Consider the following 230,686-nt stretch of genomic DNA (forward strand, 5'->3'; position numbering starts at 1 on the left):
TCGGTTTTCCCCATGAATATTAGTATCTCACACCTTGGATCTCCCGCACCGGAAGACCACCATTTTCTACCGTTTATCACATATTGATCTCCATCTTTTTTTATATCAGCTTCTATATTTGTGGCATCAGAAGAAGCTACTTGCGGTTCGGTCATACAAAAAGTTGAACGAATTTTTCCTTCTAGCAAAGGCTTCAGCCACTTGTCCTGCTGTTCTTTTGTGCCATAGCGCACTAAAACTTCCATATTGCCCGTATCTGGGGCGGCACAGTTAAATACTTCTGGCGCAATCGGTGAGCGGCCCATTATTTCACAAAGTGGTGCATATTCCAAGTTAGTTAAACCGCTTCCGTATTCACTATCTGGCAAAAACAAATTCCAAAGTCCTGCTTTTTTAGCTTTTTCTTTCATTTCTTCCATAATGGGAGGAATGTCTGCAAATCGATCTGGCTGCGCATCAAGCTGTTCTTTAAATACCTTTTCATTTGGATAGACTACCTCTTCCATAAATTGAATCAGTTTTTCACGCCAAGCCTCAACCTTTTCAGAATAAGTAAAATTCATTTTACTTCCTCCATTCTCATAAATACTAACCGGTCAGTATGTTGCGGAACAAAACAAGCTGCTGTTCTTATTTTGTTTGTACAGCAGCTGTTATTTTCTAATATAACTTACTTTTTCAGAAAATTCAACATACTTTTAGAAAAACTATCGGCTGCATAAAGCAAAATAATAGAGACGAAAAACCACCCTTCTGCTATAGAAGGATGGTTTTCTCTATTGGTTGGGATTACGTTACGCTTCCTTGACTTTCCTGTTCTTGTTTATGTCTCTTTAAGCGGATTTTGTAAATACCGAGAACAATCGCTGCGGCGATGAGAGATTCTACGACCGCCATACCTATTGCAAAAATAGTCAGCGGCAATGCTCCGATAAATAACGCTGCATATACAATTACATTTTTTAATAGAGGAAGTTTTCTGGCAAACCCTAAATTAAAAACGACAATACACATGAGAACGACAGCAGCATACAGCAGCCAGAACCCCACTACTGGATGCTCGTGTACATTCAACAATCCTGCCGTCCAGCTTAATTGATCTTTTGTCACATTGACATCATTCACAGTCGCAGCTGCTGTAATCATCAATTTCTTTCACCTCTATGCTGCTCTGCTGCCATAAAGGCGCAGAGGTATCTGCTTATTGCTTTGCTGCCAATTTTTTACGCTTTTCTTCTCGTTCTCTTGTACTTTTATCGAGAATTTTTTTGCGCAAACGAATTGATTCTGGAGTTACTTCACAATACTCATCATCGTTTAAAAACTCGAGCGCTTCTTCTAAAGTCAAAATACGCGGACGTTTCATCGTTACAGTAGTCTCTTTTGTCGCTGAACGAACGTTGGTTTGCTGTTTAGCTTTTGTAATATTAACCGTTAAATCATTATCACGTGTATGCTCGCCTACAATCATCCCTGCATATATTTCTGTACCGGGCTCAACAAATAATGTACCGCGGTCTTCTACTTGCATCATACCATATGGTGTCGTTTTTCCATTTTCCATAGAAACAAGTACACCTTGACGGCGGCCGCCGACTTGCCCAGTATGCACCGGCTGGTATCCATCAAATGAATGGTTTAAAATCCCATAACCTTTTGTTTGTGCCATAAATTCAGTAGTATACCCTATCAGGCCGCGCGACGGAACAAGAAAGTCCATTCGAACCTGGCCATCTCCTTTATTGACCATATCAAGCATTTCGCCTTTACGTTCTCCAAGTGACTCCATAATGTTTCCTGTATATTCTTCTGGTACGTCTACTTGAGCCCGTTCAACTGGTTCTGATAGTACACCGTCTACTTCTTTCACGATTACTTCTGGTTTGGACACTTGAAGCTCGTAGCCTTCGCGCCGCATGTTTTCAATCAGAATGGACAAGTGCAGCTCTCCACGTCCGGAGACTGTCCAAACGTCCGGAGAATCTGTATGCTCCACGCGCAAACTTACATCTGTTTCTAATTGAGTCATTAAACGTTCTTCAAGTTTTCTGCTTGTTACATAATCGCCTTCGCGTCCGGCAAATGGGCTGTTGTTAACGAGAAACGTCATTTGCAGAGTCGGTTCATCAATTCGAAGAGCCGGCAGCGGATCTTCATGTTCAGCCGGGCAAATCGTTTCCCCCACGTTAATATCTTCTACACCCGCAATCGCAATTAAGTCACCGGCCTGAGCGCTGTCAATTTCCATGCGTTTTAAACCCATAAATCCAAATAGTTTCGTAACACGGAAATTTTTCTTCGACCCATCTCGTTTAATAAGAGCAGCCTGGTCACCAGTACTGATGGTACCGCGGAAAACACGTCCTACACCAATTCTTCCGAGGTAATCATTATAATCAAGCATTGTCACCTGGAATTGAAAAGGTTCGTCCCTGTTGTCGATTGGAGCTGGAACGTTGTTTATGATCATTTCAAACAGCACTTCCATATTGTCATCTTGTTTTGCAGGATCTTCACTTGCTGTTCCATTGATAGCTGAAGCGTACGCTACCGGAAAATCAAGCTGATCTTCATCAGCTCCTAACTCGATAAATAAATCGAGCACCTCATCGACTACTTCTTCGGGCCGCGCCATGTCACGGTCAATTTTGTTTAGAACAACTAAAGGGGTTAGTTTTTGTTCTAGAGCCTTTTTTAAAACAAATCTCGTTTGCGGCATACAGCCTTCATATGCGTCCACCACAAGCAGTACACCATCCACCATTTTCAATATCCGTTCGACTTCACCGCCAAAATCAGCGTGGCCTGGTGTATCCATAATATTAATACGGGTGTCACCGTAGCGTACAGCCGTATTTTTCGCTAAAATTGTAATGCCTCGTTCTCTTTCAATGTCGTTATTATCCATTGCGCGTTCGTCTACTTGTTCATTTTCGCGAAATGTCCCGGACTGTTTTAACAGTTCATCAACCAATGTCGTTTTTCCGTGGTCCACGTGGGCGATTATCGCGATATTTCTTAAGTCTTTGCGTACATTCATTATTTTTATATCGCTCCTATCCTATTCGTTACACTTCTTCAACTTATCTATTGTATCATACATTTCCTTATTATACATTAAAGAGAAGCCGCACCTTTTCATTTATATACATTCATTGTACACTGAAATAGTGGACAAGATGATGGAAGGTGAAACAATGAACTGGGAAAAAGTTTGTTTTTTATTTTTAGCGGTTTTCGCAACGTTATGTATTGCATCACTAGGTGTTGCTGTGGCAGAAAGGTCTTTTCTCATTGCTGCTTTCTGTTTAATAGGATTGTATTCTACCTTTTTACTATCACGAAAGCTTCGCGCGAGGGCAGAAACCGATTAAAAAATGGAGCCGTCCCAAAAAAATTACGTTGGGACAGCTCCATTTTTTATAACCTCTCTCTTTTATCGGCAGAGGAGAGACCCTTTTTTATTCTCTCAATAATCAAAGCCTTCATGATTGTGCACATAATGAAGAAGTTGATCGTGTAGTCCTGGCCGAGCTGCTAAAATTTTGCTTTTTTCTAAAAAGGACGGTTTTCGTTTTTGAAAATCTGTTGTAATGATCCCCACTTCATCCAACATAACCAGACCAGCTGCATAATCCCAAGGAGACAAACGAAAACTGATGTAACTATCGAGACGACCGCAAGCAACATAAGCCAATTCAATCGCAGCCGATCCATATGAACGCACACTTCGAGATTTTCTTACCATTGTATGCAGGGATTGGTCTCCGCTTCTCTTCTCGCGTGCGAGCCATCTCCCATTCAATCCAATGACTGCTTCAGGAAGATCTGTCTCTGTCACGCTGGCTAGTTTTTGTCCATTTAAATACGCTCCTTCACCTGCTATTGCCGTAAACCATTCATCTTGCATGACATTCAAGATGATTCCAATTTGCCCAACTCCGTCTTTTACAACAGCAACGGAAATCGCAAAGTTAAATTTTTGGTGAACAAAATTTGTTGTACCGTCAATTGGATCAATAATCCAAAGAACCCCTTCCGTTGATTGAATATCAGCTCCTGCTTCTTCTTCTCCAAGCACGTTGTGATCTGGAAAGGTATGTAATATCTGATCATTTAAGTATCTTTCGATTTTGTAATCCATTTCTGTGACAAGGTCATTCGGATTTGATTTTGTGTTCACTGATAAAGAATTATGCAAGGAATCTTTCAGCATCTCACCTGCTTCTTCGATCCATTTTAAAGCTGTATTTTTTATTTCCACCCAATTTTCATTCATCCAACCACTCCTGTAATGATCTATTATCCCATTATCACACAAGCGGAATGAAATTAATACACATACATAGAATGAGTCACAAACAGCTGCAGTGGTGCAAAATTGGAGTAAGTAGAGCAAAAACCCGGATTAGTGCTCAAATCATAGCGGAAAGACACTTTATCGAAGCTGAATGGCTGCAATGCTCTGAAAATGTGGAGAGCCAGACCCAGAGCGGGAAATGCGGCTGAACAAAGGAGTTGAGTAAAAACAGCAGAAAGTGAACGCATACTGGAGAAAGTGGTTCAAAAAGGCCGAAAAGATGCTCAAACCAGGCAGAATTGAACCTGCACTACAAAGTGTGCGGGGCCAGACTCAAAAGTGGGAAAGGCGCTGAATGATATGCTCGAGTGGTGTATGAAAGAAATGGTTCATAAACGGATAAAATTGTTCAAACTGCTCATAAAAGAAAGAAAGTAATTCATAACTGTAAAGGATGGGGAACATAACTGCAAAAAGTGAAATAAATCGTCACAAAAAAGATGCATAACTTAAGACGCTCCAACGCCATACCAAAAGAGCATTACTACAACCTCGAATCTAAAATACTCATAAACACCTTCTTTGGACGCAAAAAAAGGTTGGACGAAATTTTCTTCTGTCCAACCTTCTATTATTTTAAACTTATTCACTTCTTACTTTAAGCTTCTAAACAGATTAATTCTTGTCTTAATTCCTCTAGCCGAGATTTGCATTGATTCATTGCCTCTAGGTCCTCGGCCCGCATGGCATCATGCAAACTGACAAGTTCATAATCAATTTCGATGCGTAATACAGGTATTCTCTCTTCTGCATCTTTTCTCTTGAATGTTTGAATCACTTGTTCCATGGCCACCCACACCCCTTTGTGATTTCAATGTACCCTAGACAGGCTGACAGTCGATAAATTGGTTTGACTAAATATTCTGATATTTATGTTTCTGATATTATACCATATGATTTTTATTTTTCAAACGATACTTTTTATGAACATATTTGGGCGGACAAGATCTAAAATATTTTTTTACCCTGCTATTGGGCAAATTGTATGATTTGATTTTCGGTTTCCTGGAAGGATATTATAGATACTAGAAACTATTTTTTTAACGAATGAGAAAGGAGAACACGATATGTCTTTTCAAGGATTCCAACCTTCTGATTTTGAAACATTTCAAATTGACGGGCTGGATGAAAGAATGGAAGCAATACAACAGCGCATTCAGCCTAAATTTAAAGAAATTGGCGAGTATTTAACCGAGGAACTATCCATGATGCTTGGAAAAGAAATGTATTTGCATATTGCCAAGCATGCCAGACGGACAAAAAACCCTCCAACAGACACCTGGCTTGGTATAGCCGATAATAAGCGCGGCTATAAAAAACATCCTCATTTTCAAGTTGGTTTATTTGATGACCATGTATTTTTATGGCTTGCTTATATATATGAAATGCCGGACAAACAAGAAGTGGCAGCATCATTTTTAGAAAAAAAAGATGACCTTCTGCATTTGCCATCGGACTACGTAATTTCACTGGATCATACGAAAAAAGATGCGTTTCTTATCGGGGAAACCGATGAAGAGAAACTGACCGATGCATTAACAAGATTTCGCGATGTGAAAAAGGGTGAGTTTTTAATTGGAAAACATATTAAAAAAGATGACCCGCTTTTAAAAGACGGAGATGCTTTTTTGTATGAAGCAAAACAAGTTTTTGAAACGCTCGTTCCTTTTTACAGGCAGTCTGTCCAGCAAACTTCTTAATAGAACCACATCGGTTCAGATGAAGTTCCATCATCGAAATCATCTGATGGATTTATCTCCTCTGTTATTAGCCGTAGTTTTCCCGCATTTGCGGACTTCTTCATTTTACTAGCAACATTAACCTAAATAAAGAGCTGTCTACATATCACTAAGAGACAGCTCCAGATTTGTTACATTTTAATTTTTTCACCAGACTCTGCTGCTTTTGCTTTTTGCACCGTTTTCCAGCAAGAGACGCCTGCTCGTTCATCAAATTGGCGAAACAGTTGTTTTTCTTCACTTTTGGAAGGAGCAATTTCTTTAAACCGGTTGTAAAGAGCAAGGATATCTTCCCGCTGTACAGCTTTATGATGAGCTCTTTCTATGGTTTGAAAAAAATTCACTGCGTCAATGACTTCTTCTTTGCTCCAGTCCATGGAAATGGGCATATGCAGTTGTTCTTCCACTGTCCATCTCTCCTCTCAACACCAGCGGCTTCGTACGTCATTCGCTTCTTTTTTCATCCGATCAAAAAGCTCTTCAACGCTCGGGCAGTCTTTAATTCTTCCTATAACCTGGCCTGCCCAGCCAAATCCTTTTTGATCGTTCCCTTCATATATATAGTTACGATTTGCTTTTCCGCTAATGTATTCTTTTAAGTTTTCATAATTTGGAGTATGACGTTCTACATCTAATATTTTGTCCGTCCATTCATTTTTTAACGCACGACCTGGTGCTCCTATAGAACGTTTGATGATTACCGTATCATTTTCCTCTCCCTTCATCAATGCTTCTTTGTAGCTTTCATGGGCATGTACGCACTCTTTTGTAGCAATAAATCGAGTTCCCATTTCTATCCCTTCTGCTCCAAGAGCGAAAGCTGCCATCATCGCCCGGCCGTCTCCAATTCCTCCTGAAGCTATAACTGGAATCGACACACTATCTACGACTTGAGGAATTAACACCATCGTTCCCGTATCATGTTTTCCTATATGTCCGCCGCCTTCTTGACCAACAACCATCACTGCATCCGCACCAAGTTCTTCCGCTTTTTCTGCTTGACGTCTTGCAGCAACAAGTACAAGCTTTTTCACATCTGTTCCCTTTAGTAGCTCAAATACTGGAGCTGGGTTTCCTCCCGTCATTGAAATGACTTCTACTCCTTCTTCAATGGCTGTTTCTACCATCTTTTCGAAAGGCCTTCTATATTGACCAATAGCAAAGTTCACACCAAAAGGCTTATCCGTTTTTGCTTTCACTTGACGAATTTCCTGTTTTAATGCGTCTTCGTCTGGTAAAGACATAGCTGTAATCTGTCCAAGCCCCCCTGCGTTTGATACAGCAGCAGCAAGATCAGAATACGCCAAATAAGCCAGTCCGCCTTGGATAATAGGATATTTAATATGTAAGGATTCGGTAACTCTTGACTTCCATGTCATTATCTTATCCTCCATTTATTATTGTCACCGTATGATTTCTCGATAAATGTTAAGTTTCCCTGCTTTTTGGTTATCGTTTTCTAAGAGGAAAAAATCCTCACCTTATGTCGGCTTACTCTAATCATTACAAAAAAACATCCCCTTCGTTTAAAACGGGGGGATGCTATACTTTCATATTATTTTATTTTTTCGATTTTCCACACTTTTTGCAGCTTGTAGAATACAAAGTTGCCACTTTTTCCCCATCAAAGTGCTCAATTGTACGATTACAGCTTTGGCATACGATAATTCCCACCGGAATCCTCTCCTTTGAAAGCGTTTTATCGTTTTACTGTAATTACATAATATGATGTCACATTTAAAAAGTCAACCCTAAATTGTATAACACATTTTTAGAAAAACTCGGCTTACCGCCAAACCCAAAAGGCGGAAGTCGTAGTTTTACTTATACTTTGGTCCTTTAATGAAGGTAAACCCTTTCTAAAGTATTAAAAAAACTCGGCTTGCCGCCAAATCCAAAAGGCGGAAGTCGTAGTTTTGCTTATACTTTGATCATTTAATAAAGGTAAACCTGTTCTAAAGTATTAAAAAAACTCGGCTTGCCGCCAAATCCAAAAGGCGGAAGTCGTAGTTTTGCTTATACTTTGATCATTTAATAAAGGTAAACCTGTTCTAAAGTATAAAAATAACGCCCTGCATATTACTTTGTGTGGTGCCAATACCAAATCTACAGCTATAAAAAAACTGACTTACGCTGGCAAGTCAGTCATCTTCATGAACGATAATCTTTATTTCAGGTTAAAAAATCAGCTGATGCTGCTCCTAAAAAACGGCTTACTTCATTTAAAAATGTAACATCTTCTTCTTGCATGACATAACGTTCCGGCCTTACTTTTAAAACTAAAATACCTTTTAAAAGGGAGCTTAAATAAAAAGGAACAAATAAGTACGTACTGTCTATCGTAAAATAAGAAGTAGTTTTCCCATGAATGGCACAATGAATTACCGGGCTTTCCTGCAACGTTACAACCTTTTCTTGTTCCTTTTCATGTAGTGTAATGACCTGAAAATGGTCCCAATTGTTTTCGTATATAGCAGTCATTTCACAAAAGTTCCATTTATATTCAAATGTTTTTAACACTTTTACATAAAAGTCATGCAGTGAGACAGCATCGTCTGGGGCCCGGCCGACTTCCATTCTCATTTCATCCAGAAATTCTGACTTATTCATGTCACTCCCCCCTATTCTTACCTACTGTTCAATATCACTGGGGTGAATAAATCCATACCCTTTCTCACGAAAACCCTCAATTATGTCAGGAAGAGCTTCTTTCGTCCATTCTCTATCGTGCATTAGCAAATTAGCTCCATTTGTAAGCAATTCTGTATCTACCATAATGTCGGCTAAAGAATCAGCTTCCATATACTCTTCTTCCCAATCGTATCCGTACGTCCAATTCATCCACGTCATTTCTTCTTCTTTTAGTATCGCTTTTGAATGGTCCGTGTTTATTCCAAACGGCGCTCTAAAAAAAGCAGGTCTTTCACCAGTTATATCTTCAATTAAATCATTTAAATCATTAATCTCTTTTAACGTTTCTTGCTCTGTAACAGTATTTAAAGAAACATGGTTCATTGTATGGTTTCCTATTTCAAAACCTAAATCATGAATAGCTTTTAAATCTTCCCTCCCTTGTTCATCCTGTAAAAAGTGGCCATTCACAAAAAAGATTGCCGGTACATCTTCTTCTTTTAACATTTCTGCCATTTCAAGACTGTAAGAATCCGGGGCATCGTCAATGGTAATCAAAACATTTCGATTTTCTGAGTCATCGACCGGCTGCAAAGACCAATCACTTTCTCGTAATTGATACTTAGGTTCGTTTTCTTTATTATTTGTTTCTTCTATTGTTTCAGCATTTTTATTATCATTATTATCTTCGCCGTGTGACGTTTCTTCTTGTTTTGACTGGTTATCTGCTTTCTCATTTTCTTGTTCTATTTCTTTTTCCTCCGATGAAATCTCCTGCGATTGAAAGCTGCAAGCAGTCAACAGTAAAATTACCCCCAATGGTAAAAGTATTTTCAATCCTATTCCCCCTTCAAATTCCTTTTTCTATCATACCAAAAATGTTAAAAATACGGGGTAAAAAATGGAAAAATTATAATTATATTTATAATATCATTTACCTTTCTTTTGCATCGGGTAAATAGTCTCTTTTTCTCATTTTTGATTAGTATAACGTTTCATTGGGTATATAAAGTAGTCAGACGTTTCTGTTGATTCCCACGCCTGTCATGTTATAATGTCCTTTGTGGTTTATTCAGGTATCATACAGTATGCTTTCACAAATAATAAAGTATATTGGCTTTAGTGAAGAGTATCGGGTTCCGTCTTCGTACACATAACAATGATGAACAAAAATTAGAAACCTTAATTCACAGGAAAGGTGGTTATCGCTTGAGATGAGAAAGTTAACACCTGTTTTTTACATTTCATTCGTCCTTGCTTTACTTTTCATTGTATGGGGGGTCATTGCTCCCGATAACATTGAATATGTATTAGGTAACGTACAATCCGTTATTTCTGAATACCTCGGGTGGTTTTACCTGTTATCTGCAACGGCGTTCGTCATTTTTGCTATCTACCTTATTTTCAGCCCATATGGAAAAATTAAATTGGGTAAACCAGATGAGAAGCCGGAGTATAACTATTTTACTTGGTTTGCTTTTCTCTTCACTGCTGGCATGGGGATCGGTCTTGTATTCTGGGGCGTAGCAGAGCCTCTCTACCACTACTATGGACCGCCAACTGGTGAACCTGAAAGTGACGCAGCTGCAGCGGCTGCGCTTCGTTATTCGTTTTTCCACTGGGGTATTCACCCTTGGGCCATTTACTCTATAGTTGCATTAGCCCTTGCTTATTTTAAATTCCGCCATGACTCACCAGGTGTGGTAAGTGCTGCACTCCGCCCGGTGTTTGGTGATAAAGTGGACGGCCCTATTGGTACATTAATTAATGTATTAGTGGTTTTTGCAACCATTTTTGGGGTAGCTACATCTCTTGGTTTCGGTGCTGCCCAGGTTACTGGCGGTCTTAGTTACTCTCTTGGCTTTGTATCAAACAACATTGGAACACAAATCATCGTTATTGGTATCATCACAGTCCTTTATCTTATTTCAGCTGGAACAGGGTTAAATCGTGGTATCCGAATTCTTAGTATGACTAATATCGTTCTTGCGGTTGGACTTATGCTATTTTTGCTTGCAGTAGGGCCTACCGTGTACATTTTTGATGTATTTACAACCACGCTCGGCAGTTATCTCCAAAACTTGCCAAGCATGAGTTTTAGTACGGCAACTTTTATCGGAGACAGGGATTGGCTTGAAAGCTGGACAATTTTCTATTGGGCATGGTGGATCGCATGGTCTCCATTTGTTGGTACCTTTATCGCTCGAGTATCCCGCGGGCGGACGATTCGTGAGTTTGTACTTGGAGTACTTGCCGTTCCGACGTTATTCGGTGCAGTCTGGTTTTCTGTATTTGGAGCAACAGGAATATCTCTAGACAATGCGATGAACGGAATGCTGTATAGCATAATGAGTGAACAAGGGGAAGAGATTGCTTTATTTTCCTTATTAGAAAATTTCCCATTAGCGTCCATCATGATTACGCTTGCGATCTTGCTCATCGTTTCCTTCTTTGTTACATCTGCTGACTCTGCAACGTTCGTATTGGGGATGCAAACAACAAACGGAAGTTTAAACCCTCCAACCTCAGTAAAAATGGTATGGGGTGTGATTCAGTCTTCTGCAGCAGCGGTTCTATTGTATTTTGGCGGACTGGCAGGTCTTGAAATGGCAATGATCATTGCAGCCTTGCCATTCACTTTTGTGATGTTGTTAATGGTTGTATCTATTTTCAAAGCACTGAAAAGTGAGCGGCATATTCTGCAAACAGATAAAGCTGCTGTACAAGCAGAACGCAATCGCCTTCGTGAAGAAAAAGAACGCTTAAAAAAAGAAAAAGAAGAGCTGAAAAAACAAGTGAAATCCCCTAAAAATAGGTAAAACCTGAGCCCTCTATGGTTGTTAAAACAGTCATGGAGGGTTTGTTTTTAAATATATTTTTTATTTTAAGCTGATCCTGCATCTTTATTATAGAACAGTTTCTAAAGAAAAAGACAGTTAAATCGCTTCGTTTGGACTTTAAACCATTTTCCAATAATAAAGGCTGAACTAGAAACCAGCTAATCTCCTCCACTTTGACTGTAGTTGAAATTTTATACTTCATACTCATGTCTCTTCATTCAATTTTCTTCCTATTTCTCCTACTTTTTTTAGAATCAGAAACGTAAGCTTATCTTGCGAGTTACTGCCATATTTGAACTATCATATGAACAAAAGTACCACCTAGAAGAAGTTCAGCTAAGAACGTCACGTCCTGTGTGTAATGCAGAATCATCACTTCAGGTGTAAGTGAGTCTGTAACAACGCTGAACTGGCTTTCACAAGTGCCTCTTTGACATTTACGTCCGGAACAAGACACCCGAGGTTTTAGGAAATGTTCCTTCCGTCTTATAGGCTAGACGCAGATCAAAATTATGGAGATAGTTATCTTACCGCCGAGTCCTATAGCGGAAGACGTAGTTTTGCTTATACTTTGATCCTTTAACAAAGTTAAACTTTCCCAAGTATAAACAAAAAAGTGCCCTCCTTATATGGAGGACACTTCTCTATCCATTTGATTCAATTATTTTGTAATATGAATAGGTGTTCCTAGTGCAACTTCTGCTGTTTCCATTGTAATCTCGCCTAAGGTTGGATGTGCATGAATAGTCATTGCAAGATCTTCAGCAGTCATTCCTGCTTCAATCGCAAGACCTGCTTCTGCTATCATGTCAGAAGCATTTGGGCCGGCGATTTGTGCACCAATGACAAGTCCATCTTCTTTACGAGTAACCAGTTTCATAAAGCCTTCGGAATCGTTAAGTGAAAGAGCTCTTCCGTTAGCTTGGAATGGGAATTTCGCGCCTACAACATCATATCCTGCTTCTTTCGCATCACTTTCAGTGTACCCCACGCTTGCCAGTTCTGGTTCTGCAAAAACGACCATTGGAATGGCTAAGTAATCAATTTCAGAAGCTTCCCCGGAAATTGCTTCTGCTGCAATTTTGCCTTCATAAGAAGCTTTGTGTGCAAGCTGAGGACCATCAATGATATCACCGATTGCATAAATATTTTTATTACCTGTTCTGCATTGCTTGTCGACTTTGATTAAACCATTGTCTCCAATTTCAACACCGATTTGTTCTAGTCCAAGCTCATCGGTATTTGGCTTACGTCCTACTGATACAAGCACATAATCTGCATCAAATGTTTTTTCTTTTCCTTTAACTTCTGCTTTAATTTGTACGCCATTGTCTGTTTCTTCAACGGATTGAGCAAATGCTTGTGTTTCGAATTTCACGCCATTTTTCTTTAAACGGCGTTGTACAAGCTGTGCCATTTGTTTTTCAAAGCCGCCAAGGATACGTTTTTCACCTTCAAGCACGGTTACTTCTGAACCGAGGTTTGAATACGCTCCAGCAAGCTCAATTCCAATATAGCCGCCGCCGATTACTACCAGCTTCTCAGGAATTTCTTCAAGGTCAAGTGCACCAGTGGAGCTGATAACACGGCTGCTGTATTTAAAGTTTGGAAGTTCAACTGGACGAGAACCAGTGGCAACAATACAATTTTTAAACTTATATGTTTGAGAATTATATTCATCCGTTGACACTTTCACGGAATTTTCATCGGAAAAGTATGCTTCTCCTTGTACAATATTTACATTGTTTCCTTTAAGAAGTCCTTGAACTCCGCCAGTCAGCTTTTTGACTACACCGGCTTTCCATTCTTGGACTTTAGAAAAATCAACGTTCACATTTTCTGCTGTAATTCCCATTTCTTCTCCGCCAGATTTTGCTTCATGTGCACGATGCCCTGCTTGGATAAGTGCTTTTGAAGGAATACAGCCGATATTTAAACAAACGCCGCCGATATTTCCTTTTTCTACAATCGTTACTTTTTGTCCTAGCTGAGCTGCACGAATTGCTGCAACATAGCCCCCTGGTCCTGAACCTATAATGAGAGTATCCACTTCTTCTGCAAAATCTCCAACTACCATTCTTACCCCTCCATAACTAATAATTCTGGATCGTTCAATAAGCGTTTTACGTGGTTTAACGCATTTTGAGCTGTGACTCCATCAATAAGACGGTGGTCATAACTTAAGGATAATGCAAGCATAGGTGCGATGACAACTTCTCCATCACGAACAACGGCTTTTTCTTCAATTCTTCCAATACCCAAAATAGCTACTTCTGGATGGTTAATAACTGGTGTGAACCATTGGCCTTGAGCAGAGCCTACATTTGAAATCGTGCAGGAACCGCCTTTCATTTCATCAGAAGAAAGTTTGCCGTCACGCGCTTTGCCTGCAAGCTGATTAATTTCATCTGCAAGCATAAAGATAGATTTGCGGTCTGCGTCTTTTACTACTGGTACAACAAGTCCTTGCTCGGTATCAGCAGCAATACCTACATTATAATACTTTTTGTACACGATTTCTTCATTTTTATCATCGATAGAAGCATTTAATGCAGGGAATTCACGCAAAGCAGAAGTTAATGCTTTAACGACATATGGCAGATAAGTGAGCTTAATATCTTTTTCTGCTGCTACCGGCTTAAACTTCTTACGATTAGCAACAAGGTTTGCTACATCTACTTCATCCATGTGCGTTACGTGAGGTGCAGTCTGTTTAGAGTTCACCATTGCTTTTGCAATAGCTTTGCGAATACCTTTCATAGGTACGCGCTCTTCAAGAGCACCTGTATCTTGAGCTGCAGCTGGTGCAGATGTATCTTTTGGTGCTTCTTCTTTGGCAGCTGTATCTTCTGCCGCTTCTTGGCCGCCATCAAGATAAGCATCCACATCTTCTTTTAAAACACGGCCGTTTTTGCCGCTTCCTTGAACTTTTTGAATAGCTGCGCCTTTTTCACGAGCATATTTTCGAACAGATGGCATTGCAATAACACGCTTGCCTTCATCTTCTTCAGCTGCTGGCGCTTCCTCTTTTTTCTCTTCTTCTTTCTTCTCAGAAGTTTTTTGTTTTTCTTCCTGCTTTTCTTCTTTTTCGGAATCGTCTCCGCTTTCTTCTTCTGGAGTATCTTCGCTTCCGTCATCGATTGTTAAAATAACATCGCCTACTATGGCAGTTGTTCCTTCGTCTACTTTTACATCTTTTACGGTACCTTCTACTGGAGAAGGAATTTCAACTACTGCTTTGTCGTTTTGCACTTCACAAAGTGTATCGTCTTCTTGTACGGTATCTCCAGGCTTCACAAACCATTTAACAATTTCACCTTCATGAATACCTTCACCAATATCTGGAAGTTTGAATTCGAAAGCCACTTCATTTGCCTCCTTTATTTGTCTCAATCTTGTTGCTCATCCATATCAAACATACTAAGAGACTGAAAAAGAAACGGTTCATTGTTTCTTTTTCAGTCTAATTCTATTTAAGCAACATTAAAAATTAATTACTGTTTTTGCCCGTTCTACAACGTCTGTGTGATCTGGCAGCCATACATCTTCTGCTGCTGCAAATGGATATACGGTATCTGGTGCAGTAACACGAAGGACAGGAGCTTCTAAGTGCAAGATAGCATTATCGTTAATGTCCGCTACTACACTTGCTCCAACACCAGCTTGTTTTTGTGCTTCTTGTACAACAATGGCACGGTTCGTCTTTTTCACTGACTCAACAACAGTATCCATATCAAGCGGACTTACGGTACGAAGGTCAATTACTTCTGCTTCAATACCTTCTTCTGCAAGTTCTTCTGCAGCTTTTAGCGACGTGTGCACCATGGCACCATATGTCACGATTGTAAGGTCTTTTCCTTCTCTTTTAATATCTGCTTTTCCAATTTCGATTGTATACTCTTCTTCTGGAACTTCTTCCCGGAAGGAACGATATAATTTCATATGCTCTAAGAAAATAACTGGGTCATTGTCACGAATGGATGCAAGTAACAGTCCTTTTGCATCATAAGGTGTAGAAGGAATGACCACTTTTAGACCTGGAGCCTGCGCCATCAACCCTTCAAGGTTATCAGCGTGTAGCTCAGGTGTTTTTACTCCGCCGCCAAACGGAGAACGAACGGTAATTGGTGAATGATAATGTCCGCCGGAACGATAACGCATACGTGCCATTTGGCCCGCAACTCCGTCCATTGTTTCAAATACGAAACCGAAGAACTGAATTTCCATTACCGGACGAAATCCTGTTAAACCAAGGCCTATTGCTAGACCGCTAATACCTGATTCTGCAAGCGGTGTATCAAAAACTCGTTCTTCCCCAAATTCTTCCTGAAGTCCATCTGTAGCCCGGAATACTCCACCATTTTGTCCAACGTCTTCACCGAAAACAAGAACATTCTCGTCGTTTTTCAGCTCCGTACGCATCGCATCAGTTATTGCTTGAATCATTGTCATTTGCGCCATAGCTTACTTCGACTCCTTCTCTCTATATTCTTCAAGTTGCTGCTGTAAATTCACAGGCAGCTTTTCAAACATAATTTCAATTAAGTCAGACACTTTCTGCTTCGGTGTATCATCTGTTTTCTTAATTGCAGCTTTTATGTCATCTTTTGCTTGATCTACAACCTCATTTTCTTTTTCTTCAGACCATAGATCTTTGCTTTCAAGGTACTTGCGGAAGCGCACGAGCGGATCTTTTTTCTCCCATTCATCATCAAGGTCAGACGTACGATAACGAGTAGGATCATCACCAGCCATAGTGTGCGGGCCGTACCGATAGCACATCGTTTCCAGCAATGTTGGTCCATCTCCATTTACGGCATTTTCCCGTGCTTCTTTTGTTGCTGCATATACAGCCAGCACGTCCATTCCGTCGACTTGAACTCCGTTAATACCAGCGGCTACTGCCTTTTGAGCAATTGTTTTTGCTGCCGATTGCTCTTCTACTGGAACAGAAATTGCAAACTGATTGTTTTGTACGACAAAGATGGCTGGTGCACTATACGCTCCAGCAAAGTTCATTCCTTCATAGAAATCTCCTTGTGAAGCACCGCCGTCCCCTGTATAAGTAATGGCAACACTATCTTTTCCTTTTCGTTTCAAACCAAGTGCTACACCAGCTGTTTGTACAATTTGAGCACCAATAATAATTTGCGGCATAAGCGCATTTACTTCTTCTGGAAATTGACCGCCGTGAAAATGGCCGCGGGAATATAAAAAGGCTTGGTAAAGCGGAAGACCGTGCCAAACGATTTGCGGCACATCACGATAGCCCGGTAAAATCCAATCTTCTTTTTCCAATGCAAACTGAGAACCAAGCATAGATGCTTCCTGGCCTGCTACAGGTGCATAGAAACCCAAACGGCCTTGTCGATTTAACGAAATGGCACGCTGGTCCCAAATGCGGGTATACACCATACGTCTCATCAACTCTTGTAACTCTTCATCTGATAGATCTGGAAGGGCGTCTTTGTTAACAATTTCCCCTTCTTCATTTAAAATCTGAAACATTTCAAAGTGACCTTCAACTTGCTCCAATGTTTTGGTAGCCACAAATGTTCACCTCTTCCTTTCTTTCCGTGGTTGAATATGTTGGCTTGTGATATTTAATACTATATTGAGAAAGAGAACCAGTTTATGAAATGCTAACCCTTCAAACATCCCGGTCTCTTACCATCACCAATTAGCTAAACAATGAATCCATTGTTCTGCCTTTTACTTACAAACCTTAGGGTAACCAGATACCGCAGAAAACATCAATTTTTGATGTTTTACATATCTTTTATCTTCATATTACCCGTCACCACTTATCAATAATCAATTGACTTTTTAACAGTTCTTTAGAATCTGTTTCACTTATATTTATATAAAAATGAAACAACTTCGTCCCACTGATAAGAATATACTAAAACAAAAAGATTCGTCAATCCTTTTTGCTTAAACGTTTTTAAGACTTTTCTAGTTTATTAATAATTGTATCATTTTAAGTACTGTTATATATCATTGAACATTTTGCTATAAACAGGTTTTACGATTGTAAACGTATTCATACAAATTTCTTTCTTATAACACAAAATCCATTCATTGTATTCTTGGAAAAACTAGATTTGCCGCCAAGTCTTTATGGCAGATGCTGTTGTTTTTCTTATACTTTGAACCTTTAACAATGTTAAACTAAAACATGAAAAAAGCTGCTAAAAAGAGAGGTAATCTCTTCATTTAGCAGCTTTTCATGTACACCGGCTGTTCTTTATTCTTCTGTTTCTTCATCGTTATCCTGATCAGACTCTTCTTGTTCAGAGGTTTCCGTTTGTATGTCTAGACCTGCAGCTTCGTAAAATGCTTGTTTGGCTTCGTTATACTCATCTGTATAATCATTAAACATATTTCTGTTATCTATAACTTGTTGATACGCTTCATTCACTTCATCAATATAGGACTGTAATTCTTCGATAGACAAATCTTCCTTTGTGAATGCTTCATACAGGGCAATGTCATCATTAATTGCTTCTTCGTAACTGTTATAAAGAGACTGATAAGCATTGTAGCGTTGATCCATTGCCTCCTGTACGGCCTCTGCTTCTTCTTCTGCACCTTCTACATTATTCATTTCTTCTTCACCTAGTTTATACTCTTCATAGGCTTCTTCAATGCTTTCTTTTTCCTTTTCTAATAGCTCTGTTCGTTCTTCTGCATAACCGATTGCTTCATCTGCAAGCATTTCTATTTCTTCTAGATCCTCTGTTCCAAGCGTAAGCATTTCCTCATATATATTTTGTTCTTGTTCTTCTAATTCCATTAATGGCTCTTGTTGATCCTCAAACGTCTCTTCTAAAGCAACTGCTTCTTCTAAATGAGAATATACACGTTCTTCTGGACTGTTTCCACATGCACTTAAAATGAAAAAAATAATGGCAGCTAAAAAGAAAGTCTTTTTTTTATGTACCAGCACGGTCATACCCTCCCCATTCTTAAACCGCTTTCAGTCGAATATTACTCCTTCACATACTTTATTTACCCCACAATCATATAGCAATACACACACTAAATCAATATTAGAGCTTATCGCCGAGCCTTTATGGCAGCAGCCGTAGTTTTGCTTATACTTTGATCCTTAAACATAGTTGAAGAATAAGAAAGCTGGTCCGATCCTTTTTTGAAGTTCGATCCACATACCGAACCTTCAAAAATGAACGAAAAAGCATTAGATTTGTGGGTTTAATTGAATGTATGCTTATTTATTTTTCTTCATAACATCAACTTTTTTGGGTTTCTGCCCAGCCACTTTATTTTTTTTTACATAAGGTATTAGGGAAATGCCCTATACAAGGCATTCCACGTTTAAAGGAGGGTATAAGCTATGTGGGGAAACCATTGTTGTGATTACGGACCAGGTATGGTCGGTGGTGCTCACCATAATGCCGGTCCTGGCATGGTCGGTGGCGCTCACCATAATGCCGGTCCTGGCATGGTCGGTGGCGCTCACCATAATGCCGGTCCTGGCATGGTCGGCGGCGTTCAAAATAATGTCGGCCCAGGCATGGTCGGTGGATACTATGGCTATGGTTATGGACGCGGAAGAGGTTTCGCGCTAATCGTAGTGTTGTTCATACTTCTTATTATTGTCGGAGCATCAAAATTGGGATATAAAGATTAAATTTTTGACCCCCTGAAAGGTCCGCATCTAATACGGACCTTTCTTTTTCTTTTGAATGCTCTGCTTTTTTGATATACTTATTTCACGAAAAGATGACGCTTTTATTTTTCATTCTTTGAAATGCTATTGGTAACCAGATAAGCAAACTAAGCATTCAATAAACAGAACTTTCGAATGCGGCTTCTAAAGCAGGACGTGGCGTTTTAAGGTAAGCCGGAATTTTCTAACGATCTATATATTGTTGCAGCAAGTGGAGGGATGCACATGATTACAATGAAAGATATTGTCCGTGAAGGTCACCCGGCGTTGCGGGAGGTAGCAGAAGAAGTTGCTCTTCCACCAGCGTCAGAAGATAAGGAATTATTAGAAAAGATGCTGGAATTTCTAAAAAACAGTCAGGACCCTGAAATAGCAGAAAAACATAACCTGCGCTCCGGTGTCGGACTTGCAGCTCCTCAGCTTGGAGTTACAAGGCGGATGTTTGCCATGCACGTTACCGATGATAAAGATAATTTATATAGCTATGGTCTTTTCAATCCTAAAATTATCAGCCATTCGGTAGAGACCACTTTCTTAGAAGGCGGCGAAGGCTGTTTATCAGTAGACCGCGAAGTTCCTGGAAATGTTCCTCGTTATAAAAGGATTACGATGGAAGCTGTCACCTTGGAAAATGAAAAAATAAAATTACGCCTTCGCGGACTGCCTGCCATTGTTTTTCAGCATGAACTAGACCACCTCAACGGCATCATGTTCTATGACAGGATTGAAGGCTATAATGATTCCTTTACAAAAGAGCTTCCAAAATTATAAACAAAAGCGAGCCGGAAAAATAATTCATCCAGGCTCGCTTTTTTCTTATAATAACCCGATTCGCTTCAATCCTTGCTGAACACCGTTTTCATATACCGGGGACGTCACGATGTCGGCTGCTTGTTTCACTTCTTCTAAAGCATTGCCCATCGCTATTCCGATCCCTGCTTCCGTTAACATTTCCATATCATTTAAAGCATCGCCGAAAGCAGCTGTATCTTCTATTGTATAACCTAAATGATTGGCAACAGCCCGGATTCCTTCTGCTTTTGAACCGCCTGCAGGCAGTACATCAAGTGCTCGTTTATGCCATCTCACAAAATGAAAGGTTCCGTAGTTATTTTTATACAGGTCTTCGTCTTCTTTTCCGCAAAATAATAAAGCTTGATAAATTTCTTTTTGTTTATAAAAATTTTCACTCAGAGGTGGGTACGGCATTTTCAGATCCCCTAAACTCTCCGAAATATGGGCATGGTTTTCAACGTTGGCAGCTGCTTGTTCATGGTCTAAAAAAACCATCGGGTGACTTTCAGAACCTGCAGCAAGCTGAAGCTCCTCTACTTTTTCTGTTTTAAGCGGTCGTTTTTCAATAACTTCTCCTTCAGCAACAACATATGATCCGTTAAAACTTACAAACGTTTCAATGTCTAATTCTTCGCGCAGTGACTCAAACATAAAAGGAGCGCGGCCAGTTGCAATGGCTACATAAATGCCGTCATCTTTGATGGCTTTTATGGCTTCTTTTGAAGATTCAGGCAGTGTCATTTCTTGCGTATACAGCGTACCGTCTATGTCAAAAAAGACGATCGATGGTTTTTTCATTACTCCTCACCCTATCCACTTAATCTTTTTTTTCTCTCTTATTTTTACCATTTTCATTTTAACATACCTGTTCCCTTGTTTCAGTTCATCAGTTGCCAAAATTTGTACCGACGTAATCCAACTTAATTAGGCAAACATATAATTAAAATAAATGGAAAGGGGAATATATATGTTCAAAAGATGGCGGAAAAAACTCCTTAAACGCTGCAAAAATTTGTTACCAAAACACCGGTATTTTCCTGTGTAAGCGGAGGCCTATTGAAAAAATGGTTTAAATCGATTACAATTTGTTAATTGAGTCTTACGGGTTATCCAGAATCTTCATGGAGCACTTATTAATGGCAGAGATGAAAATATCGGATGTTTGATTTATAATATATAGTAGATGTTTTTCATGAACGTTTATACGAAGATACTGCACCTGCTGTTTCATAACAGTTGCAGGTGACGTTTCTTTATGTATATATAAATCAGAAAGAAGACGACAGAAAGAGGAGAGATTGAACGATGATCTACAAAGTTTTTTATCAGAAAAACTTTCAAGAAGTACCTGTTAGAGAGAACACGGATGCGATGTTTATTGAAGCGGAAACAGAACGAGAAGTACGGCGGAAATTGGCGGATAAAAATTATAATATCGAACTTGTTCAACCGGTTTCAGAAAACCTCCTGAAATTTGAAGAAAAAAACGAAGACTTCAAAGTGGAGAAACTATAGAGAATGAAGCAGATAAAAAAACATCAAGTTGCGGTTTTCGCCCTCGGAGGTTTAGGCGAAATCGGTAAAAATACGTACGCCATACAATATCAAGATGAGATTATTCTCATCGATGCCGGAATTATGTTTCCAGAAGATGAACTTCTCGGGATTGATTACGTTATACCTGATTATACCTACCTCGTCCGTAATAAAGAAAAAATTAAAGGTCTTTTCATTACTCACGGACACGAAGATCATATTGGCGGCATCCCATATCTGCTCCGTGAAGTTAACATGCCGATTTATGGCGGAAAGCTTGCAATCGGCCTATTAAAGGGTAAACTCGAAGAACATGGACTTCTTCGACGTGCCAAATTAAATGTAGTTAGAGAAGACCAAGAAATTAAATTTAAAAAAACAAAAATTTCTTTTTTCCGGACAACCCACAGTATTCCAGATTCACTAGGTATTGTCGTAAACACGCCGGAAGGGAATATTGTTCATACTGGCGATTTCAAATTTGATTTCACACCAGTTGGTGAACCAGCTAATTTATCAAAAATGGCTCAGATTGGTGAAGAAGGTGTACTTTGCCTTTTATCTGACAGTACGAACAGCGAAGTACCTGGTTTCACGATGTCTGAACGAAAAGTCGGTAAAAGCATCGATAACATTCTTCGTCAAGCGGAAGGCCGGCTGATCTTTGCTACATTTGCTTCAAATATTTACAGGCTGCAGCAAGCCGTCGAAGCAGCTGTCAGGGATGGGCGTAAAATTGCAGTGTTTGGAAGAAGTATGGAGTCTGCTATTACCATTGGACAGGAATTGGGCTATATTAAAGCGCCAAAAGGAACATTTGTAGAACCTTCCCAATTAAATCGTATTCCTGATGACCAAGCGGCTATATTATGTACAGGCAGCCAGGGCGAACCAATGGCTGCGTTATCTAGAATTGCTCACGGTACACACCGTCAGATACAAATTATTCCAGGGGACACTGTCGTGTTTTCCAGTTCCCCTATTCCAGGGAACACGCTGTCCGTCAATAAAATCATAAATCAATTATTCAGAGCCGGCGCAAATGTGATCCACGGTTCACTAAATAACATTCATACTTCCGGCCATGGTGGACAAGAGGAACAAAAGTTAATGCTTCGTCTGATGAAACCAAAGTACTTCATGCCGATTCATGGTGAATACCGGATGTTAAAAATGCACACCGTGCTAGGGAAAGACTGCGGCATCCCATTAGAAAATTCATTTATTATGGAAAATGGAGAAGTATTAGCTTTAACGAGAAAAAGTGCTGCAGTAGTAGGAAAGATTCCATCCGGATCGGTTTATGTCGACGGAAATGGAATCGGAGATATCGGAAACATCGTGCTGCGCGACCGCCGCATTCTTTCAGAAGAAGGTCTTGTTGTTGTCGTTGTAAGCATAGATATGAAAAACTTTAAAGTCTCTGCTGGACCGGATATTATTTCTAGAGGATTTGTATACATGAGAGAGTCAAGCGACTTAATCAACGATGCCCAGGCTCGGTTGACCAAACATCTTGATGAAGTGATGAAACGAAGAACTACACAATGGTCCGAAATTAAAAATGAAATAATTGAGCAGCTCTCTCCATATTTGTATGAAAAAACAAAAAGAAAACCGATGATTCTTCCTATCATCATGGAAGTATAATCAACAAAAAACAGGTCGGCGTGGTTTTATTTACCTGCGCCGGCCTGTTTTTTGTTAGGTTGCATCAATCCAGTGATTTTCCAGTCGGTTTATGTCTTCATCCGCACCGATTACAATTAAAACATCCCCGTCTTTAATTTCTTCTTCTGGCCTCGGTGAAACTCGGATATCGTCATTTCGTTTAATCGCTAATATGTTACAGCCATACTTCGAACGCAAGTCAAGGTCAATGATGGTTTCTCCGTCAATTGTGTGGCCAGCTGCAAGCTCTACGATACTATATTCATCGGAAAGTTCTAGATAATCAAGAACATTTTTAGACACCACATTGTGAGCAATTCGCACCCCGATATCTCTTTCCGGATGAACAATCTCATCTGCTCCAAGACGAGCTAATACTTTTTCATGATAGTCGTTTTGAGCCTTAACGGTAATATGTTTAACATTCATTTCTTCAAGAATAAGTGTGGTTAAAATGCTCGCTAAAATGTTATCTCCAATCGCCACAATCACATGGTCAAAATTTCGAATACCGAGGCCTCGCAATGCTTTTTCATCAGTACTGTCAGCAATCACTGCTTGAGTGACGACAGGGGCAAATTCATTTACTTTGTCTTCATCTGAATCAATAGCCAGCACGTCCATACCTTCTGAAGCCAGCGATTTACATATACTGCCTCCGAAACGCCCTAGCCCGATTACAGCAAATTGCTTTTTCATCGATTTCTCCTCCGTTGTTTCAATGTGCCAGCTGCTGCTTATTTTATCATTTTAACTGATTTTAACATCGTGCGCAAAACATTATTGTAACAGCATCTCCCAAGTGTTAGGACCTGCTATTCCATCTACTTGCAAGTTTTTTCTTTTTTGAAATGTACGAACAGCTTGTTCGGTTCGTGGACCAAATATCCCATCTATTTCGCCGGTGGATACGTTATTTGCTTTTAACCGGTTCTGTAGTTCTTGTACATAAAGTCCTGTGTTCCCCCTCTTTAGAAGAGGACGATTTCTTTTCTTTGAAACGTTACGTTTTGATAAGGGGCTGATATTGCTTCGAAATGACGTCATACTAAACCCTGGGCATATATTTGTTTCATGTCCCTTACACTCTCTATGACCGAGAACGTTATTTTCTGTAATCTTTAAAGTCAACATTAATTGCCTTACAAGCTCATAGGCTGCTGATAACTGCGGCTTTGGGGGAATGGAATGAGAAAAATCACCAGACAAACAAATGCCAACTGTCTTTGTGTTGAAATTGCCAGTATGGTAAGAAATCGTAGTTAGCTTTTGACATTTATAAACAGTTCCATCCGACTGAATGACATAATGGTACCCAATGCCTGGCCAATTATTCGTGTGAACATGGTACTGTGCATAAGATTCAGGAGTGCCAGAAGAAACACCACTATGGTGAAGAATAAGATGGTCAACAGCTGAAAGGGATCTTGTCTTATAGGTTTTAACAGGATGCTGCTCCCAGTGCCCGATTCGATTTACTATTTTCATATTTACACCTCCAACACATATATGAACGTTGAAGATATGCTTAGAGGAAAGTATCAGAAAAACTTGGCTTACCGCCAAGTCCAAATGGCAATATACTTTGATCCTTTAACAAAGTTAAACATAGGATAAATAAAAAAGCTGCAGGTTCTCTTCCCGCAGCTAAAAATTTATTCGTTATTTTTTTTCATTGCGTCCAAGCACACGGTTCACTCGTTTCGTAAGCATTTTCATACCGCCCCCGCCCGCTTGAAAATGACGCAGCGTTCCATCTGTATCAAACACATAATAAGCTGGTACGTATTCATTTTCAAACGCGTCTGTCAATTTATGCTGATTATCAACAAATATTGGCTGGGTAATACCATGTTCATCGGCTACTTCTTTAATTTGATCAAGATCTAGGTCTTTTTCTGAACGAGGCATGTGTACTGCAATAACATTTAAGTCTTCTTTATATTCGTCCCGAAATTCATTGACCTTTGGCATAGCTTCTTTGCACAGCTCGCAGCTGACTGACCAAAAATGGATTAAAGTCGGTTTATCGCCAATTAAGTCATCTTTTGTTACTTCGCCGTTATACCAAGTGGTAGCCCCAGTAATTTCAGGCATTTCTGATCTTAATTTCAGTGCCATTGTCTGTTTTCCTCCTCTATACTGTATTCCTTACAACGTATTCTATAAAAAAGAGAAAAATATCTTGTCAATATGATAAAAACTTGACTTCCGCCAAAATATACAGCGAATGTCGTCATTTGTTTGATTCCGTTATAACAGTGAAAGAAAAAGGTCTAACATTGCTGCTAGACCTTGATCTTTCTACATTTCTTATTATACATTTAAAGTTTCTTGACCTGGTTTCCAGTTTGCAGGGCAAAGTCCGCCAGTTTGAAGAGCTTGAAGCACGCGAAGTGTTTCGTCTACATCGCGTCCGATGTTGTTGTGGTTTACAACGGAATACATAAGCTCTCCTTCAGGGCTAATGATGAATAGTCCGCGAAGCGCAACCCCTTCATCTTCAATAAGAACACCAAAGTCTTCAGAAACTTGATGGTTAGTATCCGCGGCTAATGGATATTCAAGGTCTCCAAGACCATTATCATCACGGGATGTATTAATCCAAGCTTTATGAGTGTGGATTGTATCAGTAGATACTCCAATTACTTCTGCATCAAGGTCTTCAAATTCATCATAACGATCACTCATAGCAGTGATTTCTGTAGGGCATACGAAAGTGAAATCCATCGGATAAAAGAAGAGTACTGTCCACTTGTCCTCTTTCATAATGTCTTCAAGACTTACTTTACCGAATTCTTTATTTGGCATTACAGCGTCCATTTCGAAACGTGGGGCTTGTTTAGCTACCATGCGCTTTTCGCTCATTTACTTCCACTCCTTTAAATGAATGTTCTTTTTTTAAATGACCATTTGTTATTATAATATGAGCTTTAAATTAAAGTCAATATTATATTGTAATTAATTTAAATAAAAGCTCATAATTATAAACTTTCCACATATAGCATTACCCTTATCCACAGAATAAAAACCACTTATTCTTAAAATATTTGTTAATAAATATTGAGAATAAAGGGTCTTTATTTCTCATCCTCCTTATAAAGCGTACAAAATAATGACAAGCATGTAAAACAATCTGCTCGAAGCTGTTTTTTTACTGTGTTATACTTGTGCTCGACAGTTGAAAATTGTCGTGTTTTCTTCTGATTAAAGAGGGAATTAAGCATGGGAACAATCGGTTAAAAGGAGAGTGTTTATATGGGACAAATGATGGAAAATGCTTTTTGGGGAACCTTTATAGGAGGAACAGTTCTCATTATATTACAAATCTTGCTCGCCATTATTGGTTTTTTTATTGCCAGAGCAATTGGAAAAAACATAATTAACCGCAGTTTTTCTAAAATGCAAGAACAGCGGAATATGCACCCAGGCAGGGTTCAAACACTTTTAAAGCTGAGTGTTAATGTATTTTCATATGTTTTAATATTTATTTTCATTACTATTATAGTCGGCATTTTTGGATTGCCAATTGCCTCTATTATTGCCAGTGCAGGCATTATCGGACTAGCAGTCGGCTTTGGTGCACAGGGTCTGGTCAGTGACGTTGTTACAGGCTTTTTTATATTGCTTGAAAAACAGATTGATGTGGAAGATTACGTCTCCGTTGCCGGGGTAGATGGTGTTGTAGAAGAAGTAGGCCTGCGTACAACTCAGATACGCGGATTTGACGGCACCCTTCACTTTGTCCCAAACCGGGAAATCAGTACGGTTAACAATCATTCAAGAGGAAATATGAGAGCAATGGTCGATATCAGTATTTCTTATGATGACCATGTGGATGAGGCGATTACTGTTTTACAAGATGTGTGCGACAAAATGGCTGCGGAGGAACCAGCTATTAAAGAAGGACCAGACGTGCTTGGGGTACAGACGCTAGGTGATTCTGATGTCGTGATTCGTATTTTAGGAAAAACAGAGAACATGGAGCAATGGGGAATCGAACGGAAATTGCGTAAAGCCTGCAAAGAAGCTCTTGATGCAAACGGTATTGAGATCCCATTCCCTCATCAGGTCTATGTAGAAAAGAAACAAAACGCATAAACGAGCTTGTCAAGTATCTGTTGCTAGCATATATTTTATCATCTTTAAGATTTCTTGAAACACATTGGCGGATACTTTGTTCGTGAGTTATACAGAACTATTGTCCATTTATTCCATATCCCAAACGCAAAAAGCCGTCCAGCTTAGGACGGCTTTTTCCTTTACTTAATTTATCTGCGGCAATGTTTTTGTGTCTTTTTTCATTTCAGACTGGCACAAAGGACAACTGGGCTCACTTTCAAACGTAAAATTTTCTCTCATCCAACCTGCACAATCGGCATTCGTACATGACCAGACTTTTGTTTCTACTTCAGGCGGCGCTTCCTTTTTGCCATTATAATAAGCCATAAACCCATCCCTTTCTTGTTCCTCTTTTTATTATACCACACTTAAAAGATTAATTTTTGTAAGAGGAAATTCGGAAACATAAAGCCCTGGTTTATTGATTTTTTGAAAAAAAGGCAATCATGTGTGAAACAGCTGTGAAGATCGCTGCTTCACTCGGCTCAATCCGTGCATCGTGAAGTCCGTATGGCGTATCAGCACCTAGCCAGAACATCACTCCTGGTGTATCTTCTAAAAAGTAGCCAAAATCCTCTCCAGTCATCGCTTCGCTGCATTCGACCAGCTCCACTTCCCGTTGTTCTCGGCTGAAATCCATGAATGACTGGGTCAGCTCTTCATTATTATATACCTGGCAATAGTTTGCACCCCAATCAATGAAAGCTTCACAATCAAACCCGCTTTCAATCCCGCCTATCAATGAACGAATACGTTGTTTAACTTTTTCCATGCTGTCTATAGAAAGCGTTCGGATCGTTCCTTCAAGACGTGCCGTTTCTGCAATAATATTTTGCTTCGTGCCTCCGCTGATTTTTCCAATCGTCACCACAGCTGAATCAAGAGGATCCACATTTCGACTGACGATCGTTTGCAGCTGGGTTACGAGATGGCTCGCTGCAACGACCATGTCGTTTGCTGTATGAGGACGAGCTGCATGTCCCCCTTTTCCTTTCAAATCAATAAACAGCTCTGATGTATTGGCAAAAAGAAGCCCTGGTTTTGTCGCAATCGTACCAGCAGGATATTCAGGTGCGATATGAAGGGCATAGATCTCATCAGGCTTAAACCGTTGGAATGCGTCTGAAGCAAGCATTGGTTTGGCGCCTCCAGGTCCTTCTTCTGCTGGCTGGAACAAAAATAATAAATTATCTTTTGGCTGATTATGCGCAAAATACTTAAGAATACCGAGTGCAATGGTCATATGAAGGTCATGGCCGCAAGCATGCATCATCCCTTTATGCTGCGATCGAAAGGAATAAGACGTTTTTTCTTCTATAGGCAGGCCATCCATATCCGTACGGTACCCTAGTGTTTTATGGCCCTCATACCCTTTGACAAATACAAAAAGTCCGGTTTTCCATTCTTCTATGGTAAGAAAATCCTGAGGCATTCCCGCAATTTTTTCTTTTACATACTGCTGGGTTTTAAATTCCTCGAACCCTGGTTCTGGTATTTGATGAAGTTCTCTGCGAATTTTTACAAGCTGTTCTTTATTCACGTTGTCCTCACGCCCCCCCTTCTTGCCGCCAGTTCTTCTTCAAGGGCAAGAATGAACGCATCGGTTTCTTCTTTTTTCAATGTTAGCGGCGGCAGAAGACGGATAATTGTTCCTTGCGTAATATTGACCATAAATCCTCTTTTCAGGAGCTGCTGCTGCAAGTTTTTCACCTCTTCTCCACTTGCATCGAGAAGAACACCAAGCATCATGCCAGCTCCTCTAATTTCTTTTATTTTGTTATCACTCCGAATTTGCAAGTCCTCTAGCCGCCTGAGTAAATACTTAGCATTTTCCCTTCCATCTTCCAAACCGTTTTGCTCCATTAATACGTCAAGCACTGCGTTCCCAAGTGCAGCACTTAGTGGAGAAGGTCCAAATGTAGTACCATGATCGCCTGGCTGAAAAAGTTCATCTAAGCCCGTTTTGGCAATCAATCCGCCAAGTGGAAGACCACCTCCAATTCCTTTGGCAAATAAAATAATATCAGGCTCCACCCCGGCATGCTGATAAGCAAACAATGTTCCCGTACGCCCCATGCCGGTTTGGATTTCATCCATACATAACAGGACATTATAATGCCGGCACAGCTTCTCCGCTTCTTGTAAGAAGTTTTTTGATAAAGGCATAATCCCGCCTGAACCTAACACGGGCTCCATTAAAAGAGCGGCCGGTTTCTTATATTTAAGAATTTCTTCGAGTGCTTCTAAATCCTCTGCCTCGGTTTCATACACAGGATAATCCGCTGCGGGATAATCCTGATAAATTCCAGGCTGGCGTGTTAAACGAATGACGCCGAGCGTCCGTCCGTGAAAGCTGTTTTTTAACACTACAATTCCTTGTCGCGTTTCCTCTTGAGAAGCGGTCCACTTATGAATCAGTTTCACAGCTGCTTCTGTTGCCTCCGCCCCAGAATTACCAAAATACACCTTCCCTTGTACAGAATGCTCAATTAAACGATGAGCCAGTGTAATGGCAGGTTTATTTAGGAAGAAATTAGACACATGCAAAAACTGCTTCTGCTGCTCTTCTAATTTTTTCATCAGATAGGGATGGGAATGCCCTAGGATGTTGACCGCAAGTCCGGTAAACAGATCCAAATATTCTTTGCCGTTCTCATCTATTATATAATTGCCTTCCCCTTTGGCTACCGTAATCGGGAGACGGTTGTAGGTGGGCATCATATATTCCTGGTCGAGCTCCATCCAGTTCATTTTTCTACTTCCCTTCCATTAAGAACGTTTTGTTTTAAATAGATAGAAGGAAGACTGCCCAACAACAAGCGCCGGGCAGTCTCCATCTTTTCTTCTACTACATTGTATTCTTTAACCTGCGGATATTATTCTTCATTTAAACGGCGAAGCTCCTGCTTCATTTCCGTTTTACCTTTCGTTTGGTCATCGATTTCTTTAATGACGCGGGCCGGTGTTCCAGCTACTACTGTGTTTGGAGGAACATCTTCTGTCACGATCGCACCGGCTGCAACAACAGAACCTTCTCCAACAGTAACTCCTTCTAGAATAACGCAGTTTGCACCAACTACAACACCGTCTTCCACAATAACCGGCTGCGCAGACGGCGGCTCAATAACACCTGCAAGTACGGTACCAGCACCAATGTGACAATTTTTACCGACTGTAGCTCGGCCTCCCATAACAACATTCATATCAATCATTGTATTTTCGCCAACGACAGACCCAATGTTAATGGAAGCTCCCATCATAATAACAGCATTTTTGCCGATTTCTACTTGGTCGCGGATAATCGCGCCCGGTTCAATACGCGCCGGGATGTCTTTTAAGTCAAGAAGCGGAATAGCAGAATTACGGCAGTCATTTTCTACCACGTAGTCTGCAATTTTATCTTCATGTTCATCGATTGCTTTTTTAATATCATTCCATTCTCCAAATAGTACACCTGTATCGCCAGTAATAAAGGATTTCGTCTCATTTCCGAATCCGATGTTTTCTAGCTGATCTCCCTTAATATGTACTTTAACCGGAGTTGATTTTTCACTTTCAGAAATAAATTTAATAATCTCATTTGCATCCATTTGGTTCATGTTCTAGCGCCTCCTTATCCATTCTCTTCAATAGATTATCATAGGAGGCCGGAGAAGGAAACCATTCTGTCATATTTCAAACAGGAAATACCCGGATAAATGTTGAATAATTATAGAGAAACGTACATATAAGGAGGCAGAATGATGGGAATAACAGCTGACATTTGTGATGTGCATAAGGAGAATGTTGTTTTAGCAGATTCAATCTTTCATTCGTTCGGTCAAAAAACGTCTTTTTCTGGACCTATTCATACGGTAAAGGTATTAGAAGACAATGTACTCGTAAAAAAAGCCCTTGAGTCGATTCCTGAAGGAAGTGTCCTTGTAGTAGACGGCGGTGGGTCTACTCGCTGTGCTCTTATGGGTGATAATCTTGCAGCCATTGCAGCAGAAAGAAACCTTGCTGGTGTTATTATTTACGGCTGTATCAGAGACTCTGGAGAAATCAATGAGATGCCGGTGGGAATTTGTGCTTTAGGTACGAACCCTTTTAAATCAATTAAAAAAGGGGAAGGGGAAAGCGACGTTCCACTCCGTTTTGCTAATGCTGAATGGAAGCCTGGAGCCTGGGTGTATGCCGATGAAGATGGTATTTTATTGGCTGATGAGAAGCTTCAAATCTAATTCTTTTCTTTCTACAGGGCTGTCTCGAAAACAGGAGGCAGCCTTCCTGCTTTACATAGACAATCATTACTCCTCAGGACGCGGCTCATTTTATATGATACAAATTGACATTGCCTTTCTTTAATCCAGCCCTTTACTTTTAGTACGATCTCACTGATTTCATTATTTTGCATTTACCATATTTGCTCCTCCTTCTTAATCTTGTATTGTATTTAGTGTGACATAAGATAAGAGAGGAGAATGCTGCAAATGTCGAACAAACTCATTTATCCATTTTTAACCGCTTCATTAATTTTTCCTATTGGAGGCTGCCAAGAAGGCTCAAAAGAAACAAATACCCCAAATGAAGAAGAAGGGCAGGACAGGTCTGGTGAGTGGTCTTATAAAGGGGACACCGGGCCGGAGCACTGGGGCGATTTAGATCCCGATTATGCAGCTTGTGTTGATGGCAGTGAGCAATCACCTATTAATATTGAATTTTCTCAAGTAACCGAAGATGACCAAAACATAGAAAGTATGAAAATCGATTATAACCCTGCTTCGTTTACTCTTGTTAATAACGGGCATACCGTTCAAGCGGAAAGCCCATCAGAAATGAACAGATTAGTGATCGACGAAAACGAATATGAACTCTCCCAGTTTCATTTTCACACTCCAAGTGAGCATCAGTTTAATGGTGAAAAATATGATATGGAGCTGCACCTCGTCCACGAAGATAAAAACGGTAAACTAGCTGTGATTGGTGTGATGCTTCAAGAAGGCGAGGAGCATGAGGAACTTTCTGAGGCTTGGGAAAACCTTCCTGCATCTGAAAATGCTAAGGATATTGCAATGGATGAACCAATTGACTTACAAGCTCTTCTCCCAGAAGACCAGAACTCTTTTCATTATAATGGTTCTTTAACCACACCTCCATGTACAGAAGAAGTACATTGGATTATCTTTGAACAACCAATGGAAATGTCTAATGAGCAAATTCAAGGTTTTCAACAAATTTTCCCTGACAATCACCGTCCTGTCCAAGAGAGAAACGATCGTGAAATATTGAAAAACTAATTTTGGAGGGATTCTATGACTTTTACTTCTATGCACCAAAAATTCCTTTTTCCGATGGCAAAAGACCGCCGCCGTTTGGACAATATCTTATTTCGCATTTCCAAAACAAAGACAAAGCTGCAAAAAGAAAAGGAAGAGTATTATAACGAAGAAAAAGACCGCCTGACCATAAAAGAATATTATAAAAATATAGATTTTGAAACACAGCCAAGAGAGGAAGTATTTCAATCCTTACATGACCTTATTACAAAAACACATATAAACGAGGTGAACTACAACCCGACGGAATACGTCTATCCTTGGGTGGATTTACAACCAGATGGCACGTTAACGAGTATTTACTCTGGTCAAAACAGACGGGCTGAAGATGTGATCAAAGAAGATTATGAGACAGCTTTAAAGCGAGAACAAGAGCTGGAAAAACAACCCTCTGCAAACAACGATTCTTTAAAAAATCAAGTCATAAACATAGAAAATAATTTTAAATTTAATTGCGAGCACGTCGTACCGCAGTCTTGGTTTCAAAGAAAAGAACCGATGCGCGGCGATATTCATCATTTGTTCACCTGTGACCCTGTTTGCAATTCTATACGAAGTAATTTCCCTTATTATGATTTCAAGGACTATGATCCAGAATCAGCAAGAGTTCAGAAAGTAACGAAAAATTGCGGCAAAGCGGAGAATGAATTGTTTGAGCCTGAATATGCAAAAGGTGCCGTTTCAAGAGCCATGCTTTATTTTTTATTAAGATATCCTAATAGGATTGAGCGCTCTTATTACAAACAAATACACATAGATCATTTGCTGAGCTGGCACGAGCAGTTCCCCGTTTCTGTTTATGAAAAACACCGCAATCAAGCCACTTATGAAATACAGGGAAACCGCAATCCCATTATTGATTTTCCAGAAATAGCTCCTCGTATTTTCAACCCATAACCTAACTATTACGTAAAACAATCCCGCTTTTTTTCAAAGAGCGGTTTTTTTTTTGGCTGCATGACGTCTATGTAAGCCTTACCATTGATATAACAGGCTTTACTTTAGTTTACAATACCCCTATAATCGTAGAGGTATTAATTATTTACCTGGGTAAATATCGGAGGCTGCCAATATATGGATACAAGCGCACTGTTTCACTTCTTAAATCAAAAAGTCCGGCTATTATCAAAAGAGTTAAATGAACATCTGCACAAGCATGACTTATATACGTCTCAATGGACTATTTTGTATGTGCTCAGCGAAAAAGGTCCAATGTCGCAAACTGATATCTGGCAATACTTAAAGGTAGAAGCACCAACAATGACACGTACACTTGCGAGAATGGAAACGAGCGGGTGGATTCACCGAAAGCCAGGTAAAGACAAACGAGAACGCATTGTCGTTTTAACCGAAGAAGCAAAAGAAAATTTACCTGAGGTCAAACATACCATCAAACAATTTGAACAGCAATTCGCCGCTTACCTATCAAACAGTGAACAAGAACAGCTTTATCACCTATTAGAAAAATTGGGAACGAAAAGGGGTGACGAATGAAATGACTAGCTCTTCACAAAAGATTTGGACGAAAGATTTTTTTAGCATATCATTTGTACACTTTATTGTGTTTGTCATTTTTTATACACTATTAACAACACTCCCACTCTATGTTGTTAATGATTTAAAAGGTACAGAAGCCCAAGGGGGCTTAATTGTAACATCGATGCTTTTAGCTGCTATTTTGATTCGCCCGTTTTCGGGGAACTTGCTTGAGAGCGCCGGGAAAGAAAAAGTATTAAAAGGCAGCGTTCTTTTGTTTACGATCACCACTTTTGGATATATGTGGGTAGAAGGATTTACTGCTCTTATCCTTCTTCGTTTCATCCACGGTTTGTCTTTTGGAATTGCTACAACAGCTACAGCCGCTATCGCTGCAGATGCATTACCCGCAAAACGCCGTGGAGAAGGATTAGGCTATTTTACGATGGCTATGAATCTAGCTGTTGTTGCTGGTCCGTTTATAGGCTTGACACTCATCCAATTTGTGTCCTTTTACCATTTATTTATTATTCTTATTATTTTTATGATTATCGGCGTTATATGTACGTTTTTTATTAACGTTCCGGAAACAGAAAAAACAAAGGAATCTTTACAGAAAAGAAAGCTGTCCCTTGATAGTCTTTTTGAATTTCGTGCCATGCCGATTTCTCTTATAAGCAGTCTGGTCGCTTTTGCTTACGCTGGTATCGTTTCGTTCATTTCTGTATATGCATCCAATATCGGATTGGGCCATATGTCTAATTATTTCTTTCTCGTATTTGCAGTGACCATGCTGGCTTTTCGACCTTTTCTCGGCCGTTTATTTGATCAGCTCGGTCCTAAAATCGTAATCCTTCCCTGTCTATTCCTTTTTTCCTGCGGGTTAATTGTATTAAGCATAGCTGAATCTGGTTTATTATTTCTTTTATCTGCTGCGCTTATCGGGGTAGGATACGGAACGATTCTGCCGTGCGTCTTATCTTTAGCAGTACAATATGCACCTGATACAAGAAACGGTCATGCCACAGCCACGTTTTTCACGTTGTATGACTTAGGGATTGCAGTAGGTTCATATATTTTAGGTATTGTAGTATCCATGACCGGCTTTTCTCATATGTTCGTATACAGTTCCATTCTTGTTGTTATAACAGCTGCTGGTTTTTATTTCTTATTAAACCGTTCGGAAGCCAAAGAGAAAGTCGGATTGCATTATGAAAAAGCTGATAATAGATAAGTAGAAATATGAATAACGAAGCTTAATATGGGGCTGTTTTGACAAAGAATCATTGCCAAAACAGCCCCATTTTATTAGGATTGAGTAGTCTTTTGGAATTGAGCGGTTTCTGTAGACCCTTTCATTGCTGTTGTAGAAGAGGTACCGCCTGAGATTACTTGAGAAACTTCGTCAAAGTAACCAGTTCCAACTTCACGTTGGTGACGAGTAGCTGTATAGCCATCTGCTTCACTTGCAAATTCAGCTTGCTGAAGTTCGGAGTAAGCACCCATGCCGCGTTCCTTATAACCGCGCGCCAATTCAAACATACTGTGATTTAAGGCATGGAAACCTGCTAGTGTAACAAATTGGAACTTATAACCCATTTTACCGATTTCTTTCTGGAAGTTTTCAATCGTTTCTTGATCCAGATTTGCCTGCCAGTTAAAGGAAGGAGAACAATTATAAGCAAGCATCTTTCCAGGGAACTTCGCATGAATAGCATCTGCAAAACGCTTTGCTTCTTCAAGATCAGGTTTTGATGTTTCGCACCAGATAAGATCTGCATAAGGAGCATACGCAAGGCCGCGGGCAATTGCTTGGTCCATGCCTGCATTGGTACGGTAAAATCCTTCCGCTGTTCTTTCTCCCGTAATAAATTCATGATCAGCAGGGTCGACATCACTTGTGATGAGATCAGCTGCATCCGCATCTGTTCTAGCTAACAATATAGTATCTGTACCGCTTACATCAGCTGCAAGTCTCGCTGAAATAAGATTTCTCACAGCCGTTTGGGTTGGTACAAGTACTTTTCCGCCCAAGTGACCGCATTTTTTCTCAGAAGCGAGCTGATCTTCAAAGTGAACCCCAGAAGCCCCTGCTTCAATCATGCTTTTCATAAGTTCAAAGACGTTTAACTGACCGCCAAACCCTGCTTCAGCATCCGCTACAATGGGAGCAAAGTAATCTGTATCACCGCTGCCTTCCATATGCTGAACTTGATCGGCACGCTGAAGCGCCTGGTTAATTCGTTTTACTACGTTCGGTACACTGTTTGAAGGATAAAGGCTTTGATCCGGATACATCTGCCCGGAAAGATTGGCATCAGCTGCTACCTGCCAGCCGCTTAAGTAAATCGCTTTCAAACCTGCTTTTACTTGCTGTACTGCCTGGTTTCCTGTTAAAGCCCCCAAAGAGTTAACATATGGCTCGCTGTGAAGCAGGTCCCAAAGCTTTTTTGCACCTGTTTTTGCTAACGTATGTTCAATTTGCAAGGATCCTCTTAGTTTTACTACATCCTCAGCTGAGTAAGGGCGTTCAATGCCAATCCATCTGTCCTCTGCTTCCCACTGTTCTTGCAATTTTTTAGCTTCTTCTTGAATGTTTCCCATGTTTCTCATCTCCTTTGTATTAGTAAAATTGAAGAGATTCAGCCAGCCCCTTTCCAGCTTATCCCTTTCTGTCTAAAACTGTTTTAATACAGTTTGTTTTGATATTAATTATAATATAACAGAGATAGCTGTTATGCAACATGATTTTGGAAAAAAGTTAGTATTTTATATAAGTTTTAATATTCTGAAAACAAATTTATTGATATACCTGCTTTTCATAGGTTTAACTAAAGAAACACAATTTATTGTTTTCTATCTGTTATGTTACAAAAGTAGTGGTATCATCGTGGAAAAGATTTCTGGTTTTAATTCAGCGCTTCTCCTCTTGAATCCAGTTTTTCTACCTGCCGCAGCAAATAAAAATCTCCAGACATCAGCATCTGGAGACTGTTTCCTTTTCTTATTTTCTATTTTCAAACCATATATAGGAGACCTGATTGGCTTCTACTGAATCTTTTTCTAAGGTAATTTTTCCGTCTTCAAATTCGTAAATTTCGGACCATAAGTTATCCATCTCATTCCAGAAACGGTTATCTGGAGTACCTAGCATCTCTTCTGCATTTTGTTGGTCAAAGGCTGTTTTATTTGTTTCTACAGCTATGGACTCCACTTCGTTTGTATTTGGGTTTAAGAAAAAGGTAAAAACACCATATCGTAAAAATTCTCCACCTTCAAACCAGCCCGTTTCATCTGGGCTCCCTAATCTTTCTTGTACGTTGTGTTTATCTTCGTTCAAGTAAGAGGTGTCTATTTCTTCATGCAGCGGGGCAATCAGCTCATTAAATATTTCAGCGCCTTCTTTTATCTCTTTTGCACTTTTCACCTCACTGGGCGGCTGTTTCTCTTCGACAGGCTTAACAGCTTTTTCAGCCTGTTTTATCGGCAGCGTTTGATCTTGTTCTTCAGCTATGCAGCTCGTTAATATTCCAATACTAAAAAGCATTCCCAAAATCTTTTTTATCATAGCTCTTCCCCCATTACTTCAGCTAAAAGCTTTTAGGACGTTCAATAGCTTATAATAATGTATTACCTTTCTTTTCCTATTTTTACACCTTCATATCGTTCTTTTTAGTGAAATAAGCCATTAGTCTCAGGGGGACATTAGAAAAACTCGACTTTCCGCCAACTCAAATGGCGAAAGTCGTAGTTTTACTTATACATTGATCCATTAACAAAATTAAATTAATTTTGATCAGCCGTCTTTGCATATTCCTGTACCGCTTGTTTTTCTCCTGCCTCCATCCTTGCCATTCTTCTAGTACAAACAAGAGTTACGCATAGAAGGAAAAGAGAACCCGCTGCGACACCCGGCCAGCCAAACTGCGGCCACAACCAGCCGTAATAAAAACTGCCAAGGCTTCCTCCTAAATAGTAAGACGTTAAATACAAGCCTGACGCACTTGCTTTTGCTTTTTCTGCATGTCTTGTAACCCAAGAACTCGAACTGGAATGAGCAAAAAAGAAGCCAAAGCTAAGCACTAAGAGCGCTAAGATAACAATGGGGAATGAAGGAATGAACGATAACAGCAATGCAAGAGCCATAAGACCAATTCCAATAAAAATACAAGATGTTTGCTGCCATTTTTGTGCTGCTTTGCCTGCTAACGTTGAACTGACAGTACCTGCTCCATACGTAAGAAACAATAAGCCCAGCACCGCTGTAGATACGTGAAACGGTTCCCCGCTAAGGTAGTAAGTTATAAAGTTAAAAATGCCGATAAATACGAGAAAATGAAGACCGCCTATAATATAGGCATAACGCATCACAGTATTTGCCAGGTGCTCTTTATTATCGGCCAGCACTTCTTTTAATTGAAATGGTCTAGATTTAAATTGCTTAGATCGAGGCAAAAACAGATAAACTATAAAAAACAACACAAAACTGATACTGGCCATAACAACAAAGGCACCTCGCCAGTCCCAAATATCTGTCAATACCCCGCTCAGCACTCTTCCACCCATGCCTCCTACACTGTTACAGCTAATATAGATCCCTACAGCAACAGTCATCGCTCTCATCTTATACTCTTCGCTAATGTAAGCCATTGCTGCCACGGGAATTCCAGCAAGAGCAGCCGCTTGAAAGATTCTTGCTGCCAGCAGCCACTCAAAGGAAGGAGCCATACTAATCGCCAATGTTCCAAGCGTACCAAGAGCCATTGAGATAAATATTATATTTCTTCTACCAAACGCATCAGAGAGAGCTGTATAAAGAAAAAAGCTGATTCCTAACACGAATAGAGAAACAGAGATCGTTAAGCTGGACACGGTTTCGGAAATTCCAAATTCTTCTGTAAACAACGGCAAGAGCGGTTGTGGGAAATACATATTGGCAAATATAAGCAGAGACGAAGCCCCTAATGCTGCCGTTGCTTTCCAAAATGTCTTTGTTTTAACATCTATCACGACAAATGGCCTTCTTTCTATCATGGAGTCATATCATTTATGCTACCAGTGATTTTTTCATAAATAAAATATATAATAATTATTAAATCGATAACTTTTTTTTATTTAAGGTGGGAACAGGATGAATCTTAAACAACTTATCTACTTTTTGACCATCATCGAACACGAAAGTTTTACGAAAGCAGCTGCTGAACTTCGAGTCGCACAGCCTGCGATTACAAAATCTATTCAAAATCTTGAACATGAAATAGGTCTGCGCCTATTCATTCGTGAAAAACGAAGCGTGCGGTTAACAATGGAAGGCAGCGTGTTAAAAAAGCACGCGTTGGAAATCCGTCAAAAAATAAACCAAACAAAAAAAGAATTAAAAGAAATAAAAGAGGGGATTCGCGGAACCGTTCAAATTGGCATTCCGTCGATGGCAGGGTCGTATTATTTTCCCGACAAACTGTCTCTCTTTAAAGAAAAGCATCCAGACATGGAAATAGACATATACGAAGCAGGCACTACTGCTATAGAAAAGGAAATTTTAGAAGGAAATTTGGAAATGGGTACAGTGGTAGTGGATGAAGTCTCGGAGATGCTTGATATTCACCCTTTTTTGCAGGAACCGCTAATGTTGGTCGTCCCTCCCTCACATCCTCTGGCTTCTAGCTCCTCCGTTTCTTTAGAAAAGCTTGTACATGAACCTTTAATTTTATTTAAAGAAGGATACTACCAGCGAAAAGTGATTGACCGGGCTGGGGAGTTAGCGGGGAAAAGTCCTCATATTGCTTTTGAAACCAATCAAATTTCGATGGCAAAATCATTAACTGAAAGAAGCTTTGGAGTTACTGTTTTTTTAAACATGGTGATTCGTTCAGACGAAAATCTAGTTGCAATTCCTTTTGACCCGCCGATTATTTTAACTTTGGGAATTGCCCATAAAAAAAATTTGCCGCTGTCCACGGCAAACGACATTTTTCTATCTTTTTTAAAAAAAGAAGTACGCGATCAATAACTTGGAAAAATAATCAGGGAACTACTCGACACCCGTTTCGATAAATACGGTTGTACGTTCTGCGAGATCTAGGTCGGTAATAACATAATCTCTTCCTTGATTGGAATAGGCTTTAAACACCCGAATGACCGGGCGCTGGGGCAGCCCTTTGTGCTGGCTGACGACAATTCCTGCCTCACCTGTAATCAATTTTACCTGGCTTCCAGCTGGATAAAATGCAATCGTTCGTAAAAACTTCCAGACTACAGTAAAACCTAAAAGATGTTCACACGCTTCAGTTCATCATATTCTCCACCACCATTTACGAGATTATTATAATAGTTAGCGACAGCTGTAATTCTGGCAAGCGAGTGAATATCTTTTTCTTTCATTGACAGCGGCAGGCCGCTTCCGTTAATATGATGCTCATGGTGGGCAAGCGCAATGTGAGAGAAAAGCGTGCTTATTTCTTTGTTTTTTCTTAAAAAATTGAAGCCAATGCAAGAATGATGCTCATCTGAACTTCTGCTTCCCGGTAGAATCTTTCCGATATCATGCAGCAGGGCCCCGGTTGCAAGTTCTTGCAGCTTTGTCCGGTCTAACCCCATTTTTCGTTCCGGTTAAGACTGCCATAATACATACATTCATAGAATGCATATATAACGCATTATCGGTCGTTCGAATATCTGTTAAGTTTAAAAGAATATTACTGTTTAATAGGATTTCGTCCATTAAAGCATATACCGATTTATTTATCGCTTTTATATCTAAGTCTCCACCACTTTGTACATATTGAAAGGATTCGGCCAGCTGAGAAACTGTTGTTCTTCTCGTTTTTTCAGTAACAACTTCTTCTACGGTGACATCACTCAATGCTTCTTCTTCTAAATAAACGGCCTGTACTCCCATATGATGTAATTTTGAGATTAAACCAACAGTAAGAGGGACGCCTGCATTTAATAAAATACGGCCGTCACTGGCATAAATATGGCGTGCTAATTTATCTCCCTGCTCGATATGCTGTGTTAAAGTGTACCGCATAAGTATCACCTTCCGAGCTTTTGTTTCTATGATTATAATAATAAATTACTAATTCCTCTATTATATCGGACAGTCAGGCCAAAATAACAAGCATATTTATTAGAAAAGCGCAATCGCTGGTCAGCCGCAACAAGTTAATGTTCTCCAGGCAAAAAAGTCGCTTTTTGACTTTTATGACTGGAGGTTATTGAACCTCGAGCGGCTGGGCGCTGAAGCTAGACATGGAAAACGCCAAACTTCTATACTTTCTTACTATTAAAAAAACTCGGGTTGCCATCCAGTACTCATGGCAATATACTTTGATCCTTTAACAAAGTTAACTTTCTTAAAGAATTAAAAAAAGAAAAGCCGTATCAATTTGCTGATCGGAATTATTCAGCAATTGTAACAGCTTTTCGTTATTCGTTAATGACGTGTTGTTTTTAAATAAGATTTTGCAACATAACGAACATCTGGAGACCAATGATTCAAGGAAGCAGTCATTGCTTTTTCTACGGTTTCAACGCCTTCTTCCTCCCAATAACCGAGAACTTCTTCTGCCCCGGCGTCTTGCAGAAAAGAATGTACCGCCGAACATACTTTATCGGAGTCTTCTCCTTTCACACGCATATGAATCTTGTCACCAATTCGAATGGTTGTAAATACGGACATCATGCCAAGTACACTTTTTCCGTTTGCTGCCGTATTCTTTTTTTCCATGAACACATCACTTTCATAGTGTTCTAAAAGGTGTACAAGCTCTAGCACTTTATGAACGGATAAGCTTTTGAACAACGAAATCGTTTCCTGTTGTTCCATTATCATCTTCTCCTTTTTACACTGTTTAGCATTAAAAACAAGTCAGTCAACAATATTAGAAAAACTCAGCTTGCCGCCGAGTTTTTCTAACGATCTTTAAAGCCTACCCTATTATAAATAGTTCTTCTAAAAATATCTACCGGTTTGTGAGAAGAATTCACAGAAATGTCGCACCTGTTATTCATCCACTGTTTCTTTTCTAGTTGTCTTCTTCAGATGGTTGTCTTCAAGCGCTGCGTAAAAGTCTTCTGGATACCTTTCCACATACATTGACCTTGATGGGAAAGCAATGTTTACTTCTTCTTCTTCTAAAATTTTAATCACTTCAAGGTTCATTTTCTGCTTGATGTCAAACCATTCCACCCATGCAGTTGTTTTTGTGAAAAAGTAAAGAAATATATTATATGAAGAAGCACCCATTTCATTTAATTTTACGATAATAAGTTCTTTGTCTATGTCTTCGTGCTCTTGCAGCATATCTTCGATTCTTTCTACTACGCGCTCTAGCTTTTTCCTTGAAGTAGCATACTCCACACCGACGTTAAAACTAATCAAACGCTTGTCCATTTCTGACCAGTTTGTAATGGCTTCATGCGCTAACGTTCGGTTCGGCACAGTTACAAGCGAATCTTCAAACGTGCGCACTTTCGTACTGCGAAAAGATATATCCTCTACAATCCCTTCGACTGTCGGTGTTTCAATCCAATCACCATTTTTAAATGGACGTTCAGTGACGATGATAATACCGCCAAAAAAGTTGCTGAGCGTATCTTGAGCAGCCAGCGCAAAAGCCAGTCCGCCAAGACCTAACCCTGCAATAAATCCATTAATATCATAATCCCACTCATATGCCACAACAGTAATGGTCAGCGCGATAATAACAAAACGCAGCAGCTTCGATAAAAAGGGAATAAGCATGCTGTCTTCGCCGTCTTCCATTTTTTCAGAAATTTTATCAAACAAACTTGAAGACGTCGAAACAAAATTGAACAGCCCCCATCCTACGCAAACAATAATAATGGACCTGTATATAGTATTAATTAAACCTAATTGTTCACGTGGAATAGGCAAGTATAAAATTGCCAAGTAAATTCCCAGCACGCCGATAAAAAAACGGATCGGCTTTTCAAATGCAACGAGCATATTCGTAAATATATCAGTCGGCGATTTCTTTGCAAACCGCATCACAAATCGAAACAGATAGGCTGTAAAAATTTTGCGGAAAATAAAGATAAGCAAAAATATAGCAAACGCAATTCCCATATCAATCCAAGGAAGATCTAAAAACCAATACCACCAATTGTATAAATAATCCATTGCCTTCCCTCCATACAAATCATTACCCGTTTTATCTTAACATGTTGCAATATTTAACTTCCATTTATATATCATCAGAATAAAATTACAGGTAGTATAAAACAGCAAAACTGAAGAGCACAGGACCCTACAGAACTGCCGCTCGTGTATATATTTATTGATAAAGACTGGTCTAAAAACAATTAATGTTTTTGTTCCTTCCTTTGGATCACGGAGTTTTCATATAACTTCCTTTTATCTGCCTGATATATAAGCAAAGAGGAGAGATTTGGGTAAACTACTCCCTCTGGAGCTATCCCAATTGTCAGATCTCAACAAACGCAAACTGGAAAAGTATTACTGACATAAATCTGAAGGTTCAAGGAAAAATAATGAACAGCTTAAAAATATATACATCATTACCTCTTATTTACTGAATGCCTGTAATCATGCACAGCCCCAAAAACATTTGCTGCTGCCGTTTCACTATATGTTCAAGAGAGATCATAAGGGGACAAAGAAAGTGATACGTAAATTAAATAAAATTTTAAAAACAAGCAAACCAAAAAAAAACAAATCAAAAAATGAACAGTTGCTAGGAAACTCTTCTCAACCTTCTAATAATCAAACACCTATATCTAAAAATATTGACGAAAACGAAAAGTTTCTTCGTTCCCTTTATGAGAACAGTTTTGATGTGGTTTTTCGCGAGTTTTCTATTGCAAGAAAAGAAAAAGCACTTCTTATATACATTGATGGTATGTCTAATTTGGAAGAAATCGATAAACATATTCTTTCTCCATTAATGAAGGAAAGCATTGATAAAGATTACGAAAGTCTATCCGTTTTAGTTAAAAATGTATTATCGGTATCGGAAGTAGAAGAAATTAATTCATTTAAGCGATTAACACAGGCGTTATCTTACGGGAAACCAATAGTTTTAATAGAAGGGTTTGATCATGCCGTTGCTTTCGGGCTGCAAAAATGGGATCAGCGCGGCATTGAGGAACCCATTTCAGAAGCAGTCGTGCAAGGGCCTCGTGAAGGTTTTAACGAAGTGCTTAAAACGAACGCTACCATGTTACGGCGGAGGATCAGAAGTCCTCAATTTAAAATGAAGACAAAACAAATTGGGAGATATACGGCAACTGAAATTGCAATATGCTACGTGGAAGGTTTAGCAGAACCGACACTGCTTGAAGAAGTAGAAAATCGATTGGAACGTATCGATATCGACGGTATATTGGAAAGCACTTATTTAGAGGAAATGATTGAAGACGATCCGACCTCTCCATTTCCACAGATGCTTCGTACAGAAAGACCGGATGCAGCAGCTGCTAATTTATTAGAAGGACGAGTAGTTCTTATTATAGATGGCACTCCCTTAGTCATCATTGTTCCTTCCACACTATTTGCATTAATGCAATCTGGAGATGATTATTATAATCGCTATATGGCTGGGACAGCCATTCGCTGGTTGCGGTTTGTTTTCTTACTTATCGCGCTTATGTTTCCTGCGCTTTATGTCGCTCTTATGACCTATCACCAAGAAATGATACCTTCGGCTCTTTTATTTTCTATTGCAGCTTCTCGGGAAGAAGTCCCTTTTCCCGTGCTGGTCGAAGTTCTCCTGATGGAATTCACGTTTGAAGCTTTGCGGGAAGCTGGATTAAGGCTTCCCAAACAGATAGGTTCTGCAGTCAGCATTGTCGGTGCTCTTGTAATTGGCGAAGCAGCAGTTACAGCAGGAATTGTGTCTGCACCTATGGTTATTGTGGTAGCGGTAACCGGAATTGCTTCTTTTACGATACCTCGTTATACAGCGAGCGTCAGCATCCGATTGCTTCGTTTTCCTTTAATATTTTTAGCCTCCTTTCTCGGTTTGCTTGGCATTATGCTAGGCCTTATAATGCTTGGCACTCATTTGTGCACATTGCGTTCCTTTGGTGTCCCTTATTTATCTCCAGTTGCTCCTTTAAACGGTTCTCAATTGAAAGATGTCATTATACGGGCACCTTGGTACAAGTTGAATAAAAGGCCCCATTTCACCGGCGGCTATAATAAATACCGCCAGGCTCCCGGCCAAAAACCAGGCCCTAAAAAAAGGAATGGGAGATGAATGAAAGAATAACGATTCAAAAATGGGAGGAATTAGCAATGGAAACAGGAAGAATTTCCGGATTGCAAATGGCTATCATGATGCACTCAGCCATTTTAGCTACCGTTATTCTTATAGTTCCTGCCATTATTGCAAAAGAGGCAAAACAAGATTTATGGATCGTTCCTATTACTGCTTCTATAGCTGGATTTTTAGCATTATTTGTAATCATTCAATTACACAAATTGTTTCCGAAAAAAACATTCATTCAATACAGTGAAGATATTATCGGACGTATACCAGCAAAAATTCTTTCTTTCGTCTATATTTTATTTTTCCTGCAAACTACCAGCGGCATGTTTAGACAATATGCAGAATTTGTTTCAGGCAACTTTTTGTTAAAAACCCCTTCCCTCGTAATTTTTGCCTCGATGGCTTTTGTTTGTGCCTTCGCCGTTCGCGGCGGTATCGAAGTAATAGGAAGAACAGCACAATTGTTTATTCCGACTGTGACATTATTGTTTTTTCTTCTGCTTATATTTTTAATTCCTGAGATGGATGTCGAGAATATGTACCCCGTATTTGAGAATGGCATAAAGCCGATTATGAAAGCATCCTCTACACCTGCAGCCTGGTTCAGCGAGTTTATGCTGATTTCTTTTATGCTTCCATATTTAAAAGAACGAGAGGAAGGGATGAAGTGGGGAATCATTTCTATTGTAAGTGTTATTATCCTCATGGTAGTTACCAATATAACAAGCTTATTCGTTTTCGGCGAAACAACCGTAAAACTGACATACCCCATTATGAGTGCTGCTCGATATATCAGTATTGGTGATTTTTTTGAACACCTAGAAGCAGTGATTATGGCTATTTGGGTGTTAAGTGTATTTATCAAAATATCCGTCTTTTATTATGTACTTGTTCTAGCTACTGCCCAATGGTTACCGCTTTCCAATTATAAACCGCTTGTTTTACCTTTTGGTTTTTTATTAACTGTTATGGCAGCTTGGATGCCTAGTTTACCCGAGCAATCAGACTATATCAGCAAAGTCATTCCCTTTAAACTGCCACTTTTTTATCTAGTCATTCCGATGATACTTTTGGTGATAGCAAAAATTCGAAGATTATCCGGTAATCATTAAAACTGCTTTTAGAAAAACGCAGCTTACCGCCAAGTCCAAATGGCAGAAGCCTTCGTTTTTCTTATACTCTGATCCTTCAACAAAGTTAAACATTTCTAAATTACAAAAAAGGATGGGGGCAACCAAATGACAAACTTTCTACGTAAATATCAATTACAGCTATTTATACTTATGCTTTGTCCCCTGCTAAACGGCTGCTGGGATCAAAGAGAAGTAAATGATCTCTTATATGTTGTAGCTGTAGGCGTTGATAAACCAGAAGAAGTAACGGAGACCGAACAAGTGGAAGTCACTATTCAATTTGTCATACCTAGTAATGTTAGTGGAGATCAGTCAGGAGGAATGGGAGGCGGCGGTGGTCAAAAAGCAGTGGAACAACGAACATTAACAGGGGAAACGATTGTGGATGCGATGTCCAAACTGCAACAGGAGACTTCTCGTCAGATATTTTGGGGCCATAGTGAAGTAATCGTCTTCGGGGATAGTATCGCAAAAAAAAACCTGCACGAGCATATTGATTTTTTCGCTCGTTATCCGGAACCCCGCCTTCAATCCAGGGTGTTTATTGTCAACGGAAAAGCAAGAGAGTTACTAGATGTCCAACTCTTATTGGAGAGTATTCCTTCTGAAAAACTAAAGGATCTAAGTTCCCTTCAAGTAATGCAGGATGTTACGTTGAAAGATTTTCTGCAAATGCTTTCGGAAAATCACAGAGGAGCCTCTGCCCCATTAGTAAAAAAAGAAATAACTGAAACAGGAGACGAGAAATTGGCTCTCAATGGAACAGCCATTTTTAAAAACAACAAAATGGTCGGTTCTATAAATCCAGAAATAACAAGAGGCCTGCTATGGGTGCTAGATGAAATTGACCTGGCAACCGTAACTATTCAACCAAATGAAGAAGGTAAGATTTCTTTTAATCTGATTCGATCTAGAACAACTCTTCAACCTGCTATAGAAAACGGCAAATGGAAAATGACGGTAAATATCCAAACGGATGATGATGTTGCCGAAAATGGAACGAATCTTAATGTCATGAATCCTAATACTGTTAAAAAGCTTGAAAATTTATTAGAAAAAGATCTTAAAAAACGAGTCTATCTGACCCTTGAAAAAGTACAAAAAGAGATGAAGGCCGACGTTTTTGGCTTTGGTGATGCGTTTCACAAGAAATACCCAAAAGAGTGGAGTAAGGTCAAGCAACGTTGGGAAGAAAAATTTCCGGAAGTCGAAGTAAAAGTGGAAAGCCAAGTCAAAGTTAAAAGACCAGGCAGCTCCACCTCCCCGCAAGGAATACCTGAAGAAAAGGTGAAAGAATAATGAAAATACTGGATGTGCTTGGAATTACTGTCATTATGGTTTGGGTATACTTTTATGAATGGCCAAGAATTGAGAAAAACCAAAAAAAGGAAAGGCGAACCTTTGTGGTTTTAACAATCATAGGCTGGTCACTGGCCATTCTTTTAGTCTTTTTTCCAGACATTCCTGGACCGACTGATTTCATTAGAGAAATATTTAAACCTATAGAGAAATGGTTAGGATAAGTCCATTTACCGTTAAAAGGACATAGCATTCATCTCTTTTTCTTTTCCGTCTCCTTGTTTAATACATTTAATGAAACGGAAAGTTGCTTTGATTCGTAGAAAAAAGAACAAAGAAGAGAGGAGAATGGAAATTGAGTTCATCTAAAATAGAAAAGTATGTGGATATATATGAAGAATTAAAAAGGGAAATGAAATGGAAAGTGATGGACAACCGCATTTTAATGACGATTGCTTCGCTTTACGTGATGAATGACAGGGCATTTCACTTAGAAAGACTGCTCCAACTCGCTGACAAAATAAAAAAACGGGCTGGTATCTTTTCTTCCATGCGGTCGCACCCAAGGTACACGACAGCTGCTCTTTTTGATGTAAAAACGGAAGAACCCGAAACAAAAATTAACGACCTTTTTTCCTTATATAAGGAGTTTAGACATGCTAAATTTAAAAGCGGAGTTTATACGTATCTTGCTGCTTCCACTCTTTTTACCCAGGACCTCCCATCCTCTGACGCAAAAGGGATCATCAATAAAACAAGTACTATCTATGAAGGGATGAAAAAAGAGCATCCATTTTTAACAGGTACAAGTGATTATCCGCTTGCTGTGCTGTTAGCATTGGAGGAACGGCCTGGGATGATAGAGATCATGGAAACTTATTATGATCAATTAAGCAAAAATGGATTTACAAAAGGAAACGATCTGCAGTTTTTAAGCCATATCCTTTCCTTAAGCAGCAAAGAAAACCACCAGACACTCGTTCAACGAGCTGCCGATGTTTTTCAAGCTTTTAAACAAGAAGGAATAAAGCCTAAAACGATGTATTATCCCGTCATCGGCATGTTGGCTTTGTCTTCCGATCTATTCGAAATGAAAGCTATCCGAGAAATGTATGAAGAAATGAATGATGTGAAACACTTCAAATGGCAAAAAGACATGAATGTCATCATGGCGGTTAGCTTTTATATTAATGAGAAAATGGATCAAAACAGCCTGCCAGAAACGAGTCTTTACACGGCACTAGAGTCTATTCTCCAGGCCCAGCAAGCCGTGATGATTGCAGCGATGACTGCATCTGCAGCCGCTGCAACCAGCAGCAGTAATAATTAAGGCTTCACTGCTTTTAAAAGAACAGATTCCCCTTCGAACGAATACACCGATTTCTCATTTATTTTTATATGAAATTTTTTATGGCACGCTTCTGATGAGTTCATCATATAGCGTGCTAATGATTGTTTTGATTCGTTGGAGAGATTCATTCGATTACACCAGTCATCGAACAGAAATGTTTTTGGGAAACGGTGCCATTCCTCTATTACAAAACCTGCTGTTTCGAGAAAAGAAATCCATTCTGACTTTTTCCAAGCTCTGCAATGGCTAAAATCTCTCCGTTTTTCTACTTCGTTGTAAAACTCATCAAATTCTTTCACTTCCGGTGCTGTATTATCAATAAGCAGGAATTGGCCTTTCTCTTTAAGTACACGATATGTTTCCGATATAAAAGCTTTTACATTAGGAAAATGATGCGGGGCAATTCTGCAAGTTACAACATCAAATTGTCCATCGGGATATTGCATTTTCTCAGCATCTCCCAGTGCATAGTGTATATTACTGTGCCCGTTTTTGGGGTGGATTTCTTTCGCTGCGGCTAAAATTTCTGAGGTTAAATCCAATGCAGTTACTTCATTAGCCAATGCGGCCAGCGCATTTGCCACATGTCCTCCGCCAGTTGCGACATCTAAAACATGTTCAGCTCCTGTCAGCTCTGTAATCTCCACTAATTTTTTTAAATCTTCCCCTGCTGCGTGCCACGCGCTAGAAACATAACGAGTAGCATTACTTCCAAACTGGTGACGCACGTCATCCTTGTTTGATGAATTCATTCTACTCCTCCTAATTCAAAACGATATATAGAAAAACTCTTTTTATCTTTCCCCGCTTAAATTCAAACTTAAGTTCATTATACAGCTTCTAGCCCGTCCCCTGTATTAAATTAAAATGAAGTCAAACACGTTATCTGCTCCTTGTTTTTATCGAAAATACAGCAATTGTAAATGTGGAATAAAAACGATTATTCCATAAGCTTGAAGTTAGAACAATTAATATCGTGTACATATTAAATATATTTTCACTACATTTTCAGAGGACATCTTTTTACGTTATTGATACATACTAACAACAATTTCAGGAAAGAAGGTGACGATATGGAACAACGAGATACGTTTCAACCAGGTAATGTGGTCTATGTGATGTATCGCAATCCGCATGCACAAGATGTTGCCAATGTCCAAGAAGCGGCGGTCGTGGAAAATCCTGAAACCCCTGGTGAATTATGTCTTTTTTTATATGATACGTATTATCCTTTAGATGAAGACATGGCAGTATATCATACAGAAGCTGAAGCAGAAAAAGCGTACGAATATTATTTTGGATCTTCAGAGGGCGGAGATATTATTGGTTAAACCATTTGTTCCTCAATTAGTTTATGTAGAACCTCGTGCGCTTGATTACCCTCTTGGCCGCGAGCTAGTGAATAAATTTGAGAAAATGGACATCGAAATACGCGAGACAACTTCCCATAATCAAGTGAGAAATTTACCGGGAGAAAACGATTTTCAACGGTACCGCATGGCAAAATCAACCCTGGTTATAGGAATACGAAAGACATTGAAGTTTGACACATCAAAACCATCTGCTGAATATGCCATCCCATTTGCTACGGGGTGTATGGGACACTGTCATTATTGTTATTTACAAACAACGATGGGCAGCAAACCGTATATTCGTTCGTATGTCAATCTAGAAGATATTTTTGAAAGTGCGGAGAATTATATGAAAGAACGAGCTCCAGAGATTACCCGGTTTGAAGCCTCCTGTACCTCTGATATCGTAGGAGTTGATCACCTCACGCACACATTAAAACACGCTATCGAATACTTTGGGGAATCAGAATATGGAAAGCTTCGATTTGTGACTAAATTTTCTCATGTGGATCATTTGCTCGATGCAAAACATAATGGACGAACCCGATTTCGATTCAGCATCAATGACGATTATGTTATCAAATATTTTGAACCAGGAACGTCACGCTTAAATGAGCGGATTGAAGCAGCAGTGAAAATTGCAAACGCTGGGTATCCGTTAGGATTTATCGTTGCTCCCATTTACTTACATGAGGGCTGGGAAGAGGGTTATGAGGAAATGTTTGAAAAGCTGGTATCCGAGCTGCCTGAACACGCCAAAAAAGATCTTACGTTTGAATTTATTCAGCACCGTTTCACGAAACCAGCAAAAAGGGTCATCCAAAAAAACTATCCTATGACCAAGTTAGAGCTGGATGAAAATAAACGAAAATGGAAATGGGGACGTTACGGAATTGGCAAATACGTGTATACAAATGACGAACAAAAAGCCATGAAAGAATCATTAGAGCATGCGATGCATGAGCATTTCCCTGAAGCAACGCTGGAGTATTTCACATAGAATAATTCTTCTTATTTGAAACTCGGCAAGCCACCATGACTTTGTGGTGCATGCCGAGTTTGATTTCTTCCCTAAAACGGCTTATTTTGATACAAAGATAATTTACTTTTTTAACATTACCAGTCTATTCCGGAAGTTTGGATACTGCCAAGTTTTTCAGTAAGTCTTAATGTGTTCCAAGCACCTGCCCTGCCATGGACGAAATTAAACAAGCATACCGTGATTTTCATAATGGTAAATTTGGACCTTCAGCTGTTTAAACAAGCGGTATAATGTACCAATTAGGATTAAAGCTTCGCTCTTTACCTTTTAACAGAGCGAAGCTAAGGTGTAATTAGATCGTCCATTCATCATGAACAATAGCAACTAATTTCCAGGTGTTATTCTCATCTTGTTCAAGCACAATATTAAGGCTTGCCCAATCCATTCCTTCTTCTTCTGAACTTTCTATATGATATTCCACCACAGCAGCTTCTGGAAACACGTCTTTAATGTTATTCTTCATGTTCCCCCGTTGTTTTAATTCATCCACGAGAATTTCATCTGCATCTTGTAATTCCGGTTCATAAATAAATTCTTCATAATACTCACTTGGAGTCAGTTCAATAGTATTGCCGCGGCCGTCATAGACTCCCCATTCATATACTTGCTCATCTTCAAAGAAGTTTTCTACTTCTTCTTGTTGGAATACTTGCGTGTCTTCGTCAATATTTACATACGGGGAAAAGAGTACCCCTTTATCAGGATGAACATGACTGGCCAACGTTTTCATATCCTGGCTTGTAATCATATTTATTACGGTTTGCGCGGTATTTGTAAGATCTGAATTTGTTTCATTTGCGAATTCACCTGCTTCATTTGATTCTATTTCATCGACAACCCATTTATCGCCTTGATAACCTGCATGAAAAATCATTTCCACATTTCCTAGTAATTCATTGTCACGTTCTTGTACTATTTTTACGTGCTTTTCCGTTACTTCTTCCAATTCAAATGGCTGATCTTCTTCGAGCCAAGTTGGCCCATCTTTTGCAATAACATAAACGCCATCTCCTTCCTCCTTGAAGTAAGAATCTGTCATCCATTCAGCTAAATCACCTGACATGGTCGTTTCAAAATGCTCCTTCACTTCCTCTTTTGTTTGATAAGAATCAATTTTTTGGTCATTCCCTGCTTCATTAATAAGTGATACAAAAGATTCTTTATAATCATTCATTAATTCAACAGCACGCTCTTTTGTAAATGCTGGAATATCTTCTTCCTGCTTGGAATCTTCGGAAGGTTGTTCATTTTCTTTAGAAGTGCTGCCTTGGGGCATTTCAGAATCTCCGCCACCTGGAAGAACACCGGGCTGACTCATAATAAGCAGGGTCGCAAGCCCAGCAGCCAACACACTTCCTCCTGCTGCATATATTTTTTTCCATGACGACTTTTTCTTTTTCTTTTCTACGTTTTGAATAATCTTTTCGGGCGAGGTCGTATCCGGCATGGTGTTGTATCCTTCTTCAAGCTCTTTCATACGCTCTTCAAAAGATTTACTCATCAGAAACACCCTCCTTCTCTATTTTTGCTTTCAGTTTCTGTTTTGCCCGCATGACCTGTGTTTTCACTCCTGATTCAGAGGTTCCGGTAACGTGACTGATTTCTTTATACGTTTGGTGATGAAAGTAATGAAGAACAAGCGGAACCCGGTATTTTTCATCAAGCGATCGGATCATGTCATGCAATTCCATCGCATCTTCGCTGACATTAAGCGTCGTGTAAGTTTGAGAGGATGTTTTCTGCTTCATTTGTTCGATTTTCCGCTGCTGCCGTTTTTGCTTTCTCATCATATCTCTTGCGGTATTTAAAGTAATCGAATAAAGCCAAGTTGTAAAAGTTCCTCCCGCAAAGCTATGAAGCGATCGGTACACTTTTAAAAACACTTCTTGTGTAACATCTTCTACATCTTCTGGTTTGACACCAATCTGATAGGCAAAACGCTGGACGGTTTGGTAATAAGAATAAACTAGATCATGAAACGCTTCTTTATTTCCGTCACGGGCGAGTTCTAATGATTCATTGCTGATCATTTCCTTTGCCCCCTTATTGTTTTTATTTACTTGTGGAACGTGGAAACAAAAAAAATAGTCCCATTTTTTTATAGAAAAAAATAGTTTAGGCTTCTCACACATATTGCAACCGGAGACTAGGCAAGGAGATTACCTGCAGCAGACGTGTTTTCTTGCCGCAATAGAACCATCATAAAAACAGCTGATTTTGCCAATATTTCACACTTCCAAGTTCATAACTATAAAAAAAGCACGCTCCTTCGTAAACGTGCCTCATGAAAAAATATTTGCGTTGCAGCTGTAAGTATCATTCATTTTCTTCTTTCATCTGTCTTGATAGTCTGCTCAGCTAAAGCAATTGCCGCTATGTTCACAAGCTCATAGATACCTAACATTTCCGGAAACCAATAATGAAATCGGAAAAATAGCAAACATGAAATCTACGATGAAATTCCACAAAAAATCACCGGTAATTTGCCAAACAAACCGGGTTCAAATAAAGGATTTAACAATGGGGCAATCTATACGATTGACAGAGTATTTTATTAAGCATATCACTTTCGCCCTTGATGTTAACAATGTTATTAGATTTTTCGTTTTATGTATTATTGATTCATCCAACAATCCATTACCTATTTCAAAATGTAGAGTAAAATGAAATACATTTACCTTCACATTAATTACACAGAGGATAAACATTATTATATATAATGAGTTATATGATACATTTTTCCGCTTGCGACAGTCAGAAAAGGTAGATTAAGGAGGCGAATATGAAAATATGCAAGACCAAATTATCGTTATTACCGGGGCAAATTCAGGAATTGGAAAAGCTGCTGCTGATCGATTTGCAAGAGAAGGATATACTGTTGTTATGGCTTGCCGAAACATCGAGAGAAGCCGGAAGGTTCAAGAAGAACTGATAAAAACATCAAAAAATAACCGGGTTGTCCTAAAGCAGCTTGACGTGTCGTCCTTTGATTCCATTCGCCAATTTTGCAGCGCATTCAAAGAAGATTATAATAAATTAGATATATTAATTCATAACGCTGCTTATTTTAATCACGGTGAAAAACATCGTCTGAGCATAGACAATTTTGAACTAACTTTTGCTACCAATGTATTTGGCCCTTACTACATGACAACTTTATTATTGGATTGTTTAAAAAAATCAGAAGACGCAAGAATCCTCCATGCCGGCAGCAATATTATTAAACATTTTTTTGATCCTAAACGAAAAATAGATCTTGGTGATTTGCAAGGAGTTTACAAAAATAAGAAAAAATTCAGTGTTTACAAAATGTATTGCCAATCGAAAATGGCACTAGTCATGTTAACTTTTAAGTTAGCAAAAGAGCTGGAAAGCGAGAGAATAAAAGTAAACGCCCTCCAAATCAATGGAGCAAAAATGTCAAAGAACACCATTCAGAAATTAAAGCCTCGTTATAGGACAATTGCATGGATACAAAACATATTTTTCCCTTCTCCTTCCTATATGGCCGATAACTATTTTGAATTGTGCACCTCAGACAAATTTAAACATACCACGGGAAAACTCTTAAACGATAAATTAGAAGTCATGACACCTTCTCCCAATCATCCATTAAGCGTTTTTAAACAATTAAGACAAATTACCGGGAAACAAGTTTACCCCTCTTTTGCCAACGATAAATATACGACAGAAAAATTGTGGGAGATTTGCAGACATGCTGTTGAGGAATAAAAAAGCTGTTTCATTTTGAAGCTGAAAAAAACTGCATGTACCGCTCCTACATTTCTGATTCGTGAATATGAAGCTGTTTAAAAAGGAAAAGTAGACGGATAATGTGCAGCAAAAAGGAGGTTTGAATTCATGATAAGTTCATCGAACAAAAAAAGAACGGACGTTGCTTCAAGAGTGATCCAGGCCTTACCGCAAACCCAATAATCTGAATAGAAAGTTATTGATTTAATTTACAAACAGCTATATTGTCTCTTTACAAGAGAATATCCAACTGATTTCAGGAATTAATATAAAATCCAGCCATGCTCTTTTGCGTGACTGGATATATTCGTATTAGTCATGACTGTGATCATGGTCGTCATGACTATCTTCATGCTCGTGGCCTTCATGTTCTTCTTCATGGTGATCTGATAATTCTTGTGTTGGTGCAGTGTCACCTGAAAGCTGCAATGCGGTTTCGAGGTTATCAATATTTTGTTTCATCAAGCTGAAATAATCTTGCCCGCTGTCTCTTTCTTCTTGAACGAGTGATGCCAAGTTGTGTAAATGTAAAGCCTCGGCTCCAACTTCATCTTGAACTACTTCTGCAACTTTAGAAGAAACATTCTTTTCCAGCATCACATGCTGTATGCCGGAATTTTCCATTGTTTCAATAATTTCTCGCAGCTGTTTTTGTGAAGGTTCATCAGATGGGGCAAGGCCTGCCAGACCAATTTGTTCTAATCCGTAGCGTTCTTCCCAATATCCATATGCGGAATGAGACACAATAAACTGATGACCTTCTGCAGCATCAACCATTTCAGAAAACTCTTTATCTAAATCCAATAATTGCTCTTTAAGATCTGCAAAATTTTCTTCAAATGTTTCTTTTTGCTCGGGTCTTAACTTAATAAGCGCATCTTTTATATTTTCCGCTGCTTCTACTGCTATTACAGGATCTAACCATATATGCGGGTCAACCTCTCCATGGCCATGATCGTGTTCTTCCGATGATTCTTTTGACTCCTCGTTATGGTTATGTTCGTGAGCATGATCGTCTGTAAAACTTCTTAAGTCTATGTCTTTTGTAACTTCTATCGAAAGAACGCCTTCTTCTTGGGCCATTTTATTCATTTCTTCGGCGAATCCTTCCATTCCCGCTCCGTTAAAAATAAATGCGTCTGATTCAACTACATCTACCATTGTTTGCGATGTCGGCTCAAAACTATGCGCATCGCCTCCTGCAGGGACTAGATTTACGACTTCTACCTCGTCTCCACCAATTTTTTTAGCAAAATCTTCCCAGGCAAACAAGGTAGTATAAATTTGTAAAGGTTTCTGCTCGCTTTTTTCACTCCCCGTTTCCTGTTCTTCTTCCATGCCGCAAGCACTGCCCATCACTATAAAAATTATCCCCAAAAATAAAATCGTCATTAGGTTCTTTTTCATAAGAAATTTATCCTTTCGTAATTATTCTGATTTACATTATGTAGTTTATCGTAATGATTACGATTTGTAAATAAGAATGTTTTTTTAAACTTCATCCTTTCTGTACTATAATAAAAGTTGCGTGCTTAAGCTAAACCTTCCCAGGTGCTTGCTTTCAATAGCAATTTGGTGTAGCTGTGCCGGGTTTGAGACCACATATTATTTTTATGAAAGGTATCGACTATTTCTCCTTCTTTCATGACGATAAATCGTTCTGCAAGCTTATCGACGACAGAAATATCATGACCGATAAATAAAGTTCCCCGTTCAGAATCTCCTGTTTTTTGTTGTAATAATTCTAAAACTGTTGCTTGAGAAAGTACATCGAGATTGGAAGTAGGTTCATCTAACACAAGAAAAGAAGGATTTATGCTTAAAGCTCTAGCAATATGCACACGCTGCTGTTGACCTCCGGATAAAGTTTCTGGTTTTCTATCAAGAACAGTGGGACACAGGCCGACCAGGCTCATCCAGCTTTCTGCAAATTCTCGTTCATGGTTTTGCGTTAGAAGCTGCCTTTCTTTAACTGGTATATTACGCACTGGTTCTAAAAAGGTACGACTTACCTTTTGCCTTGGGATAAAACTTCTTTGATTATGCTGAAGCACAGCTTGTGTTTTTTGCCTATAAAACCTCCTCTCCTTTGCAGAAAGCTTCTTCAAACTCTTTCCCTTCATTTCTATTACTCCTTTTTGGGCTTGTAGTAAATAGAGACATAACTGAACGATTGTGCTTTTTCCTGATCCGCTTTCTCCTACTATTCCTACGCACTCTCCTGGATAAAGAGAAAAACTTATATCCTTTACACCTTTCTTTGTTTTTGGATAAACATAGTGAACATTTTTCATAGAAAATAAAGGTTTCAATAGATCCTCCTCCATTTTAGGCCTGTATAATGAAGGAACTGCACGGCAAAGCTGCTTGGTTAGCGCAGATTGAGGAGAAAGCAGAACAGATGCTGTATTTCCCTGCTCGATGATGCGTCCGTCTGCAAGAATAGAAACCGTATCGGCATAATGGAAAACCTCCCTTAAATCATGAGAAATCATTAATATCGTGCATTCTATTTCTTCACGTAAGGTTTGAAACAACTGCATAATATGTTGAGATGTTAAAGCATCTAAAGCTGAAGTTGGTTCGTCTGCAATAATTAAATTTGGCTTCATGAGCCAGACTGCTGCTAAAGCTACTCTCTGAATCTGTCCACCGCTTAACTCAGAAGGATAGCTTTTAAGAACATTGTCAGGTAGCTTCACAGCATGAAGGGCTTCTAGCATTTCGATTTTTCTTTCCTTTTTAGACAATTTAGGATATTGAATTTTCACCATGTCATCCCACTGCTTATAAATAGACAGATAAGGAAAGAAAAAATGCCTTGGGTCTTGAAAAATGTAAGCGATGCTGCGGCTTGCCAATGCGTCCAGGCTTTTTTTCTTCATTTTTACAAGGTTATTACCACGAAACATTACAGACCCGGAGATCTGTTCTATACTTTTTGGGACCAAGGAACATATCGCATGAGCAGTTAAACTTTTTCCTGCCCCGCTTGGTCCTGCTATGGCATGCCATTCCTTATTGTCTGCTCGTAATGTAACATTTTTTAATAGAAAAATATCTTCATTTCGGACCGTTAAATTACGGATATCAAGCATAGCGTCTATCCTCCGTTTCTTCTTTTTCTATTCGTTCGTCTTTGAGCAAATGATCTCTGCATTTATCGCCTGCTATATAAAAAAGAAGAGAAGTTAAAACAATCGCCAGTCCGGGGAAAAAAAGCAGGTGCGGGTGGCCTTCTAAATAGGCCCTCGACTCGTTCAGCATCGCTCCCCATTCCGGAATGGGCGGCTGCGCACCAAGCCCAATGTAGGATAAAGAAGCAATCAGAAGCATCACTTTTCCTACATCTGTGGTGCAAAGAACGAGGACATGGCTTGCTATAGCAGGGTATACGTGATAACAGACAATGGAAAACAAGGAACTGCCGTTTATACGTGAAATCATTACTGCCTGTCCTTGCATGATCTCCCTAGTTATCCCCCGCACGAGATAGCTGTATTGAATCCACTTGACGAAAATAACAGCTAAAATAACATTAAACAGCCCTGGACCGAGAACGGCACTTAAAAGTAAGGCTAACAGAAAATCAGGAAACGCTAGAAAGGCATCACCTATACGCATAAGCAATTTGTCTGTTCCTCTTCCCTTTACTCCTGCTAAAATTCCTGCCGGCACACCTATTAATGCAGTGATTAGTATAGAAAGGACACTAAAACCAACCGTATATCCTGCTCCATGAACGATTCTTGAAAAAATATCCCGTCCTAAATGATCCGTGCCAAACCAGTGATCCATGGAAGGCTCTTGCAGGCGGTCAGCTACTGATATAGAAAAAGGGCTGACCTGCCAAATGAACGGCAAGAGAAAAATTCCAAGAAAAACAATTCCCAAACCAATGAAATAAAATTTATCCAGAATTCTCATATCAATGGCTTCCTCCCCCGTGACTGCTTGGTCCAAGAAGACGAAGCATACCATCACTCATTAGTTGAATAAACGTCACACCGGCCACCATTAGTATGGTATAGCATTGAATAACGGGAATATCACGGCGGGTAATGGAATCTACGATCAGAGATCCTACTCCAGGAAATCCAAACACTACTTCAATCACGACCGTCCCTCCAATTAAACTGCTAATACTTACGCCAAGGACAGAAAACACAGGTACCAGCGCCGCTCGAAAAATGTATCCCCATCTGGTGCGTCTTTTTGAAACACCTCTTATTGATACAGCGGCAAGAGAAGGTTCAGCCATCGCTTCTAAAAAGCTGGACCGAATCAGCCTGATGTAAAAGGAAGACATTCCTATCCCAAGGGTAAAAGAGGGAAGAACGAGGTGCCACCACGTTCCGCTTCCTATAGAAGGCAGCCACCCGAGCTGAACAGCAAACACTTGAATGAAGAAAAGACCGAGTAAAAAATTGGGGACCGATGCTCCTGCTACCGATAAAAGCCTAGCTCCGGAATCTACCCATGTCCCGCGATGGACAGCAGCGCTGACTCCAATGGGAATAGCAGTCCCCATTGCTACTATGAACGCCCCAGCACTCAAATAAAGAGTTGCCGGAAATGCTTGCAAAAGCATTTCGAGTGCAGGTTCTTGTGTTACATATGACTCTCCCCAATCCAGCAGCAAAAAACTACCCAGCCATTGGACATATTGCTTCCAAACTGGATCATTAAGCCCCAAGTCTTCTCTTACCTGCTCAAGCTGTTCTTCTGTGACTGACACATCCTCTGCTCGTAAAATCGTAGTGGCAGGATCTCCTGGCGATAAACTAATCAGTAAAAAACTTATAGTAGAAAAAATCCATACAAAAAGGAGAAAACTTATAATACGCCGGCTTACTGCTTTCATTATTCTTCTATCCCTATCTCATTTGTTATCATATAATATTCACTGGTGCTCGTTTTCCAGCCTGTAATATCTTGTCTCATCGCGACACTATTAGTTGGATGCACAATAAAAGAATGATAATATTCATCAAGAATCATGCTCGTTGCTTCTTGAGCTAATTGGTTTTGTTTTTCTTCCGTGCTCTCTTTATTAAATGCATCGATTTTTTCGGTTAATGTGTCATCTTCTACGTTCCCAACATTCAGCCCGCCGTCTGGAGCATAAGCCGTGTTTAACAAATAACTGGCATCTCCCTGCGGTGCAGTGACAAAACTATAAATAGATAGATCCCAAGAGGTATTATTCGTAAGGTAATCATCAATTTGTTCAATGAGTTGAATGTCTATTGTAACTCCTGCTTGTTTCGCTCTCTCTTGTAATAATTGAGCAATTAAAGGAAGTTCTGGCCTAGCAGAATAGGTTACGAGAGTCAGTTCAAGCGGCTCACCGTCTTTCACGGCAACACCGTCCTTTATGGAATAACCCGATTCTTCTAATAAATCTACCGCCTCTTCTATATCTGACGTGTCATCCTCACGTTCCACTGAAAAATCAAAGTCCTCGTGGAAAGGCCCTTTTGCAGGTACTGCTTCTTGATTCATCGCCTCTATGACTTCTTTACGGTCTATGAGTTTATCTAACGCTTTACGAACGTTTATGTCCTGTAAGACAGGGTTTTCCATTTGATAAATGAGCTGGTGTGTACGTAAACTTGACACAGTATCCACCTGATATTCTTCCTCAAGTGTATTCACATCTTCTACTGGCGGCCTGTAAACAATATCGGCATCACCAGATTTAAGTGCAGCTAATCTGGAATTAGCATCTTCGTTAAATAAAACGCTAACCTCATCTAACTCAGAAGCACCATCCCAATAACCATCATACCTTTGCAAATTTAGCTGCTGATTTGGCTTGAAATCATTCATTTCAAAGGGACCTGTTCCGATCACTTCATTTTTATCATCAGAAGGCTTCCATATTGCCGTGTTAGGATGAACCAATTTAGACGGAAACGAAGCACTGTTTTCTTTGGTCTCGATGGTAAGTTCCTGTCCGTTAGCTTTCATTTCTTCTATACCAAGAGCTTCGTCCATCGCGCCACTTTCTGCCATCGTTTCTTCTAGCGAGGTCTTCACTGCTTTGGCGTCAAGCTGTGAGCCATCATGAAAGGTAATCCCCTCCTGGATTGTAAAGGCCCAAGTATTCTCATCCAATTGCTCCCATGATTCTGCCAGCCAAGGTTCTACTTCTTCATTTTTTGTATGAGCTAATGTTTCTGCCAATCCCATTCTGACCGACGTATAGTTCACATCCACTGCCGGATTCAGTACCTCTGATGGATAATGAAAAGCATATGTAATAGATTTTGTTTGTCCTTCATTATTAACATCTGTGCCTGGTGCCTCGCAGCCAGAAAATAGACTAGCTGCTCCAATCACAAATAAAGCAAATCGTTTCATTTTTCCCCTCCTATTTTTTTGAAAGTTACTTTTTACTACATGATTTTCTGCTGCTTTACATTTGTTTGCATAAAAGCAGAACGCATTAGTGATGGGACATAAGCCCAAAGTACAAGTGTCCGCGTAAGTGTAAAAACGATAAACGCCAGCCATAATCCGTGGTTGCCCCACTCAGGCAAAAACAGTACAAGCGTTAACAAAAATAACGCCATAGCTGCAATTACTGAGTTTCGTACTGGAGCAGCTTTTGTAGCTCCGGTAAAAAAACCATACAACTGAAGGCCCCAGAATGCGGTTATTGGAAACAAAATAATCCAAGCACTGTAATCTCTGGCTGTAAGAGCTACTTCCTCAATAGAAGTAAACAATCCAACAAACCATCCGCCGCTTATCACCATAAACAGCATCCAGCAAACGGCTACAAGAAAGGACCAAAACGCTCCAACCTTCATTGTTCGCAAAAACAAGAATCGGTCGTTTTTCCCTGTCGCCCTTCCTGCTAAAATGCTGCTCGCATTTGCTAATCCATCAAAAAAATACGCCATAATAAAATGCACTTGCAGCAATATAGCATTTGCTGCTAACGTTATTTCTCCAAAAGAAGTACCAATCGATGTAAACACACCGAAAACCGTTACTAAACAAGCCGTTCGAATAAATAGATCCCGGTTCATACGAATCATATGTAGAAACGGGCCTGCTTCCCAAACAGAAGCCCAGCTGAAAACAGAAAAGGTGAAGCCTGTTTTTTTCCAAAGGTATACAGCAGCGATGAGTACTCCTGTTATTTCAGCTATCAATGTAGCAAGTCCTATACCAGATGCTCCCATATCTATGAAAAATACGAACAAAACATCCAGCCCCATATTGAGCAGATTACAGCCTAGCTGAAGAATGAGAGCCACATTCACATGGGAACGGCCAATCAACCAACCTAAAAGGACATATTGTATTAGAGCAAATGGGGCTCCCCAAATGCGGTAAGAAAAATAACCTTCCGCTTCCTCCTGTACAGCACTAGACGGCTGCAGGAAATGTACAGCCGTTTGCCAAAGCGGGTACTGAGCAAGGATGAAAATTATCCCAGCTGCAGATGCCAGCAGCAATGGCCTTGCCAGCATGACAAGCATCTCTTTTTCATCTTGCTTGCCGGCTGCTTGGGCAGTAAAGCCGGAAGTACTCACACGTAAAAATCCAAACAGCCAGTACATCGTATTAAAAATTAAAGCAGCAATGGCAACTCCCCCTAAATAATGAGGAGCTTCTAAATAACCTACTACCGCCGTATCTACAGCTCCCAACAATGGAGTAGATATCGTCGCCAGCATCAGCGGGATGGCAAGCGCAAGGTAATGACGGTGGCTTCCCTCCTGTTGTGATTCATGCTTCATGGTATCCTCCCTTTTATCATGTTTTCATTATAATAGTAAAAATTTACTCTTTTTCATATATTAGGTTCACAAAAGGAAGCTATGTATGATTAAATCGTAATCATTACGATTTGTCAACCTAATAAATAAAAAAGGAGGAGTTTATATTGATTTCTACGATGACAGCACTCGAACAACATATTTTTGATACATATCAAAAGGCATATCACACGTTACAAAACGAAACAGACCTTTCACCTAAAAATCCGGTTATTAATCAGACTCTTTCACAATTAGTTTTCATCTTAACCATGCCGGTGGATAAAAATATGACAGATCAAATTATCGAACACCCTGATATCAAGGCAATAAGAAAACCAATGCTGTCTTTGCTTGCACAGGCAGAAAGTGAAATGGAGAAATACTATGCCATGCACTACTTAACAACTGCAAGATCTATCAACGATTTACATCACTTTATGTACTGGAACAATTACACCAACCTTGTCCAAAAAGAATGGAAAATTAGTCATAAACTCACAAAAGTTAAACGGATGACGATGATAGGGTCAGGCCCTCTTCCATTATCTGCCCTAATAATGGCAAAAACGTCGAATGCAGAGGTACGGAGTTTGGATATAGATCCATTTTCTCATTTGTTAGGGCAGCAACTGCTTACATCTCTTCAAAATAATAATCGAATTTTACATGAGCAGGAAGACGGGGCAAGGGCTGATTATAGCAGAGATGATTTTGTACTGATTGCTTCGCTGGTACCAAACAAAGAAGATATTCTCCAACAAATTAAAAATACCAATCCCAAAGCTATGGCTGCTATTCGCAGCGCCGATGGCTTATATCAACTGCTTTATGATCCAGTACAGCCAAATATGTATCAAAATTGCGGGTTTCAACTAGTCAGCCGAACCGAAGCAGATTCCTCTGTTATTAATACAACATTGTTTTTACAAACAGAAAAATAGGAAGAAATAGAGTAAGGCTGTCCTTTTCATACGTCACCATTGGACAGCCCTCTATCAAGGTAAATGTGATATATAAATGAATATTTTTAGTCTGTCATTTTTCTAAGCACAGGATAAATATATGGATTGGAGGGTTCTTTTATGACTCTTCCACGTTTTGCTTTTATAATGGGTAACTCTGCACCATTATGGGTTGTTACATCCAGCGTTCCTTCTATTTCCATCCATGTGTCTTTTTCATAGGAACTTGCTTGTTCAAATTCCGTTAACAACCCTATGACGCTGGCGTCTGCGATACAATGCGTGATAAGAAACCTGGAAATAACGAGCTGGTTAGAATGAAGCCCTTCTTCTCTGTAGATGAAGCCCTGTAAGGTTATGTTTTTTCCAACAAAATCACGAGGACTTGCACGAATCACCTCATAATAAGATGAAAAAATATCTTCATTCATATCAATACTGTGCACATCTTCCAGCGTTTTCATTTTCTTTTGATATGCCTCTTCTTGAAGATAATTATTGTTGGGAAGAGGTTTTTCATTATGATTCTTATCGGTATTTTCTACTGCGGGGAAATATTGATGATCATCAGATTCTTGCACAATGTCAAGGCTTTGTCCTTCAGATAACAATGTTCCTTTGTTTTCGGCGAGAGATGAATTCAAGGTCTGTGGCGGCAGTGAAAATCCTGTAAGGAGCGGGAATATAAGAATCACGTAACTTATTACTTTTTTTAGAAAGGAATGATCATCCCCATGATGATGGCTGCACTCCTTAGAGCAATGTGCCTGATTATCCTTCTTGCTTTTCCATATCCTAGAAAACTGAATAAAAGTGAGAAAAACAAAAATGACAGCGGCCAGCTGGCTCATTCCATCATATTTTGGATTTACATACCGTGCCAATTCACCTGTTACATGCAATCGTAAGAAAAACACAGCAAAAACAGCCATCATAATCGTTCGTATAAACTGCTGAATATAAAAACGCATGGGGCAACTCCTGCCTTATAATAAATTGGTGGCACCAACACATATAAATACAACAAAAGTTATCAAGCATAATAACGTTATGACAAACTTTGTTTTAAACACACTAAGCAGCATAATGGTATTTTTTAAATCAATCATAGGGCCGTAAACGAGGAAAGCTAATATAGAAGCAGGCGAAAATAAAGATCTAAACGATGCACCAATAAATGCATCGGCCTCTGAACACAGCGATAAAAAATAAGCTAGTCCCATCATGACAAGCATAGATCCCATAAGACCTTCTCCAAGTACAAAAAGAGATGACGAAGACACATAGGTTTGAAAAAATGCCGCAACAAACGCTCCAATAATCAAGAATTTCCCCATATCAAAAAATTCATCGATGGAATGTTTCAGCATGTCTGCTAGTCTTTGAAAAAGAGTTGTTTTATACTTAGGGCTAGATTCAGCTGCTGTATCCCGCGGATGTTTTAGTTGAGTAGATTTATAGAAAATACTCACAATAAAAGCGATAATTAATGCTGCCAAAAAACCTATCCCCATTCGTAATCCCGCCATTTTCGCATCATTTCCAAATGCCATATACGTAGATAAAATAACGATAGGATTAATTAACGGGCCTGTTAGTAGAAAGCCAACTCCTGCATAAATCGGCACCCCTTTTGTCACAAGTCTTCTTACAATGGGCACAATCCCACATTCACAAGCAGGAAAAAAGGCTCCAACAACACAACTCATTGTAACAGCTGACATTTTGTTTTTTGGAATCCAGCGCTCAATATGTTCTTCTGTAATAAAAATCTGGATAAAACCGGCAATCAGCACACCTATTAAAACGAAGGGAATGGCTTCTATTAAAATACTTAAAAATATAGTATTTAATTGTTGAAAAGATTCTGGAAGAGAATGCAGCCAGTTCTGTCCCAACCAATCAGTCATATAAATAAAATAGATAACAATGCCGATCACTAAAATACCAGTAAAATCAGTGACATACGTATGGAACCCACGAAACATACTTTCGTTCCTCCCAGCACTTACAAATCGTAACGATTCTTCTTTAATTAAAGATATGTTTCCTTAAGCAAAGTATGTATGTTTCAAAAAGGTTATCTATTAATTTTGCTGTCCCTTTCATCCATGTATCTTCCTTAAGCAAAACTTTCTTAACGTATTAGAAACAATTGGCTTTCCGCCATGCCCAAATTTGCAGAAGCCGTAGCTTCGCTTATATTTTGATCCTTTAACAAAATTAGACATTCCAAAATATAAAACAAAACCCATATATACAAATGAGATCAGTATATATGGGCTTCCCTTTCTTCCACCTTTGCGCCTTTATGATAACTAGAGAGAACAAGTTTTTTATAAAGCTTCCGGGGCCAAAAAAAAAGGAAAAAATTTCGTTTCCTTATGGATTTATTTCTTTATGACCAAGAATCTTTTCTTTGTGATATAGATAAGTTTATTGCTTTTCCAAAAATATCAGTTAAACTAATCTTTAAATAATCCTTTTTACCTGCAACTTTTGAGGTGATATAGCATGTTTAACCTGTTATTAAGTATCCATATTCTTACGGGCAGCATATGTTTAATAAGCGGCTTATTATGCGATGGTCTCCAAAAAGGGAAAAGGAAGGCATTCAAGAGCCGGTGAAATATATCATGGCTGTTACATCATTGTCTTTGGGACTGCTGTTGTTATGTCTATTCTACATTGGGAAAAAAGCCAGTATCTCTTCTACATAGCTTTGTTTTCCTACGGGCTTGCTTTACTTGGTTATGCAGCAGGTAAAAAGAAGTGGAAGAACTGGCTGTCTTCTCATATTGGAGGGATGTTAGGTTCATATATAGGTATCGTCACTGCCACTCTAGTAGTCAATGTACATAGAATTCCTTTGTTAAATGAATTTCCTGTCCTATTGTTTTGGTTTTTACCTACAATCATAGGGACACCGCTTATATTTATGGTTGGACGAAAATACAGTCCCACGAATTAGTAAAACTCGGCTTGCCGCAGCTTCCATCAATAAGTATCGTACTTAGTATTCAAACATATTCTTTTACTGCTGAATTTATAAATCGTTTAGATTATATTTTCTATATACGCCGCTCCTCAATTTTCAAAATCAATCCACCACTTATAAACAGAATAATGGAACCGATGTAAAAAATAATATCGACGGTAAAAAGATCAATGAAAAAGCCGCCGGCGATAACGGCAAATCCAGAAAAGATGGAGACCCAGAAATGATAGGAGCCTATTTTTTCTCCTCTCTGCCTTCCTTCTGTAAAGTCTACGACCAGTGCTTTTTCACTTGTTTTCTGCATCGCTCCAAATACGCCTAAAATCATTTGAAGAACGTAAACCTGCCATATTTCAAAGACAACAGGGAACAGCAAAAAGATAACGGAAGTTCCCCACGCACTGATCAAGAGAATATATTTTCTCCCGCTGGCATCGGAAATTTTCCCGATCCAGCGGTGAACAAGAGCAGAGCTTAGTGTAAATAATCCATAAGCCAACCCAAATTCCGAAAAATCCGCCCCGACTTCCCGAAGGAAAATGACATAAAATGGAATAATCGTCACTTGCGGTTGTATTCTGTCCTTCCGCATGGGCGGCTGTAGCACCAGCAACAGTTGTGGTGTTTCTTCCTTCAGCATGAGAAGCTCTTCCAGTGGCCGTGTTTCCTTCCCCTTCCGCATGAGCATTCAGACCTTGGGATGGATCGAGTTCATCGCCCGTTGTCGTATTTTGCCCTTCGGTGTGGGAGTTTTCCCCAAATGCTTGTGTTTCTCTGCCTTCCACATGGGAAGCCTCGCCACTTGCGGTATTAGATATCCCTTCTGCGTGTGCAGCTGTATTATCGGCTGTTGTAAACTGTCCTTCACTATGAGCATCCTGTGCACTAGCAGTTGTATGGTTCCCCTCGGCATGGGCATGAGGTTCACTCGCTGCGGTCTGATAGCCTTCCGCATGGGCCGAATTCGGCTTCTTACATGGAAAAATCAAAGAATGATATATAGCGGTCTTCCATCATATATATAAATGTTGTTAGGGAGGAAGATCCGTGGATTTGTTTGGTATGGAATTGATCACTTCTCAAACGCTTTCCGTTTCTAAAAGGGATGTTTTTCGTATTTCGGTACGATGGGGAGATTATAAAATCGGTTTTGGAAAAGACGTTTTCTCATAATCTTTAACGAAGTTGTCTCCTTTCAATTATAAAGATTTTATTAAGAATATCATTACACTTTATATGTACATACACCTTTTCTTTATACATATCTTTTTGTCTAGCTAGTTCAGTCAAAATGTAAAAAAAACGAGCTAATTCAGTTCCTATATTGGTGTATTTTGTAAAGGACAATACAAATAAAAAATTATCGGGTTCAGCATCCTCTGATAAAAAATCGGATACTTGCAAATATAGATCAAGTGCTATTAATAGCTAATAAAATTAATAATTCAAAAGCTTATGACTCTCCAGGCTGCTAAAGTTCAACCAGGGCCATTGTTACTTCCTTTAGGTACGTTCTATTTTTTTTGTGATAAACTGTACAAGTATGATAGAAAACAGGGGGAGGGAGTCTTGTGAAGGTTATTATGTCTTCCTTGCAATGGGCCGCCTTCATCTTAGCGGGGGCGGTTGTCGTTCCAATCGTGATTGGAGAGGCATTCGATATGTCTTCTCTTGAGATATCATCCTTCCTGCAGCGGACGCTATTCGTTTTAGGTGTTGCTGGACTGCTGCAAGTACTTCTTGGCCACCGTCTTCCTTTAATGGAAGGTCCTGCTGGATTATGGTGGGGCATTTTTATTGTCTACGCCGGTCTTGTTTCTTCTGGCGGACTTTCTGGGGAAAGCGCTCTTCGCCAGCTCGAAGCGGGTATGCTGATCAGCGGTACGCTTTTTCTTATAGCTGGTTTTTTTCGTTGGATTGATGCTATCAAACAATTATTCACTCCGCTCGTAACCGGCACCTATTTAATTCTTCTTGTTTCCCAATTGAGCGGCTCGTTTATTCAAGGGATTTTAGGGATCGGCTATTTTACAGACAGAGTGGATCCGCGGGTCGCTTTGCCGGCTATTGGCATTTTAATATTTACCATTTTATTGTCCAAGTCAAGCATTCCATTTGTTCGCAGTTACTCTATTTTAATTAGTTTAATTACCGGCTGGATTGTCTTCTATTTGCTTCATCTCACGAAGACTCCTTCTGTGCCGGCAGAGATATTTTCCCTGCCACAACCACTGGCTTTTGGGCCGCCCGAACTATCGAGCGGCATGATTCTTACCGCTATCATGACAGCCATGCTTTTGTTAACGAATATGATCGCAAGCATGAAGGTCGTAGAAAATGTCATTCAAGCGCAAACTAAGACAAGAGAAGACCCCGATTACAACCGGGCCAGCATTATTACCGGCGTGAATCAATGGTTGAGCGGACTCTTTGCTGCAGTTGGTAACGTTCCTATTTCGGCAACGGCCGGATTTTTGCTGACCACGAAAACGGTGGAACGCCTTCCTTTTATCATCGGAAGTCTTATCGTTATCTTTATCAGCTTTTTCCCAGCGTTTACAACCTTTGCTGCCAATTTACCGACCCCTCTCGGATATGCAGTTATATTTATTACGATTGCAAGCCTCGTCTCCCTCGGAATACGTGAGTATTATTCCTTGAAAATGACTGAACAAGAGCTTTTCATTATATCACTTTCTCTCATGATCGGGATTGGAAGCTTATTTGTCCCTGGGGAAACACTCACACATTTGCCGAGCAGCGTCATGTCGATTGCAAACAACGGTCTCATTCTCGGTACACTCACTTGCCTTGTCCTTGAGCAGGTTTATCAAGGCTTAGATAGAAGAAAGAAGCGCAAGAACTCTGCCTAAGGAACGGGGATGGAAAACAAGCGAGAACCTGTTGTGTTCCCTTTTCACAACAGGTTTTATAAAGACCTTAACATTCATGATTCATCTGTTTAATCTTCTAGTAAACCTAAAAAATATATAATGGAAACACTCGAGCCCATGCACTGCTAGAGTATTTCTTATTTTTAATGGAAGTACCAGTACTTTTTTAGCTATCAACTCATCTCATTACTTTCGTGTTTATAAATGACATATTCCTTCAGTATCTATAATCCTTTTCATCATTTTTCTAAAGAAAGAGCAATGCGCAAATAATTAAATAATTTTCTGAAGTAACGAAACCACCGAGAAATCGATCGGAATGAAAACGCGAATTTCACGGTCATTTAATTCTTTTTCCAGCTGTAGTCCTTTGGCTTTTAAGATATATGATAGCAATGAATACAGCATGAAGCAGAAATTAGCTACAACAGGAATAAGTAAAACTGCTTTTATATGTTACTAAACTATCTATTCGCTACACTAACTTGTTCATCTGCGTGATAGGAAGATCGTACCAAAGGGCCTGCTTCGCAGTGCTTAAAACCTTTAGACAATGCGATTTTTTTTAGTTCCAAAAATTCGTTAGGATTATAGTATTTTTTTACCTTTAAGTGATTTTTGGTTGGCTGTAAATACTGACCAATAGTCATTATATCTACGTTATTCGTTCGTAAGTCATCCATTAATTCGATAATTTCTTCTATAGTCTCTCCTAATCCAACCATTAAACTAGATTTCGTAGGAATATCAAAATGAAGCTCTTTAGCATATCGTAGAAAATCAAGCGAACGATTATACGTTGCCCGTGCTCGGACTGTTGGAGTCAAACGCCTTACTGTTTCAATATTATGATTAAGAATATTGGGTTTTGGCCTCATCAACGTTTCTAAATTTTCTTTAATTCCCATCATGTCAGAGGGGAGTACTTCAATTGTACAAAAAGGATTTTTACGGCGCACTGCTCTTACTGTTTCTGCAAAAACTTCCGCACCACCATCTTTTAAGTCATCTCGGGCAACTGCTGTTATAACAACATGTTTTAAACCCATTTGCTTAACAGATTCTGCGACACGTGTTGGCTCACTCCAATCAAGTTCATTTGGTATACCTGTTTTAACTGCACAGAAGCGACAAGCACGGGTACATATGTCACCTAATATCATAAAAGTAGCTGTTTTGCGAACAGACCAGCACTCATGAATATTTGGGCATTTAGCTTCTTCGCAGACAGTATGCAGGTTCTTTTCACGCATCATTTTCTTTAACCCTCTATAGTTGGTGTTCGTGTTTAATTTCACTTTTAACCATTCAGGTTTTCGTAACATTTTTTCTGCGTTACCCATTCCACTTCACTCCGTATATCTTTTTTTAAACCGAATACTTGCTATCTCTTATCACTACACCTATATAATAAGTTCCTTCTTTTATATAATGAGTTCCTTCTTTTTGTTTCTTCTTTTAATAAAGCAATAAAGTGAGTATCTAACTCTAAATAAACGCTTTTTTATAAACTTGAATTAAATGATAATTACTCAGCTGTTGAAACATTGTTCTCACTCGCTTCCTATATTTCAAAAATACCCTTATTTTGAAAACAAGGACAGATGACTGTCCTTGTTATTTTAAATTAATCCATACACTTTTTATTTCCGTATAATTTTCTAATGCATAACTTCCCATTTCTCTACCAATACCGCTTTGTTTGTATCCTCCAAAAGGTGATGCTGCATCAAATGTGTTATAGCAATTTACCCATACCGTTCCAGCTTTCAACTCATTGGCAACATAGTGAGCATTTTTCAGATTTTGAGTCCATAACCCTGCTGCTAACCCATAATCGGAATCATTTGCTCGATTAATAACATCATCTAAATTTTCAAACGGCATAGCTGCCACAACAGGTCCAAAGATTTCCTGTTTTGCGATGGTCATATCATCATTTACATTTGCAAAAATAGTAGGTTTAACAAAGTAACCGTTGTTATGGTCATAATCTCCGCCTGAAACAAGTTCAGCCCCTTCTTCTTTTCCATTTTCAATATATTCACTAACAGTATTAAATTGCGTTTGAGATACTAATGGGCCCATTTCCGTTGTCTGTTCCATACCTGGACCTTGTCTAATGTTCTGTGCGAGCGACGCTAGATCAGCTACCACATTGTCATAGGATTTTTTTTGAATAAAGAGACGGGAACCTGCACAGCACACTTGGCCCTGGTTAAACATGACCCCTGTTAAAGCACCTGGTAATGCTTGTTTCATGTCAGCATCCGGCAAAATAATGTTCGGTGATTTCCCGCCGAGCTCCAGAGAAATTTTTTTCAATGTTCCAGCACATTGACGCATAATATTCTTTCCTACTGGTGTAGAGCCGGTGAAAGCAACTTTATCCACGTCTGGATGTTCGACTAGAGCCGCTCCCGTAACTGGACCATCACCTGGGATGATATTGATCACACCTTCAGGAAAACCTGCTTCCAAGGCTAATTCCCCTAAATAAAGAGCTGAAAGGGGAGTTTGCGGTGCCGGTTTTAAGACCGTAGTACATCCTGTTGCCAGTGCAGCACCTAATTTCCAAGCGGACATAAGCAAGGGAAAGTTCCACGGAATGATTTGCCCAACTACACCAATTGGTTCATGCCGAGTATAGTTCAAAAATTCCCCCGAAACAGGTATGGTTTGACCTACAATTTTGGTTGCCCATCCTGCATAATAACGAAAATGATCTATAGCTAGAGGTACATCGGCATGTTGTGATTCACGAATTGGTTTACCATTATCGAGTGTTTCTAATTGGGCTAGTTCTTCCTGTCGTTCTTCCATTAAATCTGCTAACTTGTATATAAGCCTTCCTCGTTCAGAAGCGCTCATTCTTTTCCACGGGCCTTCTTCAAACGCTTTTCGAGCAGCTCTTACAGCTTTATCCACATCTTCACGGCCCGCTTGGTTTACAACAGCTAAGACTTTTTTATTTGATGGATCAAGTGTTTCAAATGTTTTCTCTGAAGTGGATTCAACCCATTGTCCATTGATTAAAAGCTTTTTATGGCCTTTCAAAAATTCAAGAACTCGGGGATTTATATTTAATGTATTTTCCATACCTATTCTCCTTTCAACACGACACATTATCTTTTAAATGCCTGGTGAATCGTAATTTTTAAAGTTTCCTTTATTTTCTAGTAATTCCTTAAACCTTTTTAACTTATTTTTTTGGTAATTTATTTTTATTGAAAATCTAAAACTGCTATTTATTTTTAATTCATTACGATTCCACCACATATATTAATAGACTGTCCTGTCATATAGTCCGCATCACTAGATGCCAGGTAAGAAACCAGGGAAGCTACATCTTCAGGGGTTTCCACTCTACCTAATGAGATAAGTTCCGAGTATTTTTTCAGTGCTTCACCTTTAACTAGTCCCAAATATTCCCCCATTTTCTCATCAATCAGCTCCCACATATCCGTTCCCACAATTCCCGGACAATAGGCATTGACCGTAATACCATATGGTCCTAATTCTTTAGCCAAAGCTTGTGTGAAACCAACAACAGCAAATTTTGCTGCACTGTAATGAGACAATAGGCTAAAGCCATCATGTCCAGCTATACTGGCGCAATTAACAATTTTTCCGTTTTTTTGCTTGATCATTTGACGGGCAGCTGCTCGTGCACATAAAAAGACTCCTTTGGAATTTACTGAAAACACTTTATCCCAATCTTCTTCTGTTATCTCTATTGCTTGTTTTACTTGAGCAATACCGGCGTTGGGTACCATAACATCCAGAGTCCCGAATTGATCTACAGCCTGATCGACCATTTCATCCACTTCTTTTCCGCTGCTGACGTCAGCCACAATGGCCTTTGATCGTCTTCCTAAAGCTTGGATTTCCTCAGCAACAAGATGAATTGCTTCCGAATCTATATCATTTACCACCACATCAAACCCATCTTTGGCTAATCTCAATGCAATTCCTCTACCTATACCCCTTGCAGCACCTGTTATAAGGGCAACTTGTCCATTACCTTTCATCATACGACCCCCTTAATCTTTACGCTTGCACTAAGCATGCACAGCATGACCAACCGTGTTTAAAAGTCCTTCATGGATCGCTTCAGATAATGTAGGATGGGCTGCTATAAAATCCTCCATCAAATCCACTGTTGTTTCCAAGTGTAAAAGGGTTGTTCCTTGTCCAATTAATTCCGTTGCATGAGGGCCGATTATCGATATTCCTACAATCTCGTTAAATTCCGTCTCTACGATTATTTTGACTTTACCTATTTGTTCCTTTGAAATAAGTGCTTTCCCATTAGCTGCAAGAGAGAACTCACCAGTTCGAATATTTCCGTATTTTAACCTTGCTTGTTCTTCTGTCATTCCAACACTGGCAATTTCAGGAGCTGTATAGATACATCTCGGAACAGCACGATAATTTGCTGTTGCATCTTCTCCACAAGCATGTGTTGCAGCAATCGTTCCTTCGTGAAATGCGACATGGGCCAGCTGGATACCGCCAATAACATCACCACATGCGTATACATGGGGTAAGTTTGTCTGCATATGCTGATTAACCGTTATTCCTTGTTTGGAGACTTGTACACCTATATTTTCAAGGCCCAACCCTTCTATTCTCGCCTTTCTGCCAACCGACACTAATAGATAATCTGCGCTCAGTTCGTGAATTTTGCCGTTGTATCCAACTACGGCGGTCTTATTCTCTTTTGTAATTTGTTGTAAGGATGCCGATGTATAGACGGAAACATTGGAGTTCTCTAATTCTTGTTGAAGTATAGCAGCCACATCTTGATCTTCCCCTGGAAGAAGTTGATCGGCCATCTCTACCATTGTTACCTTGGTACCCATACGACTATATATGCTTGCAAATTCACAGCCTATCACACCTCCTCCCACAATCAATAAGGAAGAAGGAATCTCTCGTAGAGACATGGCTTGTCCACTGTGTAAGACCCAATCACCATCAAAAGGAGCAAATGGTAAACTAACAGGTTCTGAACCGGTTGATATAATGATTCGATCAGCCTCGATCACTTGTTCTTTCCCTTGATGCTCTACTGCTATGCTGTCTTCCGTTACAAATGATGCCTTTCCTTGTAATACTCGGATCTTATTTTTTTTCATCAAATAGCCAATTCCTTGTACAAGCTGATTAACAACCGCTTTCTTATGACTTAGAACATTGGTCCAATTAATGTTGATCTGCTCTAGTGGTACACTGATACCAAATTGCTCCGCTTTTTTTACTTTTTCAAACGTTTCAGCACTTTGTAATAGCGATTTTGTAGGCATACATCCCTCATTTAAGCAAGTACCCCCTAAATCTTTTTCTTCAATAAGAATAACTTCTTCTTCCTGCTGGGCGGCTATAATCGCCGCCACATAACCAGCAGGACCACCGCCAATGATTGCAATGGTCATCGACTTCACCTTCTTTCTATAAAAGAATCGTAGTAGGTTCTTCCAAGTGCTCTTTTATGGTACGAAGGAATTCTGCTGCCGGTGCTCCGTCCAACACTCGGTGATCAAAAGTAAGACTTAGAGGAATGATGGTTCTTCTTTGCAATTCGTCCCCAATAAACACAGGAATATCCTCCGTTGCACCAACTCCAAGAATGCCCGTTTCAGGTGAATTCAATATAGGGGTGAAATGCCCTACTCCATAAGCTCCAAGATTTGTAATAGTAAAGGTGGAACCTTTCATTTTGTCACTACTTAATTCTCCCTGGCGTGCTTCTTTGGCAACAGATTTGATGTTCTTAGATAGCTCAATCAAAGGCATGTTTTCAGCATGAAGGATCACCGGCACTACCAGTCCATTATCCAAAGCGACCGCCATGCCAAGATGAATGTGATCATAGACATGAATGTGATCATCAATCAGAGAACTGTTCATTTGCTTATGCTGCCTAAGAGAAAGTACTACAGCCCGAGCAATGAAATCGGTTATAGAACATTTTGTTTCATATCTTTTTTGAGTCACCTCTGTCAATTGATTACGGAGGCTTATAAGATCGCTTACATCTGCTTTCATCGATAGCGTCAACTGAGCACTATTTGATAAACTATCTTGCATTCGGTCCGCAATTACTTTTCTCATACCTGTGACGGGTATCTTCTGTTGTTGCTCTTTATCTGATATTTCAGCATTTTCTGTTACCAGTTCTGTGGAAGGTTTATTTTCAATGGCTTTCTCTACATCTGCCTTTGTAACTCTTCCTTTGGGACCCGTACCCTGTAAATTTCTCACGTCAATTCCTGCCTGTTCAGCCATTTTTCGTGCCACAGGAGAAGCTTTAACTGGATGGTTATTTTGTTTTCTTTGTGAACGGATTGGAGATTCTTCTACTGGAGCAGCCGACTCTCCATTCTCTACTATTTCTTCTTTATTTACATTTAAATCCGTTGGTTCTTTCTTATCTCCCTTGACTTCTTCATTTTTATTGCCAATATAGCATATCGCTGTTCCAGGAGGTACGCTTTGATCTTCTTGTACAATTATTTCTAGTAGGAACCCGTCTGCCGGAGATTCAACTTCCGTTTCTATTTTTTCAGAATTAATACTTGCGATCATTTCCCCTTTTGCAACAGGATCTCCATTTCTTTTATTCCATTGTGAGACGGTTCCTTCTTTCATCGCCATTCCTAATTTAGGCATTACAACTTCTTGAGCCATATTAAGAGTCTCCCTTCGATGTTTTTACACGCTAAGAAGCGAGTTTTCTCCAGTCAATTCTGTTACTGCTTTAATTACTTTTTCTGGAGATGGTAAATACAAATCTTCTAGTTTAGGAGAAAATGGTACCGGTGTATGGGGTGCCGTAATCTTTTTAATTGGCGCATCTAAAGAATCAAACGCTTTCTCTCCTACCATCGACGCTATATCCGTCGCTGCACTGCATCTTGGATTGGCTTCATCAATAACAATTAGTCGATTGGTTTTTTCCACAGAAGACAGGATAGTCTCTTCATCAAGTGGTGACAAACTTCTAGGATCGACAACTTCAACTTCTAATCCTTTTGCAGATAATTGGTCTGCTGCAGCTAAAGCGGTATGAACTTGTTTGCCAATTGCCACAATCGTAATATCTTCCCCTTCTCGCTTAATATCTGCTTTTCCTAATGGAATCGTGTAATATCCTTCAGGCACCTCCCCTGAATTGTTGTACAGCGTCTTATCCTCAAAGAATATGACCGGGTCATCATCTTCGATCGATGCTAGTAATAATCCTTTTGCATCGTAAGCCGTTGAGGGTACTACAACCTTTAATCCAGGTATGCTAGTAAACAGTCCATATAAACTCTGTGAATGTTGTGCTGCAGCTCGAAATCCAGCACCATGAGTCGTTCGAATAGTTACAGGAACTTTTGCTTTTCCACCAAACATATAACGAAATTTTGCGCCTTGATTTAAAACCTGGTCCAAACAACATCCAATAAAATCATTAAACATCAATTCTGCAATTGGCCGCAGACCTGTAACAGCAGCTCCCATAGAGGCACCAATATACCCAGCTTCTGAAATCGGTGTATCAAGGACCCGTTCACGTCCGAATTGCTGAACTAACCCCTTTGTAACCCCTAGTACGCCACCCCATGCTTCATCATTTTGCAAATGATCCACTTCTGCTCCACCAGCCACATCTTCACCTAATAAAATGACATTTTCATCTTTTTCCATCGCTATTTTCAACGCTTCATTGATTGCACCGGAAACATTCAATTCTCTTGCCATGTTATTGGCCTCCTTTAGTTTTAATAAGATACATAGACATTTGTTAACAGTTCTGATGCTTCAGGATCCAAGCTATCTTTGGCGTTATCTATGGACTTTTTAATGGCTGCTTCTACAGAGGTTTCAATATCTTTTAATTCTTCTTTTGTTGCTAGTTTCTCTTCTAATACATAATTTCTAAACTGATCAATAACATCGCGTTTTTTCATGTGTTCCTTTTTCTCCTCTGCCGATTTATAAGTTTGAGCATCGCCTTCAAAGTGTCCGTAGTTTCGATAAGTAACACATTCAATTAATGTTGGACCCTCTCCCCGCCGAGCTCTATTCACTGCTTCTTCGGCAGCTTGATAGACAGCAACAGTATCTTTTCCATCTACACTAATCCCCGGAATGTTATAAGCGGCTGCACGGTCGGCAATGGAATTACAACTCGAAGCATAAGAAAACGTTGTCGCTTCACCGTATCCATTATTTTCAGCAACAAAAATAACCGGTAAATTCCAAATGGCAGCTAAATTAATTCCTTCATGAAAAGTTCCTTCATTATTAGCACCATCACCAAAAAAGCAAACGCTTACAGAATTGGTCTTCTTATATTTAGCTGTCAATGCAGAACCACAAGCAAGTGGAAATCCTCCGCCTACAATTCCGTTTGCTCCTAACATACCTTTATCTAAATCAGCGATATGCATAGAGCCACCTTTTCCTTTGCACAATCCAGAAACTTTTCCAAATAATTCGGCCATCATTCCATCGAGATCACAACCTTTGGCAATACAATGACCATGACCCCTATGGGTACTCGTTATGCTATCGTTGTCATCAAGGTGAGCACAAAGCCCAACCGCTACAGCCTCCTCACCTGCATATAAATGAACAAAACCCGGAAGGCTACCTTGAGCAAAAATATCATGCACAGCATCCTCAAATTTCCGAATCTCCAACATTTTTTGGTACATCCAACTCGCTTTTTCTGAAGTAAATAATTTTTCTTTCTCCTGAGTTGTTTTCATCTTGATAAGCCTCCTTTGATTATTAATACACTTATTTACTATGCAATTGCCGTGCCAATTTAAAAATGCTTTAAAACAAGGATGTTTCAATTATTTCATTTTGCTATATTGTACAAATTTAGACACTATTCTAAATTTGTCTAAGTTTGTCCAATTCTAGTGAAACAAAAAAAGAGCACTTAAATTGCGCTCTTATCATAAACATTTATTTATTGAAGTTGGATATCATAGGTGAAAACCGCTCATTTTAATCTGAAAACTTCTTTTTTCGAAATTCTTTTTCGAACGATGACAATAAGTAGTAATAACCCCGGTATTAATGTAGAAATAAATGTACCATAGAAAGGATAAATTGTTCTTAAAAAATGATTCATTTCTTGAAGGTTAGGAGTGACCCATACGGCCCCCGCTATAGTAAGCAGTCCAAATGGAAAGACAAGCGGTCGGTAGTCGGATAAATTCAACCATTGGACAGTTCCAATTACAAGCGCGTAATAAAAAAATGATAATTTTATAAAAATCCCTGCTACCCAAATAGCCATTACAGCAGCTTCAAGATTTTGAACAAAATCAGCAATACTAATCACTTTGGTCGCAGTGATCAAAGGATAAGTAAAGTTGGCTGTCTTTTCTCCAAAAATGAAAAGTAGGGTTATATTAGTGGAAACTAAAGTAAACGTAATAAAAAAAACTGAAAGCATGCTATATTTCAATGCTCTTTTTTGATCAGTTATTAAAGGTAGAAGAAATGAAATTAAAAATAATTGGCTAAACCATACTTGTGGTAAGGCTGCACCTTTGGTTGGAGGTAATAAACCGTTCTCCATAACTGGAAACATTTTTTGTGGATCTAAGTTTTGTATAAGTAAAACAATAATTAGCAAAAATAAAAAAACATAAATAGGGATAAAAATGCTTGTAACCCTGCCTATCACTTCCACGCCTCCGTATATGTTAAAAGCACAAAGGACAACAAGGCTTCCCATAACTACGATTAAAGGTGTATTTTCCAAAAAGGCACTCATAATTAGCTCCCCATAATCCCGAATGATAAGGATATCTGAATGGAAAATCAAAAATAAAAGAAAAAAACCAATTATTTTTCCCGGGACTTTACCAATAATGTAAGTACTATATTGAATAATGGATTCATTTGGATAAATTTTATGTAAATTATACATGATAAGTACGGTTACAAATCCGATGACTGAACCAATTATCGGAGAAATCCACATATCACGCCCTGCCAATATAGTAGTCATACCTGGTGCGGTCAAAATAGCAGTAGCTATTACTTCTATATATAGTAGAAGGGCCATCTGAAATGCTGAAATTTTCCCTTTCTCAACCATCGTTTCTTCACCTCATTTAAGAAGAAGTTCTCTTCAACTTTTACTTGATTATTTATCAAGTAATTTACCCAGAGGCCTAAAAAGTATTTCAATTAAAATATTTGGACCTGGAATAGTCGAATAGAAAACAAGCACAACAGAGAGAAGCCAACCGCTTACTGTTATAAGTACAAATACCATTTTTTCCTTTTTCTGATTCATTCTCGGCCATTCAAATAGAGTAATTAGGGCAGAAACAAGTGTAATAACTAATACCGCACCTATATTCATTTTTCTTACACCTCTATTCTTTGTAATTTTCAGTAGACATTCCTGGCCTTCGTATATATGTCTTGATGTCAATTTCTACTTCTAGTTCCGGATACAACAGTTCATCCCACTGATTTTTCACTTTAGACCATTCATCAGGATATTTTTGATGAAACTCTTCCGCGAAACCAAAGACATCAGCCCTCATTTTTTTCTGGACTTGTTCAAGTGTTAATCGAATGCGTTTATCAATATTGTTTGATATTTGTTCCTCAAGACTTTTTGCTACTTTGTGATCAATAAGATTTAATGTTGTTTGGTTATCGACGACTTCCTCTTCTGTGACTATTTTAACAATCATCTTCCATTTACCATCCTCTATAACCGGTTTCAGTTCAGAATCGTAGCGAATTAAATTAAATGAAATCAAATCATCAGCATTCTGAGGCTTAATTGTTACAGAAGAAGATTTTATTTCATCTCTTAGCCACATGACTCCTTGGGTTATTTCATTATTGATAAACCCCGTCAATTTATTGTTTTTTAAAACAGCCGCCCCACTTAGGTGTATGCCTAATGTTCGGTCTGGTTCTTTACTTACCTTAATAGATGGTACTGCAACAGATTTAGACTCAGTCCCTAACATTACTAATAACTCTCTTAACGTTACATTCAAACCGAATTCGAGTCTTGCTAGCTCCCTAGGTACCTCCATTGACATTTGTTCTAAACCTGGAGTTAAATCAAGAACATCAATTGCTTTACCTTCATGTACAAAAATATATGACCTGATTCGCTGACTCGGATGACGTGCAAAGAAATCGATATATTTACCAATACCTTCTTTTGCCAGTTTTTCACCGAAAATAATCATTTGATTTTGTCCCCAGAAGATATATCGAGGTACTTTTTCTTGAAGCTTAGTCATCGCCTGATAAATCGTTGTACCTGTTGCTTTTTTAATAGTTGTAGTCTTTCCTTCCCCACCTGATCCTTGTTGACCTCCCCCCATAGACTTAGGGACCACCATTTGAATAGAAAGCTCTATTTTATTATCATCTGTTTTATCAATAGCTGTTGCCAAAACAAGTGCTAAATCATTGACTTCTTGCCGGTCCCAACAACCTGAAAGAAAGAGCGCGCATAGACATAGATAAAAAGGTAGTGTGGTTTTTACTATCTTTATAAACAAATTGCATACCCACCTCCGTCTATCCACTCTTTTATTTTCTCACTCTAATTTGAATGAAAGTTCTAAACTATATTGACTCAGTGACTTTTAAACATTTTTTTACTAATAAAATATTTAATGTAGGCTAGTGACTTTTTCATTATCAAGAACGTAGTTAAATTGCTATTCGCCGCCTTTTTTCGGATCGGGCTTTTGTCCTGGAGATTGGCGGTACTTATTATAGCCTCCAGTTAAACGGGGTCTTGTATTTAACTTCCACCAAGGAGCCCTTACAAGTACGTCTTTCAGCTCTCTGAATTTCATTGGAGCTAGCGGACTAAGGTAAGGAACTCCAAAAGATCGTAGAGTAGATAAGTGAATAATAATTGCAATTACTCCAAGCATAATTCCAAGCAGTCCTAACGTTCCAGCAAGAAAAATCATAGGAAATCGAAGCATTCTTATAGCGATTGCAACTGGGTATCGTGGAATAGTAAAAGAGGCTATTCCAGTAATTGCAACCACTATAACCATAGGTGCAGAGACAATTCCTGCGGCAACAGCTGCCTCACCGATAACAAGAGCCCCTACAATACTAACAGCTGCCCCAACTTGCTTTGGCAGCCTTAATCCAGCTTCGCGCAATGCTTCAAATGTAATTTCCATAATCAAAGCCTCGATAAGAGCGGGAAAAGGAACTTGCTCACGTGAGGCAGCCATGCTTATCAATAGTGTTGTTGGGACCATTTCTTGATGGAAAGTAATTACCGCTACATACAAAGAGGGCAATAAAAGGGAGATCAAAAGGAAAAAATGCCGAAGCCAACGTATAGCAGTACCAATAAGAAATCTCGAATAATAGTCTTCGTTTGATTGCAGTAAGGAATAAAGTGTCGTAGGTGCCACTAACGCAAAAGGAGTTCCATCAACAAGTATTACCAAACGTCCTTCGAGAAGACTTGAGGTGGCTACGTCAGGTCGTTCTGTTGATAAAAGCTGTGGAAAAGGAGAAAATGGAGCATCTTCTATAAATTCTTCAACCATCCCACTTTCCCACACTCCGTCAATATCAATGCGACTTAACCTATTTTTGGCTTCCTTAATTAAGGTTTCGTTTACAATACCTTCTATATATGAAATAACAACCTTCGTATTGGTATAGCTACCTAACTCCATAGGCACTACCTTTAAGTTGGGACTTCTGATCTTCTTTCTAAGCAAAGAGGTATTAACTAATAAACTCTCGACAAACGCATCACGTGGCCCTCGAACCACTGATTCAGCAGAAGATTCTTCAACAGACCGTTGTTCTGATTTTGACAAGCCTAATGACAAACCATTTTTTTGCTTATCGATCAATACTACTGAATTCCCTATCGATATCTCGTGTACAAAATCATTAAATGTTTTTACCTTCTTTACATTAGAAACTGAAATTTTATTTTCGATTAAAGTTTGCATTTCAACAAATTCTGCTCCGCACTCCTGCATTAGAGGAGAAAGAACGTTATCGTCAATTTCTTCGATGTTAACCAACCCTTCTATATAAATAAGAGTGGCTCGTTTTTTATTACCTATTTTAAAAGCACGAAAGATGACATCTGAACAATCGGAATAAATTAATCGTAATTTTTTTAAATTATTATCCAAGTCTTCAGAAAGGAATTCTTTTTCCTGTAAGAAATTGGTCGTTGTTTCCACTTTTTGGTTTTTTTGTGACTTCACCTTTCGCCGTTTACGGATCACAGTAAATCATTCCTACCTAAAATATTTATATAAATAGACCACTCATATTATTGTCGTAACAAGAATATATTATTAATTAAAAACCCAATATTTGAAATTGCTGATTATGATTCTAAAAAACAAAAGGTCGAAAGATTTGTAATGACTCTCCGTTCCCTAGCTATTATGCAAAAAAAAAGCAGGTTTACCATAAGAGTGATAAACCTACTACAAACTATAACTATATTATTCTATAAGTCGAATTTCTGAAGACGGTGATAGAATGTACTTCTTGGCATATTCAGCAATTTTGCAGCTAATGTAACGTTTCCTTGCGTTTTTTGTAAGGCCTTAATCATTGAGTCTTTTTGGACTTGTTCACGTAATGTAAGAGAAGATTTATCTTCAAAGTCATTGTCAGGTTCCAAACTACTTAACTCCATTGAATCCAACCATTTCATTAATTGATATTCATCAGTAATACCATCTTGGGATAAAATTCGTAACCGTTCAAGTACATTAAATAATTCCCTGATATTTCCTGGCCAGTGATATTCCATAAGTTTGTCAAAGAATTTAGGAGAAAATTTTATTTCCCATTCATTTCTTTCACAAAAATAGCGTACTAAATCTGGGATGTCTTCTCTCCTTTCTCGTAATGGAGGTAAATGCACAGGATATACATAGAGACGGTAAAACAAGTCTTCACGAAAATGACCTTCCTTAACAAGTTTGCGAATATCACGATTGGTTGCGGTAATAATTCGAACATCCAATGGGGTTTCTTGGTTACCTCCAATAGGAGTTACCTTGCGTTCTTGTAATACTCGTAAAAGGGCAATTTGAGTCGCTTGAGGAATTTCTCCAATTTCATCTAAAAAAAGAGTTCCTTGATTAGCTTGTTCAAATTTCCCCTTATGCCCTTGGCGTCGAGCCCCTGTAAAAGCTCCATCTACATAACCAAATAGTTCACTTTCCATAAGTTCCTTTGGAATTGCGCCGCAATTAACCGCGACGAATGGACCTGTTTTACGTGGGCTATTCTCATGAATCGTTTGAGCAATTACTTCTTTACCCGTTCCAGTTTCCCCAAAAATGTAAGTCTCAGCATTCGTTGGAGCTACTATTTTTATTTTATCTAAGGTGAGTTGGAAAGAGTTACTTGTGCCCGGTTCACCTTTAAAGTAAAAAGGCTTCGAAAGAAAAGAATTATCCTTTTTATTTATGGTATCTTTTAATAAATAAACACAACTTCCAATTAGGTTGTTATGGTACCTAGAATAAATAGGTGTTTCCATGTGTACATCATACCCGTATTCTGGAATGTTTCTTTTTTTCATCCCTGCCCATTTTTGAATATCTTTACGAACAGGTTTACTTGCAGCAACGACGACTTTTTTATGATTGCAAATGAGTAGAGGTTTATCACTTTCAATTAAATCCATTGAACTGTGAATCAGTTCCAACTCATTCTTGTGCATTTGAATACTTAATTCACGTTCTATAGAGTTAGCCACAACAGTAACCATTCCCAACATATAAGGGTGTGCACGATCTACTGGACTAGAAATATCAATAAGTCCCATTATTTTTCCCTCATCATTACAAATAGGAGCTGCCGAACAACTCCACTGATGAGAAGCGATAGAGTAATGTTCTGTCCCTGTCACCATTATGGGTTGTTTCGTTTGTAACGCCGTACCAATAGCATTCGTGCCCACCTTGTCCTCCGTCCAACAAGCTCCTTCAATAAAATTTATCTTACTTGACCTTTTTAAAACGTCTTTATTTCCTATTATGGTTAATATATATCCTTCAGGGTCAATCAATAAGGCAATCATACCTGATTTTTCTAAATATTGCTTCATACTCTTTAAGTGCGGACCTGCAATATTTAGAAGAAAGGAATTCTTATCTCTTTGAAAATTTAAGTGGTCAACTGTTAAAATATGATCTCCTTTTTCTAAATGCGGGTCAACCCGTGAGTCTTTACAGCGGTGCCATGATTTAACAATTTCATTACTTAATCTAGAAGTTTCAAGCACTCCTTCGTTTACAAATCGTTTCCATGTATTTAAAGAAAGAGTGGTTTCCATCACTAAAACCTCCCCCTCCTAATGAATTATAATAATTAAAAATAGAAATAATAGAAAGATTCATTTTATAGGTTTATTATATACCATCAAGTAATCGCTTTCATTGGTAAATACTACTTTAATTAAACATAACTTTATTAATTACATAGTTACTATGAGCTGCCAATATTCAGTTCTCTTTTTTTCGAATATAAAAGCGTCCATTGTTGACTGAAAATAGTAAACATTGCGATTAATATGAAATTAATTTTACATGAGTGGCAGCATGATTAGTTCATTAGATTATTCAACAACCAGTCCCAAAAATGTGAAAGGAAGCTATTCCTTATGACAGGTAAGCATCCTTTTCTGGAATATTATTCTATTTTAACACAATTTAAATGAGAGTCTTTAAATTGTGTTGGATACCTTAATCCGTATCCAATTATTTACACAAACTATCGTACGTCATCTTTAGTCATTATACAACTTGCGTTAAAGTGAACTAGAAGAATTTCCATTCATTTGGTTTGTATTATTTACTCAACTCGTTTATTTTTATTAAAGAAACATGAACAGAACGTATAATGTTTAAGGTAATTAAGTTCATCTTCTTATAATTTTAATAACCAGTCTGAACAAATGTTACATAGCTTTTTACCCAACCTAGAAGGTTGACCTTATACGTCAAGTGGCGTTCTCTTGCATTAGAAGAACAATTGGCAATATCCATCCCATTAATCTCCGGCCTTCATATTGAAAAAGTTAAAATTTTAAATTGGAGAGTGTTGCTGTGAAACGGCTTATTTTAATATTAACGATTGTATTTATCGGGTACGTTTCAAAGTCATTTTGGGAAGAACCAGTTCAACATATTATTCCTTCTTTTTTAAAGGATTCTTTTCGTTATACCGTCGATTCAATAAACGAAAATCCAGATTTCCAATCGGCGATAGATACCATTAACCAGCAATTGCATTCTCTGTTTGCGTCATTTAATAATTCACTATCAGAACCAAGAGATACAAACGTTGAAACACCAAACTTAACATCTCCTGAAAATCAAATATTTTCGATTCATAATATCGAATTAGGCGACTCAAGAGCTGATGTTGAACAGGAAACAGGAAAGCCAAAGCGGAATTCGAAAAATGAATACGGAGTAAACTGGGAAGCCTATCATGAAAACTATCAAAATTTTATCATGGTTGCTTATGATGAAGAAAATATCGTTCGCGGCCTTTATACAAATCAAGATTTGATTGCCTCATCCACAGGAATAGAACTGGGAAATGCAAGGCATTTGGTTCAGGAACAACTAGGTACTCCTGAGTCGACTATAAAAAAGGGAGTAATTAATTATGAGATTAGTAGTGATGGGCAATATGATGTATTCCATCTTGACAACAGCTATACTACGATATTTTATGATAAGCACGAAGACAATACGGTTACAGCCATCCAAATTATTGATGAAACCCTAGAAAAGAACAAAGATGCTCTTTACACCAATTCAAGTCACCAGCTAAAAGAAGGTTTTGAATATCAGTTATTTGATTTAACAAACGCTTCAAGAGAAAAACACGATCTGCCTATTTTAGCCTGGGATGATCACGCGAGAGAAACAGCTCGCGATCATAGCTTAGATATGGCGGAAAATCAATATTTCGGCCATACAAATTTACAAGGCCAGTCTCCATTTGATCGTATGAAAGAAGATAATATTCGTTTTACTACAGCTGGTGAAAACCTAGCGTATGGCCAGGCCAGCAGTATCTTTGCCCACGAAGGGCTGATGAATTCCTTAGGACACCGAGAAAACATCCTTCAGGAAAATTTTGATTATTTAGGGGTCGGACTGGCATTTAATAACGATTCACAACCTTATTTTACTGAGATTTTTTATAGATAGTGATTCCTCTGCTCAATAGATGTTGAATAAAACGTACAAAACTCGGTGTTGATCCCTTCCTAAAAAACGGATTTTCCGGTAATTTGCCAGCAGGCTTTTTCGTGATTGTAATGGGTACGTTTTTAAGCTCTTGATGCTTCCTGACTATTCAGGATTAGGGGCTCTTTTCGGTTACCGAAAAAACGAAACCTAGAAAGCTGGCATTTTCAGGGGAGGTCTAAATACAACCTAATCATGCCTTACTTTGTCTTTACCCTCTCTGAGGAATCTAAATAAACCCAATACTTCGTTTTCTCTTTAAGAAATTTCAGGACAAGTGCCAGAGGAAACTGTATAAGTGTACTCATACAGCAAAAGCTATAACAATAACAAACAAAAAAGAGGGGGCAGCCCCTCATAGTTATTCGCTATTTATATTTATGTATTAGGGTTTTACCAATTTCCGCTTACTTGTAGAATTTGATTCTTTCGAACTCATTTCTTTTATTCCAGGATGATAATTCCCAACTGACGGTTTCTTTGTTCTCTTTAGGGTTGCGACTCCGTATCCTTTTCCTCTTCTGTGTCTCAATACTTTAATTACTTTCATTTCTTTCGCCTCCCTAACTAACACGATTAAATTTTCGTTCCAAAGATTCCACGAAGTCCTGGTTAAATCCAATTAATAATAAATTCGTCGTTATCTTCATGAATTCCTGTTCTTTTTCTTCTGATATTACATCATCTTTCAAAAAAAATACACCAAGCCCAAGTCTAATTTCTCCATAATTCCGGACAATTAATGATTGGCTGTGCTTGCTTCCCTCCATGTTTGAATCCGACTTGATGTTGGAATTCTTTTGACGTACAGGTTTTTCCTCGTTGTCTAACGCTGTATTGATCATCCGAGAAGCACTATCTAAGTCTTTAATTTTTCCTTGGTAATAAAGACGAATATCATATCTCTCTTCTTCATTAACCGGAAAAAACCAGATAAAATCAACATGGCGCTTCCTTACCTCAAAGACCTTTCTAATTTCAGTTTCAACTGCATGAAGATAATTGGTTACTTTTTCTTCAATGATGCGCTCACCATCACCAGTGTCAATGGCTTTAATGACCTCCGTCAATTCCTCTTCCACATCTTCATATGTTCCTAACTTCTCTTCTCTGGAGAACAATTGGTGGAAGATAACATGCTTTACACCCATGGCGAAAACATAGTATATAATTAACAAAGTCATCTGTTGAGTAAAAGTACGAAGAGAGGATGATTCGTTATCAAACCTTAGAAAAGGAATAGAATTGAAGGGAGTGGATACGTATTGATGCACCAATGTTATTATGTCTCCTGCTGCGTTATCGAATAATTGTAGAGCAACAAATCCTACAATACCACTAGCTACCGGAGTTACAGTTTTCCTTTGTCCGAGCCAAGCCATTGAAAAACCCTCGTCTCAACTTTCTGTGATATATTTAATATATTATCAATATTGGTAAAATTAAACAAGGTGAATATTGGAAAAGTGGGAAAGGGAGAGGTTCTATTTCTTTTTAGGCTTTTTACGTTTAAGCGTAGCAAAACCAACAGTTTTACCGTTAGACAACTTCTTCTTCTTTTTATCGGTAACGTAGCAATCTGTGTTCACTTTTCCCATTTCTTTAAACAATCCCATGTTCATTATCCTCCTAATTTTAACGATACTGGCTAAAGCATACTTATGACTACTTTTCCCTAATTAGAATGCTATAACACTACCGACTCTTAATTTTATAATTGCGTTCTATTTTAAGTTCTGTACGATTGGGTCTTCAGATAAGAAAGTATTTTGAGAACTGAAATCTGGCTGTACTGTACTATCAAACCATTATGTACCCTTACGCATTCTCCCTTCTCTGAAACGGTGTTCACTAAAAATGACTTTTCCTCTCTACCTAATTGTTTCATAAATAATTTTTTTACGTCATCCTTGTAGGTCGATAAGTTAAAAACTTCATAGGGACCAGCAAAGTCTAATCCATCAACATCATTAAATAATAATATTCCCACACAAAATTGTTTCACTATTCCGGAAACCTCCGCTCCACAACATTATACCCGTTACGGGTATTTTGCAAAGGTTTTTATTTGCAAATTTAACTACGAAATTCCTTAAATCAAAAAAGGACACCTTATTAAATAAAGCGCCCTGTTAATTACGTTAAATACTGTTTTTGCTAATTACAATCTCTCGGTACATACCCTTAAACATTATTGATTCATTCTGTTTAACAGTTAAATTCTCTTTGTTACTCTCATACAATGTTTCAAAGTTTACACCGATATCAGTCCCTAAAAAATTGATAAACGGCCTAATTATTTTTTTCATAAGAGAGAGTTTCTTTCCTTTAGGCGAAAACTTATCAAAAATGATAATCTTTCCATCCGGTTTTAATATTCGTACCATCTCCTTCATACACTTATCTGCGTCAGGGACAACTGATAGAACAAGACTTGCAATCACAACATCAAACTGATTATCTTTAAAATTCATATCTTGAGCATCCATTTTAAAAAACTGTATGGAAGAAGATTGACATTTAGCTTTTGCCTTCTCAAGCATTTCATAAGAGTAATCTATGGCTGTAATATTTAAATCCTTATAGTTAATTAGTTCCAAGTCTGCCCCTGTACCCACTCCAACAAATAGAATATGTTGATTTTCACCAAATTTCTCCCCTTGAAAAATCTTCTTTCGAGCCTCGAGGAATTTTCCTGAATTAAACAAATTATCGTATATAGGCGACCAAAATTTATATATTATTGTGTTCCAGCGATTGTTCATTTTTCACCTCGTTATCTAAAACGCCTTATCAACTCTTTTGTTCAATAGTTTAAGTAACACTCTACAAACAGTCTTTAATTAGTATTTTCCCTTTGCTATTACTCAATTATCTGTTCCTAGAAGTAAAACGGCCGCATTTCCTTATTACAGAAATTCGGCCGATTGTGGAAGATTAATATGAATGGCACCTTTTTCTTGAACAAGCTAGACCAATACTTAGCTCTTAAGAATTTACTAAAGTTCTTTAACCTTTACATTCGTATCTTATCCTAATTTATTTATTGTTGTCTCCAATTTATTATTCTTTTCTTTGTTTTCCTTTAGGAGAATTGCCCGAGTAAAATAATTGCTCAAATTATTCGGTATATTTGTTCTCTCCAGTAAGTTGGAAGGCGAACCTTTCTAAAATAAATATACATGTGCTCTTAATTCCATTCAATATTATTATTCAACCTACAAGGCACAAGTTCGAACGAATTCTCATCAATATGTTTCACGTAATTAATTGTGTTATTACGCACAAAATGTAACTGTTTAACAGTGTAATTACTCACTATCAACTCATCCTTTTCTGTTAAAAGTAGCTTGCTAGTTTGATTGTACAACTGTTTTATCGTTTGAAGAGACTTGGTAGTCTCTAAGAAACACTGTAATAATAGCACCAAATGTTAACAGAATAGCTCCCATCCAAAACGCGGAAGTATAGTCCCCTGTTATGGAACGGAGGTAACCACCCAGAAACACCCCTAATGCAGCAAATACCTGATGAATGAACCAGCTAAAACCGAGAATACTCCCCATTGCATTTTTTCCAAACTTATCACCGATAATGCCTGTAACAAGAGGTATTATAGGCATAGAAGAAGCACCATAGACCACGGCAAATACATATAATTGCCAGATACCTGGCGAAATGGCAAGCCATATAAAGGCTAGAAGACGAATGATGTAAAGTCCCACTAATAAATTCTTTTTCCCAAATGTTCGACTCAACTGCCCTGTTAACCACATCGATATAGCACTGGTCATTGCAGCTATACCGAGTAGTTGACCACCTAGCGACTCTCCCCCTCCAAGATCAACAGAAAAATTTGGCAGATGCATGGTCACTAAATATAACGTAAATCCGCAGCTTGCAAATCCAAGAGTAGCAATCCAAAACTCACGACTCCGTAGCGCTTCGGACAGTGAGGCACTATTAACAGTTGTAAATACCGATGCAGAATCCCCATCGGGCATTTGTTCCACATCTTTAGGATTATTCTTCACTACAGCTAATATCATTGGAACAACAACTATTAGCATGAGTAGACCAAGTACAACAAATGCAGATCGAAATCCCGTGTTAGCAATTAAAAGTCCTGTTAACGGCAATAGTGCAAGTTGCCCAATATTCATGCCCATGGAACTTCTTGAAAGCATTTTGGCTCTTTTTTTCACATACCACCGAGAAACCAATACGGAGTTGGCCATCGATCCACATCCTGCAAAGCCAATGGCAGTCAACAAGCCATAGTAAATAAAGAATTGCCATACTTCAGTGATTGTTGCCGAGAGGATAAATGCTACACCCATTAAGGCAGCACTTCCTGCAATGACAGGTTTCGGACCAAAACGATCAATTAATCTCCCCATAACCGGCTGAAAAACTCCCCACGTTATCATATTAAGAGATACAGCCAAGCTAAGAATCGTTAAATCCCATCCATACGCACTATTTAGTGGAGTAAAAAATTGACCTGCTGTGAGATTTAAACCAAATGCCCCCATAAGTGTTAAAAAGGTAACTAATACAATTTTTGGACCTAAAAACGATCGTTGCATAAAATCCCTCCTTATGATTAACCAGTAAATATTATTTTTGATGGTTAATAATATACTCTGTTTTCATTAACCTGTCAAACCTGTTATAATAGGTTAATAAAAATAAGGCAGATGATTTTATGACTAGTGAATTAAATTTCCCTCTTATTACTGGACAAATTTCTATTGATTTAGTGAATACGGAGTTGATTCGACACGGAATACGACATGATTTACTCAGGTCTCCTGAAAACGTAATCGAATGGTTTCAAACTTTAAAAAAACAAAACATCCTATGTAATAATCAATTTAATACTCCTATAGACCAATGGGCAGAACGTGCATTACCTCTTTTACGCGAAGTTCGTTTGTTTCTTCGAGAAAACTATGAAAGGATGGCAGACGGGGAAAATGTTCTACCTGATTGGGTTTCTCGTCTAGAATTGTTAGTTAGACAATCCCCCTTTGCCTACGAATTACAAGGTAATAAATTATTACCTATTCCTACAGGCAAACCTGAAAATGCTCTTGTGGCTTTAATTGCACTAAATGCCCTGAAACTTCTATCTTCTGATAAATTAAGCAATATTCATCGGTGTGCAAACCCGGAATGTGTCTTATTGTTTATTGATACTCGTGGTAGACGTAAATGGTGTTCAATGAAAATATGCGGCAATAGAAAAAAAGTAACTCGTCATCAAAAACGAACTAAAAAAGAGAAATAATATACTTTAAAAAGTATATTTATTTCTCTTTTTTTCCTGCATTATAGTGAAAATTGTTGTATTTTTGAAAAAAGTACAACCCTTCACACCAAGAATCATCGTTTATTAACCAGCGGTACATAGCAATAAGAAATGGTTGTATTTTGAAGCTGATAATAGGAAGCTGCAAATCCTTTTGTATTGAAAAAACCAAGCTTACAGATTGGACATATTCGAATGATAAAGATACAATAACCCATGATCATTTTAAGTAAAGGAGGTAATGTAGGTTGGTGATGTTAAAACGATATATAGAAATGCCCTTAATTAAAAAAATCACCTTGGCTCTTGTTCTCGGTATTTTGGCTGGCTTGATTTTCGGTGAAAAAACGGAAGTACTTGCACCGTTTGGGGACCTGCTGCTTCGCCTGCTCCAATTCATTATCGCCCCGCTGATTTTCTTTACGCTTGTTGTCGGTGTCAACCAGACAAAGATTACTCATTTAGGACGCATGGGCGGTAAAGTGTTTTTATATTATCTTCTTACTTCAGCACTAGCTATTATGATTGGAATGGGGGTTGCCAGCCTGTTTAATCCTGGCACAGGCATGACGCTGGGAGGAAATGAAAGGGTCGAAGTTCCAGAAAACCCCGGTGTTGTAAACGTCTTGTTAAATATCGTGCCAGAAAACATCGGAACAGCTTTTACAGAAATGAACCTTCTCGGAATTATCTTTACTGCAATTGTTTTCGGGATTGCTATTTCCTATTTGAGATCATCTAAAGAACAAAGCGAGTTAGGGGAACGTGTCTACAGAGTAGTAGATGCACTCAATGAAACGACGCTAACCGTCATGAAAGGTTTACTGCAATTTGTACCGATTGGTATATTTGCAATTATTGCAGACGTCGTAGGGAGCCAGGGCACAAACACCCTATTCTCGTTAGGGAACTTCATTTTTGTATTGTACGTGGCTCTTTTCATACAGCTTTCAGTCTATGTTGTCTTTTTGCTTTTTGTAAAAAAACGCCCAGGGGAATTTTTCCGTGAAGCACGCAGTCCGATGATTACTGCATTTGTAACACAAAGCAGTTCTGGGACACTTCCGCTTACGATGAACGCAGCTAAAAACCTTGGTTTGTCTAAAAGTCTGTATGGTTTCAGCCTGCCGTTTGGAGCAACCATTAATATGGACGGTGCTGCTATTCGTATTGCGGTATCAACTGTTTTTGCTGCTAACATTATCGGTGAACCACTTAGTTTTGCAGCAATGCTGCAGGTTGTCCTGATTGGTACCCTTGCATCAGTCGGAACAGCTGGTGTCCCCGGTGCCGGTATCATTATGATTGCAACGGTATTTTCCCAGCTTGGCCTCCCCATGGAAGCTGTTGCCTTACTCGCAGCAGTTGATGTCTTGATCGGAATGGGGGCTACCTGTCTGAACGTCACCGGTGATCTCATTGGTACGACAGTAATAAATAAAACGGACGAAAAAGAGAAAGAAAATGTAAATGCATAATGTCCTACTTGGGCTGTCCCAAAAGCCCTGAAAATGATGAACACCTGTTGGGAAATATGAGTTTTTTCAACAGGTGTTTTTTGTGTATTCTGCTGTTTTCCTAAAAACAGGGAAGTTTTGGGTGATAGCGTAATCAGTTCGATCATAAAGTGACTCTAAAACCACTTGCGGCTTTCTCTTTTTTAAGACTTCAAGTACTCTCGATGGGGCAGTCCCTCATCATATGTCCATTTGAAAATGGAACGGATACATCGCTCAAGGAAGTAAACTTTACAGTCCTGTGTACAACAAAAATCTGTTTTTTCAATGTTGCTCACTTCATCCCTCCTAACGCTTTTTTTGAAAAAGCCGTATCTTGTGAAAAATTCATCAACTCAACTAATGCTGCCCGTTTCTTAAAAATAGTTTTGTAAACCCTATGCTTTGGTCATATTACGAAAGTACGCACATTTCCGAAATCAACTTAACTGTTTGAAAATCCACTTATACCTTTCAGCTCTTCCTTTAAGTAATTTATCATAACAACCCGTTCTTGTTCACCTTGTTCGTCATACAACAGTTGTTCGATAAACTCTCATATATCTTCTAAACTTCTTCTTTCTTGGTAAAATCTAAGGCATCAGTGTTGATCGAAAAGTTTGGATGGGTTTTCTGATAAATACTTAAAAATTCATTGAAATAGGCTTTATCTACGTGAAACATAATGTCAGCTTCAACGGGAGCCAATTTTACCCCTTCCCAATCAATGAACAGGGAGATAATTAATATTTACTCTACTTTAGCAACTACTGTCCCAAACACAATTCTTCTCCAACATATGCTTCAAGTTCCTACATTCCACTAATCGGCAAAGACATCATCGTGTGCACCTGCTCCATTATGAGAACCAGCTAATTCCTTACTTTCAACAACTGTTACATCTTTATTTGTTTCTATTATAACAACAACTTCAAAATCACCCTCTAACTTCTGTTTCTTTCCCCCTATTCGTCCTTCTTCCAATAGCACCGTATAAGAACCAGATTGAAAGGTTTTACTCACCTCTAGATTACTGTTATCTTCTTTCACCAGCTCCTCAGATACTCCATCTTTAACAACGTCTTCTTTCTTCCCTTCAAAATTATCATCCGAATTACATCCCAGCATTGTAAGAAACACTAATAACGATAGCACTCATAATTTTTGACTTAAACGTTCTCCTCTCAACTCTTCCAAAATCCTGTAGAGATGCTGAGAGTAAAATGCGTTTATCTTTTAGTGTTCATTGGTAAGATTCTATTCCTATAGATTAATAGAAAAAAGAAGAAACTACCCGTGTTGGATAGCTTCTTCTTTTATTATTCCTTTATCTACACCGTTTCCAAATAAACATTCTTACTTCTGGAGATCAAACTGAATGTAGTCGAGGTGGTACGACCCAGAATCAGTCACGTTTATCATAATTGTATGGGAGCCTTGAGCTGACAGATCCACAAATTCAGCCCTTTCCCCTTTACTTAAGCGTTATGGAAGATCAATATCCGCAACAACAGGGTAATGATCACTAGGGTATTGACCATTTTTTTGGTAGTCTACGATTGCAGTTGTCTCTGTCGTCACATCCTCGCTGGAGAGAATCCAGTCGATTCTATTATCCGCTCCTCCTCCGGAAGGATTGTCAAAACCATTGAACGTACCCAGATGTTCATTTATTCTTGTTTGAGCAGTAGCCCAAGTATCAACGAAAGGCCCCTGTTCCGTGAGAATACGATGAGGTTCGCTGTTAGGTCCTGCATTAAAATCACCCGTTACAATAATTGGAACGTCGGGATCAAATTCTTCTATTTTTTCAGTGATAAGCTCAGCACTTTTCTCTCTAGCCTCTGTGGAGATATGATCAAAATGGGTGTTTACGAAATAGAGGGGCTTGTCCGTTTTGGTATCGAGAAATTTAACCCAAGTGACCATTCGCGGGATCGTATTTCCCCATGAGGTGGACCCAATCACTTCGGGAGTATCTGATAACCAATAATGGTCATATTCTAAAGGAGTAAAACGGGTTTCATCATAATAAACAGCCATAAATTCTCCTTTATCCCCTCCCTCTCGACCTAAACCAATCCAATCATAATTAGGTAAATCATTGTCCACGTCTTTTACTTGTTGATATACAGCTTCTTGTGTTCCAAAAATATCAGGCTGCTCTTTACGAATAACCTGACGAACCGTAGAACGTCTCTCCTCCCATGTATGCGGGGATGGATCAAAATTATTCATATACCTCAAGTTAAACGTCATTGCCGTCAAGTCTGTCTTTGTTGAAGATTTTTCTGAGGCAAAGGCCTCTGTTGAAAAAAGAAATAAGCTTCCCATAAGTAAAATGGAAAATGACCACAGAAAAAAAGATCTCACTATTCCTTTCACATTAAATTCCTCCTTTGAAATTTTTTACAAATAGAGAATATCAAAAGGATGTAAATTTCCTACTACAGCTATATAAAGCTTTGAATAGCCAAAATTAAAAAAATTTACCATTGAAACTGGTAAAAGCAACAAGCCTTCTCATTTTGCAGGAAATTACTCCCATACCCATTTCACTTTTTTCTTCCCCTACTGCGTTCCGTATAGCAAAAACATTCCCGTTTTTTTACGAAAATTCATGCTAAGGTCACAGATTTTGACACCTTTTACTTTGTCATTGCAAAAGTTGATATTTTCTTTATTTTTTTTCCTTGAACTTACAAAATAGGAGACATTTCGGAATATGCGATTAACTCCAATACCTTCGAACGTTAATACTTTTTATTTAAGAAGGCATTAAAACCCCAAAAGACCGCGGTTGTTGAATTGTTCATTAACAACATAAAAAGAAGAGCTCAATTCATGCTTTAGAATTGAACCCTTTCGTTAAATTAAAGACTTCTATTAAACTTATACTCTTCGTTCCTTTGTGCGTTTTTCCAATAAGTGTCTGGTCCATTACTTTTTAGAGTGGCATTTTTCGGTACTTGTTTAATAATTAGAAACATATTAAGCATATCAACTGATGATGCCATTGCGTTTAGTATGATCAAAAATTTTAATGTCGTTGTTAAAAGCCCAAATACACTTAATATTAGTGGAAATATAATTGAAATAATCATAAAAGGAGCAATGGTGATCACTATATATCTTGCTTTTGAAATCTCTTCTTCCGTTATTACAAAACCACCGAACAGAGTAAGTCCTGCATATGTTTTTTCTGATTTAATAAAATGAGGAATGAAAATCAAATGAAGTAATTCGTGAAATAGTAAAAGTAAGACTAGCAAAAAAACTATTTCTAAGTTAATAATTATTGATATTTTATCAGGCATGAGGCCAAACTCACTCAAAAAAAGTGGTTATAAAATGTGATTCACTATTAAACCCACATTTGTAAGCAATCTCTGCAATGCTTAAATTTGTATGATGTAATAAATATTTGGCTTCATTCAGTCGGAGTTGTATAAGGTAGTTAATCGGTGTTTCTCCCATAGATTTTTTAAAGACACGCAAAAAATAATAAGGGCTTAGGTTAACTTCTGAAGCAATATCATTCAAAGGTAATATTATCCTGAAGATTATCTCAGGAAGTGCTTGGTGTAGATTGGCTAAGTACTTCTTGTATCGACTTTGAATTCGAATCTAGTTAAGGACGTGATTTTTAAGTAAACAAGAATATCAATAATTATCGGAAAATGATTAAATTTAATATTCAGGAGAAAGCAGAATATACTAATTTTTGGCGGAAATAGTAAAAATAGGACAGCCCTTAGAGGCTTTCCCTTATTTCATTAAAGAGGGTGCTTATTTAATAAGCCGTCCTATTTATACGTCTAAAATATGGAAAAGTCATTGTGCCTATTGGGGAGTTTTGAAATAATTAATGTTAAGCAATCGGGCAGTTTAATTAAATAGAATTTCAGTAATGTATGTCAACATTGAAAATAGACTTATATAATTCTTGTTAACAAGGAAGGTGATTTTATGGTGCTGAATACGAAAAATCCAAAGTGGACAATATGGGCAAAAGCATTATGAAAATTTCTTTCATCCCTGAAAATCAAATCGAACGGCTATTGGATGATTTTATACTAAATTAACAATAACAAGTATAGGGACTGATTTATAACTAAAAGATTAATGATATGTTATTTATCTTTTGCAATTTCTTCTCTATTAGGGGCAAGTGGTGGTTGTTCCAGCCAGTTATTTTTAACCATGATTTTAAACCAATTCTTAGTTACCCTTAGGTTTTTAAGAATCGTTTCTTCATATGCCGTTATAAGGTCTGTTCGCATGCTTGCTGCTAAACCTTTCCCATAGTATTCTTGTGCAACTTGAGATAATCCATACATGCGATTTTTAAAGATGCAATTAAGACGTTTGAAAAACAAAAAAAGCAAATCGTAACTTTGTTAGAAAATGAGGGGTTTCCAGTTCCCATTGGGTTTACTAATTCAGAACTCAATCAAGGTACAAAGAGACTGTTTAGTGACCTCTTTTGCTTACATTATTTGTATATCATGACTCTACATGGCCCGCAAATCCTCTCTTGCAGAAATCCCCAATGAAGTTGTGTGACCGTTCAAACTTTATTAACCACTTCTGTCATTGTTCCGTTCACATATTGTCCCCACAATGACCCAATTTCGGAAGAGGTCAGTTTTATTTTATTCTTATCCATAAGATCACCTCTAAGGATATTTTGATCCATTTAACCAAAAATATGACTATAGAATTGGAGTTGTGTAAGATTTTTACTGTTGGTTAATCATTGGTTCTAGGTCTCAAAACAAAATAAAGTTTCCAGAATAATGTAACCAAGCACATTAACACAGACAGTTGTTTTCACTTTTTTTCCGGATTTGCTCCGGCTTAACTGCTAGACCAGATTGAACAGTTCCTTTCAACCATTTGCTTTCGAAGTTTCTCGTTGATTTTCCCCTCGTCCTTTGCACTAAAACCAATCAGTTTATTGAAATCTTTAATAATGGCTAAGTTAAGTGTAAAATTATCATAATAGTATATATTTTCTGACTTTAAGTGAATGCTTTTAATTTTCTCGATTTAATACGAACTATTTCAAATTATAATGGAATACTTCTTTCCAATAAAAAAAGCGCAATCCCTTATTACGGAATGCGCCCCTTGATTGAAAATCGATTATTTTTTACCCTTCTTTATTTTTAACATTGAATTAGCATTTGTCTGAAATTCATATGGAACTTTAACCTCTTCGACTGTACAACCATTGTTCACGAGATAAATTATTAATTTATCTAAATGTTCATATCGTTGTCCTTCCAAAGCAACTAAAGGGAAAATTCGAATTTCTTCTTTGGTAACTCTCAATAACTCATTCAGTGTTTCTATATGAAACTTATAATCTAATCGATCAGCGTACATAAATAGAAAATGTCCAGAAAGAAGAATATCAAATTCTGCATCTTTAAACGGTAAATAAGGTAAAGTAACAGGAACATATCGTTCGCTAGATTCCATAATGTCATTAGCACATTCTTTTAATGCACTCAAACGAAGTTTTCTGAGACCTTCGATATCTTTGAAATAATCCCAAATATAATTATTTTTTGCTTTTTCCATGAGTTCCATCGCATGTTCAATATCTCGCAAACCTTTATTTTTAAGGTTTTCTCCTGAATAATAATAAGTAATATCGCATGCCGTTACGTCTAACCCTAATCTGTTACCTATTGCTGTAAATGAACATGCTCCTGCTGGACAATCCAGTATCTTTTTCCCTTTCAGTTCTTCTTTCGAAAGAGAAAACATGTCTAAATACTCTTCAAAGGTTCTCCCAATAAAAACGATTCTTTCTAAATCTAACTTTGTACTCTGCTCAACCCTGCTCAACTAAACTCACCTCTAATAATAGGAATTAAATTTATATTATCACAAACTAGACGAAGCAATCATGTATACCCAGGTTAGTGTCTCATTTAGAATGAGATAAGATAACACAGCAGTTGATGCGGATACGCCAGATACGCTTCCAGATACCTTTGATACCCCACTGTACCACAGGTAGAAGGCTATGACCGTCACCACTGTTGACTAAAGTCAAAGCCTACTGCCTCATACAAGGCAAATGGCAGAAAAAATGTAAATATTAAAAGTAAAAGAATGCCTCCAAAGATATCAACTGTTAAATTAAGGCAAAACTCTAAAGAAAACTTCAAATTAACTTGTTTGAAGCTTATTTGGCATGCGCAATTTTATTGTCACATGAGTTTTAAACTTTTTTATCCCTACCTATTGACCTTCTATTAGCTGGTATTGATGGAACCAGAGTAAGCCTCTAAGGGCTACCTTATTTAAACTATTCCCTCCAAAAATTGTATATTCTGCTTTGTCCTCAATATTAAATTCAATCATTTCTCAAGCAATTCGTATTTTCCTCACTTCAAGCTCAAATGGTAAATGAAATTCTTGATGTTCTCCGCCAAGATATTCTTGCAGCTGTTGTCGAATAGGTTTACCTAACTCAGAGCTCTTTTTAACAGTGTGATTTTTAACAAAAGATGACCAAAGATCATCATGCGCACGAGTGTTCCATTTTCCCTTAGAACACAAATCTTAAAAGCCCGATATCTGTTTGACATTCATCATAGATCGTGACTAAAACCTCTCCTATATTGTTGAGGTGTCTGCTTCGTTTTTTTTCGAAAAGCATGATAAAAGCTTGAGGAATTTTGAAATCCTACTTCATAACAAATATCAGTAACGGATAATTCAGTCGTTTTTAGAAGATGAACGGCCTTGTTGACACGTATATGCTGTAAATATGAATGTAGCGTTTTTGACGTATGCGTTTTAAAAAGTCGAGCTAAATAATAGGGACTTATGCCAATGTGTAGCGCGATTTTTGTCAAGGTAAGTCCTTCCTTATAATGGCTATGGATATATGCTTTTGTATCATTAATAATCGCCAGTTTTGGATCAAAGTTCTTAGTATCTGGTTGGCATCTTTTGCATGGACGAAAGCCTGCTCGTTTTGCGTCTTCTGGTGTTTGGAAAAAGGTGATATTTTCCTTATTGGGGTTTTTAGACTTACAGGAAGGGCGACAAAATATTCCCGTTGTCTTCACCGCATAGAAAAACACGCCGTCATATGAAGGGTCACAACTGTTAGCGATTGTAACCATTTCATTGAAGGAAAAACGTCCCTGAATAACCATGTCATTCAACTCCTTTACTTTGAACTTTAATATATCCTTAACGTCTCCGATGAAAAATGTACATATAAATCAGATAAATAGAAATGACGATCAATGGAACAATGATGTGTGACTGAAAAAACGGAAGTACAAGTACACATAAAATAAAGGCGATCAAAGAAGACAACCACGGTAATGTTCCATTTTTAAAGAGTTTAACACCTGCCGCCATCGAAAGAATATAAACAAGAATTCCCAAGGATGTTGGAATAAATAAAATATCATTAAATGTAAGAGACAAAGCTTCTGTAATGCAAACCCCCGCCCCTGCGAACATAACGACAAATATAACCATACGTCTTGATATTTGGATTTTTGGATGTAACACAGAAAAATAAGAAGGGAATGCCCTATCTCTACTTAGTGAAAAACCAAGCTGCGTGAGACTTGCAACGAATGCGTTTATTGTTCCTGTACAAATGATAAAAGCAAGCATTCCAGTAATTAATTGAGCGTTTAAACCAACCGTATCATTCATAATAACAGCAATTGGCGATAAATTACTCTCTTCATTACCATATGTCCCTGTTCCAATGGTTATAAAACTAAGCGCTAGAAAAAGAAACCCTATAATTATGGCGCTTATAATGGTACTTCTAACAATATTTTTATCTGGGTTTCTAAAATTGTTTGAAAGGTTACAAATCGCCTCCCAACCAAAAAAAGCCCAAAAAATGACGGTTATAGCAGACCCGATTGAACCACTTCCATGAGGAAAAAAAGGGGTGAATTGATTCAAACTTACACTAGGAAGAGACAAAAATATCGTTATCACTAATAGGAAAAATAAGCATCCACTTAATAATAAAGCCACTTTACCACTTACTCGAATGCCATAATAATTAGTGGCTCCTGCAATAAACAACATTAATAAAGCAGAAACCATGATTTCCGTCTGAGAAAAACCAAAGGCATTTCCTAAATAATAGGATCCGGTTAATGCAACGATGGTCTGCCCAACTGCTGCTGTAACAAAATAAAGCCATCCAATAATGTTTCCCAAATGTTCCCCAAATGAAATTCTTACAAAAGTGGCAGCCCCTCCAGCGTCGGGATATTCTTGTGCCAAGCAAGCAAACGAATAAGCAAGGGGAAAACTAATAATAATAACAATCATCCAGGACAGTATTGATGCAGGTCCTGCTATGGAGGCCGTAACTCCAGATAAAAAAAGAACGCCTGATCCTAATACGGTTGCAATATATAAAGCAATACCTTGAAATAATCCAATTGATATATTGGTCATGTAGTCACCTCTTTTCTACATGCAATATACCAATTAGAGATTGCGATAATCTTCCGGATTTTTGCGGTTTAATTTATTAAGATCGGCCATCCATAAAAATATACGGCAGCCCACTTATTCCATAATGACTCGATTCAGAACACTGCAGTATTATGAAAATACTTGTTTATATTTTTCTAGTTAGTTAATAAACATACTGCTAAATCATAAATAGCATAAATGCACCCATAACACGCATTGCTATTTTTCTGCTGCTAGTTTAATATTCCAATGATATTGATCCAACGTATGCTGGATAAATATTTTTTCATTCTCTTCTAAAGTATATTGTTTATTTTTTAATGTTTTTTCATTCTCCATGGCATCCAATTGTATATGCGAACGTTTTATAATGCTATCCTCAGCCATGAAAGATGATTGGAGCAATGCACTATATAATTCACGAATATTACCGGGCCAGGCATAGTTTTTCATCCAATCTTTTGCCTCATCTGATAGTGTTATTGTTTGATCACTTAATTGTTTTAAACCTTTCCCCAGCTAAAAAGATTTCAAAACGTACATCTAACCTACAAGCTTTTATATCATCCACTAACTCAGGCAAACCATTGTTGAACCAATGCCCATCATTGAGAATATGGGCCGCTGCATCATGAAGCTTTTCTAAGTAATATGTTTGATGTACTAAGGGTACTATTTCATCGTTCCGGCTATGATAGAAAATAATTTGAGGTGTGGAAGGGAGTTTCAAATGAAAATTTTCTTGCAGCATAAACTCTCCGCTCTGCCAATTTTTATCTATCCCCCAATAGGGCGCTGCAATAATAAACAATCCAGCAATGGACGGTGTGTAAGTTTCTTCAGAAAGATATTTTAATAAAACTGACCCGCCCAATGAGTGTCCAATAAGGATTACCTCAGAGTCCAACCTTATAAGTTCTTTTTCAATTTGCTCTTTCCATCTCATATACTTGGGATTTTCCGGCTCTGGCATTTTTGGATTCGAAATATTGTTCTTGCCAAACGCCTCTTGTAAATATGTTATCAACTCACTATTATCTTGATGAGAATCTTGAATCCCTGCCCCATGAATGAATAATAGCTTTTTCATGCTTATCTCCTTTAAAAACACAGTGTTATTTCATGAATAACCCTTTCACTCGTATAGTTACTCTTAAAAATCATCAGCGGTACGTATCCTGTTTTTACAATTAACGTCTGTCCTTGTTCAGATAATATCCATTCGATAAAACGGTTCGACGTGAGAATTGTCTGTACCATTTGTAATGGCATAAAATGATTAGTAAACGGGTACTCTTCCGCTTGAAACGACTGCTATGAAACTGAAAAAACCAAAAATAATAGTGAATACAAGTATACCAAACATTCACTTCACCACGCCTGCCAACACTCCACTCCTTCCATTATTTCAAATTTTCTCTTCCAATATTTTACTAAATATGGTCTGCGTTTACATCCTATTTTTCAATTCTTTATTCAATGGACAATTTTTCCTCAAACCCTTTTTTAACTTAACTCCCCCCTTATTTAAACTCAGATTTTTCATTTTGAATAATTTCGATATTAAAATTAGAGGCACTTAAGACAAATAACACCTCTGCCCTAACCAATACAGATCGCAGCATAATTTACTCGTCATTCATCTGCATTGGGTTGTCCTCTGATTTATACACATTGAAAAACCTTTTCCCCATTTGTAAAAAGAAGAAGGAATAATTCCATCCGCTTCTAACTTCGTCATCTAGCATTAAATTAAAACGAAACTTCATAGGCATAGCCTATTTTTATTTAACATACGAAAATAAAGGCTGCTAGGCTGCAGTTGGGCATAGACTGCTAATGAATATGAACAGCGTCCTTTGGTTCAATCAAAAACAAGATTTACCGTTTTTAAACCAATAAAAAACTACCTATATATTGGTAGTTAACATAGGCATTCCCTGTCCTAGTTTGCTTTCCATTACCTCTATATTAACCTTAAAGTGTAAGGAGATATTTTTCTAAAACATGTAAAAAATGCTGGATGTCTTTTTCTGTAATATCTCCAATGTTTGCGATACGAAAAGAATTTGCTGGTGCCAATTTTCCTTTATAAATAGTGATACCATGCTGAGCAAGATAGGCATGCATATTTTCAAATTTATAGGACTTGTTTGTTGGCTCATAAACGGCAGATACAAGTTTGGAATGATGTTCTGGAGCTACGACTAGTTTTAGTCCTAATTTTTTCAAACCATTTGTTAATAAGTTCCAACAACTAATGTACCTTTCATACCTTTTGTCGACTCCTTCTTTTATTAATTCTTCTAAAGCTGTCTTTAAAGCATGAAGAGTCTGGACAGGCGGAGTGAAACGAAAGAGGTCAAATGTTACAAAATGTATATATTGCTCATAGAGATTTAAATAGTAGTTTTTTGCTTTCACCTTTTTTAACTTTTCAAGCTCATCCTTTGCTCCAATTACAAACGAGATTCCTGGCAATCCTTGAATATTTTTATTTGCACTTCCGGCTATAAATGAGACATTTAACTTTTCCATATCAATGGGAATCGCTCCAAATGCGCTTACAGCATCTACTAGCAAGCTAATGTTATTGTGTTTACAAAGTCGGCTTAATGATTCGATATCGTTTAATAAACCTGTAGATGTTTCGTGATGGACAACTGCTAAATGAGTAATAGCTGTTTTTTGTATTTTAATGAATTGCTCCAACTCTGTTAACGTAATGGGCTTATCAAGGGGACTTTTATATTCTGCCACAGATATCCCATACGACTTCGCCATCTCTAGCATTCTAGCACCGTATACCCCATTATTAATCACACATAAATGACCGTCTCCTACGGTTGAGCTGATCATCGCTTCTACAGCGGCTGTGCCGGATCCGCCAAATAAGATCGTTTTGTATCTATCACTAGATGCCGCTATACCACTGATCATTGAAGAAACTTTCGTAATCAACTGTTGAAACTCTTTTTCCCTTGGACTCTTATCAGGAATAACCTGTGCCCGTTTCACCTGATCGCTAGTAGTGACCGGCCCAGGATTTAAAAGAAGGTTTCTCTTTTCTTTCTTCATTTTCTCACTCCTTTTTCGTTTATTTTCAATAAATTATTACATTTACTTATACACTTTTCATAATATTCTTTGATATAAGAAGGGGTAAGGGCAAGTGGCAGGTGAATCTATTAAATCAATTCTCTTAACCATTACCAGCGATTACATTAAACCAAGTCTTTTTACATAGTAAGAAAGCCTTTTTTACAGAACTAGGATCTTTCATTGCACAAGCTCTATTTTAGAAAATAATATAAATAGAAATGACAAAATCTAACAGGAGGAAAAAATGTATGGCATCCAAGATTCCTAAAATTCCTGCCATTGGAGTGACAGGAAGTGCTGGAAAATCAACAACCACTGCTTTTATTTATTCTATTTTTAAAACAAAGTGGAAGCATGTATTAAAAACACGTGGAAACCGTAACCTGCCTAAGCATACTAAACGATATGTGCAACAGATTAGGCCTTCTCATGATGCAGTCATTTTGGAAATGGGATTAGGCAGAGAAGCAGGGAAGTACCACTTTCGTTATCTCAAACCTAATTTTGGAGTCATCACAAATGTCGGAACCGCCCATTATGGAAAATTAGGAAACAGTATCAAAGCAACAGCCAAAAAAAAATCGGCAATGGCTAAATATATGAATCCTAAAGGGACATTACTGATCAATAAAGATGACAAAAACTCTAAACTTCTCTCTACCAAAAAATTTAAAGGCCAGCTAGTGACAGTAGGAATAAAAAAACGTGCTCACTACCAAGCAAAAAATATTAAGTATTCAAAAAACGGTGTCTCTTTCAGCGTTCGTTTAAACAGAAAAACAGAACGCTTTTTCATCCCGACATTCGGTGATCACAATGTGATTAATGCGTTGTTTGCGATTGCGATCGCACATCGGCTCCGGTTTTCTCCAAGGCAAATGAGATTGGGGTTAAAAAGATTTAAACCTCCAAGAAGACGGTTAAATGTTATTTCATTACCTAAAAAATCTCTTTTAATCGATGACACGTTTAATGCAAATCCCCAATCAGTAAAAGCAGCTACGGATGTACTAGTAAAGCTGGGCAAACGCAAGAAAAAAATAGCCGTCGTTGGAAGTATGCTGGAATTAGGGAGTTATTCAAGGAAAGGACATCATAAAGTAGGTAAATATTTAGCACGAAAAAGAATGGATAGGATATTCGTATTTGGAGTGAAAGCAAAGCAGATAAAAAGAGCAGCTATTTCTAGAGGCTATCCTTCTAAAAGAATTTATGCCTATACTGATCGTTACCAATTACACAATAAGTTAAAAAATTATGTCTCTCCGAACACCATCATATTAGTTAAAGGATCACACCGCATGAGAATGCGGGACACGGCCGAATTTGTCGCAGAATACAATTTGAAAAAATATGGAAAGAATCGATAGATATGTAGAAAACACTCTTAAATAAAAGAGGAGGTGAAGCATGAAACAAAAAGTAGGGTTGCTTTTTGGTGGAAAATCCACGGAACATCAGGTTTCTTTACAATCAGCAAAGAGTGTCTATGAAGCCATCGATAAAGATAAATATGACGTTCTTCTGATAGGAATAGATAAAAACGGAAATTGGAACCTTTATAATAATCTAGACACATGTCTATTAAATATAAATAATCCAAATAAGATTGCATTAAGAAAATCCGACAAACGCCTTGCGTTTTTCCCTGGAAAAAAACGCTATTCCCTTTTTGAATGGCCAAGTGCTGCTCCGTTCGGAAAAATAGATGTCATTTTTCCGTTAGTTCATGGAGGTACAGGCGAAGATGGCAGTATGCAAGGATTATTGCAGTTAGCGGATATACCGTTTGTAGGTCCTGGTGTTTTAAGTTCTGCTGTTTGCATGGATAAAGATATCGCAAAACGCCTGCTTCGTGATGCAGGATTAAGCGTCGCTCATTCCTTTACTTTTACAAGAGAGATGAAAAATACAATCCAATTCAATAAATTGAAAGCAAAATTAGGAACACCATTGTTTATTAAACCTGCTGATCAAGGGTCCTCTGTAGGGATCAGCCAAGTCGAAACAGCAAACGAATTCTATCAAGGAGTAAATCAAGCTTTTCATTATACCAACAAAATTATCGTGGAAGAAACGATAGCAGGAAGAGAACTAGAATGCGCCGTGTTAGGGAACGATTTCCCCATTGCATCTCTGCCGGGAGAAGTTTCAAAAAAGCAATCATTCTACTCTTATGAAGCAAAATATATCAATGAAGATGGTGCTCAATTGATGATCCCTGCAGATCTTAATGATAGCACCATCCAAAAAATTAAAAAAGAAGCGGTAAAAGCATTTAAAGCTTTGCATGGTGAAGGAATGGCAAGGGTCGATTTTTTCCTCACCAAGGAAAATAGATTGGTTATTAATGAGATCAACACCCTCCCTGGCTTTACTAACCGGAGTATGTATCCAAAATTATGGGAGGCAAGCGGTCTTTCCACTCGTGAACTTATTAATACCCTTATTCAATTAGCATTGGAAAGACAAAAAAATAACGACACATTAAAAAGCTAAGATTAGATTTCTTAGCTTTCTTTAATAAACTAAAAAGCAATGTTATTCTTTATCTGTTAAGTAAACTGCTTATGTTTTGTCCAGTAGTCTGTTCAAATTTATGGAAAGGACCCCCACTTTCTGTTGAAGTGGAGGTTTTTGAATGAACGAGTACATTTAATAAATAGCTGGTTCACCTATTGGCTCTCCAAAACTTGTTTCCAAGTAATCAAAATCACAACCTTTATCAGCTTGTTGTATATGATTTAAATACATCCATCCAAAACCACGACGGAATCGAGGAGAGGGTTTTTTTCCATTCTGCTTGTCTTTGTTCTAGTTCTTCATCTGATATTTCAATTTTTATAGACCTGTTATAAACATCAACAGTGATAATATCTTCAGTATTTACAAGAGCTAGTGGACCGCCGACATACGACTCTGGTGCAACATGAAGAATACATGAACCATAACTTGTTCCACTCATACGTACGTCAGAAATTCGTACCATATCTCTTACCCCTTGTTTAACCAATTTCTTTGGGATCGGTAACATCCCCCATTCCGGCATACCAGGTCCACCTTTTGGTCCTACATTTCGAAGAATTAAGATATGGTTTTCGGTTACTTCAGCATTTTCATCATCTGTGAAAGCTTTTAATGATGGATAATCATCAAATACAATGGCAGGACCTGAATGTTTTAAAAATTTTGGATTACAGGCACTTGCTTTAATGACACATCCATTAGGAGCCAAGCTGCCTTTCAGTACGGCAAGAGACCCTTCTTTATATACTGGTCATCCAGCTTACGAATTATATCATTATTATAAACTTCCGCATTTTGGATCACATTTCCTATTGTTTCCCCGACCACTGTCATTTCATCAAGATGAAGAAATGATCGCAACCGGTTCATCATACCATGAATACCACCCGCATAATAAAAGTCTTCCATTAAATACAGGTCTCCACTTGGTCGAATGTTTGCGATTACAGGAATGTCTCTACTAATTCGGTCAAAATCATCCATGCTTATATTACATTCGGCCCGTCTTGCCATCGCTATTATATGAATAATAGAGTTGGTGGAACCTCCTAAAGCCATGGCTGTGACAATGCCGTTTACGAATGATTTTTTAGTGAGAATTTTTCCCGGTGTCAAATCTTCCCACACCATCTCTACAATTCTTTTTCCCGCTTTTGAACACATTCGGTTATGATTTGTATCCACTGCTGGTATGGAAGAAGCACCTGGTATACACATACCCATGGCATCAACAATGGAAGTCATCGTACTTGCTGTTCCCATTGTCATACAGGTTCCTGCACTACGAGCTAACCCACCGCATATTCCTTCTAGTTCTCTATCACAAATATTACCAACGCGGTATTCATCCCAAGATTTAAAAGCATCTGAACCAGACCCAAGTGTCTCTCCACGATAGTTCCCTCTTAACATCGGTCCAGCAGGAATGAAAATGGCAGGAATTTGAACACTAATAGCACCAAGCATTAATCCAGGTGTTGTCTTATCACAACCCCCCATTAATATAGCTCCATCTATAGGATAAGATCGCAATAATTCTTCTACTTCCATAGCTAACAAGTTTCTATATAGTAATGGAGAAGGCTTATTAATACTTTCAAAAAGTGACATACATGGTATTTCTAAAGGGAGTCCTCCAGATTGGAGAACTCCTCGTTTTACATCTTCTACTCGATCTTTGAAATGGTGATGGCAAGGATTTATATCAGACCATGTGTTTAGAATCCCAATTATAGGTGAACCATCCCAATCATCTATTCCAAAACCCATTTGCATCATACGGGAACGGTGGTTAAAACTTCTAAAATCACCTGCATCTAACCATTTGGCACTCCGAAGCATTTCTGGTGTTATTACATTATTGTTATTCATAAGCACACTCCTACTTCTCTATTTATGATATAAAAAGCGGTGTTACTCATTACTTTTATTAATTTCTGTATATAATTGCTGCCTTTCTTCCATAAGATTTTCTGCCTCTTCTGGGTTCATATATTCTGGCTCCATCCCATAGCCTTTAGCTTTTTCTATATACTCTTCATTTTTCGTTGCCTTTTCGACTGCTTGTGTAAAAGTATTTACAATGTCATCTGGTGTTTCAGGTGGGAATCCCATGAAAAAGAACTTTTCAAACGTTGAATCTATACCTAATTCTTTGAAAGTAGGAACCTCTGGAAAGTACTCTAATCTTTCTTCGGAAAGTACCCCTAAAGCTTTCATATCACCAGATTCCAGATAATCATTTACTAATCCCAGTTGAATTGGAATGACATCCAACTGTCCTCCAAGGAGAGCAGCGTTTCTTTCTGAGAAATCACCAGCATCTACAAGATTAAATTTAGCATCTGTTTTTTCTTGTATATCTAGTAGTTGAAAATGAGTAAAGGCACCAACAGAAGTACCTATATTAATTTCTTCAGGATTCTCAACCGCATCTTCTATTAGATCTTTAGCATCTTCATATTCAGAATCTGCTCGTACCACCACACCATTTACCATGGTCAATTGCACTTATTCCAGCTATTTTAAAGTCTGAGTATTTGTTCTCCGTCAAACCTAGAATGTTATTAATTAAAATATTATTATGGAAGAATAAAACTCTATATCCATCAGGGTCTGACTTAAGAAGTTCTTGCGCTCCTACACTCCCACTAGAACCAGTTACATTTTGTACGACAATGGAAACACCTAATTCATCTTTAAGATATTCTGCTAAAAGACGTGCATTACGATCAGTATCTCCTCCTGCTGATGCAGGAACTACCATTTCTATTGATTTTTCAGGATATCCCGATGCCGCCTCTTTTTTCTCCTCTTCAGTATCAGAAGTATTAGCGGAGCTGTTATCGGTTGAACTAGATTCACTACAAGCAGCCAAAAAAGCAACCATGGCAAATATAGCAATCAAGTACCCAGTTCTTTTTTCAAAAAGGTCAATCATATAAAACATCTCCTTTTCCTCTGTAGTTTTTCCAAGCCTTTAAAACAACAGTGAGTAATGCGATGCTCCAAAATAATAAAGGAATAGGACTTATTAAAAATGGTAAAAAGTCTCCTTGTGTAGCCATTAACCCTCTTCTTAAATTTGTTTCTGCTATTGGGCCTAATATAAATCCTAAAATCACAGGGGTGATTGGAAATTTTAGTTTGATTAATACGTATCCTAAAATACCGAAAAATAGTAATGCCCCCATGTCGAATACTCTATTATTTTCTGCAAAAGCACCAACTGCACAAAGTACAATGATAATCGGTAACAACAGATGTCTAGGGATGCTCAAAATTTTAATAAAAATCTTCATTCCATAAAACAGAAAGATGATCATGGCTATATTAGCAATAATTAAGGCGGCGAAAATCCCATAAACGATATCAGTATTTTGAGAGAAAAATAACGGTCCTGGTTGAATGCCATGTATAACAAGACCACCAATAAGCATTGCTGTTACCGTATCCCCTGGAATTCCTAGAGCCATAAGAGGCACTAGTGCGCCGCCAACGGCTGCATTATTAGCACTTTCAGATGCTACTACCCCTTCTGGAGTTCCCTTGCCGAATTTCTCAGGTGTTTTAGACTGATTTTTGGCCGTGGCATATGCCACAATATTACCTGTACCACCACCGATTCCAAGTAGAATCCCTATTCCAATACCTATAAAACTCGAGCGCAAGAAGTTCCAAAATTGGTTAGCAAACTCTTTTAAAGAAAATCCAAAGCCTTTTACTTTATCAATCGAAATTTTTTTTGACAATGAATTGATTTTATTTTCTGATATTTTGATTATTTCACTGACAGCAAAAAGCCCAATAAGAGCTGGAAGTAAGTTGAACCCAGCGTTTAATTGATCCATTCCAAAGGTAAAACGAGCATAGGCATCTATTGGTGCAGATCCTACCATCGCAACGGATATACCTAATAAAGCACTTAACATACCTTTGATAATTGAGCCCTCGGATAAGCTAGAGATTAGTGTTAAGGCAAACATGGTAATGGAAAAGTATTCCATAGGGCCAAAACGTAAAGCAATTTCCGCAAGTGGAGGCGCTATCAAAATTAGTGCTGCAATACTCAGCAGCCCTCCTAAAAAGGAAAACACAATCCCATGGCGGAACTATCTTTTTAGATGAAATAGGTGAAATTTAACTGTGCAGCTCTTCCAGACAATTTATTGGTGGATGCAGCAGTTAGTGACGGTTGCGTCCTTTCATATTTTTTATTTAAAACTTCGTTATATTTGTGTAGAACCCTGTGTGGAAAACTTAATCTGCACCATTCGTTTTGACTTCACAATCAAACTCATAGGAAAATAAAAAATCTACATTACGAAAAAGGGTTTTCTTTAAAAATGTAGAAAAGATGTGAAGTAAAATATTGGAAAGGAGAATGTATGTGTTTACATTCCGGAGATTAAATCGTTACATGTCCATACTACTGGCTTGGGTCGTTCTAGCTTCCCCTACAGTTGGTGAAGCAGCGTTTGGAGATCAAAATTTGTATAAAGGTATGCAACACGATGATGTTGTTGTATTACAGGATCAACTTAAATCCATCGGTTTATTTCAATATCATACATCCACAGGATACTTTGGACCAATTACATACCAAGCTGTAATAGACTTTCAGCAAGAACAAAACATTGATGTGGATGGAATAGTTGGTCCGGAAACTTTTTCTGCTTTGAAAAATCGCCAAACTACGATTGAGTCTAATCAAATATTACATTTAGGAAGCAGAGGACAATCTGTTGTTAACCTTCAGAATCGTTTGAAACTTATGGGGTTCTATCCATCTAAAGTAGACGGTATATATGGTCCGATTACGAAACAAGCAGTCATTGATTTTCAGAAGGATCATGAGTTATTAGTTGATGGGATCGCCGGCCCACAAACGCTCAAAACAATTGAAGACCTAAGAGAAAAAGAAAAAGAGGAAGCAAATGAAAATGCTGGACAACGATTAACGGGAGAAGCGCTTGATTAAGGTAAAAAGCTGCTAATGGAAACGCCGAAAGGAATCAAGCAAGAAACATATCTTCATTCATATAATCAGTTCCATATAAGAAATGGCCCGCTTTCCGAATGAAAGGCGGGCCATTTCTTATGATTTCTCAAACTGCTCTTACAGTATTATTTTGCAAATTTACTTTTTACACTTTTGATATCTTGTAAGCACTTACATCCAACAACAAAGGGTGATATAGTATTAATCACAGTAAGGGGCCAACATCAATACGTTCATTTTTGCAAATTTTAAAATACAAGGAGGGATGCACATGGTACTAGATAAAAGGAGAACCTTTATTTTAAATCAGATGTACCACAACAATGGCATCGTTAATATGAAACTGCTTAAGAACAAATTAGGCGTCTCTCAGAGAACAATTTATTATGATTTGGACCAAATTAACTGCTGGTTGGAATGCAAAGGACTTAAACCTATACAAAAAGCACGTGGAAAAGGATTTTATTTAACAGTTGATACCTGTAAAGAGCTGCCTTCGCGATTAACGTTGAAAAACCAATGGGAGTACCGATTCTCTCAAAAGGAGCGCATTCAGATTATTCTCCTCATGTTGGTTACACGTTCTACCTCCTTACAAGAACTTATGGACACAACACAAGTGAGTCGTGGTACGATGTTTCGCGATCTCAAAAAAGCGAGCAAAGAGCTGGAATATTTTGAGATGAAGTTAACTTATGAGAAACGATCCGGCTATCAAATCATTGGTCAAGAACAAAAAAAGCACCAGTTGATGTCAAACGTAATCAGTTATATCCTTACTGCTAAAGATTCACCTCATCTAAACGAAAAGCTGCATGACATACTGTATCCATCATCAAATAACAATGATGATCGTTTAAAACCTTTTTTAAAAAAAGAACTAGCCTCGATCGAAAAAACATTAAACGTATCTTTTACAGAAAATGTGATACAGTACTTAGTTCTGCAAATAATGATTGCCATCAAACAAAAAAATCGTTCTGTATCACATGAGATCGATAAGGAAGAGATCCAAATCTTGCAAAAAACCAAAGCATACCAATCGATCGAAAAGCTAAATGATTCGTTGCAAGAGCAAGAGTTTGGCTCTATCCCTTCTCACGAAATGCTTTTACTGACCATGCAGCTTCTTGGTTCGCGCGTCCATCACGAACACATAACAGGAACATGTACGAAAGAAATGAGCCAACTTCAAATGGTAGTTAAAAAAATCATTGATGATTTTCAGCTGATTGGGTGTCTGATTTTTGCAGACCGTAAACAACTAGAAGAGAATTTATTCACGCATTTAAAACCAGCTTTTTACCGATTGAAATATGATATTTCCACCAATAACCATTATTTAGAGGAGATTCAAAAGCATTATCCGGATGTTTTCTATTTAACAAAGCGATCCCTTTCTCACCTGGAATCATTTATAGGTAAAGACATTCCAGATGAGGAAGCAGCCTATATAGCCATGCATTTCGGGGGATGGCTCCGTCGTGAAAATCAGAACACTGCTAAAAAATACAAAGCAATGGTTGTTTGTGAAAACGGTATTGCTGCTTCCGGTATGCTTCGCTCACAACTGGAAACATTACTTCCTGACATTATGATCCTCCACACCGTTTCCATCCGAGAATATAATCAATCAGACTATCAAGTTGATATCGTCTTTTCTACCTCTTATATAAAACAAAAGCAAGCTCCGGTTATATATGTTCCTGCTCTTTTGATTGATAAAGATCGTGAAAACATCGTCCATCAGGTAAAGACCATATTAGAATCTATAAACCCTGTAGATCAGGAAGTCTCATTGCTTATGGCGATGATTGAAGAACATGCCACCATTCATCAACCAGGAGTACTAAAAGAAAAGCTTGCACAATGTATTGGAAATCAATATTCACTCACAAAGGAGACGTACAAACCTATGCTAGATGAGTTACTCACACAAGACATGATCCAATTGGAAGAGGCGGTGACAAGCTGGGAAGAAGCGATTCGTGTATCCGCAGCCCCACTTCTTAAAAATGAAAGCATAAACCAACGTTATGTCGAAGCCATGATCCATAATGTCTATGAAAATGGCCCTTATGTTGTCATCTCTCCGAATATTGCGATTCCACATGCAAGGCCAGAACAAGGTGTCAATCGTTTAGGAATGAGTTTTCTACGTTTAAAAAAACCCGTTGCCTTCTCCGACCAAGCGAAACACCAGGCTTCTCTTGTCATTGTGTTAGCTGCAATTGATAATGAAACACACTTAAAAGCATTATCTCAATTAACAGAGATGCTTTCTGAACCAGGTAATACCGATCGCTTGATTCAGTCAGCGGACGCTGATGATATCTTAGCGATCGTCAAACAATATTCTTTAAACTAATAAAGAGGAGGAATGTTTGATGAAAAAGATATTAGTTGTATGTGGAAATGGCTTGGGAAGCTCGATGATCGTAGAGATGAATGTAAAAAACATTTTAAAAGATATGAATGTGGAGGCAGAGGTTTCGCACACCGATTTAACTACGGCTAAAACAGAACATGCAGACCTTTACATTGGATCGGCGGAGATTCTCGGTAATATCGATGATGGCAGTCGTAATATTGCTCTTTTAAACAATCTATTAGATAAAGATGAACTTCGCCAAGCATTAGAAAACAATTTTAAATAAAGGCAAAGGGGGACACATGAATGGTCGACCTTATTATGAATGACCTTTTAGGGACACCGGAAATTTTAGTAGGGTTATTTGCGCTAATTGGCCTTTTAGCCCAACGAAAAGCGATCGCTGACGTTATATCCGGTACACTTAAAACCGTGCTCGGATTTGTGATTTTGGGCGCAGGTGCTACCGTCATTATTGGCTCACTAGATCAATTTAGCAGTATGTTCACCCACGCTTTTAACGTCAGTGGGGTCATACCAAACAATGAAGCTATTGTTGCTGTTGCTCAAGATACGTTTGGCACTGAAACAGCAATGATCATGTTATTTGGGATGATTACAAATATTATTCTAGCTCGCCTTACACCATTTAAATATATATTCCTTACCGGGCATCATGTGATGTTTATGGCTTGCTTAATCTCAGTTATTTTGACGACTGGCGGGATGTCCGGTATACCGATGATCGCCCTTGGTGCTATTATACTTGGTTCTTTGATGGTTCTCTCTCCGGCTCTATTACAGCCATACACAAAAGAGGTCACACAATCTGATGACATTGCTGTTGGACATTTTGGTTCCATTGGCTACTTTGCTGCTGGCTTTATCGGAAAACGTGTTGGCAATAAATCCAAATCGACAGAAGAAATTAAAGTACCAAAATCGCTCGGATTTCTTCGTGACACAACGGTGGCTGTCTCACTGACAATGGTAGTTCTTTTTATTGCCCTTGGCTTATTTGTTGGACCAACTTTTATCGAAGCTGAACTGAGCGAAGGCCAAAATTTTCTTATTTTCTCATTTATGCAAGGGCTTACGTTTGCCGCTGGCGTCTACGTGATTTTGACCGGGGTCCGTATGCTGCTTGGTGAAATTGTACCGGCTTTTAAAGGGATTGCTGACAAAATTGTTCCGAATGCAAAACCAGCCTTGGACTGTCCAGCCGTCTTCCCTTTTGCCAATAACGCTGTCATTATCGGTTTTATATTCAGTTTTATTGCAGGCCTAGTAAGCATGCTTTTGCTTCCGTTATTCGGTTTAGCCGTTATCATACCTGGTCTAGTTCCTCACTTCTTTACCGGTGCTGCTGCCGGTGTATTCGGAAATGCGACCGGCGGCCGCAGAGGAGCTATCATTGGCTCCATCGCAAACGGTGTGATGATCAGCTTCCTGCCCGCTTTACTGTTGCCCGTTCTTGGCACGTTGGGCTTCCAAAGCACAACATTTGGAGATGCTGACTTTGGCGTTGTTGGTCTCGTATTTGGAAGTTTAATAGCATTAATACCATCAAATGTTTTCTTTACGATTATTGTGCTAGCTATTCTCGCAGTACTATTCGCATTGGGTTGGAAATTACGAAAAGAAAGGAAAGAAGATAACAAAAAGATTGCTTAACTTCAGGTAATGCAGCCAGACGAGCGCTGGCTGCTTTATTGTGATTTTAAAACATTTCTTTTCCTTTTTATAGATATTAACATATCCCTTATAAAAATCATTTTTCTAGATCAGCACCTTGTATAGGTATCTACATAGGAAAACAGAGTAAGGGTATTCCCAGCTCCGTTTTACCGTCCAAGTATACTTTTTGTTAATACGCAACTAGCTTTTCTGCATAAAAGTTTATTGATAAAGCTTGCTGCCAGACTTTTTAAATTCTTCTGCTTTTTCCTGCATACCTTGTTTTATAGCATTTCTTGTATTCATGCTTTTTCTTTAGCATAATTTCTTATGTCACGTGAGATTTTCATACTGCAAAACTTCGGACCACACGCTCACAGATCCTCCATTAGGATTGCTTCTGGATACGAGTTCCAAACCTGATTAAATTGGAAAAATATTACATTTAAGGAAATATAATATATTCCTATTTCATTATTTAGATTAGAAGCAAGCTCTTTATTCCTTTTATTATTACTTTCATCTAGTACTGTTATTCTAATAATACGCACTGTGATTTATACTTCAGCTCGTTTACGATAGCCTTGTTTTGACTGAAAAAAGATGTTCTCTAGTGAAAAGGCCATTCTGTTTGCCAATAAAACATAAACAGACATCGCTAATAGTGCTAAATCAAATTCAAATCCATCCAAAAATCCTGCTGAAAATTTTACCGTAAACATAGCACCTATCATAATAAAGACGAATAAAATGGATACTATTTTCGTCCCCAAACCTAGTATCAATAGTAGACCGCCAATAAGCTCAATAACAGCAACAATATAAGCTAAAAATCCAGGAACACCAATACTTTCAAAGAAACCAACGGTATTGCTGATTCCTCCTTGAAATTTATCCAGACCATGAATGAAAAATATGAGACCTAAAACAATTCTTAAGATGAGAGCTCCTATCTCTTGTTTGCTTACCATCCTCTACCACTCCTTTGTTTTTTCTTAATCATTTAATTACTTTTCGTAAGTAAGTTTACTTTAATAACTTAATTACGTCAATATATAAATTTACTAATAATAAATAGTCGTGGTAAAATCTTCTCATAAGGAGTGATAAAACATGAATAATTCACATCTCTGCCCTAAATTTGAAAAAAAGCAATGAATATTCTAAGTAAACGCTGGACCGGCTTAGTTATATACCAGCTGCTTACAGGTCCGCAACGTTTTTGCACGATACAATCCTCTATTGGAATAAGCGGACGACTGTTATCCGATAGGTTAAACCATTTAGAAAATGAAGGAATTGTAAAACGCGAAGTATATCCGGAAATACCTATTCGGATTGAATACTCGTTGACTGAAAAGGGATTAGCGTTAAAACCACTTATGGAAGAATTAGAAATTTGGTCACAAACGTGGGGAGACATTGAAGATATGAAATAAAATGAAAAGCAGCTTATATTGGCGAGTTAAAGTTCACTCGATTAACATTTAATTTCAGGTCTGGAATATCAATACGAATTATTATCAATACTGAACATCAAGGTCCTTATATTTTCTTTAACAAAAGAAATAAATAATTTTAGGATGGATAAATCATGCAAAGATACTACTCCAACATATATTGGCATTTTACAGGCAGTCCAAGTGATGTGGATTGGAAAAAAATTAAAAAGCCAAAAGAATTAAAAGATTATCCGCCAAAAACGATTAAAGACACGTACGAAACATTAGAAACAATTCTTTTATCCAAAACGTTAAAAGCAACAAGTGCGGAGAAAGTTTCCTCTACAGAAGAAACCGCACCATTTTGCTGCGTTTGTGATATCCCATTAAAAGATTTAGATTATCATATGAAGTATTATGGAAAAATAGCGATCGGCTTTAACCATAAGGCGATTCACGGAAACTTTAATCCGGTTTTATATATAGACCCCGAACATATGCCTTATATAAATCACTCCGTATCACTAGAAGACGGAAGCAAAAGCCTGATAAATTTAATCAAACATACGAATTTCGGCGTGGAGCGAGGTGAATCCTTTTACGGAGAAAGAGAATGGCGGTATATAGGAGATTACCGATTTAACGAATCGGATGTCGAAGTAATTATTGTTCCAAAAGATTTTAAAGACAAGTTAATACACTTTCTTGAGCAGAACCATTACGACGACACGACGGTTCTCACGTGGGAACTCATACAACTACTATAGAAAATTGAATGCAAGTAGAAAGATATAACGATTTATTATACTCTGATGTATCTTTGGTTCAGAGAGAGTATTTGTTCTCCATCGATTTTATTGAACATTACAAATTACATTTTCTTGATCATTGCTGCCGCTTTTTTTAAGTTATAACCCTTGAGAAATATTCTTTAGCGTTTATGATGTAATCTACACACAAAAGAAAGCATCCGAGGTAGAATTCGGATACTTCTTAAATTAAAGATACCAATGTTCTAAGAGCCGGTTTAAATGATAACTTTTAAAACAAATTTACAGCGATTTTTCATCTGCTGCTGATGAAGGGATGGTATTACCAGATGTCCCCTTTTTCTTCTCTTGTGATTCTGCGATGAAAATAGATGCAATGACTAGACTCAAGGCAATTATGTCGACAAATCGTATGGAAGCTCCGTAAAAAACAAGGGCAACAGCTGCTGCAACTACCGGCATTACTGCATTAGCCATCCCTGCTGTACTAGCGTTAATCTGAGGCATTGCCAAAAAAGTTAAAGAATAGGCGAACACCCACCCCAATAGGCTGTAAAATAGAATTCCCAACCAAACCGATCCATTGTTCAAAGCAGCCATATCTAATGAATTAAGTTCAACTAATGCCATCGGCAGTGTCTGAAGGGTGCCGAAAAAAGCCAGCCCTGCAGCAAGTGTGTAAGGTGGAAGTTCAACGGAGAACTTTTTCGCGTAAATGAAAAACAAAGATATCGACATGACTGCTAAGAGCATAAAAATGATTCCAACCGGACTCGCTGTTCCCTCAACTTGTACACCTGCTATATTCACTATTAACACGGCTGCTACAGCTAACATAATGGACGATATTTTTTGCATGCTTAGTTTTTCCCTCAATATGAAATAGGATAAAATTAAGATGACTGCCGGTGTAATGCTGCTGATAATACCAACAGAGATGGCACTTGCATGGGTGACACCATACAGTAAAAATACGGTGTATAAAGTAGCAGTCAAAAGTGCTTGCATAAACATCCCATAATAATTTTTAAAACCAAGTTTTGTCCATTTTGTTTTCTCATACAATGTAGCTAAAGGAATCAGTATTATAGCTGCAATCATGATAGTCATACAAGTGAAAAGCCAGACAGGGAAAACTTCCATCATCGAATCTCCAAGCGGTATGCTTGCTCCAATACAAGCCATAGCCAGTACAATATACAGCAGTCCTCTGCTCAAACGTGACACCTCCTGAAAGTTCAATTCCTTAAAAGCCTGTTTTTGCCGATTTGATTTCTCCGCCGATCATCACAAGTTCCACAGGCATTTCTCTTAAGGCATCATGTTCACAGGTTAACGGGTCTTCACCAAGGACGACCATATCTGCTAATTTTCCTGGCTCAATGGAACCTTTTATTTTCTCTTCAAAACCTCCCCACGCTCCCCATAATGTGAACATTCTAATCGCTTCTAATGGTGAAATACCTTGGTTAGGATATTTCTTTTTTTGATAATAGTTTTCTTGTGTTACCGCCACCCAAATCCCGTGCCAAGGACTACATCCTTCTGGTTGTGAACCTGTAGAATCAGAATTTCCAGGGAGAATCAAACCTTTGTCAATATAATTACGCAGAGTCGGAGATACGAAATCAGGGAGACAATGAGTAAATTGCGGCGTCATAATAGGTATAATGCCCAGACTTTTCATTCGACGGATTTTCTCTTCTGAGTCAGAGTATTGATTAAGTTGTTCTGCTGCATGTTCTAGTCTTAGTCGATGATCTTGGCTGGGAAATCTTTTTAAAGCTTGTTCATATGCTTTCAAACCCATCTCAAATGCAGGCTCCGTTGCTACATGTGTCCATAAATGCAATCCTGATGAATGGACTTTATAAACGAGCTCATTTAACTCTTCCTGTGAATATTTATTATCGAACACAGGGTGCAAGTTTGCATGAATTCCTTGTCCGTCAACAAAGAGTTTTATGCCTCCTATGCTTAGCCATTCATCTCCAAAACCAGCCTGTAAGCCTCCTTTTAAAAATTGATCGATATTTACTAAATTAGGGTGCTGAAGATAAAGCCTAAGCCTTAGAGGTAAGTTTTCCTCTCTTTTTAACTGCTGCCATGCCCTTATACCATCTGTAGAATATGGTAATTCATGAATAGAAGTTACACCGTTTGATACAAAATGTTCTACTGTGCCTACACGTAAGGCTTCTAACAATTTTTCATATCCCCACGGCATTAATGGAAGCTGTTCCCATCCTTCTGTAAATACACCAGTTAAATCTCCTGTTTGAGGGTCCCTTCCTAATGTTGCTCCGTTTGGCAGTCTGGACTCTTGTGTCCAGCCCATCGTTTCTATGGCTAGCGTATTCAAAATATTTACATGAACTTCCATGTTAAAAATCACAGGGTTATCTGGCGCCACGTTGTCCAATTCCTGCCTTGTAGGGAGACGGCCTTCCATTAATTTTTCCGGAAGCGCATTTGACCCTCTAGCAATGATCCATTCACCCTTTTGTGCCTGATCAACACGTTGTTTAATTACATTCAAAATTTGTTCTACACTTGTGTAAGGTGGTGTATGGACATTGACTGCGTTCGTTAAACTGTTTACCGTTAATTCTGTATGAACATGGCTATCTACAATTCCTGGTATGACAGCTCTTCCGCCTAGATCAATGGTCGTACCATTATGTGGAAGAACACCACGTATTTCCTTATTCGTGCCTACTGCTATTATACGATCGTCTGCTAGTAATACTGCCTCAGCAATAGTGTCGTTTTCATCTACAGTAATTATTTTCCCATTTAGCAATGCCACGTATGTTTGGTCCATTATTTTCATAGCATATCCTCCAGGTGGAAAAGATTATTGGGAATTTAAAATGTATGTTCACATTTGCACAGCCATTTAGTGGTAAGATAGTATTATTCTCCACAAATGTCTTTTTCCGAAAGCTTGTATTTTAGCTGACGATAAAGAATTTAACAAAAGATTTTTTTGTTTTCCAGGTTCCAGCGAATCCATTGGTAAAAGAATAAGAATGACCTTCCTTTAGAGCGATTATGTTTCCTCCCACTGTCTCAACCTCTGCTTCACCGCTTAAGACGTAAAATGTTTCGTTTCCTGCTGTTTTGTATGGCATTCCATTTGGATGTTCATCTGGATGATGCTTCCAAAGCCCTGCAGCAAGAATGCCTTTCTCATTTTGAGTTTGCCTGAGCCAGCTTACCTTGCCAATTTCATTTCCTTCTACCATAAACGGCTCCCAGTGTTCCGGTTCTTTCGATAATTCAAACACAGTACTATTATTAAGATGTAACATTTATGTGTTCCTCCCTTTTTTATTGAATTGTTCTTTGTTTCGTTGATTGTTCTTTTAAATAATCAGCAGTTTTCCTGCTTACAGTAAAAGCGCTTTCGATAGCTCCATCAATAAAACCTGCCCACCCGTTTGCATAATCAGAACCAGCAAGAAACAATCCGTCTTCTGGATTTTGCAGTTCAAATAAATAATTGGTCAGTTGATTATTGCACTGCATCGGCCACGTCTCACCTGAAAACTTATCTCCAACCCAGTCATGTCCGGCAGACTCAATTACTTCTAAATCTGGTTTCATCTGACGAAGAGCTTGTTCCACTTCATAAATACTTTCCGGATTCAATTTAGCAGCATCCGGACCAAAGCCAACAATTATTCCATCTTTGCCTTCCACATACTCCAGATGAGCATAATTTATCGGATAATCCACTGGGGCAAATGCCACAAACGGGTTGGCAAAGTTTTTTACTTTAGCCCAGAATTTTATGCCTTTACTTGCTTGTCCTTCTTTTGCCGCTTTACATTTAACAGCTGACAATGACGGCTTAAAATCAATACTGTTTAAGACGTTGATAGGAAGTGTAGTAATGACAGATTTTCCATTAAATTGCTTATCGTCTTTTGTCTTAATCGTGAATCCATCCGCTGTTTTTTCTACCTGAGATACGACTTTAGAATAAAGGATATCTGCTTTTGCATCGCTAAAAATAGATTCAATCAATGCCTTGGTTCCTTTCGCAATTTTAAAGCTCGCACAGATTTCCAACATTAGCTGCCAATTATTATCGGACAAAGCTGCCCAGCGCATTGCCTGTGTGATTCCAGCTCTTTCGGTTGGCCCGTTAAAGTTTAATGCCCATAGGCTTTCCATCAAATCTTTAATTTCCTTGTTTAAACCGAGTTGTTCTATCTTTTCCGATACGGTAAGATGATCTATGTTTTTTAGTTCCTTTGAAGTCAAAGGCTCATATGGAAGTGGAAAATACTTGCGTGTATCTGCTAACAGTCCCTGATTCGCCTCATCCAACAAATCAAATAATTGTTCAGGTGTTCCTTCTTTCCCTTGGCCATTTGCTGTCCAATAGGCTTTTTTTGGCTCTGGTGACGGGATCACCTCTAATCCGTACCGTGTAATTTCAGACCAGACGTGAGGTTGGAACCAATGCACCCATGTTCCTCCCATTTCAAGAGTCCGACCTAGCTTTTGATCACACCACGTCCGCCCTCCCAAACGATCTCTCGCTTCTAAAATTAAAACGCGATAACCCTTTTGACTCAACTCCCGTGCTGCAGTCACTCCCGCAAATCCAGCACCTATAATAAGAATGTCATAATTTTCATTAGCCAAGAAAAACCCTCCTCCATCCTTGTTCTACAACCTGTATCCATTTAAATGTTGTTTGGCTAAATGTACTTCCATTATGTAAGAAGAATAGTTGAAAATATATTACCCAAACGGGCCATATTTACTGACTATTTGAATAATTTAGACATCCATGTTTATAATTTAAATAAATATTCTAAAAGTGTAAAAGCTCCGGCGTGTATGTTCTATTAAAATGTCAACACAAGGAGGACATCTATGATTTCTCATTCTTTTAGTAAAAACAATTATAAAAAAGTAGTTTCTTTTATGGATGAGCTTTCATCAACTGATAAGAATTTCCGAAAAGAAGTACTTTTAGCGTTTGAACGCTGGTTTGGTTTCCACCAAATGAATTTCTGGCTTTGCGATGAAAATAATGACTTATATGATCCTGTCACTTTGAACACGGATGAATCTATAACGAAAGATTATTTAAAAAACTATTTAAGTATGGATCAATTAACCCCCCACAAACTTGCACATATTGTCCCGAGACGACGAGTTATCAGCCTTCTCGATATTCAAACAAAAAAAGAATATGAAAACAGCGAGTATTATAATTGTTTTATGAAAAAATATGGTTTTTACAACAATACAGGAGTATTTCTTGTAAGAAACTCTAAAATAACCGGGTTAGTAGACTTTGTGTCAGAGAAAGAGGAAAAAAGCATAACGGAAAATGAAATGATGTGTTTGGAAATACTTTCAAGGTATTTAGCACCAAGGGTGTACGATCACACTCAACCGCCTTACAATAAAAACAGAAGCTCTCTTCCAAATAGTCCTTTAACTGCCAGAGAAGAAGAAGTATTACTGCTCGTCCAGCGAGGATATTCCAATAAATATATCGCACAAACTCTGTTTATCAGTGTGAATACCGTAAAAAAACACATCCAGAGTCTCTACATAAAATTCGATGTGAATAATCGGACAAGCCTCTGTTTTAAAGTTTCCTCAATATAAATTTTACTTGCAGTCTTCTGCTTTATGAGTATTTAAATATACTCTCTTTTACCCATACGATTAAGACATGAAGTATAAAATCAGCTATTAGAAAAATTCGGCTTCCCGCTAAGTCCTTATGGCGGAAGCCGTAGTTTGTCTTGTACTTTGATCCTTTTACAAAGTTAAAACATTCCTAAAATATAAAAATAAAAGCTATCCTTCATTTTTTAAAGGATAGCTTTTATTCTTAGTCTATGCTGCATGAGATGCTTCGCTGTCTTGCTTTTTCTTCTTATATTTCATTATTTGAGCTATATACCAAACGATGACCAGTGACGTCAGGGAGAATCCGATGATCATCGATAACTGATAGTTCAGGTTTAACCCTTCCGGTGCATAAAAGATATAAGTACAAACGACACCTGTCATAAAAATAGCCGGGACCCCGCAAATCCAGTGTAGTTTCTGATGTTTTAATAAAAATATCGCTGCGGTCCACAGCATAAACGTTGCCACAACTTGATTTGTCCATCCCACATATCTCCATAAAAACGTGTAGTCAATTGTTGCTAAGAAAAAGGTCGGAATCGCAACAGGAATGCTAACGAACAATATTTTTATTTTACTTTCCATATTAATAAACTTCGCAAGCACATCCGCTAAGATCATTCTAGAGGAACGGAGGGCCGTATCCCCTGTTGTGATCGGTAAAATAACTACGGTCAAGATCGCGAGGATTCCGCCGATTGTTCCAAGCAGCGACGTTGAAATAGCGTTAACAACGCCAGAAGGCCCTCCTGCATCAAGAGCTCCTTGTAAGCCTGTTGTCCCATTGAAAAACGTCATTCCAGCAGCCGCCCAGACAAGCGCAATCACACCTTCTGTAATCATGGCACCATAAAAAATCTTGCGGCCATCGGATTCTTTTTTCATCGTGCGAGCTATAATAGGACTCTGTGTACTATGAAAACCTGAAATGGCACCGCATGAGATCGTAACCATAAGAAGCGGCCAAACTGGCAATTCGCCAGGATGTAAATTTTCGACGGTTACGTTTGGTATCGGCTGTTCAGAAAACAGCAGTGCAATCGCTACGGCAGCCGCCATAATCAGCAAGATAGCCCCAAAAAGAGGATAAATGCGCCCAATGATTCGATTAACCGGCAAAATCGTGGCAATCACAAAATAAGCAAAAATAAGAGACAAGGACATAATAAAACTAAGCGATGTAATTTGAGAAATTAATTGGGCAGGACCGGCAGTGAACGCAGCAGCCACTAAAATCATTAAAACTAATGATACCCCATTAATAAAAGCTTTCGCATACTTCCCCAAATACCGTCCAACTAGAGAAGGAAATTGAGCACCATTATGGCGCAAAGACATCATTCCAGAAAAATAATCATGAACCGCACCTGCAAAAATACACCCAACGACAATCCAAATAAAGGCAACCGGTCCATATAACGCACCCGCAACCGCACCATAAATGGGTCCTAAACCAGCAATATTTAATAATTGAATCAAATTACCTTTCCACCAGCTCATTGGAACGAAATCTAAATTATCTCTTTTTGTATAAGCCGGAGTAGATGCTTTGTCATCTATCAAAAAAACTCGTTCTACGAATTTTCCATACACTATATAACCAACTATAAGTAAAAGGATTGCTCCCAAAAAAGTGATCATGCTGTTTCCCTCCTGCTGTTGTTCCTCTATCAAATATGAACATACTAACACTTATTTATAGTCGAATCAATCTGATTAGTCGATCTTTTTTAAAAAGTCTAAAGTACCAGATATTCAATTTCTTTATTCGTTTAAAAGGGAACACGTCAAAATTATAGTTAGGGCTCGTTTATTTTGTATAATAACGTCGACAAATGTAAAACGATTAAAACAGGGTATTTGTTTATTTTGTAGAAATGAATAGTATATGGGTAACGTCATTACAAAACGATACACACTAAAGAAGGAAGGTGAATGGTATGTTTAAATGGTTGCCACATAAAGAGCAAGAAATGTGTGAGAGAAAACTTACCAGGGTTATGAAGCGTTTAAAAATTGAAAATTTCAATTTCAATTGGGATCGAAGCAGCTGTTTTATTGAATTTAGTTATCAAGAAAAGTCGTATAAGATGGAACACTCTGTTCTAAAAGCGAAAAAAAAGGGTATTATTTTAAGGAACGGATTGGATTGTTTACTCGAATTAATTCAATCCCTTGAAGATTTGTGTGAAATTATTGAAAGAGGGACGTATAAACTCGAAACTTGGCTTCACGGTATGAAACAGTCATCGGCAGCTGAAGAGATCCCTGAATATGAAGAAGAATTCCATATAAGATATAAGACATTACGAAAACAAAAGACAGAATCTAACAGGAATGAAGATTTTGTCCAAGTTGCACCGGAAGCCTCTCTTCGGAATTTTAACCGGGCTCAGATTCTTCAACGAACTGAGCGTGAATAAGGACTTAACTTGAAAAAACGCTTACCTCCATATACTTTTTCTCTTCCTACTTTTTTAAAAATAATCCTATATGCTTAAAAATAAATTCATTTAAAAATGGACCATATGTAAAACAGGCGCTTTCTTATTTAAGAATGGCGCCTGTTTTCTAGAAGTGAATAAGGTTACGGGAAACATTGAATGATTTCTTTAGCAATAGCTGTACTTTTTCTTGCTTCTTTATCAAACATTACGTTAACAACAGTACCCTCTAATATCCCTTCTTCTTTTTCGTTCATGATGGTCTGTTCAAAAGTGAAGCTTTTTCTTCCTATCTTTACTGGCTTCGTTTTTATTCGCAGCTGTTCTCCTAGTCTTGCTTCTTTCTGAAAGGAGATGTCTAACCTTACTACTACTGTCCCTAAGTTTTGTTCTGCCATATCGGCAAAAGATAGGCCAGCCTCTCTATACCAATGGCCGCGTCCTTTTTCTAAGTATGTTACAAAAACACTATTGTTGACATGACCTACTTCATCAATATCCTCTTCTTTGACTTCCACTTCGGTATAAGTTATCAAACAGCATCACTGCCTTCCGTATTTGCGATCTATGTCTCTTATTTTGACAATAGGTTTGAAATTCCTTTTTATTTTTGTCAACGTGTATAAACACAATTTGATGCTTGAAATGCCGTACTGGTCGAACGAAGATAAGGTGATTAAAAAAGGCAGTCTATTTAAACTTCTGCTGGACAACCTTTTTAGTAAGAAGCTAATCAAATGGAAGTGAATTCTTTTGCCCTTGAGAAACAGGCCATTTCGATTCTACCCATAAACCAATCTCGACAACCAGAGTGACTAATACCATCCATGCCCAAAACGACAAGAAACTTTCATGAAAATCATACATTGCATTCATATAATAAGGGTTTTCATGCATTGTCCATGAAAAGGCGTAAAACATTCCAAAGGTAAAATTCCTTGCCCACTGACTAATATTGTAAGTGAAAACCCCTTCTTTCCAGCCAAATTGCCGGACTCGTTTTACGGCTCTTATTATTTCAATCATCTCAACAATAATCAATAACGTAAACACAACCAACCAAAAAATCATTATAAATAAGGCCGACATCCATTGAGATGAAACGATCGCCAAGCCTGTAATGGATAAGGCCCCATGAATAATACAATTGGTATTCGTCCAATCCTCTGTAAGAGACCATTGTTTTGCTTTTCCATAACGAATCCCGATCATAAACATGCCGCATATATAAAAGAAAATACCAAGCACCATGACAACTAATTCCAGTACATCCGGAAGAAACGGAAATACTTCTACCCACACGATTACAAGCGATTGAGTTGCAACGGTTGACAACAAAATAACACCATGGATGGAGTGTCTTCTAGGCCGCTGAAATAATTGTTTAAAGTTATATACACAACTGACCAGGAAAAGAAACCAAAGTATGGTGTTTATTACCCCCATGACTTGGACCACTGCACTTAATTCAGGAAAATACTTTATGATGACGTTACATAAAACCGAGATCCCGGCAATCCAAGTTCCCGTCACAAAAGAATTAACTGGATTTTTTAAAAAGGGAAGTAAAAAATCTTTATGAAAAAATTGAAAAGTGAGAGATTTATAAACCAGCAATGCTATCACCGCAAGCACTACGGTAAGTGTCTCTCCCATTATATGATCTAAGAAAGGAAAGGCTTCAATTGCAGCATAAAGAAAAATTCCCAGGGCCATAATTACAGATCCTGAAGCAGGATTTATTATTTTCATATTATCTTTGGACCTCATACCCATCTCACCCGCTACTTTAATCATACACCCTAACATTATATGACTACTTGCCTTTATGGAAAAGTACTTCTTGGAGTTTGTGTGATAACTTTATTGAAAAACAGCCATAACTAAGTGCCTCCAACGCTTTATTTTTGGTATAAAGGCTGGGTGACTTTTTTCTTACTATTCAATTAATAGGAGGTAAAATATTAGTAACGTAGAAGATTGATTGAATGATGAAAAGTATACAACAAGGTCTTTCCTTTATTTTAAGGATTGGCCTTTTCACCCGAGCTGGTTAAATTGTATAACATTTGGAGGATGAGAGGAGTATTTATATGACGGAAAAAAAGGTATTTGCTTTTGATGTTTACGGTACCTTATTTGATGTTCTTTCTATAGCAAAAACATGTGACGAATATTTTCCCGGCTTTGGAGACGCTATTAGTGCGATGTGGAGAGAAAAACAAATTCAGTACACATTTTTGCGTCAGGCCATGGGAAAATACCGCCCGTTTTCTTCTGTAACAAGGGATGCCCTGCAATTTGCAGCAGCATGTTATGATAAAGAGCTTACGGCCTCACAAGAAGATAAACTCCTAGAAGCATACAATTCTCTAGAGCTCTATCCCGAAAGTAAACAAGTTTTACAAACGTTAAAAGATCACCAATATTTACTGCTAGTTTTTAGCAACGGCTCTCGTGATATGCTTGAACCGCTTTTAAAACAAGCTGGAGTCGATACATACATCAACCATATTTTGAGCGTGGATGACGTAAAACAATACAAACCATCACCCGCCTCTTACCAGTTGATTTTAGATAACATCAATTACCGCCGCGACAAAATAACTTTTTTATCAAGCAATGGCTGGGATATCAGCGGAGCAAAAGCTTTCGGATTTACAACTGCTTGGATTAACCGCTTCGGACAGCCCGTAGAAAAGCTTCAACTCACACCGGATTATACCTATACATCGTTGCTGCCGCTTATGAATTGGTGAAATAGGCGGAACGTAAAACATGATGCCTGGACACTTGTTCCGTTTTATAAACAAAGCGGCGATATGACGCCATCCTAACGGTACTGTGTCCAGATGCATACAGAATAATAAGTACACTTCTATTTCATAATTTTTCTCTCTATGACATTCTTCTATTGATGCAACATACTCCTAAAACATTTATGAAAGTACCTTATTTCTAAATGGATGATACATAAAAAAACTGTTCGGGCTTACCGGTCTTGTTTACTTTTTATTTCGATACATGAACATCGTAAGCGGAGCAAAAATGGTAGTTATAATGGCGGAGGCGAGCAATATCCATCCAACTTGTTCCCACGTAACAGCACCGTGCATAGACCCTCTAACCCCAGTGACGAGCAGTGAGATTGGATTAATTTCTACGAATCCCTGCAGCCAGGAAGGTAAGGTTTCAGGATCAACGAACACGTTGCTGACAAACGTCAACGGAAAAATCACCATCATGCTTGCCATCATAAGTGATTTTTCTGAGCGCATGATTAACCCGAGTGTCGTCCAGACCCATGATAAACTGAATGAAAAGATCAACAATAATATCAGCGCCCCTAAAACACCCGCTAAGCCGCCTTCCGGTTGAAAGCCAAGGATCAGGCCCAGTACGATCATAATGGTTGCAGCCATGGTGTAGCGAACCGTGTCGACAAGTAAGGCACCAACAAGTGCTGAGGGCAGCCATATCGGTAATGTACGAAAACGATCAAAAACTCCTTTCGTAATGTCATTGTTCAAGTCCACACCAGTATACATAGTGATCTGAGATACTGTCATAACGAGTATCCCTGGGAGAAGAAATTGTAAGTATTCACTCGTCGATCCTGCAATGGCACCGCCAAATAAATAGGTGAACATAAGTAAGAAAATAATAGGAAATACAGTAACATCAAACAACTGTTCTGGCACATGTTTAATTCTAAGCAGCGCACGTGAAGCAAATGTTAGAGAGGAGGACAAAGGATTTGGCTTCGCAGGCCTGTCTGTTGATGCGATAGCCTCACGTAATTGCTTGTCGGGCCCGCTTTGTATATTTGTTTTGTTCGTGTTCTTCATTGTGTTTTCTCCTCCACGGGCTGACCGGTTATCGTTAAAAATACTTCATCCAGACTGGGTTGTCCAAATGAAAAGTCACTGACAGAAATATTCGCATGAGCGAGTTCCCCTAGTGCTTCTGCAGCCAAGTTTGGATCAGTTACTTGCGTCGAAAAACCAGCAGGATCAGAAGTACGCTGAACAGGGGCCTTCAGTTTTGTTTCTAATAGTTCTATTGCTCTCTGTCGATTCTTCGATTCAATAAGGCGTACGTGCAATGTACCGGACCCGACAGATGCTTTTAACTCCCCGCTTGTTCCTTCTGCAATGATTTTGCCTTGATGAATGACACCAATACGGTCCGCAAGCTGATCTGCTTCATCTAGGTACTGCGTTGTGAGTAAGACTGTTGTTCCTTCACTCACTAATGCACGAACAATGTTCCATACTTGACTGCGGCTGCGCGGATCCAATCCCGTCGTTGGTTCATCAAGGAAAAGTAGATCCGGTGTGACAACAATACTGGCTGCAATGTCGATGCGGCGGCGCATTCCCCCTGAATAATTTTTCAGCTGCCGTTTTTTAGCTTCTTCTAAACCAAAAGAGCTCAATAACTCTTTTGCGCGCGTTTTCGCCTGTTTTCGCGAGTAACCCATTAGCCGTGCCATCATGACAAGATTTTCGATCCCGGTGAGATCCTCATCCAGCGATGCGTTCTGACCAGTTACGCTGATCCTGCTCCGAACTGCTTTTTTTTCAGAAGCAAGATCGTGTCCGAAAATGGACGCTGATCCTCCGTCTATAGGAAGCAGAGTAGAAAGCATGCGAATCGTCGTCGTTTTCCCCGCTCCGTTTGGTCCAAGAAAACCATATACCGATCCTTTTTGAATGGATAGATCCACCCCATCAACTGCTCGGTGTTCACCAAAAACTTTTACTAGTCCTTTAGCCTCTACAGCCAGATTAGAGGTTGACTGCATTGATGCGTTATCGTTCACATGGATATCTCCCTTCATATTGTATGTTGTATAACTTAAGCCAACCTGCGGACTCATAATTATTGAATATACTCTGCTATGTTAAGGGACAACACTGATGACTAGTTTCAGAGGGAGAATCTTAGCATGCTATTCTTTAGCATTTCATTCGTTTCAGCCGTTTTCAATAATCAAAAGGTAAGCCTAAACTCTTTCCATTTCCCCATTCACTGCACTCATTCTAGTTAATCAATATTACTGCTGTTTGCTTCAGCTAATTTCTACTTTTCCCCACTCTCCTCTTAATTTTTCAACTTCATGTTCTAGATAATATACTTCTGGAGTGAAAGGAAAATCCATTCTTTTTTTACAAAATTTTTACATCTTGTCTTTTCGCCTAAAATTCCAAGTCATATAGTTACTGCGGTGTACTTATGTTTACTCGGCGAATGCCGTCGTTTCGCTGGCCCCCCCATTCTTCTTCAAAATAATATTTTATACGTTTATCTACGTTTCGTAATCCAATTCCTGTTGTATGCCCTTTTGTTTTGCCGGAGGAAAGTGTGAATACTCTAACGTTTTCCCACCTTGCATTCCTAACCATCATCAAGAATGTCGATGATAATTTTTTTCTTCTGCTATATATGCTTCTAGGAAAATATTAATTGGCTTTCCAACTGGTTCAAAACCATGAACAAGATAGGTATATTTATTGGTTTCACGTTTTCACTGATATCCATTTCAAAATGTAATTTGTTTCTATATCGTGTTTGTTGTATAAATAAATAGTTTTGGACATGTTCAATTTCTTCTTGCAAAGGCACGAGCTGGTCGATGTTTCGTAAACTGTACCGTAAAATATTCCCAAGCATGTATGTTAAATGAAAAGATACCAGCCATCGCTTGACTATTTTCTCTCCCAATTACTATAACGGTAGATTCTTGATAGGACACAAAGGCTGGATAATATAATCCAAAAACAAAGGCAGCATCTGTAAATGTTCCAGCAACTTGCGCACAAATATACGAAATAACTTTTTTCCATGGAAATCCTCGATACAAAGCCATTGATAGAGTTACTGGGCAACTACCTCTTTTCCGGAACCGGTTTCACCGAGTATTAAAACAGAACCATATCTATCCACTGTTTTGTCATGTTTAACTTCATTCCCTCTGTGAATTTACATTTTCACCTAATTTCTCAAATGATTTCATCAAGATGAATTGCCACTTATATTTTTAGTCGCATCTTTAAAAGATATGTTCTCAATTCGAATAATAATTTTGTAAATTTGATGTTTTGTGATATCATTGTTCTCATTAAGCGTACTTTTATATTCTTGGACATACTAATAATTTGGAGGGATTTAATTGAGTAATGAAAGATTACCGTCGATTTTTGAAGTTGGTGTCGTGTTGCTTGCATTTTTAGCTATTGTTTTTTCATTTATCGCAATTTTTAAACTACCTATTCAACTTGCGTTGTTTGTTGCCTGGTTTGTTGTAATATTGCTTGGTTTGAGACTGGGTTTTAACTATGAATCTTTGCAAAGCTCAATTATTAAAGGGATTTCTAATGGCCTGGAAGCTGTAATTATTTTAATGGCTGTCGGAGCACTCATTGGTACATGGATTGCTGGGGGTGTTGTCCCAACGATTATATATTATGGATTGGATCTCATTCACCCGTCCATCTTCTTATTGGCAACCTTAATTATTTGTGCCTTGACTTCACTCGCCACCGGAACTTCTTGGGGGACAGTAGGAACAGCTGGAATTGCGATGATGGGGATCGGTGAAGGTCTCGGTTTACCTCTTCCTCTAGTAGCAGGTGCTGTATTATCTGGTGCTTATTTTGGAGATAAATTGTCACCGCTTTCAGACAGTACTGTTCTTGCCGCTTCAATGTCAAAGGTAAATGTCATCTCCCATGTGAAATCCATGTTGTATTTAGATGTTCCAGCATTTACCATAACAGCCTTACTCTTCACAATTACTGGATTCAGTTATAGCAGCGGAAATTTAGATTTAGATAGAGTTCAATCAATCATGACTGCTTTAAACCATACATTTAATATTAGTCCCCTTATGCTAATACCCGCACTGATTGTAATAGGACTATTAGTTATGAAAAAACCTTCGATTCCCACTATTTCATTAGGAGCGTTAGTAGGCGTCGTTTGGGCTGCATTATTTCAAGATCTTTCTTTCGTTAATGCGCTTGAAACAGCCTATAATGGTTTCAGTATAGAATCAGGTTCAAAATTCATTGATACTTTACTAAATAGAGGCGGTATAAGCGGGATGCTAGGTTCCATTATAGTCATTATTCTTGGCCTTGGCATAGGAGGTTTGCTTGAGAAAATTGGGGTTCTAACTGTGATCATGAAAACTTTCGTAAATAAAATTAACAATGCAGGTAGTTTATCGACTTCTACGGTTTTTATTGGTCTGTTCTCCAATGTTTTTGGATGTGCAATGTACGTATCGTTAATTTTAACGCCTAAACTTATGGAGACCAGCTATGACAGAATGCATATTGATCGAAGAGTTTTGTCGCGCAATACGGAAGTAGGAGGGACGATGACATCAGGAATGGTGCCATGGTCAGATAATGGAATCTTTATGGCAGGAGTCTTGGGAGTTTCCACTTTATCCTATCTTCCGTTCATGTGGATGAGTTTTATTTCTATAGCTTTAGTCATTATTTACGGATATACCGGTAAATTCATTTGGTACACGAGCTCCTATGAGAAGGATGCAGAATCAGATCAGGAAGTAATAGGCAGCTAAAAAATCCAACACAACTATTTAAAACGAAGAGGTGCAAACGATGAAAAAAATACTTCTTATTGGTACAGGAGGAACAATAGCGTCGGTTAAGAGTGATAAGGGACTTACCCCTGGAATCAGCCCTGAAGATATGGCGAGTAAATTCGCGAGTCGATTTAATTGTGAGGTGGATTCCAAAGTATGCTTAAACCTTGATAGTACAAACATTTATCCAAATCATTGGATTGAAATCGCTACAATTATCCACAACAATTACGATAAGTATGATGGTTTTGTCATTACCCATGGTACAGATACAATGGCCTATACCGCAGCTGCCCTACATTCGATGTTAATACACTTGGGCAAGCCTGTCGTTCTGACGGGATCTCAAATTCCGCTCTCATTAATGAATTCTGATGGAGAAAAAAATCTTATAGATACTGTTCATTATGCTTCTGAGGGAATGGCAGGGGTTTATATTGTTTTTAACAGCCGAGTAATCAAAGGAACAAGAGCAGTAAAGTTGAGAACGCGAAGCAATCATGCTTTTGAAAGTATTAATTATCCTTATGTGGCTTATATAGAGAATTCTGTTATTACTTATTATACTAGGCCTGATGAACCAAAAGGTGATCAGAAACCTGTATTGGAAACCAATTTATGTCCTGATGTATTTGTACTTAAACTTTATCCGGGAATCAATAAAGAAATTTTTCAGTTTATCGCTGATCATTACAAAGGGGTCATTATAGAATGTTTTGGGAGTGGCGGAATACCTTTCTATGAAGTGAATTTAGCTGACGAAATCAGAGAGTTAATAAGGTTGGGGGTGGTTGTTGTCCTAACTACTCAATGTCTTGAAGAAGGAATTGATATAGATCTATATGAAGTAGGCCGAAAGATAGACAAAGATAAAGTAGTAATCTCAAACGATATGAATACAGAAGCGCTTGTACCGAAGTTAATGATTGCTCTAGGGAAATTTAAGACTATGCATGAAGTTATTCATCAAATAAATCTGGAGATCGTAAAAGAAAGTATCGAATATCAATTTTAAACATAACAGATTTGTAAGGTTTTTCTTATCTGCCCCATACAATCTCAGGAGGTTATGCCGTGTTACATATGAAAACAGTTCGAGTTGAAAAAGATTTTTTAGGAATTAAAGAAATTCCAGAAGATGCTTATTATGGAATTCAAACATTAAGAGCCTATGAAAATTTCCCTATTACAAGCTATCGCATTCATGAATCATTAATTACTTCGGTTTCAATGGTAAAAAAAGCTGCAGCTGAAGCTAATATCTCTACTGGCCGCCTTTCCTCACATTTAGGGAATGCTATCATAAATGCAGCAACAGATATCATTTATGGGCAGTACCACGATCAATTTATTGTAGATCCGATTCAAGGAGGAGCGGGTACTTCCATAAATATGAACGCGAATGAAGTAATTTGTAATCGTGCGTTAGAAATCTTAGGGAAGGACAAAGGGGAATATTCTTACCTTAGTCCAAATAACCATGTAAATATGTCTCAATCTACAAATGATGTGTTTCCAACCACTATTCATCTTGCAGTTATAGAACAGATTGAACTGCTTCTTGTCTCTATGCAGCATATGGAAAAGATTTTTCATAAAAAAGCAAAAGAGTTTGATCATGTCATCAAAGTAGGACGAACACATATTCAAGACGCTGTACCTATCAGACTTGGACAAGAGTTTCAAAGTTATTGCAGGATGATCCATAGAGATATTGAACGGATCACCCATTCTTATAAGAAGTTGTATGAAATCAATATGGGAGCAACAGCCGTAGGGACAGGGTTGAATGCCGATCCTGCATACGTAAGCAAAGTAGTAGAAAATCTATCTAGGATAAGCGGTTACCCATTAACGTCTGCTGAAAACTTAGTTGATGCTACATCTAATACGGATATTTATACTGAAATTTCAGGTAACCTAAAAATTTGTATGCTTAATATGTCAAAGATTGCTAATGATATCCGGTTAATGGCTTCTGGCCCTAGAACTGGCTTGAATGAAATTAACCTTCCCCCACGTCAGCCAGGTTCATCTATAATGCCAGGTAAGGTTAATCCAGTAATGGCAGAAGTCATTAATCAAATAGCATTTCAAGTTGTAGGTAATGATCATACCATTGGCCTTGCCTCTGAGGCAGGACAATTACAATTAAATGTGATGGAACCTGTCCTTGTTTTTAATTTACTTGAGTCCATTAAGGTCATGAAAAATGGTTTTGGTGTGTTTTCTGATTATTGCATTGATAGTATTAAAGCAAATGAATCACTATTAAAAGATAATGTAGAGAAAAGCATTGGTGTGGTTACCGCATTAAATCCTTATATTGGTTACGAAAAAGCATCAGAAATTGCGAAAAAAGCCCTTCATTCAGGACAAACAATCCGAAGTGTATGTTTGAATGAAGGGATATTAACAGAAATGGAATTAAATAAAATACTAGATACACATAGAATGACTAGCCCAGGAGTTTTAAGTACGTATTGAAAGTAGTACGTGTCAATGACCGACTTATACTAATTCTCTTTTTTTAATTCTCTTTTAGCACGAACAAATGCAATAAAATCATTCAATTCATCATTAGACAAGTCCTCATTGTCGAGACGTATATTCCATTTTCTATTCCAATGTTGATCATTTAATTCAATAGTCGTTTTATCTATGGGAGACCGTCTGTCATCAATACGATTCAATAAGTAATCAATGGAAGTATCCATAATATCGGCTAGTTTAATGAGCGAGTCTAAAGAGGGTTGTCGGTAGCCAGACTCATAACCTGCATACGTACTTTTAGCAATTCCTAATTGATCTGCAGTTTCTTGAAGCGTCCATTCTTTTCTCTCTTTTCGGAGTTTAGCAAGTCTAGTTAATTTCATCTATTAACCCTCCCATAAAAATAGTATAGCTTAATTGAGCTGCAGACCAAAGTCTTTAAACCCTTGTTGTGGTAAACTAGTTATAATTAAATAAAGTTCCCGACAGACTCTTCTTAATAAAAAGGTGATGCACTTATGAAAAAAATTCTTTTATTGTCAACAGGTGGTACAATTGGTAGTGTGCAAACTGATGAGGGACTCATTCCTGGCATACCAATACAAGAATTGATCCGTTTTTTGTCAGTAGATGAAAGTAAGATTCAAATCAGTACGGAAACGGTCTTGAATATAGACAGTACAAATATGCAACCAGAACACTGGGTCAAAATTGCAGAGGCTGTTTACGAGAACTATTCCCAATATGACGGTTTTGTAATAACACATGGAACGGACACCTTATCCTATACATCAGCAGCACTATCATACATGTTACAAAACTTACAGAAAACTGTTGTTGTAACCGGTTCTATCCAGCCGATTGATGCAAAAAAAACAGATGGGATAAAAAATTTAGGGGATGCAGTTACGTTTGCAAGTGAAGGTACTCATGGTGTATTTGTCGTTTTTGGCGGGCGTGTAATTGAGGGCACAAGAGCTGTGAAGATGAGGACGGAAAGTTACGATGCCTTTGAAAGTGTTAATTATCCATATATTGCTTATATTGAAGAGCAAGAAATACTCTATAACATAAGGGTATCTAACAAGGTTACGGGAGAGTTTAGGTTAGACTCAGAGTTATGTTCAGATGTTTATTTGTTTAAATTATTTCCTGGAGCCAAACCAGAAATTTTAGAGAGCATAAGAGGTCAATTTAATGGGTTAATTATTGAAACGTTTGGGAGCGGAGGCCTTCCTTTCTTAGAAAGAAATTTTTTTGAAACAGTTGAGAAATTAATAAATGAAGGAATGATTGTGGCCATAACAACACAATGTCTGGAAGAAGGTGCGGATTTAACCCTTTATAAGGTTGGGAGAATAATCGACCAAAGTAAGGTTATTTTATCCAATGATATGAATACGGAAGCTCTCCTACCCAAGCTAATGTGGGCAATGGGAAAAACCTCAAATGCTGTTCATGTTAAAGAAATCGTAGAAAGTTCACTCGTTTAAAGAGTCAACGATATTATCTATCAAACATTATGGATACAAGTAACGATGGCTCCTCTTACCTACTTATATACGTCTTAGAACAAATTTAGTACTGGCATATTTTCAAAGTTTTATATTTTAAACAGAGAGTTACGTTTTAATGATAAACAAGAAGCTATAGAGTTCATTTGGGATTTGCAAACAACATTAGGTTGTCTCGCCACCAGATCTTGATAAAGTCGTGGCGTTGGCCAAGTCAGTTATTAGTTCTTACGAGGATGCATAACTTCTAAAGATTAAGTCGGGGATGGATGAAATATCCATCCTTAACTGTATATTTTACATGTATCTTGGAGTTACCCTTTATTGTTCACCTATCACCGAAGTAAGTATAAATGAAACATCATCATCGATTTCCTCTTCCAAGAAACTTGATTTCATTTCGTTCAATACACTAATTAAACAAAAGCGATTGTCCCAAATCGATAAATACCGATTGGGACCGTTACATTTTCAATATTTTCTTTTTCTCCATAGTAATCGTAAGGGATCTTCCACTTCCTCTACTTCCTCGTCTTCGGATAAGAAGATAGAACCTTTTATACTCCAGCATCTAAATCATCGCTTTCTAATGTGACTTTTCCTTCTGAGGGGTTAATTGTCTAATCCCTCCATGTTGTTGGGAATAATGAAAAAACGGACGCAAAAATTAGAGGTATTTGCTTTTAGTCCTGTCAAATTTTTTAATTTATTCGCTGACTTTTGTGAAGTATATATATTGAAGAAACTTGTCAGGAATTTCATTCCAATCGACTCCTTCAAATCCTTGATTAGCCTTATTCGGCATATGAACGCCAAACAATGATAGAGATAAAATCGACTTGTTTGCTGCCATTACTCCCAACAAATTTCAGCTCGCAAGCAATTGGGATGAGTGACGGCTATATTATTATTCGTTAAAAATTTACAAGTTATAAGCATCTGCAGGACTTGTAATGACTGATAAGTCTCTACTGCATCCTCTAACGCTGACCCCAAAATTCACTGCCATTGAGGACAAGGCACGAAACACATCCGGCACCAATGAAAATAAGAATAAAACTTCCAATGAACTCTGCAATCAGATCACCCTTTTGATATAGTAATCTATACTACCTCCTTATTTCATTTTCTAATAAACATTTAGAATTTTTAGAATGTTAAAACTAATATAGTAGTAATTAACACTTCATTCTCTAGAAAATAAATACTTAAGTTAGGATTATAAATACTTATAAAATGCTTAGTCGCACTATTAAAACTAAAAATGCCACAACTTTAAATAATATCTTACTTTTTACTACTTCATTATTTAACTTTTTAGTAATGCCAAATATGATTTGTTAAAATAAAAGAGAGGTGGAAACGATGAAATCCTTGTTTAATAGACAAATGTGGTTGTATATATTACTAATATATTTGAAAACAATTTTAGTTACCCTTGTTTTATTTCAAACTGTGCCATCAACATGGTTTCAATGGTTCACTTTTATGCTTAATCCGATTATTTTTCTATTTTTAGTGTTTAGTTTTGGCTTATTTTTTAATCAAAAATGGCAGCATGTCACCTTTTTCATCATCAGCCTGTTAGTATCTATTGTCCTTTATTCTAATGCTGTTCATTATCGCGAATTTTCAGATTTAATTACTGTTCCCATGCTTGCCATGAGTGCAAATATGGGTGATTTAAGCACAAGCATTGTTAAATTAATCCGATGGTATGATATCTTCTTATTTTTGGACCTATTGATTATTTTGTGGTTTTTAAATAGAAAATCGGTTCAATTACCCGTTCAAACCTTGGCATTTCGCCAATGGCGTGGAGCTGCAGTTTTTATTGCTGTCTTTATGGTCATCAGTACTTTTCTCTCGCAGACGGCATCCATCGAAAATGTGCGGCATTCTTTTGACCGGCAAAGATTAGTAAGCGCTTTAGGATTATACAATTATTATATCTATGACACTTTTATGTTCATGAAATCGCAGGCAAGCAGTACATTTGCAAAAGAAGACGATTGGGAGCCGATCGACAAACATATTGAAAACCATGAAGTAGAGACAAATAAAGAATATTTCGGGGCAGCAAAAGATAGGAATATAGTGGTCATTTCACTAGAATCCTTCGAATCTTTTGTAATCGGTAATACAGTAGATGGCAAAGAATTGACACCGAACTTAAATCAATTGATAGATGAAAGCTATTATTTTAAAAATTTCTATCATCAAACAGGACAAGGAAAAACATCAGATGCAGAGTTTTTAATTAATACATCCCTTTACCCTGCAGGCAGCGGTGCCGTCTTTTTAAAGCACCCAGACAATAAAATCGAAGGTCTGCCAGACATACTATCCTCCCGCGGTTACAGTACAGCCAGCTTTCATGCAAACGATCGATCATTTTATAATCGTGAGGATATGTATGACACGTTAGGGTACGATAAATATTTCTCTAAATCGTATTATGATATTAGTGAAGACGATGAAGTTGGCTGGGGGATGAAAGATGAAGCCTTTTTTGACCAGGCCATTGATCACTTACATGGATTAGACGAACCATTTTATGGAACATTTTTAACGTTAACCAACCACTTTCCATATGAATTAGAAGAAGAGGACCGCTTTATTGAACCATTGGATTCAGAAAGTGAAGTCTTAAACAATTACGTCTCAACGGTTCGTTATACGGATGAAGCGATAGGCAATTTTATAGAGAAATTAAAAGATAATAATATGTATGAAAATACAATGTTTGTCATATATGGTGACCATTACGGCATTGCAGACAGTCACAATGACGCCATGGGGGAGTTTTTAAATAAAGAAATTGATGCTTATGAAAATGCGAAACTGCAAAGAGTACCTCTTATCATCCATATTCCAGGCATGGAAGGAAAGACACTTGATGTTGTTTCAGGTCAAGTGGATGTCATGCCGACCATTTTGAACTTGCTAGGTATTTCAGTAGACGATTACACTATGTTTGGAAGAGATTTATTTTCTGAGGAACGGGAGGACTTTGTCGTTTTCCGTGATGGAAGTGTTATTGATGAAGAGGTCATATACACAGCGGACACCTGCTATGATCGGGAAAACGGAGAAGAGATTTCGATGGATCACTGTAATGAGGCAGTGGATAAAGGGAATAATGAACTATACTATTCAGATAAAATCGTGTATGGCGACCTTTTCCGTTATCGTTAATAAAAAGTACTCTTAATAAAGGGAATAAGTACAAGGATAGGCGGTCAGAATCATTTATCTGCTTAACCTATCCTTTTTACTTTTGAAAAACATCATTTACAACAACTACAAACGTAGTTTATTATCACCATCTGCTCAAGTACAGAAGCAAATAATGAACAATTCCATGACTTACTTCCTTTTTATTCCTCAACCTTTATGATCGAGATTACTAAATTTATGATGTATTTCCTCGATCATATCTCCTGCACTTACGGTTCTTATCCCATCATCCTACTTATATATTGTTATATTTTATTACTATTACTCATAAAGAAATAAGTAGTAAAAATATAAGGGGCTGGATTAATGAGAACAATTTACAGAAGATGGTCGGAATATCCTTACCCAGGAGAACAAACCCCACCTAAAGCTCATCCCGAACCAGCGTACTTTCCAATGTTTTTTGTTTCCAGGCGAGAAAATAATGAATTCCTAGATCCCTTTAGGCTGCGTATTATTTGGCAAATTAAAAATCCTATTAAAGTGGATTGGGAAACAGAATTATCTATTGTAGAACAAACAATTTTGTCCTTGACACCTCAAAAAATACAAATTGCACAATTCTGGGGGAATGCTGAAGCAACTCAAAATATGATTCCTATGATTTTCAGTTTAGCCAGAAAATATAGACTTGGTTCACCAAATATTGCCAGAATATTTGGATATTTCCATGCTGGTGTTAATGATGCCTTTGTGATGTCATGGTACTTTAAATATCTGTGGGATGTGGCACGTCCAAATCAATATGGCAGAAATTTATCTCCTATTTTGCTTACACCTCTTTTTCCATCCTATCCTTCTGCACATGCTACTGTTGCAGGATGTGCAGAAGCCATTTTAACTTATTTTTTTCCACTAGAAGCAGCAGGAATAAGAAGAACAATGGAAGAGTGCGCTTTATCACGTTTGTATGCTGGCGTACATTTTAAAGTAGATAATGATGAAGGATTGAGATTAGGCAGACAAATCGGGGGGATCGTCGTTCGTTTATTGAAAGCACAAAACCCCAATAATATTCGATAGTATAATTTGGGCTCTACTTTTTTTTTGACTACTAAAAAAATGAATTACTATATTTCCTGGGGCTTTCAAACTGTGATAACTTTTCTTCTTCAAATACACACCCAAATGATCTCACTCTGTCTCCCATTCTCTACCATTCTAAAGTTAGTCTTAAGGGAAATATTACTCTAATAGAACTTGAGAAACATACCCTCGAATCATTAGCTGTGTAATTGTTTGTCAGTTGGAATGACCATCGCTGCAATAATATAGATCAGCCATACGATCCCGCCTGTAAAAAAACCTGATAAAACGATAATGATTCTAAGTATACTGACATCTATATTGTATAACTCACTTACACCTCCTAATACTCCCGCCAACTGTTTTTCTTGTGTGGATCTATATAATTTTTTCATGAGTGCATCCTCCCATCCATTTCGCTAAATTATATGTGTTGGATTCACGTTTAAGATTAAACCAGCCGAATGAAAAGGCAGAAGCACTAGCAAGCTATAAGCTGTGCTTCCGTAATCCAGCTATCGCAGCAATATTTCTACTGGGAGACTTCTAATGCTGCTAAATCGATAGAAACTGCTGGTTTTTTTGCAAAAAATCTTCAGTGTCTTTGTAGAAAACATTCGATTCGTAGTGTAGTGGTGTTTCTGTCGTAAAAGTAACACTCTCTTCCTCTTCCCCATTTTGATTATTACAAACATATTTATGCGCCCAGTACTCCCTGTCAATATATGCAAACTTCGTTTCTGCCTGAACGGCTGAAGCTGTAATTATACCTGCCGATAGGACGCTTCCAACCGCCATGGTCCATTTACTTCTCACAATTCTCTTTTTCCTTTATGTTCGTTACTAATTTTTAGATGTATAGAAAGAAGCTATAACAACAACAACAGTCTCTTTATCTTAATGAAGTTTCATAGTGGAAATCTGCCGATGTTGCTGTCTTTATATGTATTGCAAGAAAGGCTGCAAATAAATCACCTGCTAGATGCTTTGTATTATTTATTTCCATTTTTTTCATATACTCCTTCTTTTTCCTTATTATACTTCACTTGGGGTTCTTTTGGTAGATTCTGAGATTAATCATATTGAGGATATGTCTTCTAGGGATGTTTTAATTTGATTAGAAGGGAGTCAGAGAGGCTCGAACAGTAATTTTAAACCTTAGGAGCCAATGACAGGAGTACAAATGGTTTCTATACGTACCAATACGTTTCATCTTGAAAGAAATGATATTTATTGTTATTTCACCGATATCAATCATCGAATCTCTCTTCCTAGCAGCTCTAATACTAAAAAAGTACACCACTCTATTCAGTGATGTACAGGTAAAGAATACTATATGTTTCCTTGCTCAAATAAAAAGTGCAGCGCTTGTCTACTATTACTAATATCACGCTTTAACTTTGAAGAGGCTTTTGCTTATATGCCACGGTATAGGAGGTATTTGCTTTGTTTTTATACCCCGCACCTATTTTGCCAACAATATATTTTCCATATTTCCAATTATTCAGGTGGTATATCGTAATAATGGAACACGTCGTGCTGCCGAAAAATAATAGAAAAACGTAAGAAATACCAAGGAATCCAGGGTAAATATTATAGATAGCATCAAATAATAATAGATAAAAGAAATGCAGCAAATAGATCCCAAACGAATATTGACTAATAAAAATGAGGAAATTTGGAATCTTTTTCATATAGGATGTAACATAAAGGATAAAAAAGCCAATAGCTGCTGTATGAAGCATCATGTCGATTCGTTTTGAGCTATGTACAGTAATTAATTCACTATGATATACATACAACAAGAAAGTACTTGAAACAATCGGTAAAGCGGTGACAGCGGCTTTGTGTTTTTTTAAGCCTGAAATAAAACGTTCATAATAAAGGCCGCAGTAATATCCCAAGGAAAAGTAGAAAATCCATCCAAAGAACGGAATCCAATAAAACCTCTCCCAAATGTATTCGGAATAAAGGATATTGTATGGTTCCGTCATATTAAAAAATGCTAAATAACCAGCATTTAGCAGAAACGAAATAGTAATTATCACTCTAGGTTTTACTCTTTGCAAATAATGATGAAAAAATAAATGAAGCAGGTAAAATTGAAAAATAATTAAAACAAAATAACCATGAAAATCACCAATAAAGGCATTTAAGAAAAATTTTAATACCCAATCTTGAAAGGTTGATGCATAAGGTATCGAATAAAATAAAGCCATACATAAAAACGGTATAAAAATAAATGTAAAACGCTTTCGAAGAAAATCTTTTGGTATGTTTTTCTTTCGATAAGAATAAGCGATAAGCAGCTCCGAAATAAATATAAACATAGGGGTGCCATAGTAAAGAAATACATGGATGGAGTCAAAAACTAGATAAGTAAACGATCCGATCTCATATTTAATAGATTCTATCCCTATTTCGATAGCATGCAATAAAACGATACTTAAGCAGGCGATACTTCTAAGTAAAAAAACTTCCTTAATCATTGTGTTGTTTTTCATCGTACTTTCCACCCGATAAAAGATTATTATCGGTCAATATAACGAAACATTAATTTTTTGTTAATAAAAATCTATAAAATTATGATCTTTTACATATTTTAACGACATTTTGTAAGCAGGCATAAAGGATGATCAGGTCAGCTGCTTTCCAACTGCTTATATCTTCAAGTGGAAGCCTGTATTGATAAACTATCTTTCGGTTTAATTAGCAATTTAAATATGCAACAATGGGTATGCATTTTCGACATCATTCTGCAGCATCCCGATTCCAACTTTCTCTTTTCATTTCAATATACTTTCACATTTACCTTTGAAAAGTCAGGATATATGAAATTAGCTTACGGAAGCTGACACCCCCTCCCCTTTCATCATAGTTCAAAACCATATATCACCGATCGTATTCGTTATTAATATAGTAGGATAGTTTCATTTTGCGCATTTTTCATAACGTTTACATTTTTTATGAGAGCGTTTGAAAACAGGATGTCCATGGGATTTTCACAATCCATCTCCTACTTTTGTATACCCTCTTATACATGATTGACGTTATAAAGTTATTAATATAGTTTAAAAATCATACATCAACTGTAGATTGACCACTCTTACTGAATTTTTTCATTCTGTTTTGTTTTTGCTTTTTAAAAAAGCTACTTTCCATTGGTTCTTTAGTGAAAGGGGCGGATTCATGAAAAGCATCCAAAGACGCCTATTGATCATGCTGCTTATTTTTATTATCTTTCCGTACTTTTTATCCGTGTTTTTTATATATGGATATACAAAAAGTAGTGTGGAATCTCATGAGCTCGAAAACAGCCAGGTAGAGCTTCAACAGAACTCCGAAGAGCTCGAGCAATACTTTGATGAGATGATTCATCTACCATATATCTTGTATCGTGATCCTGAATTTTTTCGAATTCTTCATAATGAGGCAAACGATACGAGTTACATAGAAAAAAGCTTAGTAAACTATTATCTAATGCGAAACGAAATCCGCCAAGTACAACTGTTTATAGATAAGGATAACGAATCGTTTACGGTCTATAATGCGATGGTGAGCGCTCGTAAATCTAAACCCGATTTTCTAAAGCAAGATTTTATTAAGCAACTTTCCAATTCTAACTTGAAGTTCATTATGGAACCGCCGCACCGTATTGAAAATTACAACAATGCAGCAATCGTTCCCCAGTCGGATGATACCATGGTAATGACTTTTCATCACAAAATAGTAGATGTACTCTCTAATGAATTTCTCGGAATTCTCTCAATGGACGTAGACATGGATTCCTATGCCCGAATATGTAACACCCTGATCGAAAAAGATGAAGAATCCGTGCTGCTTTTAAATGAGAATAATCAGGTCATGTATGCAAGTAATCAACAACTTATTGGTGAGCCTGTTCCTTCCGAATTGCAACGGCAGATTAGCGCAGAAGACAATGACACAGAAGATATTATTTTATCCAACACCTTATCAGGACCTCTAGATCAATGGAAATTAGTGAAGATAACTCCGAGTCATGTTTTATTCAGCGATGTGAGAAATACTGCTTATACATTTATTTTTGTTGGGATAGGAATCGGATTATTAGGAGTAATTATGATTAGTATGATTACGTACAAGATCACACATCCTATTAAACTTCTTACACGAAAAGTACGGAACATTGAAGGGGGAAATATGGATGTACCCTTTGATGACTCGAGGCAAGACGAAATTGGGTATTTGGAAAAACATATTAAGGAAATGATGGATCGAATCAACCTTCATATTAATCGAGAATATAAATTAGAAATTGAAAATAAAGAAAATAAATTCAGAGCATTAAAATCACAAGTCAATCCTCATTTTTTATTTAATGCCTTGCAATCAATAGGTGCCGTTGCCTTAAGGTCTAATGCTTTAAACGTCTACCAATTAGTGACATCTTTATCTAAAATGATGCGCTACTCCATTAAGGCAAACCAATGGGTGCAGGTGCGAGAGGAAGTGAATTATATAGAAGCCTTCCTCACCCTTCAAATGGAGCGTTTTCGAAACAATGTAAACTATTCTCTTAATATAAGTGATGCGATTCTTCATATGACCATTCCTAGTATGATCCTTCAGCCGCTTGTAGAAAACTTTTTTAAACACTGTTATGAAGAAGGTTTTTTCGATGCTCAATTAAAGATTTATGAAGAAATAAAGGATGGATACTTACATCTCGTAGTAGAAAACGACGGTGCTAGCCTACCTGGTAAGAAGCTTCAAACATTAAGAGATAATATCTATACATCCCCTTATGAAAGTGATTATTTCCATGAGCATATCGGCTTAAAAAATATTCATGATCGTCTCGTTCTTAATTATGGACCAAGCGCCGGCTTAGAAATCGATACAAATCATGGGGAAGGCTTTATCGTTACCATCGTTCTTCCGATAGAATCGACACTTGCTAATAAATGAGCTTATTTTATGTGAGGAGGAAATCGTTTTGAAAGCCTTAATTGCCGATGACGAAATCAATGTACGTGAAGTCATGCGCTATTTGGGACACTGGCAAAAACACGGAATTACAAAGATATTAGAAGCAAGTAACGGCGAAGAGGCCAAGAAGCTCATAGAGAATGAAAGTCCTGAACTTATTTTCACAGATATAAAAATGCCTAAAATGAGTGGGTTGGAAGTCTTAGAGTGGTTAGATGCCATTTCATATTCCGGTAAAGTGATATTCATTACGGGCTATGACGACTACTCGTTTATGCGTAAGGCAATTAAATACAGAAGCTTCGATTATTTATTAAAACCAATTGAAGAGGATCCATTTAATATTACTTTGTCAGAAGCCGTGGAATCCTGGAAAAACGAAGTGGAGTCCCGTATTCACAAAAACACAATCGATAAAAACTTTAAAAAATTGCACATGAATCATTTGATTACAGCAGCTTGTATGGGTGAGGCTTTTGAATCAAATGATATTCTCCCCTATCTTCCAACTGCTGATCAATATGAAATGACTTTAATCTCTTTTTATCAAATGCATCATCCTGAACCATACATAGAAGAATTGTCAAACAAACTTGTTGAACGAGAACTAGGAAATGCATTTTCTCTTCAGAACGATCGCAATTTTTGTCTTATCATTACCTTGCCTGATGAATGGTTAACCGTTGAAGAATGGATTCATCATCAATTTGATATTCCTGTTCGTTTTGTAAATGGAAAGCCGTTAACATCGTTAAAAGAGATGCCACATGCTTTTCGATCTTTACAAAATGCAATGAATAACCATCACTACCGAGCCATTCACAGACTGGATGATTTGGATGGCACCCGGCGTATGAAAGACATAGTATCCTATGTCAAAACGTATTATACGGAAGATATAAGTCTCGAAAAGCTATCAAATCTTTTCTTTTTTAGTCGCGAACACATCTCAAGAAAGTTTAAACAAGAAACAGGGATGCCCCTCTCCAAATACATCACGAAGCTAAGAACAGACCAAGCAAAAAACTGGTTAATAGAAACAGAAGAAACGATCTACTCGATCTCCTTAATGCTTGGTTATCAAGATGAAAAATATTTTTCCAAATTATTTAAAAAAATAGTAGGTCAGACACCTTTTGAGTTTAGAAATAAAAACAAGCCGAAAGCTGCGAGCAGATAACTGCTTCTCGCATTTTTCAGGGGTGACGGTATGACAAAACAAATATTACACCTGTGTTTAATCGTTAGTTTATCTCTATCCGGATGTCAAACAAAACCCGTGAGCGAAGAAACTCAAGTAAAACTAGACGAACTAACATTGAACATCAGGAATCCGAAAATTGAAATTGCCTCTCAATTTGAACAAATGGTCCATGCTTATGAAAAAGAAAATCCAAACGTACATATTGAGGTTCATACAGTAGGCGGGGCAATGGATGATTTTTCTGACCTTAAAGCCAAGATAGCAGCTGGCAAGGGGCCTGATATTTTTACAAACCCGGGGTACGAGAACGCTAAAATATGGAAGGACTATCTAGAGGATCTTTCCAACCAACCATGGGTCGATAAAGCTTATAAAAAGGCGTTATCCCCAATGACGTTTGATGACAAATTATACGGTATGCCGATGAACATGGAAGGATACGGATTTATTTATAATAAGGATCTATTCCATCAAGCAGGAATAGATGATCTGCCTAGCACGCTGACTGAATTAAAAAAAGCGGCAGAAAAGTTACAAGAAGCAGGGATTACTCCTTTTGCCACGGGATATTATGAAAAATGGAAACTAGGGGATCACCTTATGAATATTGCTTTTGCCCAACAAAGAAACCCAAAAACTTATATAAAAAGCTTAAATAATGGGACAGAAACCATTACGAACAACCAAAAGTTTAAAGATCTAATCAACCTATTGGATATCACACTCGAATATGGAAGTGATAAGCCACTGGCAACGGATTACAACATGGAAATGAATGTTTTTGCATCAGGAAAAGCAGCGATTATCTTACAAGGGAACTGGGTACAGCCGTTCATTGACCAACGATCTCCCCATATGAATATTGGAATGCTGCCCATCCCGATTAACGACCAGCCTAATAATGAAGCCTTAATCGTCAACACACCGAATTATTGGGTGGTCAATAAACAATCAACCCCAGAAAAGAAGAAAGAAGCGAAAAAATTTTTAAACTGGATGGTTGCGTCGGAAAAAGGTCAACTGTTTATGACAGAGCGATTTAAATTTATCCCTGCTTTTCATCATATCCAATCTGATAAATCAGGACCGCTTGCTGAGGAAACCATTCAGTATTATAAAAGAGGAAAAACGATGTCCTCAAACTGGTTCGGTTTTCCTGTTGGCGTTAGGGAAGAGTTCGGATCTGTAACACAGCAATATATAAAAAAACAGCTAAATCGTGATCAATTGCTGCAGGAGTATCAAAAGTCTTGGGAGAATGCTCAATAAAATGGGCCATTCCTCAGGATTTTTTTGCCCCTCCCTCCTCTTTAGAAATCTGGTCAAACGTCTATATCAATACAAGACTAAATTCACATCAATATACTCCATATCCAAAAAACCCATGACTCTCCTATAATTTTAATTGTGAAGGGGGACGGACATTACGTCCTTTAAAAAATGATAGGAGGAATTACGATGAACTTAAAAAGTCTCGCCAAACGAGCAACTGTAGTCACGCTTAGTACAGCCATTTTGGCAGGGGGTGATGCTTTAGTTACGAATGCGGCTCCCAAAGATTCCAAGGACCACAAGGAAGATTACGGATTCTCCCACATTACACGCTCAGATATGAAAAATATGATTGATCAACATGGTGACCCAGACTTTACGGTACCTTCATTTGATGCATCCACGATTGAAAATATCCCTTCGGCGAAAAAAATCAACGAAGAAGGCAGCGAAATCGATATGGATGTGTGGGATACTTGGCCGCTGCAAAACGCTGATGGCACAGTAGCTGAATATAATGGCTACCATATTCTTTTCGGATTAGCCGGAGACCCTAAAAACGCCAATGACACATTTATTTATATGTTCTATAAAAAAGCCGGCGAAACATCGATCGATGCTTGGAAAAATGCTGGAAGAGTATTTGACGATGAGGATAAATATATACCAGACGATCCTTATTTGAAAGATCAATCAGAAGAATGGTCCGGTTCTGCAACCTTTACGTCAGATGGAGAAGTTCGCTTATTCTATACGAACCGAACGGAATTTAATCTAGATAAAGAACTTTACGGGAAACAAACATTAACAACCGCACAAGTTAACGTATCCGAGCCAGAAGCTGGCACACTACAAGTAGATGGCGTAGAAGATCATAAGTCTATCTTTGAAGGCGGAGACGGATCTATCTATCAAAACGTTAATCAAGCTTTTGGGGGCGAAGAGATAAACTTTAATGAAAACCACACCCTTAGAGACCCTCACTATGTAGAAGAAAACGGACGTAAATACCTTGTGTTTGAAGCAAATACAGGAACAGAAACAGGTTACCAAGGCGAAGAATCCCTATACAACAGAGCTTATTATAGTAACAGCAATAAATTCTTCCAGGATGAAAAAGAAAATCTCCTAGAAAGCCCTCAAAAAGAATTTGCTGAACTAGCGAATGGCGCCATCGGCATCATTGAAATCAATGACGACTATACGCTTAAAAACGTGATGAAACCATTGGTTGCATCAAACACGGTAACAGATGAAATTGAACGTCCGAACATTTTCAAAAAGGACGGAAAATGGTATTTATTCACAAGCGCTCGCGGATCCAAAATGACCATTGACGGCATTGATAATGAAGACATTTATATGTTAGGTTACGTATCAAATTCTTTAACTGGCCCATACAAGCCTATGAACAAAACAGGCATTGTACTGCACCAAGACCTTGACCCTCATGATGTAACTTGGAACTACGCACACTATGCTATCCCTCAAGAAAACAGTGATGATGTCGTTATAACAAGTTATATGACAAACAGAGGATATTTTGAAGATGATAAATCTACCTTCTCTCCAAGCTTTAAACTCGACCTTAAAGGAAAAAAATCTTCTGTAGTGGAAGACAGCATTCTGGAACAAGGACAAATTACAGTCGACGAATAATAAAAAGTAGAATGAAAGAAAATGTCAATGATCTATTGGCATTTTCTTTTCTTCCTGTAAAAAAGCAAAACCAAACTTTTCTAATATCATAACAGGATACAGATTATAGAAAAAAAGAGCGGTGAATCTATTTGATTAAGAGAAGATTTAATAAAAAAAAGAAATGGTTAGCTGTTCTCCTCCTTCCTTTTTGTCTACTAACAACCTCACTATTATTCAGCGAATGGCTCGATAATAAGAAAGAAAAACCGGAAGTAGAGGATACATACCGCGCCGACTACCATTTTACCACACCGGATCACTGGAAAAACGATCCTCAAAAACCGATCTATCTGGATGGGGAGTATCATTACTATTATCTCTATAATGGGGACTACCCGGATGGAAATGGAACAGAATGGCGTCATGCAACATCTACCGATTTGGTGCACTGGGAAGATGAAGGAGTATCTATTCCTAAGTATACAAATGAAAATGGTGATTCTTGGTCGGGTTCTGTAGTCGTGGATACGAACAATACGGCAGGCTTTGGAGAAGACTCCGTCGTGGCGGTCGTAACTCAGCCTTCCGCTAACGGAGACCAAGAACAATTCCTATGGTACAGTACGGACAAAGGTCAATCGTTCACCTCTTATAGTGACGAGCCTATTATGTCTAATCCTGGAATAGAAGACTTCCGGGATCCTAAAATCATTTGGGATGAGCAAACAGATAAATGGGTTATGCTGATGGCAGAAGGTACAAAAATTGGTTTTTACGAGTCTGACAACCTAAAAGATTGGAACTATACTGGGGGATTTCAAACAGAAGACATCGGTCTGATAGAGTGTCCTGACCTTTATGTGATGCGGGCACATGATGGGACAGTGAAATGGATCCTCGGTGCAAGCGCGAATGGCGAATCAATAGGAAAGCCAAACACCTATGCTTACTGGATTGGTGATTATAATGGAGAAGAATTTCACACCGATCATGAGGAGCCAAAGTGGCTGGATTACGGCTTTGATTGGTATGGGGGCGTAACTTTTGAAGACGGTACAAGTGATGATAAGTTAAACCACCGCTATGCATTGGCGTGGATGAACAATTGGGATTATCCAGACAACACCCCAACTATGAGGGAAGGCTTTAATGGGCTGGATTCCATTGTACGTAAAATCGAATTAAAAAAACAAGAGAATGATGATTACTACCTTACCTCCCAGCCGATTAAAGACTTGAATCAATTAACCCATTCGACGGATTCTTATGCCAATATCGAGGTAGATGGCATAAAAACGCTTGAAACGACAGGAACTGCTTATCAACTTGAGGCCGATATATCCTGGTCAGAGATCGAGAATGCAGGATTACGTCTACGAGAATCAGCAGATCAAACACGCCATATCGATGTTGGCATTTTTCCAGAAGGCCGCTATTCCTACGTTAATCGAGGCTCTACAGACCAACCCGACGATAGCCATCAACTTGTGGAAAGTAATGCTCCTTTTGATGCAAGTAAAAAGAACGTTCATTTAAAAGTTCTCGTTGATAAGACAAGTATCGAAGTGTTTATAGATGATGGGAAAACCGTTCACTCCCATCAAGTATTTCCTCCATTAGCTGATGAGGGTATCTCACTTTTTTCCGAAGGCGGGACGGCTGTATTTGAAAATATCGAAATAAAACATTATCAATCTATTCATGAATAGTATCATTTGAGAATAGGTACAGCTTTTCTTGCCGAAGCTCTTTATCTTTGATTTTACAGTCATCAAGTTACGCATCAAAAATCTTCATACAAAAAAGAGCATGCTCCACAGTACAAATACCCTTCTGTACTATAGAGAATGTTTAAGGATATACCATTCCCTAAAGAAAGGGTGTAGAAAATGAATAGAATATTTTCATTTAGCTGACACATATATATAAATCTTCTCGAATTGCGCTCGGAACTTGGGCTATAGCTGGCTGGATGTAAGGTGGAACGAATGAAGAACGTTCTATTCAAACCATCCATGCTGCACTTGATGAAGGAATAAATACTATCGACCGGGTTGGATCCAAACAGAAGATTAAGAAAAGGAACAGACGATTCACTTAAAAGACTGTAAACCGATTATATTGATCTTAACCAAATACATAGATATTAATAGATTCACTATCAATAATATTGATTTTTTACTTATAATAAGGTAAAATGCAATATGTTCATAACTCTGTAACAATTATGACACGAGGCAGCGATCCTGTTTTCGGTTATAATTTTTGCATACATAATTTAAAAGATTGAACGTTGGTAAAAAGTAGCGTTCCTGCTCTATACTAACCGTCGCTTTTTTTTGGTGATCGCAGATTTCCTTGATACGATCATTACTCCAAAAGAAGGCGGCGGTTTTTTTGAATAAAAAAGGAGTGAACAACCATGGGAAAAGTTAAAAATCGTTGGCTTATTGCCTTATCAGCCGTTGGCATCCACCTCTCTATAGGTTCTGTCTATGCATGGAGTAATTTTACCCAGCCATTAACGGAGCAATATGGATGGTCGGACAGCCAAGTACAGCTAACCTTTAGTTTAGCTATCTTATTTTTAGGATTATCTGCTGCTTTTATGGGACACTTCGTAGAAAAGTACGGCCCTAAAACTGCAGGGTTAGTTGCTGCTGCCTTTTTTGGCGTTGGGGTTGCTGGTTCAGGTGTGGCTGTAAATATGGAATCTTTGACCCTTCTGTATATCTTTTATGGTGCACTCGGGGGAATCGGCCTTGGCGTTGGTTATATTGCACCGGTATCCACGTTAGTCAAATGGTTTCCCGACCGAAGAGGTTTAGCAACTGGACTTGCCATTATGGGATTTGGGTTCGCAGCAGCCATAGCCAGCCCCATTATGGATGCTTTAATTGACTCAACAGGAATTGCGAATACATTTTTTATATTGGGAATCTCTTATTTCATCATTATGTTGTTATCCTGTCTTTATCTTGAAAAACCTCCTGAAGGCTGGCTGCCAGAAGGATTTAAAGAAAAAGCTAGTACATCTAAAATGAAAGCCAAAGAAGATTTAGCTCAATTAACGGCAAACGAAGCCGTTAAAACAAAGCGTTTTTACTTTTTATGGTTCATGCTTTTTATCAATGTGACGTGCGGTATTGCCGTTATCTCTGCCATGAAGCCATTGGCCATTGAAAGCGTTGGATTAACAACAGGTGCAGCCGCCGCTTTAGTTGGAGCATTAGGCATTGCGAATGGGCTTGGCCGTATTGGCTGGGCTGCTGTTTCAGACTACATAGGAAGACCAAATACATATACGGCCTTCTTCGTACTGCAAATCCCTATCTTTTTCTTCCTGCCTTCCATTACACATCAAGTTGTGTATGCGGTGATGGTTGTCATTGTATATGCCTGTTATGGAGGCGGTTTCGCTTCTGTTCCAGCGTATATTGGAGACATTTTCGGAACAAAGCAGCTTGGAGCCATTCATGGTTATATTTTAACCGCCTGGTCTGCCGCCGGCTTAGCAGGTCCTATGTTTGCAGCCTGGATGAAAGATACAACGGGGAGCTATGCAGCCAGTTTAAATTTCTTTAGCGGATTATTTATTTTAGCACTCATTATTTCCATCTTAACTCGATTAGATATTAAAAAGATTAAAAAAGAAAAAGAGTCGAAGGAGAAACTAGTAAGCTAATCGAAATCTGTTTATATAAGAAAAACTTGGCTTATCGCCAAGTCCTTAATGGCGAAAGCCTTTAGTTTTTCTTATACCTTGATCCTAATTTTCCTAAAGTAGGGTGAGACCTTAGCAGCGCTCCTGTTTAAGTCTGCCCGTTAAACGTCTTAGATCTAAAAAACACATATACATTTGTAACAAAGGTTGGTACTTGGCAGCGGCCCTGTTAAAGACCACCGTTATATTTTTCACCCAAGAAAGTACGGTGGTTTTTTTAGCCTCTCAGCAAAGAATTGCGTATGGAAACATAGTATTTTCCTAAAGGAGCTGATTTGCATGAGTAATGTAACAAAAAAAGACCCTAAAAAAGGAACTTTACATAGCGGTCCTACCAGTATTTCAAAAATCCCCGCTCCCAAACATTGGGTAAGCCCTGTCCCGTTTGGATTAGGAAAGATTAAACCAAAACACATTCGTGACACCATGAAGGTGGCTTGGGAAAATAAAGATAACTTGAAATACGCCACAAACATTCTCACAAAAGGGGTTTGTGACGGCTGTGCCCTCGGGGTTTCCGGTTTGTATGACCAAACATTAAAAGGACCGCATATTTGCACGACCCGGTTGAATGTCTTGCGTTTAAGCACGATGCCGCCTTTAAAAGAAGAGATTGTCCATGCTGATGTGGATAGACTGCGGCAATATTCAAGCGCAGAGCTTCGTAAAATGGGACGCATCCCCTATCCATTAATCCGCCGTAAAGGGGAAAATAAATTTTCTCGAATCAGCTGGGATGGTGCGATGGATATGATCGCTGAAAAAATGAAAACATTAGATCCAAAACAATATGCTTTTTACCTTACCTCAAGAGGGATTACAAATGAATCCTATTATACCGCAGGCAAAGTTGCACGTTTTTTAGGGACAAACCATGTCGATAACGCATCCCGTATTTGTCACTCTCCATCCAAAACGGCGCTGAAGCGTTCGGTCGGTATCGGGGCGTCCAGCTGTACGTATAAAGACTGGATCGGAACGGACGTCCTTGTATTCTGGGGAAGTGTAGCATCGAACGCTTCACCGGTATCTACCAAGTATATGCTGGCTGCTAAGAAAAAAGGTACGAAAATTATTGTTATTAATCCGTACAAAGAACCGGCCATGGATAAATATTGGGTTCCGTCCAATGCCGAATCTGCATTGTTTGGGACACAGGTTGCTGATGATTTCTACCAAGTGAATATTGGGGGCGACATTGCTTTTATGCATGGGATCATGAAGTACTGGTTTGAAATGGAAGAAGAACAGTACGGTTCTGCTATTAACCATGCATTTGTACAAGACCATGTGAATGGCTATGAAGAATTAAAAACAAAAGTCGATGAGCTTTCATGGGAGAAAATCATTCATTCTTCCGGTATGTCAAAAGAAAGGATTCGAGAATTAGCTGAATTACTAGCTAACAGCAAAAATGCTGTATTCGCCTGGGCGTTAGGGTTAACGATGCATTCCTTTGCAACAGATAACATCTCCCAAGTGGCAAACCTTGCACTGCTACGAGGCTATCTCGGCCGAGAAAATGCCGGTTTAATGCCATTTCGCGGACACTCTAGTGTACAAGGCACAGGCGAAATGGGAGCTGATCCATTTGTTCTCCCTGGCGGCGGCTGGGATGAGGACAATGTAAAACGAATCGAAGAATTATGGGGTTTTGATCTTCCTAAATGGCAAGGTGATATTGTAGGGGTTAATCTTGAGCATGCAGCCCTTCCTGACGACCATGAGAAAAAGCTGAAACTCTACTATATGAGCGGTGGTAACTTTTTAGAAACGATGCCAAACCCTGAATTTATCGAAAAAGCTCTCTCGGAAGTAGATATTCGCGTCCATCAGGATATTATATTAAATACTTCGACTTTAGTGGACGCGAAAGAAGCAGTGATTGTTCTTCCAGCAAAAACGCGTTTTGAACAAGAGGGCGGCGGTACCTCAACATCAACCGAGCGTATGGTTTATTTCTCGCCTGAAATTGCAGGAAACAAGCAGCCGGTGGAAGAAGCTCGGGCGGAATGGAAAATTTATGTGGATCTTGCTAAACGAGTGAAGCCTGAAACAGCACACCTTGTAAACTTTGAAACAGCCCAAGAGATTCGAGACGAAATTGCCAAAGCAAACCCTGATTACGATGGGATTCAACACTTGAAAAAACAAGGGGATGTCTTTCAATGGGGCGGCGCCTGGTTATGTGAAGACGGTGTATGCCCAACGCCGGACGGTCGAGGGAACTTAATTCCAATTGACATACCAAACCTTGAAAAGCCGGAAGGTACATTCTACGTAACTACAAGACGCGGCAAGCAATTTAACTCCATGGTATTTAAGGAAACAGATCCATTCAATAATGCTGGACGATATGATGTCCTTCTGAACGCAGAAGATGCGAACACCTTAAATATTGTTGAAGGGGAAGGAATCGTTGTGTACAATCAGCATGGCGTTTTCCAAGGCAAAGCGCTCTTTACGGATATCGCACGCGGAAACATAGGACTTCACTTCCCAGAGGGCAACTTCCTAATCCCTAAAGGTATCTATGACAGTCCTTCAGGCATTCCACAATACAGCGTTGCCGTTAAAATTGAAAAAGCAGAACGATTTAATGCCAGAAAAGACATCGACTATCTAGAGAAAAAACTAGAAGATGATGAAATCGATGCACCTGTCTAACCATCATTAATGACAAAAGGGCTGTTCCATAAGTCGATAAAACCGGCTTATTGGGGCAGCCTTTTTGGTGTGACTTAACAAATGATTAGAGGAATATTAGCATTTCTTCGAAATTTCATGAGAAAAGCCCTGTGGAGTTTATTTTCCACAGAGCTTTTAAGAGCGGCAGCAAATGTTTATTGATTTGCTGCTTCGTCTGTTTCCTTCTCATCTGCATCTACGTCTTCTTCTGATTCTTCTGTTTCATCTTCTTCTAAACGTGCAAGAACAGTCGAATGAAAGGCAGCGTGAATGACAGCTTGCTCGCTTGCTTTTTCACTTGCCATTGCAAGCAGCTTGTTTTCAGCAGAAGGATTTACCATTTCATCTGTATTCTCTTCGGTTTCTTCAACTCCTGTAGCTGCGTCTTCATTTCCTTCTTCTTCTGGGCCGTTTTTAGTTTCCCCATTTAATACGACGGCATCTTCTATTACTTCTTTTACTTCTTCATCAGCTGCTTCTTCTTCAGTCGTTTCTTCTCTTGCAGCTTCCTCTTCTGTTTTTTCTTCTTTTGCTGTGTCTTCGTTATTTGAAAAATGTACGGCTGCGTTAGCTGAGGCGTTGGCTTTTGCTTGGTCGCTGGCTTTTTCACTTGCTCTTGACTTCGCTTTTTTTTCTGCAGATGGATTTTGTTTTCCTTCTGCTATCTTTTCAGCTGGAACGTTTTGTTCAACCTTAGCATGGTTCATCTGCTTACCGCCTTTTCCTGCGGCTTCGCTCACTTGAACTCCCGCTCCAATAGAAAGCACACCTGCTAGAATGAACGTTTTTACAACTGTTTTACCGTTTAAAAGATTGATTTTCATGTTTATTTCGCTCCTTCATTTCTATTATTTTTTAGGTTTTATACATGACGTAAAAATGAAGGAGCAAGCTTCGGCGGTGGTGTTGGCGGTGCGTTAACCCATTGGTTACGGAAAATATGGTGTCTCTTTACAAAAGGTTGTTTCCATCTAACTCCTAATCGAACGGTTTCACCATACAGAAAATCCAGTTTGGTCTTACTGCCCCCTTTATAATCATTGGCGGATCCAACATGAATTTTCATAGATTGTTGAGCTTGGAGAATGTGCAGCTCCCATTCCTTCTTAGCTGGTAATGGAGAAGGTAAATCTTGTTGTGGGCGCTCTGACGCGTTAGGTTCACTAGCAGGTTCGACGTTACTTTTTTCAAATTGACGTTTATTGTTTGTTTGAACTTTTTCACGAGAATGAGGTGCTGTATCCTGAGCCGAGACAGGTTCTTTTTGTTTTTCCTTCCCCTTTTGTTTTTGCGGAGATCGATCTGATTTTGTTTCTTTTTCTTTATGTTGAACTTTTTTATGAACTGCTTCTTTTGCTTTCTCATTTGCTTGGTCCGGCAAACCCTTCGATTTTCTTTTCTTTTCAACTGAAGTGCTGCCCTTTTGACTGTTATTTTCTTTCGTAGATTGGTGCTTCGTGTCATCAGAAACATCTCTTGATTTCCCTTTATTTTCAATAGACGTGTCAGCATTCTGATTTTTATTCGTTTGTGCGGATTGTTTCTTTGCGTTGTCTTTATTTGCTTTGGTATGTACGGCTTCTGGAACTTGATCTTGCTGAACCACGTTCCCTTTTTCTCTAGACGGATTGCCCCCTTTTTCCGCAATTGCTTGAGCAGGCAAAGATACAGCCAATAGGAATAGTAAAGGAAGAAACACTGTAATACGTACGTTCAACCCTTCACCTCCTTTCCATGTCCAGCAATTTACTCTTTCATAATATTTCCATATGTTTTGGCTTGTCAATACTACAATGGGGTAATGGTAGCAAGATGTAATGATTGGGAACAGTTGGTTCCGGAGTTAATAGGAGTTCTTCAACGTTTAACGTTCCTCCATAAAACTGAATAATCTATTACTAGAAACCTTGTTGTTACAATATCTCTAATCTTGCTTCCATGTTATTGCGTATATTATTTAAATTAATAAGCATATTCCCGGTCTACCTCCTTACTATTCATCCTATGGTACATATTTTTATGTATTTAATTGGCCGACTACTTTAACAAACTATATTAATAGTCAAAACCTTCACCTAACAACTCATCTTATTTCACTAATTCTTTTACAGCATAGTTTGTATCAAGAAAATCTTTAAAGTAATACTGCTTATTTTCCCAGCTGCCGACAGCAGTAAACTTGTAACCAGTAATAAAGTTAATAGAAATTAACATACGTATTGGATATTTGCAATTTTCGATTCATAGGTGATCAACAAGAACACCTGCTTTTATTGATTTGCAGAGGTTTTCACTAAAGAAACGGCACGAGCCTGATTTGTAAATATGTACCAGAATGCCTAACACTTTATTATTCCTTAGGTATACGCTATATCATGACAAATAAAGAAAGGAATGAAAACAAATGGGCAGAAAAAATAATGAAACGGAAAGCATAGAGGAAATGAATAGAGGGGGAAATACTAGTAAAAAAGGAAGCTGCGTTTTGGATGCAGTGCTTGAAATAAAAGAAGCTCAAGATGAAGCAGAGAATTTCGATGCCTGCGAAAACAAATGCAGCCGTAATTTACTAAGCCCCACTGGAAATATTAACGGTTTGGATACGGTGCCGTTTGTTCTTCAAGCCAAAAGCGGACAATTGTTTCATGCAACAGGAGGTATTGGCCAAGATAACTGCTTCCAGACAGTCTTTTTTCGTGTAGAAAAAGTAGATAAATGCAGCGGCTGCGCTACTTTATCTTTATTACGCCCGGATAATAACCTGGATTTTGACAATTGCTGCGTAGATCCTGCTTCTTTATGTGACGTTGAGGAACTTGAGCGCACGAGACATTGTATTGAAGTAGACCTTGATTGCTTCTGTGCGATTCAATGCCTTGATCCACAACTTGTAGGCGGCGAAATGGATAAACACCGTCCTCATTGTAAATAAAACCGCAAAAGCAGGATAAATGCACCGTTCTACTATAAAATAAAGCTCCTTTGTAAAAAATAATAACTTAAATAAAAAACTTTTTTACCTCCCCCTATTACTAGCTAGTATATTGCGGGGAGGATTTTTGTTCACGGCACATTACTACTCCTCCATTTTGTTAATAAAAATCGCTCAAATACCTATAGATTGGACTTAGCCTTTTAAAAAACGATCTACCATTTCGTTTGAATCTTCTATACCTTTTTCTCCAAGATTAATCACCTGTGAAAGTTAGACAGACGATCCTAGTTTTTAAAACAAAATACTTGAGGGAGAAGATAGTATAACGGAAAATGGCGTTTGCTTAATAGAAAGGCTGCTTGATTTAAATTTCTCTATAACATGAATTTTGTATTATATTTAACCATTGAAATATTGGAAACATTTTTTAATATATAAGTCGCCCCTGCATAAATTTAAAATGACACCTCTAGAAAGGATGATGAAAATGGAAATACCTGTTTCAGGTTTCATGTATTCCTCTGGTTCTCTCGATTCAAACGGAGAGCATACCCATCAACTGTATCTTACATCATGGAACAGACAACCTGTCCATGTCCACGAATTTTCTGGAGTGACATCCGTTAACGTTGGCCACCGTCATGATTACGTCGGGACCACAGAACCTGCTCCTAGTGGTGTGGAGCACACTCACGAATACATGACTATTACATCCGTTGATGCAGGACACAGACATGAGATTAGAGGCATAACGGGACCTGGTGTCCGAATTCCTGGAGGCGGACATTTTCATTATTTTGAAGGGGTCACTTCCGTCAATGGAGACACACCCCATCGTCATGCATATAGAGGAAATACAGAAGGAGCTATAGACGTATAATTAGCCTTAGGAGCGAATGGTTTTTGAATGCTCTGTAGTGGACGCTTAAATTTGTAAAATAAAATGCTCAAAAAACACAACCCCAGATAACCAAGAAAATATTTAAAAATCCTTGTGTATCTGGGGTTCTTCGTTTGTAATTCATATCATATCCATAACATGCGTTTTTGCTGCCTGTATTTTATCGTTACACCCTGCCAAAAACATAGACCGGCATGTTATGGAATAAGGTTTCTACTTTCTCCCTATCTTCCTGCCATGAGGTACTGGGCAATCATTATCAGAGCTCTTCGCATAGATAGACGTTTAAGGGATAGATCTTTATAAGAATGTAATGTAGGATCGCCTAAAATTTTAAAAGGGTACGGACCATAGACGTCTACAAACTCTTTGATTTGTTTTGCGTTTCGTCTGGAATGGACATAGCTTTTCCGTACATTTCATTGGGACTTTCATCAATCCCAATGTAGTTTTTCTTGGATTTAGACATCTTCTCTACACCGTCAAGCCCTTCTAATAAAGGCATTACCATCGCTACTTGTGGTTCTTCATCATATCTTTCTTGGAAATGCCGGCCCATAAAAATGCTGGTCGGTTCCACCAAGTTCAATATCACTTTTTAATATAACGGAATCATACCCCTGCATTACTGGGTAGAAAAATTCGTGCAGGGAAATAGGCTTTCCAAATGCGATGCGTTCCTCAAAATCATCCCGTTCAAGCAACTTCTTGAAGCTAACATTCACCAATTCGTTTCTAGTTTAAAAAGTCAGCTGCAGCCGTTTGACTACTTAGTGTTCGGCTTTCACAACAAAATCAATTTGATGATATCTATGCAAAGGGAAACAGACATGCAAAAAGTTACGTCAATCGTTAATAATACCGTTAAAGAATCTAAACAGAGAAACACTCATCACTTAACTGTAGGAATTGGCAGGCTTTATAAAGGAATGGAAAATATAAAAAAAGCTATGATGAAGCAAACAAAGCACTTGCCTATTTATCAAAACGAAAGGAAAAAGGGATTATTCATTACGAGGATATTGGGGTAAATCGCTTATTTTTGGATCAATCCTCTGAAGAAATGAATAGGTTTGTAGATGAAATTTTTGAGCCGCTTAAAACCAATGACTTGGACTTGGAAAAAACACTTATTGTTTACATGGAATCGAATAGAAATGCTAAATTATCAGCCGAAACATTGCACATCCATATTAATACCCTATACCAGCGTCTCAAAAAAATCGAAAAACGACTGAACATTGAACTTGATGACCCAGAAGACATCTTAAAAATTCAGCTGGCTTGCCATTTGATGAATAATTTTTAATGTTTTTTTCAGACATGCAGTTTTTAAGAAACAGAGGTCTATCCACTTCCTAGATACCCTGGATTGCATGCAGGTATGCAACAGACTTGCATACCTGACCCCTACTGCACAGAGTAATTTTTTCTTTTGTTCTGCAATCTGCTGCTTTGTTCTTGCATTTGGAGTATGGATCCGCCGTTTCAGGAGGGGCACCCATAAAGCATGCTTTTTTCCCATTTAATTGGTAATACTAGCCGAATAGACGCATTTACTCGCCAAGCTTTTTCTCGCCGTTCGTTCGAAAATACTAGCCGATTTTATATATTTACTAGCGGAAGAAACCAAACAATGCGGCGTATGCACAGCTTACATATGCTGCATTAATTATTTTCAGGCTTCCATGATGAAAAACGTCTTTCTATTGTTCCTAACAATGCAGTAAGCGTAATTCCTGTCAAAGTAATGACTAATACCCCTACAAACATTCGATCTGTTTGTAAGTTCTGACCGTCACTTGTCAGCTGGTAGCCAATACCAGCAGAAGAAGCAAACAATTCACCTACTACGACAGCTATTAACCCCTGTCCTATCCCTAATCGAATACCGTTTAATAGAAAAGGAACTGTTGAGGGAAGAGCAATCGTCTTAAAGACTTGAAAATCATTAGCTGTGAACGTACGAGAAGCTTTTATTAAACTCTGATCTAATGTATTCATTGCCTTTTGAGCACTCATAACAATTGGGAAAAAAGCCATTAAGAATACAATGACAATTTTAGAAGCTGGGCCAATCCCAAAAGCAATAATAATTACAGGCAATAGCGTCACTTTTGGTGTCACGTACAAACCCGATATAAAAGGATTAACAATGGCATTAAAGGTCGAATTCCAACCAGAGAACACTCCCATCGGAATCCCAATGACCATTGCTAGTAGAAATCCAACACCAAATTCATATCCACTTACGCCTAAATTTTTCCAAAAATCTGGTTCTTGTAACATAGTTGCTGCAGCCTGTATTATTGCAAGAGGGGAACTAATGAATAGCGGGTTAACCCATTCATTTCGAGAAACGATTTCCCAACCGATAATAAAAAGAACAATAGCTAGAGTACTAATCATTAACCCACTTTTATCTTTTCTTATTTTCTTAAGTCTTTGTATTGTTGAGTTTCTTGAAATTGGGACAGTATCATTTTTTTGCATGACATTTTCCTTTCATTTTATAAAATATTCTTTCTATTGGAATCCTTGTTTTGTTGATTCTTTTTCTATAATCGACCAAATGTGATCAATAAGATGTAAAAACGCGGGGTCACGTTTAATACTCAATTTTCTCGGACGAGGAAGATTGATATCTATACTATCTACAACTCGTCCAGGCCTAGCACCAAAAACAAACACACGGTCAGCTAAATATACAGCTTCATCAATTTGATGGGTTATAAATATACTTGTCTTTTTAGTTTCGCTCCAGATTCGAAGTAATTCTTCCTGCATAAATTCTCTCGTTTGGGCATCCAACGCTGATAAGGGCTCATCTAATAAAAGAAGAGACGGATCTACTGTTAAAGCACGGGCAAGATTTACTCTTTGTTGCATACCTCCTGATAATTCATGAGGATAATGATGTTCATACCCTTTTAGACCTACCATATTTATATATTCTTGTGATTTTTTCTTTGTTTCATAGGAGACTCTTTTTTGTAATTCAAGACCATATAAGACATTATCTATTACCGTGCGCCACGGCAAAAGACTTGGGTTTTGGAAAACCATGGATCTGTCTTTTCCTGGTCCATTCACCTTCTGATCGTCTAATAAAATGGTACCCCTGCTTGGCTCAATAAGTCCGGCAACCGTATTTAAAAATGTAGTCTTTCCACAACCACTTGGGCCTACGATGCAGATGAATTCTCCTTCTTTTATATCTAAATTAATATTTTGAAGTGCTATTACTTCTGTTTCTGTTTTATTGTTCACATAAGAAACATCTAAATACTTAGCTGATAACTTATGTTTATCTTCCAATTGCGTATCAATCATTACATTCACCCCCTTTTCTATTTCCTATTCATTTGTTGAAAAAGCTTCATCGATGTAATCATTTGTCCAAATACCGTCTGGCTCAGTATTATGCTTGGTATTAACCCCAGACATTTCTCCATACTCTACTAACGGATCCTGTGCATTATCCCAAGCTTCTTGATTCATTTCCCCATAGCCCTTGAAAGTCTCTTTCAGTCCTATTAAGGATTCTTCTATGATTTCTACGTCCGTTCCATCAAAATAAGATGCAATGGAATCTGCTGATTCATCTGGGTTTTCACGTGTAAATTCGATTCCTTTCCCAATTGCTCGTACTACTTTCTTTGCGGTATCATGATTTTCTTCCAAGTATTCTCTATCTGCAAAAATCACTTCCCATACCATGTTTGCGTATGTGGGTTCCTCACTTGCTTTAATCGCTAGTTGACCAGCTTCTTCTTCCTGAGATTGTAAAGCAAAAGGTGGTGAAGCAATGCCGCCATTGACGGTTCCTTCTTTCATTCCGCCAATTTTAGCACCAGTTCCTGATAATTTAACTGTTTCAAGTGTTGAAGGATCTTCACCATGCAGTTTCATCAAATATCTCGTGTATACATCCCCAGAGTCACCTACCACATTCGTACCAATAGTCGCTCCATTTAAACCAGCAATCCTGTCCTCCAAAGGTGCGTCAGCTGAAATATTTTTTTCTTTCATATACTGATCAGATAAAGCTATTTCAAATGTTAAAGCTGAATTTAAAGATTGTATCGCGACTAAATCTTCACCTTTTTCAAGGGGGGTAAACATGCTTCGAGGTCCAGAGGCAGCAAACTGGGCCTCTCCTGATAATAACGCAGCCGTTACTTGGGCACCCCCGCCTCCTGAAGAAATATTAGCTTCAATACCTTCTTCCTTTAAAAAACCTTGTTCAATGGCAACATATAAAGGTGCCAGCGATAAAATACGTGCAGGTTCTGCAAAAGTAATTTCGGTTACCTGTTCAGCATCAGTATTTGTAGAACCTTGATTATCGCCGCAACCTGCTGAAACTAGTAATATACTAACGAACATAACAATAAATTTTTTCTTTAACATACTAACCATCCCCTACAAATGATTAATTTTATATTTCGCAAATGAATTCCCAACATGTCCAGGGTACTAAAACCATTAATGTTTTATATATAAAACATCGTTTATTATACACATTAATTGTAAGCAATGTTTTCTATACTGTCAACGAATTATTAGAAAATTTAAACTAAACCGAATTTTTTATGTCTGTTTTGCCGAGGCCTTTAAACAAAGTTAAACACTCTAAAGAATAATAAAGGAAACAAGCAAAAATGCTCGTTTCCTTGATGTTCCATTCCTTTTTAAGATGAGAAAACTGCTGTACTATGCTTTGGTTGTAAACGCACGTTTGGATCAATATATGCCTTTGCATTGCTTACAGCTACCGGTGCTTCACCAAAACCGGTTGCAATTAGTTTAACTTTTCCAGGGTATGTACAAATATCTCCAACTGCATATATTCCTGGAATGTTTGTTTCCATTTTCGAATTTACCACAATAGAGTTCTTTTCAATTTCAAGACCCCAGTCTTTAATAGGCCCAAGCGATGATATAAAACCGTAATTGACGATAAAATCTTCCACATTAATTAATTCTTTTCTATCACTTTTAGATTCTTCTATCATCACTTGTTTAATACCATCTTGATCTCCAATTAATTCACACGGCACAAAAGGTGTTTTTATAGAAACTTGGGATTGCTTGAGATTTTCTACACTATGTTCGTGTGCGCGGAATTTATCACGTCGATGAATAATAGAAACCTTTTTAGCGATTGGCTCTAGCATTAATGCCCAATCAACTGCGGAGTCACCGCCCCCACAAACAGCTACTTCCTTACCGGTAAATTGATCTACATTATCAATAAAGTAATGCAGGTTTTTCCCTTCATATTGTTCTGCACCCTCTACTTTAAGACGGCGTGGTTGAAAAGCACCATTTCCCGCAGTGATAATAATCGTCTTCGTGTAATGTATTTCTTTGTCTGTCATCAATTTAAAACTATCATCTTCTAGCTTTTCAATGGTTTGCACGGCTTGCTCCAAACAAACAGTAACCGGAAAAATGTCCATTTGTTCCTTTAGGTTATCAACTAAATCCTGTGCACGAACCTTTGGAAAGCCGGCTACATCATAAATGTATTTTTCTGGATACAGCGCAGATAATTGTCCGCCTAACTGGGGCAAGCTTTCTATAATTTTTACACTCGCATTTCTCATACCGCCATAAAAAGCAGTAAATAAACCAGCAGGGCCGCCACCGATTATTGTTATATCATATACATGCTCATCTATATTCAACTTAGACCTCCCTTTTAAAAAAGACGTTCTACTTCAAGTTTTAAGGAAGATAGGATTTATAATTTACAACCGATAACAAGTCTCAGGTCCATCTTAGCTAACGAGAAGACAGCCAAGATGACCTGAAACGAATAACAGTCAGTCCCCCCGCACGACTTTTATGCTTTATTTATCTGCCTTACTGATAATTGCCTCACGTTCTTTTTTACGTTCTATTCGCAATTTTTCAAGTTCGCTGCCTTCAGGGTATGTCGGTAGCTGCGGCTTTGGTGCACCTAACATAACAAGCATCATAGCGTCCTCATCACCATCATTTCGTATGCCTCGTTGTACTCCAGGTGGAACACTAACACAATCACGTGTATTTAACTTAATCTCGTGGTCTTCCCCTTCATGCTGAAGAAGAACTTTCATCTCTCCTTTTAAAATAAAGAACACTTCTTCGACATCTGAATGGAGATGAAGTGGTCCAATGGAGCCTGGAGGTAAAACCATGGTGCTTAGTGTAAAATTATTTGCTTCTATTACACTTGAATCTGCATTTGCTGTTGCCCCGCGTCCAATATAGCGCATTTGCGCACGACGATATCTAGGATCCACTTCCTCTTGAAAAGCTAAAACTTCCCAATCTAGTTTCTTATCCTCTAACCTTCCAACGTATTTCTGTTCAAATTCCTCAATCGTAGAAAAACTCATCTTTCATTTCCTCCTCCATTTTGGTTTCACGATTTGCAAAAATTGCTGTGCACATATCAAAATCGTGAAAATCGATGTTGTTTCAATAACAAAACTATGTTTTGTATATGTTTATATTTTAAGGTCAGCGTGATATATTGTCAATGGTGATTTTATAATTTTTAGAAAATAAACACTGATTTTGAAAAATAGGCAGAGATATTTTGCTAAAGTATTTTTCCGGATGTGAGAGACAGGTAGATAGGACGCCAAACAAAAAGCCAATTTCCAACCACTATATGTCGTTGAAAATTGGCTTTATAGAGATTTTCCTTATTGTGTATGTGCTTGTATGCTTGAGCTATCATCGTTATTCAGTTTTAATTGGCGCACTTCATTTAATTCTGTTTTGATTGTAAATAAGTACGCTATAAAACCAAATAAAGCTAATACAATTAGCAGAGTGAGGGACGGGCCGAAATCACCGTTACTAAGATCACGTATCCAACCCATGACGTAGCTCGCAAAACCTCCAAAAATATTTGTGAATCCCATTAATCCTGCTGCTCGTCCAGCTGTCTCCTTCGTTGAGTATTTTACGATAAACAGGTTACTTAAATGGAAAACTCCACCCATAGTTCCCATAGCAAGTCCTAAACCTATTCCAGACACAATGGCAAAAGGGGATATAATAGAAATTGCCAATAGAACTGCACACGAAATAAACAGTATGGTAGCTATTAAACTAGGACGTTTCGTTTTATCTGCTAAATAACCGCAACTAATAACAAATCCAAGTGCAAACAGCCATGATAAAGACGTGAGCCCTGTCATTAATTCTGTATCAAAGTTTTTAGCTTGGGTTAAATAAGTAGGAAGCCAAATACTAATCCCAAAAAACAAGAAAGCCGCCATCATCATTCCAAACCAAACAATCCAATAACGAAAATCTTGTGTAAAGCTTTTTTCTGATTCCTTCTTTCCTAAAGAACCAACTTCCCTTATATAACCCAGCTCCTCTTCACGCAACCCACGATGGTCTTCTGGTTTATCACGCGTTAAAAAAATAAGCATTGGTATAATTATGAGTATGTTTAAACCAGCTAAAATATAAAATGTTGCTTGCCAACTTAGGGAAACAATGATTAAAGATATAAATATTGCTCCCACAGCAGGACCTGCATAGTTCCCGGAAACCCATGATGCTTGGGCACGGCCAACTTCATTTTTGTTAAACCAACTAGCAATAAATTTTCCACAAACCGGGATCATCATTCCTTCACCGATACCTAGAATAATGCGAGTTATCATAAACATCTCATAGGTTGTGGACATCCCCGCCATAATCATTGTTAATGACCATATCGTCACACCTATAATTGCTGTCAGTCTAGCTCCAAATTTATCAATAAAAAATCCCCAGAAAAAGCTGGATATTGCATAGGCAACAAAAAATATAAAAGTTAAAAACCCAATTTTAGCGTTGTCACCGGTAATGCCAAGATCGCTTAAAAAATCCGGATTCGTTTGAATGACGGAAATACCTAATTTCTCAATCTGTCCAAAAAACCATAAAAAGAAAACTGGCATGGCAATATAAATCCAACGTTTGTTATTTTTAATATTCATCTTGTCACCTCTTATACGCCTGTTGAACACCAACGTTTCTACATTGCATTTACAATTTCATATTCAGACAGGCGTAACATCATTTGGTATTCATCCTAAGCGCAATTAATGTAAGCGCTTTCTTTTAGCGGATTAAAACATGACCATCTTATCGACAACATAGAAGATTTGTTGTATGATCTATTTAGTGTGTGTATACTTTTTCAATCCACTAACCATCGGAATATAATGGTTGGTGGTTCTTTTTATTGAAGTAGATATCATTATAAGTTCCTACTATATGGCCTCTGTATCTCTCTTTTGTTTAGTTAGAACGTTCCAGGAGTTCAATGATCACTTTAAAATCGTCTTGTGTATCCAAATAGGCATAGCGGCCGTTACCATTCCAAAAATTCCCCTTTTGAATAACACTATACCCTTCGAAGGCCGATAGCCTGTCCTCCAGGTAATCTGTTTCAAAAGAAATATGATGGACCCCCTCTCCGTACTGTGTTAAATGGTCCTTCCATGCGCTTGGCTCTTTTCCAGGCTGTATCAATTCAATTTCAATTGTCGGTGTTTGAAAAAACATGAATGTCGCATCCGCTTTGGTTGGAGTCCCTTTATATTCTACTTTCGTTATGTCTTGGGGCCCCTCGGTAATTTTTTTTGGAGTCTCCATATTCAGGAATCGGCTGTAGTGTTCAGCTGCACTGTCTATATCTTCTACAACAAGAGCGATTTGAGTAATCGTTTGTGATCCAAAAAGCGGATCTGCGATTAAATCTTTTACCTGTTTCGGCTGCGCTGTTTCTCGTTCTAGTAATTCAATAATCGTCTTACATTCTTCTTCCGTATCTAGATAGGCGTATCTTCCTTTATTATCTGAAGTGAATTCTCCAGACTGCAGGAGTTCATAACCGCTTTCATTTAAAGAATCTATCCGATTTGAAATCTTATCAATAACAAAAGCGATGTGATGGATGCCTTCCCCATGTGCTTCAAGGTAATCTTTCATCGTACTAGGCTCATCATTTACTTCCATTAATTCGATTTGAACAGACGCTGTATCGATAAAGATTAATTTACTTTGTGTATCCGAAGGTTCTCCTTTATAAAATACTTGTGAATGATCATGACGTCCCGTTAAGAACCATTCGGGTTTAGGAATGCCTAGCAATTCAGCAAAATTTTCAGACGCTTTTTCGATATCTTCCACCACAAAAGCAATCTGATCCACCGTTTTTGTTCCTAGTAATCCTGGACTCATCTGCTTGCCTCCTCAACAAACTATACTTTGCTTATAAGCACCATCACCGGTTAAAAGGATTGGTGCTTATAATTTTTTGAAGCTCATGAAATAATTTTTTCTATAGCTTTCCTTGAGGCATGCCTCTTACTCCCAAACCACCGTCACTCTCTATTACTGTACCTGTAATTGCTTTAGAACCATCAGATGCTAAAAGTACATAGGCTCCGTTATGATCTTCCGATTTCTGTGCAATTTGCAAGGGATTTCTGCTTTCAATAAACTTCTTTCTTGTTTCAGGATCAATTTTATTCACACTATCTTGTAAGCAAGGGATAGCAGTAATATTGGTTATCGTACCTCCAGGAGATACCCCATTAACACGGATCTCAGGAGCCAATTCATACGCTAATTCTCGAATAAGTCCAACAATGGCATGTTTACTTGCGGTATATATAGGTCCTCCCCCATTTGGATAAAATCCCGCATTAGACGTCGTAAAAATGATGTTCCCCTTTGTTTTTCTCAACTCTTTATAAGCAGCTTTCGCCCCTAAAAGCCCGCCTTTCACATTAATATCAAAAATGGTAGAAAAAGCTTCATCCATTTTGTCTTCAGGTAATTGTTCCAATGAGACAAAACCATCAAACACCCCGGCATTTGAAACGAAAATATCAAGTTTCCCATATTTCTCAACCGTTTTACGAACGGCCTCTTCATGACTTTCATATTCTGAGACGTCACCTTGTAACGCCAATAAATTTTCCCTGAATTCTTCCTGCAAACTTTCCAACTTAGGTTTTGATCGTCCTAAAATACATACGTTGGCGCCTTCTTCAATAAATCGTTTCGTTACTGCTTCACCAATCCCGTTAGTGCCCCCTGTAACAATTGCCACTTTTCCTTGTAATGCTTCTGCCATGGTATAAACACATCCTTTATCAAAACGCTATCATGGTATGGTTTATTCGTTACCGTCAATGATTTTCACGAAGTCAACGCTAAACAAAAATAGCTAGGTTTCTTGTATTAATGGTCGTCTGGTCAACAATAAAGAAACGCTTAGATAGTTTCCAACTTCCATCTTCATATTTAAATTCATCACGCCGTTCTCCAGAAATCAAATCGTGGTGGATGTCGTCCGTTCGGCTGCGATAAATTAAAAGATAACTTTCGACTAGTGCATAGTTATTTTCTTCATATTCGAGAACATCAACATTACTAACGAACCGTCGTGTACGAGATGGAGGAAGTTCTGCCCATGCATAATCGGTTTTTAAGCGTTCCACTCTCATTTTTAAGGTGTCGATGTCATCTTGAAAAGCAAACATTTCCGTTGAGTAATCAGGACGCTCATTCCCTTCCTTATTCACCCGAACAGGCATAAGATACTGAAGATCAGAATGCATTAATTCATACCAATTATCAAATTCAATCCTATCTAATAGTTTTGCTTCTTGAATGAGCCAATTCTCGAACTGATACTTTATTTCAGCTGCTTTGGTAATGGACATGAAATACCCCCTTACGAATTCATTAATTCTAGCCAGTATTTATAAAAATTACGTTGGTTAGCTTCGGTGAATTTGTCATCGTATACGGTTCCAGGACCTGGGAAGTTCGTAGTAGGAGTACGATTCATTCCCATTTTCAATGTATAGTGCAGTGCTTTTTGTTGAGGAACAAGACCTCTGCCGACATTTGTAATATCTGTAAATACTTCAGTATCATCTTGTTCGAAAATACCTGATGGGCTAAATGTTAAAATAAAAGACTCTCTTGAACGCTCTTTCCAATCTGCCGAAGCTTCTTTTTCAACAAAAAACCAAGTAATAACCTCCATTTTGTCATGTCCTATTGGATTCCAGAGACGTACCGAAGTGTTAGAAATGAGTTTTCCTTTAATTTCTGTATGAGAAATTAAAAACGATAAATTAGGAAATAAAGTTCCATTTATATTTTTAATATTAGATAGAACATCAAATTGTTCATCAGAAAGGTTTCTTTTAAACTCTGGAACAAGATGCTCTTCAAAAGCAAAGTCAGGATTTGGCATTCCTATATTACACCCGTGGCCATGGGGAGTATGGAGCTGATATCCTTTTTTAGAGTATTTCGAACTCGGCACCATTCCGAGCTTAACGATGGAACCATGCGTAACCATGGTATGATAGGAATCACCAACAAAATTATCAGAACCGATCTTCCAGTCTGCGTTTATGACATAGCGTTGAGGGGGCCCTGCCGCCTCCATTTCAGCTCGTCCAAATAAAAGATCCCAGTACCATTTAAAGTCGCCGAGGTAATCAGACAATGGCTCCGGTTCTGGATTCCAGGTTCCAAAAATACATCCCTGATAGGAATCAATTGTTGCTTCATGAAGTGCCATCGTTGATTTATCAAGTGCATCTCCATAAATATCTTTTTGAAGCGGGACCCCTTTAAGTTCACCAGTATTATCAAAAGTAAATCCATGGTAAGGGCAGGTAAAATGAGTTTTATTTCCTTTGTCCGCTCGGCATAATTTCATTCCCCGGTGGGTACACATGTTGTAAAAAGCTCGAATCGTCCCATTCTTATCTTTATTAAGAATGATAGAGTAACCAGCGAGATCCCTCGTTATGAAATCACCGTTGTTTGGCAATTCAGATTCGTGACCTAAAAATAGCCAAGTTTTGGTAAAGATTTTTTCTTTTTCCAGTTGATGAATAGAAGGGCTCCCCATAATATAGGTAGGTATTTTTCCTTCATCCGGAAGCATCGCGTCGTTTAAATGTTGGATAATGTCTTCTGAATCCATCTTCTCTAGCGGTGGAAGTGCATGCTTTATCATCATTCAAACCTCCTAAAAATAATTTTTATATTCCAATTTTCAAATCTGACTGCAGTTTTCTTAATGTACCTAAAATACTTAAAGCTGCTAAAAAGCTTGTTTTGGGGTTACTTGGCATAGGGTTGTTTTCAATGGTTGATGAAAATGTACCAAATGCTCCTTTTGCTTCCACTTTATGCTGATTTGTTTGAATGTCAGGATCAGCAATAATCGTAACCTTCGTCTGATGAATACCAACTCCAGCTAACGATAATATAATAGATACATTAATGTTTTTCGGGAATTTTCTGATCGCTTCAAAAGCGGTACCTTGAAAAATGATTTTCTCCTGCTTTAACGACTGCTCATTTAATGAATGTGCCGGCTTTCTCGTCGTTAGTGATACTTCATCCAACTCCCCTAAAGCGCCAGCATTTTGAATAAGATCCATTCCGCCAATCGCACCAGATGGCAAATAGATGGAATGGTTATATCGGTTTGCCAGTGACATAATATGTTCTAAAAATGTATCGTCCGATAGAGCACCAATACTAATGATTGCAGCTTCTTTTTTTTCCAGCGCTCGTGGAATAAGCTCTTGTACAGCTGTTATATTAGCCGCCTCTATAACAATATCAATATCTGAATCCAGGAAAGAGTCGAAATGATTAAACAGTTGTACGCCGCAGTCTTCTGATAGTTTTCTGTATTTGTCTATATCACGAACGTAGAGACTTTTCACCGACAAATTTTCTGCCGGTTGTTTTTCAATTTCTGTTAACAAAAACGTAGCAATCGTGCCTGCCCCAATAATTCCAATATTCATTTATACAACTCCTTAATTGGCAAAACCGTATGAATCAGTAAAGTGCTCAAATCCGCTATATTTCGTCTCTCTTCCTATTCCACTTTCTTTAATGCCAGGGAAATCAAGACTTAAATCTTTGAAAATAGTATGGTTGTTGAAAAAAATGGCTCCTGCCTCTAAACGATATGCGAGCTTTCTTGCAGCTTCGAAATTTTCCGTCCAAACAGAAGCACGCAGACCAAAATCCGAATCATTTGCATATCCAACTGCTTGATCCAAGTCTTTGAATGGAATAATCGGAATAACAGGACCAAACTGTTCTTCTCGTACTATTTCACTTTGCTGATCAACATTTGTCACAATAGCTGGAAGCATAAAATGTCCGGATTCCCATTTCTCTTCGTTTAATTTCCTGCCAAAATACTCAACCTTAGCGCCATGTTTTTCCGCATTATCAATTAAATCAGTAATAAACTGAAGTTGTCCCTGATTATTCAAAGGTCCCATTGTCGTGTCCGGATGTATTCCCTCACCGACTATAACCTTGCTGAACTCTTTACTAAGTTTTTCAAGTAACTCTTCATAGCGTGATTCATGAACATAAATACGTTTTATAGCTGAACATACTTGTCCTGCTCCCCTAAGAATTCCATTTTTCATCTTGGTTATCGTATTTTTGTCTAGTATCGAATCATCTAGAACAATGGCAGGGTCATTGCCACCCAGCTCCATGTGTAATTTTTTTAAGGTGGAGGAAGACTTTTCCATTAACACTTTCCCTGTTTCTGTACTTCCAACAAATGAAATGGTACGAACTCGCTTGTCTCTTGCTATACAGTCCCCAATTAATCTGCCTGATCCCGTTACTACATTAAGAACACCTGGAGGAAAACAGGAAGCTATCTCTTTCATAAATGACATGATCGTTAACGGACAATTCGTCGCTGGCTTTAATACAACTGTATTTCCTGTCAATATAGCCGGGATCACACGTTTGAATGTCAAAATCATTGGGGAGTTCCACGGGGTAATGATAGAAGTAACCCCTTTTGGGCGCCGTCGAATTTCAACATGCTGACCAGAATCTGATAAATCTATTGGTTCATACCAATTCTTTAAAGCATCAGGCATTTTCTCTAAAATTTCTATACATCGTTGAATGTCCTTTTTAGCTTCTACTAAGGTTTTTCCGTTTTCTCTTACAAATAGAGCTGTATACTCATCAATTCGGTCTTTTAACCGTTCCCATGACTGACGTATATATTTCATTCGAACCTCTAAAGGCGACCTGGACCAACTGTCAAAAGCACCTTCGGCTGCTGAAACGGCTTGGTCAACATCATCCTTAGATGCCATGGCTACTTGACCGACTACATCACTTGTAAAAGCTGGATTGACCACATCTTTACATTTTGCTAACGAAGTCCAACTGCCATTAATTAAAATTTGTCCTGATACAGAAGGGATGCTTTTTGTGTTTGAGACCAATTTATTCTTCCTCCTATCTAACGTTTATTTTTTTAGGTTGAAATGCTTCTGCCACTCCTGGCGGTCCTGAAAATGGTTTTGCCATCGGACCGACTTCATTCATGTTAACGACAATCATTCTTAACGAATTTGATTGGACAGCGTTCTTCAACTCTTGATCAAAATCAGCAGCAGTCCCAACTGATACGGTTTCAATTCCCATCGACTGACCAAGTTGAACAAAGTCAGGACTAACTAAATCTACTCCTACTTGTCTGCCATAAGCTGCTTCTTGAATATTTCGAAGAACGCCATACCCAGAGTCATCAAATAACAGGATAGTCATAGGAAGATTTTCTTGAACGGCTGTAGCAAGTTCTCCGATATTAACCATGAACCCGCCATCACCGGCCAATAACACTACTTTCTTTTCCCTGTTCGCCATCTGAGCCCCAATGGCTGTTGGCAAGCCTTGACCAATCCCGCCTCCAGACGCATGAATCGAGTGTCTTGGTTCATAGATTTCAAACAAGCGACTTCCCCAAACATTTGCTGGAACCGTTACATCTCTTACAAAAATGGTGTCTTTATCAAGTGTGTTCCTCATACTATCTAAAATTTCTTCATATGGCCCTAGAGTATCTCGAAGCTGAGATCTCAGAGATTCACGCAATTGAAAAATTTCTTGAACATAGTCTTTCGATGGACCGCTATATTCTCTAAATGTAAGTTCTTTAATCAAACTGCTAACGACTGACTTTGCATCACCGACTAAACCATATGCTGCATCATAATTACGATTAATAGCTAAATAATCAGCATCAATGGCAATATGATTCTCTGGAACTTTAACCGACCACCCTGACGTTTCATTACTTCGAAATCGTACCCCAACACTAATCAGAAGATCAGCACTCGCTAGAAATTGCTTCGTATCGCCGTGCGCACCAAAGTGACCGATGCTTTGGGGATGATCTTCCGGGACAATCCCTTTGGCTGATTGACTAGTAATCACGGGTGCTCCGATCATTTCTGCCAGCTGTTGGATTTCCTGTGATGCTCCCGATAAAAGTGCGCCATTTCCAACCCATAACACGGGACGGTTCGCTTTCATAATGGCAGCCGCTACATCATCAGGGATAACAAAATCTTTTGGATCTGGAGAAGATAGAGCGGGTACTCCTTCATCAAAAATGTCGGTATTTGTAATAATGGCAGATTGAAAGTCGATTGGAATTTCAACACTTATTGGTCCAGAAGGGGATTGAAACGCTTTCAAAATTGCTTCTCGTATGAAACCTGATGCTTGTCCAGGTACTTTTAATTGATAGGCTTCTTTACAAGTCCCCTCCATCATTTGCAGCTGATCTTTACACTCATGTATGTAACCTCTGCCTGTTCCTAAATATTCAGATGACACTTCACCTGTTATATGTAAAATAGGAACCCCCGCACTCCAAGCTTCCACTAATGCACCTGCAGCGTTTCCCGCACCTGTTCCCGTACTAGTAATAACAACGCCTAATTTTCCTGTGGAACGTGCATGGCCATCTGCCATGTTTACAGCAGCACTTTCCCCTCGAGCACACACTAAATGAACGCTTCCTTCTCGCAAAATAGCGTCATATATCGGCATATTGTGAATACTTACAATTCCATAAGCAGTATCCACACCAGCACGAACTAATTCCTTTACAATAGCATCAGCCGTTGTAAATACTTTGTTTTCATTATCCATAACTCTCCCTCAATTCCTATAAAACTTTACTTAAACCACCGGACACTTCAATATTCGCTCCTGTTACATAACTTGCTCGTTCAGAAGCTAAGAATAAAATTACATCTGCCACTTCCTCTGGTGTTCCAACCCTGCCAAGCGGTACATTACGTTTTTTGGCAAGGTCTTTATAAAATACTTCAGGATCTTCATCGGGTTTTTGTTTTAATCTTCTTTTCTCCCATTGGTCCGTTTTAACGATTCCAAGGCTAACGGAGTTTACAAGAATACGATCCTTTGCCAATTCATGCGATAAACTCTTCGTCAAATTTAGTAATCCCGCTCTTGTTGATGCTGTAGCAATCATATGTGGTTCGGGCTCTTTAGAAAGCGTGGCGTTAATGTTAATGATGCGCCCCTGCCCCTGATCCTTCATAAAAGGAACGACAGCTTGAACAGCATAGATAATGGCAAAAAACTTTAAATTGATCTGTTCTTGCCACTGCTCATCTGTTATATCGAAAAAATGGGACATAATACTTTTTCCTGCATTGTTAACCAGGACATCAATTTTGCCGAAATGATTTCCGGCTGCTGTAATAAAAGTTTCTACATCTTCCCGCTTTGAAACATCACAGGTCATACCAAATATATGTGTTGAATCTGCAATGCTCTTTAACGTCTCAACTGCCTTGTCCAGCCGCTCTTGACTGCGACCGCATACAGCTACTTTTGCTCCTTCCCTTAAAAATAATTCCGCCGCCTTTAATCCAATACCTGAAGAACCTCCCATGATAACGACTGCCTTATTTTCAATGTTTAACTTCACTTCGGTTCTCCCCTATCCGTGACTTTTTCGTTTTTGACCCAACCGGTATCCGGCTCACCTGCCATTGCAGCTCGGGTTTCTGGTTTAGGAGGTCCGGCTGTTCCCCATCTATCCATTAAGTGCGGAACCCGTTTCCAGACCTGAGCGCGCCATGTCTTTTCATCTTCAATGGTCGATAAGTAACAGGTATATTCCATCACAAATCCGCCCGGGTCTTGAAAGTAGCAAAATATATTATTTCCCGGCCCATGTCTTCCAGGCCCCCAAATCTCTTGATAACCGTTTTTGCGAATGTTACTAATACCACGCATCACTTCATCGACACCATCAACTTCATATGCGATATGATTGACCGAGGCATGATCTGCTTGATTAAGCGCAATCGAGTGATGATTCTTATTACACCGTAAAAAGACCATCTGATCTTCACTCCAATCGGACACCTTAAAACCGAGCACTTCTGTAAAAAATTCCATTGTTCGATGGATATCTGTCGTATTAAGCACAATATGATTTAAAAACAGTGGATTCGCATCTATCTTTTTACTCCAAAAGCCTGTATGGATGTCTACCCAAGCTGATAATTCAATGCAGCGATTCTCATAATCTACAAAACGAAGACCGTAACCCCCGCCTATCTCGTCCAGATAGCCAGGCGGTTCTACAATTTGTAAACCTTTTTCCTTTAGGTAAACTGCTGCCTGGTCAACAGCCTGCTTATCTATCATTCCAAATGCGATATGGTGAATCCCTCTTCTTTCACCTCTTTGCAAATGCAGGATATGATGCTCCGGACCCGCCCCTCGTAAATGTGCATTATCCTCATCTTCAAACACTTTATCTAATCCCCACAACTCCTCATAAAAATGGACTTGCTCTTCCAAATTTGGAGTAATTAAACTAATATGGCGCAGATGGGTTATTTCCAGCATATCTTCAACCACCTTTCCTTCATTTTTGATAATATTTTCTTTTTTTTTCGGCGAGTAAATTGCTTCGACTGGCGAGTATCTTCCTCTTTTCGGCGAGTAAATCGGATCTTTTAGATAGTATTGTAAATTTATGGATGCAAACTCCTTTGTTTGAAATGATGCTATTCGTACTTTAATACATTCCCATTGAACGGGCCATCTGCGATTTTTATCGACTCCGTTGGGCATCCTTCCTGCGCGTCTTCCAAGGATTCAATTAAATCTTCTGGCACTTTTGTTGTGCCTTCATTTTGATCGAGGATTACATAGGAAATACCTTCATCGTCATAGTCATATATTTCGGGTGCTGCTGCCCCGCAAGCACCACAGGCAATACAGGTGTCTTTATCAACAATGGTATATACTGCCATTTCATCTCCTCCTTTTCATCATTACAATGTAAGCCATTTTTCGACAGGAACGTATTCATGCTGCTAAGACGTTTTTCAATCCGCACGACGAATTCCTGCATATAGTATGTTTTATATAAAAAACTATGTTTTATTATTAATTTTATTTTAAATCGCCCCGTTTGTTTTGTCAATAAATTTTAGAATTTTCGCAGATTTACCCCAAGCATTATTTACTTGCCCTCTTTTCAGAAGAAAATATCCAAAAACCCCGTCCTACTTTTCTTAGTAACACGGGGTAATTGGGAATACATAACTATATTTTGTTTTACTAATGACCAGCCGATTTCAAGTATTACGTACCGAACGATTAGTTAACGTTAGAATTGATTGATTCATCTTGGGACGCTCCATCATCCACGATGGAGCGTTCCTCTGATAAAATCTGTAATGCTTCTTCTTTAGAAACTTTATTTCTTGGTGTGATTAAGCTAGTGAAAACACCTATAACTAATGCACCTGCAAGGGAGGGAAGCACCGGGTTCCCCCAAAACGCTGTAAGCGACTCACTCATTAACACGGTAAAGGAGATGAGTGATCCACCGATAATACTAGCAAGTCCACCTTGCCATGTCACACGGGACCAAAATTTTCCTAAAACAGCTGCTATGAACAATCCAGACATAATGGTTGCAATAAAGTTAGAAATATAATCAATAATATTGTCTGTTCCTAATGTAAGAACAAAAGCTAACCCTAACGTCAAAACCAGTGCCATTCTTGAATAGCTAACCATGTTTTCTTTCTTTGGTATTTTGCCTGTAAAGGTTTGATAGACATCTCTTAGGAGAATGGTGACACCTGTAATAAAATCAGAACTTCCAGATGACATGGTTGCACTTAATCCTGCCACTAAAACGATCGCACCAACCCAGATAGGAAACACTTCAGTCGCCAAAAATGGAAAAGCAAAGCCCGCTTCAATACCTGGGTTCATTACACGTGCGGACATCCCAACAACAGAAGGAAACAACGAAAATATTGCAAAAAGAGTACCTGTAACAAAAAATCCTTTTTTCACCGTTTTAATGCTTCCACTTGAGTAAATGCGATGACGAAATGAAGGTGTTGCCAATACCCCAACCGCGATAACTACAACTAGCGATATGGCCGGAATTAATCCTAATTTTCCAATTCCTAAAAAGGACACCATTTCAGTTGAAAGTTCCGTTGACAGCTGCCCGAGTCCTCCGATCTTGACAACCGAAAGTATGGTAAGTGTTATAAAGCCTAAAAATAAAATCGCACCTTGAATCGTATCTGTATAAACAACTGCTAAAAAACCGCCAATCAACGTGTAAAGTGCAAAACCTATCGCCGTAATAATTTTTGCGTAAAAAGGATCTATCCCGGTTATCCAAGACAAGTAAAGACTTCCACCTAAAATATGGGCACCTAACCAACCAATCGAGGCAATGTACATTAGAACGGAAGTAAACCCTTTAACTATTTTATTTGCACCGTAGTAGAAACTTAGTTCTTCAGAAAACGTCATAAAGTTATATTTTCTAACATCTGCAAATAACAAAAGTAAGCCAAACATTCCAATGGAGCCGCCTATTCCATATAAAGCACCTGCCCAGCCATTTGTAAACGCAAATCCTACAGCTCCCATGCTTGATCCCGTTCCGACGAGAGTGGCTACGGTTGTTCCAATTAAGAGCGGAAGCGATAACCCTCGTCCTCCCATTAAAAAGTCTTCACCATTTTTTACTTTTCGAGAAGCCCAAACTCCTATGAGTATCATGAATAGGGTAAACCCTAAAAAGACTGTTAAATAAACTCCTTGATTCTCTATCATTTTACTTCCCCCTTCATAAGTTAAGTTTTCTATTTTTGCGATTAGACACACGAATTACGTTTAAGCATGAAGACCCTACAATTTTAAAAATATAAAAAATATTCAAATTACATAATCTAAAACGCTTTCAAATTCATGACGAGAAAAGGAATTATATCGCTTTTCTCGTTCTGTTTTACACATCATAATTCACGACATAATGTTGCATTTCTGTGTTATAGTACCCTTCACTATATTCAATCACGCCACCGGTTTCATCATAAGAATAACGTAATCGTTTCAGCAATGGCATTCCCTTTTTTATACCTAATATCTTCTCCACATGTATAGGAGCATTAGCAACAGCAAACTCATCTCGAAAATTTTCTAAAGCAATATCTTGTTCTTCCAGTAACCCGTACAAGGAGTGTGCATTTAAATCCGAAAGTTCAATACTTTCCATTTGCTCAATTAAATAATGTGTATAATGGATATAGGGTACGCCATCAAGGTGATAAAGACGTTCTATGCGAAGGCAGCGCTCTCCAAATAACCGATAAAGTTCTGTTCCCTCTTCATTACTTATAACTTCTGCTTGTAAAAATTGTTTTTGTACTTTATACCCTTCACCAACTAGAACTTCTGTAAATCGTTTTCCTTTGGAAAGTTTTGAAGCAGAAGTATTGTGAATGACTTTCGTCCCTTTACCACTCTTTTTTTCAACAAATCCTTCTTGAGCAAGTTCTTTGATTGCATTGCGAACGGTTATTTTGCTTACATTAAATTCCTCTTCTAATTGTGGTTCTGTAGGGACATTCGTCCCAATCGGATACACACCGTGTAAAATCCGGTCTTTCAAGATATTCTTTATTTGCAAATATAATGGTCCTTTTTTCCGTGACACGTTCACTGTTACATCCACTACCTTTCTATATCATCGACTGATTCTGTCATCGCCCGGAGTATTTCATTTTCTGATGACATAAGGGTATCGCCAACAACAGTATGCGTAAGCATTCCTGCCGCTGCGGCAAAAGTGACTGTCTTTTCTGGTGGAAACCTTTCCAACTCACCATGCACGATACCGCTCGTATAGGCATCTCCCGCACCTATTCTATCATAGACAGAAAACGTGAATGTTTTTGAGAATGTGAATGATTGCTTTTTATACAGAAAGCCACACAATGAATGTGTATTGTCTTCATTAACTGATCGATTTGTACCCGCTATAACAGGGATTTCATATTTTTTTGCAACCTCTGGTATAAGGTCCATGACTTGCTCTTGACGTTCTTTTTTCTCTGTTTTCATCCCAAGAACAAACATTGCATCTTTTTCGTTCATCATGACGATATCAGACAAATACAACATTTCTTCATAATGCGATTTCGCTTTTTCATATCCACCTTCTCCCCATAGTGACGGACGATAGTTACAGTCGAAAACAACCGTGCCACCATTATCTTTAACAGCTTTCGCGAACGATTTCATGAGCTGACGAACAGAATCATTCATCGCCAATGTGATCCCACAAAAATGAACAACGTCATGTTTTTTTGCAATTTCTTCAAATTCATACGTTCCTTCTCCAGCTGTATTGAAGCTGCTTTCTAACCTATTAGAATAGGTAACACGACTAGGCCTGGCACCGAAACCATTTTCTAAAAAGTACATGCCAACGTAGTTCCCACTACGATTAATGTATGATGGTGAAATACCCAATTTTTGAAGATATGCTACTGCTGCAGCACCTACCGGATTATCTGGTAAAGTAGATACGAGAGATCCTGTATGGCCAAAGCGTGCTAGAGCTGATAATACATTTACTCCTGAACCGGAGAAAGAATAGTGTAATGTGCTACCTTGTGATAAAAATTCATACCCCGGGACTTGCAAACGCATCATAACTTCTCCAAAAGCTGCAATTTGTTTAGCCATAATAATCAACTAATTTCTTCAATGTTTCTAGTAGTTCACCGACGTCTTCAACATTTGTTTCTCCTGTGTCTTTATCAATAATAGATGAGTACACGTGAGGAATAACCTTTGGGACGTTAGCTTCTAAGGCAATGCGCAGGATTGTTTTGAAATTATCTTTATCAATGCCGCCAGTTGGCTCTAACGCAAAACCTTCTTCTCCACATGCTTGAGCTACGGCACGAAACTCGTCTTCACAACGCAGCCCTTTCATTGGAAAGTATTTCAATGCATTTCCGCCCATGTCGCGTACGAGTGCAATCGCCGTTTTAATTGGTACTATCGCATGTTCTTCCTGTGCACTGCTTATTGGACCTGTTGAAATATTTACATATCCAACGCGCCCTGTTGGAGACACTAAACTATTAATCCAGCTGTCTTTTTCACCAAGATTGGTACGTGTTGCCCCAACAGCAGGAAAGACTTGATTAATATGACTGCCAGAATAGTATTTGGCAATCTCAGTTACTACAGCAGCCTGGCGATTGTCCCCCCCGCCTAATCCAATTGATACCGCTTCATCTATTTCTCTTCCGTATTCCTTCATTGCTTCTACTGCTTGTTCTATAGTTGAATAGTCTTTTGAAAGAACACCAATTAAAACATATCCTTCAGCTGCTGAATATATCTTTTTGGCATTTTCCACACTATTTGCTAGTACATTTAATGCGACACGGTCTTTATAAAAACGGTTTGCAATATGTGTCATATTATTTTCCTCCTGCCAATTCATGTATTCTAGATGCAATTATATGAATGTCGTCACCTTGAAGCGGACGCGGGTCGATATCGAAAAAACCTTGCCTTACACCATAATCACGTGTGTAGATGGCAACTTGACCCTCTCGCAGTGACTTTACGACATCTTTTGCTGTTGTGTTTGCTTGTTGTGGATCGATGTGAATACGTGCGCGAAATATCTCTCGACCTGCTTCATCCTGTACAATCTCCACATTCACCCCATCTATTTCTTTCAATGGCATTAACACTTGTAAGGATTCTTTTTCTTGTTCACTTTTATCTTTTTTAAGACCGTATTCATCGAGTGCTTGAAGTAACCCAAACGTCGTTTCTTTTCCGACTTTCATACTTCGTCCAATACAATGTAATTGTACTTTTATCCATTCAATATAGTTTCGCTTACCGCCAACTATCCCTGAAGTTGGACCTTCGATTGCTTTTGAACCACTAAAGATCGCTAGGTCCGAATACTTAACGTATTTTTGAATATCTTCTTCTGCTGCTGCATCCACAATGAGAGGAACACCATTACGTTGTGCCGCCTCCCACGCTTCCTCGACCGAAATCATATTTTTTTGAACGGCGTGATGTGATTTTACGTAAAGAATAGCTGCTGTGTTTTCTGAAATTGCATCTTCAATATGCTCTACCCTGCCTTCATTGGCATAGCCAACTTCAACGAGTTTCCCACCGCCCAAATGGACCATTGTTTCAACTGGGGCACCGTATTGTACGTTGTGGCCTTTCAGCATAATAATTTCACTTTTAGGAATGTCTTCTTGGTGCAGACGTTCACTTTTGCGACGATTCCCTTCTGTTACTAATGCAGCAACTGAGAGTGCAATCCCGCTCGATGCTGAATTAACAATCACAGCTGCTTCAGAGTGAAGAATACCTGCAGCGTAATCGCCTGCTTTATCAACTAAATCTTCAATCTCTACGTAATTTTGTCCACCTTGTTTCATCGCTTCCATTACTGTGTTTGACGGTGCTGAAACACCAAGGATACTCATTCGTCCACTTGCATTAATTACACGTTTAAGCCCATATTTAGCATTCAATGAACTCGCCATTTACAAACGCCCCTTTTGTTTTTATACTTCTTTCTGCTATCCGCTTGTCCCCTTCAGAATCAATGAGCGTAACCGGTTCATTTTCTACAGTAAATAAAGTTAAATTCGCTACATCGCCAACTTTTATTCGGCCAAGTTCCGGTTTTTCAAGCCAGCTTGCTGCATGTGTTGTGACTGCTGCGATTACATCTTCAAGCGAATATCCTATGTGGAGGAATTTCGATAAAACGTTTGCCATACTATATACCGGACCGTTTATTCGGTTTTCTCGGTATATGTCTGTACTGATGGTATTCAAACCGATTCGATGTTGTTTTGCTGCTTCAGCAACCTTAAAAGAAAAGCTTGCCGTTCCATGTCCAACATCCAAATGAACACCACGTTCAATGGCATCCATTAACACTTGAAGTGGTTCACCTTGTTTATTGAAAAGATTATTCTCTTTTCCGTTTAGATAGTGAGTAATGATATCTTTATTTTGTAAAAGAGGAATTACCGTTTCAATATTTGGCGGAGCAGAACCAATGTGTATCATTAACGGCAATGATGTTTCACTTGAGAGTGTGCGGGCAATCTGCAAAGGTTTAATACCACTCTCACCAACGACACTCTGACTGATCCGTGCCTTTAATCCAACAATGGCCTCTTTATACTCGTTTACTGCCTGTATAAGTTTTTCTTTGTCTATCCATTCTAAATTGGATAATTCATCGACTCTTTTCAAACCAATTCTAGATATATTTAAAAATGCAAACAAGTTTGTTTTCGCTTGCTCTCTGACCGCAACTAAATCCGCCACCCGGTCGGCACCACAGCTCCCGGCATCAACAATGGTTGTAACTCCTTGTTTTACTCCTATTTCATCTATCTCATCTCCATAGGGGACAAATTCAGGAAAAGCATGTACATGTAAATCAATCCAGCCACTGGACACATAAACACCGGAGTAATCTAAAACATACCCAGACCCGCCCCCAGCTTTTGTCACCTCAGCTATTTTACCGTCCTCAATTACGATATCAATATCTTCTCCATTCACCCGCTTTACATTACGTAATACAAACCTTTCTTTCATTTTTTTCACCTTTTTCCATTACTCTTATTAACACGCTTACAATTCAATTATCTCTTTATTCAATATAACGTTATAATGTTATATTAACACAAGAGGGCCACGGTGTAAATATAACGTTATAATGTTTAGGGTGGAATATAATGGGAACTTATATAAATGAGCATTAGAGGTAGATACTATCTCTATGGAGGCTGTACTGAACAAAAAAATTATCATGTTGAAAAGCGAGAGAGGAAGGTTATTGTACAAACCTGAGTGAAACGTACGTACGTTTGTTATATTTTACTAAGAAGTGGATCTCATGATATACAGCAGTAACTAATTCTATGTTGTTGCACTTGTCACTAGTATTTGGGTGCAGCCACAAGGCTGCTCCTTTTATACCGTTTCAATGTAATACCTGGCATTTTTCTAGAAATTAGAAAAACCCGGCTTATCGCCGAGTCCTTATGATGAAACTCGTAATTTTACTTCTATTGTTTACCAACAAATATTATAAATCCCTAACAGTGAAAAAAATCTCCTATTGTAGTAGGTAGCTATCGCACCTCTTATCCGTAACCTCTACAAAAAGGAGAACTGAATGTTTATCGTTTTTTCAAAAATAACGTACCAAAGCAGTCACACGTAGCGGATTCTTTCATCCCATGGTGTGAGACTGACAGTCTAAGCCGATTGCAAACCTTGGCATAGTTTGCTTCAGCTTACGTTTACCGCTTGGTTTGCTTGTTCCCAAAGTTCCCAAACGAACGATGGAGTCCTTCAAGAAGGTCATGCACGATTTTTCTCTATGAAAAGGGATATCTTCGACGGTCACCTCCTCAAATTATACTATTGATCTAGCTCTATTATTGAGAAAGCTTATTTAGAATACATCATAAAAGAAGAAATCTGATCGGAAGTTTTGCGTGTGGCTGGAATAATCGTTTGCTCAATCAGTTCATCGTTAACAACATGCTGAGGAGCTGCAACGTTAATTGCTGCAATGACTTCTCTGCTCTCTCCAAACACGGGACAAGCAACAGACCAAATTCCCTCCTCGAATTCCCCTTTACTTAATGCATATCCCTGATCTCTTATTACACTGATTTCTTTTCTTAGATCGATTTTTTCCGTTTTAGTTGATTGCGTAATTGGTTTCAAATCGGATTCAGACAAGAGTCTTTCCATTTGTTCTTCTGGTAAATAAGCTAATAGACATTTCCCCATAGAAGTGGCATAAACAGGCAGACGTGAGCCAACGTTAATAGTAACAGAAGAAACTCTGCTAGATGGGAATCTCGACACATAAACAATTTCCTTTCCATCCAATACACCCATATGTGCAGATATTCCAGTTAAATCTCTTAACTTTTCTAAATATGGACTTGAAAGCTCCGGAAGTTGAAGACCGTTTAAATAAGAAAAACCAAGCTCGAGTACTTTTGGTGTAAGACTATAGCGTTTGGTACTATTATCCTGATACAAATAACCAAGCTCTTCTAGAGTATATAAAAGGCGATACGGAACAGTTCGACTGACCCCTAAACCATTAGCAATCTCTGCTAGCGACAAGGTAGGTTTTTTGGCACTAAACATTTTTATAACTTCTAAACCCCGTACTAACGAATTTGAAATGTATCGCTTATTCTCATTTTCAGGCAAAATGATTCCTCCTATTTAATAACATTTTTTCATTACGCGATTAAATCCTGGTTTAACTAAAAAGGATTATATTAGATAAACATTACCTAATAAATAGTTAATATGATCGCTTCGTGCATCATACGGCAGAAGTTTAGTGATAAGCATTTGAACGAGTATAACTTGAAACTATAACAGTGCTATTTTACTTTCTTCTCCCTCTATCTAACAAAATCCTTGTGTTTATTTAGTGTTTAAAAATTCGGACAAACACTGATTAAATGCATCTCGTCTTTCCATATAACAAAGATGGCCTGCTTTTTGGATAATTTCTAACTTGCCGTTAGTTATATTTTGAACAATAATTTCTGACTCACTTACAGGTGTTACTTGATCGTCGTTACCGCAAATAATAAGAGTTGGCATTAAAATCTTAGAATAATCATCCATTTGATTCAAGTGAAACAAGCTATTTGAAACGGATTTATACCCTGCTGGACGAACCTCTGACATTATTTCTTCTGCATACTTTGTAACCGATTCGGAGGCACTCGGAGAAAGTAATGACGGGACCCTCGTTCGGGCAATTTCATCCGATGATGTATAATCGATCAAATGATGTCTTTGGTTGCGCTTCTTTACATTTTCTTCTTCCGTTAACCCTGCAGATCCTCGTGTTGGAGCAGCTATAACCAATTTGTCAACGATATTAGGAAAACGAGTAGCAAAATCAATTGCTACAGCAGCCCCCATTGAGTGACCTAACAAAAATATCTTGTCTAAATTAAGTTGATCAAGAAACTGTTTTAAACAGTCGGTAAATTGCGAAAAATTTTGAAATACCTCGTTAGGGTCAGAGCTATTGCCATACCCTGGAGCATCCCAAGCAATAACAGTATAATGGTTTTTGAAATATTCCATTTGATGAATCCATGACTTTGCATTATTTCCCATTCCATGCAGTAAGACAAGCGGAGGACCACTTCCTTCTTTTAAATAATGAATAGAAATATCTTTTAATTGAATAGTCGGCACATAACCACTCCCTATATAATAATTATTTATTATGTAATTACTAAAACACTTAATGTTTCAATTAAAAAACAAAGTTTTAATTATGATAATCTTACTTAGAAATCTAATCAAAAGTCAATAGATTTTTGTAAAACGTATTACATTTTCCAATTAAATCTCATAAATGTGATTATGTTATACAACTCTTCTTTGCTTAATGAGAAAATTATGTCGTTAGGGTACTTTCTTTAAAAAAGCTAATGAAGGTAAGAACGTATCAAAATCTACTAGGGTTCAACATGACAAAAGGGTACTTTTTCTTTTAATGAATAACGGTAAATTCTCTCATCAGACTTATCGTAACTAAAGTTAACGTCTACTTTTTCAGTTGGAAACCATGGGCGATGAGGCATCTGCAATACCTTCTCTACATTAGACATTCTGAACATTTCGCTTACCGATATTAAGTAATATTGAAACCTATTTATCCTTCCGATCTTGTTATTATTTTTTCACAAACGATAGCAGCAGCCGATATTCCAAATGTCACCGTCTAACTAACTTGCAAAAAATTATATTCAAGGTGAATACGTATAAGATTACACATTCTAAAAAAACCTCTAGCTGTGGTTTTTTGGCTAGAGGTTTGGCTCATTTGGCTTCATCACTTCATCTATACAGCTTCCAGGGCCTCATTACACGTCCAATGTAATTAGTACATATCTTGAGCTCTGCTGGACCGGTGTCTCAAAATGTTTTTATACCGTTGTTTGTTCCATCTTTTCTCCTAAATTGTTTCTTTTACTGAACTATCATTATAATCACATACTGTGCCCAGAGTTTTCTTTATAATCCACCAGAATATCTATCGCTTTGCCTTTTAGCAAACTCATCCCGTTCTCCTCCATCAGAGAGTTCCTCAGAAAACGCTCGCTCAACTGTGTTTGTATCCTCCTCTTCTGTTTCAGGGTATTCATTTAAATAATTATTCTCTCCCGGAGCAAATGTATCATTTTGCAAGCTGTAGTCTGCTTCGACTGGATTGGTATTTTGAGGCCCCATTTCTTGAATATCAACTTTTTCCGTCTCTGGATTTCGTCTGTCTGTTGTTTTTTTCTTGTCTTTCATTACTAAATTTATTCCTTTCTTGTTTCGTTTTTTATAATACATGTTTAGAATAGTACAAATCGCTTACTTTCTATACTGTTTCACAGATTATTTTTTATATTAATTTGCTGGAGGGGCTGCTCTATATGCACGAAGGCTTTTTAACATAAAAATAAATCTCCCCACTCAGGGAATGGTGGAAGATTGGTCCAAGGAAAAAATAGCATCTATATTAATTCTGCTCTTTATTGAAGGAAAGTGCTTTTCGTAGAGACATATTGGTTGGATACGATATCATTTTAAATCGCACGAGATGGGAACCTTGCAGCTGCAAAAAACGTAGCATCTATATTTTCTTCTGCACCAATAGATGGTGAGATATTAACGGCTCTACTGCTTTGAGCAGTTACATCCACCCGATCACCTGCTTGCAGCTCAACGACAGTAGAAGCATTTACAATATTAGGAGGATTTTGTTGTCCCGCTACATTTCCCGCCAGCCGGTAACTGGTATCAACACCAATAACAAAGTTACCATTCAGCCGAATATTAACTCTCGCCACAAAATTAATATCTCGATCATTAAAGTTTGGTATAAAATTAACGGTTGCAATGATATTGTAGACTCCATCTGTTTCTGGGATAAATGTTGACGTTGCAGGATCGTATTCACCCGCAGCATCAAATCGTTCGGTTGGAAAATTAACTTTTGTCACAGTATTCGCAGGTATGAGCTGCTGGGTTCCTATAGCTCTAAATGCTGATATTCGTGTTTTATTATTTCGTACTCCCATGCTGCTTCTCCTCTTTCTCTGATATTTTAGATATAATCCACTAATACCCTATGCAACAGAGCTTTCGTTGGCATAAGTAAACTGTCCAGAACTAATATAAGAATTTGAATGGAGAAAAGGGATTGTCAAGTAATTTTGTTTTGTTAACCCCAAACCGCTTGCTATCCTTTATATGAACAGACCGACATCTTTTAGGGAACTTTGATTTAACTAGGACAAGACTCTTTAAATTAAAAAGCTGCTTCTTCATATTAAAAAACTCGGCTTGTCGCCGAGTCCTTAGGATGGAAGACGCAGTTTTACTTATACTTTGATCCTTTAATAAAGTAAAATATTTCTGAAGTATAAAACAAATCTACCTTTAAATACAATTCGAACAGAATTTCAACGATTCTAGCTTTAATAATGGACCAAGGAGCACGATTGTTTTCACCTATATTGTAAATTCCGTGAGAAGACTTACTTTGTGATCAGCAGTAAAATTCGAATTAGTCCGCAAAAAAACTCCTCTTAAGTCTCATGAAGAGGAGTCGTTCTTCTGTCATAAATGAATATATGGAACCTATGACTTTATGGGAAAAACGCAGCTATCTACGGAGGTCCCTCGTTGCACTAGTAAGCAGCAAAATCGCTGTGATTGTATGCAGGATCCAGCCTACCACGGGAAGTGCTGATAATATCGAGGTAATGATTCCAACAATACTCGGCGTTTTTGCTGTACGGTACAAAAGCGTAATAATCAATGTCATAATATGAAGTACGACAGCGGTTCCCAACGCTGAATATCCGCTAAAAATTACAATACTTCCTCCTATGAAGGGAATTGCTAACAGTGCTTCAAATCCACCTGAAATAAACTTCGCTGCTGCAGACAGTTTCATGATTTTCCTCCTTTTCCTCGACACCTTTTTCTATTCCTACTCTTCCCTTCATTCTTTCTTGTCACTCCCCGGATTTCAAAACCTTATTATGTATCTTCATTATTTCCAGCAATCCATGTCATATTCCATATGCCGAATGACAAACTACCCTCCTTTTTGCAGCAGGATCTTTCAAATGTTATACCGCATAAGCTCGACTGCCAGTAACATTAATTCAGTCATTTCACATCATGTTGATTAAAACATCATCTTTTTTAAGTGTCGCTTTTGTTAAGTATTCATCCGTTATTTAATCATAAAGGGTCATCGACATCAAACCCTCTCTTTTTATTTTACTGCAGCATTAAGGTCTGAATATTTTTTCATCTCAAAACTGCATCGGTTTTAAACCCTTTTTTAAATACAATGGGTGTTTCGGCTCCCTGCCACCTTTGGTTTTTTCAATACAAAAATGGTCATATTCTTTTAACAAATGCAGCACTTGTTTTTTTCGTTCACTGATACCACTTTGTTTTCCCCAAGCAAAAATCACTTTATCCGATTTTTTCATAACATTTACAATATGAATATCATTATCTGGCCCTACCGGATCAACTGCTTTTTTTAAGTCCTTTGGATAAGTGGCAATAAAAGCGAATAGATTAACAATAAACATTCCTCCATATCCCCAGCTTTTTGAGTAGTCTGCACAGCGGCCTAACGTGGAGTCGCATATGTCGAGATCAGCTATACTAGGATTCAACATGACAAACGCGGCTTTTTCTAAAGCATCATCCCATATACAGCTTAATGAATAGCGATAAATTCTTTTACCAAAACGGTCATGATCAAATACAGCTTCCACTTCTTCGGATGGTTCCCATAAACGACTAGGCATCAATAAACCTCCCCATTTAGTTTATTTTGACGTGATACTAACACCGCATAACAAAAATTCCGATCATTCAAAATTATTTGCATGAACAAAATTTAATAAACTCCTCTTACCTGGATATTCCCAAGATTGTTTATATATAAATTAAATATACGCTGGCTTTTTAAAAATTTCCATCCCTGCTATTTGTATGTTATGGATCCTCCTACGGTACAAAAGACTTTTCATCATTTCTAGTAAAAAATCTCGTATTACAGAAGAATTACCAAAATGATTCGAGTTGTCTTAGTATTTACTTATCCTTTAATCATCAGCTTGAATTTTCATAGTAGAAAAAAGAATACAAGAAACGCAGCCCTGCTTTGAGACTGCGCGCATTTTATTTGCCATCTACAATCTCTTTAAATATTTGTTTATCCGGATCAAGAATATAGGAAACCGCCATGATCTCATCAATGTTATATTTTTCTTGAAACCTTGTCAGCTGTTCACGTATGGTATCTTTGCTCCCCATAAATGTCATGCATTCAGACCTGCAATAATGGAGATTCCAGATATTGTGAGGACTCGAAGTGATTGCGGTAAATGGAAAATGCCTTTAGAATCATAAGGTAAAAGAACGGGATTAAGTTTAAACTTATATCATCTGATAAATGTGAACTTTCCCTTTATAACCTTGCTAATTATATGTTCCGCCCATAGAATATGAACCAACCTTCTTGCCTTTTCTCTGAAGAACAACTAATGAGTGCTGAATTTAACCAAGCTGTACTTTACGGTGACCAGACCCTCTTTGACTGGTCTGATCAAGAAAAAGAACCGATTCAAGGCATAACAGTGAGCAATTTTCATGAATGGATCAAAAATGATTAAAAATCAGTGAAGCGATACTGCCTGACGTATTGAGGTCAGATCCCCCCTATTGGGAAATATCGGGTTATTCCATTTTTCTTGATATTTTCTGCATTTTACGAACAACGAGAGGATAAAAATTATTTTTGGCACTTTTTGTGGAGTTTCCTCCAAAAAATCCAGTGCCAGGGCACGTTTTAACCCCATGTTCTTCACTTTGATCCAACACTCTTTCCCCTGTTTCCAAATCCCACCAATGATGATACGTAATAGTATCGATGGAAGGCGTCAGCCCAAATTTTAAGCTGAGCAGGGCCGTGATATAAACGATTGTTTCTCTTTGCTCTTCGCTCATGTCATCATGTCCTTTATCGAAATTGCCGACATTTTCAATAGCAAGCCCGGCGGTATTAGCTTTTTTCCCGATTGTACCTTCAGGATCCATGTTAAAGGGCCTAGAAACAGCCACTTTTCCATCTGGAAAGGTCGTTAGATGTTGAGCGATATTTTTCCAGCCCATTTCTTGAACATGATAATTCTCCATCCCCTTTAGCAATGTAAAATGGTTCGAACCATTAAAATTTTTGTAAGACGGCGACCATGTGTGATGCTGCTGAATTCGACGGACATTACGAATAAATGTATGGTGAAATAGCCAGTCCTTAAATTCCTCTCTTGTCATCAGTACATATTGTCCTTGCATTGTGAATTGTTTAGGAGGGACCTTTATTTGCTGCCCAATATATATCAAGTCAGAAGAAAGTCCATTGGCTGCTTTGATGGCCTGGATAGAGGAATGATAAGCTTGTGAAATGTCCCAAAGTGTATCCCCAGCTGCAACCTTGTACATGATTGGAACACGCAATTTCTGTCCTGGTAATATTAAATTGGACTGTAATCCATTGATTCCTTTTAGGTCTTCCACTGTCGTATCATATTGGTTTGCAATGTTCCATAAAGAATCGCCTGCTTTTACCTCATGATGAGCATCAGCTGCATGAGTAGGAGAAATATTAATTAGGATTATTAAAATGAACCACACCGCTGCATAACTTTTTTTCATATGCTGTGTCCTTTCAATGTCATATTACATTAATAGTTTTTTCTTATATTATTCTAAAATGCTAAAATGAAAACGAAAGAGCCGTCTTTTGACGACTCTTTACTTGCTTATGAACATTTGTGTCCAGTAAACCGAATGACTGCCGCCTTCCGCATATCCTACACCTATGTGAGTGTACGACTCATTCAGGATATTCTTTCGATGACCGGGACTGTCCATCCATCCTTCCACTACTTGGCTGGCCGTTTGCTGACCCGCAGCGATATTCTCGGCAGCTGCTCGGAAATTCACATTATAATCTCGAAGCATTTCAAACGGGGAGCCGTAGTTTGGAGAAGTATGTGAAAAGTATCCATTATTCCTCATGTCTCTTGATTTATGACGTGCAACTCTTGAGACTTCCCAATCCGCTTTCAGCTTAGGCAAGCCGTGATTCTGCCTCTTGATATTGGTTAACCTGATAACCTCCCTTTCGATTTGTTTTGTCTCATCAATTGCCGGAACTTTCACGCGCTGACCTGGGTATATAAGGTCCGGGTTTTCTATATTTCTGTTTGCATTTATGATTTCGGACAGACCGACCTTATATCTTACGCTGATTTTCCAAAGCGTGTCCCCCGGCTGGACCGTGTAAAGATCGTAATCCTGAGCCCCTGCCTGTACCGGAAATGCTGTTAACAATACGATAACGGTGATAATTATTTTTAATAATTTACTCATACACGTAAGTTCTCCGGCAAGGGTTTATTTTATACAAAAAAAGACGAGACCGCTGACATCTCGTTCTCTATTTTTGGTATCCAGCATTTTTTATCATTGTTTTCACTTACGGTTTTTCTATAGTTTTCTTATTGTAAATCGATCACGAAGGACAGGCCAGTTTTGTGGAAACGGTATGCCAAGCACCCAATAACTTCCGCCTCTCAATCCGTACTCTTCGATCGTCTCATATTTCACCTGCATGCTTCTGGCATCCTCAAACCACACTTCATGTTCTTGAGCCGTTTCATCCACATAGCGAAAGAAAGGGGACTGATAGGTTTCATCATATTCGATTGCCGCTCCGTAATCCGCTGCCAGCTGCAGCGCTTCCATAGGACTCACGGTTCGTGCGAATGTGCCTTCTACCCAGGGTATTCGCCAATCCCTTCCATAGAGCGGTATTCCCATTAATATTTTTTCCCTCGGGATTTCGGTAACTGCATAATCCAACACTTCTCTAACCTCATTAATAGGTGCAATCGCCAATGGTCTGCCACCGGCCCATCCCCATTCATATGTCATCAGCACCACAAAATCAACAATTTCACCGTGAGCTGGATAATCATGCGCTTCATATAACAGTCCTTCCTGGCCGGCACGGTCTTTCGGTGCTAAAGCTGTAGAGACCGTATATCCTTCCGGATGCAGCCTGGCCACTGTACGTCGTAGAAAATTGTTATAGTTTTCTCTGTCTTCTGGATACACATATTCAAAATCTAAATTGACACCTGTGTGTCCTTTAGCCTCCATTGTATCCAAAATGTTAGTGATCAATATTTCCTGCAGCTCCGTGTTTCTGAGAATGGTTGCTGCGATATCGGAATCGAACGAGCCATTTGAAAAATTAGTCAATACGAGTAACGGCGCTGTATTCGTGGGTCTTGCTGCTTCTAACACCGCCATATCCTGCAGCTCTGTGATGAAGCCGTCTTCTTTTATGGAGTAAGTAAATGGGGCTATATAGGTAAAGTTTCTTCCTAATGCAAGTACTTCACTGCTTCCTTCTTCATCCATGCTGGTTGTATAAGCATTAATATCTTTTACTGGTCTCGGCCTCCTTGGGATATAAAGAATCTGGCCGATAAAAAGCATGTTTGGATCAGCAATATTGTTCACTGCAATGATTTGGTTCATGGACACTCCATACCGCTGTGCCATGGCCCACAAGCTTTCCCCGGGCTGGACCATATGAGGAAAGTAAGGAAGGACCAGCATCTCGCCTATATAAAGAAGAGAAGGATTGGTGATTTGATTGACCTCCGCGAGCTCTTGTACCGAAACGCCAAAACGCTGTGCGATCCCCCAGAGCGTATCACCAGCCTGTACGACGTATTCACGGCCAGGTTCAGGAATGACGAGCGCCTGCCCCACTACCAATACATTAGGGTTCTCCAATTGATTTACTAAAATGATTTGATTGATATCCGTTTGGTAACGCCGGGATATTTCCCATACTGATTCTCCAGCTTCCACCACATGAATCCGCATGATACCCTCACCTCACAGGCAGTCTCTTTTTATCATGCTATTCATGGGAGTCCCGTCTTATTATGTATTTCGTTATTACCTATAACAATAGCCAGTTATCATATCTGCAAACCTATCCATTGTTGCAGATAAAGGCCATATTCTTGAACATGAATAAGAAGGATTTTCAATTAATAAATTGAACCTATTTTAATGACAAGTTCATTGTAATCGTAAGGGGAGGAAAAATGTAATGAGTAACTTTAATTATGAAATTAAAACAATTCCTGCTTTTCGTGCCATGGATTAAAATGTGATGTGCCGTTTTCAGAGATTGATACTATTCAGGATGTCATTAAAACCATGACCAGCAGAAAAAGCGAACTTGATTATGCTGTAAATCCCGATGGGGATTATCCCATCACCTAAGACCAGATGGATTTGTACATTATTCCGTATATGAAGTCCAAGAGGAACAGTTGCTTCTTGAAGATATGGTAGAAGTCAATGTTCCAAAAAGGACGTATTTAGTAACACAAAACAAAGGTGAAAATATTGAACAAACGTATGGAAAAATCTTAGAATGGATAAAACAAAGTGATTATGTTCCTTATGATTATGATGACTTACCGATAAAATACGAAAGGTATTCGAGTGATTCCGATTCGTTTCATCTTCATTTTTAAATATTAATACCGGTTGTAAAAGAATAAATAATATTCTAAAAAACTTTCGTATATAAGAAATCAGTCCGCATCGATCGTTAAATGTTAAATCTTTGTAAAGTTCAGATTTTCAACTTTATACTTTAAATTTTTAAAAGTATAATGAAAAAGCCAAACGGAGCATTATTCAACTATATTAAAAAAATGTAACACCGCAGTAAGAAAGGGGTGACAAAGTTATGAGTGAAATAATGTTACAGAACATATTAGAAGAATTGAAAGGAATGAAGACGGAACAACAACTTACAAACCAACGGCTTACATCTCTTGAAACAGAGCAGCAGCAGACCAGCCAACAGCTTTCTTCGATTGAAACGGTACAGCACCAGACCAACCAGCGGCTTGACGCCATGGAAACGGAGCAGGCCCTAATTAAACAGGCTGTTATAGAAACAAATGAAATTGTTCATTATTTGCTGTAATTACTTCAGTAAGAAATAACGGAAAGGTGTCCGCTAAATCTTAATATGGACTTTAAAAACTATTCCAGACAACATGAATGACATGTTAGATAAAGTGTACATGTTTTTAGAAGATCATGATTACTTCAGTAAATTCGTTTGCCATTAGGCTCGTGAATCTACCAAATCAAAATGAAGTGAATTATATTAATACGGATCCATATATTGTTAGTTCAAATATTCGAAAGCATACAATTATCGATTATACATATCAAAACGAAAATCATCGTTATAAAATGACGGCTTGTCATCCATCAGCGCATCATTTGCCTTCTTTAGAAAGAGATGTTCAGATGGTTAGAGATGGATTAGATTTATATACGATAGATACGCATTATATGAAAAGCGAGTTAATTTCTTCGAAAAACAAAGTAACGATTGTAGAAGGAATGAGTGTCGCATTTATTAATCCAGATTTATTTGATTTAAAAATTTACTTCTATACAGATGGTGAAACGGAATTAATGCTCACTCGAACCAGAAGTGTCGCTACTTTATCGTATCGAAAAAAATAACTCATTTAATAAAAAGGAACCTGTACTCTCTTCCTACAGGTTCCTTTTGACATATCTACTCGTTTGTTTGACATTCAGATACCGTTGTTTTGATTTGTTCTTCGTTAAGGTTCTCGCCGATAAATACTAATTCCGTTGTATAGTCCTTCTGTTGACGACAGCGTTCATACATCGTAACTCCGTAAGAATAATTAAAAAGATGGAGACCAGGTGTTTCATCTAACCGAACAAACCCTTTTGCTCGATAAAGTTGGCCTGATACCTCCATTAACTTTTTCTCTAGTTGAATACGGTTCACTGGGTTTTTGACAGAGACAGTGAATGTATGCAAATGAAGGTGGTAATGTTCATGCGTATGTTCTTGGGATGTGTGTTTTCTTTTTATCGATTGCAATCTAGACAGATCAATATCTGCAAACACAGCCGGTATCCTCACCGCTTCAGGATTAATAGTACGAATTCCTTCCATTAATCCATCTTTTTCGATTTCATCTATGGTATCTATTTTATTAACAATAATCGCATCTGCATGTTTGACTTGTTCTTTAAGCAGTTTTTTCAGCTTTCCACTCATTCTTCCTTCCAGCCATTGTTTGGCATTTACAACAGTCACAATCCCTTTCAAGTCTACATTGTGAACGATAGACAAGTGTGTACACGCATCAACGACCTCAATGAGATGTGCGGCCCCTGTAGATTCAATATAGATAGCGTCCAATTCATAAGTGTCGGCCATGTCTTTCATTTGTGAACTCAATGTACCTTGGAGGCTACAGCAAATACATCCATTTAATAATTCTTTTAAGGTAACATCACCGGGTACGATGGCAGAATCAATGCTTTTTTCCCCCATCTCGTTCATGATGACACCGAGTTTTCTACCTTGATATTGCTCAAATTCAAGGAGCCGAGCAAGCAATGTACTTTTCCCGCTTCCTAAAAAACCACTTAGAATATAAATATCTATTTTATTAGCCATGAATTACTCCTTCTTTCTATGTTCATCGCTCTTATTATAATCGAAATCATTACGTTTTTAGGTGTCTCTATATTAAAGCAAGAATAAATGAGAAAGCAATACGTTCAGCAATAGTTGGTCCAACACCAGTGATTTCTTGTAATTTAATAGGACGCTGGTGACTGAAGAAATTTCGAAATTTCAATATCTCCAGACTGATAGGTACTGTATAGATCAACGTCTTCATTTCTGAGACGGTTCAACTACATCTGCATCCGTATGCCCATAATTATTCTCTCCATAGAACAGAACAGCCATGTCAGGACCTACTCATCTATAAATGCCTGACTTGTAGACGTCAACTCCGTGGTGGCCAACTGTAAGTATCTGTGGTGTGTTCTTTTCCACTATCCAATACATTTTTACTTCAACCTCGTTCAGAACGTCGATTAAACTACCAATATGGTCCACATCAGGATGTGTGGCAACTATCCATTCTAATTTCTTCAATTCCTTGCTCTTCAAGATACTGAACCACTTTTTCCCCTGCTCCTTTTCTTCCCCGTCAATAAGGATGTTTCCACCAGCGCCATTAGTTCCAGAAGTATGCTATCCCCTTGTCCAACATCAATAATAAACTAGCATAAACTAAAGTATGTACTTCCATATTTTCATAGAATCCCTCCAATTGTCATGTGTGGCTACTATTCTATCACGTCTTTTGGAGGTAATTATAAATGGTTATCTTAAAATTCACTGATGTATATAACGTTTCTTTAATGCTTCTTCTAAAATGTTAATAAAATCATTGTCAAGCTCTAATTCCTTCGCCTTCTCGGATGTTTCTACAAGAACGGAAATTGACATCTCCTCTAGACCCATTGAATAGTACCTCCCTAAAATTTTACCCACGCGACTTATTTTAACCTATAAGTCAAATTTTTTAAAGTTGTTTTTCTGAATATTTAGTTTATTAAGAGTAGGACATCTTATGAAGGGGTACGACAACGATTCCTTCCTTTTCATGTCATAAGACATTATTTTACAAATGAAACCCTCGGTTATTATTTAATTTAACCGAGGGTTGTTTATTTTTTATTGGGAAATATCCGTAAAGTTATTATTTTTTATCCTACAGCTGATTCAATTTACCCATTATTTTTTGCCTAGATGGATTAGTATAAATCAACGTAGTATGGATATTTGAATGACCTGCAATATGAGCCACTTTATGTACATCAAATCCATTTTCTAGTGCATGAGAACAAAAAGTAGTGTCTTAAATCATGAGGGCTTAACACTTGTTCCAATCCAGCTAGCTGACTATACTTTCGAAACATATCGTTAGCCGTCATACGGCTTAAATTTGGCCCTTTGTTAGATAAAAATAAATAGGGACTGTCTGTATACTTATGTTTTTTTCGTACTTCCAAGTAATCTTTTAAAGCTTGGATCACCTTTTGATTTAAAAGGACAGTACGTTGTTTATCTCCCTTTCCAGAATAAATGACTAACTCTGAAGATAATAGGTGCAAATCTCGACTAATCTCAATATTTAAAGCTTCACTAATCCGGCAGCCTGTAAAAGCAAGCAAAATTATCAGGGCATAGTCTCGAACATTTTGCTTTTCAACAACAGCTTGAATAAATTTATGGACCTCTTTTTCGGTAAATTGTGCTGGTGAGGCATAGGTTTGTTGAATTTTTTTCTTCATTTTCTTTGTAATGACCATGTCTTCTTGAACGCCAACTGCTATCAGAAATTCATTATATTTTTGAATAGCCGAAAGTTTAGCGTTTATCGTTTTAGCACTTCGTTTTTTAATCACCTGAAGATTTGGAGATAGTCCTTTATATTTTGTATATAAAGAGCTCTTGGTTGTTTTCAAAGGTGCCCTCAAACCAAGAAAAATATTCTTTCACAGCCAATCGGTAATTACAAATGGTATTTTCAGACTTCTCTTCCAAACGAAGATGTTTAACAAAATTCTCAATTTAAACTCATAATCTTCAACCCCATAAATTATGTTTAGTTTTTATTTGACAGGTTTAATATAAATTATGTTTAGTTTTATAAGAGAATTATATTATAATGAGACCAAAAACCATACATAATTGATATTATGTATGGTTTGGTTCCCTTAATTAAGGGTTAAGATTCATTAAATATTGATTCACTTGTTCCATGACAAAAAAGTTCTTTACTGAAACAGGCTACTTTCTTCAACAATCAGGCTAAATTAATTGAATAAGCTTATTTCGACTAATAGAGTATCAGTTGGTGAAAAAATACCTTTTCTAACGTAACATGAAAATTTAGACTTCTTATTTCAAACATACGGATTTTTTATTAAAAGATCCTATTGTGACAAATACTATATTTACCTCATGATAAATAAGGAGATAAAATCCATGAAAGTATTAGGAATCTTTGTATTCATTCTTTTATTAACCAGCTCACTTAGTGTATTAATAGACATTCTTTTAGGTTTTAAGCTTTCTCACTCTTTAATTAATTTACTCAACCCATTTTGGGTAATTGAATCTGGAGAATATGTGATGATAGTATTTTTTCTGTTGCTTACAATTGGTCAACAAATCGTAATCATCATAAAAAATAAAGCGAACAAACAAAATGGTTCTAATTAGCTTTCTTCTTGAAACGGTTGCGAATCATAGTAATAATCAGCATTAACGCCGGAATAATCATCATGAAAGGCATGTGAAGGGGATATTGTACAACGTTTAGACCTTCTTCAATATGTTCCGCAGAATCGGAGGCAATCGTCATAGATAAAAAAATGAGAATAATCCCGGCTGGTAACAATTTGTTGATGATTTTTTAACTTGAACAAATCGACCATTCCAATGACTGCAACATAAAAAAAGATGGATATTTTGAAAAACATATTAATCAGAAGAGTAAAGACAACAAGAGCATCAAGTCGTTGGATAAACTCGAAAAGGTTGACCCTTCCGATGGTTGATAACAATGGAAAAGTAGATCTCTCCACTTCTTCAACACTAAGAACAGCGATATTTAAACTTGTTGTATAACTTAAGATAAACCCACTTGAAATTACGGCAGACTGTGGATTTGAAAGAAAGTCGTACCGTTTATAAAAAAGTTTAACTGTTTTGAAAAAAGATTGATTAAAATAAGCACAGATTTTTATAAGAATGTTGATAAAAACAGGCTTTCTTGTATATTTTTGATCAATCTTTTTTATAAAGAAAACTTAATCAATGAACGATTTTTCAACGATTCGAGCCATATTCCAATCAAACTTTATTTCAAAGCAACACAAACAGCCCAACTTTTTTAGCTAATTCGGACCGATTTAGATAAGGAAGCAGCATGGTAAAGATAATCATTTCTCCGAAAGGGAAAAAAGTAGTTAGTGGAAAGGCTGTCGTTAAGATTGGTTTCCATCCATTTTCCAGAAACGGCTGCAAATTATGGAGATCGACATTACCTGAAAAATAGATGAAAACATTTCCTGTGAATCCCAAAAAGATCATAATGACAATAAATACTTCTGCTGTTCTCCCTAATACTTCAATCCCTAGATAAAGTACATAACAAATGGTAAGAACAAACAAGATATTGATTGCCAATAAAGGGGTTCTTGGCATGGTCGATGTAAACAGCAACTCCCCGAAACTACGAATATTATGGGTAGTAGTATACAAAAAGTAGAAAATGTATAACAGGCCAATGACCCACCCCAGGTATTCACCAAATATTTCTCTAACATATCCTGTAAGTGGTAGATTTGGATATTGACGAAATAAAAAGTAATAAATGAAAAATAAGATAATTCCCCCGCACAGTCCTAAAAGAATAGCAAGCCAGGCGTCCTTTTTGGCATCTATTGCATTACTTATGACCAATGAAGTCCCCATCTCAAACATAAACATCATGGCAAATAGTTGAATGGCACTAACTTTTGCTTTCTCCATCGTCTGGAATCCTCCCTTTCGTTACTTGCTATGACTAGACTTTTCCCTTATTTTATATATGGTTTTGTCCGCAAGCCTGACCGTCGAATAAACGCTTGTACGTTTACGTTGACTTCTGTTTCAGGAAAAATTTCATCATCCCATTCTTTCTTTATCTTTTTCCATAATTTTGGGTCCTCCCGGTTGACAGTTTCCCCAAAACGAAAAATATCGGTTTTTTGTTCTTTGGCGGCTTCCACAGCCATCATGATTTCCTCTTTTATTTCCATCACCATCTGTTTTTCAAGTTTTTCAATGGATTCATGTTTATCGAGATCGATTGGACAATGGACTTCCGAGATGGCGCCTTCTGATCGAACTGTGACCTGAATAACGGGTTTTTTGTTTTTAATTTCCGCTTTAATATCCGTTTTAGAGCGTGTCATGTCAACGGCAATCCCCTTTTCTTTCTTTTCACAATCAAGATTCAAAATGGTTTTGGTTATCTCATTATTAATCCATGTAGCCCCACGGGCAGCATCGTCATCCAACCATTTTTTGAGTGTACCCTTTTTAAAAATGGCAAGTCCTTTTATTTCTACGATTGTTTTAGGAGATATTTGTTGAACGTTTGTTAACTTATTCCCTTCTCTCGGATCACCATTAATCTCAACCCCCGTTAAATTTGCCCCTTCTTCTCCTAATTGTTGGATGACTTGATCGGCACGGGTACTTGCGTACTCTCCCCAGATCTTTTGAGAGGATTCTAATCCGCCAAGAATTTTGGCAGAGGGTAATTTCTCTAATGCTGTCGTGATTTGGAGTAGATTCTTTGCAGTATTATCTCTTACAATTAAAATAGGAAAAAGCCTACGAAATTGGGCGTCACGATCAATCCAATCAAACAAATCTTGAATCCCTTCTTTTCTCGCTAGCTCCTCGCCAATTACCATTATTTGTACATGAGGAAAAAAAAGTTCCTGAGGTACCTTTGGCGCAATTTTTCGGAGTGCCTCCGCAACGGTGCTTCCTGTAGCTGAATGGGTCGTAACAGGAGACAATTCTGATTGTCCTCCTTGCCCTTGTCCACTGGCTATTTGTCCTTCATCTATAATTTGGACGGTGACGAGATATCTGTTTTCCACATCATCGTCGCCTTCATCAATGCCGATAGCGCTTACGATGTTAAGATCTTGTAATTCGTTACGATCCCAACAGCCTGACAGCAATGCAGTAGATAAAAGTACAAAAAGAATAATCAATGGTCTATGTTTCATTGGAATCCCTCTTTGATTCGTTGTCTTTTATTTGACTTTCTCTCGGTGACGGCCCTAGATTTTGGGTAGTACCTGTCCTCGTTATTTTCGTTTGGTTAATTAATCGAGGACGTGTTGACAAAAACGGCTTTGGGAAACGAGTGAGCGTATCTTTCAAATCAGCAAAAATGATTGGGGCAAATGGAGCTAAATACGGAATACCAAAAGAGCGCACGCTACAAGTGTGTGCGACTAACACAATGACTCCTAGTCCCACTCCGTAAAGCCCAAAAGAAGCTGCTAACATCATCATCGGAAATCGAAGTAAACGTACTGCATACACCATAGTGTGATGGGGGATGGTCAAACTGGCAATTGCCGTACCTGCCACCACAATGACCATGGAACTTGAAACAATTCCAGCCGCAACAGCTGCTTCTCCCAATACAAGTGCACCAACGATTGAAACAGCCTGCCCGATCGGACGCGGCATCCGAACACCAGCTTCCCGCAAAACCTCAAATGTAACTTCCATTAATAGGGCCTCTATAAATACCGGAAATGGAATTTGTTGTCGCTGTGCTGTCAGGCTAACTAATAAAGGTGTTGGAATCAATTCCGCATGATATGCAATAAACGCAATAAAAAGGGACGGTCCTAGTAGGGTGATTAAGAATGAAATAATTCTTAGAAGTCTCAAAAAACTGGTCATTTGCCACCGCAAATAATAATCTTCAGCCGTTTGAAAAAACTGAATCCATGTTGCTGGTAAAATTAACGGAATCGGTGTCCCATTAACAAAAATTACTATTCGTCCTTCCATTAAATTTCCTGCCACAACATCTGGACGTTCCGTTAAAAATATGGTTGGCCAAGGTGTCCATGTGTCGTCATTAATCCATTCTTCAATTGTATTGGAACTAGCAATTTCATCTGCTTCAATTTTACTCAGTCGTTCTTTGACTTCGGTAAGAAGCTTATCATTAACAATCCCTTTTACGTACATAATGGCTACATCTGTTTGTGTGATTTTCCCAAGCTTCATGGTTTCAACCCATAAATTAGGGCTTTTAATTCTACGGCGAACCATGGCTGTATTGGTAATAAGTGACTCAACAAAGCTTTCTTTAGGCCCTCGGACAGAAGGTTCTGACGTTGGTTCTGTAATGGATCTTAACTCCCCGCCTTCTGCCGAACAGCTAATGGCATGATCCCAGCCATCAATGAAAAGAATAGATTGTCCAGATATGAGGGAAAGCAACATCTTATTCCAGTCCGTTATGTCCTCAACTTTCTCAACTGTTAAGATATTCTCTTTAACGTATGTAAATAATTTGCTCGGTGATTGGGGATCAACACTTGCAGTATCGTTAACATTCCCCATTAGTCTTTCTATAATAGAATTGCTATTGATCGAAGTATCTGATAACCCATTTATATAAATAAGTGCAACTTTATGCAGGGAAGGTTTTCCCATTTTAAATTCACGAATATTTAAATCATCGCTGTTCCCTAAAGCTTCCTTAATATTTTTAAGGTTTTCATCTAAATAGTGACTGATTTCCAGTTTGTTTGGGTTTATTTCTGTTTCCTCATACTGTAGTGTCTGCTTTCTTTTTTTCTGTATTTTTGTTAACCGATTCCATGCACTGTTCATTTTTCTTAAAACACTCCAAGTTTATAGTGACACCGAAAGAAGTGTTCGATGTCTTTCCTTGTTATTTATCAATGCCTTTTTTCCAGTTGTTTAATACATTTAATTGATGTTAAATGGTCATGGATGATTTGTTCTCTTATCCATTGTTTCACCTTAAACATTCGAAAATCGAAGGCCATTTGAAATAATCCAGTCAGTCGATAGAAGTAGTCATTATGTTACATTTGATTTCGATCTACCTTTCTTTTTGAAACCATTACGAATCATAGTAACAATCAACATTAACAATGGAATAATTATAAGAAAAGGAAGTTGAATGGGATATTGTATAGTTACTAGACCTTCTTCAATATGTTCCGCAAAATCTGAGGCAATTATCATGGATAAAAAGAGGAAAATAACCCCAATTGGTAACACAATTTGTTGATGATTTTTCAACTTAAACAAATCGACTATTCCGATTACTGCACTATAAAGATAGATGGATGTTTTGAAAAACATTGTAATCAGAAAGGTAAAGACAACAATAGCATCCAGTCGTTGGATAAACTCAAAAAGGTTGACCTTTCCGATGGTTGATAACAAAGGAAAAGTAGATCTCTCCACTTCTTCGACACTAAGAACGGCGATATTTAAACTGATTGTATAACTTAAGGTAAGACCGCTTAAAATGACGGAAGACAACCACACTTTTTTCACTAATTCGGGTCGATTTAAATAAGGAAGCAGCATGGTAAAGACAAGCATATCTCCGAAAGGGAAAACAGTAAGTAACGGAAATGCTGTCGTTAAGATTGGCTTCCACCCATTTTCCAGAAACGGCTGCAAATTATGGATATCGACACCACCTGAAACCAATACTAAAAAATTCCCTGTCAACCCAAACAAGATTAAAATAACAATAAATACTTCTGCTGTTCTACCCAATACTTCAATCCCTAGATAAAGTACATAACAAATGGCAAGAACAAACAAGATATTAATCGCCAATAACGGTGTCTTTGGCATTGTCGAAGTAAGTAGCAAATCACCGAAGTCACGCACATTCCGGGAACCATTGTACAAAAAGTAGGCGGTGTATAACAAGCCGACGATCCATCCCAGGTATTTGCCAAATATTTTTCTAGCATATCCAGTTAACGGCAGGTTAGGATATTGACGAAATAAAAAGTAATAAATGAAAAATAATACTATTCCCCCACACATCCCTAAAAGGATCGCGAGCCAGGCATCTTTTTTGGCCGTTACTCCATAACTTACGACCAATGAACTTCCAAGATCGAACATAAACATCAGGGTAAATAGTTGAATGGCACTAATTTTTGCTTTCTCCACCGTATAGGAGCTCTCCCTTCTTTACTTACTATGTGGCTTGATCTACATGTTTGTTCAGCAGATGAACACTTGTACAGTACATCTAACCTAGTTATTCATTCTCCCCTACTTTCTTATTTTGAATACTTTTTAAGTTATTGATGCTTCTTCAACATACGGTCCTATTTTTGAAGATGAATTAAAAATGAACAGTTTGATTTAGAACGGCCCTTCTTTTAATATCCTTTCGGATAGGCGCGATTGTTGAACAGGAAGTAAAGGAGTGTAACATATTTGTCATGTAAAATATGTTACACTCCTTATTTTTTATGGCTTTTTTTGATTTAGGTCTTGATAAAAAGATTTGTCAGAGTGGTTTCTTTTACATATATTTGATCAGTTTTCAGCTATTTAAGCATATTTCTTACCACTTCACACACACAATCTTTAGAACTGCAGCATTCTTTCACTTGCCGGTCTCACTAACTGCTAGTGATCAAATGAAATTTTTGCAGAGCACAAAAAAAGACCGGCAAAGCAGCACTTACGACCGATCTATATATTAATGTTTCTACATTAAGATACACATTTTTTATGCTGCCTTTGTTTTCGGCTGTTTTTTAGCGTACTATAAACGCCCTGCTCTCCTGCTTTTCCTTTCCTAATATGTTCAACGCCTCCATACTTCCTCCGTGACTTCTGCTAGAGAATGAATTATTTTTATCACGTCTGCCAATTCTTCAAGTGATTCGTAAACGTTATCTGTCTGCAGATACTCCGCTGTCTCTTCCTGCAGCTTCTTCTTTAATTCTCTTGTCCTGCAAGGTTGTTACGTTTCAGCGCTTGTCAACGTTCTCAATGATACGTGAAATACGATCGTTTTTTCTCTCCTTATTGCCGACTTTTGCAGCGAAAATACATATGTAGGCGGTAGTCTGCAATTTCCTGCAGGCATCCTTTCAAAGTGGGGGCTCAACCCTTCTTTCCAATATAAGTTTCAGCAAATTCTTCTTCTGACATGACTTGAAAGCCATTTCTTTTCAACAAAGCAGCGGTTACTCCATTTCCAGTGGCTTTTTTTCCCTTAAACTCACCATTATATATGAACGAACTGCCGCAGGATGGACTGTTCTCCTTTAACACTACTGCTGCTACATCGATTTTGACAGCTTCTTCTAATGCAGTATAAGCCCCTTTCATGTAGAGGTCCGTTACAATCCTTCCTGATTTTTCAACCACTTCAGCTTTTCCATCTAATACATCTTCCCCGTCCCCCCCAATGATTTCAGCAGGTTCTCTTGGGGTAGAAAATCCTCCAAGCAATTCAGGGCAGACAGTTACAGCTTTATTCTCTTCGACTAATTGATTGAGCTTAGTGTGTAAACAATGGCTGCCGTCGTACCTTACTTCTAACCCGGCTAAACAAGAACTTACTAATATCACAATCACACCTCCTTCATTTAACTTACCATTATTTCTTTTTGTATTAAATATTTCCTTTAAGTAAACAAATAAGAATGTGTAAACATTCCCCACTTAAGTTAGGCCTAAATTGCGATGTAGAATACTATTATGCCATTAAATAAAGGAGTAATTATTTTGCATCAGGCATCTCCACAAGCAATGAAATTTTCTGAATTAATTAGTGAAATCGATAATGGGGAAGTAGATTCTTCAATTTCAAAGAGAATTGTCTGGTCCAAAGAAAAAGTCAGCTCAACTGTTAGATAGTATATTGAAAGGATTTCCAATAGGGCTTTTACCATTTTGGGAAACTGTGATTGAGGATATGCTTAGGAAAGAAGAAAACGCATCTTTCGCATAACAGTTTATGAAACAAATGAAAACTCTTTAAAAACGAAGCACACCACTCGAGGAAGAAGTACAACAATTTAATACAGGCAATTCTACTGCTGTTATTGCATAAAATTCATAATACAGTATCTAGCAGCGTAAATCGAAAACCTTTTTCTAAACACATGTTAACTGACATAAGAAAAAGCTAATAGTGATCAAAACGGGGCTGATCTTCCGCTGATATCAACGAAAGTCTCAGCCCCTTTATTCTGAACGTATATAGTCGGGTTTACTATAACTGGCTTTTCTTTTGTAAGCCACTACTCACGAATCATTATGTTTAGACTTAGCTTTCGGACTCACGTGTTTAAATGATCTTTGTGTGATCATTTATTAACATGTGGAGTGTACTTTTTCATTATGTAATACCTCCAAAGTAGTTTAAGAATTCATAAGTAGTTATTTAAAATGTGATTGAAAGGCTAACACACAAGCTCCGATTGAAACCGCATTTGCGGTGGGTTGAGCCACGTGAAAATGCAGATGCTGCTTATTTAGTTGAAAAATGAACGTTTCTGCCGTTTTAACAACTTTTTCATAGAATGCCGGATATATTCTTATGAGATCACTATTCAAAACGACTACTTCCGGGTGTAAGACATTCACCATATTGGCAATCCCCACTCCGAAATAATACGCAGACTGCAAAACGACGTTTTCAATCAAAGGATCTCCTTTCATTAATGCGTGTAGTAAATGATCCATTTTTTCATTTTTTTTATGATATTTTTCGGGGTAAAAGTGTATTGTCTTTTCTCCAGCATTTATCTTTTTTTCTGCTTCTTCTAAAATAGAATTATATGAAATATACGAAGACAATGTCCTGTTCGATTTCGTATCTATTATCATTTCTCCAAAAGAGCTGGCGTCCCCTTTTCGGCTCTGCATGATAGTACCATTCGTCAATACCCCACAGCGAAGGCCCCAGCCGCTAATGCAATAAAGGATCGTCTTGTTAAACTCCGGATTGTTTATAGACTCATACAACGCTGCCGTATTGGCTCCGTTTTCAAGAAACACATCTGTTTGAAACGCTTGTTTGATCTCGTGGACAATCGGCACTTCATTCCAGCCTGGTGCCACAAATGCTTCAGGGTACATGATGCCTTTTTGCCGATCTAATGGTCCTACCGTTCCTAAACCTATGCCTAATATATCTTTTTTTTCCATTTCATTATCTTTTAAAAGAGCAGCTATTTCTTTCTTGAGTACAGATATGGTGTATGCAGGGGTATGATCTTCTGTCATTTGAAATGTATAATTTGCGACAGGGGCAAATGACATATCTACAATAGTAATAGCCGTCTCTACTCGTGACAAATCAATTCCGATAATAAAAGCAGCTTTCGGATCGATCGCATACAGTGCAGGAGGCCTCCCGCCTGAAGATTCTTCGTAGTGTTCAATGCGAATCAAACCGTATTGTATTAACGCATCTAAATGTCTGACAACGGTCGTCTGTTTCATGTTTGTCCGCTTTAAGAGCTCTGCCTTGGTAATGAGTCCATGCTGGTGAATACAACAGTAAACTTCTTTCATTCCATTAAATTTAGATGAACGCTGACGTAAAAATTCTTCTACCACGAGTTTTTCTCCTTAACCTGTTTTATTTTTGTTCGAAAAACTTGGCTTACCTCCAAGTCGAAATGGCGGAAGTCGCAGTTTTACTTATACTTTGATCCTTTAGCCTATTCCTGAAGTACAAGAAAGACCTGCACCCTGATACCGGGTTCATACCACGTTTATATTAAATCATATCATATAATCTACCGACTGTTGTCTCCCTTTCAAAAACTGTTCAAGGGACAGATAGCTGATAACTGCCGGATAGCGCCGGTCCCATCCGGCACGCTGTAATAAATCACGGACGGGCCCTTTTAGCTGCACGAACCATATTTGAATATCCTTATGCGTTTTATATTTTTGGATGAGCCTCTCCAATGCATCAATTCCCATGGTGTCAATATCATTGACCCCGCCCATATCAATCACTACGTCAATCGGTTCGTCTGTGTTATTCCCTGCGTCGTATATCTTCGATTCAATAACCTCTTCGACATAGCTTACATTAGAAAAATGTATTCTGGCGTCGATCCGAAGCAGAATCGCCTGCGGTATTCGTTTTGCCTTAGAAAAGCGCTGTAAGTCCCGGTAACTTCTGCTTTTATTATCCCAGCCAAGTTCTACAATATGAGGGTAGGATATGCGGTTTATTAATATACATAATGATACCCCTACTCCGATTAACAGCCCCCATTGAATCCCAATCAACAGCGTAGCCGCAAATGTGACGATCCAGACCCCTCCATCTGACGGTTTTACCCGAAAAGCATAGCGTAAAGAAGGAATATTAATAAGACCAACGACAGCAGACAGAATGATCGCCGCGAGCGCTGCCTTAGGCAAATAGTAGAACAGCGGTGTTAAAAACAATAAGGTTAGTGTTACTCCGACCGCCGTTACGATCATCGATACTTGAGATACTGCTCCAGCCCGATGGTTCACCGCACTTCGCGAAAAACTACCAGTGACCGCATAAGCCGAAAACAGAGAGCCAGCCATATTGGAAAGGCCTATTGCCCGCAGTTCTTTATTGACGTTTAACGGAGGGCTGTCTTTTCCAGCGAGCGTTTTCGTAATTGCGAGCGACTCCATCATGGCAATTAACGCAATGGTTAACGCAGTTGGCAGTAATACCTGCATCGAAGAAAGATCCAAGGAAGGAAGAGATAAACCAGGAAACCCTTTTGGCACATCACCAACTATGCTGACGCCGACTCTATCCAAACGAAAAAATAAAACAATGAAAATATTAAAAACAACGACAAGTAAAGGGAGCGGCAACCGCTTCGCTCTTTTTCGCAGCCCCATCAATACGACCAAGCTGCTGACCCCAATAACCGTCGTCGGTACGTGAATAGTAGAGATGTTTTGAAATAGGGACATTAACAGAGGAACGAGCTGGTTTTGACTTGGCATATCTATGCCGAAAAAATTACCCAATTGACTTAACCCAATCGTAATCGCAACCGCTGAAGTGAATCCGTTAATTACATTTTGAGAAATAAATTTGATCAATGCCCCTGCGTTAATGGCCCCTAACACAAATTGCATCACCCCGACCATCAGCGTTAATAAAAGGACGAGTGTAATGTACTCTGAGCTCTGCGGCTCGGCATAAAGCGAGACACCAGAAAAAATTAAAATCGATGCCATCGCCACAGGACCGACAGCTAACTGACGGGAGGAACCAAAAAGTGCATAGATAATAAGCGGAATTGTTGACGCATACAGCCCCATCACCGGCGGCAGACCGGCCAGCAGCGCATAGGCCATTCCCTGTGGCACCAGCATGATAAATACGGTTAGTCCAGACACAATATCCTGTTTTAATGAGTTACGGCTATAGTCTCCCGGAAGGTTTAATAAAGCTGATGATCTTTGACGCATTCCAACTGTCATCTCCTCTGCCCCTGCTAATAAGTACATTTTATTTTAATCCATTTTGGATAAAAGTGCTTTACTCTTACTATAAATAATTTTTCAAATAAATACAAGGGCCATAGCAACCATACTATGTAAAAATGAAATGACCGCAAACAAAGGTAAATGCTGTATTCTTGCCTGCGATCTTTCCATCTTACAAATGCGGCAATGCGATAATGACGTTTGATCCAGCAAAAATAAAGTTAATAGATAGCTTCCACAAGACTGTGCGTAAGTTAAAAATGAAGGATGGTAATTCCATCCATTATTCCTAATATTAAAGTGGTGTTCACTCTTTGCTGCACCTGCGTGGAACATGCAAAAGTAAAAGCGCTGCATTCATTCCCTTACATAAGAGTAACACGCCAACCTGCTTAAAAATAAACAAAGTGCTCATCCATTATGCTATGTGATGAGCACTTGTTCCATTTTTGTTATCTGCAGCAGTGCCATAGTTTACGAGGATGGCTGCTTTTCTTGTGTTCAACCGTAAATAGCCTTATCAAAGTGATAGGTTCATTTCCTGTTACAGGAATGCTCATTTTGTTAACATTGTATGTATTCTTCCTTTCTTTTCTTCATAGGAACAAATACCACACCTCCATTCCCCTTCAAAATCTTCAAAATTATCAAAGGAAAAGTACCAGTAACCATAAAGAAATAGTCAAACGTCTTACGTTGTGTTTTGTAATAGACAAGAGCTTTCACTATCGAAACATATATCGTCAAAATGCCGTATATGTTCAGATTATTCCATAATAATGTGCTACTAAAAAAAGCCCTATGTATCAAGGGCTTGAGTATTTGAGTTATGGTGTCCCGTACTGGGCTCGAACCACTGACCTCCACCTTGGTCGGAACACTCACTTCATCTAGATGGAGTGAGTGCGAAAAGCCTATTGTAATGCCAATACTACTAATTAATTCTAATTCATTTAAATTATTTAATTTTCTAGTTAAAGAGAGTTATTGTTACATCATGCCGCCCATTCCCTGAGTAGAATAAACACTTAAATATGAGAGTGAAAAACGTTTTATAGTAGGTATTATAACCGAATTATTTTAAATTCAGGCTAAATAAGATATCAATATTTATGAACAATATCCAGTCATAAGCCAGTCACCAAAAGCCCCTGTGATTTTTTTCGTAGAACCCAGCCTAATAACTTCAATGGTATGACCATCCAAGGAAAGGCATACAATTAATAAGACTAGATGAGGATTAAAGGAGAAACTCCTGCTTTTTCCCCAGCAAGGGTTACCTTTAGTCGGAGTTTCTTCACCATACTTATTAACCACCTCCACCCTCGTTGGCCTTTAAAACAGTCAATTTTCGAAACGGTGTTTTTTCCATTCTCGTAAGCTGTTAGCACTTTTTGTTTGAACGTAAACTATAGGATTTTTTTGACGTAGAAAAACCCCCTTTAGATAAAACAAATATTATATTTATATCTGTCTACCTAAAAGGGGAGCTTATCATTTCTCTGACAGGCTAATATATAAAGTTCATTTATTAATATTGGATATAGACGGCATGAGTTTGCAAAAATTCTTCCAGTCCATGTTTCCCATCGGCTCCGCCAATACCTGATTTCTTCCAACCCGCATGGAACCCTTGGATCGCTTCAAAGCTTTCACGGTTGACATAGGTCTCACCGAATTCCAATTCGTTGCTAGCTCTCATTATATGGTTGATGTCCTGTGTAAAAATGGCTGAAGTTAAACCATATTGACAATCATTCGCAAGCTCGATAGCTTCGTCTAGCGTTGAGAAAGAAGAAATAGGTAAAACAGGTCCGAATATTTCTTCTCGCATGATTTCCATACTGTTATCGACGTTGACTAATACCGTCGGTTCATAGTAATAACCTTTTGTATCGTCGCCACGCTTTCCGCCTGTAAGGACTTTGGCTCCCCCTTCAACAGCACGGCCTACCATGTCTTCCACATTCTTCAACCCGTCTTCGCTGGAAAGTGGTCCCATATCCACACTTTTATTTTCTAACGGATTACCAAAAGTCACTTCAGACATCGCTTTCGTAATTTTTGTGATGAACTCATCCGCTATGCCTTCATGGACGTAAACACGTTCTGTACAGTTACATACTTGTCCAGTATTAATCACACGGGAGTCTACGACCGATTTAACTGCTAAATCAATATTTGCATCGTCCATGACAATTGATGGTGCTTTTCCGCCCAATTCCAACGAGACATTCGTGATATTTTGAGATGCTTTTTCCATAACTTTCATTCCGGCACCTGTACTTCCAGTAAGACTGATCATGCTGATTTTAGGGTTTTTGGAGAGTTCTTCGCCCACTACGCTGCCTGCTCCTGTGACGATATTGATAACCCCTTTCGGCAAACCTACTTCGTCAAGGATCTTCGCAAATTCCAAGGCATTATTAGGAGAAATACTGCTCGGTTTAAGTACGATCGTATTTCCGGTTAATAGTGCCGGAGCTGCTTTTCTTGCTATGAGGAAGAACGGAAAGTTCCACGGTAAAATCCCTGCCACTACTCCGATCGGCTGTTTGTAAATTAAGATGTTTTCGTTTTCCCGGTCACTCGGAACGATTTCCCCTTCATACTTACGTGCCCATCCGGCAATGTATTCAAAATAATCGGCCGTCACACTCACTTCTACCTTCGCCAGATCAAATGTTTTCCCCATCTCTTCTGAAATGACAGTAGCTAACTCGTCTACATTGCTGCGAATCTCATGACAAATCGCAAATAGATATTTCGCCCTCTCCGAGGATGACTTTTTTCTCCATTCTTTTTGCGCTTTTTCCGAAGACTCAATGGCCTTTTGCGCATCTTCCAGGGTTGCTTTTGGTACGGTAGAAATGACGCTCTCGGTTGCAGGGTTCGTAACTTCAATCGTTTCCTGATTACTCGAATCAACTAGTTCGCCATCAATATACATTTGATATTCCTTTGTTAACGCATTCACTTCTTTCATGTTCTCATCCACCCTTTATATGAATTGAAATTTCTTTTATTATCATAAAATTACAAAAGTAATAAGTCAACAAAAACAAAGAAATAACTTTTATTTTCTTTTGTTTTTGTTGACTTATAGGGTATGTGACTTTAATATGGAGGTAACTCTCAAAGAGTCTATGAGGCAATGGGACTAAAATAAATGAGGTGAAAATATGTTCAGAAAAGCATTTATAATGAAAGTTTATCCCGACCAACAACAAGAATATGAAAAGAGACATAAAGAAATCTGGCCAGAGATGGTAGAGGAACTTCGTAAGCACGGCGTGAAAAGTTATTCTATTTTTCTCAACCCAAAGACGAGCGAACTGTATGGGTACATTGAGATTGAGGATGGGCAACTTTGGAGTGAAATGGCGGAGACAGAAATTAATCAAAAGTGGTGGGAGTATATGAGTCCCGTGATGGAAACGCATCCGGATCACCGCCCAGTGTCATTTGATTTACAAGAAGTGTTTCACCTGGAGTGAAAGCAAAAGGAGTGTATGACAGGTACTAGAAGTTCGAGCGTTCTCTACTAACCAGCGATCTTCAGATCTCGAAAGAATAATGGAGTCTACCTATCAATTGCAACAAAAAAGCAAAAAATGACCTTTTTTTACTTTTGTTTTTGTTGATTTGGAGGGTTGTTTAAGGTTATCATGGAGATAGATATTACAGGTTGTGGTAAAAGAAAGTGCTTCATCCAGAGAGATTCCAAAATTTCATAAGGCATCTTTCCGTAGTATTTTGAAGGTAGGAATGCTTTTCAGTCGAATCCATTAAGTGATTGTCCATATAACAGATGCTATTTGAAGAGTAGCGATGGGAGAAATAAAATTACGGGATATCAAAAATAAATAAAGGCTTTTAGTTAGCAGAAAGGATTTACAAGATGTGTGTAATGAACAAAGTAAAAATGAATCAAGCTATCTTAGACGCACCTTTTATACAAGATATGATGAACAATACGTATGACATGTGGAATCGTGGATGGGATGAGCTGAATGGCGGAAATATCAGCTGCTTATTGGATGAAGGGGAAGTCTCCAACTACTTAAATGTGAATCATGTATTAAGAACTATTGACTTAGCTTTCCCGGTACCTGAACTTGCCGGTAAATTCTTTATAGTGACAGGGTCTGGAAAATACTTTCGACATGTTCGGGAAAAGCCGGAAGAATGTCTCGGAATTATACGTGTCAGTTCCGATGGTGAAAGTATAGAATTATTATGGGGACTGCGTGATGGATCTTCGCCTACAAGCGAACTGGCATCGCATTTCATGAGCCATATCACCCGTTTAAAACAAAATCCCTCCCATAAGGTCATCATGCATTCCCACACTACACATTTGATTGCCATGACCTTCAATCATGAACTGGATGAAGTCCTTTTTACAAGAACACTCTGGAAGATGTGCACAGAATGTCTCGTTGTCTTTCCTGAAGGGATTGGGATCCTGCCGTGGATGGTTCCAGGCACGGATGAAATCGGGAGGAAAACGGCAGATAAGATGACGGACTTCCGGCTTGTAATATGGCCACATCACGGAATTTTCGGTGCAGGTAAATCCTTATCGGAAGCATTTGGACTACTCGAAACCGTTGAAAAAGCAGCACACATCTATATGCTGACAAGTACCCACAAAGGGGGAATCAAACAAGTGATTACAGATCAGGAATTAAAGGATCTTGCTAAACGATTTGCTGTAAACCCTCCTGAAAAGTACTTCACCGAGTAAAGGAGATTTTTTCATCGATCATATATGCTATCCTTAAAATCAAACAGGCAATTTTCCTCGATCTATAGAAAGTTGGTGTGTAAATGCTAATAGCTGAAAGACAACAAAGAATAGTTGAACTTGTCAATGAACGGGAAAGTGTAAGGGTTTCGGAATTGAGTAAGGTTTTCTCCGTTACAGAGGAAACCATCCGAAGGGATTTAGAAAAGCTGGAAAAGAATAAAAAGCTGGCGAGAAGTCATGGGGGAGCCGTCAGCCTTCAACCTTCCGATTCATCAGAAACCCCTTATACCAAACGTGAAATCATAAATGTTAAAGAAAAAAAGCAGATCGCTCTGGAAGCTGTAAAGCATGTTAACTCTGGGGACAAAATCATATTAGACGCCAGCACAACAGCCTGGTACATGGCTAAAGCTTTACCTGATGAACCGCTGACCGTCCTTACCAATTCCATTAAAGTGGCTCTGGAATTGAGCGATAAGAAAGAGATTACGGTCATTTCAACTGGTGGAACATTATTGTCTAAATCGCTCTCTTATGTTGGTCCTTTAGCCGAAGCTTCTTTAAAAACGTATTTTGTAGATAAAACTTTCATTTCATGCAAAGGGCTTCATACAGAACGTGGGATGAGTGAATCGGATGAACATCAGACCATCATAAAAAGAACGATGGTAAATTGTGCAGAACGGACGTATGTTTTAGTCGATTACAGCAAATTTGGCGTTCAGGATTTCTCCCGGATCGATCAATTAGATGCCATTCACCGGGTAATTACCGATCACAATGCGTCCCCTTCCGCCCTGCAACAACTGGAAGATAAAGGTATAGAAGTCACAGTAGTCGATACAGTTTCTCAACAGGAAGTCATTTGAGGGAAAAGGGATAGAATTTTCACCCGAAGTCTATCCCTTTTCTCTCGTATCAAAAAACATCCACCACTGAGGCGCAGCAGTGGTGGATGTTTTTATATAGAAAATTCAATACACACTCGTTTTTCAGGATCGCTTGGATAGAACCTCTTCCTCATATTGCCGGACATCATTCAACCATGTTTCTTTGACAGGAACATTCATTTCCTCGCAATAATAATCCCAGATGGCACCGAACGGATACGTCTTGAACTCCTCCATCAAGGCTAAACGATCCGTAAAATTCCCCGCTTCCTGTAATTCCTTCAAATGGTCATTTGGAAGCAGCAGACCATATAATAAAGCTTTAATCATATTCCTTGTACCAATCGTCCAGGCTGCGACTCTGTTAATACTTGCATCAAAAAAGTCCAGCCCTATACGAACCTGATCCAACGCATCATTCCTGACAATCTCCATTCCGATTTCTTTCAGTTCATCATCTAGGGCGACCACGTGATCACTATCCCACCTTACAGGTCTTGAAACATGAAGAGCAACCTGGTCGCTGTATAATAGCATAGCCGAAATTTTATTCGATACGACTTCTGTAGGATGATAGTGTCCTGTATCCAGTAAGCATAATTTGTCGTTCTTCAATGCGTATCCCATATAAAATTCATGAGAACCTACCACATAAGCTTCCGATCCAATTCCGAATAGCTTACTTTCTACAGCATCCACATTGTATTGTTCATCGACCTCATCGGAAAAAATCTCATCCAATGACTCCTTCAATCGTTTCCTGGGCGTCAGACGGTCACTCGGAATATCTTTGTACCCATCAGGAACCCATATATTCGTCACGGAAGGTGTTCCTAATTCTTTTCCAAAGTATTCCCCAATTTTACGACTGGCGATACAGTGACGAATCCAAAAGTCTCGGATAGATGGATCCGGGTGGGACAACGTTAACCCGTCATCCGCTTTCGGGTGGGAGAATAGGGTGGGATTGAAATCCAGGCCAAGTCTATTATCTTTTGCCCAATTGACCCAGTTTTCAAAGTTTTCAGGCTTCAGTTTATCCCGTTCAACCACTTCTCCTTTTGTTTCTCCATAAATCGCATGAAGGTTGATCCGATGTTGACCCGGAATCAGGGAAAGCGCCATCTCCAAATCACTTCTGAGTTCGTCCGGGGTCGACGCTTTCCCCGGGTAATTTCCTGTCACATCGATCCCTCCCGAAAGCTCCTGCTTGTTCACTTCAAACCCTCCGACATCATCCCCCTGCCAGCAGTGAATCGAAATCGGTACGTTCTTTAATTTTTCCAGGGCTTCCTCTACATCGACGCCCCATTTTTCATATTCTTCTTTCGCCCATTCAAAATTTCCTTTTATGGTCATGTCCGTTCCTCCTCTTTTTTATACAGAAACCTTTACATATTGTTTAATAGGAAAGGATCGTCTAATAAGGCTTCTGGCCTGATTGATGTTGTCCAATTCCTCGAGGGAGAGTAATTGTGAAACGATATTTCCGATTGCCGTAGCCTCTACCGGCCCGGCGAGCACCTCTTTCCCCGTCGAATCTGCAATCAGCTGATTAAGCATTTCATTCTGGCATCCACCACCAATGACATTTATCGTGGAGAACTCTTTTTCGAAAATCTCCTCAATTTGCCGGATCGCTTGTTTATAACGATCTGCTAAACTGTCAAACACACATTTAGCGACTTCTCCCGGCGTTGAAGGAGGGACCTGATCTGTTTCTGCACAGTATTTCCGAATTTCTTCCACCATATTTTCAGGCTTTAAAAAGCGTTGATCATCCACCTCTACCTTAGATGTAAAATGCCCGGCCTCATGGGCCAAGTCTACAAAATCCGCGAAAGAATAGTGATCAAGGTAATTCCGCTTGACCTCCTGGATGATCCAAAGCCCCATAATGTTCTTTAAGAAGCGAAAACGATAATCGATTCCCCCTTCATTCGTGAAGTTGTAATCCATTGCCTTCGGGACACAAATCGGGAATCTATTTTCGACTCCGATTAGAGACCACGTTCCTGAGCTGAGATAAATCGTCTCATTGGCAGACGGGACAGACAGGACAGCTGACCCCGTATCATGCGTGGCTGGTAAAATGACCTCCATATCAAAACCGAATTCTTCAGCAAGCTCTTTTCTCATGGGGCCAAGCTTTGTTTTAGGAGGCTTAATTTCGTGAAACATGGAAGGATTAATGCCTAACTGTTCTATCAATTCCTTATCCCACTGTTTAGTAAAGGCATTCACTAACTGGGTGGATGTGGCATTCGTATATTCATTGGCTTTTACACCCGTTAGTAAAAAGTTCAAATAATCCGGAATCATGAGAAAAGATTTTGCCTTATCCAATATTTCCGGGTGATTTTTTTTCAAGTAATAAAGCTGATAAATCGTATTGAACTTTTGAAACTGGATGCCGGTTTCGAAATACAATGCTTCCTTTCTCACAATTTGAAGGACTTCCTCCATCATCCCGTCTGTCCTTCGATCACGATAGGAGACAGCGTCCGTCAACAATTCATCATTCTCATCCAACAGGACAAAATCAACAGCCCATGTATCAATTCCGAGACTTACGGGTTCTATTTCAGCTGTACGACACTTCTTTATCCCGGCTTTGATTTCATGAAAAATCTTCTGTATATCCCAACAGAAAAATTCTCCGTTTTTGCTTATCTTATTTCCAAAACGGTGGATTTCCTGAAGGGTTAACCTGTCCTCTTCCACCCTGCCCGCCATTAACCTGCCGCTGGAAGCTCCTATATCCACGGCTATACTATATTTACTCACATTCTCACCTCTTCGTGTAAGCGCTAACTACGTTTATCATAAAGGGTTATCCCGTTTTTTTTAATAACGCCATTCATTTATTTATTGTCCTTATTTGCAACAGAAAAGGATGTGAAATGTATGGAACAGCCAGTCCCTGATGCGGAATCGTCCCTCTTTTCAGCCCATTTTCTATCCTTATTTGGCACATAAAAAAAGAAGTGGGGCACATGATCATCACCTCACTTCTAGATCTCTTCAAATTGGTCACGGTATTGTTTCGGAGTTACACCGTATTTCTTTTTGAAAATCCGGTAAAAGTAACTGATGTTGTCATATCCTACCTGTTCCACGATGGAGGAAATCGACAGATGATTGATTTTTAATAGATCCATCGCTACACTTAATCGTTTTTCCTGTAATAAATCTTTAAAGTTTTTGTTCGTGATTTTTTTAATGTTTTTGCTGAGCCAATAATGAGTTTGATTCAATTCTTTTGCCAGTTCATATAAATTGGCCGTCCGGTAATGCTCTTCAATATATTTTAAGGCTTTCATGATCATCTGGTGTTCAAGATTCCCGTCGTTAAGCTTTTTCAGTTTATCAGAATGTTTGACGAGCTCAATCATGAGTAAACCCATATACAGCTTGATCGAAGACTGAGACAAGAGGCTCGGTTCCATAATTTCCCTAATCACCCGTTTGACGAGCTCCTGGATGGATTCCACTTCAGAAACGGCAAAATAAAGGAACTGTCCATTCTGCGTATGTTCAAATAGGCTGTTTATCAGGAAATCATTCATCGTATTCTCTGTATTATCGGTCGTCAAATAGGTGAAAATATATTCAAAGAACTTGGGGCGGATGATGAAATTGATAATGATATCTTCTCGCTCACATGCTTTTATTTCATGCTCAATAAACTGATTGAGCAGAATCAATTCCCCTTGTTTCAGCCGAATCGGGGTCTCCCCTACAGTTTGCTCAAGTTTGCCGCTGTATACATAATTCATCTCGATATAATCATGCTTATGCTTCGGAAAATCCGCATATCTTGCATGTTTCCTGATCATGATCATTTTATCTAAATCCATCAACTTCTCACTTTGAATGATAAAATCCCCCCTATTTGTATAGAGGTCTTTTTTCACTTGATTGCTTTGCTGCAACAGTGATTTTTCTTCATCTGTTTCCTGAAGCAGCTGATGAAGGATATCCGCTGACAATTATCGTTCACCCTCTCCCTTATGGTAGTCGACACGAGAGGTAAATGGATTTTCCAACTCGACCTCGCTACGGAAAAGAAGGATTATGATCTCGCTTCTTTTACGGCTTCGGTATAGGATGTAGCATTTTGTTCAATTTCAGTAAAATTTCCTTCTGCAATTAAAGTATGATTGACAAGGTTTCCGCCTGCCCCAATAGCAACTGCTCCAGCCCTTATAAAGTCTGCCGCATTATCAAGATCAACGCCACCTGTCGTCATGATTGGGATTTGGGGTAACGGTCCTTTCATGTTCTTAATGAACGAAGCCCCTACGGAAGAGGCCGGAAAAACTTTCACCATGTCGACTCCCATCTCATAAGCCGTAATTGCCTCCGTCGGCGTCATGACCCCTGGAACAGATAGTTTGCCATATCTAAGAGTCGTTTTCACAACGTCTTCGTTTAACACTGGGCTTACAATGAATTCAGCTCCGCTATCGATCGCCTGTTTTGCCGTTTCACTATCCAGGACAGTTCCTGCTCCAATGATGGCCTGACCTTTGAAGGCAGTCGTCAATTTTCGGATAGCAGCGAGTCCATTCGGATCATCGACGGTTACCTCAAGTGCATTTACACCGCCTTTAATCAGACTTTCACATACCTGTTCAACAGCATGTTCCGGTACTTTACGAATAACAGCCACGACACCGCTTTCTACTAAACGATGGAATAGAGTAATTTTATTGATCACCGCACACACTTCCTAACGAGAAATTTTTTCTGAGATTGGTTAGGATTAACTTGCCCCCAGAAAGGATAGCCTTCCATATCTCCTTCCACAGATAAAGCGTAAGCTCCGATTCGGTTTCCGAACTTGACAGCTTTCGCATAGCCCCATCCACGTAATAGCCCTGAGATGAAACCAGCTGCGAAACCGTCTCCAGCTCCAGCCGTATCCACTACTTCGTCTACTTGGAACCCTGAAACATGTGCCTTCTCACTTTCTGTGGCAAAATATGCTCCTTCACTTCCAAGCTTGACTACGACAACTTTCGCTCCCTGATTTAAGAAAACTTCGGCGATTTCTTCAGGGTCACTGGATCCCGTCAGAAGTTTTCCCTCTTCTATGCCTGGTAACACAATATCCACCTGCCCGGCAATTTCCATAAGTACTTGCCTGGCCTTTTCTTCAGACCACAATTTCAAACGTATATTCGGGTCGAAAATAATGGTCTTCTTATGCTTTTTTGCCAGCTTGATCGCTTCATCCACTGTTTCCTTACAGCTCTCACTTAAAGCTGGAGTGATTCCGCTCAAATGAAGGTATTTGGCCGATTGAAGATAGTTTTCGTCCAAATCATCAGGAGATAGCAAACTCGCTGCTGTTGATGCCGATAATAGTAAATGTTTGGATCCTGATTGGTCATTCTTTCTTTAAAAAATACAGCCGTAGGAGCCTGGTCATCGAAAACAACGCGAGAAGTGTCCACCCCTTCTCCACGGATGACATTCTGTACATACAGCCCGAATTCATCCTCACCGAGTTTGCTAATCCAGCCCGTCTGGTGACCGAGCCTCGTCAGGGCAATAGCCACATTCGTCTCCGCCCCGCCCACTGTTTTCCTATAAGAATCTACATATCTGAGCGGACGTCGAACCCGGCTTGAATAGAACCATACTTTCACCAAGAGTTATAACATCCATGATTTCGCTCCTGTTCATCATTTTGATCTTCCAATTATCAGATAAAAAATTTCCATCAGAAGCGAGAGAGTACCTCCCGCTTCTGATGGTTCCCTGATTACCTTTATTTCAGCTCTTCCATTTTCACATGATCCATATCATCGAATGTATAATTTTCTCCGGCCATGGCCCAGATAAAGGTATAATTATTTGTACCAACACCTGAGTGGATCGACCAAGGGGGAGAAAGAACTACTTGTTCATTTTTGACCACTATATGACGGGTATCATCCGGCTTGCCCATGAAATGGAATACACGGGATTCTTCGTCCATATCGAAATATAAGTAAGCTTCCATACGGCGATCATGCACGTGCGGCGGCATCGTATTCCACATGTTGTTCGGAGCAAGAAGCGTCATACCCATCATCAATTGGCAACTTTGGATACCATCACCATGGATGTACTTATAAATCGTACGGTTGTTGGATTCAGCATCTGAACCTAGGTGCGTAGGCGTCGCTTCTTCAATGGCTAACTTTTTAGTCGGATAGTTGGTATGAGCTAAAGCGGAAACAATATAGAATCTGGCAGGTTTAGAAGCATCAACACTCTCCACCGTTACTTCTTTATTACCTTTTCCGACATAGAGGCAGTCACGCTTATTCAAATCATACGATTCACCATCGACCGTGACTTTGCCGGCATTTTCCGAGATATTGATAAATCCGACCTCTCTACGCTCTAAGAAATACTCAGTTTTCAACGTTTCTTTATCTTCTAACTTCAAAGGCTTGTCTGTTGGTACAGCTCCTCCCGTGATCAAGCGATCATAGTGGGAGTACACCATGTTCAGTTCACCCTGAACGAATAGGTTTTCAACTAAGAAGTCATTTCGGATTCTTTCTCCATCGTACATTTTGAAATCTGTTGGATTTGTTGCGTATCTTGTTTCCATTTCATTCACCTTCCTTGTTTTTTTCTAAATAGGTTCATTTATTAAGAGCTCATCCATCCACCATCAACGCAAAGGATGTGGCCATTCAAGTAGTTCGCTGCATCAGAGGCGAGGAAAATAGCCGCTCCCTGTAAATCTTCCGGGGTTCCCCACCTGCCCTGAGGGATTCTTGCTTCAATAGAGGATTTACGCTCTTCATTTTCACGAATCGGCGCTGTATTATCTGTCGCAAAATACCCTGGAGCGATAGCGTTTACATTTAAGCCTTTACTTGCCCATTCATTGGCTAAGGATTTAGTAATCCCGGCCACAGCATGTTTACTAGCGGTATATCCCGGAACGGTCAATCCTCCCTGAAAAGATAGCATGGAAGCGATGTTAATGATTTTTCCAGATCCACGCTCCAGCATATGCTTTCCGATTTCACGTGATAAATAGAAAACGGAGTTCTGGTTAATGTTGATGACACTCTCCCAATCCTCATCTGAATGCTCCGTTACAGGATTGCGCCGGATGATCCCAGCATTGTTTACTAAAATATCCACATTTCCAGTCAATAAGGTAGCCTGTGAAGCCAGCTGTTTGGCTGCTTCAGGATCCGTAAGATCTGCCGTTAATTCATAATATTTCGATCCTGAACCCTCAACAAGCTCCTTCGTGTCCGACTTACCATTTCCAGAGCTTACACCAATAATGTCTGCACCAGCCTTTGCAAGACCAACAGCAATCCCCTGTCCTAGCCCTCTGCTGGAACCCGTCACTAATGCAACTTTTCCTTTTAAAGAAAAAAGCGATTCTATCAAATGATTTACCTCCCTGAATTGAAAGTTCTCTTTTGTTCATAAATGTTCGTTACAGTTTGTATATTACCATTTGATTCCGAAAAATTCAACCTATCCACACCATTAATCCACTATTATTTCGTTGCAACCCTCACATTAACCCCTTTATTCTCTATCTCTTTTATGGCAGAGTGGGCTAATTGATCGTCCGTTATAAGTTCGTTTACATCTGTTATCTCGGCAAATTGCACCAAAGCTACTTTTTCGAACTTCGTAGAATCTGCTACGAGGGTGACATGATCGGCACAATCTAGGATCTTCCTTTTCCAATCAACGTGCATGCTATTGAGTACGGTTAAACCATGTTCAATAGAAAAGCCTGTCGTTCCAAAGAAAAGACGATTCACCCTCAGCCTTTTCAAAGCTTCTGTAACCTGATCCCCGAGCAATGAAGAAGAATGATGGATCCGGGTACCTCCTAGTACGACCAGCTGAACATTTTCTTTATCATGAAGAATGTGCGCGATCTTGATATCGTTTGTAATCACGGTCACCGGGAAGTTGCCGAGCCTTTCCGAAATCGCACTCGTCGTACTTCCTCCATCCATCAGAATCGTTTCATGTGGTTCAATCAGCCTTACCGCTTCCTTTGCTATAGCGTCCTTAATTTCTGTATGGCTGGACTGCCTCTCCCTGACAGGTAAGATTTTACCCTCCTTGTTTTCCAACACTGCACCACCATGAATTCTCTTCAATAACCCTTTTTTCTCCAAAGCTTCTAAATCGATTCGGATGGTTTTTTCCGTTACACCAAGCAATTGGCTTAGCTGAGAGACTTTGACCGCTTTGTCCGTTTCCAATTTATTCAAAATGGTTTCATATCGTTCAATAGAAAACATCATTTCATCCTCCTTATTCCTTCACACTCCCTCATTATATTATAGAAACGAACAAAAAGGAACATATACAAACCCGAATTTCCGTAAAGGTAATACAGGCACCGGTTACACAATAATTGGCATCCACTCTTTCTGTATGGTCAATAGAAAGACCGCCCCCAGTCATCTGTAAGACGGCCTACGGATTTTTTATCTTCCTTCGTCCTCCTTATTATCCTTCCTTTCCCACTGATCGGTTAAGAGTTGAACATAATGGGTCAAGTTTCCTTTAGCTTGGGGAGAGATGTGTTTCTGCTTCCTTTCATCGTTTAGGCGTTCCTCATACTTATTCAAAAATTTGAGCGCCTGCTTTTCCGATCCTTTTTCAAAATGGTGCCTGACCTGTTTCAACGTGTTCGTTAACTGATGGAGTAAAGGACCCGTCAGTTCTCCGCTTTCCTCATATTCACTCATCCTGTTTTGTAACACCGACAGAACACTGGAAGTCGAGAAATCTGGAACAGGAACGCTATTCCAGTTCATATCCGATCCGAAATAAAAGCTGGTGTAGGCGGGCTGGTTATACGCAGAGTTTTGTCTTGCGATTCCCACCCGATATTGCGGGTCGTGCATTAATGTATATAATTTGTGATCCGTCACCTCTGTACTGAGATACATCCGAATGGAAGAACTGTCCGCTGTTCTCAACAGCAATTCTTCTCTCCAATCACCGAATAGATCGGCTACAAGGGCAGGGTTTCCTTTTGTACCATTGTTGGTTAACGTATCTGTAGCCGTCAGGAGATTTCCTTCTTTCCAGTCCTCAATGGAAGGCGTGTCCTCCGATGCACCTGTAACGATTTGGGTCGTCATATCCGGAGACCACTTGATGTTCATGTTTGTACCCGGTGCTTCTTTACTGATTTGTTCACCATCTGCCGTCCATACTTCAACTGCCCACGTTTCCAAGCCTCTCCGCTCAGGATCAATGTCCCCGATCATTCCGCGGCCGGTATCTTTCCCTGTATAGCCGCCATAAATCGCTTCACCTGTCCCGGAGTCCCGTAAAGCATATCCATACGGAGCTTTGGCGCCATTTTCATGAACAGAGAATATCTCTAATCCCGGTCTATCCGGGTCGATATCCGTCACGTGCATCGCATCTCCATGGCCCAGTTTAGCGTCAGTCCCCGGTGCTGCACTTTGGGCCGGTAATGTATCCTTTGAACTGTACAACAACGTACCATCATGATCGATTGTGGCTCCTCCATAGATCACTTCCTGCTTGCCATCACTATCCACATCCACCACACTGAATGAGTGGAATCCCTGATTAGTGAGGGAGACGAATTCATCATCCGTCCCTGATTGATCATGGGGCCGGTCATTGAAAGGATTGCTCATCGGAGTCCAACCACTATCCACCGACCAGTGTTCCTCAATACGCTTACCATCCCAGCTGTAAGAGACAAGGGAAGCTCTCGTGTAGTAACCACGTGAGAAAATGGCGTAGGGTTGTTTCCCGTCGAGGTAACCGACTCCGGCGAGAAAACGGTCGACCCGGTTACCGGGCTCAATTCTCGACATCGCATAATCTCCCCACATAAGACCATCATCATGGCGTCCCGGTTTGTAATGGACTGTGTCCATTTCATCACCCTTCTCCCCGTTGAATACGGTCAAATATTCAGGCCCTTCCAATATGAAGCCTTCAAATTCCCTTAAGTGGTTACGGCCGCTTCTACTTGGAGCATACTCATCCATGAAGTAATCCGTCAGTCTTTCCGCATCTTCCCTTGATAATGGATAGCTGTACCGTTTCTCGATTCCGAAAGCTTCCTCAAGCGTCTCCGGCCAATGACCACTTGTCACTTCCTCGTGCTCATGCCAGTTCATGAACATCTCTACAACGTGCTCATAATAATCATCACTGCTCATCCGGTAATCGTCCTTATGACTGTAGCCATTTTTCCTGTCTTCTTCAGGCATCGTGATGAATTTCTCCGATGTTACATTCCCCGCCTCATCGTACTTGATGATCTTTGTACCGGGAGCCGTTTTCAGCATCAATTCTGATTTTCCGTTTCCGTCAAAATCATAGGCTAAGAACTGCGTATAATGCGCCCCCGACCTGATATTCACTCCTAAATCAAGGCGGTAAAGGAGAGTTCCGTCAAGCTCATAGGCATCGATGTATGTATTTCCGGTATAACCTACCTGAGAGACGTCTTTCGAGTTTGACGGATCCCATTTCACAAAGTATTCGTATTGTCCGTCGCCATCCACATCACCTACGCTCATGTCGTTAGCGGAATATGTATAAGTTTCTCCAGCAGGTGTCGTCCCATCTTCCGGTTTCACAAGAGGCAGATCATAATACTGATTTTCCTATGGAGACACGGATGAACTTTGGTCGATTTCTTTTCCGTCCCTTATAGCGGTTACATAATATTCAGATTGATCCGTCCCGTCCTT

The 230,686-nt window shown here is 38.5% G+C and carries 214 protein-coding genes and 9 pseudogenes (2 of these 223 cut by a window edge); 68 read left to right on the forward strand and 155 right to left on the reverse strand.

Annotation, left to right across the window (positions count from 1 at the left end; translation table 11 throughout):
• The 3 genes from CEF16_RS06460 to typA form a co-directional block, all read right to left on the reverse strand.
• Window positions 1-563 carry the 5' portion of an acyl-CoA dehydrogenase gene (locus CEF16_RS06460; protein ID WP_091582662.1) on the reverse strand. It extends 676 nt beyond the left edge of the window, so only the first 563 of its 1,239 coding nucleotides appear in the window; its start codon is at window positions 561-563; the stop codon falls past the left edge of the window.
• A 226-nt stretch (window positions 564-789) separates the two neighbouring features.
• The gene (locus tag CEF16_RS06465) at window positions 790-1,146 is read right to left on the reverse strand and encodes a YlaH-like family protein (RefSeq protein ID WP_091582660.1); all 357 of its coding nucleotides are present in this window, start codon (window positions 1,144-1,146) and stop codon (window positions 790-792) included.
• Between the two features lie 55 nt (window positions 1,147-1,201).
• Window positions 1,202-3,040, reverse strand: a complete 1,839-nt coding sequence (typA, locus tag CEF16_RS06470) for a translational GTPase TypA (RefSeq protein WP_425427965.1) — start codon at window positions 3,038-3,040, stop codon at window positions 1,202-1,204.
• 157 nt (window positions 3,041-3,197) lie between these two features.
• Between typA and CEF16_RS23615 the strand changes: the two genes are divergently transcribed.
• Window positions 3,198-3,374 (forward strand): DUF5325 family protein, encoded by a 177-nt coding sequence (locus tag CEF16_RS23615; protein ID WP_170031651.1) that lies wholly within the window; start codon window positions 3,198-3,200, stop codon window positions 3,372-3,374.
• 95 nt (window positions 3,375-3,469) lie between these two features.
• Here CEF16_RS23615 and CEF16_RS06480 read toward each other — a convergent pair whose 3' ends face one another.
• A complete protein-coding gene (locus tag CEF16_RS06480) occupies window positions 3,470-4,279 on the reverse strand; it encodes an inositol monophosphatase family protein (protein WP_091582651.1) in 810 nt (269 codons plus the stop codon).
• A gap of 679 nt (window positions 4,280-4,958) precedes the next feature.
• The gene (locus CEF16_RS06485) at window positions 4,959-5,147 is read right to left on the reverse strand and encodes a hypothetical protein (RefSeq protein ID WP_091582649.1); all 189 of its coding nucleotides are present in this window, start codon (window positions 5,145-5,147) and stop codon (window positions 4,959-4,961) included.
• Between the two features lie 280 nt (window positions 5,148-5,427).
• Between CEF16_RS06485 and CEF16_RS06490 the strand changes: the two genes are divergently transcribed.
• Entirely contained in the window at window positions 5,428-6,060 is a 633-nt protein-coding gene (locus tag CEF16_RS06490; protein WP_091582646.1) for a YktB family protein, read from the forward strand.
• A 170-nt stretch (window positions 6,061-6,230) separates the two neighbouring features.
• On the opposite strand, the gene CEF16_RS06495 is transcribed toward CEF16_RS06490, so the two are convergent.
• The 5 genes from CEF16_RS06495 to CEF16_RS06515 form a co-directional block, all read right to left on the reverse strand.
• Window positions 6,231-6,506 carry a UPF0223 family protein gene (locus CEF16_RS06495; RefSeq protein ID WP_342750466.1) on the reverse strand — a complete coding sequence of 92 codons (276 nt, stop codon included), beginning with the start codon at window positions 6,504-6,506 and terminating at the stop codon, window positions 6,231-6,233.
• A gap of 15 nt (window positions 6,507-6,521) precedes the next feature.
• A complete protein-coding gene (locus CEF16_RS06500; protein WP_091582644.1) occupies window positions 6,522-7,478 on the reverse strand; it encodes an NAD(P)H-dependent flavin oxidoreductase in 957 nt (318 codons plus the stop codon).
• Window positions 7,479-7,659: 181 nt separating this feature from the next.
• The gene (locus CEF16_RS06505; RefSeq protein WP_091582641.1) at window positions 7,660-7,773 is read right to left on the reverse strand and encodes a GapA-binding peptide SR1P; all 114 of its coding nucleotides are present in this window, start codon (window positions 7,771-7,773) and stop codon (window positions 7,660-7,662) included.
• Between the two features lie 498 nt (window positions 7,774-8,271).
• On the reverse strand, window positions 8,272-8,709 hold the full coding sequence (locus tag CEF16_RS06510) for a hypothetical protein (protein WP_091582639.1): 438 nt from the start codon (window positions 8,707-8,709) through the stop codon (window positions 8,272-8,274).
• 21 nt (window positions 8,710-8,730) lie between these two features.
• Window positions 8,731-9,567 carry a polysaccharide deacetylase family protein gene (locus tag CEF16_RS06515; RefSeq protein WP_091582636.1) on the reverse strand — a complete coding sequence of 279 codons (837 nt, stop codon included), beginning with the start codon at window positions 9,565-9,567 and terminating at the stop codon, window positions 8,731-8,733.
• A gap of 377 nt (window positions 9,568-9,944) precedes the next feature.
• Between CEF16_RS06515 and CEF16_RS06520 the strand changes: the two genes are divergently transcribed.
• On the forward strand, window positions 9,945-11,549 hold the full coding sequence (locus CEF16_RS06520) for a glycine betaine uptake BCCT transporter (protein ID WP_091582633.1): 1,605 nt from the start codon (window positions 9,945-9,947) through the stop codon (window positions 11,547-11,549).
• A gap of 682 nt (window positions 11,550-12,231) precedes the next feature.
• On the opposite strand, the gene lpdA (CEF16_RS06530) is transcribed toward CEF16_RS06520, so the two are convergent.
• The 5 genes from lpdA (CEF16_RS06530) to CEF16_RS06550 form a co-directional block, all read right to left on the reverse strand.
• Entirely contained in the window at window positions 12,232-13,647 is a 1,416-nt protein-coding gene (lpdA, locus tag CEF16_RS06530) for a dihydrolipoyl dehydrogenase (protein ID WP_091582627.1), read from the reverse strand.
• A gap of 2 nt (window positions 13,648-13,649) precedes the next feature.
• Window positions 13,650-14,936, reverse strand: a complete 1,287-nt coding sequence (locus CEF16_RS06535) for a dihydrolipoamide acetyltransferase family protein (protein ID WP_091582624.1) — start codon at window positions 14,934-14,936, stop codon at window positions 13,650-13,652.
• Window positions 14,937-15,053: 117 nt separating this feature from the next.
• Complete coding sequence (locus tag CEF16_RS06540) at window positions 15,054-16,031, reverse strand: alpha-ketoacid dehydrogenase subunit beta (RefSeq protein ID WP_091582621.1); 978 nt, start codon at window positions 16,029-16,031, stop codon at window positions 15,054-15,056.
• Window positions 16,032-16,034: 3 nt separating this feature from the next.
• Window positions 16,035-17,078 carry a pyruvate dehydrogenase (acetyl-transferring) E1 component subunit alpha gene (gene pdhA, locus CEF16_RS06545; RefSeq protein WP_091583188.1) on the reverse strand — a complete coding sequence of 348 codons (1,044 nt, stop codon included), beginning with the start codon at window positions 17,076-17,078 and terminating at the stop codon, window positions 16,035-16,037.
• Between the two features lie 739 nt (window positions 17,079-17,817).
• Complete coding sequence (locus tag CEF16_RS06550; RefSeq protein ID WP_170031654.1) at window positions 17,818-18,519, reverse strand: YkyA family protein; 702 nt, start codon at window positions 18,517-18,519, stop codon at window positions 17,818-17,820.
• A gap of 588 nt (window positions 18,520-19,107) precedes the next feature.
• Between CEF16_RS06550 and CEF16_RS06555 the strand changes: the two genes are divergently transcribed.
• Both CEF16_RS06555 and def read left to right on the forward strand, forming a co-directional pair.
• The gene (locus tag CEF16_RS06555; protein WP_139185924.1) at window positions 19,108-19,224 is read left to right on the forward strand and encodes a YjcZ family sporulation protein; all 117 of its coding nucleotides are present in this window, start codon (window positions 19,108-19,110) and stop codon (window positions 19,222-19,224) included.
• Window positions 19,225-19,488: 264 nt separating this feature from the next.
• The gene (gene def / locus CEF16_RS06560) at window positions 19,489-20,034 is read left to right on the forward strand and encodes a peptide deformylase (RefSeq protein WP_091582615.1); all 546 of its coding nucleotides are present in this window, start codon (window positions 19,489-19,491) and stop codon (window positions 20,032-20,034) included.
• A gap of 45 nt (window positions 20,035-20,079) precedes the next feature.
• Here the strand turns inward: def and CEF16_RS06565 are convergent, their stop codons facing one another.
• Window positions 20,080-20,856: a Cof-type HAD-IIB family hydrolase gene (locus tag CEF16_RS06565; RefSeq protein ID WP_091582612.1), complete on the reverse strand. Its 777-nt coding sequence runs from the start codon at window positions 20,854-20,856 to the stop codon at window positions 20,080-20,082.
• A gap of 507 nt (window positions 20,857-21,363) precedes the next feature.
• Between CEF16_RS06565 and CEF16_RS06570 the strand changes: the two genes are divergently transcribed.
• Entirely contained in the window at window positions 21,364-21,573 is a 210-nt protein-coding gene (locus CEF16_RS06570) for a DNA-dependent RNA polymerase subunit epsilon (protein ID WP_091582609.1), read from the forward strand.
• A 3-nt stretch (window positions 21,574-21,576) separates the two neighbouring features.
• On the forward strand, window positions 21,577-23,244 hold the full coding sequence (gene rnjA, locus CEF16_RS06575; protein WP_091582606.1) for a ribonuclease J1: 1,668 nt from the start codon (window positions 21,577-21,579) through the stop codon (window positions 23,242-23,244).
• 54 nt (window positions 23,245-23,298) lie between these two features.
• Here the strand turns inward: rnjA and CEF16_RS06580 are convergent, their stop codons facing one another.
• The 4 genes from CEF16_RS06580 to CEF16_RS06595 form a co-directional block, all read right to left on the reverse strand.
• Complete coding sequence (locus CEF16_RS06580) at window positions 23,299-23,964, reverse strand: potassium channel family protein (RefSeq protein ID WP_091582603.1); 666 nt, start codon at window positions 23,962-23,964, stop codon at window positions 23,299-23,301.
• Between the two features lie 81 nt (window positions 23,965-24,045).
• Window positions 24,046-24,753: a peptidoglycan recognition protein family protein gene (locus tag CEF16_RS06585; RefSeq protein WP_091582600.1), complete on the reverse strand. Its 708-nt coding sequence runs from the start codon at window positions 24,751-24,753 to the stop codon at window positions 24,046-24,048.
• A 174-nt stretch (window positions 24,754-24,927) separates the two neighbouring features.
• Window positions 24,928-25,380 (reverse strand): TlpA disulfide reductase family protein, encoded by a 453-nt coding sequence (locus tag CEF16_RS06590; RefSeq protein ID WP_091583182.1) that lies wholly within the window; start codon window positions 25,378-25,380, stop codon window positions 24,928-24,930.
• Between the two features lie 201 nt (window positions 25,381-25,581).
• Window positions 25,582-26,133: a peroxiredoxin gene (locus tag CEF16_RS06595; RefSeq protein WP_091582596.1), complete on the reverse strand. Its 552-nt coding sequence runs from the start codon at window positions 26,131-26,133 to the stop codon at window positions 25,582-25,584.
• A 390-nt stretch (window positions 26,134-26,523) separates the two neighbouring features.
• Here CEF16_RS06595 and CEF16_RS06600 point away from each other — a divergent pair, with 390 nt between their 5' ends.
• Window positions 26,524-27,366 (forward strand): mechanosensitive ion channel family protein, encoded by an 843-nt coding sequence (locus tag CEF16_RS06600; RefSeq protein ID WP_091582593.1) that lies wholly within the window; start codon window positions 26,524-26,526, stop codon window positions 27,364-27,366.
• Between the two features lie 165 nt (window positions 27,367-27,531).
• Here CEF16_RS06600 and CEF16_RS06605 read toward each other — a convergent pair whose 3' ends face one another.
• The 4 genes from CEF16_RS06605 to dapD form a co-directional block, all read right to left on the reverse strand.
• On the reverse strand, window positions 27,532-27,714 hold the full coding sequence (locus CEF16_RS06605) for a cold-shock protein (RefSeq protein ID WP_091582590.1): 183 nt from the start codon (window positions 27,712-27,714) through the stop codon (window positions 27,532-27,534).
• 91 nt (window positions 27,715-27,805) lie between these two features.
• Window positions 27,806-28,927, reverse strand: coding sequence for an N-acetyldiaminopimelate deacetylase (locus tag CEF16_RS06610; protein WP_091582587.1), 1,122 nt, complete (start codon window positions 28,925-28,927; stop codon window positions 27,806-27,808).
• Entirely contained in the window at window positions 28,924-30,138 is a 1,215-nt protein-coding gene (locus tag CEF16_RS06615; RefSeq protein ID WP_091582584.1) for an aspartate aminotransferase family protein, read from the reverse strand. The genes CEF16_RS06610 and CEF16_RS06615 overlap by 4 nt, the downstream gene beginning before the upstream one ends.
• 125 nt (window positions 30,139-30,263) lie before the next feature.
• Window positions 30,264-30,986, reverse strand: a complete 723-nt coding sequence (gene dapD, locus CEF16_RS06620; protein WP_091582581.1) for a 2,3,4,5-tetrahydropyridine-2,6-dicarboxylate N-acetyltransferase — start codon at window positions 30,984-30,986, stop codon at window positions 30,264-30,266.
• Between the two features lie 144 nt (window positions 30,987-31,130).
• Between dapD and rraA the strand changes: the two genes are divergently transcribed.
• From rraA to CEF16_RS06645, 5 genes are all read left to right on the forward strand, one after another.
• Window positions 31,131-31,610 (forward strand): ribonuclease E activity regulator RraA, encoded by a 480-nt coding sequence (gene rraA / locus CEF16_RS06625; protein WP_425428016.1) that lies wholly within the window; start codon window positions 31,131-31,133, stop codon window positions 31,608-31,610.
• 249 nt (window positions 31,611-31,859) lie between these two features.
• Entirely contained in the window at window positions 31,860-32,666 is an 807-nt protein-coding gene (locus tag CEF16_RS06630) for a carbonic anhydrase (protein WP_091582576.1), read from the forward strand.
• Window positions 32,667-32,681: 15 nt separating this feature from the next.
• The gene (locus tag CEF16_RS06635; protein WP_091582573.1) at window positions 32,682-33,602 is read left to right on the forward strand and encodes an endonuclease I family protein; all 921 of its coding nucleotides are present in this window, start codon (window positions 32,682-32,684) and stop codon (window positions 33,600-33,602) included.
• Window positions 33,603-33,779: 177 nt separating this feature from the next.
• Window positions 33,780-34,199, forward strand: coding sequence for a MarR family winged helix-turn-helix transcriptional regulator (locus tag CEF16_RS06640; RefSeq protein ID WP_091582570.1), 420 nt, complete (start codon window positions 33,780-33,782; stop codon window positions 34,197-34,199).
• 1 nt (window position 34,200) lies between these two features.
• On the forward strand, window positions 34,201-35,415 hold the full coding sequence (locus tag CEF16_RS06645; RefSeq protein WP_091582567.1) for an MFS transporter: 1,215 nt from the start codon (window positions 34,201-34,203) through the stop codon (window positions 35,413-35,415).
• A gap of 74 nt (window positions 35,416-35,489) precedes the next feature.
• On the opposite strand, the gene aceA is transcribed toward CEF16_RS06645, so the two are convergent.
• The 3 genes from aceA to CEF16_RS06660 all read right to left on the reverse strand — a co-directional run bounded on the left by aceA (window position 35,490) and on the right by CEF16_RS06660 (window position 39,191).
• On the reverse strand, window positions 35,490-36,785 hold the full coding sequence (gene aceA / locus CEF16_RS06650; protein WP_091582564.1) for an isocitrate lyase: 1,296 nt from the start codon (window positions 36,783-36,785) through the stop codon (window positions 35,490-35,492).
• Between the two features lie 400 nt (window positions 36,786-37,185).
• On the reverse strand, window positions 37,186-37,749 hold the full coding sequence (locus tag CEF16_RS06655; protein ID WP_091582561.1) for a hypothetical protein: 564 nt from the start codon (window positions 37,747-37,749) through the stop codon (window positions 37,186-37,188).
• A 218-nt stretch (window positions 37,750-37,967) separates the two neighbouring features.
• Entirely contained in the window at window positions 37,968-39,191 is a 1,224-nt protein-coding gene (locus CEF16_RS06660; RefSeq protein ID WP_091582558.1) for an MFS transporter, read from the reverse strand.
• A gap of 121 nt (window positions 39,192-39,312) precedes the next feature.
• Between CEF16_RS06660 and CEF16_RS06665 the strand changes: the two genes are divergently transcribed.
• On the forward strand, window positions 39,313-40,191 hold the full coding sequence (locus CEF16_RS06665) for a LysR family transcriptional regulator (RefSeq protein ID WP_091582556.1): 879 nt from the start codon (window positions 39,313-39,315) through the stop codon (window positions 40,189-40,191).
• A 21-nt stretch (window positions 40,192-40,212) separates the two neighbouring features.
• Here the strand turns inward: CEF16_RS06665 and CEF16_RS24310 are convergent, their stop codons facing one another.
• From CEF16_RS24310 to CEF16_RS06680, 5 genes are all read right to left on the reverse strand, one after another.
• Entirely contained in the window at window positions 40,213-40,380 is a 168-nt protein-coding gene (locus tag CEF16_RS24310) for a hypothetical protein (protein WP_245917780.1), read from the reverse strand.
• Window positions 40,381-40,445: 65 nt separating this feature from the next.
• On the reverse strand, window positions 40,446-40,778 hold the full coding sequence (locus tag CEF16_RS24315; RefSeq protein ID WP_245917781.1) for an HD-GYP domain-containing protein: 333 nt from the start codon (window positions 40,776-40,778) through the stop codon (window positions 40,446-40,448).
• Complete coding sequence (locus tag CEF16_RS24320; protein WP_245917782.1) at window positions 40,723-41,211, reverse strand: hypothetical protein; 489 nt, start codon at window positions 41,209-41,211, stop codon at window positions 40,723-40,725. The genes CEF16_RS24315 and CEF16_RS24320 overlap by 56 nt, the downstream gene beginning before the upstream one ends.
• Window positions 41,212-41,616: 405 nt before the next feature.
• A complete protein-coding gene (locus CEF16_RS06675) occupies window positions 41,617-42,009 on the reverse strand; it encodes an HPr family phosphocarrier protein (protein WP_170031657.1) in 393 nt (130 codons plus the stop codon).
• Between the two features lie 177 nt (window positions 42,010-42,186).
• Window positions 42,187-43,326 carry a mechanosensitive ion channel family protein gene (locus CEF16_RS06680; RefSeq protein ID WP_091582551.1) on the reverse strand — a complete coding sequence of 380 codons (1,140 nt, stop codon included), beginning with the start codon at window positions 43,324-43,326 and terminating at the stop codon, window positions 42,187-42,189.
• A 502-nt stretch (window positions 43,327-43,828) separates the two neighbouring features.
• Here CEF16_RS06680 and CEF16_RS06685 point away from each other — a divergent pair.
• From CEF16_RS06685 to CEF16_RS06705, 5 genes are all read left to right on the forward strand, one after another.
• On the forward strand, window positions 43,829-45,424 hold the full coding sequence (locus CEF16_RS06685; protein ID WP_245917783.1) for a spore germination protein: 1,596 nt from the start codon (window positions 43,829-43,831) through the stop codon (window positions 45,422-45,424).
• Window positions 45,421-46,548, forward strand: a complete 1,128-nt coding sequence (locus CEF16_RS06690) for a GerAB/ArcD/ProY family transporter (RefSeq protein WP_245917784.1) — start codon at window positions 45,421-45,423, stop codon at window positions 46,546-46,548. Before CEF16_RS06685 ends, CEF16_RS06690 begins: the two co-directional genes overlap by 4 nt.
• A gap of 126 nt (window positions 46,549-46,674) precedes the next feature.
• Window positions 46,675-47,868: a Ger(x)C family spore germination protein gene (locus CEF16_RS06695; RefSeq protein WP_091582546.1), complete on the forward strand. Its 1,194-nt coding sequence runs from the start codon at window positions 46,675-46,677 to the stop codon at window positions 47,866-47,868.
• The gene (locus tag CEF16_RS06700; RefSeq protein ID WP_091582543.1) at window positions 47,868-48,092 is read left to right on the forward strand and encodes a hypothetical protein; all 225 of its coding nucleotides are present in this window, start codon (window positions 47,868-47,870) and stop codon (window positions 48,090-48,092) included. The genes CEF16_RS06695 and CEF16_RS06700 overlap by 1 nt, the downstream gene beginning before the upstream one ends.
• 131 nt (window positions 48,093-48,223) lie before the next feature.
• Window positions 48,224-49,198 (forward strand): DUF4003 family protein, encoded by a 975-nt coding sequence (locus CEF16_RS06705; protein ID WP_091582542.1) that lies wholly within the window; start codon window positions 48,224-48,226, stop codon window positions 49,196-49,198.
• Here CEF16_RS06705 and CEF16_RS06710 read toward each other — a convergent pair.
• Window positions 49,195-49,971, reverse strand: coding sequence for a class I SAM-dependent methyltransferase (locus tag CEF16_RS06710; RefSeq protein ID WP_091582539.1), 777 nt, complete (start codon window positions 49,969-49,971; stop codon window positions 49,195-49,197). The genes CEF16_RS06705 and CEF16_RS06710 overlap by 4 nt on opposite strands.
• Window positions 49,972-50,292: 321 nt before the next feature.
• Between CEF16_RS06710 and CEF16_RS06715 the strand changes: the two genes are divergently transcribed.
• Together CEF16_RS06715 and splB are read left to right on the forward strand one after the other, a co-directional pair.
• Window positions 50,293-50,550 (forward strand): transcriptional regulator SplA domain-containing protein, encoded by a 258-nt coding sequence (locus tag CEF16_RS06715; RefSeq protein ID WP_091582537.1) that lies wholly within the window; start codon window positions 50,293-50,295, stop codon window positions 50,548-50,550.
• Window positions 50,543-51,571, forward strand: a complete 1,029-nt coding sequence (splB, locus tag CEF16_RS06720) for a spore photoproduct lyase (RefSeq protein ID WP_091582534.1) — start codon at window positions 50,543-50,545, stop codon at window positions 51,569-51,571. Before CEF16_RS06715 ends, splB begins: the two co-directional genes overlap by 8 nt.
• A gap of 334 nt (window positions 51,572-51,905) precedes the next feature.
• Here splB and CEF16_RS06725 read toward each other — a convergent pair whose 3' ends face one another.
• Both CEF16_RS06725 and CEF16_RS06730 read right to left on the reverse strand, forming a co-directional pair.
• On the reverse strand, window positions 51,906-53,114 hold the full coding sequence (locus CEF16_RS06725; protein WP_091582531.1) for a hypothetical protein: 1,209 nt from the start codon (window positions 53,112-53,114) through the stop codon (window positions 51,906-51,908).
• Window positions 53,107-53,643: an RNA polymerase sigma factor gene (locus tag CEF16_RS06730; RefSeq protein WP_091582529.1), complete on the reverse strand. Its 537-nt coding sequence runs from the start codon at window positions 53,641-53,643 to the stop codon at window positions 53,107-53,109. The genes CEF16_RS06725 and CEF16_RS06730 overlap by 8 nt, the downstream gene beginning before the upstream one ends.
• 760 nt (window positions 53,644-54,403) lie before the next feature.
• Between CEF16_RS06730 and CEF16_RS06735 the strand changes: the two genes are divergently transcribed.
• Entirely contained in the window at window positions 54,404-55,345 is a 942-nt protein-coding gene (locus tag CEF16_RS06735) for an SDR family oxidoreductase (RefSeq protein ID WP_091582526.1), read from the forward strand.
• A gap of 333 nt (window positions 55,346-55,678) precedes the next feature.
• Here the strand turns inward: CEF16_RS06735 and CEF16_RS06740 are convergent, their stop codons facing one another.
• From CEF16_RS06740 to CEF16_RS06765, 6 genes are all read right to left on the reverse strand, one after another.
• A complete protein-coding gene (locus CEF16_RS06740; RefSeq protein WP_091582523.1) occupies window positions 55,679-56,773 on the reverse strand; it encodes a metal ABC transporter substrate-binding protein in 1,095 nt (364 codons plus the stop codon).
• Between the two features lie 125 nt (window positions 56,774-56,898).
• Window positions 56,899-58,464, reverse strand: coding sequence for an ABC transporter ATP-binding protein (locus CEF16_RS06745; protein WP_091582521.1), 1,566 nt, complete (start codon window positions 58,462-58,464; stop codon window positions 56,899-56,901).
• Window positions 58,457-59,293 (reverse strand): ABC transporter permease, encoded by an 837-nt coding sequence (locus CEF16_RS06750; RefSeq protein WP_170031660.1) that lies wholly within the window; start codon window positions 59,291-59,293, stop codon window positions 58,457-58,459. Before CEF16_RS06750 ends, CEF16_RS06745 begins: the two co-directional genes overlap by 8 nt.
• A gap of 1 nt (window position 59,294) precedes the next feature.
• Window positions 59,295-60,230, reverse strand: a complete 936-nt coding sequence (gene nikB, locus CEF16_RS06755) for a nickel ABC transporter permease (protein WP_091582515.1) — start codon at window positions 60,228-60,230, stop codon at window positions 59,295-59,297.
• Window positions 60,230-61,732 (reverse strand): nickel ABC transporter substrate-binding protein, encoded by a 1,503-nt coding sequence (gene nikA / locus CEF16_RS06760; protein ID WP_091582512.1) that lies wholly within the window; start codon window positions 61,730-61,732, stop codon window positions 60,230-60,232. The genes nikB and nikA overlap by 1 nt, the downstream gene beginning before the upstream one ends.
• 35 nt (window positions 61,733-61,767) lie before the next feature.
• Entirely contained in the window at window positions 61,768-63,123 is a 1,356-nt protein-coding gene (locus CEF16_RS06765; RefSeq protein ID WP_091582510.1) for an MATE family efflux transporter, read from the reverse strand.
• A gap of 146 nt (window positions 63,124-63,269) precedes the next feature.
• Here CEF16_RS06765 and CEF16_RS06770 point away from each other — a divergent pair, with 146 nt between their 5' ends.
• Entirely contained in the window at window positions 63,270-64,085 is an 816-nt protein-coding gene (locus tag CEF16_RS06770) for a nicotianamine synthase family protein (RefSeq protein ID WP_091582508.1), read from the forward strand.
• Window positions 64,086-64,171: 86 nt separating this feature from the next.
• Here CEF16_RS06770 and CEF16_RS06775 read toward each other — a convergent pair whose 3' ends face one another.
• The gene (locus tag CEF16_RS06775) at window positions 64,172-65,077 is read right to left on the reverse strand and encodes a TIGR03943 family putative permease subunit (RefSeq protein ID WP_091582506.1); all 906 of its coding nucleotides are present in this window, start codon (window positions 65,075-65,077) and stop codon (window positions 64,172-64,174) included.
• Between the two features lie 15 nt (window positions 65,078-65,092).
• Window positions 65,093-66,094 (reverse strand): permease, encoded by a 1,002-nt coding sequence (locus CEF16_RS06780; RefSeq protein WP_091582504.1) that lies wholly within the window; start codon window positions 66,092-66,094, stop codon window positions 65,093-65,095.
• A gap of 526 nt (window positions 66,095-66,620) precedes the next feature.
• Here CEF16_RS06780 and CEF16_RS06785 point away from each other — a divergent pair.
• Window positions 66,621-67,077 (forward strand): annotated as a pseudogene (locus CEF16_RS06785) (DUF2306 domain-containing protein).
• A gap of 100 nt (window positions 67,078-67,177) precedes the next feature.
• Here the strand turns inward: CEF16_RS06785 and CEF16_RS06790 are convergent.
• Window positions 67,178-67,744 (reverse strand): MFS transporter, encoded by a 567-nt coding sequence (locus CEF16_RS06790; RefSeq protein ID WP_245917785.1) that lies wholly within the window; start codon window positions 67,742-67,744, stop codon window positions 67,178-67,180.
• A 407-nt stretch (window positions 67,745-68,151) separates the two neighbouring features.
• Between CEF16_RS06790 and CEF16_RS24780 the strand changes: the two genes are divergently transcribed.
• Window positions 68,152-68,277 carry a hypothetical protein gene (locus CEF16_RS24780; RefSeq protein WP_281259152.1) on the forward strand — a complete coding sequence of 42 codons (126 nt, stop codon included), beginning with the start codon at window positions 68,152-68,154 and terminating at the stop codon, window positions 68,275-68,277.
• Window positions 68,278-68,675: 398 nt separating this feature from the next.
• On the forward strand, window positions 68,676-69,977 hold the full coding sequence (locus CEF16_RS06800; RefSeq protein WP_091582496.1) for a purine/pyrimidine permease: 1,302 nt from the start codon (window positions 68,676-68,678) through the stop codon (window positions 69,975-69,977).
• A 485-nt stretch (window positions 69,978-70,462) separates the two neighbouring features.
• Here CEF16_RS06800 and lipA read toward each other — a convergent pair whose 3' ends face one another.
• The 12 genes from lipA to CEF16_RS06860 all read right to left on the reverse strand — a co-directional run bounded on the left by lipA (window position 70,463) and on the right by CEF16_RS06860 (window position 85,359).
• Window positions 70,463-71,341, reverse strand: a complete 879-nt coding sequence (gene lipA, locus CEF16_RS06805) for a lipoyl synthase (RefSeq protein WP_091582492.1) — start codon at window positions 71,339-71,341, stop codon at window positions 70,463-70,465.
• A gap of 274 nt (window positions 71,342-71,615) precedes the next feature.
• Window positions 71,616-73,097 (reverse strand): aldehyde dehydrogenase family protein, encoded by a 1,482-nt coding sequence (locus CEF16_RS06810; RefSeq protein ID WP_091582487.1) that lies wholly within the window; start codon window positions 73,095-73,097, stop codon window positions 71,616-71,618.
• A gap of 155 nt (window positions 73,098-73,252) precedes the next feature.
• Window positions 73,253-74,032 carry an acetoin reductase gene (locus CEF16_RS06815; RefSeq protein WP_245917786.1) on the reverse strand — a complete coding sequence of 260 codons (780 nt, stop codon included), beginning with the start codon at window positions 74,030-74,032 and terminating at the stop codon, window positions 73,253-73,255.
• Between the two features lie 27 nt (window positions 74,033-74,059).
• Entirely contained in the window at window positions 74,060-75,436 is a 1,377-nt protein-coding gene (lpdA, locus tag CEF16_RS06820; RefSeq protein WP_091582477.1) for a dihydrolipoyl dehydrogenase, read from the reverse strand.
• A gap of 16 nt (window positions 75,437-75,452) precedes the next feature.
• A complete protein-coding gene (locus CEF16_RS06825) occupies window positions 75,453-76,691 on the reverse strand; it encodes a dihydrolipoamide acetyltransferase family protein (protein ID WP_091582471.1) in 1,239 nt (412 codons plus the stop codon).
• 24 nt (window positions 76,692-76,715) lie between these two features.
• On the reverse strand, window positions 76,716-77,750 hold the full coding sequence (locus CEF16_RS06830) for an alpha-ketoacid dehydrogenase subunit beta (RefSeq protein ID WP_091582465.1): 1,035 nt from the start codon (window positions 77,748-77,750) through the stop codon (window positions 76,716-76,718).
• 20 nt (window positions 77,751-77,770) lie between these two features.
• On the reverse strand, window positions 77,771-78,763 hold the full coding sequence (locus CEF16_RS06835; RefSeq protein WP_091582462.1) for a thiamine pyrophosphate-dependent dehydrogenase E1 component subunit alpha: 993 nt from the start codon (window positions 78,761-78,763) through the stop codon (window positions 77,771-77,773).
• A gap of 242 nt (window positions 78,764-79,005) precedes the next feature.
• The gene (locus tag CEF16_RS06840) at window positions 79,006-80,115 is read right to left on the reverse strand and encodes a GerAB/ArcD/ProY family transporter (protein WP_091582456.1); all 1,110 of its coding nucleotides are present in this window, start codon (window positions 80,113-80,115) and stop codon (window positions 79,006-79,008) included.
• 48 nt (window positions 80,116-80,163) lie between these two features.
• Complete coding sequence (locus tag CEF16_RS06845) at window positions 80,164-80,385, reverse strand: hypothetical protein (protein WP_091582447.1); 222 nt, start codon at window positions 80,383-80,385, stop codon at window positions 80,164-80,166.
• 13 nt (window positions 80,386-80,398) lie between these two features.
• Entirely contained in the window at window positions 80,399-81,556 is a 1,158-nt protein-coding gene (locus tag CEF16_RS06850) for a Ger(x)C family spore germination protein (protein WP_170031666.1), read from the reverse strand.
• Between the two features lie 162 nt (window positions 81,557-81,718).
• Window positions 81,719-83,281 (reverse strand): spore germination protein, encoded by a 1,563-nt coding sequence (locus CEF16_RS06855; protein WP_425427966.1) that lies wholly within the window; start codon window positions 83,279-83,281, stop codon window positions 81,719-81,721.
• Between the two features lie 230 nt (window positions 83,282-83,511).
• Window positions 83,512-85,359 carry a sigma-54-dependent Fis family transcriptional regulator gene (locus tag CEF16_RS06860; protein WP_425427967.1) on the reverse strand — a complete coding sequence of 616 codons (1,848 nt, stop codon included), beginning with the start codon at window positions 85,357-85,359 and terminating at the stop codon, window positions 83,512-83,514.
• 769 nt (window positions 85,360-86,128) lie between these two features.
• Here CEF16_RS06860 and CEF16_RS06865 point away from each other — a divergent pair.
• Complete coding sequence (locus tag CEF16_RS06865) at window positions 86,129-87,247, forward strand: CAP domain-containing protein (protein ID WP_091582439.1); 1,119 nt, start codon at window positions 86,129-86,131, stop codon at window positions 87,245-87,247.
• A 424-nt stretch (window positions 87,248-87,671) separates the two neighbouring features.
• Here CEF16_RS06865 and CEF16_RS23620 read toward each other — a convergent pair whose 3' ends face one another.
• From CEF16_RS23620 to CEF16_RS06885, 5 genes are all read right to left on the reverse strand, one after another.
• Complete coding sequence (locus tag CEF16_RS23620; protein ID WP_170031669.1) at window positions 87,672-87,836, reverse strand: hypothetical protein; 165 nt, start codon at window positions 87,834-87,836, stop codon at window positions 87,672-87,674.
• A gap of 13 nt (window positions 87,837-87,849) precedes the next feature.
• Window positions 87,850-88,668: a hypothetical protein gene (locus CEF16_RS06870; RefSeq protein WP_091582437.1), complete on the reverse strand. Its 819-nt coding sequence runs from the start codon at window positions 88,666-88,668 to the stop codon at window positions 87,850-87,852.
• 102 nt (window positions 88,669-88,770) lie between these two features.
• Window positions 88,771-88,902 (reverse strand): hypothetical protein, encoded by a 132-nt coding sequence (locus CEF16_RS24785; protein WP_281259154.1) that lies wholly within the window; start codon window positions 88,900-88,902, stop codon window positions 88,771-88,773.
• Between the two features lie 525 nt (window positions 88,903-89,427).
• On the reverse strand, window positions 89,428-90,051 hold the full coding sequence (locus CEF16_RS06880; RefSeq protein WP_091582428.1) for a class I SAM-dependent methyltransferase: 624 nt from the start codon (window positions 90,049-90,051) through the stop codon (window positions 89,428-89,430).
• A 588-nt stretch (window positions 90,052-90,639) separates the two neighbouring features.
• On the reverse strand, window positions 90,640-91,875 hold the full coding sequence (locus CEF16_RS06885) for an MFS transporter (protein WP_091582426.1): 1,236 nt from the start codon (window positions 91,873-91,875) through the stop codon (window positions 90,640-90,642).
• Between the two features lie 119 nt (window positions 91,876-91,994).
• On the opposite strand from CEF16_RS06885, the gene CEF16_RS06890 reads away from it, so the two are divergent.
• The gene (locus CEF16_RS06890; protein WP_091582422.1) at window positions 91,995-92,579 is read left to right on the forward strand and encodes a CGNR zinc finger domain-containing protein; all 585 of its coding nucleotides are present in this window, start codon (window positions 91,995-91,997) and stop codon (window positions 92,577-92,579) included.
• Between the two features lie 275 nt (window positions 92,580-92,854).
• Window positions 92,855-94,078, forward strand: a complete 1,224-nt coding sequence (locus CEF16_RS06895; protein WP_091583172.1) for a dicarboxylate/amino acid:cation symporter — start codon at window positions 92,855-92,857, stop codon at window positions 94,076-94,078.
• An 840-nt stretch (window positions 94,079-94,918) separates the two neighbouring features.
• On the opposite strand, the gene CEF16_RS06900 is transcribed toward CEF16_RS06895, so the two are convergent.
• The 5 genes and pseudogenes from CEF16_RS06900 to CEF16_RS06920 form a co-directional block, all read right to left on the reverse strand.
• Window positions 94,919-95,224, reverse strand: a complete 306-nt coding sequence (locus tag CEF16_RS06900) for a hypothetical protein (RefSeq protein WP_139185912.1) — start codon at window positions 95,222-95,224, stop codon at window positions 94,919-94,921.
• A 357-nt stretch (window positions 95,225-95,581) separates the two neighbouring features.
• Window positions 95,582-96,481 carry an endonuclease/exonuclease/phosphatase family protein gene (locus CEF16_RS06905; protein WP_245917787.1) on the reverse strand — a complete coding sequence of 300 codons (900 nt, stop codon included), beginning with the start codon at window positions 96,479-96,481 and terminating at the stop codon, window positions 95,582-95,584.
• 488 nt (window positions 96,482-96,969) lie between these two features.
• Entirely contained in the window at window positions 96,970-97,413 is a 444-nt protein-coding gene (locus CEF16_RS06910; protein ID WP_091582416.1) for a DUF3267 domain-containing protein, read from the reverse strand.
• A 10-nt stretch (window positions 97,414-97,423) separates the two neighbouring features.
• Complete coding sequence (locus tag CEF16_RS06915) at window positions 97,424-97,639, reverse strand: helix-turn-helix transcriptional regulator (RefSeq protein ID WP_245917788.1); 216 nt, start codon at window positions 97,637-97,639, stop codon at window positions 97,424-97,426.
• A 590-nt stretch (window positions 97,640-98,229) separates the two neighbouring features.
• A pseudogene (locus CEF16_RS06920) lies at window positions 98,230-98,427 on the reverse strand (DUF3231 family protein); the annotation flags it as partial.
• Here CEF16_RS06920 and CEF16_RS06925 point away from each other — a divergent pair.
• A pseudogene (locus CEF16_RS06925) lies at window positions 98,428-98,619 on the forward strand (DUF3231 family protein); the annotation flags it as partial. It lies immediately after the preceding pseudogene.
• A 625-nt stretch (window positions 98,620-99,244) separates the two neighbouring features.
• Here CEF16_RS06925 and CEF16_RS06930 read toward each other — a convergent pair.
• The 6 genes from CEF16_RS06930 to CEF16_RS06955 all read right to left on the reverse strand — a co-directional run bounded on the left by CEF16_RS06930 (window position 99,245) and on the right by CEF16_RS06955 (window position 105,664).
• Window positions 99,245-99,955, reverse strand: a complete 711-nt coding sequence (locus tag CEF16_RS06930) for an SAM-dependent methyltransferase (RefSeq protein WP_091582408.1) — start codon at window positions 99,953-99,955, stop codon at window positions 99,245-99,247.
• 752 nt (window positions 99,956-100,707) lie between these two features.
• Window positions 100,708-101,280, reverse strand: coding sequence for a bifunctional transcriptional activator/DNA repair enzyme AdaA (locus CEF16_RS06935; protein WP_091582405.1), 573 nt, complete (start codon window positions 101,278-101,280; stop codon window positions 100,708-100,710).
• Window positions 101,281-101,317: 37 nt separating this feature from the next.
• On the reverse strand, window positions 101,318-102,565 hold the full coding sequence (locus CEF16_RS06940) for an APC family permease (RefSeq protein ID WP_091582402.1): 1,248 nt from the start codon (window positions 102,563-102,565) through the stop codon (window positions 101,318-101,320).
• A gap of 240 nt (window positions 102,566-102,805) precedes the next feature.
• Entirely contained in the window at window positions 102,806-103,039 is a 234-nt protein-coding gene (locus tag CEF16_RS06945) for an AAA-type ATPase lid domain-containing protein (protein WP_091582400.1), read from the reverse strand.
• 37 nt (window positions 103,040-103,076) lie between these two features.
• Complete coding sequence (locus tag CEF16_RS06950; RefSeq protein WP_091582397.1) at window positions 103,077-103,676, reverse strand: alpha/beta hydrolase; 600 nt, start codon at window positions 103,674-103,676, stop codon at window positions 103,077-103,079.
• A gap of 887 nt (window positions 103,677-104,563) precedes the next feature.
• Entirely contained in the window at window positions 104,564-105,664 is a 1,101-nt protein-coding gene (locus CEF16_RS06955; RefSeq protein ID WP_091582395.1) for a 2-aminoethylphosphonate aminotransferase, read from the reverse strand.
• Window positions 105,665-105,936: 272 nt separating this feature from the next.
• Here CEF16_RS06955 and CEF16_RS06960 point away from each other — a divergent pair, with 272 nt between their 5' ends.
• Both CEF16_RS06960 and ddlA read left to right on the forward strand, forming a co-directional pair.
• Window positions 105,937-107,058, forward strand: a complete 1,122-nt coding sequence (locus CEF16_RS06960; protein WP_170031671.1) for a UDP-N-acetylmuramoyl-tripeptide--D-alanyl-D-alanine ligase — start codon at window positions 105,937-105,939, stop codon at window positions 107,056-107,058.
• Between the two features lie 40 nt (window positions 107,059-107,098).
• Window positions 107,099-108,187, forward strand: a complete 1,089-nt coding sequence (gene ddlA, locus CEF16_RS06965; RefSeq protein WP_091582389.1) for a D-alanine--D-alanine ligase — start codon at window positions 107,099-107,101, stop codon at window positions 108,185-108,187.
• A 226-nt stretch (window positions 108,188-108,413) separates the two neighbouring features.
• On the opposite strand, the gene CEF16_RS25505 is transcribed toward ddlA, so the two are convergent.
• The 5 genes from CEF16_RS25505 to CEF16_RS06985 are packed head-to-tail and all read right to left on the reverse strand — an operon-like array spanning window position 108,414 to window position 112,311.
• The gene (locus tag CEF16_RS25505; RefSeq protein WP_211295842.1) at window positions 108,414-108,923 is read right to left on the reverse strand and encodes an IlvD/Edd family dehydratase; all 510 of its coding nucleotides are present in this window, start codon (window positions 108,921-108,923) and stop codon (window positions 108,414-108,416) included.
• 8 nt (window positions 108,924-108,931) lie between these two features.
• Window positions 108,932-110,086, reverse strand: a complete 1,155-nt coding sequence (locus tag CEF16_RS06970; protein ID WP_211295843.1) for a dihydroxy-acid dehydratase domain-containing protein — start codon at window positions 110,084-110,086, stop codon at window positions 108,932-108,934.
• A gap of 42 nt (window positions 110,087-110,128) precedes the next feature.
• Window positions 110,129-110,725 (reverse strand): tripartite tricarboxylate transporter substrate binding protein, encoded by a 597-nt coding sequence (locus tag CEF16_RS06975; RefSeq protein ID WP_139185910.1) that lies wholly within the window; start codon window positions 110,723-110,725, stop codon window positions 110,129-110,131.
• Window positions 110,679-111,155 carry a type 2 periplasmic-binding domain-containing protein gene (locus CEF16_RS24790; RefSeq protein WP_091582383.1) on the reverse strand — a complete coding sequence of 159 codons (477 nt, stop codon included), beginning with the start codon at window positions 111,153-111,155 and terminating at the stop codon, window positions 110,679-110,681. The genes CEF16_RS06975 and CEF16_RS24790 overlap by 47 nt, the downstream gene beginning before the upstream one ends.
• Window positions 111,148-112,311 (reverse strand): tripartite tricarboxylate transporter permease, encoded by a 1,164-nt coding sequence (locus tag CEF16_RS06985; protein WP_245917789.1) that lies wholly within the window; start codon window positions 112,309-112,311, stop codon window positions 111,148-111,150. The genes CEF16_RS24790 and CEF16_RS06985 overlap by 8 nt, the downstream gene beginning before the upstream one ends.
• A 293-nt stretch (window positions 112,312-112,604) precedes the next feature.
• On the opposite strand from CEF16_RS06985, the gene CEF16_RS06990 reads away from it, so the two are divergent.
• The 4 genes from CEF16_RS06990 to CEF16_RS07005 all read left to right on the forward strand — a co-directional run bounded on the left by CEF16_RS06990 (window position 112,605) and on the right by CEF16_RS07005 (window position 117,261).
• The gene (locus tag CEF16_RS06990) at window positions 112,605-113,195 is read left to right on the forward strand and encodes a peptidoglycan-binding domain-containing protein (protein ID WP_170031674.1); all 591 of its coding nucleotides are present in this window, start codon (window positions 112,605-112,607) and stop codon (window positions 113,193-113,195) included.
• A gap of 292 nt (window positions 113,196-113,487) precedes the next feature.
• Window positions 113,488-115,584, forward strand: a complete 2,097-nt coding sequence (locus CEF16_RS06995) for a BglG family transcription antiterminator (protein WP_170031677.1) — start codon at window positions 113,488-113,490, stop codon at window positions 115,582-115,584.
• A 19-nt stretch (window positions 115,585-115,603) separates the two neighbouring features.
• On the forward strand, window positions 115,604-115,873 hold the full coding sequence (locus CEF16_RS07000) for a PTS sugar transporter subunit IIB (protein WP_091582372.1): 270 nt from the start codon (window positions 115,604-115,606) through the stop codon (window positions 115,871-115,873).
• Window positions 115,874-115,893: 20 nt separating this feature from the next.
• Window positions 115,894-117,261, forward strand: coding sequence for a PTS ascorbate transporter subunit IIC (locus tag CEF16_RS07005; RefSeq protein ID WP_091582369.1), 1,368 nt, complete (start codon window positions 115,894-115,896; stop codon window positions 117,259-117,261).
• 560 nt (window positions 117,262-117,821) lie between these two features.
• Here the strand turns inward: CEF16_RS07005 and CEF16_RS07010 are convergent.
• Entirely contained in the window at window positions 117,822-118,235 is a 414-nt protein-coding gene (locus CEF16_RS07010) for a DoxX family protein (protein ID WP_091582367.1), read from the reverse strand.
• Window positions 118,236-118,377: 142 nt separating this feature from the next.
• On the opposite strand from CEF16_RS07010, the pseudogene CEF16_RS07015 reads away from it, so the two are divergent.
• A pseudogene (locus tag CEF16_RS07015) lies at window positions 118,378-118,703 on the forward strand (winged helix-turn-helix transcriptional regulator).
• Window positions 118,704-118,858: 155 nt separating this feature from the next.
• Window positions 118,859-119,473 carry an abortive infection system antitoxin AbiGi family protein gene (locus tag CEF16_RS07020; protein WP_091582364.1) on the forward strand — a complete coding sequence of 205 codons (615 nt, stop codon included), beginning with the start codon at window positions 118,859-118,861 and terminating at the stop codon, window positions 119,471-119,473.
• 285 nt (window positions 119,474-119,758) lie between these two features.
• Here the strand turns inward: CEF16_RS07020 and CEF16_RS07025 are convergent, their stop codons facing one another.
• From CEF16_RS07025 to CEF16_RS07040, 4 genes are all read right to left on the reverse strand, one after another.
• Window positions 119,759-120,694: a DMT family transporter gene (locus CEF16_RS07025; RefSeq protein ID WP_091582361.1), complete on the reverse strand. Its 936-nt coding sequence runs from the start codon at window positions 120,692-120,694 to the stop codon at window positions 119,759-119,761.
• Between the two features lie 28 nt (window positions 120,695-120,722).
• The gene (locus CEF16_RS07030) at window positions 120,723-122,309 is read right to left on the reverse strand and encodes an amidohydrolase (RefSeq protein WP_091582359.1); all 1,587 of its coding nucleotides are present in this window, start codon (window positions 122,307-122,309) and stop codon (window positions 120,723-120,725) included.
• Between the two features lie 121 nt (window positions 122,310-122,430).
• Window positions 122,431-122,790, reverse strand: a complete 360-nt coding sequence (locus CEF16_RS07035) for a cupin domain-containing protein (RefSeq protein ID WP_091582357.1) — start codon at window positions 122,788-122,790, stop codon at window positions 122,431-122,433.
• A 19-nt stretch (window positions 122,791-122,809) separates the two neighbouring features.
• Window positions 122,810-124,135: a flavin monoamine oxidase family protein gene (locus CEF16_RS07040; protein ID WP_091582353.1), complete on the reverse strand. Its 1,326-nt coding sequence runs from the start codon at window positions 124,133-124,135 to the stop codon at window positions 122,810-122,812.
• Between the two features lie 234 nt (window positions 124,136-124,369).
• Here CEF16_RS07040 and CEF16_RS07045 point away from each other — a divergent pair, with 234 nt between their 5' ends.
• Entirely contained in the window at window positions 124,370-125,116 is a 747-nt protein-coding gene (locus tag CEF16_RS07045; protein WP_091582351.1) for a response regulator transcription factor, read from the forward strand.
• Window positions 125,117-125,350: 234 nt separating this feature from the next.
• Here the strand turns inward: CEF16_RS07045 and CEF16_RS07050 are convergent, their stop codons facing one another.
• Window positions 125,351-126,787 carry a carbon starvation CstA family protein gene (locus CEF16_RS07050; protein WP_091582348.1) on the reverse strand — a complete coding sequence of 479 codons (1,437 nt, stop codon included), beginning with the start codon at window positions 126,785-126,787 and terminating at the stop codon, window positions 125,351-125,353.
• A 299-nt stretch (window positions 126,788-127,086) separates the two neighbouring features.
• Here CEF16_RS07050 and CEF16_RS07055 point away from each other — a divergent pair, with 299 nt between their 5' ends.
• Window positions 127,087-127,569, forward strand: coding sequence for a hypothetical protein (locus tag CEF16_RS07055; protein WP_091582345.1), 483 nt, complete (start codon window positions 127,087-127,089; stop codon window positions 127,567-127,569).
• Window positions 127,570-127,733: 164 nt separating this feature from the next.
• Here the strand turns inward: CEF16_RS07055 and CEF16_RS07060 are convergent, their stop codons facing one another.
• Together CEF16_RS07060 and CEF16_RS07065 are read right to left on the reverse strand one after the other, a co-directional pair.
• Window positions 127,734-128,126 (reverse strand): acyl-CoA thioesterase, encoded by a 393-nt coding sequence (locus CEF16_RS07060; RefSeq protein WP_091582342.1) that lies wholly within the window; start codon window positions 128,124-128,126, stop codon window positions 127,734-127,736.
• Between the two features lie 193 nt (window positions 128,127-128,319).
• Complete coding sequence (locus tag CEF16_RS07065; protein WP_139185908.1) at window positions 128,320-129,360, reverse strand: TDT family transporter; 1,041 nt, start codon at window positions 129,358-129,360, stop codon at window positions 128,320-128,322.
• Window positions 129,361-129,683: 323 nt separating this feature from the next.
• Between CEF16_RS07065 and CEF16_RS07070 the strand changes: the two genes are divergently transcribed.
• The gene (locus CEF16_RS07070) at window positions 129,684-130,349 is read left to right on the forward strand and encodes a haloacid dehalogenase type II (protein WP_091582334.1); all 666 of its coding nucleotides are present in this window, start codon (window positions 129,684-129,686) and stop codon (window positions 130,347-130,349) included.
• A 246-nt stretch (window positions 130,350-130,595) separates the two neighbouring features.
• Here CEF16_RS07070 and CEF16_RS07075 read toward each other — a convergent pair whose 3' ends face one another.
• From CEF16_RS07075 to CEF16_RS25255, 5 genes are all read right to left on the reverse strand, one after another.
• Window positions 130,596-131,438, reverse strand: coding sequence for an ABC transporter permease (locus tag CEF16_RS07075; RefSeq protein ID WP_091582331.1), 843 nt, complete (start codon window positions 131,436-131,438; stop codon window positions 130,596-130,598).
• Entirely contained in the window at window positions 131,435-132,397 is a 963-nt protein-coding gene (locus tag CEF16_RS07080; protein ID WP_091583163.1) for an ATP-binding cassette domain-containing protein, read from the reverse strand. Before CEF16_RS07080 ends, CEF16_RS07075 begins: the two co-directional genes overlap by 4 nt.
• Window positions 132,398-133,044: 647 nt before the next feature.
• Window positions 133,045-133,266, reverse strand: coding sequence for a sensor histidine kinase (locus CEF16_RS25250; RefSeq protein WP_091582326.1), 222 nt, complete (start codon window positions 133,264-133,266; stop codon window positions 133,045-133,047).
• Window positions 133,196-133,462 (reverse strand): MIP/aquaporin family protein, encoded by a 267-nt coding sequence (locus tag CEF16_RS07095; protein WP_091582322.1) that lies wholly within the window; start codon window positions 133,460-133,462, stop codon window positions 133,196-133,198. The genes CEF16_RS25250 and CEF16_RS07095 overlap by 71 nt, the downstream gene beginning before the upstream one ends.
• A gap of 8 nt (window positions 133,463-133,470) precedes the next feature.
• On the reverse strand, window positions 133,471-133,539 hold the full coding sequence (locus CEF16_RS25255) for a sigma 54-interacting transcriptional regulator (RefSeq protein ID WP_425428017.1): 69 nt from the start codon (window positions 133,537-133,539) through the stop codon (window positions 133,471-133,473).
• 226 nt (window positions 133,540-133,765) lie between these two features.
• On the opposite strand from CEF16_RS25255, the gene nhaC reads away from it, so the two are divergent.
• The 3 genes from nhaC to aspA are packed head-to-tail and all read left to right on the forward strand — an operon-like array spanning window position 133,766 to window position 137,698.
• Window positions 133,766-135,187, forward strand: a complete 1,422-nt coding sequence (nhaC, locus tag CEF16_RS07100) for a Na+/H+ antiporter NhaC (protein ID WP_091582319.1) — start codon at window positions 133,766-133,768, stop codon at window positions 135,185-135,187.
• A gap of 40 nt (window positions 135,188-135,227) precedes the next feature.
• The gene (locus tag CEF16_RS07105; RefSeq protein WP_091582317.1) at window positions 135,228-136,226 is read left to right on the forward strand and encodes an asparaginase; all 999 of its coding nucleotides are present in this window, start codon (window positions 135,228-135,230) and stop codon (window positions 136,224-136,226) included.
• Window positions 136,227-136,285: 59 nt separating this feature from the next.
• Window positions 136,286-137,698, forward strand: coding sequence for an aspartate ammonia-lyase (aspA, locus tag CEF16_RS07110; RefSeq protein WP_091582314.1), 1,413 nt, complete (start codon window positions 136,286-136,288; stop codon window positions 137,696-137,698).
• Between the two features lie 29 nt (window positions 137,699-137,727).
• Here the strand turns inward: aspA and CEF16_RS07115 are convergent, their stop codons facing one another.
• The gene (locus CEF16_RS07115) at window positions 137,728-138,087 is read right to left on the reverse strand and encodes a helix-turn-helix domain-containing protein (protein ID WP_091582311.1); all 360 of its coding nucleotides are present in this window, start codon (window positions 138,085-138,087) and stop codon (window positions 137,728-137,730) included.
• A 135-nt stretch (window positions 138,088-138,222) separates the two neighbouring features.
• Here CEF16_RS07115 and CEF16_RS07120 point away from each other — a divergent pair, with 135 nt between their 5' ends.
• A complete protein-coding gene (locus CEF16_RS07120; RefSeq protein WP_091582309.1) occupies window positions 138,223-139,197 on the forward strand; it encodes an asparaginase in 975 nt (324 codons plus the stop codon).
• A 727-nt stretch (window positions 139,198-139,924) separates the two neighbouring features.
• On the opposite strand, the gene CEF16_RS23625 is transcribed toward CEF16_RS07120, so the two are convergent.
• The gene (locus CEF16_RS23625; protein WP_170031680.1) at window positions 139,925-140,071 is read right to left on the reverse strand and encodes a hypothetical protein; all 147 of its coding nucleotides are present in this window, start codon (window positions 140,069-140,071) and stop codon (window positions 139,925-139,927) included.
• A 512-nt stretch (window positions 140,072-140,583) separates the two neighbouring features.
• On the opposite strand from CEF16_RS23625, the gene CEF16_RS07125 reads away from it, so the two are divergent.
• Window positions 140,584-142,416 (forward strand): LTA synthase family protein, encoded by a 1,833-nt coding sequence (locus CEF16_RS07125; protein WP_091582306.1) that lies wholly within the window; start codon window positions 140,584-140,586, stop codon window positions 142,414-142,416.
• Between the two features lie 348 nt (window positions 142,417-142,764).
• On the forward strand, window positions 142,765-143,481 hold the full coding sequence (locus CEF16_RS07130; RefSeq protein ID WP_091582303.1) for a vanadium-dependent haloperoxidase: 717 nt from the start codon (window positions 142,765-142,767) through the stop codon (window positions 143,479-143,481).
• A gap of 200 nt (window positions 143,482-143,681) precedes the next feature.
• Here the strand turns inward: CEF16_RS07130 and CEF16_RS07135 are convergent, their stop codons facing one another.
• From CEF16_RS07135 to CEF16_RS24795, 3 genes are all read right to left on the reverse strand, one after another.
• On the reverse strand, window positions 143,682-143,879 hold the full coding sequence (locus tag CEF16_RS07135) for a PspC domain-containing protein (protein ID WP_091582300.1): 198 nt from the start codon (window positions 143,877-143,879) through the stop codon (window positions 143,682-143,684).
• Between the two features lie 160 nt (window positions 143,880-144,039).
• Window positions 144,040-144,300, reverse strand: coding sequence for a hypothetical protein (locus CEF16_RS07140; RefSeq protein ID WP_091582298.1), 261 nt, complete (start codon window positions 144,298-144,300; stop codon window positions 144,040-144,042).
• A 76-nt stretch (window positions 144,301-144,376) separates the two neighbouring features.
• Window positions 144,377-144,499: a hypothetical protein gene (locus tag CEF16_RS24795; protein WP_281259155.1), complete on the reverse strand. Its 123-nt coding sequence runs from the start codon at window positions 144,497-144,499 to the stop codon at window positions 144,377-144,379.
• Window positions 144,500-144,652: 153 nt separating this feature from the next.
• Here CEF16_RS24795 and CEF16_RS23630 point away from each other — a divergent pair, with 153 nt between their 5' ends.
• Window positions 144,653-144,799, forward strand: a complete 147-nt coding sequence (locus tag CEF16_RS23630; protein ID WP_170031682.1) for a hypothetical protein — start codon at window positions 144,653-144,655, stop codon at window positions 144,797-144,799.
• Between the two features lie 79 nt (window positions 144,800-144,878).
• On the opposite strand, the gene CEF16_RS07145 is transcribed toward CEF16_RS23630, so the two are convergent.
• Window positions 144,879-145,988 carry an acyltransferase family protein gene (locus CEF16_RS07145; protein WP_091582295.1) on the reverse strand — a complete coding sequence of 370 codons (1,110 nt, stop codon included), beginning with the start codon at window positions 145,986-145,988 and terminating at the stop codon, window positions 144,879-144,881.
• 685 nt (window positions 145,989-146,673) lie between these two features.
• Between CEF16_RS07145 and CEF16_RS07150 the strand changes: the two genes are divergently transcribed.
• The 7 genes from CEF16_RS07150 to CEF16_RS07180 all read left to right on the forward strand — a co-directional run bounded on the left by CEF16_RS07150 (window position 146,674) and on the right by CEF16_RS07180 (window position 158,963).
• Window positions 146,674-148,434 (forward strand): cache domain-containing sensor histidine kinase, encoded by a 1,761-nt coding sequence (locus CEF16_RS07150; protein WP_091582292.1) that lies wholly within the window; start codon window positions 146,674-146,676, stop codon window positions 148,432-148,434.
• Between the two features lie 28 nt (window positions 148,435-148,462).
• Window positions 148,463-149,635 (forward strand): response regulator, encoded by a 1,173-nt coding sequence (locus tag CEF16_RS07155; RefSeq protein ID WP_091582290.1) that lies wholly within the window; start codon window positions 148,463-148,465, stop codon window positions 149,633-149,635.
• A 30-nt stretch (window positions 149,636-149,665) separates the two neighbouring features.
• Window positions 149,666-150,928, forward strand: coding sequence for an ABC transporter substrate-binding protein (locus tag CEF16_RS07160; protein ID WP_091582287.1), 1,263 nt, complete (start codon window positions 149,666-149,668; stop codon window positions 150,926-150,928).
• 189 nt (window positions 150,929-151,117) lie between these two features.
• Window positions 151,118-152,590, forward strand: coding sequence for a glycoside hydrolase family 68 protein (locus tag CEF16_RS07165; RefSeq protein ID WP_091582285.1), 1,473 nt, complete (start codon window positions 151,118-151,120; stop codon window positions 152,588-152,590).
• Window positions 152,591-152,724: 134 nt separating this feature from the next.
• Window positions 152,725-154,281, forward strand: coding sequence for a glycoside hydrolase family 32 protein (locus CEF16_RS07170; protein ID WP_425428018.1), 1,557 nt, complete (start codon window positions 152,725-152,727; stop codon window positions 154,279-154,281).
• A gap of 713 nt (window positions 154,282-154,994) precedes the next feature.
• A complete protein-coding gene (locus CEF16_RS07175; RefSeq protein ID WP_091582280.1) occupies window positions 154,995-156,257 on the forward strand; it encodes an L-lactate MFS transporter in 1,263 nt (420 codons plus the stop codon).
• 318 nt (window positions 156,258-156,575) lie between these two features.
• Window positions 156,576-158,963, forward strand: coding sequence for an FdhF/YdeP family oxidoreductase (locus CEF16_RS07180; RefSeq protein WP_091582277.1), 2,388 nt, complete (start codon window positions 156,576-156,578; stop codon window positions 158,961-158,963).
• Window positions 158,964-159,139: 176 nt separating this feature from the next.
• On the opposite strand, the gene CEF16_RS07185 is transcribed toward CEF16_RS07180, so the two are convergent.
• Window positions 159,140-159,808, reverse strand: a complete 669-nt coding sequence (locus CEF16_RS07185; RefSeq protein ID WP_091582275.1) for a hypothetical protein — start codon at window positions 159,806-159,808, stop codon at window positions 159,140-159,142.
• A 38-nt stretch (window positions 159,809-159,846) separates the two neighbouring features.
• Window positions 159,847-160,701, reverse strand: coding sequence for a hypothetical protein (locus CEF16_RS07190; protein ID WP_091582272.1), 855 nt, complete (start codon window positions 160,699-160,701; stop codon window positions 159,847-159,849).
• A gap of 687 nt (window positions 160,702-161,388) precedes the next feature.
• Here CEF16_RS07190 and CEF16_RS07195 point away from each other — a divergent pair.
• Together CEF16_RS07195 and CEF16_RS07200 are read left to right on the forward strand one after the other, a co-directional pair.
• Window positions 161,389-161,916 carry a CotY/CotZ family spore coat protein gene (locus CEF16_RS07195; protein ID WP_425427969.1) on the forward strand — a complete coding sequence of 176 codons (528 nt, stop codon included), beginning with the start codon at window positions 161,389-161,391 and terminating at the stop codon, window positions 161,914-161,916.
• A gap of 490 nt (window positions 161,917-162,406) precedes the next feature.
• Entirely contained in the window at window positions 162,407-162,799 is a 393-nt protein-coding gene (locus CEF16_RS07200) for a YmaF family protein (RefSeq protein WP_091582269.1), read from the forward strand.
• Window positions 162,800-163,193: 394 nt separating this feature from the next.
• Here the strand turns inward: CEF16_RS07200 and tyrS are convergent.
• A pseudogene (gene tyrS / locus CEF16_RS07205) lies at window positions 163,194-163,524 on the reverse strand (tyrosine--tRNA ligase); the annotation flags it as partial.
• Between the two features lie 126 nt (window positions 163,525-163,650).
• Here tyrS and CEF16_RS07210 point away from each other — a divergent pair.
• On the forward strand, window positions 163,651-163,851 hold the full coding sequence (locus tag CEF16_RS07210) for a hypothetical protein (protein WP_091582266.1): 201 nt from the start codon (window positions 163,651-163,653) through the stop codon (window positions 163,849-163,851).
• 11 nt (window positions 163,852-163,862) lie between these two features.
• On the forward strand, window positions 163,863-164,129 hold the full coding sequence (locus CEF16_RS07215) for a PucR family transcriptional regulator (RefSeq protein WP_091582263.1): 267 nt from the start codon (window positions 163,863-163,865) through the stop codon (window positions 164,127-164,129).
• Between the two features lie 359 nt (window positions 164,130-164,488).
• Here the strand turns inward: CEF16_RS07215 and CEF16_RS07220 are convergent, their stop codons facing one another.
• The 29 genes and pseudogenes from CEF16_RS07220 to CEF16_RS07360 form a co-directional block, all read right to left on the reverse strand.
• Entirely contained in the window at window positions 164,489-165,313 is an 825-nt protein-coding gene (locus tag CEF16_RS07220) for an ABC transporter permease (RefSeq protein WP_091582261.1), read from the reverse strand.
• Window positions 165,314-165,346: 33 nt separating this feature from the next.
• Window positions 165,347-166,153 carry an ABC transporter ATP-binding protein gene (locus tag CEF16_RS07225; RefSeq protein ID WP_091582258.1) on the reverse strand — a complete coding sequence of 269 codons (807 nt, stop codon included), beginning with the start codon at window positions 166,151-166,153 and terminating at the stop codon, window positions 165,347-165,349.
• Window positions 166,154-166,177: 24 nt separating this feature from the next.
• On the reverse strand, window positions 166,178-167,233 hold the full coding sequence (locus CEF16_RS07230) for an ABC transporter substrate-binding protein (protein ID WP_170031685.1): 1,056 nt from the start codon (window positions 167,231-167,233) through the stop codon (window positions 166,178-166,180).
• A 281-nt stretch (window positions 167,234-167,514) separates the two neighbouring features.
• Window positions 167,515-168,513, reverse strand: coding sequence for an NAD(P)/FAD-dependent oxidoreductase (locus CEF16_RS07235; protein ID WP_091582252.1), 999 nt, complete (start codon window positions 168,511-168,513; stop codon window positions 167,515-167,517).
• A 165-nt stretch (window positions 168,514-168,678) separates the two neighbouring features.
• The gene (locus tag CEF16_RS07240; RefSeq protein WP_091582248.1) at window positions 168,679-169,209 is read right to left on the reverse strand and encodes a cupin domain-containing protein; all 531 of its coding nucleotides are present in this window, start codon (window positions 169,207-169,209) and stop codon (window positions 168,679-168,681) included.
• Between the two features lie 312 nt (window positions 169,210-169,521).
• A complete protein-coding gene (locus tag CEF16_RS07245) occupies window positions 169,522-170,817 on the reverse strand; it encodes an MFS transporter (RefSeq protein WP_091582245.1) in 1,296 nt (431 codons plus the stop codon).
• A 304-nt stretch (window positions 170,818-171,121) separates the two neighbouring features.
• Window positions 171,122-172,066 carry a VOC family protein gene (locus CEF16_RS07250; protein ID WP_091582243.1) on the reverse strand — a complete coding sequence of 315 codons (945 nt, stop codon included), beginning with the start codon at window positions 172,064-172,066 and terminating at the stop codon, window positions 171,122-171,124.
• A 100-nt stretch (window positions 172,067-172,166) separates the two neighbouring features.
• On the reverse strand, window positions 172,167-172,967 hold the full coding sequence (gene hcaB / locus CEF16_RS07255) for a 3-(cis-5,6-dihydroxycyclohexa-1,3-dien-1-yl)propanoate dehydrogenase (protein ID WP_091582240.1): 801 nt from the start codon (window positions 172,965-172,967) through the stop codon (window positions 172,167-172,169).
• 79 nt (window positions 172,968-173,046) lie between these two features.
• The gene (locus CEF16_RS07260) at window positions 173,047-173,559 is read right to left on the reverse strand and encodes an aromatic-ring-hydroxylating dioxygenase subunit beta (protein WP_091582237.1); all 513 of its coding nucleotides are present in this window, start codon (window positions 173,557-173,559) and stop codon (window positions 173,047-173,049) included.
• A gap of 11 nt (window positions 173,560-173,570) precedes the next feature.
• Window positions 173,571-174,881, reverse strand: a complete 1,311-nt coding sequence (locus tag CEF16_RS07265) for an aromatic ring-hydroxylating oxygenase subunit alpha (RefSeq protein WP_245917790.1) — start codon at window positions 174,879-174,881, stop codon at window positions 173,571-173,573.
• A 22-nt stretch (window positions 174,882-174,903) separates the two neighbouring features.
• A complete protein-coding gene (nadX, locus tag CEF16_RS07270; protein ID WP_091582232.1) occupies window positions 174,904-175,683 on the reverse strand; it encodes an aspartate dehydrogenase in 780 nt (259 codons plus the stop codon).
• Between the two features lie 12 nt (window positions 175,684-175,695).
• Window positions 175,696-177,153: an aldehyde dehydrogenase family protein gene (locus CEF16_RS07275; RefSeq protein ID WP_091582229.1), complete on the reverse strand. Its 1,458-nt coding sequence runs from the start codon at window positions 177,151-177,153 to the stop codon at window positions 175,696-175,698.
• A gap of 13 nt (window positions 177,154-177,166) precedes the next feature.
• Window positions 177,167-178,870: a thiamine pyrophosphate-binding protein gene (locus CEF16_RS07280; RefSeq protein ID WP_091582227.1), complete on the reverse strand. Its 1,704-nt coding sequence runs from the start codon at window positions 178,868-178,870 to the stop codon at window positions 177,167-177,169.
• A 16-nt stretch (window positions 178,871-178,886) separates the two neighbouring features.
• Window positions 178,887-179,678, reverse strand: coding sequence for an SDR family oxidoreductase (locus CEF16_RS07285; RefSeq protein ID WP_091582224.1), 792 nt, complete (start codon window positions 179,676-179,678; stop codon window positions 178,887-178,889).
• Window positions 179,675-180,610: a VOC family protein gene (locus CEF16_RS07290; RefSeq protein ID WP_091582221.1), complete on the reverse strand. Its 936-nt coding sequence runs from the start codon at window positions 180,608-180,610 to the stop codon at window positions 179,675-179,677. The genes CEF16_RS07285 and CEF16_RS07290 overlap by 4 nt, the downstream gene beginning before the upstream one ends.
• A gap of 161 nt (window positions 180,611-180,771) precedes the next feature.
• A complete protein-coding gene (locus CEF16_RS07295) occupies window positions 180,772-181,020 on the reverse strand; it encodes a ferredoxin (RefSeq protein ID WP_091582219.1) in 249 nt (82 codons plus the stop codon).
• 349 nt (window positions 181,021-181,369) lie between these two features.
• Entirely contained in the window at window positions 181,370-182,860 is a 1,491-nt protein-coding gene (locus CEF16_RS07300; protein ID WP_091582217.1) for a sodium:solute symporter family protein, read from the reverse strand.
• Between the two features lie 175 nt (window positions 182,861-183,035).
• On the reverse strand, window positions 183,036-183,761 hold the full coding sequence (locus CEF16_RS07305; protein ID WP_175488337.1) for a GntR family transcriptional regulator: 726 nt from the start codon (window positions 183,759-183,761) through the stop codon (window positions 183,036-183,038).
• Window positions 183,761-184,777 (reverse strand): sugar kinase, encoded by a 1,017-nt coding sequence (locus tag CEF16_RS07310; protein ID WP_091583157.1) that lies wholly within the window; start codon window positions 184,775-184,777, stop codon window positions 183,761-183,763. The genes CEF16_RS07305 and CEF16_RS07310 overlap by 1 nt, the downstream gene beginning before the upstream one ends.
• A complete protein-coding gene (gene dagF, locus CEF16_RS07315) occupies window positions 184,770-185,525 on the reverse strand; it encodes a 2-dehydro-3-deoxy-phosphogluconate aldolase (protein ID WP_091582211.1) in 756 nt (251 codons plus the stop codon). Before dagF ends, CEF16_RS07310 begins: the two co-directional genes overlap by 8 nt.
• A 1-nt stretch (window position 185,526) precedes the next feature.
• On the reverse strand, window positions 185,527-186,630 hold the full coding sequence (locus tag CEF16_RS07320; protein WP_091582209.1) for a DgaE family pyridoxal phosphate-dependent ammonia lyase: 1,104 nt from the start codon (window positions 186,628-186,630) through the stop codon (window positions 185,527-185,529).
• Complete coding sequence (locus CEF16_RS07325) at window positions 186,608-187,705, reverse strand: amidohydrolase/deacetylase family metallohydrolase (RefSeq protein WP_091582206.1); 1,098 nt, start codon at window positions 187,703-187,705, stop codon at window positions 186,608-186,610. Before CEF16_RS07325 ends, CEF16_RS07320 begins: the two co-directional genes overlap by 23 nt.
• Window positions 187,706-188,566: 861 nt before the next feature.
• Window positions 188,567-189,349, reverse strand: a complete 783-nt coding sequence (locus tag CEF16_RS07330) for an IclR family transcriptional regulator (protein ID WP_091582205.1) — start codon at window positions 189,347-189,349, stop codon at window positions 188,567-188,569.
• A 222-nt stretch (window positions 189,350-189,571) separates the two neighbouring features.
• Window positions 189,572-190,363, reverse strand: a complete 792-nt coding sequence (locus tag CEF16_RS07335) for an alpha/beta fold hydrolase (RefSeq protein ID WP_091582202.1) — start codon at window positions 190,361-190,363, stop codon at window positions 189,572-189,574.
• An 825-nt stretch (window positions 190,364-191,188) separates the two neighbouring features.
• On the reverse strand, window positions 191,189-191,470 hold the full coding sequence (locus tag CEF16_RS07340) for a hypothetical protein (protein WP_091582200.1): 282 nt from the start codon (window positions 191,468-191,470) through the stop codon (window positions 191,189-191,191).
• A 278-nt stretch (window positions 191,471-191,748) separates the two neighbouring features.
• Window positions 191,749-192,243 carry a hypothetical protein gene (locus CEF16_RS07345; protein WP_091582197.1) on the reverse strand — a complete coding sequence of 165 codons (495 nt, stop codon included), beginning with the start codon at window positions 192,241-192,243 and terminating at the stop codon, window positions 191,749-191,751.
• A 587-nt stretch (window positions 192,244-192,830) separates the two neighbouring features.
• Entirely contained in the window at window positions 192,831-193,124 is a 294-nt protein-coding gene (locus CEF16_RS07350) for a hypothetical protein (RefSeq protein ID WP_091582195.1), read from the reverse strand.
• A gap of 367 nt (window positions 193,125-193,491) precedes the next feature.
• Entirely contained in the window at window positions 193,492-194,001 is a 510-nt protein-coding gene (locus tag CEF16_RS07355) for a DUF1643 domain-containing protein (protein ID WP_091582193.1), read from the reverse strand.
• A 376-nt stretch (window positions 194,002-194,377) separates the two neighbouring features.
• Window positions 194,378-194,521 (reverse strand): annotated as a pseudogene (locus CEF16_RS07360) (LLM class flavin-dependent oxidoreductase); the annotation flags it as partial.
• Between the two features lie 221 nt (window positions 194,522-194,742).
• Here CEF16_RS07360 and CEF16_RS24800 point away from each other — a divergent pair.
• Window positions 194,743-194,871, forward strand: a complete 129-nt coding sequence (locus CEF16_RS24800; RefSeq protein WP_281259156.1) for a hypothetical protein — start codon at window positions 194,743-194,745, stop codon at window positions 194,869-194,871.
• Between the two features lie 64 nt (window positions 194,872-194,935).
• Here CEF16_RS24800 and CEF16_RS07365 read toward each other — a convergent pair whose 3' ends face one another.
• From CEF16_RS07365 to CEF16_RS07375, 3 genes are all read right to left on the reverse strand, one after another.
• Window positions 194,936-195,913 carry a peptidoglycan recognition protein family protein gene (locus CEF16_RS07365; RefSeq protein ID WP_091582190.1) on the reverse strand — a complete coding sequence of 326 codons (978 nt, stop codon included), beginning with the start codon at window positions 195,911-195,913 and terminating at the stop codon, window positions 194,936-194,938.
• A 99-nt stretch (window positions 195,914-196,012) separates the two neighbouring features.
• Window positions 196,013-196,633: a SafA/ExsA family spore coat assembly protein gene (gene safA, locus CEF16_RS07370; protein WP_091582188.1), complete on the reverse strand. Its 621-nt coding sequence runs from the start codon at window positions 196,631-196,633 to the stop codon at window positions 196,013-196,015.
• A gap of 117 nt (window positions 196,634-196,750) precedes the next feature.
• Complete coding sequence (locus CEF16_RS07375; protein ID WP_091582185.1) at window positions 196,751-198,163, reverse strand: glycoside hydrolase family 18 protein; 1,413 nt, start codon at window positions 198,161-198,163, stop codon at window positions 196,751-196,753.
• Between the two features lie 452 nt (window positions 198,164-198,615).
• On the opposite strand from CEF16_RS07375, the pseudogene CEF16_RS07380 reads away from it, so the two are divergent.
• The 3 genes and pseudogenes from CEF16_RS07380 to CEF16_RS07395 form a co-directional block, all read left to right on the forward strand.
• Window positions 198,616-198,828, forward strand: a pseudogene (locus CEF16_RS07380) (GyrI-like domain-containing protein); the annotation flags it as partial.
• 218 nt (window positions 198,829-199,046) lie between these two features.
• Entirely contained in the window at window positions 199,047-199,289 is a 243-nt protein-coding gene (locus tag CEF16_RS07385) for a hypothetical protein (RefSeq protein ID WP_091582183.1), read from the forward strand.
• 134 nt (window positions 199,290-199,423) lie between these two features.
• Window positions 199,424-199,819 (forward strand): annotated as a pseudogene (locus CEF16_RS07395) (phosphoribulokinase); the annotation flags it as partial.
• 79 nt (window positions 199,820-199,898) lie between these two features.
• Here CEF16_RS07395 and CEF16_RS07400 read toward each other — a convergent pair.
• From CEF16_RS07400 to CEF16_RS07420, 5 genes are all read right to left on the reverse strand, one after another.
• Window positions 199,899-200,822 (reverse strand): CobW family GTP-binding protein, encoded by a 924-nt coding sequence (locus CEF16_RS07400; RefSeq protein ID WP_091582180.1) that lies wholly within the window; start codon window positions 200,820-200,822, stop codon window positions 199,899-199,901.
• Window positions 200,823-201,131: 309 nt separating this feature from the next.
• Window positions 201,132-201,326 carry an MBL fold metallo-hydrolase gene (locus CEF16_RS25260; RefSeq protein ID WP_091582177.1) on the reverse strand — a complete coding sequence of 65 codons (195 nt, stop codon included), beginning with the start codon at window positions 201,324-201,326 and terminating at the stop codon, window positions 201,132-201,134.
• 228 nt (window positions 201,327-201,554) lie between these two features.
• Window positions 201,555-201,683, reverse strand: coding sequence for a sporulation histidine kinase inhibitor Sda (gene sda, locus CEF16_RS07410; protein ID WP_091582174.1), 129 nt, complete (start codon window positions 201,681-201,683; stop codon window positions 201,555-201,557).
• 250 nt (window positions 201,684-201,933) lie between these two features.
• On the reverse strand, window positions 201,934-202,029 hold the full coding sequence (locus tag CEF16_RS25265; protein WP_091582171.1) for a hypothetical protein: 96 nt from the start codon (window positions 202,027-202,029) through the stop codon (window positions 201,934-201,936).
• A 10-nt stretch (window positions 202,030-202,039) separates the two neighbouring features.
• Window positions 202,040-202,690, reverse strand: coding sequence for a tyrosine-type recombinase/integrase (locus CEF16_RS07420; RefSeq protein ID WP_091582169.1), 651 nt, complete (start codon window positions 202,688-202,690; stop codon window positions 202,040-202,042).
• A gap of 523 nt (window positions 202,691-203,213) precedes the next feature.
• Here CEF16_RS07420 and CEF16_RS07425 point away from each other — a divergent pair.
• Window positions 203,214-203,450, forward strand: coding sequence for a YczF family membrane protein (locus tag CEF16_RS07425; protein WP_091582166.1), 237 nt, complete (start codon window positions 203,214-203,216; stop codon window positions 203,448-203,450).
• Between the two features lie 107 nt (window positions 203,451-203,557).
• On the opposite strand, the gene CEF16_RS25270 is transcribed toward CEF16_RS07425, so the two are convergent.
• The 6 genes from CEF16_RS25270 to CEF16_RS07455 all read right to left on the reverse strand — a co-directional run bounded on the left by CEF16_RS25270 (window position 203,558) and on the right by CEF16_RS07455 (window position 210,413).
• Window positions 203,558-204,031, reverse strand: coding sequence for a GerAB/ArcD/ProY family transporter (locus CEF16_RS25270; protein ID WP_091582162.1), 474 nt, complete (start codon window positions 204,029-204,031; stop codon window positions 203,558-203,560).
• A gap of 64 nt (window positions 204,032-204,095) precedes the next feature.
• On the reverse strand, window positions 204,096-204,764 hold the full coding sequence (locus CEF16_RS07435) for a GerAB/ArcD/ProY family transporter (RefSeq protein WP_091582159.1): 669 nt from the start codon (window positions 204,762-204,764) through the stop codon (window positions 204,096-204,098).
• 47 nt (window positions 204,765-204,811) lie between these two features.
• Entirely contained in the window at window positions 204,812-206,020 is a 1,209-nt protein-coding gene (locus CEF16_RS07440) for a Ger(x)C family spore germination protein (RefSeq protein WP_091582156.1), read from the reverse strand.
• Complete coding sequence (locus CEF16_RS07445; RefSeq protein ID WP_091582153.1) at window positions 206,010-207,656, reverse strand: spore germination protein; 1,647 nt, start codon at window positions 207,654-207,656, stop codon at window positions 206,010-206,012. The genes CEF16_RS07440 and CEF16_RS07445 overlap by 11 nt, the downstream gene beginning before the upstream one ends.
• Before the next feature lie 213 nt (window positions 207,657-207,869).
• A complete protein-coding gene (locus CEF16_RS07450) occupies window positions 207,870-208,991 on the reverse strand; it encodes a GerAB/ArcD/ProY family transporter (protein WP_091582151.1) in 1,122 nt (373 codons plus the stop codon).
• Between the two features lie 951 nt (window positions 208,992-209,942).
• On the reverse strand, window positions 209,943-210,413 hold the full coding sequence (locus CEF16_RS07455) for a 2-thiouracil desulfurase family protein (protein ID WP_091582148.1): 471 nt from the start codon (window positions 210,411-210,413) through the stop codon (window positions 209,943-209,945).
• Window positions 210,414-210,569: 156 nt separating this feature from the next.
• On the opposite strand from CEF16_RS07455, the gene CEF16_RS24805 reads away from it, so the two are divergent.
• Window positions 210,570-210,701 (forward strand): hypothetical protein, encoded by a 132-nt coding sequence (locus CEF16_RS24805; RefSeq protein ID WP_281259157.1) that lies wholly within the window; start codon window positions 210,570-210,572, stop codon window positions 210,699-210,701.
• Window positions 210,702-211,226: 525 nt separating this feature from the next.
• Here CEF16_RS24805 and CEF16_RS07460 read toward each other — a convergent pair.
• From CEF16_RS07460 to aldA, 3 genes are all read right to left on the reverse strand, one after another.
• The gene (locus tag CEF16_RS07460) at window positions 211,227-212,411 is read right to left on the reverse strand and encodes an ROK family transcriptional regulator (RefSeq protein WP_091582145.1); all 1,185 of its coding nucleotides are present in this window, start codon (window positions 212,409-212,411) and stop codon (window positions 211,227-211,229) included.
• 168 nt (window positions 212,412-212,579) lie between these two features.
• Entirely contained in the window at window positions 212,580-214,289 is a 1,710-nt protein-coding gene (locus CEF16_RS07465) for a SulP family inorganic anion transporter (protein ID WP_245917791.1), read from the reverse strand.
• Between the two features lie 1,537 nt (window positions 214,290-215,826).
• Complete coding sequence (aldA, locus tag CEF16_RS07470) at window positions 215,827-217,281, reverse strand: aldehyde dehydrogenase (RefSeq protein WP_091582143.1); 1,455 nt, start codon at window positions 217,279-217,281, stop codon at window positions 215,827-215,829.
• Window positions 217,282-217,477: 196 nt separating this feature from the next.
• Here aldA and rhaM point away from each other — a divergent pair, with 196 nt between their 5' ends.
• From rhaM to CEF16_RS07485, 3 genes are all read left to right on the forward strand, one after another.
• Window positions 217,478-217,792 carry an L-rhamnose mutarotase gene (rhaM, locus tag CEF16_RS07475; protein ID WP_091582140.1) on the forward strand — a complete coding sequence of 105 codons (315 nt, stop codon included), beginning with the start codon at window positions 217,478-217,480 and terminating at the stop codon, window positions 217,790-217,792.
• A gap of 413 nt (window positions 217,793-218,205) precedes the next feature.
• Window positions 218,206-219,045 carry a rhamnulose-1-phosphate aldolase gene (gene rhaD, locus CEF16_RS07480; RefSeq protein WP_211295844.1) on the forward strand — a complete coding sequence of 280 codons (840 nt, stop codon included), beginning with the start codon at window positions 218,206-218,208 and terminating at the stop codon, window positions 219,043-219,045.
• An 83-nt stretch (window positions 219,046-219,128) separates the two neighbouring features.
• Entirely contained in the window at window positions 219,129-219,917 is a 789-nt protein-coding gene (locus tag CEF16_RS07485) for a DeoR/GlpR family DNA-binding transcription regulator (RefSeq protein WP_091582137.1), read from the forward strand.
• Between the two features lie 123 nt (window positions 219,918-220,040).
• Here the strand turns inward: CEF16_RS07485 and rhaA are convergent, their stop codons facing one another.
• From rhaA to CEF16_RS07530, 10 genes and pseudogenes are all read right to left on the reverse strand, one after another.
• Window positions 220,041-221,297, reverse strand: coding sequence for an L-rhamnose isomerase (gene rhaA / locus CEF16_RS07490; RefSeq protein ID WP_091582134.1), 1,257 nt, complete (start codon window positions 221,295-221,297; stop codon window positions 220,041-220,043).
• A gap of 18 nt (window positions 221,298-221,315) precedes the next feature.
• Window positions 221,316-222,725, reverse strand: coding sequence for a rhamnulokinase (rhaB, locus tag CEF16_RS07495; protein WP_096241740.1), 1,410 nt, complete (start codon window positions 222,723-222,725; stop codon window positions 221,316-221,318).
• Between the two features lie 227 nt (window positions 222,726-222,952).
• Window positions 222,953-223,930 (reverse strand): AraC family transcriptional regulator, encoded by a 978-nt coding sequence (locus tag CEF16_RS07500; protein WP_096241741.1) that lies wholly within the window; start codon window positions 223,928-223,930, stop codon window positions 222,953-222,955.
• An 83-nt stretch (window positions 223,931-224,013) separates the two neighbouring features.
• Complete coding sequence (locus tag CEF16_RS07505) at window positions 224,014-224,661, reverse strand: bifunctional 4-hydroxy-2-oxoglutarate aldolase/2-dehydro-3-deoxy-phosphogluconate aldolase (RefSeq protein WP_091585303.1); 648 nt, start codon at window positions 224,659-224,661, stop codon at window positions 224,014-224,016.
• The gene (locus CEF16_RS07510) at window positions 224,658-225,284 is read right to left on the reverse strand and encodes a sugar kinase (protein WP_342750467.1); all 627 of its coding nucleotides are present in this window, start codon (window positions 225,282-225,284) and stop codon (window positions 224,658-224,660) included. Before CEF16_RS07510 ends, CEF16_RS07505 begins: the two co-directional genes overlap by 4 nt.
• Window positions 225,224-225,595, reverse strand: coding sequence for a PfkB family carbohydrate kinase (locus tag CEF16_RS25100; protein WP_342750495.1), 372 nt, complete (start codon window positions 225,593-225,595; stop codon window positions 225,224-225,226). The genes CEF16_RS07510 and CEF16_RS25100 overlap by 61 nt, the downstream gene beginning before the upstream one ends.
• Before the next feature lie 122 nt (window positions 225,596-225,717).
• Window positions 225,718-226,551, reverse strand: coding sequence for a 5-dehydro-4-deoxy-D-glucuronate isomerase (gene kduI / locus CEF16_RS07515; RefSeq protein WP_091585301.1), 834 nt, complete (start codon window positions 226,549-226,551; stop codon window positions 225,718-225,720).
• Between the two features lie 41 nt (window positions 226,552-226,592).
• Window positions 226,593-227,351: a 2-dehydro-3-deoxy-D-gluconate 5-dehydrogenase KduD gene (gene kduD, locus CEF16_RS07520; protein ID WP_091585364.1), complete on the reverse strand. Its 759-nt coding sequence runs from the start codon at window positions 227,349-227,351 to the stop codon at window positions 226,593-226,595.
• Window positions 227,352-227,467: 116 nt separating this feature from the next.
• Window positions 227,468-228,235, reverse strand: a complete 768-nt coding sequence (locus tag CEF16_RS07525) for a DeoR/GlpR family DNA-binding transcription regulator (protein WP_245917792.1) — start codon at window positions 228,233-228,235, stop codon at window positions 227,468-227,470.
• A gap of 186 nt (window positions 228,236-228,421) precedes the next feature.
• Window positions 228,422-230,686, reverse strand: a pseudogene (locus CEF16_RS07530) (rhamnogalacturonan lyase); it runs 324 nt beyond the window's last position.

Source organism: Alteribacillus bidgolensis, assembly GCF_002886255.1.
In the GTDB taxonomy this organism is placed as follows: domain Bacteria; phylum Bacillota; class Bacilli; order Bacillales; family Marinococcaceae; genus Alteribacillus; species Alteribacillus bidgolensis.

What these genes read in the sequence shown, in the direction of transcription:
- CEF16_RS07425 (WP_091582166.1), top strand. Translation starts at nt 203,214, where the DNA reads ATGAAAGTATTAGGAATCTTTGTATTCATTCTTTTATTAACCAGCTCA.
- CEF16_RS24315 (WP_245917781.1), bottom strand. Translation starts at nt 40,778, where the DNA reads ATGGGGTTAGACCGGACAAAGCTGCAAGAACTTGCAACCGGGGCCCTG.
- CEF16_RS06950 (WP_091582397.1), bottom strand. Translation starts at nt 103,676, where the DNA reads ATGAAAAAGCTATTATTCATTCATGGGGCAGGGATTCAAGATTCTCAT.
- CEF16_RS06845 (WP_091582447.1), bottom strand. Translation starts at nt 80,385, where the DNA reads ATGAATATAGGTGCGGTATTAGTTATTACACTTGTTTCTGCCCTAATT.
- CEF16_RS07020 (WP_091582364.1), top strand. Translation starts at nt 118,859, where the DNA reads ATGCAAAGATACTACTCCAACATATATTGGCATTTTACAGGCAGTCCA.
- CEF16_RS06490 (WP_091582646.1), top strand. Translation starts at nt 5,428, where the DNA reads ATGTCTTTTCAAGGATTCCAACCTTCTGATTTTGAAACATTTCAAATT.
- CEF16_RS06995 (WP_170031677.1), top strand. Translation starts at nt 113,488, where the DNA reads ATGGTACTAGATAAAAGGAGAACCTTTATTTTAAATCAGATGTACCAC.
- CEF16_RS07220 (WP_091582261.1), bottom strand. Translation starts at nt 165,313, where the DNA reads ATGCAAAAAAATGATACTGTCCCAATTTCAAGAAACTCAACAATACAA.
- CEF16_RS07130 (WP_091582303.1), top strand. Translation starts at nt 142,765, where the DNA reads ATGAGAACAATTTACAGAAGATGGTCGGAATATCCTTACCCAGGAGAA.
- CEF16_RS07055 (WP_091582345.1), top strand. Translation starts at nt 127,087, where the DNA reads ATGTTTAAATGGTTGCCACATAAAGAGCAAGAAATGTGTGAGAGAAAA.
- CEF16_RS07320 (WP_091582209.1), bottom strand. Translation starts at nt 186,630, where the DNA reads ATGGCGAGTTCATTGAATGCTAAATATGGGCTTAAACGTGTAATTAAT.
- CEF16_RS06480 (WP_091582651.1), bottom strand. Translation starts at nt 4,279, where the DNA reads ATGAATGAAAATTGGGTGGAAATAAAAAATACAGCTTTAAAATGGATC.
- CEF16_RS07035 (WP_091582357.1), bottom strand. Translation starts at nt 122,790, where the DNA reads ATGTTACATCTTAATAATAGTACTGTGTTTGAATTATCGAAAGAACCG.
- CEF16_RS07115 (WP_091582311.1), bottom strand. Translation starts at nt 138,087, where the DNA reads ATGAAATTAACTAGACTTGCTAAACTCCGAAAAGAGAGAAAAGAATGG.
- CEF16_RS06600 (WP_091582593.1), top strand. Translation starts at nt 26,524, where the DNA reads ATGGGACAAATGATGGAAAATGCTTTTTGGGGAACCTTTATAGGAGGA.
- CEF16_RS07350 (WP_091582195.1), bottom strand. Translation starts at nt 193,124, where the DNA reads ATGAAACTGTCTGCAGCAGCGAAGTTTATTTCAGGTGGATTTGAAGCA.
- lpdA (WP_091582477.1), bottom strand. Translation starts at nt 75,436, where the DNA reads ATGACCATTGCAATCATTGGCGGTGGTCCTGCTGGTTATGTGGCGGCG.
- CEF16_RS06815 (WP_245917786.1), bottom strand. Translation starts at nt 74,032, where the DNA reads ATGATGAAAGGTAATGGACAAGTTGCCCTTATAACAGGTGCTGCAAGG.
- CEF16_RS07245 (WP_091582245.1), bottom strand. Translation starts at nt 170,817, where the DNA reads ATGAATATTAAAAATAACAAACGTTGGATTTATATTGCCATGCCAGTT.
- aceA (WP_091582564.1), bottom strand. Translation starts at nt 36,785, where the DNA reads ATGGGAAACATTCAAGAAGAAGCTAAAAAATTGCAAGAACAGTGGGAA.
- CEF16_RS06935 (WP_091582405.1), bottom strand. Translation starts at nt 101,280, where the DNA reads ATGGTTATTCAGGGACGTTTTTCCTTCAATGAAATGGTTACAATCGCT.
- nikA (WP_091582512.1), bottom strand. Translation starts at nt 61,732, where the DNA reads ATGAAACGATTTGCTTTATTTGTGATTGGAGCAGCTAGTCTATTTTCT.
- CEF16_RS06695 (WP_091582546.1), top strand. Translation starts at nt 46,675, where the DNA reads ATGACAAACTTTCTACGTAAATATCAATTACAGCTATTTATACTTATG.
- rhaA (WP_091582134.1), bottom strand. Translation starts at nt 221,297, where the DNA reads ATGACCATAAAAGGAAATTTTGAATGGGCGAAAGAAGAATATGAAAAA.
- CEF16_RS06900 (WP_139185912.1), bottom strand. Translation starts at nt 95,224, where the DNA reads ATGCTGGGATGTAATTCGGATGATAATTTTGAAGGGAAGAAAGAAGAC.
- CEF16_RS07160 (WP_091582287.1), top strand. Translation starts at nt 149,666, where the DNA reads ATGACAAAACAAATATTACACCTGTGTTTAATCGTTAGTTTATCTCTA.
- CEF16_RS06790 (WP_245917785.1), bottom strand. Translation starts at nt 67,744, where the DNA reads ATGCTGAAGGAAGAAACACCACAACTGTTGCTGGTGCTACAGCCGCCC.
- CEF16_RS07095 (WP_091582322.1), bottom strand. Translation starts at nt 133,462, where the DNA reads ATGGCTTTGTATCGAGGATTTCCATGGAAAAAAGTTATTTCGTATATT.
- CEF16_RS06680 (WP_091582551.1), bottom strand. Translation starts at nt 43,326, where the DNA reads ATGGATTATTTATACAATTGGTGGTATTGGTTTTTAGATCTTCCTTGG.
- CEF16_RS06960 (WP_170031671.1), top strand. Translation starts at nt 105,937, where the DNA reads ATGGCATCCAAGATTCCTAAAATTCCTGCCATTGGAGTGACAGGAAGT.
- CEF16_RS07030 (WP_091582359.1), bottom strand. Translation starts at nt 122,309, where the DNA reads ATGAAAATAATGGACCAAACATACGTGGCATTGCTAAATGGGAAAATA.
- CEF16_RS06500 (WP_091582644.1), bottom strand. Translation starts at nt 7,478, where the DNA reads ATGACATGGAAGTCAAGAGTTACCGAATCCTTACATATTAAATATCCT.
- CEF16_RS25250 (WP_091582326.1), bottom strand. Translation starts at nt 133,266, where the DNA reads ATGCTTGGGAATATTTTACGGTACAGTTTACGAAACATCGACCAGCTC.
- CEF16_RS07465 (WP_245917791.1), bottom strand. Translation starts at nt 214,289, where the DNA reads ATGACAGTTGGAATGCGTCAAAGATCATCAGCTTTATTAAACCTTCCG.
- CEF16_RS06520 (WP_091582633.1), top strand. Translation starts at nt 9,945, where the DNA reads ATGAGAAAGTTAACACCTGTTTTTTACATTTCATTCGTCCTTGCTTTA.
- CEF16_RS07120 (WP_091582309.1), top strand. Translation starts at nt 138,223, where the DNA reads ATGAAAAAAATTCTTTTATTGTCAACAGGTGGTACAATTGGTAGTGTG.
- CEF16_RS06595 (WP_091582596.1), bottom strand. Translation starts at nt 26,133, where the DNA reads ATGAGCGAAAAGCGCATGGTAGCTAAACAAGCCCCACGTTTCGAAATG.
- CEF16_RS24795 (WP_281259155.1), bottom strand. Translation starts at nt 144,499, where the DNA reads ATGAAAAAAATGGAAATAAATAATACAAAGCATCTAGCAGGTGATTTA.
- CEF16_RS07200 (WP_091582269.1), top strand. Translation starts at nt 162,407, where the DNA reads ATGGAAATACCTGTTTCAGGTTTCATGTATTCCTCTGGTTCTCTCGAT.
- CEF16_RS07125 (WP_091582306.1), top strand. Translation starts at nt 140,584, where the DNA reads ATGAAATCCTTGTTTAATAGACAAATGTGGTTGTATATATTACTAATA.
- CEF16_RS06645 (WP_091582567.1), top strand. Translation starts at nt 34,201, where the DNA reads ATGACTAGCTCTTCACAAAAGATTTGGACGAAAGATTTTTTTAGCATA.
- CEF16_RS07005 (WP_091582369.1), top strand. Translation starts at nt 115,894, where the DNA reads ATGGTCGACCTTATTATGAATGACCTTTTAGGGACACCGGAAATTTTA.
- CEF16_RS06735 (WP_091582526.1), top strand. Translation starts at nt 54,404, where the DNA reads ATGCAAGACCAAATTATCGTTATTACCGGGGCAAATTCAGGAATTGGA.
- CEF16_RS06895 (WP_091583172.1), top strand. Translation starts at nt 92,855, where the DNA reads ATGTTAAAACGATATATAGAAATGCCCTTAATTAAAAAAATCACCTTG.
- CEF16_RS06835 (WP_091582462.1), bottom strand. Translation starts at nt 78,763, where the DNA reads ATGAAAACAACTCAGGAGAAAGAAAAATTATTTACTTCAGAAAAAGCG.
- sda (WP_091582174.1), bottom strand. Translation starts at nt 201,683, where the DNA reads ATGGGTCTAGAGGAGATGTCAATTTCCGTTCTTGTAGAAACATCCGAG.
- CEF16_RS06630 (WP_091582576.1), top strand. Translation starts at nt 31,860, where the DNA reads ATGTCGAACAAACTCATTTATCCATTTTTAACCGCTTCATTAATTTTT.
- CEF16_RS24800 (WP_281259156.1), top strand. Translation starts at nt 194,743, where the DNA reads ATGAGTGCTGAATTTAACCAAGCTGTACTTTACGGTGACCAGACCCTC.
- CEF16_RS06605 (WP_091582590.1), bottom strand. Translation starts at nt 27,714, where the DNA reads ATGGCTTATTATAATGGCAAAAAGGAAGCGCCGCCTGAAGTAGAAACA.
- CEF16_RS06675 (WP_170031657.1), bottom strand. Translation starts at nt 42,009, where the DNA reads ATGGAACAACAGGAAACGATTTCGTTGTTCAAAAGCTTATCCGTTCAT.
- CEF16_RS07065 (WP_139185908.1), bottom strand. Translation starts at nt 129,360, where the DNA reads ATGAGGTCCAAAGATAATATGAAAATAATAAATCCTGCTTCAGGATCT.
- CEF16_RS06555 (WP_139185924.1), top strand. Translation starts at nt 19,108, where the DNA reads ATGGTCGGTGGATACTATGGCTATGGTTATGGACGCGGAAGAGGTTTC.
- CEF16_RS23630 (WP_170031682.1), top strand. Translation starts at nt 144,653, where the DNA reads ATGACAGGAGTACAAATGGTTTCTATACGTACCAATACGTTTCATCTT.
- CEF16_RS06750 (WP_170031660.1), bottom strand. Translation starts at nt 59,293, where the DNA reads ATGAGAATTCTGGATAAATTTTATTTCATTGGTTTGGGAATTGTTTTT.
- CEF16_RS07195 (WP_425427969.1), top strand. Translation starts at nt 161,389, where the DNA reads ATGGGCAGAAAAAATAATGAAACGGAAAGCATAGAGGAAATGAATAGA.
- CEF16_RS07485 (WP_091582137.1), top strand. Translation starts at nt 219,129, where the DNA reads ATGCTAATAGCTGAAAGACAACAAAGAATAGTTGAACTTGTCAATGAA.
- CEF16_RS07385 (WP_091582183.1), top strand. Translation starts at nt 199,047, where the DNA reads ATGAGTGAAATAATGTTACAGAACATATTAGAAGAATTGAAAGGAATG.
- CEF16_RS07340 (WP_091582200.1), bottom strand. Translation starts at nt 191,470, where the DNA reads ATGAAAGACAAGAAAAAAACAACAGACAGACGAAATCCAGAGACGGAA.
- CEF16_RS06465 (WP_091582660.1), bottom strand. Translation starts at nt 1,146, where the DNA reads ATGATTACAGCAGCTGCGACTGTGAATGATGTCAATGTGACAAAAGAT.
- CEF16_RS07050 (WP_091582348.1), bottom strand. Translation starts at nt 126,787, where the DNA reads ATGATCACTTTTTTGGGAGCAATCCTTTTACTTATAGTTGGTTATATA.
- lpdA (WP_091582627.1), bottom strand. Translation starts at nt 13,647, where the DNA reads ATGGTAGTTGGAGATTTTGCAGAAGAAGTGGATACTCTCATTATAGGT.
- CEF16_RS07445 (WP_091582153.1), bottom strand. Translation starts at nt 207,656, where the DNA reads ATGAACAGTGCATGGAATCGGTTAACAAAAATACAGAAAAAAAGAAAG.
- CEF16_RS06655 (WP_091582561.1), bottom strand. Translation starts at nt 37,749, where the DNA reads ATGATAAAAAAGATTTTGGGAATGCTTTTTAGTATTGGAATATTAACG.
- CEF16_RS07300 (WP_091582217.1), bottom strand. Translation starts at nt 182,860, where the DNA reads ATGATAGAGAATCAAGGAGTTTATTTAACAGTCTTTTTAGGGTTTACC.
- CEF16_RS07165 (WP_091582285.1), top strand. Translation starts at nt 151,118, where the DNA reads ATGAACTTAAAAAGTCTCGCCAAACGAGCAACTGTAGTCACGCTTAGT.
- CEF16_RS07075 (WP_091582331.1), bottom strand. Translation starts at nt 131,438, where the DNA reads ATGAAGAACACGAACAAAACAAATATACAAAGCGGGCCCGACAAGCAA.
- CEF16_RS06970 (WP_211295843.1), bottom strand. Translation starts at nt 110,086, where the DNA reads ATGAATAACAATAATGTAATAACACCAGAAATGCTTCGGAGTGCCAAA.
- CEF16_RS06740 (WP_091582523.1), bottom strand. Translation starts at nt 56,773, where the DNA reads ATGAAAAAGAACCTAATGACGATTTTATTTTTGGGGATAATTTTTATA.
- def (WP_091582615.1), top strand. Translation starts at nt 19,489, where the DNA reads ATGATTACAATGAAAGATATTGTCCGTGAAGGTCACCCGGCGTTGCGG.
- CEF16_RS06775 (WP_091582506.1), bottom strand. Translation starts at nt 65,077, where the DNA reads ATGCGTTTTTATATTCAGCAGTTTATACGAACGATTATGATGGCTGTT.
- pdhA (WP_091583188.1), bottom strand. Translation starts at nt 17,078, where the DNA reads ATGTTTCAGATTTTAAATGAAGAAGGGGAAATTGTTAACAAAGACGCC.
- CEF16_RS06890 (WP_091582422.1), top strand. Translation starts at nt 91,995, where the DNA reads ATGACTAGTGAATTAAATTTCCCTCTTATTACTGGACAAATTTCTATT.
- ddlA (WP_091582389.1), top strand. Translation starts at nt 107,099, where the DNA reads ATGAAACAAAAAGTAGGGTTGCTTTTTGGTGGAAAATCCACGGAACAT.
- CEF16_RS06640 (WP_091582570.1), top strand. Translation starts at nt 33,780, where the DNA reads ATGGATACAAGCGCACTGTTTCACTTCTTAAATCAAAAAGTCCGGCTA.
- CEF16_RS06840 (WP_091582456.1), bottom strand. Translation starts at nt 80,115, where the DNA reads ATGGTTGAGAAAGGGAAAATTTCAGCATTTCAGATGGCCCTTCTACTA.
- CEF16_RS23620 (WP_170031669.1), bottom strand. Translation starts at nt 87,836, where the DNA reads ATGAAAGTAATTAAAGTATTGAGACACAGAAGAGGAAAAGGATACGGA.
- CEF16_RS06485 (WP_091582649.1), bottom strand. Translation starts at nt 5,147, where the DNA reads ATGGAACAAGTGATTCAAACATTCAAGAGAAAAGATGCAGAAGAGAGA.
- CEF16_RS07525 (WP_245917792.1), bottom strand. Translation starts at nt 228,235, where the DNA reads ATGATGTTTTCTATTGAACGATATGAAACCATTTTGAATAAATTGGAA.
- CEF16_RS07145 (WP_091582295.1), bottom strand. Translation starts at nt 145,988, where the DNA reads ATGAAAAACAACACAATGATTAAGGAAGTTTTTTTACTTAGAAGTATC.
- hcaB (WP_091582240.1), bottom strand. Translation starts at nt 172,967, where the DNA reads ATGGCAGAAGCATTACAAGGAAAAGTGGCAATTGTTACAGGGGGCACT.
- CEF16_RS06615 (WP_091582584.1), bottom strand. Translation starts at nt 30,138, where the DNA reads ATGAACTGGATGGAGCTCGACCAGGAATATATGATGCCCACCTACAAC.
- CEF16_RS07400 (WP_091582180.1), bottom strand. Translation starts at nt 200,822, where the DNA reads ATGGCTAATAAAATAGATATTTATATTCTAAGTGGTTTTTTAGGAAGC.
- CEF16_RS07365 (WP_091582190.1), bottom strand. Translation starts at nt 195,913, where the DNA reads ATGAAAAAAAGTTATGCAGCGGTGTGGTTCATTTTAATAATCCTAATT.
- CEF16_RS06580 (WP_091582603.1), bottom strand. Translation starts at nt 23,964, where the DNA reads ATGAAAAAGCAATTTGCTGTAATCGGGCTAGGGCGTTTCGGAGGCAGT.
- dagF (WP_091582211.1), bottom strand. Translation starts at nt 185,525, where the DNA reads ATGACACATATTGCAAACCGTTTTTATAAAGACCGTGTCGCATTAAAT.
- aldA (WP_091582143.1), bottom strand. Translation starts at nt 217,281, where the DNA reads ATGAAAGAAGTGAATGCGTTAACAAAGGAATATCAAATGTATATTGAT.
- CEF16_RS07105 (WP_091582317.1), top strand. Translation starts at nt 135,228, where the DNA reads ATGAAAAAAATACTTCTTATTGGTACAGGAGGAACAATAGCGTCGGTT.
- CEF16_RS06880 (WP_091582428.1), bottom strand. Translation starts at nt 90,051, where the DNA reads ATGAACAATCGCTGGAACACAATAATATATAAATTTTGGTCGCCTATA.
- CEF16_RS07180 (WP_091582277.1), top strand. Translation starts at nt 156,576, where the DNA reads ATGAGTAATGTAACAAAAAAAGACCCTAAAAAAGGAACTTTACATAGC.
- CEF16_RS06910 (WP_091582416.1), bottom strand. Translation starts at nt 97,413, where the DNA reads ATGCCTGATAAAATATCAATAATTATTAACTTAGAAATAGTTTTTTTG.
- nadX (WP_091582232.1), bottom strand. Translation starts at nt 175,683, where the DNA reads ATGAATATTGGAATTATTGGGGCAGGCACGATTGCTACGTTTTTGTTA.
- CEF16_RS07280 (WP_091582227.1), bottom strand. Translation starts at nt 178,870, where the DNA reads ATGGATAATGAAAACAAAGTATTTACAACGGCTGATGCTATTGTAAAG.
- CEF16_RS06955 (WP_091582395.1), bottom strand. Translation starts at nt 105,664, where the DNA reads ATGAAGAAAGAAAAGAGAAACCTTCTTTTAAATCCTGGGCCGGTCACT.
- CEF16_RS07250 (WP_091582243.1), bottom strand. Translation starts at nt 172,066, where the DNA reads ATGAGTCCAGGATTACTAGGAACAAAAACGGTGGATCAGATTGCTTTT.
- rraA (WP_425428016.1), top strand. Translation starts at nt 31,131, where the DNA reads ATGGGAATAACAGCTGACATTTGTGATGTGCATAAGGAGAATGTTGTT.
- CEF16_RS06565 (WP_091582612.1), bottom strand. Translation starts at nt 20,856, where the DNA reads ATGAAAAAACCATCGATCGTCTTTTTTGACATAGACGGTACGCTGTAT.
- CEF16_RS24320 (WP_245917782.1), bottom strand. Translation starts at nt 41,211, where the DNA reads ATGCGGTACACTTTAACACAGCATATCGAGCAGGGAGATAAATTAGCA.
- CEF16_RS06885 (WP_091582426.1), bottom strand. Translation starts at nt 91,875, where the DNA reads ATGCAACGATCGTTTTTAGGTCCAAAAATTGTATTAGTTACCTTTTTA.
- CEF16_RS06830 (WP_091582465.1), bottom strand. Translation starts at nt 77,750, where the DNA reads ATGGCAAGAGAATTGAATGTTTCCGGTGCAATCAATGAAGCGTTGAAA.
- CEF16_RS07175 (WP_091582280.1), top strand. Translation starts at nt 154,995, where the DNA reads ATGGGAAAAGTTAAAAATCGTTGGCTTATTGCCTTATCAGCCGTTGGC.
- kduI (WP_091585301.1), bottom strand. Translation starts at nt 226,551, where the DNA reads ATGGAAACAAGATACGCAACAAATCCAACAGATTTCAAAATGTACGAT.
- CEF16_RS07045 (WP_091582351.1), top strand. Translation starts at nt 124,370, where the DNA reads ATGATTTCTCATTCTTTTAGTAAAAACAATTATAAAAAAGTAGTTTCT.
- CEF16_RS07295 (WP_091582219.1), bottom strand. Translation starts at nt 181,020, where the DNA reads ATGGCAGTATATACCATTGTTGATAAAGACACCTGTATTGCCTGTGGT.
- CEF16_RS07010 (WP_091582367.1), bottom strand. Translation starts at nt 118,235, where the DNA reads ATGGTAAGCAAACAAGAGATAGGAGCTCTCATCTTAAGAATTGTTTTA.
- CEF16_RS07080 (WP_091583163.1), bottom strand. Translation starts at nt 132,397, where the DNA reads ATGCAGTCAACCTCTAATCTGGCTGTAGAGGCTAAAGGACTAGTAAAA.
- CEF16_RS06945 (WP_091582400.1), bottom strand. Translation starts at nt 103,039, where the DNA reads ATGAAAAACTATGCCTGGCCCGGTAATATTCGTGAATTATATAGTGCA.
- CEF16_RS06715 (WP_091582537.1), top strand. Translation starts at nt 50,293, where the DNA reads ATGGAACAACGAGATACGTTTCAACCAGGTAATGTGGTCTATGTGATG.
- CEF16_RS07355 (WP_091582193.1), bottom strand. Translation starts at nt 194,001, where the DNA reads ATGCCTAGTCGTTTATGGGAACCATCCGAAGAAGTGGAAGCTGTATTT.
- CEF16_RS06780 (WP_091582504.1), bottom strand. Translation starts at nt 66,094, where the DNA reads ATGTTTCGTGGGTTCCATACGTATGTCACTGATTTTACTGGTATTTTA.
- rnjA (WP_091582606.1), top strand. Translation starts at nt 21,577, where the DNA reads ATGAAGCAGATAAAAAAACATCAAGTTGCGGTTTTCGCCCTCGGAGGT.
- lipA (WP_091582492.1), bottom strand. Translation starts at nt 71,341, where the DNA reads ATGGGTAACGCAGAAAAAATGTTACGAAAACCTGAATGGTTAAAAGTG.
- CEF16_RS23615 (WP_170031651.1), top strand. Translation starts at nt 3,198, where the DNA reads ATGAACTGGGAAAAAGTTTGTTTTTTATTTTTAGCGGTTTTCGCAACG.
- CEF16_RS06730 (WP_091582529.1), bottom strand. Translation starts at nt 53,643, where the DNA reads ATGATCAGCAATGAATCATTAGAACTCGCCCGTGACGGAAATAAAGAA.
- CEF16_RS07000 (WP_091582372.1), top strand. Translation starts at nt 115,604, where the DNA reads ATGAAAAAGATATTAGTTGTATGTGGAAATGGCTTGGGAAGCTCGATG.
- CEF16_RS07435 (WP_091582159.1), bottom strand. Translation starts at nt 204,764, where the DNA reads ATGGAGAAAGCAAAAGTTAGTGCCATTCAACTATTTGCCATGATGTTT.
- CEF16_RS06940 (WP_091582402.1), bottom strand. Translation starts at nt 102,565, where the DNA reads ATGACCAATATATCAATTGGATTATTTCAAGGTATTGCTTTATATATT.
- CEF16_RS07240 (WP_091582248.1), bottom strand. Translation starts at nt 169,209, where the DNA reads ATGAGTTTTTCTACGATTGAGGAATTTGAACAGAAATACGTTGGAAGG.
- CEF16_RS07185 (WP_091582275.1), bottom strand. Translation starts at nt 159,808, where the DNA reads ATGAAAATCAATCTTTTAAACGGTAAAACAGTTGTAAAAACGTTCATT.
- typA (WP_425427965.1), bottom strand. Translation starts at nt 3,040, where the DNA reads ATGAATGTACGCAAAGACTTAAGAAATATCGCGATAATCGCCCACGTG.
- safA (WP_091582188.1), bottom strand. Translation starts at nt 196,633, where the DNA reads ATGAGTAAATTATTAAAAATAATTATCACCGTTATCGTATTGTTAACA.
- CEF16_RS06690 (WP_245917784.1), top strand. Translation starts at nt 45,421, where the DNA reads ATGAATGAAAGAATAACGATTCAAAAATGGGAGGAATTAGCAATGGAA.
- CEF16_RS06710 (WP_091582539.1), bottom strand. Translation starts at nt 49,971, where the DNA reads ATGAATTCATCAAACAAGGATGACGTGCGTCACCAGTTTGGAAGTAAT.
- CEF16_RS07310 (WP_091583157.1), bottom strand. Translation starts at nt 184,777, where the DNA reads ATGGCTAAACAAATTGCAGCTTTTGGAGAAGTTATGATGCGTTTGCAA.
- CEF16_RS07225 (WP_091582258.1), bottom strand. Translation starts at nt 166,153, where the DNA reads ATGATTGATACGCAATTGGAAGATAAACATAAGTTATCAGCTAAGTAT.
- CEF16_RS07375 (WP_091582185.1), bottom strand. Translation starts at nt 198,163, where the DNA reads ATGCGGATTCATGTGGTGGAAGCTGGAGAATCAGTATGGGAAATATCC.
- CEF16_RS07150 (WP_091582292.1), top strand. Translation starts at nt 146,674, where the DNA reads ATGAAAAGCATCCAAAGACGCCTATTGATCATGCTGCTTATTTTTATT.
- CEF16_RS07265 (WP_245917790.1), bottom strand. Translation starts at nt 174,881, where the DNA reads ATGATGATAAAGCATGCACTTCCACCGCTAGAGAAGATGGATTCAGAA.
- dapD (WP_091582581.1), bottom strand. Translation starts at nt 30,986, where the DNA reads ATGAACCAAATGGATGCAAATGAGATTATTAAATTTATTTCTGAAAGT.
- rhaD (WP_211295844.1), top strand. Translation starts at nt 218,206, where the DNA reads ATGAACAAAGTAAAAATGAATCAAGCTATCTTAGACGCACCTTTTATA.
- CEF16_RS06725 (WP_091582531.1), bottom strand. Translation starts at nt 53,114, where the DNA reads ATGAGTAAATCTTTTGAAGAGCGTATGAAAGAGCTTGAAGAAGGATAC.
- CEF16_RS07325 (WP_091582206.1), bottom strand. Translation starts at nt 187,705, where the DNA reads ATGAAAGAAAGGTTTGTATTACGTAATGTAAAGCGGGTGAATGGAGAA.
- CEF16_RS06745 (WP_091582521.1), bottom strand. Translation starts at nt 58,464, where the DNA reads ATGCTTGATATCCGTAATTTAACGGTCCGAAATGAAGATATTTTTCTA.
- CEF16_RS24785 (WP_281259154.1), bottom strand. Translation starts at nt 88,902, where the DNA reads ATGGGATTGTTTAAAGAAATGGGAAAAGTGAACACAGATTGCTACGTT.
- CEF16_RS06765 (WP_091582510.1), bottom strand. Translation starts at nt 63,123, where the DNA reads ATGAAGCATGAATCACAACAGGAGGGAAGCCACCGTCATTACCTTGCG.
- nikB (WP_091582515.1), bottom strand. Translation starts at nt 60,230, where the DNA reads ATGAAAGCAGTAAGCCGGCGTATTATAAGTTTTCTCCTTTTTGTATGG.
- CEF16_RS06825 (WP_091582471.1), bottom strand. Translation starts at nt 76,691, where the DNA reads ATGGCTCAAGAAGTTGTAATGCCTAAATTAGGAATGGCGATGAAAGAA.
- CEF16_RS06585 (WP_091582600.1), bottom strand. Translation starts at nt 24,753, where the DNA reads ATGAAAATAGTAAATCGAATCGGGCACTGGGAGCAGCATCCTGTTAAA.
- CEF16_RS24790 (WP_091582383.1), bottom strand. Translation starts at nt 111,155, where the DNA reads ATGATTGACCTTTTTGAAAAAAGAACTGGGTACTTGATTGCTATATTT.
- rhaM (WP_091582140.1), top strand. Translation starts at nt 217,478, where the DNA reads ATGTTCAGAAAAGCATTTATAATGAAAGTTTATCCCGACCAACAACAA.
- CEF16_RS06665 (WP_091582556.1), top strand. Translation starts at nt 39,313, where the DNA reads ATGAATCTTAAACAACTTATCTACTTTTTGACCATCATCGAACACGAA.
- CEF16_RS07345 (WP_091582197.1), bottom strand. Translation starts at nt 192,243, where the DNA reads ATGGGAGTACGAAATAATAAAACACGAATATCAGCATTTAGAGCTATA.
- CEF16_RS06510 (WP_091582639.1), bottom strand. Translation starts at nt 8,709, where the DNA reads ATGAATAAGTCAGAATTTCTGGATGAAATGAGAATGGAAGTCGGCCGG.
- CEF16_RS06570 (WP_091582609.1), top strand. Translation starts at nt 21,364, where the DNA reads ATGATCTACAAAGTTTTTTATCAGAAAAACTTTCAAGAAGTACCTGTT.
- CEF16_RS07210 (WP_091582266.1), top strand. Translation starts at nt 163,651, where the DNA reads ATGCAAAAAGTTACGTCAATCGTTAATAATACCGTTAAAGAATCTAAA.
- CEF16_RS06810 (WP_091582487.1), bottom strand. Translation starts at nt 73,097, where the DNA reads ATGGAAAATACATTAAATATAAATCCCCGAGTTCTTGAATTTTTGAAA.
- CEF16_RS07440 (WP_091582156.1), bottom strand. Translation starts at nt 206,020, where the DNA reads ATGAAACATAGACCATTGATTATTCTTTTTGTACTTTTATCTACTGCA.
- CEF16_RS06870 (WP_091582437.1), bottom strand. Translation starts at nt 88,668, where the DNA reads ATGGCTTGGCTCGGACAAAGGAAAACTGTAACTCCGGTAGCTAGTGGT.
- CEF16_RS07230 (WP_170031685.1), bottom strand. Translation starts at nt 167,233, where the DNA reads ATGTTAAAGAAAAAATTTATTGTTATGTTCGTTAGTATATTACTAGTT.
- CEF16_RS06635 (WP_091582573.1), top strand. Translation starts at nt 32,682, where the DNA reads ATGACTTTTACTTCTATGCACCAAAAATTCCTTTTTCCGATGGCAAAA.
- CEF16_RS07135 (WP_091582300.1), bottom strand. Translation starts at nt 143,879, where the DNA reads ATGAAAAAATTATATAGATCCACACAAGAAAAACAGTTGGCGGGAGTA.
- CEF16_RS07070 (WP_091582334.1), top strand. Translation starts at nt 129,684, where the DNA reads ATGACGGAAAAAAAGGTATTTGCTTTTGATGTTTACGGTACCTTATTT.
- CEF16_RS06700 (WP_091582543.1), top strand. Translation starts at nt 47,868, where the DNA reads ATGAAAATACTGGATGTGCTTGGAATTACTGTCATTATGGTTTGGGTA.
- CEF16_RS23625 (WP_170031680.1), bottom strand. Translation starts at nt 140,071, where the DNA reads ATGGCAGCAAACAAGTCGATTTTATCTCTATCATTGTTTGGCGTTCAT.
- CEF16_RS07290 (WP_091582221.1), bottom strand. Translation starts at nt 180,610, where the DNA reads ATGCTGGAAATAACCCATCTGCGCCATATTAGTTTAATTACTCCAAAT.
- CEF16_RS07260 (WP_091582237.1), bottom strand. Translation starts at nt 173,559, where the DNA reads ATGTCCATTACCAAAGCAGCTGAAATAAAGTATCAGTTCGAGAATTGG.
- CEF16_RS06540 (WP_091582621.1), bottom strand. Translation starts at nt 16,031, where the DNA reads ATGGCGCAAATGACAATGATTCAAGCAATAACTGATGCGATGCGTACG.